We start from the raw sequence: 230,686 nt of genomic DNA on the forward strand, positions 1-230,686 counted from the left end.
TCTTTTTAACCTTTTCAAGAACTTCCATATGTTTACTTGCTTCAACATTTACAAGAACAAATGCCTTTACCATATTTTACCTCCTTTTGAAGTTTTAATTTTAAAATTTAAATTATAAAAAAATCAAGTAATATAAACAAAAAATCTTGTTTTCTTAATATCGTCAAATCCACCTAAATATCTTGAAAAGCCTTTAAACACCAAAACCTGCTGATAAACTAATTATAAATATCTTTTATAGCATCTTCAATTAATGGAAATTTAAATTTATAACCTTCCTTTAAAAGATTAAAGGGTATAACCCTCTGATTCTGCAATATCAAATTATCAGCCATTTCACCCATTATAATTTTTAAAATAAAATCAGGAATGTAAAATAAAAGGGGTCTTTTCAAAACCTTTGAAAAAGTCTTATAAAAATCAAAAGTTTTAACAGGGTTAGGAGAAACTAAATTAAAAATTCCTTTCAAATTTCTTTTATCAATAAAAAAAGAAAAAATCTTATAAACATCTTCAATGTGAATCCAGGAAATCCACCTCTCTTTATTACCTATAATTGAACCAAGAAAAAATTTAAAAGGTAATTCTATTTTTTTAATAAAACCACCATTACCCAAGACAATACCAAGTCTTGCAATAACTCTCCTTACTCCCATCTCTTCTATTAACTCTGAAGCTCTTTCCCACTCTTCTACTACATAGGAAAGAAATTTATTACCCTTTTCCCCATTTTCATTTATTTCTTCATCACCTCCATTATAATAACCTATGGCTGATGCTTGAATAAAAACTTCTGGTTTAACCTTAAAAGTGCTTATAAAATCACATAGTTTCTTTGTAAAATTTACCCTGCTTGTAAAAATTCTTTCTTTTTTAGATTCAGTCCACCTTAATGAAAAAATGTTTTCACCCGCAAGATTTATTACAGAATCAAAACCCTCAGTATCTATATTTCCAATTATATCTCTTCCATTCCATAAAAAAGCTTTGAATTTCGTTTTCTCGGGTTTTCTTGTAATAACAAAAATTTCATAACCCTTTTCATAGAACTTTTGTGAAATATAACTTCCTAAAAATCCACTTGCACCTGTAATCAAAATTCTCATATTTAAACAAATATTAAAAGAAATCCTGCTAATAGAGATAAAAAGGAACCAATTAGAAAGGGAATTTTAAGTCCAAAAGTTTCCCATAAAATTCCAAATATAAAAGATGCAATTAAAAGTCCGACACCCTGAAGAAAATAAAAAAGCCCAAATCCTGTTCCTTTTTTATCTTCAGGTAAAAAATCAGATATTATTGCTCTTTCAATCCCTTCTGTAAATCCATAATAAAATCCATAAAACATAAATAAAAATAAAAAGTTTTTTAAATCCTTTGCGAAAGCAAAACCAAAATAAGATAAAGAATAGATGAGCCATCCTGAAAAAAGAATTCTCTTTTTTCCAAATTTATCAGCTAAAAAACCTGCAGGGATTGAACTTAAAGACTTAATTAAATTAAAAAAACTCCATAACAAAGGTAAACTTGCCAAAACTAAACCTTCCTCTTTAGCCTTTAAAATTATAAATGTATCAGAAGAATTAGATATAGTAAAAATAAAAAAAACAAAAAGAAAAAAATAATATTTAAAAGGCAATTTAAAATAAAAGGAAAAACTTTCCTTTTTCAAAATCAAATTTTCTTTTTTTTCCTCTTTTACAAAAATGGAAATTGAAAGAACTGCCAATAAACCGGGAATTAAAGAAAAATAAAATATATCCCTTATTGAAAAATGTGTGATAAGTAATAAAGCAAATAGTGGACCTATAAATGCTCCCAAATGGTCCATTGCCCTCTGGAAGGAAAAAGCCTTTCCTGAATGCTCTTTTGAGACCGATAAGGCAATTAAAGCATCTCTTGGAGCACTCCTTATACCCTTACCAGTTCTATCAAAAAATCTGAGAAGAATAACATTAAAAATATTATTCGCAAAACCGAGAAGAGGTCTTGATATTGCAGCAATTAAATAACCTATTACTGTAACTTTTTTTCTTTCTTTAAGTTTATCTGAAAAATAACCTGAAATAAGCTTGAAAGTGCTGGAGGTAAACTCTGCAATACCCTCAACAATTCCAAGACCCTTTGCTCCCTGCTTTAAAGTTTCAGCTATAAAAACAGGTAATAAGGGATGAACTATTTCCGAAGCAATATCATTTAAAAGGGAAGTTAAACCGAGAAAAAATGTATTTCTATTTAACCAGTTTTTCATAATTTAAAAATTTCATAAGAATTATAAAGGAAATTATCCCTGGAATAACAATAATTCCCCACATAATTAAAGGAGTTTTTATAAATAAATCAAGGATAATACCTCCATATACAGGTGCACTCGCCCATCCAAGACCCTCAAAAAGTCCAAGAAACCCTATATATAAACTTTTCTTTTCCTCCTTAGAATAAATTGTTACTACTGTTGTTATAAGTGGAAGAGTTAACATTTCACCCGAAGTGAAAATAAAAACAAAGAAGGCAAAATCAATAAAATTTTTTGCAAAAGAAAATAGAAAATATCCGAGAATATAAAGAAAAATTCCTGTAAGTAAAGCTCTTTTTATACCTAACTTCTCAGAAAATTTTGTAAATAAAATCTGTAAAAAAACAACTGAAAGCCCATTTATTGTGTATAAGTATCCTATATAAATATTTGATAATCCTCTTTCCTTTGCAAAAACAGATAAAGTTGAAATCATCTGACCTGCTAAGGTAAAAATTAAATAAGAAGAAAATAAATAAATTAAAAAAAATTTGTCTTCAAAAATATCTTTTATTTCTTTTAAAAATGAAGTTTTGTTCAAAACAGGTATCTTTGGACAAATAACGCCAAATTGAATTAAAGGTATAACTAAAAGAGAAAATAAGGAAGATAAAGAAAATAAAAGCAAATATGATAAAGAAGATAAAAAGCCTCCTATAGCAGGACCAAGAGCAAAACCCAAATTTGTCCCAATTCTTATAACTCCAAAAGCTCTCGGTCTATCTTTTGGAGGTAAATAAACACCAACATAAGAATCAGAACCAATTTGAAAAAAGGAAAAACCAAGAGAATTGAGAATAAAACCTATTGAAAATAATAAAGGAGGGACTTTAAATACTATAAAAATAGTAAAAAATAAAAATGCAAAAAACCTTGATAAAAGACCCAAAATCATTATATTTTTGCAACCTAACCTATCTCCTAAAAAACCTGCGAAAATTCTTGAGAAAGCACCTAATAGAGAAGCTGTTCCAACAAAAAGACCTATAATTTTCATAGGAACTCCTCTCACTGAATAAAGATAAATATTTAAAAAAGGTATTGAAATAGAGAAAGCAGCAGCAGAAAAACCTCTTGCTATTGAAATAATAATTATTTCTTTTAATCTTGACATTTTATTTTTTTCATGTTAAAATTTTATAAGGAGGGTTAAAAATGATTATCTTATTCATATTTAATATATTTTATAATGCAAGTATAGGTTATAAAGGAATAGCATCTGATTTTGCAATTAATGGTATAGAAACATGGGTTTCCTTTCCACTTGAAAATAAAGTCCTTAATGTAACTGAAATTGAAATAAACATAAAACAACCTACTGTGATACTTAATAAAAATGAATTTTTATACATTGTAAATAACTTGGATGATATAATTCATGTTTACAGAAATAAAATATTTTCTCATAATATAAAATTGCCTCAAGGAGATTATGTTTCAGGATTTATTTCAGGTAACTCACTTTTCCTATTAAGCAGGGAACCCTCAGGGATAATTAGAATAAATGGAGATAAAGATTATACAGCTTTTCCTGTTAATTCATATAAGCCGATAGATTTCAGGTTTTATAAAGATAAATTTTATATCCTTGACAGAAAAGGACCAGCAACTAATTTAAGAATAATGGTTTTTGACAAAGAAGGTAATTATCTTGCTACTTTAGTTGAAATACCCAAAAACTTAGGAGGCGGAATAGAAGTAGCAGAAATAGATAGAAAAGACCTCCTATTTGTTACTAATTCTCTTATGGGTAAAGTTTATATTTACTCTTTAAATCCTTTTACAAAAATAGACTCTTTTGGAGCCTATGGTGATTCAATCTATGAATTCAAAACACCCACTAAAATTAAATTTATAGATAATAAACTCTATATTTTAAATCAAAGGAATTCAAGAATAGATATCTTTACCTTTCAAAACATTTACACAACCGGAATATCAGAGAAAATTGGAGAACCCTTTGATAATATAAAAATTTTAAACAACAATCTTCATTTAAATCTAAAGATTCCAGATGGCAATTACACTATTCATGTATTCTCTTTAGATGGAAGAAAAGTTATGAAAATTGATAATATTAAAACTATAAATGGCTTACTTAAAAAAGAAATTCCCCTATCTTTAAAGAAAGGAATTTATTTTGTTATAATCAAAGAAAAAGAAGGTAAGTTTATAATTCAAAAGGGGGTTAACCTGAAATGAAAAAGAAAAAAATTTATATTTTTATTTTTCCAGCAATAATATTTGCCTTAGATTATCCTCATAATAACAATTCTCCAATAAAAGACTGGGATGTCACCTGTAGATCCTGTCATGACATCCATAATTCAAATTATCCTTACCTTGGAAAAGTTAATGGGAATTACAATATGTGTTATACTCTGTGTCACAACCCCACAGGAGACGCAAAGAATTTTGTAATTGAAGAAAGTAAAAAAGCAATTCCAGGATCAGGAGGTATTCACCACTCTTTTGATGTTCCTGGAGATAATGCAGGCTACGATGCAAGCACTTCAAATGCTCAATACAAAAATTATTATGTAAATATAGGTATTGATGCATATAAATTAACCTGCTCCACCTGTCATGAACAGCATAACCATAATGGAGGTGTTCCTTTCCTTGTAAACTCATCAGAAACAATGTGCAGGGATTGTCATTCTCCAAGAAATCAAAACATACCACCATATACATCCCACCCTGTAGGTGTAACAATACCCTCAAATCCCTATTACCATAACCCACAAAATTTACCTCTTGTAGATGGTAATCAAGTTGGTTGTATGACATGTCATGATATTCATTATGCTTATTCTGATACAAGTGTTTATGGAACAAGCACTTCTGGAACAACTACATCATTAACAGATAACACAAAGAACTGGCCTACAAACAAATTTATAGGATGGATTATAAAAATTTATCCAAATGTTAATGATACAGGAAACTGGTATCAGGTAAGAGTGATAACATCAAATACTTCTAATACAATTAACTGGTCAGTACCATTATATGGATCAGGAATTTCCTCTGGAAACAGATATGTAATTAAAAGGACAGGAACTGGTAACGGGTATCTCTTAAATCAAGCTATGCATAAATCTCCTATGAATAACCTTTGCACAAACTGTCATAGTTGTGCTTTGTGTCATGACCCCTCGGATGTCGCCCAAATAGGATCCCATTTTACGAATATTAACACTCTCTGGCCAGGTGGTCAATATGGTTCTGATTATGCATATATTGACTTAAATGGAAATCTATTACCTCCAGCAAGAAAAAGCGAGGCAACAACAAATTCTCCTTTACCGAGTTATTTGAGAAACTCATGTTTTAACTGTCACTGGCCACATGGATGGAAAATTCCAAATACTTCACAAAAATATGCGACACTCTTAGTTGATAAAGAGGAATTTTTATGTTTTACATGTCATGATTTTAACGGACCTTCTACAAAAAATATAAAGTCAAAATTTGATAATCCTATAAGATGGGTAACAGCGGCAGTTGGAAACAATAATAATTTAAATCTCAATGATAGACATGATATTCAGGATGAAGCCCAATCAAGGTCAAGAGCAAAAATAGAATGCACAGATTGTCATGACCCGCACAGAGCAAATGGAACAATGCCAATCAAAAAAGACCCTGACCCAACTGACGGAAGAGTCCCTGGGACAGGACAGGTTTTACCAGGAGCAGATTTTCTTACAGAATGGTGTCTTGATTGCCATGATGGAAGTTTTCCACCTACCATAACACCACCCCAAACTCCTTTAGTTAATGTAAGAAATGCCTATATAAATAATGATGTCCATGGAGCAAAAAATGGGAGCCCCACTCTTAAACCGGGTTATGGATGGACAAGTAACCAGATTGTTCCCTGTGCAGCCTGTCATGAGAAAAAACATATGTCTAACAAACATGAACTTTTTCAGGTAAGAGACACAATTTTTTCGCGTGATGGAACAATACCAATTCCTGATGACGATGGACAATTAGGAAATGGGTATGACATTCTGGATAACAATATAAGGAATACAGAAATTAATGGATACGATTTCTGTAATACTTGTCATAGAGGTTCAATGGGTAGTAATAGGTCAAACTGTTTTGCCTCTGGATGCCATCACCATGGAGCTAAATTTTAAAAATGATTTTATAAATTTTCTTAAAAAACTAAGAGAAAAATCAATAAATTCAGGTGTAATGGCTCTTCCAGAAAATTCAGCTTATCTTTTATGTCTCATAACTTATATTTATAGAGAAAATAATTTAAAAATAGTTGAACTTGGTTCAGGATTATTATATTCTGCATTATGGATGTTTTATGGAATATTTATTTCTGGTAAAAAAGGTGAAATATACACTGTGGAAAAAAATGATGAAATTTATAAAGAAAGTCTAAGAGTATTGGAAGAAACTTCAGAAATTTTAAAAATTGATTTAAAAGAAACTATTAAACCTTTTAAAAAAGATGCCTCTCTTCTTAAAGGTAATGAATTTGGAAAAGATATTGATGTTCTTTTTCTTGATATTGATAAAAAACTTTATCTTGAATCACTCAAGAAATTTTTTCCATATGTAAAAAAAGAAGGTCTTATAATTGCCCACAATGTCATTTCTCATAAGGATGAACTAAAAAACTTTTTAGAAGAAATTTCTAATTTTAACAAATATTTTACACTAATTCTTGAAACAGACCCACAGGGTATCTCTGTATCAATAAAAAGATAATATTTAAAAGATTTTTGAAATTTCATCCTGACAAGATATAATTTTGACTTTATTTTTATTTCTATCAACCATCCACTTTCCATATTTTGAATCCTTAAATTCGCCAATTATACTGAAAACAATTTTTCTTGATTTTAATAAATCTATTACACCCTGAATACCTTCTCTTTTAACTGCGACAAGAAGAGCACCTGATGATATTGTTTTTAAAGGGTCAATACCAAAGTATTTAAAAATCTTTTCTCCATCCTTTACTACAGGAATTCTATTTTCATAGACAATAACACCAAGATCTAAAAATTCGCAAAACTCATAAATTCCATTCAATATTCCACCTTCCGTTGGGTCATGTAAAGCAAGAACATCCTGATTTTCTAAAAGCAAAAAGGCTTCTTCTATAATTCCAATCCCCGGTTTTTTATGATAATTTTTAAATTTCTTCAGTAATTTTTCATTAGTAATTTTTTTTAATTCTTCTTCTTTTTCTTTTGTTATTATTGAAATTCCTTCAATTGGCACTTCTTTAACACATAAAAGATAATCTCCTTTATTTACCTTTTTGGGAAAAAAACCCTTACTTTTTTCTCTTAATCCTATCATTGTTCCGGAAATTATAATTCTTTTTAATTCAGGTGTTATTTCAGTATGGCCACCAATTACTGAGATATTGTATTTTTTGCACACTTTTTTAACCTCTTTAAAAATTTTAAAAATTTTTTCATCACTTATCCCTTTTGGAAGAAGTAGAGTAAAAAGAAAATATTCAGGTTTTGCACCCATACATAAAACATCATTAATATTCACCATTACAGCATAATAACCTATATCTTTTTCAGTAAAAGTTATTGGATCCTGAGTGATCACAAGATAATAATCACCTATATCAATTACTGAAGAATCAGCACCTGGACCTGGTTTTATTTTAATCTTATCTGAACTTAAAGGTAAAATTTTTAAATATTTTTCAAGTAAATTTAGGGGAAGTTTTCCTTCTTTTAATTTCATATATAAATTATAGTTTCTTTAGCATAGAAGCAAACATAAAATCTGAATCCATTTCTATTCCATTACAGAAGAAATATTTATCTTTAGTTAAAAAAATTGGGACCCGGGGTTCAATTATTTCAAAATTATATTTTTCAAGTGCTTTTTCTATCTGCTCTTCATTTTCTTCTTTCAATATAGTACAGGTTATATAAAAAAGATAGCCGCCTTTTTTTAAAACATCATAAGCATTATCAATTAACTTTTCCTGCAATTTTTTTAGTTCATTAATTTTCTTCAAATTCATTCTAAAAAGTATTTCTGGCTTTTTTCTGATTGTTCCGAGTCCTGAACAGGGAGCGTCAATTATTACAAGGTCAAATTCTTTTTTTGGAAAAAAAAGGGTAGCATCAGTATTTATAACATAACCATTTATCCTGTATTTTAAAAAATTTTCTTTCAGAATTTTTGCTCTTCCCTTTCTTAATTCACTTGCTAAAATTTTAACATCATTTTTTAAAATAAAACTTAAATATAAGCTTTTTCCGCCAGGAGCAGAGGTCATATCCCATACATAAATTCCCTTTTCAAAATCCTTATAATGCATAACACTCTGCGAAGAAAAATCCTGAACATAATATAAGTTTTCATATAAATCTACTTCCCAAGGATGATAAAAACTTTTATAGGCATAAGGAGGAAAACTGAGTTTTGATAGAAAAAATCCTTTTTCCTTATACTTTTCCTCTATTATCTTTCTTACTTCTTTTTCCTTATCATTAAAATAAACCCTGAAATAATAGGGAGGTTCAGAATGAAACCATTTACAGAAATTAAAAGCGAAATTTTCTCCAAAATCCCTTTTCAATTTTTTATATAACCACTTTGGAATTGAAAAATTTATCCAGGGCTCTTTAAAATCAGGAGGTCCTTTTCTCAATACATTTCTTAAAATTCCATTAACAAGTTTTGAAGCAGCAAAATTCTCTTTTTTAGTTATCTCTGTCCACGAATCACAAACTGCATAGGGCTTCTTTTTTAAAATAATAAGTTCTGTAAGAGATACCCTTAAAATAGTTCTGACACTCGGCTCAAGTTTTTTAAATTTCCCATGATAAAAATTCTTAATTATATGGTCAATGTAAATTAAATTCTTTACTGTTTCAAAACATAACTTTTGAAGAAATTTTCTTTTTTTAGGCTCAAGATTCAAAGAATGGTATATTATTTGTGGTGAAAGAAAAGAATCCTCTTCAAGAACTTTTTCAAGAATTTTAAAAGCAATAACTCTTTCTTCAGTTATACCCAAAAACCTCTTTAAATTTTTCAATAAAACCTGGAATTACATCTTCTACTTTTATATCTTTTTTCTTTTCCTTTGATATATCTGTAATTTCAACATCAAGACCACAGGGTTTGATCCACTTGAAAGGTGAAAGATCCATATTGATATTAAAAGCAAGACCATGAAAAGTAACAGCACCTTTAACTGCTACTCCTATTGAACCAATTTTTTTATCTTTAACAAAAACACCTATATTTTTAGCTTTTCTTTCACCTTTTATACCAAAATCCATCAGAACCCTTATCATAACTTCTTCAAGGTTATAAACAAATTTTCTAATGCTTCTTAACACATCATCTAATTTAATAATTGGATATGAAACAAGCTGACCTGGACCATGGTAAGTTATATCACCTCCCCTTTCTATATGGTAAAGAGGAATTCCTTTTACTTTTAAAAAATTTTCATCTACGAGTAGATTTTTTAAATTACCTTTTGAACCGGTTGTATAAACCGGAAAATGTTCGCAGATTATAAGGGTATCGGGTATAAAGTTTTTTTTTCTTTTCTCCACAAGTTCCTTTTGAAAATCCCAGACTTCTTTATAATCCCTTTTTCCAAGTAATAAAATATTCAAATTTTTCATTTAAAAATTTTAAATAAATCTTGACTTTTATTCAATTATTTAATTATAATTAAGTTTTGGTTCTAATCCATTTTTTACAAATCCTATAAGGGGGCTTTTATGAAAAAAATTATCTCCCTTATACTCCTTGTGGCCATTTTACAAGGAGCAAGAATCACACAGGACCTTGAGAGAAAACTTAATTCTTCCTCTCCTCACGAGTATATAAAAGTTAATCTTGTTCTTGAAAAACAACTTAACGGGATGGAAATTGTAAAAAATATGAAGATGTCAAAAAAGGCTATCAGAAATTATGTAAAGAATGCTTTAAAAGAATTTGCAAGGGAAACTCAAGCACCGATACTTGAAAAATTAAAGGAACTTGAAAAAAGAGGACTGGTAAGAAACATAAAATCCCTTTGGATTGCAAATGTTATAAATTTTGAAGGTAAAAAAGAGGCTATATACGAAATATCAAAACTCAGTGGGATAAGTTCTATTGATTATGATGAAGAAAGATATCTTTTAATTGGTGAAAAAGAGGAAAAGTATCAGAAATTTGCAGTTCCTGATGAAACTTCTTACCCATTAAAAACAATTGAATGGAATATTTTAAAAATAAATGCACCAGAGGTTTGGGCTCAGGGTTATAAAGGTCAGGGAGTAATAGTTGCTGTTCTTGATACAGGTGTAAGGTATACTCATTTAGACCTTGCAGATCATATATGGATAAACACAGATGAAATTCCAAATAATGGATTGGATGATGATGGAAATGGTTATATAGATGATTATTTAGGATGGGACACAGCATATGGAGACAATAACCCTTCAGATGGACATGGGCATGGAACCCATGTAGCAGGAACTGTAGCAGGTGAAGGAATTGCAGGTGATACAACCGGAGTTGCTCCTGAAGCTTTAATTATGTGTGTAAAAGTTTTGACAGATTTTGGTGGTGGAACTGAATCAGGAGTTTGGGAAGGAATGCAGTATGCAGCAGATAATGGGGCTGATATTATAACAATGTCCCTTGGTTGGAGACATGCTTGGAACCCTGACAGAGCAACATGGAGAAATGTTTGTGTAAACATAAATGCAATGGGAGTTGCTATGACTATAGCAGGTGGTAATGAAAGAGGCGTTGATACACCCCCAGATGCTATAAGAACACCAGGTGATGTTCCACCCCCATGGATTCATCCAGACCAAGTTATTCTTGGAAGCACAGCAGGTGTTATAACTGTTGGAGCAACTGATATAAATGATGTTTACGGTTATTTTTCAAGTCCAGGACCTGTAACATGGGAAAATGTCCCTCCCTATAATGACTGGAATTACCAACCTGAGATGGGGCTCATTGATCCTGATGTATCTGCACCAGGAGTATGTATAACCTCGCTGAGTAATACAAGTGATAATGGCTATGAAACCTGCTGGGATGGAACTTCAATGGCAACCCCACATGTTGCTGGTCTTGTTGCTCTTATGCTCTCAAAAAATCCAGAATTAACTCCAAGAATAATTGATTCTATTATAGAATTATACGGGGTTATTGACCTTGGAAATCCTGGTAAGGATAACGATTATGGTGCAGGAAGAATTGATTGTCTTTTAGCTATAAATGCAACACCTTTACCGGGTGCTCCGGAAAAACCAACTGTTATTAGTCCTTACAACTTTGCAAAATTACCTGATTTGAATCCGGTTTTCAAATTCACTTCAACTGACCCTCAAGGTGATAATATTATATACAAAATCTACTGGTCAGGAGATACAAGTTTTGTTCAAAAGGATAGTGCTTTAACTCCACCAATGCCAAGTGGTCAGTTAGTGCAATTTGTCCTCCCTGTATCCTTAAATCAAGGTGAAACTTACTGGTTCAAGGTAAAAGCAAGGGATACAACTTCTTCAGGATACTGGTCAGGTTTAACTCAAAAAAGGTCATTTACCATTGATACTACACTTCCCTCTAATTTCAGTTCTTGGTTCCAAACAAAAGGGGCACAATTTAAATACAATACATTTTTCGGAACAGAAATTGTGGGAGATAGTATACAATTAAAACCCTTTGGTTATATAGAGGACACCTTACTTTTTGAAAATTTTGAGATGGGTATTCCATCCACCTGGACAGTTTTAGATGGTAATTCAGATGGATTTATGTGGACTGCAGGAACCACAACAGATCTTTCCTCATATACCCCACCCAACTATGGAACTCAATATGCCTATTACTCTGATGATGAGGCGGGTAACGGTGTTATAAACTATAATGAAGATATTATTTCACCTAAAATTCCTATTCCTTCCAATGCTTCTAATCTTTTTGTTAAATATGGTTATGGATTCCGCGTCTGGCAAACTGGTGAAACATTTGAATTCTATGCAAGATTTTTCTCAGGTGGAACCTGGAGTCCATGGTATATTTTTAAAACATACACCTCAAGTGTGAGTGGAGAAGAAACTTTTGACTTTTCAACTTATTTACCAAAAGACTCAATTCAGCTAAGATGGAGATATCATGATGAAAGCTCTTCAAGTCACTGGGGATGGGCATGTGCTATTGATAATGTGGTAGTTTATTACAATTATACTTATCAGAATAATGAAGGATATGTTTTAACTTTTCCTATCAATTTTAATGATTTTCAGAATACTTATCCAAAGAATAACTGGGGTTATGCAATTTGGGAAAAATCCAGTCCACAGGATTCTATAGGAATACAGATAGAATACTTTAACGGAACAACATGGCAAGTGATTCCAGATGCTGATTTACCGGGTAATTCTTCAGGATTTTTTACAAATGCTAAAATAGGAGCTTTATCTCTTGAAGCCCTTAATACAAATGTTTATAATTCATTAAGAGTAAAAGTTTTACTTTACAGGAAATCAATATTTACAAAAGCTCCAAATGAACCTGCCCTTTTATCTTTAGAAATTGGTGCTCCAGCAACAGAAGTAAAAGAAAAGGAAATATCCATTACTCCCTATTTCAAATTCTCGCCCCTTATTTTCAGGGAAAAAATAAACTTTAGCTTCATTCTTGAACCCTATAAAAATGCTGAATTAGAAATTTATAACTCTACAGGGAGACTAATAAAAAAGGAAATTTTCAAAGGAGGAAACACTCAAAGAACTATAAATTATACCTGGGATGCAAAATCTAAAAACGGGAAAAAACTTGGAACTGGAATATACTTTATTAAATTTACAAACGGAAATTACAGAAGAACTTTAAAAGCTATACTTGTAAGATAAAAACCTAAAGTTTTTGAACTTTTAAGTAAAAAGGGTCCGAACCCCATTTAAAAATTATTAACCTTTTATATGTATAATTTTATAATTTCTCTTTTAATCTTTTCTTCAAACCTAACAGTCTTACAAATTTTTGTTCCAGGGGAAAATCTTGTTCCTTTTTTTCTTCAAAATGGATTGCAAGAAATAAAAAGATATGATAGAAACAAAGGACTACTTGAAGGAGTTTGCGATAAAAAAATTATAGATTTTCTTGAAAAAAATGGAATTGATTATATAACAATGATTCCTGACCTTGAAGAAGATTTTAAAAATAAAATGCAGAATAAAATAGATTTTGGTCCATACTATACTTATTCAGAAGCTGTTAATGCTCTTAATACAATACACAATAATTTTCCAAATCTTACAACTTCTCCTTTAAATATTGGAACAACATGGGAAAATAGAATAATTTACGCAATGAAAATTTCTGATAATCCAACAGAGAATGAAAATGAACCTGCTGTTTTATTAACAGGAGTTCACCATGCAAGAGAACCCATAGGATGCTCAATTGTCCTTGAATTTGCAAAGTATCTTCTTAATAACTATGGAGTTGACCCTGATATAACATGGCTTATTGATAATAGAGAGCTATGGATTGTTCCTGTAGTTAATCCTGATGGTTATGTTTATAATGAAACATCCAATGGGTCTTGGAGAAAAAATAGAAGAAATAATGGCGGAGGTATATACGGAGTTGATTTAAACAGAAATTATGGTTATATGTGGGGATACGATAATAACGGTTCTTCACCTTATCCATCTGATGAAACTTATAGGGGACCATCTCCTTTTTCAGAACCGGAAACCCAGGCAATGAGAGGATTATGTAATTCAATAAAGCCTGTTATAGCATTAAATTATCACTCCTGGTCAAATTACTTACTTTTCCCATGGGGTTATGATAACTATTATACACCAGATGATGCACTATTCAGAGCAATGAGTATTGAAATGACAAAAAGAAGTGGTTATGAATATGGAACACCTTGGGAACTTCTTTATACAGCAAATGGAGATTCTGACGACTGGATGTATGGAGAACAAAATGAAAAACCAAAAATTTTAGCCTTTACTCCTGAGGTAGGTGAAGCTTTCTGGCAACCTGATACAAATATAATAAAGGAACAGATAGATGAAAATTTGCCAATGAATATGTTTGTTCTTAAAGCTGCTGGACACTTTATTACAATAGATTCTCTTAAATTTGTTGACCAGAATGGGGAGAGAATTATTAATAGAAAAGATACAATCAATTTAACTTTCTGGTTAAGAAATTGGGGAATAAATGGAAATCTAACAAATGTAACTGGGCTTTTAAAATCAACAGGAACATGTGCAAAAGTAATTGACTCATTAATAAACTTTCCAGATATACCAGCATTTCCCGGAAATTCTGTATCAAACTCTATTCCATTTAAATTAGTGGTTCATGATTCTTTTCCTGACTCTTCTGCTATACCCCTGAATTTAACCATACAAGGAAATCCAGGATTTTCAAGAGTTTACAATTTTTACATAAGTAACCCCCGAACACCTATAATCCTTTTTTATGATGGTTATGAAACAGGACTCTCTAACTGGATTCAAGGAGGAACTCCTCAAACATGGCAAAGAACAACAAATAACCCCCATTCAGGTTATTACTCACTTACGGATAGTCCAGGAAACTATGGAGATAACATAAATACCTGGATAAGGACTGCTTCACCAATTAATCTAAATGTTAATACTGATTCAATTAAACTTATATTCTGGACAAGATATTCTATTGAATCAGGTTGGGATTATGCATATACTGAAGTTTCAACAAATGGTTCTACATGGAATTCACTAATTTCTTTTACAGGTTCACAAACAAATTGGAAAAAAATAGTTCTTGACTTAACACCTTATAAAGGAAATCAAATTTATATAAGGTTCAGATTGTGGAGTGATAATTATATTAATTATGACGGAATATACATTGATGATGTTTCTGTTGTTTTTAAAAAGGGACCATATTTTGCTGACTGTCCTCAAATAAGTGTTTATGAAAAAGGCTCTGATATTTTAAGGGAAAGTGTATATCCTGAAGTAAAGACAATAAAGTTTTTCTCAATGAAGGCAAAAATTTCAGGCGAATATAAAATAAAAATCTTTGATGTAAATGGAAGAAAAATTAAAGAAGATTTTGTATATCTGAAAAAAGGTGAGGAATACAGATTCAAACCTTCTGTAAAAGGAGCTTACTTCTTTAAAATAGAAACAAAACTATTTAATAATAGGGGGAAATTTATAGCAGATTAATCATAAGGAACTTTACGGTAATAAATAGTTTCAAAATTTTTATTTTTTAAGTTGTAGATGAATTCGATTCTCACACCTGAATAAAAAGGGTCTTTTAATCTTAAAAAATAAATAATTATAATTTTATTTTTATCCTCACTAATTCCAGAGAATAAATAATTAAACTTATGATAAAGTGAATCTTCAAGAGAAAGAAGATTTAGGATTTTTTTAAATATATAGGAATTTTGCTCAATTTTGTGTTTTGCTTCTTTTATTATTTCTTCATCATCAACTTTTTTAAAATTTGATTTGAAAGAACCTTCTTTTAATAAAACATTATTAAAATAAGATAATTTATAACAAGAAGAAAGAAAAAGAAAATAAATTAAAAATCTTTTCATAAATAGATTATAATTAACCTATATGATGTTAAACAAAATCTACGATGTAATTGTAATAGGAGGAGGACCTTCAGGTTCCTTTTCCTCCCTCAAACTCTCTGAGAAGGGAATAAAAACCCTTTTAATTGAAAAGAAAAAAATAATAGGAGAACCGATTCAATGCGGAGAAGGAATTTCTAAATTTGCCTTTGATGAAAATAAAATAAAAAAAGAAGATTTCTTTATAGATAGAAAAATAAAAGGTTCCAAAACCTTTACCCCAAGTGGGTATTACCTGATTTTCCCCATTGAAGGCTACCTTATAAAAAGAAATAAATTCGACCTCTACCTTGCTCAATTATCCAAAGAAAAAGGAACTGAAGTTAAAATAGATGAAAAAGTATTGTCTATCAATAAAATACAAAATTATTTTAAAGTAATTTCTAATAAAAGTGAATATTATTCAAGGTATATAATTTTGGCAACTGGTTATTATGAGGATATTAAGGGAATTAGTTATCCTCCAATTAAGAAAATAGTTGCTATAGAATACAGGTTTAAAAAGAATAGTTTTGATGATGAGTATCTTTATTTTTATTTTGGAGATGATTTCAAACCATTCTATGGTTGGGTTTTTTTTCATAATGAAGAAACAGGAATAGGGACTGGTTTTTATGGAAAAAATAATAATTTAAAAGGGATTCAAAAACTTATTGAAAAATTTGGATTTAAAAACAGAGAAAAAGTAAAAAAAATAGCAGGCAAAATTCCTTTTTCAAAACCTTTATTTCCTAAGGATTATAAAGGTATATTGAGGGTCGGAGATGCAATAGGAGCAGTCCATCCATATACTGCAGGTGGTATTCACGGAGCTCTCACTACAGGAAGAATAGCTGCTGAAACATTAATAGATTATTTTGAAAAAGAGGGAATTAATGAGATTTATTATAAAAAATTAAAAGAATTACCACTATTCAGGGATTCACTGTGGAATAAACAAAATAAATTATTTTCAAAAAACTCAAAGGAATGGGATGAAATAGGTAAATTAATGCATAAAAGAATTTATTCAAAAACTCCCTGGATTAGAGCAATTTTCTATTTATTTTTTAATCCTTTTTCTACATTTAACCTTTTATTTTTTTTAAATTTGCAAAAAGAGTTTAAGTTTTCAGAAAATTATTCCTATTAAAAAGGAGGTAAAAATGTTATATATTTTATTTTTTTATATTTTTAAAAGCACTTATTTTCCTGATTCTATTTATGAAAAAGGAAGAAATATAATTATAGAAAATATTAAGGGAACATATCTTGAGAATTACACTGATAGTTTTGAAATATTTTTTGAAAAAGAATCAAAAAGTGACAATGAGTTTTGGGTTGAAGGAATTATTTATATAAAAAGACAAGAGATTAAATTATCAAGAAACATCTCTGGATATTCAAATAATGGAATAAATGAAGCACTTAAAGATTTCTGTGAAAATGTTATAATTTACTTGGGATCAATTTTTTACAAACCTCCTGAGGTGGAGGAAGTTAAGGGTAATAAAGTGATATTAAAAAATGGATTTTTAAAAGGAATAAAAAAAGATGATACATTTGTTTATGGAGACCTTTTATCTCCAGCCGGATATATAAAAATAGAAAAGGTTTATGAAGATATATCTTTAGGGAAGATTTTGATTAAAGAAAGAACTCCTATAAAAGGTGAAAAGTTAAGGAAAATAAAGGGAGTATCTTTTTTATATAATTTATCTTTATCCTTATACCTTTCAACTTTAAAAACAGTAAAGGGGGACTTTGGAATGGAAGAAAATATAAAAGATGGTCTTTTATTACTTTCAGGTTTAGGATTCAGATTTAAAATACATGCTCCTTTTTCGTCTTTTTATTTCAATCCTGGTTTATTTTTCTCTACATCAAAAAATCTTGATGCTCAAAAACTTTCACTTGAAGAAAATTACCTTTTAAACAATTTCTTAAGAACAGGCATTTCCTTTGATATATTACTTGTATGGCAAAGAGAAAGATACGGAAAAGAGGTTAGAGCAATAGATTACCTTTTATCTCCCTTTTTAAAAGTTGAAAAGGACCTAAATAACATAAATTTATCAATAAAAACAGAATATTCTCTTGGAAGGATTTTAAGAAACTTTTCATTTGAAAAAATTGGAGGAGATACAATTGTTCCCAACAAGGACCTCATTTACAAAGCAATTGACCCGAAAAGTTTTAATATTGAATTTCTCATTGGATTTAATTTAAAAAAACCATAAGGAGGAAATATGCTAAAAGAAGGACTAAACAAAATACTCTGGGCTCAAAAAAATATGCCTGTTCTTTTATCAATAAGAGAAAGATTTAAAAAAGATAAAATACTTAAAGATATTAAAATTTCTGCTTGTCTCCATGTAACTTCTGAAACAGCAAATCTGGTTATTACCTTAAAGGAAGCAGGGGCAGAGGTTGCCTTATGTGCTTCAAATCCTCTTTCAACCAAAGATGATGTTGCTTATGCCTTAAGAGAAGAATACGGAATTAAAGTTTTTGCAAAATATGGAGCCACAAAAGAAGAATATTATGAGCATATTGAAAAAGCATTATCAATTGAGCCTGATATAACTCTTGATGATGGTGCAGATTTAACTTCTTTTTTGCATCAAAATTTTGAAAAATTTGGTAAAAATATAAAGGGTGGAACAGAAGAAACTACTACCGGGGTCATAAGACTAAAAAGTATGGAAAAAAATAATGTGCTTAAATACCCAATAATAGCAGTAAATGATTCAAGAACTAAATATTTATTTGATAATAGATACGGAACAGGTCAGAGCACAATAGATGGAATTTTAAGAGCTACCAATATTTTGCTTGCTGGCAAAAATTTTGTTGTTTGCGGATACGGATGGTGTGGAAGGGGTGTTGCAATGAGAGCAAGGGGAATGGGAGCTAAAGTTATTGTTACAGAAGTTGATCCAATAAAAGCCCTTGAAGCAAAAATGGATGGTTTTGATGTAATGAAAATAGAGAAAGCAAGTTTAATAGGTGATATATTTGTTACTGTAACTGGAAATAAAAATGTTATTGATATCCCTCATATAAAGAATATGAAAAATGGAGTAATTTTAGCAAATTCAGGGCATTTTAATGTGGAGATCAATGTTGAAGGTCTTAAAAAAATTGCCAAAAAAATTGAAAAGATCAGAGAAAATGTGGAAAAATACACCCTTGAAGATGGAAAGGAAATTTTCTTATTGAGTGAAGGGCGCCTTGTCAATCTTGCAGCAGCAGAAGGTCATCCACCTGATGTTATGGATATGAGTTTTTCCAACCAAGCTCTTGCCTGTGAATATATAGTAAAAAACTACAAAAAAATTGAGAAAAAAGTTTATACTCTGCCTCTTGAAATTGATAGAGAAATAGCAAGATTAAAATTAGAAAGCATGGGGGTAGAAATAGATGAATTAACAGAGGAACAAAAAAAATACCTTGAATCCTGGGAAGAAGGAACTTAATATTTAAAAAGGGGTTCAAATCCCCTTAAGATCTAAGGAGAGTATCATGGAAAATAAAAGAATGTTGCTTTTAGAGCCTATAGTTACAGAAAATGCTCTAAAAGTTCTTGAAAAAAGATATCTTTTGAGAAATGAAAAGGGAGAAATAATTGAAACTCCAAAAGAAATGTATGAAAGAGTTGCAAAAGCAGTAGCTGAGGTTGATAAGGAATACCCTGTTTTTAAAGAAAAGGTATCTGAAACCGAAGAAAAATTTTATTATATTATGTCTCAAGGATATTTTTTACCAAACTCCCCTACCCTTATGAATGCAGGAACAAAAATGGGGCAACTTTCAGCCTGTTTTGTTTTGCCAGTTAATGACTCAATGGAAGGAATTTTTGAAACTTTAAAACATGCTGCAATAATACATAAAACAGGAGGAGGAACAGGTTTTTCTTTTTCAAGATTAAGACCTAAAGGAGATGTTGTAAGAACAACAGGTCAAATTGCATCAGGTCCCGTTTCCTTTATGAAAGTTTTTGATGCAGCTACCGAAGCTGTAAAACAGGGTGGAAGAAGAAGAGGAGCCAATATGGGAATTTTAAGAGTAGACCATCCTGATATTGAGGAATTTATAACCTGTAAGGATGATGTAACAAAAATAACCAACTTTAACATTTCCGTTGCTGTGACTGACGGGTTTATGGAAGCGCTTAAAAGAGGAGAGCAAGAATTTCCTTTAATAAATCCAAGAAATGGTGAAGTAATGAAAAAGGTGAATCCAAGAGAGTTATGGAAAAAACTTGTATATCAGGCATGGAAAAATGGGGAACCTGGTGTAATATTTATTGATAGAATTAACAAAACTCACACTTTAAAAGGAATGGGAGAAATTGAAGCTACAAACCCCTGTGGCGAAAAACCTCTATTGCCTTATGAATCCTGTAATCTTGGTTCTATTAATGTGGTTAAATTTTTTAAAGGAATACCATGGTATCTTGAACATAGAAGAACAGCAAAATGGGAAGAAGTAAGGGATAGAATTGATTGGGAGAAATTTAGAGAGATAATCTATCTTTCAGTTCATTTTCTTGATAATGTTATTGATGCAAATGTGTACCCTCTACCTGAAATTGAAAGGATAACAAAATTAACAAGGAAAATAGGACTCGGTGTTATGGGATTTGCTGACCTTCTTTACCTATTGGGTATCCCTTATTCTTCAGAAGATGCTTTAAAAGCTGGAGAGGAAATAATGAAATTTATTCAGGAAAATGCTCACTATTATTCAAATGAAATTGGAAAAATTAAAGGGCCTTTTCCTACTATTGATAAAAGTATATTTAAAGGCTCAACAAGAAGAAATTCTGTGGTAACAACAATTGCACCTACAGGCACCATATCAATGATTGCTGATACTTCAGCTGGGATTGAACCTAACTTTTCTCTTGTTTATGTTAAAAATGTTATGGGTGGAGAAAGACTTTTATATATAAACAAATATTTCAGACAAGCTGCAGAAGAACTTGGGTTTTACTCAGAAGAACTTATGGAAGCACTTTCTAAAATGCCAACAATAAGGAAAATTGATGAAATTCCCGAACATATAAGAAAAATTTTTGAGGTTACATTTGATATAACACCTGAACAACATGTGAGAATTCAGGCAGCATTTCAAAAATATGTTGAAGACGCAGTTTCTAAAACCATAAACCTTCCAGAAGAAGCTGAGCCCCATGATGTAGAAAAAGCATACCTTTTAGCCTATGAACTTGGATGTAAGGGAATAACAGTTTATAGACATGGTTCAAGACCAGGACAGGTTTATGATACAGCTAAAAAAGAGGAAGAAAAAAGAATTAAAAAATTAAAACCAAGACCAAGACCAAAAGTTGTCTCAGGAAAAACATATAAAATTAAATCCGAACTTGGAACTGTTTATATTACAATAAATGAAGATGAACTTGGACCACATGAAGTCTTTATTCAACTGGGGAAAAGTGGAAGTTCTGCAAACGCTTTAACAGAAGCAATTGGAAGGCTAATATCACTTGCTTTAAGATCAGGAATTGACCCAATGGAAATTGTTGACCAGTTAAAAGGCATAAGATCAATGCCAACATGGGATGATGGGGAAATTATTTTATCCTGTCCTGATGGAATTGGTAAGGTCCTTGAAAAACATTTAAAAGGAGAACAACTCGGTATTTTCCCAGAGGAGAAAAAACATAAAAGAATTATACAGGAAAATCATACTTCCTCAGGTGAAATATGTCCAGAATGTGGTGGAGTTATGGTTTTTGCTGAGGATTGTCTTACATGCCCTCATTGTGGATTTTCAAAATGCTCATAAAAAAGACAAATTATCTTAAAATTATATATGGAAAAATTTCCCTTTTTAATTGCAAACGAGAATTATATAAAAGAAGGTAAAACGACTGATATTTATTTTTTAAGAACAAAAAATATACTTCAAAAAAGAAATATAAAAAAGAAAGTTTTTGCTGAATTTACTGTTTCATCCCCTCCTTATCCTCTATTTGCCTTTGCAGGAATAAGAGAAGTTGTCAAATTACTTGAAGGTAAAAATATAAACCTCTGGGGAATAAAAGAAGGAGAAATTATACCCTCCTCTGATATAAACGGAGTTTTAATTCCTGTAATGGCTATTGAAGGTGAATACACAGAATTCTGTGAATATGAAACTCCTCTCCTTGGATTTATATGTCATGCTTCGGGTATAATGACAAAAGCAATAAGAATAAGAAAAGCAGCAGGTGATAAAATTTTACTTTCCTTTGGAATAAGAAGAATGCATCCTGCTCTTGCTCCTTTTATTGATTTTTATGCGTTTATGGGAGGTTGTGATGGGGTATCTTCTATTGCAGGTGCAGAAGCAATTGGAGAAAATCCAAGAGGAACTATGCCCCACTCCCTCATAATATTAATGGGAGAAGAAGAAGCCTGGAAAGCCTTTGATGAAGAAATATCAAAAGATATACCAAGAATTGCCTTAATTGATACTTATGGAGATGAAAAGGTCCAAGCCATAAAAGCAGCAGAGACTATAAAGGATCTCTCGGGCGTGAGGCTTGATACCCCAGCTTCAAGAAGGGGGAATTTGATAAAAATAATAAAGGAAATTAAATGGGAACTCAAAATAAGGGAAAAAGAAAATATTAAAATCTTCATTTCTGGTGGTCTTGATGAATTTGAAGTTAAAAAACTTTCTGAAGCAGGAGCTGATGGATTTGGAGTTGGAACATCTCTATCAAATGCAAAAGTTATTGATTATGCAATGGATATTGTTGAAGTAGAAAATAAACCCTGTGCAAAAAAAGGAAAATTTGGTGGAAAGAAAAAACCTTTTATTTGTAGAGATGATAAAGAAATAATTGTGGATCACTTTAATAAAGATGAGTTAATTTGTCCCAAATGTAAAAGGAAGATGGAACCTCTTTTCATCCAGTATATTAAAGAAGGTAAAATTGTTTATGAATTTGAAAATGTGAAAGAAGTAAGAAAAAAGATAATTGAAAATTTATTAAACTTATCTTTTGAAGAATTGGGGCTTTAAGTAATTTGAATTAACTATATCACGATTATTTAAATTAAAACTTATATTCACTTTCTTCTCACGTAGATGATTTTAAAACTAACCATTTTCAATATGAGAAGTATTAACCCTATAGGGATTGAACTCTGCATAAAGAATATGCTTTATTTGCATAATCAAATTCCATCAACTTTAATTTTTTTATCTTTTTTACTTGCAAAGGCAACAGGCATAGTTTCTGTATTCATAAAATAACCAAACTCACAATCCCTTGTTATAGCAATAACACCTGCTCTACCACCTGTATTTTTTTCAAGAATTTCAATACCCTTTATGCAGGCTTCTTTGACATTAACACCTTCCTCCACTCTATCACAAACAAATTTTGAGAGAACAACCTTCATTATTGCCTCTCCAATTCCAGTTGCAGAAACAGCACAAAAGGAATTAGCATAAGTTCCACAACCAGGACAGGGAGTATCTCCAACTCTTCCTTCCATTTTAAAAAAAACACCTCCTGTTGATGTTCCTGCAACAATATTACCTTTGCTATCAACAGCACAAGCTCCTACAGTCTCACCAACAAAAATCTCATACTTATCCTTAGCCCATTTTAAAATATTTTTCATCTCTTTTTTTAAAAAATTTTTCTTATCTTTTAGAAATTCAAGGTAAAAATTTAACCTCTCTCTACTAACTAAATTTATTTTTTTAAAACCTTCAAGTAAGGCAAACTCTTCAGCTCCTTTACCAACAAATAAAAGATGTGGTGTTTTCTCCATAACTCTTCTTGCAATAAGAATAGGGTTTTTAAATCCAGTTATCCCTGCAACTGCACCGAATTTTAAGGTATTTCCAACCATTATTGAAGCATCAAGTTCCACTGTTCCCCTTATTGTTAAAACTGAACCAAACCCAGCATTAAAATAAGGATTATCCTCCATTTCTGAAACAGCAGCACATACTGCATCAATTGCTGAACCACCTTTTTCTAAAATACGGAATCCCTTTTCACAGGCTTTTTTCACTCCCTTTATAGCTTCCTTTTTGTTTCTATGTTTTCCAGCCCCTCCATGAACAATAATTCCATAATTTTCCATATATTTTTCCCTCCTTTTTGAATAGAAAATAAAATTATAGGAAAATTTATAAATGAAAAACTATTTAGAAACAACTATTAATAAGGAAATTAAAGAAAAAATTGAAAAATTTGTAAAAATTTTAAAAGAAGTTAATAAAAGAATAAACCTTATAAGCAAAAGAGACATAGAAAAAATTTATGAAAAACATATTACAGAATCACTTTTTTATTTAGAAATTTTAAAAGGAAAAAAAATTGTTGATATCGGTTCTGGAGCAGGTTTTCCAGGCATTGTTCTTGCAATTGTAAGAAAAGACTTTGAACTTTATTTAATTGAAAGAAACAAAAAAAAATCAGAATTTTTAAGAAAAATTAAAAGGGAACTTAATCTTTTAAATGTAAAAATCTATAACTGCGATTTGAAAAATTTTGAGGAAAAAAATGAATTTGAATTTGTATCAAGAGGTGCAGGTTATGTAGAGATACTAAAAATTTTAAAAGAAAAAAATTTAAAAGGCTACTTTTATCCAGTTTTACCTGAAAGAGAAGAAAAATTTGAATATAAAACTTTCATAAACAAATGGACAGGAAAAAAAATAAAAATAGGAATTATTAAAATTTAATCAAAAAATTTCAATGATAAAACAAAAATTACCTTACCTATTATATGGGTTTCCTCATCTGGTTTTAAAATCCCATACTTTTTGTTTTCAGAAATAAGAAAAAAATTATTTTTTCTTTTTATCAATCTCTTTAAAAGATAATCTGTTGAACCGATTCTCAAAAGGACAATATCTCCTAAAGTATATTCACCCCTTTCAACCACAACAAAATCACCCTCATTTATCAAAGGCTCCATACTATCAGAACTTACTTCAAGAACAAAAAATTTTTCTTTATTTTTCAATATTCTTTTTTTTATACGCTCAGGTAAAATAGATAAAGGAAACTCAATCTCTTTTATCCTTTCTGCTGAATCAAAATAAATTTCCCTTTTACCAGCACCTACCTTACCCATTAAAGGCAAATTTAAAAACTTTTCCTCTTCTAAAAAATAAGAAATACTTATTCCAAATATATCCGAAAGCTTTTTCAAATCAGAAAAAGAAGGCCTCCTTTCTCCCCTCTCCCACCTTGAAACCGTAAGCAACTTATAACCAAACAAAGAAGCAAACTCTTTCTGCGTCAGACCCTTATTTTCCCTCAATTCCTTTATTTTTTTCCCAATAATATCCATTCTTAATTATACCAAAAAAATTTAAATTTATCCAATTCGGATTAATTTGATTTATTTATCCAATTTGGATTAAAATTAAAATATGGAAAGAGTAAAAGTTATTTATACTGGTTTTCCTTCACCTGCAAGGGATTATGAAGAAAAGCCTCTTGATTTAAATAAATTTATAGTTTCAAATCCCTTTTCCACTTTTTTTATGAGAGTAGAAGAAGATTTTGAAAGGGAGGGTATTAAAAAGGGTGATATAATTGTTGTGGATGCATCAATTGAAAAATTTGAAAATAGGTTAATTGTAGCAGAATTTAAAGGTGATTTTGTAATAGGAAGAATTATAAAAGAAAAAGGTAAAAAATTTTTTATTTCAAAAAGTATAAAAGAAGAAATAGGAGAAAATATTGAGTTTGAAGTTTTTGGTGTTATAACTTTTCTAATAAGGAGGCTTTAAAATGGCTATAGGTGTTATTGATTGTGATAACTTTTATGTTTCCTGCGAAAGAATTTTTAGACCTGATCTTAAAAAAGTTCCCTGTATTGTTCTTTCAAATAACGATGGCTGCATAATAGCAAGGTCAAAGGAAGTTAAAGAAATGGGTATTCCAATGGGGGCTCCTTATTTTAAATATAAGAATTTAATTGAAAAAAATAATATCTTTTTATTCTCATCAAACTACACTTTATATGAAGAAATTTCAAATAGAGTAATGGGAATAATAAAAAGTTTTACAAAAAAAGTAGAAATATATTCTATTGATGAAGCCTTTATTGATCTTGAAGGAATTGAAAATAAAGAAGAGTTTGTAAAAAATATTAAAGAAAAAATTGAAAAATGGGTAAAGATTCCTGTTTCCATAGGAATAGGTGAAACAAAGGTTCTTGCAAAAATTGCTCTAAAATTTGCCAAAAAAGATGAAAATAAAAAAATTTTTAATATAATAAATCATCCTGAAAAAGATGAATTATTAAAGAAAATAGATGTGGAAGATATATGGGGAATAGGGCCTGTATCAGCAAAATTTTTAAGAGAAAAAGGAATTTTTAATGCCTATCAATTTAAAAATTTGAATGAGGAATGGATAAGAAAAAACCTCACTCTTAGAGGATTAAAAATACTTAAGGAAATTAAAGAAATAAAGTGTTTTGAAATAGAAGGAAATTTAGAAAGAAAGGGTATAAGTGCATCAAGAACTTTTGGAGAAAAAATAGAAAAATTTGAAGAACTAAAAGAGGCAATTACATATCTTATATCAGTTGCAGCAGAAAGATTAAGAAGCGAAAACCTTCTTGCCTCTAAACTTCATATCTTTATAATGAGCTCCCCCTTTGAAAAAAATTTTTATTTTAAAAATATGGGAATAAATTTACCTGCACCAACAGCTTATACACCAGACCTTGTTAAATTCAGTGAAAAAATTCTAAAAAAAATTTTCAAAGAAGGGATAAAATATAAAAAAGCGGGTATTTATTTTCACGGACTTATAAAAGACAATAAGAAAATCAAAAGTATATTTTCTGATAAATTTACTTTTACTGATAAAAAGAAAAATATAATTTCAACTGTAGATAAAATAAATAAAATATTCGGAAGAGAAACCATTTATCTTGCTGGTGAATTTATAACAAAAAAATGGGAGATGAAACAAATTTATAGATCAAAAAGATATACCACAAGATGGGAAGATATAAAAGGGGTAAAAGTTTTATAAATATTAAAAGGGACTCATTCCAAGAAAAAGACGAGAGACCAAACTGGCAGGTAAAAAAACTAAAATTTCAAATAAAGGTATTCTTAAAAAACTTGAAATAAATATAATTCCTGCAAGTAAAAAAAATCCATAGGGCTCAATTTCCTTATACCTTAATTTCCATTCAAAGGGTAAAAAAAGTATAAGAATTTTTGAACCATCTAAAGGAGGTATGGGCAATAAATTAAAAAAAGCAAGAATTAAGTTTATTACATAAGCTGAAAGAAAAATTTTATAAAGATAGAATAAAAAAAGAATTTCCGTAAAAGGAAAAAGAAAAAAAATTCTCAAAATCAGGGAAATTAGAAAAGCAAGAATTAAATTGGAAAAAGGACCAAAAATTGCAACCTTTGCCATATCCTTTTCAGGGTTTTTAAAATAATAGGGATCAACAGGAACAGGTTTTGCCCATCCAATATGAACAAGAAATAAAAATATAAAACCAAGAGGATCAATATGGGAAAGTGGATTTAAAGTTAACCTTCCTGAAAATTTCGCTGTAGGATCACCTAATTTGTATGCAATTAAAGCATGCGAAAACTCATGTATGGTCAGTGCTATTAAAATTCCAGGTAAAAAAATCAAAAGGTTTACAATATCAAACATTTCAGAATTTTATTATAAATTCCGCTCTTCTATTCTTCTCTCTTGCCTCCTTTGTATTTTCATTAACAAGGGGTCTTGAATCTCCAAAAGCAGAAGCATAAATTCTTTCAGGAGGTATATTCTCTTTTGTTATTAAAAACCTTACAATCTCTGTTCCTCTCCTTGCTGATAGTTCCCAGTTTGTTGGAAATAAATCTTTTTTCGTTTGAACAGGAACATTATCCGTATGCACCTGAATTTCCAATTCTTTATATGGAAATTCCTTTATAATTTTGGCGAGTTTAGAGAGCTTTTCTTCACCCTGTTTTGAAATTACATAATTACCTGGTAAAAAAATTTCATCAGTTAGTATTACCACTTTCATCAAATTTCCTTCTGGTATTACTTTAAATTCTTTTGATAGCTCTTCTTTTGCTTTTAAAAGAGGTTCTGGTAAGTTAAGGGAAAGTGTATCCTTTCTTATGGTATTTAAACTTTCCAGTTCCTTTGAAATTTTTAAAACTAAAAATTCATTTTCCCTTTTTAAATCCTTATTTTCAAGCTGTAAAGGCACAACTACAAAAAAATAACCGAATATTAATACAGATATAAAAACCAGAAATATTAAAAATAATAAAATACTTTTAAATCTCAATACCTCCCTCCTCAAATAGATATCTTTTTATTTTCTGTGTTGTTGTTTTTGGAAACTCTTCATCTCTCAGAGAAAAGGATCTTATCTTTTTATAATCAGCAAGTTTTTTATTTACTTCCTCTATCTCTTTTCCAATCCATTCCCTTACCAAATCTTCAGTAACATCAACATTTAGTTCTTTTGCTCTACTATCAATTTCCTCATAGTTGGGATAAATAATAGCATGGATAATTTCTGTTTTTGTCTTTGGGTGAATTTTAGCCAGGACAATGCATTCTTTAATAATAGGGGACTCAAGTAATTTCTCTTCTATTTCTTCCGGATATATATTTTTACCACCTTTTGTTACTATAACTGACTTTTTTCTTCCTGTAATATGAATATAACCATCCTCATCTATATACCCTAAATCTCCTGTTAAAAACCATCCGTCTTTAAAAACCTTTTCCGTTGCTTTTTTATCCTTATAGTATCCTAACATAACAATGTCACCTTTAACAGCTATTTCACCTATTCCATTTTCATCAGGATCAAGAATTTTTACTTCCACACCAGGAATGGGAGGACCAACAGATTCAATTTTATTTTTACCTTTTGGAGGATTAACAGAAACAACAGGAGAAGTTTCTGAAAGACCGTAACCCTGATATATAGGCAATCCTAACTTTTTGAATCCCTTACCCACCCATGGGGGTAAAGCAGCCCCACCTGATACTATATATCTGATCTTTCCAAACCCCATTTTTTCTCTTACTGTTTTAAATAAAATCTTTGAAGTTTTTTCTCCTGTTATAGGATCTAAAAAATTTGTTAAAAGAGACATAACCTTAAAGAAAGCCTTTTTACCAGGTGGAAGGTTCTTTATATTTTTCTGAATACCATTATATAATTTTTCAAGCAATAGGGGGACAGTAAGAAATACTGTTGGTTCTGTTTCTTTTAAGTCCTCAAGAAGTTCAGTTGGTTTTAAAGACCTTGCATAAGTTATTTTTGCCCCTACATATAAAGGTGCAAGAAAACCACATGTTCCTTCAAAAACATGATGAATAGGTAAAACAGAAAAAAGGTGATCATTTTCATTAAAATCAAAAACCTTTAAAACCGCTTCAATGTCACTAATAATATTTTTATGGGAAAGCATCACACCTTTTGATGTACCTGTGGTCCCGGATGTATAAAGTATTATGGCAAGCTCATTTTCATCTCTTATAACAGGATATTCAAGTTTTTCTTTAAAAGAAGAAACTTCTTTAAAGGAAAGAGCATTCTCTTTTCCATTAGGAAAAGAAATTACCTCCTTTAAACTATCAACTTTATCTTTTATTTCAAGAATATCAGGAACAAATCTTTCACTGACAAAAATAAACTTACATTCTGAATGTATCATGAAATGTTCCCAGTCATAGGGACTTGCTCTTGCATCAAGAGGAACACAAACTCCACCTGCCCATTGTATTCCAAAATAAGAAATTCCCCACTCCGGACAGTTTTCACCCAAAATTGCAGCTCTATCACCTTTTGCAAAGCCCTTTGATTTAAGATAACCTCCAATAGATTTTATTATTTCAAGAGCCTGTGAGTAGGTGAAAGTTTCAAAAGTATTCCCCCTCCTTATCCTTGAAAACATGTTATTTTTCGAAATAGAATAACCTCTTAAAAAAACATCTGCTATTTTTTCCATAAAAGAATTTTACCTCAATTTATTTCTCAAATTCCATAATTTTGCATATTTAATAAAAGTATGAAAGGCAGAACATACAGCAAGTATGAACCCTTGAAGTCCATCAAGAAATCCGAGTTTTAAAAAATACATTCTTATAAAAAAATAAAAAGGTCTTAAGGTCAAATCAAAAATACTCACCCTTTTACCTTTTTCAAAAAGCTCTTTTGCTGAAAGTTCTGTATAAAGATTCAACTTTTTTAAATAATGAAAAAGATCAGGATCAGTATAATGGATAATTTTGCCTTTTTTTATTCTTTTAGTTTTCCCGTAAACTAAGACTTTTTCATGAACAATGTTATCAGAAACTCTTACTTTTCCTTTTTTAAAAACCCTTAAAGAATAATCAGGATACCATCCTCCATGATATATTAATTTACCAAGAAAATAAGAAATTCTATTTAAAAATAAACCATCAACTTCATTTTTTTTTATTTCTCTTTTAATTTCTTCTATAAGAATATCTTCAAGAACTTCATCAGCATCAAGGAAAATTACCCACTCTGAGTTTACTTTGGAAAGAGCAAACTCTCTTTGATTTTTGAAATTATCAAATTTTCTTTCAAATAACAAACAATTTTTTTTCTTTATTATATCAATCGTATTATCTTTAGAACCCCCATCAACAACTATTATTTTATCACAGAAGGAAAGAGAATCAATTGCTTTTTCAATTGTATTTTCAGCATCAAGAGAAATTATAACACCTGTTATATTGGACATTAGTTAAAATAATCAAAAATATTTTTCAGTCTCTTCTTTCCAGTTTTTCAAGAAGGGATTTTAGTTTTTCAGCTCTCTTAGGATGTCTTAACTTTTTCAATGCCTGGGCTTCTATCTGTCTTATTCTCTCTCTTGTAACTCCAAATATTCTACCTACCTGTTCAAGTGTCATAGGTGGATGATTACCAAGACCAAATCTTAACTTAATAACCTTTTGTTCTCTCTTTGTTAAAGTTGATAGAACTTCCTCAATTGTTTTTTTAATAATTGCTTCACGGGCAAGTTCAGAAGGAGATTTTGTAAACTGGTCAGCAATTACCTCTTCCATAACTCCTTCCTCATCTTTTCCTATAGGTTTATCAAGAGAAAGAGGCTGATGAGAAACATCAAGAGCTTGTTTCACCTTTTCTTCAGGTAAACCTAAAATATCGGAAAGTTCCCTAACAGTTGGTTCTCTTCCATAGGTTTGTAAAAAATCTTTTTGTGCTTTTGAGATTTTTGTTAAAGTTTCTATCATATGAACAGGAACCCTTACAGTTCTTGAATTATCAGCAATTGCTCTTGTTATTGCCTGTCTTATCCACCAAGTAGCATATGTTGAGAATTTATAACCTTTTCTGTAATCAAATTTTTCTACAGCCTTTAAAAGACCGATATTGCCCTCTTCTATTAAATCAAGAAATTCAATTCCCCTGTTCATAAACTTCTTAGCAGTTCCTATCACTAATCTAACATTTCCTTCAACCATCTTTTTCCTTGCATAATTATAAGCCTCTTTTGCTTTTTCTATTTCTTCTTTAATTTTTTCAAGTTCTTTGTAAGAAAAACCAAGTTTTTTTTCATATTCTCTTATTGAATTTTTCAAAACCTTTAATGTCTCCTTAACTTTACTTATCACAGGGTCATTATTTGAATTATTTTTCTCCTTTTCCTCTAATTCTTCTTTTAATCTTTTATATTCTAAATTTAAATTTTCAAGGGTTTTTATCTCTTCATATAATCTGTCAACATTTTCCTGTACATAACTGAATTTTGGTACTATTTTTGAAAATAATTTTTCAAGTTCATTCTTTTCTTCCTCATTTAAATCCTTTAAATTTTTCTTTTTATTTTCAAAAATATCTTCATAAAATTTTAAAAATTCATCTATACCCTTTTGCACTCTCTTCTTTTCTTTTCTGTTAACAACTTTATTTGTCCAGTAGCTTGAATCAACTTCCAGTATTTCCTCAGGCTGCAATTCAAGATCCTTAACTTTTCTTAGAAAGAAAACAAATCTTTTTAACCCAAAATCAGTTTTAAAAAGAATTTCCTTCATTTTTTCCTTAGCATCAAAAATAGTCTTAGCAAGAGCTACCTCTTCTTCTTTTGTCAAAAGTCTTAAACTGGAAATCTGCTTCAAATAAGTTTTAACAGGGTCATCCTTTACCTTAATCTCGGGTTCCTCAATCTCCCTTTCTTTTTTTCTTTCATCTTCTTCAACAATCTCTATTCCCTCAGCAAATAATGCCTCAATAACCTCATCAACAAGATTTGGAGGTAGATTGGTTGTAAGGTCGTTTAAATCTTCCTGTCTTATTTGTTTATTTTTCTTGGCTTTTTCCATAATCCTATCTATAACACTCTGAATTAACATCTGTTCAATATCTTTTCCTTCTATTTCATTATTTTTTTTATTTTTAATTCTTTTACTGTTTTTCACTGACATTTTTCCTCCTTTTCTTTTTGGCTAATAGGATTTGAACCCTTACTTTCCTTATACTCATTCCACTCCTTAAAAATTTTTTCTTTTTTCAATATTTTCTTCATTTTTTTCTCAAGCTTCTCAAAAGCAAATTCGTATGGTTCAACTTCTATCTTTTTTTCAAAATTTACAAACTTTTCTCTTGCTTTAAATATTGCTTCCACCACCTTTTTCCTTTCATTATCACTTAACTCAAAAAGAAGCTCCTCCAAGCTGCTTCCTTCTCGAATTTTAATTAAAATTCTTTTTAAAAGTTCACTCTTAAATACTCTTTCATCTATACCTCTCTTTTCAATTTCTTCTTTATTAAATTTGTTAAAAGAAGCTATTATACCAAAAAGACTGAACTCTGAAGGTAAAGTATCCTTACCTTCATTTTTTTCTTCTCCCAAAAATTTAACTTTTGACCTTATATATTCCGGAGATATTAAAAATTTTTCTGAAACTCTTTTAATAAACAATTCTCTCTCAAGCTCAGAGGGTATATTGGATATAAACTCTATCATTTCATTGAGAAGAATACTCTGAGCATAAGGATCATAAGGAATATTTTCTGGAAGAAGAGCATCAAGAAAATTTTTAGAGGAACTCAAAACTTTTTCCATTTCTTCCCTACTCTCTTTTTTTAGGTAAGAATCAGGATCTTCATTAGGAGGTAGTTCTGCGATTTTAACCTTCAAATTCGTTTTAAGTAAAAAAGGTAAAGTTCTTTTCATTCCACGTTTTCCTGCATCATCTCCATCAAATAGTATTATAATAATATCAGCAAATCTCTTCATAATCAAGGCTTGTTCAACTGAAAAAGCAGTTCCAAGCGGTGCCACAGTGTTTTCAAAACCATTTTCAACCATCCTCATTACATCCGTATAACCTTCTACAAGTATAAGGGTATTTTCCTTTTTTGCCTTGTTTTTAGCAATATCAATCCCAAATAGATTTTTACTTTTCTTAAAAATCTTACTATCTGGAGAATTCAAATATTTGGGTTCACCCTCAAAAGCTCTTCCTCCGAAAGCTATACACTTAGAAGAAGTATTAAAAATAGGAAAAATAATCCTATCCTTAAAAAAATCCTTTAATACCCCTCCTAAACCTGTAATAAGACCAACTTCAAGGAGAAGTGATGGGTTTATTCCCTTTTCTCTTGCTTTTTTAAGAATATAATCACCAGAAGCTGGTGCATAACCTATTCTAAATCTTCTTATTGTATTTAACTTAAAACCCCTTCCTTCAAGATAGTTCCGTGCTTTTTCTCCTTCTTTTTCAAATAAAATCTTTTCATACTCATTAAGAGCAAACTCAAGAACCTCAAAAAGCTTTAAAATTTCCCTATCCTCAGAAATTTTATCTTCCTTTAATTTTATTCCTGCATCTTTTGCAAGTTCTTTTAAGGCTTCATACTTTGATATACCTTCTATTTCAGAGATAAGATGTACTAAATTCCCTGATTTTCCACATCCAAAACAATAAAAAAGACCTCTTTCAGGATCAAAAGAAAGGGAAGGCTTTGTATCAGGATGAAAGGGGCATAAAGACTGGTAATTTTTACCGCTCTTTTTCAGATCAAGATATCTCTGAGCTATTTCAAGAGGAGAAATTGAAGCTATTATTTCATCGTAAATATTCATGTTTTTTTAAATCTAATCACAGTTACTCCGTCACCTCCTTCATTCCATGAAGGGTGAAAATATTCCTCCACAAAGTCTATATTTTTAATAACATCAAAAACCATCTTTTTCAAGATACCTTTTCCTTCACCATGCACAATTCTAACTTCATTATAACCTGCTGCTCTTGCATCATAAAGGAATCTTTCAACAAGTTCCTCTGCTTCTTCCTTTTCCATTCCCCTTATTGACAGAACTCTGGAAGGTAAGGGAATTGAATAAAGGTTTATATCAATTTCCTTCTGAATTTTTTCTTCAGTCGGTTCTCTCAAATAACTCACAGGAACCTCCATTTTTTTACCTTTTACATCAAGAACCGCCTTATCACCTTTAATTTCCAAAAGTTTACCTTTTACCGAACTTTCCTTAACTGAATAAAAGTTGCCTATTTCTAACCTTGAAGGAATTCTTTCTTCAACTTCGGTCTTTTTTTCTTCTATCCTTTGAATCGCTTTCTTTAAAATCCTTTTATCCTTTTTTTCTTCAAATTCTTTTAAAATCTTATTTATTTCTTTGCTCCATTCTTCAATTTTTCTTTTAAGTTCCTTTTTATATTCAGATTCCAGTTTTTCTCTTTCTTTTTTTAAATTTTCTCTTTCCTTTTCTAGCTCCTTCTTTTCTTTATCTATCTCAGCTTTCATTCTATAAATCCTGTCAATTATTTCTGTAGATTCAGGCATTTTTTCAAAAATTGATTCAGGTAAATTACATTTTCTGGCAACAAGCAATGCATAACTGGGAGAAATTTTCATTAGCTCAATCTTATATGTTGGTGACAGAACATCAAGATCCAGTGTAAAAGCAGAAATCAAGACTCCTTTTTCTTCTCTTAAATAAGATTTAATTTTATCATTATGAGTGGCACATATAGTTTTAATATTTTTATCTCTATATTCTCTTAATATACCAACACCAAGATTTCCTCCTTCTTCTGGATCAGTATTTCCCATAAATTCATCAAGAAGAACAAGTTTATCCTGAAAGCTTTCAGAAAGAGATTTTTTTATTTCTTCAAGATAAAGAGTAAAACTTGAAAAACCTTCCTCTATTTTGCTTCTCTCTTCAAATCCAGCCATAAAAATTTTTTCAGGAATATAAAAATAACTTTGTGAAGATGAAGGAACAGGTATGCCTCTTTTAATCATTTCTATCAAAAGATAAATAGTTTCAAGAAAAGTAGTTTTTCCTCCACCATTTGGACCTGTAACAAGTAAAACACTCTCTTTTTCAGGAATTTCTATTGTGTATGGAACACATTTATTTTGTAGTTTTATTTTAAGTAAAGGATGATAAGTATTTATCAATTTGAATTTCTTTTCTTTTCCAAATTGCGGAATTTCACCTGAAATTTTATTTGTAAATAAAAACAAGGAAGTATAATAATCAAGTTTTGAAATATAATACACCAGTTCAGAGATTTCCTCCTTTAAATCATTATATTCAGAAAAAATTTGATTCAGTATTTTTCTTTCCTCTTCTTTTTCCATATCTTCATAATGTCTGAATTTGGAATTAAAAATTACTATGTCTTCAGGCTCAACAAAATAACTTTCTCCGCTTCTTGAATAGGCGATTAGTTTCACATTTTGAGGTAAAGTTTTTAAACATATGGTAAATCTACCTTCCTTATAATAGATTTCTTCATCCCTCAAGATATTTTCCTTTTTGAACTTTTCAATAGAAATCTTTATCTTTCTTTCTATTTCCTGATAAAGCTCTCTCTTTTTTTCTCTGATCTCTCTTAATATTTGAGATGCAGTATCCTTTATATTACCTTCATCATCAAAAGTCATTTCAAGTTTCTGATAAAAAGATAAAATTTCATAATCGAAAGGTAAATATGAATCAGCATCTTCTTTAAGATTTTCAATCTCTCTTCTTATCTCAATTACATCTCTTAAATAATTTCTAAACCATACAAAATATTTGGAAATTGATGTCCCTGCTTCTAATTTTTTAAAATCAGGTAATAGAAAGTTTTTCTTTCTTAGTAAAACACTGTATCTTTTAAACTCTTCAAACCTTTCTTTAATTTTTTCGATATCATTTTCTTCACTAATATTTTTTAAATAATCACGTCCACCTTCGGTCTGTAAATATTGGGAAATAAATTCTAAAATTCTCTTCAAATACTATTTCTTAAGTTTTTCCTGAATTTGCTTTAATCTTCTAAGAACTCTTCTCCTTGCTGTGATAAACTCCTTTTTCCTCCTTTCAGATGGTTTTTCATAATGTTCTAATCTTTTTACCTCATCCATAATTCTATCTCTGTTTAAAATTTTTTTAAATCTTCTTAACATTTCTTCAAAACTTTCTCCTTCTCTTAGTTTTACACCTGTCATAACTTTTTTCCTCCTTGCAGTTTAACGGGAATAGAACCCTTTATCCAGGAGGCCATCTTAAAATTCTGCCTCCCAGTATATGAAAATGTAAATGAAAAATACTCTGCCCCGCCTCTTTGCCATCATTTATAACAATTCTATAACCTTCTCCGAGATTTTTTTCAAGTGCTATTTTACTTGCAACTCTTAACAAATGCCCAATTAAATAACTATCTTCTTCTTTCACTTCTCTTAAAGCACTAATATGCTTTTTGGGCACAATCAGAATGTGGACTGGAGCCTGTGGATTTATATCCTCAAATGCTAAAGATAAGTCGTCCTCATATACAATTTTTGAATTTATTTCTTTTTTTATGATTTTACAAAAAACACAATCCATTATACATTCCTCCTTTCAGTTAAATATAGTAAAATGATTCCTGCAAATAAAAGTGCAGTTTCAGTTCTTAAAGTTCTTAATCCAAGATTCCACTCTTTAAAACCTTTCTTTCTCAAATAATTTATTTCTCCATCTGTAAAAGAACCCTCAGGACCTGCTACTATAACAGCCTTATTAAAATTCTTTTCCTTCAACTCAGGCATTGCTTTTATCTTTTCGTTCAGTAAAATTTTAAACTCATAATCACTTACATAATCACAAAATTCTTCTAAGTTCATGGGTTTTTCAATTAATGGTAATACACTTCTCCTTGATTGTTTCATCGCTGAAATTGCTATCTTATTCCATCTTAAAAATTTACCTTCTCCAGGAGATACCTCTGTTCTTTCAGTTAAAAGAGGAATAAATTTACTAACTCCAAGTTCAGTCCCCTTCTCTATTAAAAATTCCATTCTTTCACCTTTCAAAATACCGCAAGCGAATGTAAGTTCAAAAGGTATTTCATTGGGTCTTCTTCTTTTTTCAATAATATCACCCTCTGCATAACCATCTTCAGTTTTAGTAAGCAAAACTAAATATTCATCACCCTCTCCATTTACAACTTTTATTATATCTTTTGGTTTTTTCCTTAAAACTCTATGTAGATGGTTATACTCCTCACCCACAATAAAAACTTTATTATCTTTTATATCACTTTTTTTAACATAAAAGTATCTTATATCCATTACTTTTTAATTTCTAATAATTTTTTTAAAATTTCTTTTTCTTCTTTTGAAACTTCCTTTGGAATCTCTACATCAATCTCTACAAAAAGATCACCCTTATTACCATTTAAATCCCTTAATCCCTGACCCCTAATTCTTAAAATCTCCCCAGTTTGAGTCCCATGGGGAATTTTAAGTTTTAGCTTTTTACCATTTAAAGAATCTATTGATACTTCTCCCCCCAACACAAGAATTGGATAAGGAACTTTCACTTTCATCTTCAAATCCTTACCCCTTCTTTCGAATCTATCATCTTTTATCTCATTAATCACAACTATAAGATCTCCAGATTTACCTCCTCTTAAACCTGCATTACCCATTCCTTTTAATCTCAACACCTTGCCTTCTTCAACTCCCGCAGGAATATTTATCTTAATCATTTCTTCTTTCACTACTCTTCCTGTACCCTTACAAGCTTCACATAGATCTCCTATTACTTTTCCAAATCCCCTACACGTGGGACAGGTAGATTGGGTTGCAAAATATCCAAAAGGTGTTCTACTTTCCCTTCTAACATACCCTGTTCCTCTACAAGTTTCACATGTTTTAAATGATTTAGATTTAGAGCCCATACCACCGCAGGTATCACACCTTACAAATCTTTTTACAAGAACTTTTTTAGATACTCCTGAATCAATTTCCTGTAATGTTAAAGAAATTTTTATTCTTAAATCTTCGCCGGGCTCTTGTGTAAAATATTCACTCTTTTCTCTTTCCCTCCTCCCTCCAAAAAGAAAATCAAAAATTGAGGAACCAAAACCAAAATCTTCAAAAATTCTTCCTATATCGCCGAAAATATCTTCAAGATCTTCAAAATGAGAAAAATCTCTCCATGTAAAATCTCCTTCTCTAAAAACTCCTGCACCTTTTAATCCTTCATGCCCGTATCTATCATAAATCTCTCTTTTCTTTGGATCACTCAATACCTCATAAGCCTCTGATATCTCCATAAATTTCTTTGCTGCCTCTTCTTTATTATTAGGGTTTCTATCAGGGTGATATTTTAAAGCTAATCTCTTATAAGCCTTTTTTATCTCCTCCTGGGTTGCATCTCTACTAACCCCGAGTATTTCATAATAATCCTTCTTAGCCATTTATTTTTTAATCAATAACCTCGTAATCTGCATCTACTGTTTTATCTTTTCCCTTACCCTCCTTTTTTTCTTCTACTTTTTCTTCTGTTGGATTCCTCATATTGTCTGTTCCTCTTCCTCTACCTGAATAAAACTCAGCACCTCTTCCATGCTGATAAATTTCCTCTGTTGCTTGATACCAGACTTCCTGCAATTCTTTCATTTTATCCTTTATATAACCCGCATCATCTTTTTTCATAGCTTCTCTTAGTTCATTCAACTTCTCCATTACTCTGCTTTTCTTACTGGAATCAACCTTATCACCAAGATCCCTGAGTGATTTTTCTACAGTGTAAATAAATGAATCTGCCTGATTTTTTGTATCTATAAGTTCCTTTCTCTTTCTATCCTCCTCCGCATGCATTTCTGCTTCTTTTATCATTTTTTGAATCTCTTCCTCAGTTAAACCTGAAGAAGAATGGACTCTTACTTTTTGTTCCCTTCCTGTTGCAAGATCCTTTGCTGATACATGTAAAATTCCATCAGCATCAATTTCAAACGTAACCTCAATTTGAGGAACACCCCTTGGAGCAGGTGGTATACCGTAAAGTTCAAACCTTGCAAGAGATCTATTATCTTTTGCCATTGGTCTTTCACCCTGTAATACGTGAATGGTAACAGCAGTTTGATTATCTTGAGCAGTTGTAAAGATTTCAGATTTTCTGACAGGAATAGTAGTATTTCTTGGAATTATAACAGTCATAACACCTCCAAGTGTTTCTACACCAAGAGAAAGAGGTGTAACATCAAGAAGGACAATATCTCTTTTTACTTCACCTGCAAGAACTGCTGCCTGAATCGCTGCACCCATTGCTACTACTTCATCGGGATTAACACCTTTATGAGGTTCTCTTCCAAAGAAACTTCTTACAGCTTCCTGAACTGCTGGAACTCTCGTCATTCCTCCAACAAGAATCACCTCGTTTATATCAGAAGGTCTCAATTTTGCATCCTCAAGTGCCCTTTTACATATTTCTATTGTTCTATCAATCAAATCTCTTACCATTGCTTCAAATCTTGCCCTTGTTAATTCTCTTTCAATATGCTTAGGACCTGCAATAAAAGGAAGTGATATTGTTGTAGTCATCATTGTTGAAAGTTCAATTTTAGCTTTTTCCGCAGCTTCCTTTAATCTCTGCATTGCGGATCTATCCTTTCTCAAATCAATCCCTTCTTCTTTTAAAAACTCCTCAACGAGCCAGTCTATAATTCTCTGGTCAAAATCATCACCACCTAAATGAGTATCACCATTTGTTGATTTTACTTCAAAAACTCCCTCTTCTGAAAGTTCAAGAATTGATATATCAAATGTTCCCCCACCTAAATCATATACAGCAACTTTAATATCTTTCTGTTTATCAAGACCATAAGCAAGAGCAGCAGCAGTAGGTTCATTAATAATTCTCAAAACTTCAAGCCCTGCTATTCTACCTGCATCCTTTGTAGCTTGTCTCTGAGCATCATTAAAATATGCTGGAACTGTTATTACAGCCTGAGTTATCTTTTCACCAAGATACTCTTCAGCACTTTCTTTTAAATATCTTAAAATAAATGCTGAAATTTCAGGAGGAGAATATATTTTATCCCTTATTTTAACTCTTGCATCATCATGTGGACCTCTTACAACTTCATAGGGAACTCTTCTAATCTCCTCCAGAACTTCATCATACCTTCTGCCCATAAATCTCTTTATAGAATAAACTGTATTTTCAGCATTAACAATTGCCTGTCTTTTTGCAATGCTTCCCACTATTATTTCTCCTGTTTCTCTAAAAGAAACAACAGAAGGGGTAACTCTTCCACCTTCTTTATTCGGAATTACTTTCGGTTCATTTCCTTCCATAATTGCAAGGCAGGAGTTAGTGGTTCCGAGATCTATACCAACCGCCTTTGCCATATTTTTATTCCTCCTTTTCTATTTCACTTTTTTTGGGAATTGAACCCATTTCTTTCTTTTCTTCTTTAAAAAACCCTACAACCACTTTCGCTGGATTTATTGCTTTGCCCATAAATTTCAATCCTCTTTGAACACTTTTTATTATTTTTTTGTCTAAACTTTTATCAAAAACTTCCTGTAAATCAACAGCTTCATGAAACTCTGGATTAAAATCCTCGCCTTCCACTGGTTCTATTATCTCACCCCCTTCCTCATTCAATATATTAATAAATTGTTTGTAAATCATTTCTACACCTTTTTTAAGATTAAGAGTATCATTATTATTTTCATTAATTATTTCTAATGCTCTTCCTAAATTATCAATTGCTAAAAAAAACTTCTGAATCAATTCTTTTTTTCCTTCATTTTTTGCCCCTTTAAACTCCTCCTCTTTTCTTTTTTTAAATTTGTTGAAATCCATAATTGTTCGTGTATAGAGTTCTCTAAACTCTTCTGCTTCTTTATAATTAAAAAGCAATTCTTCTTTAATTCTTTCAAGCCATTTCTTTTTTTCCATTATATTTAAATACTATTAAAGTAAAATTTTTTCAAGTTTATAAAGGTATATTTCCATGTTTCTTCGGTGGTAAACCCTGTCTTTTATTTCTTAAAAGTTTCAGACCTTTTATAATCCACTTTCTTGTTTTACGGGGCTCAATAACATCATCAATATAACCATAAGCCGCTGCATAGTAAGGATTAGCAAATTTATCCCTGTACATTTTTGTAAGCTCTTTCCTTAATTCTTCCGGATTTTCTGCTTCCTGGATCTCTTTTCTGTAAATAATGTTTATTGCACCTTCAGGTCCCATAACGGCAATCTCTGCGGTTGGCCAAGCTAAATTTATATCTCCTCTTACCTGTTTTGAAGATAATACACAATAAGCTCCTCCGTAACTTTTTCTTGTTATTACTGTAATTTTAGGAACTGTTGCTTCACAATATGCGTAAAGAAGTTTTGCCCCTTCCTTTATAATACCCCTGTGCTCTTGATAAACACCTGGTAAAAATCCCGGAACATCCTCGAAGGTAATTATAGGAATATTAAAAGCATCGCAGAATCTAACAAATCTTGCTGCTTTTATTGAAGCATCAACATCAATAGCACCAGCAAGATGCATTGGCTCTTGAGCAACTATTCCTACACTGAAACCACCGATTCTTGCAAATCCAACTATTATATTTGGTGCATATTTCTCATGAACTTCAAAGAAAACTCCATTATCCACTACTCTTCTGATTATCTCTTTCATCTCATAGGGAGCATTTGGATCTTCAGGAATAATATCATCAAGCTCTGGATCTTCTCTGTCTTCCGGGTCTCCTGTATCTATGAAAGGTGGTTCCTCCATATTGTTCTGGGGCAAATAAGTCAAAAGGGTTCTTATTCCACCCATAACCTCCTCCTCACTATCATAAACAAAATGAGCAACTCCACTTTTCTCTGCATGAACATCAGCTCCACCAAGTTCTTCAAAATTAACATCCTCATGGGTAACTGCCTTAATAACATCAGGACCAGTTATAAACATATAACTTGTTTTCCTCACCATAAAAATAAAATCTGTTAAAGCAGGAGAATAAACTGCCCCACCTGCACAGGGTCCTAAAATTGCTGAAATCTGCGGAACAACACCTGATAGAAGGGTATTTCTTAAAAATATTTCTGCATAACCTGCAAGAGAAGCCACACCCTCCTGAATTCTTGCACCACCTGAGTCGTTAAGCCCAATTATAGGTACTCCAATCCTTAAAGCAATATCAAAAATCTTTTTAATTTTATCCGCATGAGCAAGAGAAAGTGTGCCACCAAAAACCGTAAAATCCTGTGAAAATACTAAAACATCTCTTCCATGTATCTTAGCAAAACCAGTAACAACACCATCACCTAATATCTTAGGGAGGTCAAATTCTGTGATTCTGTGAGTAACAAACATATCAATTTCTTGAAAACTACCTTCATCTACAAGAAGTTCTATTCTTTCTCTTGCTGTCTTTTTACCTTTTTCTTTATGTTTTTTTATTTTTTCCTCTCCACCTCCCTTTAGTGCTTCTTCTCTTAATTTTTTTAATTTTTCAAATTTATCCATGGTATCACCTGAATTTTTCCTTAGTATCCAGAAAAATTGTAACAGGACCGGAATTAACATGATAAACTTCCATATAAGCTCCGAATTCACCTTCTATAACTTTTAAATTACTTTCCTTTAATTTATTAACAAAAAAATTGAACTTTTCAATCGCCTTTACTTTCTCTTCAGAATTGTCAAAGGAAGGTCTATTACCTTTTTTAATATCTGCACATAATGTGAAATTAGATATAACAAGTATATCCCCACTTACATCTAAAACACTTAAATTCAACTTTCCCTGATTGTCATCAAAAATTCTCAAATTTAAAATTTTATTAACTGCCCACTCAATTTCCTGAATCGAATCATTTTTACAGATACCCACAAATAAAAGAAGACCCTTATTGATACTTAAAACTTTGTTCTCATTAATCTTTACATAACCTTCTTTTATTCTTTCAATAACTATTTTCATCTTACAAAATAGTATAATCTTTTAAGTAAAAAACTTCTATCTTCTCTTCCAAATCCTCTTCTTTTTGATATAATTCTTTCAAGTATTTCAATAGTTTTATCATATTCTCTTCTATTTATCCTATAAGGAGTCCCATCTTTTCCGCCATGGGCAAAAGAAAATCTTGCAGGGTCAGTGTAATCCGGCTTTTCTCCATATAAAATAACTGAAAGAAGGGTTAAAACTCTTAAAGTTTTTTCACCAACTCCTTTTATTAAAAGAATTTTTTCAAATTTATCAATATTTTTCTTATAAAAATTTATACTAATCTGATAAATTTTTTTCTTATCTAAGTCACTTAATTTAATTTCGTGTCTAAAGGGCATTTTATAAATTTCCTTAATTCCCTCTTCTTTTATTAATCTCAAAATATTTTCCCTTATTTTTCTATTCCTTTCAGACACAAGATTTAAAACTGATTTTTCTCTTCTTTCAGCGATTATCCCTGAATGGGGTTCATTTGTTAAATCTATCAATTTTTTAGAAAAAATATGATATCTTCTTGCAGTTCTCTTTGAAGGATTCATTCCCTGCTGAATAGTTAACCAGTTTCCCTTACTATCAAACCAGAAGGTGTGATGATAGAGAGTGTGCCCATCCTGAACACAAATATTATCAATTTTAGCTGTTAAACGGGAAAGTTTAATAAATAAAGAAGCATCAATATTTACTTTATCACTTATTTTCAAAATTTCATCAGGTGTTTTTAAAGCTACTTTACCTTTTCCTCCAGTTATATATATGGGGATATTCCTATCTCTAAAACCCTCTTTCAAAGCACCTGTTAGAGTTGTTGTAAGTCCTGAAGAATGCCAGTCAAATCCAAGGAAACATCCAAAGCTTTGAAACCATAAAGGATCAGAAAATTTTTCCAATATTAATTCTGTGTCAAACTCTTCAAGCATGTATTCAACAATCAGGGATGATAATTTTTTCATTTTTTGAAAAAGCCATTCCGGTGCTTTTCCGGAATGTAAAGGTAAACTAATTATATCCATTTATTTTTATGGAAATTTAAAAGCAATCTCCAATCTGAAGTGTCCCAATGGATGGGGCCAAATTCCAAGAACTTTATCAGACAAAAGAACCCTTTCATAGGGATGATATAAAAATATGCAAGGTGCATCTTCTAATATTTTCTTTTCTATCTCCTGATAAATTTTCTTCCTTATTTCAGGTATTCTAACTCTCCTTGCTTCTTCAATCAATTTATCAACAAGGGAGTTTGAATATTTTGCTTCATTAGCTCCTGATTTAATGGAATTTGAATGATACATTGGATAAACAATACTGTCAGGATCACCGGTATCTGCTACCCAACCAATTGTATGACATTCAGTTTTATCTAAATGAACAGATTCAAGAAATTCTTTCCATGGTTTTACTTCAATTTGAACTTCAATTCCAAGCTTTTCAAAACACTCTTTAATAAACTCAGCATTTCTCCTGTATGCTGTACTTTCAGAAACAGTAAGCTTTATTTTAATGGGTAATTTCACTCCAGACTTAGATAATTCCTCTTTTGCTTTCTCAATATCAAACTCATATCCTTTTAAATCAGGATTATAAACCTCTGATGAAGGAGCAAAAATTCCATTAGCCTTTATTGATCTACCTTTTAATATTTCTTTTATAAATTTCTCTTTATCAAAAGCATAATTCAAGGCTTTACGAAAGTGAATGTTATTAAAGGGATACTTCCTGTTATTAAAATCAAGCCTATGAATTGAAAGTTCTGGGACTGTTTTTATTTTCTGGAAATAATTAGGTGCTTTTTCCTTTAAAATTTCTTCTTCTTCATAGGAAGGCTCAAGCACATCTAATTCGCCTTTTAAAAACATATTTAAAAAAATTATTGTTTCTTTTTCTTTAATTAAAAAGATAATCCTATCCACATTAGCTCTTCCCGCAAAATAATCATCAAAAGCCACAAGTTCTATATACTCATCCTTTTTATAATCTTTAAGAATAAAAGGACCCAAACCTATTAAATCACCATTTTTCTCCCTTGTAATAGCTGCATTGACAAGAGCAAGATTATAAATGAAAGGAACAAAAGGATACTCAAGTTCTACTTCTATTCTATAATCATCTACAATTCTTATACCCTCAACAAAATTTTTTGTACCTTCAATAAAATCCTTAGCTCCTTTTATCATATCAAAATAATTTCTGTAATTTCCCTTTAAAGTTCTCATTAAAGAATCTCTAACATCATGGGATGTCATAATTTCTCCATTATGAAACTTTACATTTTTTCTAAGGTAAAAAATATACAATTTACCCTCTTTTTCTATTTCAAATTTTTCGACAAGAAAAGGTATTACTTTACTTGAAATTGGAGAAACCATAAATAAAGACCTGTGAATATTTTCAAGAATTGTGTTACTTGTAGCATCCGTTGCCATGTAGGGATTCAAATTAGCAGGATTACTATTTAGAGGTAACCTCAAAACAATTTCCTCTACAGATTTTTCTCCTTCCTCATCTATGTAAGGTAATCTCCTTACTACCTTCTCCTTAACATCTGATATATCTTTCTTAGTATCTGCCATCAATCTTTCAATATCCTTGAACTTTAGAGTTAATTGATTTATAAATTCTTCGAGTATAACAAAGGTGTCCTTAAATTTTTCTATATCACTTCCTATACTATCTGTCATTTCACCTATCTTATCAAAACTTTCTTCAAGTATCTCAATTTCTTTTTTCATATCAAAAAAACTTATGTCCTTTTCATACTCAGTAAATAAACTCTCTTTAGCTATCGCTAAGCTTGTAATTTCTTTTATAAATCCTATAATCTCCTCTGACAAAGATATAGAATTTCTGACTCTTTCTTTGAGCTCCATAGATAGGGGATCTTCTTTTATACCTGCCCTTGCTGTTTCAACTGATGAGTAAAGGGAGAGAATTTCTCCGTCTTTTAAATCTTCTTTCATCTGTCTCAAATACTTTAAAAATTTAAAATCGGTTCTTTCAAGATTGAAAGATTCTCGATAAGAAATTAAATAGGAAAAAAACTCATTTATAACTTTATCCATATTATTAATTTGATCCAGATAGTAAGAAACATTTAACTTGAAATTTTTAAGAGTTAACTCTTCTAAGTCCTTTATCCTTTTATCCTGAATTTTAATTTTTCCAACAATACTCCTTAAAATATCTAATTTCTTCTCCCATTCATCCTTACTCTTTTCAAAATTAGAAAATCTATTACTTAACTCTTTTATAATTAAATCTATATTATTTGAAAAGAACTCAATCTTATTATTTATTCTCTTTTTAAGATAAATAGGTGATGAGGAAGCTAAATCCATTATTTCATAAAGAGATTCAAGAATTTCTTCATTCCCTTTAAAAATCTCTGAATAAATAAGCACCTTCTCAGCATCATTAAAAAAGAGAGTGCTTTTTGTTTCAAGATCTATTATGTTCCTAAATAATTCATCTAAAAGAGTTTTTCTCTCTGAATATATCAAAACAAGATCCTTTAGAGTATTCAAAAAATTCTTTATAGATTCCTTTAATTTTTCAAATATCTCGCTCAAAATTTTTTCATATTTATTTAATTCTCCAACCAGCTCCAGAATTTTGTTTTGTTTTAGTTTTAAAGACTCAAAATTATCTTTAATCTTTTCAACATCCAAAGAAAGAATTTTTGCATGCAATATAATCCTCTGTGCCAATTTCGATAATTCCTGAGAAACCACAGATAAACCTTTACCTTTCTCTCCAAGATGATAAGCCTTTATTTCAGAATTCCTTGAAACAATCTCTATATAATGAATCTCCTCCAGCAATTTTTCAGTATTCTCAGTCAACTTATCGAAGAATCTTAAAACTTTTTCTATCCTCCCAATTTCTTTGTTGTAAAAGGAAAGATAAAGAGGTAACTTATTATAGATTTTTAGTAATTCTCCTTCAACTTTACTGGAAATATCACCTATTTTTAATGTTGTTTCCTCCATCTCTTTAAACATATCAGTCATTTTTTTAAGCTCGTTCTGTGTCCGAACTTTTATATTCTCAATTTTATCTCTTTCGCCAAAAACATAAAGACCAAGTTCGTAAAGTTTTTTAAAAAAATCAAAAACTTTTTGAGCCCTATTCATATATCACATAGGATATATAACCAACAACATAACCCAAAGATTTTTCTTTTATAACATCTTGGGAGGTTGTCATATATAAAACTTTCCTTCCAAATTTACCGTTTCTAAAAATTTTTAAAAGAACATATATTGCAGATGCTCCACAGGCCATAATCTTTTCCTCCATTATTCCATTAAAGAATTCTTGAGGATACCCTCTTTCAAGTATTTCCTTTGAATGTATATTTACATTTTTACAATCTCTATAAGAATAACCATGATAAAAATCCGAACTTGCAATTACAAGTGTCTTATCATCTATTTCCTTTTTTAAAACTTCTGCTATAATATCAAGAGTTTCTCTTTTGAATGTTCCTATTAGAATAGGAACCAATTTAAATTTATCTTTAAATTTATACTGTAAAAAGGGAACCTGAACCTCAATGGAATGTTCATTACTGTGATAAATGGAATTAAATTTAAATACATCGTAATTTTTTAATTTTTCTTCAAAATCTAAATCAAGTTCCACTTCACCTAAGGGAGTTTGCCATCTTTCATTTTCATCAAGGGAAGCATAATTAAAAGAATAATGATGAGAAACACCTAAAATTACTATTCTTTCATAATAATTTTTGAGATTTTTATAAACATATGAAGCTGTTTCTCCTGAGTAAATATAGCCTGCATGAGGTGTTATAGCTGATTTAATTTTTAAATCAATATCTTCAACATTTTCAAATAGCATACTTATCAAATTTTCAAGTTCTTTTTTTTCTGAAGGATAAAAAGCACCACTTACTGCAGGTTTTCTTATATTCATAAGATATACCTTGATACATCTTCCTCCTTTAATGCTTTTGATAAGATTTCATCAACATAAGAAGCTGTAACCACATAAGGATTTCTATCTAAATAAGGCATTCTGAATAAAGCATCTTCAAGAACAAGATTCATAACAGTTTGCAATCTTCTTGCTCCAATATCCTCCATTTTTTGATTTGCAAGGTAAGCGTAATGTGCTATCTTTTTAATTGCCTCTTCCTCAAACTCTAAAGTAAATCCCTCTGCCTCAAATAAAGCTTTAAATTGTTTTATAAGAGAATTTTCAGGTTCAACCAAAATCCTCTCAAATTCCTTCTCACCAAGTGGATGTAACTCTACTCTTATAGGAAATCTTCCTTGAAGTTCAGGTATCAAATCCTGTGGTGAGGATTTACTGAAAGCACCTGCTCCTATAAAAAGTATGTTATCTGTTTTTACAACTCCGTATTTCGTCCATACACTTGTTCCCTCCACAATTGGTAAAAGATCTCTCTGAACACCTTCTCTTGAAACAGAGGGTCCATGTTCTTCTCCCTTACCTACTATTTTATCAATCTCATCTATAAAAATTATACCCTTTTCCTGCGCAAGTTTAAGTGCTTCCTGTTTTACTTCTTCAATATTAATGAGCTTATTTGCAGCTTCTTGAGTGTAATATTCAAGTGCATCCTTAACTTTCATTCTCTTGATAACCGTTCTCTTTGGGAAAATATCTTCCATAACATCCTGCAAACTCTGAGCAATTGTATCCTGACCCATAGGTACTGGAATAACAGAAACAGGAGATTGTTTTACCTCAATATCAATTTCTCTATCATTATAAAATCCCCTTCTTAAATGTTCTCTTATTGTCTCTCTCGGAGAAAACTGGGCTCCTGCAAGTATTTCTACAATTTTATCCTCTGCAAGTTCCCTCGCTCTATTTTCCACTTCCTTCACTCTTTTCTGTCTTAGCATATTAAAAGCAACCTCCACTAAATCCCTAACCATACTTTCCACATCCTTCCCAACATACCCAACCTCAGTATATCTTGTAGCCTCAACTTTTAAAAAAGGTGAACCAGTAAGCTGAGCAAGCCTTCTTGCTATCTCTGTTTTTCCAACTCCTGTTGGTCCTATCATAAGAATATTAAAGGGATGAATCTCTTCTCTTATCTTACCCTTTACTCTCATTCTCCTCCACCTATTCCTCAAAGCAATAGCAACTGCTTTTTTGGCTTCTTCCTGTCCAATTATATATTTATTTAACTCCTCAACTATCTCAAAAGGGGTCTTCTCCTCGTTATAATATTCAATCATTTCTTTATTGTAAAGTATTTTATATCCTTAAGTGAACCAACTCTATTTTTATTAAAAAATGGTACAACTATGTCACCTGTATCTATATCAGTATCAGGATCAAGAAAATGTATTATTCCACCTTTAGCATCAGGAACACCAATTAAAGCAATCTTTTGAGGCTTATCAAGAGGATTTCCATCTAAATCAAGATAAGATTTAGTCATAACAAGAACAACAAAGGGACCTTCAACATCAACAAATTTTTCAATCCTCTCAAAACAATCCTCACAGTAAATTCTTGGAGGTAAAATTATTGATTCACAATTTTCACAGTAACTTCCTTTAATTTTTCCTTCTTTTAAACCTTTATAAAAAATTTCTCCACCATTTCCCACAGTATAAACCCACCAAACTGGAATATCACCTTTTTGCACTTTTACATCACTTAATCTTTCAATAAAATCTTTAAAGGGCATTTTATTTCCTCCTTTTTATTGGCTTAAAATATAAAATATCCGTTATCGCTCCTTCCCTTTCGTTTTCCTTTTTCCAGACTGCTTTTACCCTTGTTCCTATATCAATATTTTTTAAAATCTCTTCCAAGGAATCACCTGCTTCGCCTATTTTATGTAATATTCCTATATTTTCTGAGGCACCTTCAAGCCTTATTACAGCAGGAATCTCTGGCTCATCTCTTCTTGAAGCATCCCAGTTAACATAAGAAACAGAAAAGGTAAGAATTTCACCTTCATCTTTTAATAAAATCCATTCATCAGTTGGTCTGAAACAGATTTCACAGAACATTCTTGGCGGAACAATTACCCTACCACAGGAATAGCACTTTCTTGCCAGAATTTTACCCTGCTTTAAACCCTCAAAAAATTTAGTTATAGCTATTCCACAATCCCATTCATACTCAAGTTTACTTTTCCACTCAACTTTAAAAACTTTTTCAAAATCTTTTGTATCAAGTGGTGTTCCTTTAAATTCCATTTTTTACCTCCTATTTAGATAAAATAACAACTGTTCCAACTTGCATCAAGTCTCCCCATGCCTGTGCCAGTCCTCTCTTTACCTCTCTTTTAACCTGCCTTTTACCTGCTTCTCCCTTTAATTGCAAATAAATTTCAATAACCTTCATAAGTCCAGCAGCTGCTATTGGATTTCCAACTCCTAAAAGGCCGCCTGAAGGACTTGAAGGTATCCCATTTTCCGTATCCCTGTTCCAAAAACCTTTTTCAAGCAATTTAGGAGCCTCACCTTTATCAGCAAGCAAAAGCCCCTCAAGATGATGGAGTTCCTTATAAGCAAAAGGATCATAGGGTTCAACCACATGAATCTCTTTTCTTGGATCTTTTATTCCTGCCATATCATAAGCCATTCTTGCTGCATATTCAACATATCTTGGATAATAAAGATCTCTATTTGTCCAGTAAGAAGTATCAAGACACCATCCTACACCTTCAATCCAAATAGGCTTATCGGTTCTTTTTTTTGCTTCATGTTCTGATGCAATTACAATAGCACAAGCCGCATCTGTTATAGGTGAAACCATCAATCTGTAAACTGGATAGGCAATAACTTCTGAATCAAGAATATCTTTAACAGTATACTCACCGGCAATTCCCTTCTGAGCGCATGGGTGATCCATTCCATTCTTCTTATTCTTTACAGAAACAAGGGCAATTGTTTCAAGGGGTATTTTATGAACTTTCATATATCTCATCATCTCAAGAGAAAATATCCATAAAAGATTTACTCCTAAGGGTCTTTCAAGAAATTGATCATAAATAGTATTAAAAGCACCTTGAGGATGTGGCATACAGGAAGACATTTTTTCTTCTGCAACAACAAGACAAGTATCAAACATACCACTTGCAACAAGATAAAAACCATGAATTATTGAAAAAACACCAGAACCTCCTCCAACATAAGACCTCATATAGGGTTTTCTTTTAGCACCTGCTCCATCGGAAATCCAATCACCCTTCATATGGACTCCATCAAAAGCATCAGGTGCTGTTGCCATTACTACACAATCAATCTCACTTATATCCATCTTTGCATCTAAAAGAGCCATCTTTGCTGCTTCAAAAGCAAGCTCTTTACCTTGCTCCTTTGCTCTTCTCATAAATTTTGTCATCCCTGCACCAAGAATTGCAACTTTCTGTGCCATTTTAACCCTCCCTTTTTAAAATTAAAACTCCTCCACTTGCAGAAGGAAATCCCTTCCATGATGCAAGTAAAGCAGTCTCAGGTTCTCTTAATTGAACATTTGAAGCACTTTTCCTCAACTGTAAAATAGCATCATATATAGCTCTTGCACCATTCATTAAAGAAAAATTTCCATTACCTAAATTTCCACCTGTAGGATTAACAGGTAATTCTCCACTTAAATCATAAAAACCCTCCCTCAATAATTCAGCTGATTCCCCATACCTTGCAAGGGATAATGCTTCAAGATGCTGTAATTCCTTGTAAGAAAAAGTATCATCAATCTCTGCAAAATCAATTTCTTTGATAGGATTTCTAATACCTGCCATTGAATAAGCTTTTCTTGCTGCAACACTCAGATATTCCGCATCACCTTCCCATCTTTCAATATTGGGTGTGAACTCTCCAAAACCAACTCCCTGGATTTTTATAAAGTCTCTATTTCTTTCTTTTGCTATTTCTTCATTCGCTACAACAATAACACATGCTCCGTCAGCATTGGGAGAAATATCAAGTTCCCTTAAAGGTTCAGATACTGGTTTTGAGAGAAGAACTTCCTCAGGAGGAATTATAGAACCAAAAGGACTTCTACCAAATAATAAAGCATTTGCTTTATTTTTTGTAACTACATGAGCAGTATCCAATTCATCATAACCTCTTGAATCAAGAAACATTGCCATCTCAAGAGCAATAAGTGCATAAGGATTTATTTCAAGAGGTCTAACATATATGGGATCTAAAGCCATTGAGAATAAATGATGATGATTTTTAATATTTGATAATTTGGAATGAGCTTCAAGGACACCAATTTTAAAATATCCTGTTTTAATCTGGGCATATAAAGAAGCAATACCTGTAATAGCATCAGCACAAATTGTATGAACTGGCTTTAAAACAGCACCAAGTTGATCAGGAACATATTCATCAAAAATTGATGTTCCTTCTTCAAAATCTTCTGATACACAAACGAAAGTATCAACATCTCTTGGTTCTATTCCAGCATCAAGATAGGCTTTCTCTGCTGCTTCATAAATAAGTTCTCTAAAACTCACATCAGGAGAAATTTTACCTCTTAAAGCAATTCCCACTCCTATTATGTAAACATTCATTTTACAAAATTATATTAAAAGGGGATAGAACCTTGATAAATGATTATAAAACAAACTATGAACCAGTGGCAATTGAAAGGGCAAAAACCTTTTCAGAACCTTTTGATTTTAAAACCTTCGCACATTCTTCAAGGGTTTTCCCAGAGGTAAAAACATCATCAAAAAGTAAGATTCTTTTATCTTTTACTTCATTGCTTTTAATAACTTTAAAGGCATCCCTTACATTTTCTTCCCTCTTTTTAAATTCTTTAATTCTTGACTGGGGTCTTGTTGGTTTCAGTCTTATTAAAATATCATTTCTATAATTTATTTTTAAAATTTTTTTAACACTTTCAAGAATTAAAACATTCTGATTAAATCCCCTTTCCCTTTCTTTTGACGGATGAAGAGGAACAGGAATTATTATATCAAATAGAGGTAAAACCTTTTCAATCCATTCTATAACAAAAGGAACAAAAAATTCCTTAATTTTTGTATACCTTTTAAATTTGTAACTTTCTATAAGCTCCTTAATTATATCATTATAATTAAAAATTGCATAAACTTCATCAATATATTTTAATTTAATACTGCATTTATGACTCTTTAAATTTCTTCCACATTTTTTACAAAAAGGTGGATGTATTTTTGACCTTAAAATAAGCTCTAAACAACCTTTGCAGAAAAATTTATCTTCTTTTAAATTTTCACAGATTAAACAAAGAGGAGGAAAAAAGAAATTTAAAATATCTTTAACAATAGGTTTTAACACACTTATAATTATAAAATAATGAATAAAAAAATCTACATCTTCCCTACCTGTATTGGAAATTTAATTTATAAAAATTTAATTAAAGAAATAAAAAAACTTCTTCAGAAAAAAGAATTTGAAGCTCAAATCTTAAATAAACCTTTTTGCTGTGGACAAGTCTTTTATAATACTGGAAACTTTAAAAAAGCAAAAAAAATTGGGAACTTAATTTTAAAGGAATGGAAAAACAAGGAAATTTTATTCTTTTCTGGCTCCTGTCTTGAATATGTCTTAGAAAATTTACCCTTACTTACTGGAAAAAAAAATTCTTTTTATGCTGAAGAAATTACAAATTTTTTGATAAAAGAGAAAATAATTGAATTACCTTATAATTTTCATACTTCCTGTCATTTTAAAATTTTTAAAAACAAAAAACCAGAATTTCTCGGTTGCTGTGGATTCGGTGGTGTATTTTCTTCTATCTATCTTAAAACCTCTGAAAAAATTCTTAAAGCAAAATATAAAGAAAAGGAAATTATCTCAATAGAACCCGGATGTTCTCTTCATATGAAATCAAAAGGATTTGAAATAATTCATCCTTTAGAAAAAATACTATGGAAGAAAACAGAGTTTTAATTAATATAAAAAGGGCTTTTGATAAAAGAGAAAGTATAATTAAGGAAATAAATTTTGAAGAATTAAGGGAAAAAGCAAGAAATATAAAAGAAAACTCTATAAAGAATTATAAAGAACTTATAAAAATTTTCATAAAAAAAATGGAAGAAAAAGGAGTAAAGGTTTTTTTAGCCAGAACACCTGAAGAGGTAAAACACATATTGAAAGGAATTCTTGAAAAAGAAAAATCAAGAAAAATAGTTGCTTCAAAATCTATGACTCAAGAAGAAATTGGGTTAAAAAAATTTTTAAGAAAAAATGGTTATGAATTTAACGAAACTGATTTGGGTGAATGGATATGTGACCTTGAAGGTTCACTACCAAAACATATTGTAGCTCCTGCGATACATTTTTCAAGATTTGATGTTAAAAATCTTTTTGAAGAGAAATTCAATGTAAAACTGAGTGATAATGTTGAAGAACTTACAAATTTTGCAAGAATAAGATTAAAAAAAATTTTTGAAGAGGCTGATACAGGTATTTTAGGAGCAAACTTTGTTTTCGCTAAGGAAGGAATTATTGGATGTTTTGAAAATGAAGGTAACCTGGGAAAAACCTTCTATTTTCCAAAAACCTGTATAACGATATTCGGTATTGAAAAATTTGTTGAATCAATCAAAGACTTTCCAGTTTTTTTAAGAATTTTACCAAGGAGTGCAACGGGTCAGAGAATAACATCTTATGTGCATTTACTTTCAGAAAAAAAGGAGGGGAACTGGTATATAGTAATTCTTGAAGGTAAAAGGGGAGAAATTGCAAAGAACGAGGAATTTAGAGAGCTACTTTACTGTATAAGATGCGGAGCCTGTTCAAATATATGTCCTGTGTATGGAGTAGAAGAAGCTGAAAATTACAAAGGACCTTACAATGGACCAATAGGGATCTTATGGAATGCTCTTTTATATAACTTTTACTCAAATGCTTTCTATTCAACTCTATGTGGATTTTGTGATACTGTATGCCCTGTTAAGATAAATATCTCCGGTAAAATTAAAAGAATAAGAAAAGAAAAATATCTTCCTCTTAAAATTAAACTATTTTTAAAAATTTATTCAATTTTGAATAATTACCCATTTTTACTACGGTTCCTTTCAGAAAAAATTCCAGTTTCAATTGTAAGTCAAATTTTAAAAAATAAAGAAAAAAAACATTATCCCTATTTTGAAGATTTTAAAGAGGAAGAAGAAAAAACAAAATATGAAAATAACTTTGAAAAAAACTGGAAAGAGGTAAAAGGGGAATTTGGGGAAAGGGGAAAAGAATTCAAAGTAGAGTATGCTATTTCTGAAACAGGAACCTGCATTTTAAATTCAAAGGATTTTAAAGATTTCTTTAATGAAGAGGAAGTATTTTTCAGAATAAAAAGGGAGAAAATATTAGATTATTTTGAGAATTTTTTTGATGAAAAATTTATCTTTAATGGGAATTTACTTTTTGTCAGCGGTCCATCAAGAACTGCTGATATAGAAAAAAAATTAATACTTGGTGTTCATGGACCTTGGAGAACCTTTATTAAGATAGAAGATTAAATTTTTAAAGCTGCCAGATTTCCTCTTCAATTTCTACATTTAATTTAAACATATAAAATTGTGAATCAAGAACCTTTTCTCCTTTTTCAAAACCCTCTACTCTATAAGGCACATAATCTTCAGTAAACCAAAATATTTCTTCATTAAAACCATAGTATTTTTCAGGATTTAAAATTTTGACCTTTATTTTTTTACCCTTAAAACCTTTTTCTTCAAAATCACCTATATATTCCATTTCATATCCCTCATCCATGTATTTTAAAAATCTAAGGTAGACACCACTTATTCCAGCATCATAAGTTTTAAACCCCCTTATAGATACAACTCTTCCATCATCAGGTTTTAAAGTTAATACAACACCTCTAAGTAAACCACCCTTTCTACCCCTAACTATATTTTTTTCAGGATTATACATTGCTTCGGAATCTTTATTTTTTCCTTTTAGAACTTTTAATCTTGTCCATAAGGGTTTTTTAAAGTAAACAAAATAAGAAGCCTCTTCAATTTTATCAATTTTTTTCTGAAAGGTGTTATATTCACATATACAGGTTTTTATAGATTCCCATTTTTCCTTTACCTTATTTTTAAACTCATCAATATTAATCTGGGTTTGAGATAAAATAAAAAACAATGTTGTAATAAACATAATTTTTTATTATAATTTTATTTTGGAGTTGAACCTGGTTCTATCCCCATTATTATAAAAAAAGCAAGATTAAAAAACAAATAATGAAAGATATAAAAATTAAGACACCAGTTGATGAAGAAACAATTTTATCAATAAAAGCAGGGGATCCAGTTTATATTTCAGGAATTATTTATACAGCAAGAGATGCTGCTCATAAAAGGATGCTTGAAGATTATAAAGGTGGTAAAGGTCTTCCCATTGATTTAAAGGGTCAAATAATATACTATGTTGGTCCAACTCCAAGTAAACCCGGACAGGTGATAGGTTCAGCAGGTCCAACTACTTCAATAAGAATGGATCCCTATACTCCTTTTATACTTGAAATGGGTGTAAAAGCAACAATTGGAAAAGGAGAAAGGACTCCTCAAGTTATTGAGTCTCTTAAGAAGTTTAAAGCAATTTATCTTGTTGCAGTGGGAGGGGCAGGTGCTTTAATTTCAAGAACAATAAAAAGGGTTAGAGTTATTGCTTATGAAGATCTTGGCCCTGAGGCAATAAGAGAGCTGGAAGTTGAAGATTTTCCAACAATTTGTGCAATTGATGCTTACGGAAACAATCTCTTTGAACAAGGGGTTGAAAAATTCCGTAGAGAATAAAATATTTGTAGGTACATCGGGCTGGGCTTATTCATGGAATGAAGGGGGTAACTTTGAATGGTTTGTTAAGGAAAGCAATTTAAATGCTATTGAATTAAATGCTTCCTTTTACAGATTTCCACTTTCTTCTCATATAAATTCCTGGGCAAAGAAAACTTTTAATTTAAGATGGAGTGTTAAGGTGAATCAATTTATAACGCATGTTTTTAAATTTTCTGAAAAAGCTTTTTTTACATGGGAAAAATTTAAAAATCTCTTTAGACCCCTTGAAAATTTCATAGATTTTTATCTATTTCAAACACCACCTAATTTTTCTGATAAAAATAGAGAAAAATTGGAAAAATTTATAAAATTTACAAATTTAAAGGAAAAGTTTGCCTTTGAGCCAAGAGAAAAATCCTGGTTTAAAAAGGAAAATTATAAATGGGCAAAAAATCTAAATATTACTTGGGTTTCAATGGATGCACCTATATTTCCAAGAGATATTATAAATCTTAACGGAATAGTCTATTTAAGAATGCACGGAAGAACTGACTGGTATTCTCATTATTATGAAGATGAAGAATTAAAAGAAATTGCTGAAAGAATTATAAAAACAAAGCCAGAAAAAATTTATGTATTTTTTAACAATAACCATTCAATGCTTGAAAATGCAAGAAAAATGAAAAAAATACTTGAAAGTTCTGTTTAAAAAATATTTTTAAAATTACTATTCTACTCTTGGAAGTTCATCAAGGCTTTTTAAACCAAACATTTTCAAAAATTTCTCTGTAGTTCCATAAAGTAAAGGAGCTCCTTTTATTTTTTTTCTTCCCACAACCTTTATAAGTCCTTTTTCAAGCAAACTTCTAAGTGTGAAATCTGCAGATGTTCCTTTTAAAATTTCTATCTCTGCTTTTGTAATAGGCTGTTTATAAGCTATTATTGCGAGAGTTTCAAGCATTGCTTTTGAAATTCTAAAAGAATTCTCCCCTCTTAATTTCTTTACATAATCAGCATAATCTTCTTTCGTATACATTACATAACCACCGGCAACTTCAAATATTCCAAAAGCTCTTTCTTTATATTCTTCCTTTATTTTTTCTATTTCCTCCTTTACCCTTTCCTCCCCAAATCCTGTAATCTTTGAAATCTTTTTTAAGGTAATAGGCTTTGATGAGGCAAAAAGCAATGCCTCAATAATTCTTTTTAAAGACCTTTCATTTTCCATTTTTCTTTAAAAAATAAAAAGAATATTAAAGATAAAAAAGAATCAAGGAAAAATTCAAGAAAATTGTTTTGAAAAAATCTCATAAATATTATAAGGGAAAAAATTAAAGAAAAAGATATGAAAAAAAGATATTCCTTTACATCAATAAATTCAGGTGTATAAAAGCATATTGATATTAAAGCAAAAAAAGAAGAAATTGAAGAGGCAAGTGCAAGTCCTACATAACCCATAAATTTAAAAAGTAAAGGAGCAAAAACTAAAAAGGATGTTAGCATATTAAAATGGGAAATATTTGCCTCAAGAATTTTTTTCTGAGAATAAAAATAATTTAAATGAACATTAAAAAGAGAAGAAGGAAGAATACCAACTGAAAACATTATAAAAGCAAGAGCAGTTTTATAGGTATCAAGATTTGTAAATTTACCCCTTTCAAAAAATAATTTCACAATAAAATCAGAATGAATTATTAAAATCAAAGATAAGGGAAATAAAACAATAAGGGAAAACTGATATATTTTTTTAAGATAATCAAGTTTTCTTTCACTCTCACTCATATAGGGAAGGGAAACTGTTGCAAGACCTATACCCAGTATTGCGATGGGAAAATGTCTCAATCTAAAAGAATATGATAGATAGGAGAGCTCTCCTTCAGGTAAATAGGAAGCAAGGAATGTTGTAAAAATTATGATAATTTCATTTGTTAACATTGCAAATAAAACAGGAATTAAAAGTTTAAAAAAATCTTTGATTTCAGGAATTAAAATATTTTTTGTAAGAAATAATTTTATTTTTCTTATCACAAAAATAAATTGAAAGAAAGCCTGAAAAAAAGACCCTGCAACAACAGCAAGAGAAAGAGAATATAGAAAATATTTTCCCTTTAAATGTAGATAGAAATATGTAAAAATTCCAATAACAAGAAAAGTAAGATTAAAGAAAAAAGGTGCAAAGGAAACAGGGAAAAATTTTTTTTCTGAATTTAAAATAGAGCCAAAATAACCTGCTAAAATGATGAAAAAAACAAAGGGAAACATAAGTTCTAAGGTATTTTTTGCATAAATAAATTTGAATTCAGTATTTTTAAAACCCGGTGCAAAAATTAAAATTAAAACCGGTGAAAGTAAAATCCCAAGAATTGTAAAAAATAAAGAAACCGAAAAAAAAATTGTAAAGGTTGAACCAATAAATCTTTCATATTTTTCAGCATCTTTTTTATTTTCCACAAATAAAGGAACAAGAGAAACCTGCATCATCTGTTCTCCTATAAAAACTCTCAAAAAGTTCATTATTCTGAAAGAAGCATAAAAAACATCTGAAAGATGTGTGGCACCCAGAGAATAAGCAAGGAACATTTCCCTTAAAAAACCAAATGTCCTTGAAAATAAAGTACCTGTTCCAAAAATTAAAAGGTTTTTTAAAGTTTTTGAGCCTACTTTTTGACCTCTACTATATCCTCTGGAATCCATTTTTTCCAGTCTGCCCTTGATGGTTCTTCAGGAATTGAAGAATAAACCAAAAGATAATTACCATCAAGATTTATATCTACAAAGATAAATTGAATTTTTCTTTCACCGGTATAAATCCATGATTCCCAAGCCCTTTCGCTTTCAGGATAATAAGAGTTATTAACATAAGAAGGTTTACCATATTTTATAAGTATTCTACCCCGATCTGTATTTCTACCTCTAAGTTTTAAACCCATAGAAAAATTTTGATCAGCAAAATTTATCCTATCAACAAGTTCTGTAATAAACTCATTTGCTTCTGTTTTAGAATCAGGGTCAAACTTTTTCCAGAATTTTTGGACAAAGAGTTTTTTCCCATTAAAATCTGTTATTCTTTTAAACTCTTCCATTTCTTCATTTGAAGCAAAATAATCTATAAAAAACAGGTAATTTTCATAAAACTTTCTCACATTTTCTTCCTGAACTTTTTTCTGAGAGATATATCTGAATTTTTCTTCCTTAGAAAATAATATATTTCCATTTTTAATAACACTTATCACTAAATTAAAATCACCTGTTCCCAGTTTATATAAGGGTATCCTTGCACTGGTTTCACCCCTTTGAACAAAAGGAGCCTTTTCTTCTTGTTCATAAATTTTTTCTCCTCCTTTAAAGATTTCATATCTTAATATCTCATCACCCTCAAAACCATAAAGTTCATAAAAATAATGTAAGGAGGTATCAGGAAAAACAAATAAAAAAGGTAATCTTATTTCAAATCCAAAATTTTCTCTTTTAAAGAAATAATCCTCCTTATTACCTATTTGAGGGGTTATAAATATGTCAGAAATAAAAGGAAAATTAATTTTTAAATTTTTTCTAAAATTCACCTCTCCAATTTTTGTTTTTGTTGAAAATTTAACCTTTATCTCGTAATTACCTTCTTCAAGGTTTAAAGCAAAAACATCATAAATTTTTGTTTCTTCAGCTACTCTTCCTATTTTAAAAGTCTTTGTCCATCTTTCACTTCCACCTTTTCCGCTTAAAACTTCAAACCAAATAACTTCAATATCAAATTTACCTTCTTCAAAACCCTTCTTTTTTTCAAGGGAAATCTGATTAACATTAAGAGAATAATAAAGTTCAATTGTAAAAAACTTTCCTTTAAAAACTGCGAATGGAAAAAGATAAAATTCAAAATTACCCTGTGATAAAAAGACCTCCGAAATTAAAAGAAAAACAAACATATCAGTACTGAGGGTATAATTCTCTCATATCATTAATAAGCTCGTAATCACCAAAACCTGTTTTATCAACAAAAATGAACCTTAATCTGAGGCTATTGTAATACCAGATCTGATAGGGATAAGAGCTAAATTCAAGGGGATGATCTTCTATAAAATCAGGAGGGCCAAATCTTATATAAATCCTTCCTCTATCAGTTTTATACCCTTTAATTGGACCTGAAAAATTCTTCATTACATATTGAAATCTTTCAAGAAATTTAATTTCCAGTTCATTGTGGAGTGTTACTGGATCAGGATCTCTTTTATCCCAGAAATTTCTCCATGCTTTTTTTCTTTCCTCAGGTTTAACATCCAATAGTTCTTCAATATCACTCCTCTGAAATATTATGTTTAAAGCATCTACAATATCATTCCATTCATAAATTGAAAACAAATCTAAATTTTTTAATAAATACTCATCTTCAAATTCAACCTTTCTTTTTTCTGAATTAAGCTTTACCCTGTATTTCAAAATTTCTTCATTAAATTCTGATAGGTTAAGGGTTTTAAAGATCCTATTTATTCCCCTTTTAAAATCAAAGGAAAAATTTTTAAAAGTCTCATTTTTTTTATAAAAAATAATCTCACCCTTTCCTTCCTCTTTTGAATCAAAATTTATCAAAATATTATAAAGAGAATCCGAAAGTGGTGGTTTCTTGTATGATACACTGTCTCCATTTTTTTTAAAGAAAATTATATCACCAAATTTAACAAAATCCTTATTAATAAAAGTCCTTGAAAAACTCCATCTTTTTTGAGAGTTAAGATCAGTAACTTCAATATTTATTTTATCTACACTTTTTTGAACAGTAATCCATTTTTCAAAAACAATTTTATTTTCTCTTTCTCTTGTTTCCTCATATTTTTCAAAGGAGAACCTTTTAAAAAACCTTACAAAATATTCATTCTTATCTTCTGTTGTGCTATATATATCAATCCTAATTCCTCCTGAAAATTCCTTTTCCTCTTTTTTAAAAACAAGAATGTAAGGAGAAATTTTAATATTTATTAAAATTGAATCACCTTTTTCGTAAATTTTTTTAATAACATAAAAGTTAATTGTATCAGGAGTTATATAGGAGTAGATAAAGGCAGAATAAAATATTTTTAAAAAAAATATCACCAGTTAAATCCTCCCAATTCTGAAAGCATTGAGGCAAAAAATGCAGAAGCTACTATTGCTACAAGGAAAATAATAATACCTAAAATTATTCCCACAATTATTAAAATTCCAATTAACTGGAAAAGAAATCTAATTTTTGAATGATATTGAATTAAATCAGCTTCACTTTTTGATATAGAAGCTTTTTCTGCTGAAGAAGCTGCCTGAAGTGCAGTTATTCCAATCCATATAGGAATCCATGCAATAAGTATCCCTATTATGGTGATTGCCTCTAAAATACCTGCTATTATGTTAACTATACCAAAAAATTTAATCCAGCCTGTCCCCTTTGAAGCACTTTCATATATATCCATTTTATCACCTCCAAATTAAAAGGAATTGAACCATCATAAATATTTTAAAATAATTAAAGGGAAAGTGTAAAGGTAATTTTTGAGAAAATACCCAATAAAAGTAAAATACCCAGGGCAAAAAGAAAAAGACCAGCTATAATTTCAACCTTTCTTAAATGTTTTTTAAATTTTAAAAACATTGCAAAAAAGAGATTGATAAAAAGACCTGAAATTATAAAAGGAATAGCAAGACCAAGGGAATAGAAGGCTAAAAGAAAAGTTCCTTTTAGAGGAGAAGCTGAAGTGGCTGCAAGAGCGAGTATTGCAGAAAGAATCGGACCAATACAGGGAGTCCATCCAAAACCAAATCCAAATCCAACAAGAAAAGACCTTAAAAAGGGTAGACTTGATTGGACTGGATTTAATTTTTTTTCCACATCAAGAAACTTAAATCTCAATATTCCTGTAAGATGTAAAGAAAGAATAATTATAAAAATTCCCGCTACTTTTTCCAGAATAAATTTTTTTTCAATAAAAAAAGATCCAATAAGAGATGAAGCAAATCCAAGGAATAAAAAAATTGTTGAAAAACCAAAAACAAAAAGAAGGGAATGAATTAAAATACCAAAAGAAAAAGAATTACTACTTTTTAATTCCTCAATAGATGCACCTGTTATATAGGATATATAGGCAGGAATTAAAGGCAATATACAAGGTGAAAGAAAAGATAAAAATCCTCCGAAAAAAGCTGTTAATATTGAAGGTGTTTCCACAAGTAATAATAACCTCATAGAATATTAATTTGCAAGGGCTTTTTAAAAGTATTTATAATAAAATCTATGGAAATAGCCAAAAAATACAATCCAAAAGAGGTTGAACCCAAATGGGAGAAATTCTGGACTGAAAAAAATCTATACCAGGCTGGAAAAGATAAAAATAAAAAGCCCTATGTTATAATGATGCCTCCTCCCAATGTCACAGGAATGTTACATATGGGTCATGTACTGAATAATACTTTACAAGATATCTATGCAAGGTATATGAGAATGAAAGGATACGATGTTTTATGGCTCCCTGGTGTTGATCATGCTGGTATTGCAACCCAGAATGTAGTTGAAAAGGAATTGGCAAAAGAAGGAAAAACAAGATTTGAGCTGGGAAGAGAAAAATTTGTAGAAAGAGTATATGAATGGAAGAAAAAGTACGAAGAAATTATTAAATCTCAACTTAGAAGACTTGGCTGTTCCTGTGACTGGACAAGGTACAGATTCACAATGGATAAAATCATGTCAAAAGCTGTTCTTGAAGCCTTTGTTAAACTTTATAAAAAGGGACTAATCTACAGGGGTAAATATATTGTTAATTTCTGTCCAAGATGTGAAACCACTTTATCAGATGAAGAAGTAGAAAGAGAAGAAGTAAATGGAAAACTTTATTACATAAAATATCCACTTGAGGAAAAAGGTAAATTTGTTACTCTCGCAACAACAAGACCTGAAACCATGCTTGGAGATACAGCAGTTGCTGTTCATCCAGAGGATAAAAGATATAAGGACTTTGTGGGAAAATATGCAATCTTACCCTTTATTGGAAGAAAACTAAAAATAATAGAAGATGAATCAGTGGACCCTGAATTTGGAACAGGTGCTGTAAAAGTTACCCCTTCCCATGATCCTGTTGATTTTGAAATAGCAAAGAAACACAACCTTCCCTTTGTAACTATTATGGATACAAAAGGAATAATAAATGAAGAAGGTGGAGAATTTAAAGGTCTTGATAGATTTAAAGCAAGAGAAGAAATAATTAAAAGGCTTCAAAATATGGGGCTTCTTGAAAAAGTTGAGGACTATAAAATTAATCTCGGTAAATGTTATAGATGTGAAACAGTAATTGAACCCTATCTTTCTGAACAATGGTTTTTAAAAATGAAGGAAATGGCGCAGAAAGCTTTTGAAGCAGGTGAAAAAGGAGAAGTTAAATTTTACCCCCCATCATGGAAAAAACTTTATGATATATGGCTTCTAAATGTTAAAGACTGGGTAATATCAAGACAGTTATGGTGGGGTCATAGAATACCTGTTTATTACTGTGAGAACTGCAAAAATGAGATGGTAAGTACAACTCATCCTTTAAAATGTGATAAATGTTCTTCAACAAAAATAAAACAGGATGAGGATGTTCTTGATACCTGGTTTTCTTCATGGCTATTCCCTTTTTCAACTCTTGGATGGCCTGAAAACACTACTGATTTAGAAAGATATTATCCTGGCTCTTTACTTGTAAGTGCCTGGGATATTCTCTACTTCTGGGTAGCAAGGATGATTATGGCTGGTATTGAATTTCTTGGAAAAGTTCCTTTTAAAAGTGTTCTAATTCACGGTCTTTTAAGGGATGAAAAAAGAAGAAAACTCTCAAAATCACTTGGTAATTCGCCTGATCCTGAAGATTTATTTGATAAGTATGGTGTTGATGGAGTAAGGTTTTCTCTAATTTCAATTGCTCCAGAAGGTAGAGATATTATTTTCAGTGAGGAAAAAATGAAAATAGGGAGAAACTTCTGTAATAAAATGTGGAATGCCTTAAGACTTCTCTTAACATACATAGATGAAGGAAAGGTATTAGAATATGAATTGCCAAAAAATCTTGAGTTTGAAGATAAATGGATTTTAATGAAGTTTAACGAAGCTTTAAAAAATGTAAATTATAGTCTTGAAAACTACGATTACCCAGAACTGGCAAAGTCAATATATAACTTTTTCTGGTTAAATTATTGTGATTATTATCTTGAAGCAATAAAAGATAGGTTGAAAGATGAAAAAAGGAAAACTATCGCTTTAAAAGTTGCTTTAATTGTATTTGAAAAATTTTTAAGGATGGCTCATCCTGTAATACCTTTTATAACTGAGGAATTATGGCATAAACTTCCTTTTAAAAGAGAAAAGGAAAGTATATCATTAACAGAGTGGGTTACTGAATTTGATATCAATTTTGAAAGAGAAAAAGAAGAATTTGAGTTTTTGATAAAATTAATAGAGCTTTTAAGGGAAATAAAAGGTATCTATAGGATTCCTTTGAAAGAAAATATAAGGATATTTATTAAAGAAGAAAAAGACAAAAGATTTAAAGATATACTCAATTGTCTTGCAAAGGCTTCAGTTCTTGAAAAAGAACCTGAAAAGAATTATCTCGGTTATGTAATAAATGAAAAGGAAATAATTGTTGAATTTCCTGAAAGGATTAACATTGAGGAGGAAAAAATTAGAATAGAAAAGGAAATAAAAGAACTTGAAAATTTACTCGCTGGTATTGAAAAAAGACTAAAGAATCCCGAATTTTTAGAAAAAGCACCGGAAAAAGTTATCAAAGAAACAGAAGAAAAAAAGAGAATTTTTGAGGAAAAACTTAACAGTTTAAAAAAGTATTTAAAATAAAAGGAGGAAAATGAAAAATTATAAATTTAAAAGTATGGAAGAATTTCTTTACTATTTTCCCCAAGATCTTATTTTTTACAAAAATTTTAAAGAAAAAATTTTATTTAATTTTAAGGAAGTTAATTTTATTGGAATGGGTGGTTCTGGTATTGGAGGTAAAATTATCTCACCCTTTTTAAAAATAAAACATAATGTTATAAATGATTATTATTACGATTTAATAAGTAATGAATCTTTAAACATTCTCATAAGTTATTCAGGTAATACAGAAGAAACAATAAGTTTTTTTGAAGCATTAAAAAACAAAAAAACCATAGGGATTTCAGCAGGTGGTAAACTGGAAGAACTTTTTAGAAAAGAAAAATTGCCCTATTTTAAACTTACAGAAGGTTATCCTCCCAGGTGTGCATTACCCTTAATGTTTTCCCTTTTGAGTTTTATTCTTTCAGAATATATAAATTTTAAATTAGAGGAGTTAGATGATTTAAAAAATTTTTTAGAAGAAAAAAGAGAAAAATTCTCATCAATTGAAGGAGAATGTATGGAAATGGCACAAAAAATTTATAAAAGACCTCTTTTTATTTATACATCATATCCCTATGCAGGTTGTGCTTTTAGAATAAAAACTCAGTTAAATGAAAATTCAAAACAATTTGTTCATATAGATTTTATACCTGAAATGAATCATAACGAGATTGAAGGTTTAAAAGAACCGGAAGAGATAATTGAAAGAGCCTGGGTTATTTTTATAAAGGGGAAGTATATAAATGATAGAAACAAAAAAAGAATTGAGGAAACAATAAAAATTATTGAAGATGAAGTAATGGGTATTACAGTTTTTGAGCCTGAAGGAGAAAAGCTTTTAGAGGAAATTTTTTACACAATTTACTTTTTTGATTATGTTTCACTCCACCTTGCAAAATTGAATAAAGTTAATCCCTTTGAAATAAAAAGAATTGAAAGGTTAAAAAAGGCTCTTTTAGATTGAAGGCTATAATTCCGATCGCTGGAAAGGGAACAAGGACATATCCTCTATCTTTTGCAACACCAAAACCACTTTTAAGAATTAAAGGAAAACCAACTCTTTATTATGTTACAAAAATTTTAAAAAAATTTAATATAGAAAAAGTAGTTTATGTTATATCACCAAATTTAATTGAATCTATTGATGAAATTAAAAAAATAAATAATTTAAAATGCGATTTTGTGATTCAGAAAAAATCCCTTGGTCTTGGTGATGCAATTTTATGTGCCGAAGAAAAAGTTAAAAAGGGAAAATGCTTAATAGTACTTGGTGATTCTATTCTTGATGTAGATATTAAAAATTTTAATAAGAATAAAAATTACATAGGAGTTTTCCATCATCAGGATCCAAGGAGATTTGGTATTGTAGTTCTTGATAATAATAAAATAGCTCAAGTAGAAGAAAAACCGGAGAAACCAAAAACAAATCTTGTAATATGTGGAATATATTATTTAAGAAAAATTGAAATTCTTTTTTCAGCATTAAGAGAAATAGAAAAAAGGAATTTAAAAACAAAAGGAGAATTTCAGTTAACAGATGCTTTTAAAATACTTTTAGAAAAGGGAGAGGAACTTTATACTTTAAAGGTAAAAAAATGGCTTGATACAGGAACTCTTGATGAAATTCTTGAAACCCACAAAAAAATTTTAAATAAAAAGGAAATTCTTGAAAAGAAAAATATTAAAAATACAAAAATTATTCCACCTGTATGGATTGATAAAAATGTAAATATAGAAAATTCAGAAATAGGACCTTTTGTATCAATAGAAACTGAGTGTAAAATAAAAAATTCAAAAATTGAAAACGTATTAGTTTATAAAGGAACAAAAATATTAAATTCAATAATTAAAAAGGGAATTATAGGCGATTATTCCGTGATTGAAAATTTAAAATCAGAAGAAATTTTTATAACAAATAAAAGCAAAATTATCTCTTAAATATCTCCCTTATAATTGCAAAATCTTTCAAACTCAAATAAAGGGGTGTGTCCTTTAATATCTATAACTCTTGCTATAAGAAATTCACCAGGTTTAAAATTACCTTTAATAATACCTTTAATATTTTCTCTTGTTTTAACCTTTGAAAAATTCTCAAACTTTTCAGATTCTCCTTCAGTTAAAACAAGAAATCTCCTTCCTAACATCTCCTTTCTTCTTTCCCCAATTATTCTATTTACTTCATCAATAAGAGTTTTAAGTCTTTCTTCTTTAATATTTTCAGGAACTTTATCCTTAAATCTTCTTGCAGGTGTATTTGGTCTTTCTGAATATTTAAACATAAAAGCCATTTCAAATTTTACACTTCTCACAACAGAAAGGGTATCTTCAAAGTCCTTATCATCCTCACCTGGAAATCCTACTATTATATCAGTTGTTATTGTTGAATCCTTAAATTCTTCCCTTATCATATAACAAAGGTCAAGAAATTCTTCTTTTGTATAATCCCTTTTCATTCTTTTTAAAATTTTTGTTGAACCAGACTGAAGGGGTAAATGGAACCAGTGGGAAATATGTGTACTTTCCTTTATTGATTTAAAAACTTTATAGGAGAAATCCCTTGGATTTGGGGATAAGTATTTAATCCAGAAGTTACCCTTTAAATCTTTATCAAGATTATAAATAAGGTCAGCGAAATCAAAACCTGTCTCTTCATCAAAATAGGAATTTACATTTTGGCCTAAAAGAAATATTTCCTTTGAACCTTTATCAATTAATTCCTGAGATTCTTTCAAAATAGAGCTATAGCTTCTACTAATTTCCCTTCCCCTTGTATATGGAACAATGCAGAAGGAGCAGAAATTATCACATCCTATTGAAATATTCACATAGGAAGTAACAGGGTGGGTTGGTTCAGGTATATCTTTATATTCAGGAATTTCATCAAATCCAACTTCTATAATTTTTTTATTTTCTTCGATTAGGGTTTCAGCTATATCAGAAATCTTGTGAATTTTTCTTGTTCCTAAGATTGCATCAACTCCCAGTTCAAAAATTTTTTCCTTTTCACTTTCTGCCACACATCCTGCAAAAATTACCTTTTTACCTTTTCTTTTAAATTCTCTCGCATAAATTTTTGCTCTCTTTTCAGCCTTTCCCCTTACTGAGCAGGAATTAATCAAAATAATATCTGCATTTTCAGGGATATCTTCTTCGAATCCTTTCTTTAGTAGAATACTTCTCATCGTCTCAGAATCCCTGACATTCATCTGGCAACCGAAAGTAATTATTGAAAATTTTTTTTCCATTATTTTAATTTTAAACTTTGATTTTTAAAAATTCAAAAAAAATCTTATAATTTAAAATGAATTTTAAGGAAATAATAAGTGTTTCACAGAAAAATTTTCCTTCAAGTTTTATAAAATCAATTATAAATGATTTTTCAAGATTTCATAGAATACAGGTCTCAGAAGAATATTCAAAAGCTTTATCAGAACTATCTTATCTTTTGAAAAATGAAGGAATAAATTTTAAAATTCATAAACTTCCCTTTAATAAAAATTCCGAATATTTCTTTCAGAAATTCTTTCCCTACTGGAAAATCAATAAAGGGTATTTAAAAATAATTGAACCCTTTATAGAAATTATTGCAGATTACAGGGAAATACCTCTTTCTGTAATTCCAAGAAGCAAGAAAGTAGGGGGTATTTATGAAATTGTTGATTTTGAAAAATATAAAGGAGAAAAAGATAAAAAGATTTTTTTAACAGAGAACTTCAGAAAAACTTTCTATGAAATACTAGGTAATGATGCTGGAATACTTTATTTCGGGATGCCTGAAATTGAAGGAATAAGAGAAGAAGGTGAACTTGAAGATTATCTGCACTATGTTTCCTTCTGGGAGGAAGGATTTTTCGGGTTTTCAATATCGAAAAGAAAAGGGGAAAAATTAAAAAAAGTTTTAAAAAAACATAAAAAATTAAAGGCTGAGGTAGAAATTTTTTCTGAATTTGGAGAAGGTTTTATTGAAATAGTTGATATATTATTTAAGGGTGAAGAAGATAAAAAGGAAATATGGCTTTTATCCCATTTTTGTCATCCTTCACCTTTTGCAAACGATAATCTTTCAGGTGTGGCGGTTTCTCTTGGAATCGCAAAATACATTAATGAACTTATAAAGAAAAATGAAATAAAACTTAAGAGAAATTTAAGAATACTAATTTTACCCGAAATGACAGGAACAATTGCTTTTTTGAAAGAATTCTTCAATGAAAATATTGAAGTTATATCAGCATTAAACCTTGATATGGTAGGAGAGGACCAGGATAAATGTAAAAGTGTTATGACAGTTGAAAGAGAACCATTTTTTATAAGAAGTTTTGCAGGTTATCTTGCAGGTTTAATAATGGACTATTTACCTGGAGGGGCTAAAAATTTCAGAGGAACATCAGAAATACCCCTTTTTAGAAAAACAATGTCAAATTATTCAGGTGGTTCAGATCATTATATTTTAATTTCACCTGACTTTGGAATCCCTTCATGTATGATAAATTACTGGCCTGATAAATTTTATCACACAACAGCTGATACAAGAGATAAAATTTCAGAAATTTCCTTAAAGAATTCTTTTTCTCTTGCCTATGCATATTTATATTTTCTTCTAAACTTTGAAAAAGAAGATGTTTTATTTTTAAAAGAAAAAATTAAAGAAATTTTTAAAAGAGAAATATTTGAATTGAAAATAAAAGAAGGGGAAAAAGAAGAATTTATAAAGGAATATTTTGGTCTAATAAATGCTTTTAAATCTTTAAATAAACTTGAAAAAAATATTAGTATTGAAGATGATTTAAAGGAAATTGAAGAATTTATGGAAAAAGAAAAAATAAAGAAAGAAAAATCGGAAAGAATAAAAACAAAAGAGAAATTTATCTTAAGAAAAAAAGAAAAGGGTGTACCCCTTTCACTATCTTTTCGCTTAGATTTTAAAGAAAGAAAAATTTTTGATGAGAAAAGAGAAAAAATAAAAAATTTACCTCTTCTTATAGATTTAATTTCCTATCTTGCTGATGGAAAAAGAGATTTTGAAGAAATTTTAAACTTTTTAAATCTTGAAATAGGAAAATTGAAAATTAAAGATATTCATTTTGTAATTGATATACTTGAAAAAATTAAGTTTATGGAAAAAATTTAAAAATAAAGGTATTATTTATTATGAAATTTGAGGAGGGATTTATCTTTCAAATCGTGAGAACAATGAGGGAGGAAGCTCCCTCAAGATTTCTTGCTCCACCTGCAAATGTTTATGAAACTGAAAACGAATGGATTATTGAACTTATTATGCCTGGAATTGAAAAAGATTCTCTTAAAGTAGTTTTAGAAGATGAAATCTTAAAGGTAGAAGCAAAAAAAGAGAAAAGTGAAGAACTAGCAATGTGTCATCACTGTTATGAATGGCCCTATTCTGAGTACAGAAGAATAATTGAATTACCAAAAGAAATAGAATATTCTCAAATATCTACAAGTTATAGAAACGGAATTTTAAAAATAAAAATACCTAAAAGGATAAAAAAAATTATAGAAATTGAAGTAAAGGAGGAATAACATGGAAGAAAAAGAATTTGAATTCCATATTCCTGAGGTTCTTCCGGTTATTCCTGTTAAAGGAGGGGTAATTTTCCCTGGAATAGCAATTCCTTTTACAATAAAAGAAGAAACTTATCAAAGATTAATAGATGAGGCTTTAAAGCAGGATAAAATATTTGGTTCATTCTTACAGAAAGAAGAAAAAAAAGAATTTGAGCCTGAAAATATTTTTAAAATAGGGACAGCAGTTTATATTCATAGGATGTTCAGGGCTCCGGATGGCTCAATGAGGCTTTTTATTCAGGGTATAAAAAGAGTTGAAATTCTTGAATTTTTAAAAAAAGAAATAGGATTCTATGCAAAAGTTAAAATATTACAGGATGAGCTTCCGAAGGATAATAAAATTCTTGAGGCTTTAAAACACAGTATTCTTTCAACATTAAAAGAAATTATTCAGGCAGTTCCCTATATTCCTGAAGAGGCACTTATATTTTTATCAGGTATAGAAGATTATTCAATTTTCACCGATATGGTTGCATCCTCAATAAATATAGAACCTCTTGAAAAACAAAGATTACTTGAAACCCTTAATTTAGAAGAAAGAATGAAAAAAGTTTTATCCTTTTTAACTGCTGAAAAAGAGGTTGCTTCTCTTTCGAAAAAAATAAAAGAGGAGGTAGATGAATCAATTGAGAGAACAAGAAGAGAACATATATTGAGAGAACAGCTAAGAGCTATTCAAAAAGAATTAGGAGAACTTGATGAAACTGAAAAGGAAATTCAGGAATTGAGAAAAAAAATAGAAGAAAAGAAAATGCCTGATGAGGCAAGAGAAGTGGCTTTAAGAGAATTAGATAAACTTTCAAGAATGCATCCTGCCTCACCTGAATATTCTGTATCAAGGAATTATATAGACTGGTTAATTGCTCTCCCTTGGAGTGAAGAAACAGAGGATATTCTGGATTTAGAAAGAGCAAAAAAAATCCTTGATGAGGACCACTATAATTTAGAAAAGGTCAAGGAAAGAATTCTTGAATTTCTTGCTGTGAGAATAATCAAAAAAGGAAAACTGAAGGGACCCATTCTCTGTTTTATTGGACCTCCTGGTGTTGGAAAAACATCTCTTGGTAAAAGTATAGCAAGAGCATTGGGAAGAAAATTTATAAGGATGGCTCTTGGTGGTATAAGAGATGAAGCAGAAATAAGGGGGCACAGGAGAACATATGTTGGTGCATTACCGGGTAGAATTATTCAAGGGATAAGACAGGTTGGGACGAAAAATCCTGTATTTATGTTGGATGAAGTGGATAAAATTGGTCTTGATTTTAGAGGGGATCCTGCATCTGCTCTTTTAGAAGTTCTTGATCCTGAACAGAACTATTCCTTCCGTGATCACTATATAGAAGTGCCATTCGATTTATCACAGGTATTTTTCATTGCTACTGCCAATACTCTTTATACAATTCCGCCTCCCTTGCTTGATAGGATGGAAATTATTGAAATTCCAGGTTATGTGGATAAGGAAAAATTATTTATAGCAACCAGATATTTAATACCAAGACAGAAAAAGGAAAACGGTCTTGATGGGATGAATATTAGTTTTACAAGAAAAGCTTTAGAAAAAATAATAAATGAATACACAAGAGAAGCTGGTGTGAGACAGCTTGAAAGGAAAATTGGTGAAATTATGCGAAAAATTGCAATGGAAATTCTAAGAACAAAAGATGGAAAAACCAATTTTGTTATAACACCAAGTAATGTTGAAAAATATCTTGGTTCTCCTATTTTTTATTCTGAAACAAAAATAAGAAAGGGGACAGTTGGAGTCGCGACAGGGTTAGCTTGGACTCCTACAGGTGGAGAAATCCTTTTTATAGAATCAGCGAAAATGCCAGGAAGAGGGGCTTTAATTTTAACAGGAAAACTCGGAGAAGTAATGAGAGAATCCTGTCAGGCTGCTTTAACACTTATCAGAGCAAATTCAAAAGCCTGTAATATAAATTATTCGGAAATTGAAAAAAGTGATATTCATATTCATGTTCCAGAGGGGGCAATTCCAAAAGATGGACCTTCAGCAGGAGTTGCAATATTTGTATCCTTACTTTCACTTTTTACAGGTAAACCAGTAGATCCAGAAGTTGCGATGACAGGTGAAATAACTTTAAGGGGAAAGGTTATGCCGGTTGGTGGAATAAAAGAAAAAGTTCTTGCTGCAAAAAGAGCAGGAATTAAAAAAGTAATTCTTCCAAGCTGGAATGAAAAAGATGTTAGGGAATTACCCTCTTACATAACAAAGGGGATGGAATTTATTTATGTTGATAATATATACGATGTTATTAAGTATTTATTTCCTGATTTAATAAAAGAAAAAAAAGTTAAAAAAAGGAAATAAAAGGCTTTTAGAAGATTATAATCTTTCTTTTCTTTTCAATTTTAACAACCAAAAATTATTCCTCCTCAAAACTACTTTCCGCTGATACAATATCTTCATAACTTACTTTAGATACATCAAGTTCGTTTAATCTCTCCTTAAACATTTCAAAGGCTTCATAATAATTTACATCAAGTTTTCTTTTTCTTCCAAAAGGATTCGCTCTATTCACAACAAACTGCTTTACAAAGGGATGATTTATACCCCTTTCTCTTATCTTCATAACTTTTTCTTGAACTATCTCATCCACTTCCGCCAGGATAGAAGCTCTTCTCTCCCTCTCTTTATATGCCTCTTCAAAGGGTATATCTAAAAAGTTATCTACCTTCTTTAAGAATGTATGATAAGCTCCACCTGAAAATTTAGGTTTTTCTTCATATAAAATACCAAGAGTTATATAAGGAGCCTCTTCAAATTGAAAAGCATATTCACTCTCATATTTTTCTGGTTCTTCTCTCATTATTGTCTTATACATTCTAATCACTTCAAGAGATTTTTCTTTTATATTATGAGCCTTTTCTGTATTTAAAGCCAGTATCTGATATGTAGTAGAATAATCAGGAATTAAAATTCCTGTAATTTTTTCCTTGCCAAGCCTTAACATAGCCTCTCTTCTATGATTTCCATTTGGTGTCCAATAAACTCCCTTTTTAGGTCTAACAAGAATAATAGGATCAAGAAACCTACCAACTGTCTCAATCACTTCCATCAACCTTCTAACATGAGGTTCAGAAAGATCTCTCTGGAAAGGAGTGGGTTCAACCATATTTATTGGAACTTCAACAAGAAGCTGAGGTTTATCACCATAGGGGTCATTAAATGTTGCAAGAACTTTAACACCTTCTTCTTCAATTTCTGCTATAAGTGTCTTTATTTCATTCGTAGTCTTTGCCATTTTAAGACCTCCTTTTTAATTAGTATAAATAATTACTATTATAATAATTAACTGCTACAATAAAATTTTTCAAGACTTTAAGTATTCAATTATTTTCAAAAGTTCCAATTTTATTTCTTTTAAAATTCTCCTGTCATCTTTTTCAAGGGGAAGATCAATTTGTTTTTTATCTTTCATACTTAAAATTTTTTTCTTAACTCCTTCAATTGTTAATCTCTCTTCATAATGTAACTTTTTGATAAGGTTTATAATATTTATTTCTTCCTTTGTATAAAACCTTCTTCCCCTTATTTTCTTTGGTCTTAAAGCTGGAATTTGAGATTCCCAGTATCTTATTACATGAGGTTTAATTCCTGTAATTTCTGAAACTTCCTTTATTGTATAATAAAATTTATCTCTCATGAAAGATTAAGTCTTGACCTTACAAGAATACCTCTAAATTTATCCCTCTCTTTTTCCTCCATAACTTTTCCGAATAAAATCTGAATATGGGCTGGTTGATTTAAAAGCATTATTTCATTGATCTTTTCAATATTAATATCAATGATATTCATACCCGCTGCCATCCTTAAATGAGAGGTATACTCCATAACCTCTTTTGAATTCAAAAATTTAGCACTTTTCAAAATACCTATGGTTCTCATAACCTTATCCTCTATTAGATCTTTTGCACTCTTTAAAATTTTTTCCCTCTCTTCTTTTTCTATATCTATTATTTTATAAAGTACATCCTTAAAATTAGAAAGAATTTCCTCTTCTGATTTTCCAAAAGTTCTCAAGGAAGAAAACTGAAAAATATTTCCCATAACCTCTGAACCTTCACCATAATAACCCCTTACCGTAATGTCATTACTGACAGCAAAATTGATAATTTCCTGAATCCTTCCTGATAAAACAGAAACAGGCAGATGAAGTAGAGAGGAAACTCTGAAACCTGTACCAACATTTGTAGGACAGGTTGTTAAAAAACCATATTTATTATGAAATGCATATAAGAGAGTAGAACCAATAAGGTCATCTATTTCCATTCCTTTCATAAAAGCTTCCTCAAACATAAAACCAGGATAAAAAACCTGAATTCTTAAGTGATCTTCCTCATTTATCATAATACTTATCTTTTCCTCCATATCCATTACAACACCTCTACCCTTTCCATCTTTCAATAAATCTTTTGATATAAGGTGTCTTTCTACAAGAAAATCTTTTTCAATTTTCTCAAGTTCATCAATCTCGTAGATTTTAAGGTTTTTCAATTTTTCAATTGAATAAAAAGCATCTCTTATTAAATTAAAAATTTTAGCCCTCTTTCCCTCATCAAGATATAAGGGAAAATTATAACCCTTTAAATTTCTCGCAAGTCTTATTCTTATAGAAAGAACAATATCACCATAAACAGGACTTATAAGTTTTAACCAAAAAGGAATCTTTTCACTCATCCATTTAAATCTTTCAGGTATCATTTCCTTTTTCCACCTCCTTTATAAGGTCTCTGAGTCGAGCAGCTCTTTCAAATTCCTCCCTATTTATCGCTTCTTCCAGTGCTCTTTTTAAAACTCTCAACCTGAATTCCTTATTGGGCTCATAAACTCCCTTATAAATTTTACCTTTATGCTCCTTTGCTTTATGATAATCATAGATTATCTTACTTATATTTGGTTCAAAACTTTCATAACATTTTTCACACTTAAATTTGGTTATTTTTAAAAATTCAGAAAATTTTAAACCACAATTTACACAAGCAAGATCTTCCTCAGGTTTTAAAACAGGATTTTCTTTTTTAGGGACAGGATATGGAGAAGGAGAAATCCCTATAGACTCCTTTTCAGCACATTCTTTACAGAGTTCAAGAACTTGCTTTTTACCACCTTCGTAAATAACAAGTTTTACCTCTGCTTTATTCTTTTTACATTTTTCACAAATTTTTTCCATTTTTTCTTTCATTTTATTAATTTTAACCTTCCTTCTTGTAAATAATAAGATAAATTAAAGTATTTTGTCCATAAAGGATTATGTGAAACCATAATCAAAGATACATTATTTTTATACACAAGGTCAAAGAGAATCTCCATAACTTTTAAAGCATTCTTTTCATCAAGACTACCAGTTGGTTCATCAGCAAAAATTATTTCAGGTTCCCCAACGATTGCTCTTGCTATTGCTACCCTTTGCTCCTCTCCTCCTGACATCTCTGTAGGAAAAGAATATATTTTTTCACTTAATCCAACCATCTCAAGAACTATCTTTGCTTTTTCCTTTGCTTTTTTAACACTTTCTCCCCTTATCAAAAGAGGAACCATAACATTTTCAAGGGCATTCAATTCTCTTATTAAATTATAAAATTGGAATATAAATCCAAATTTTTCATTCCTTAATAAAGATAACTTTCTTTCATCTTCCAAGGAAATAAGTTCTTCCATATAAAAAATTTTACCACTATCAGGTCTGTCAAGAAAAGAAAGAAGCATTAAAAGAGTTGTTTTACCTGAACCAGAAGGACCCTGAATAAGAATTTTATCACCCTTTCTTATAACTAAATCCACTCCTTTTAATACTTCAATTTTACCATTTGGAGAATTGAAACTCTTATAAAGACCTTCCGCTCTTAAAATAATTTCACTCATATCTCAGAGCTTCTCTTGGCAAAATTTTTGATGCTTTAATCGCAGGTATTACTGAGGAAAAAATAACTATTAGATAAGAAGAAAGAAAAATCCATAAAATATCTCTTAAACTTATAACCACAGGCATATAATCAATAAAATAAACATCAGGAGGAAGTTTGATAAGTTTATACTTTCCGGCTATAAAACCTAAAAAAGAACCAATCATTACTCCTGAAATTATACCTATACTTCCAAGTATTAAACCTTCAAGTAAAAAAATTTTAAAAACATCTTCTTTTTTAAAACCCATACTCATTAAAATACCTATTTCCCTTGTTTTTTTTGCCATTAAAACAAATAAATTCCCCATTATCATAAAAGAGGCCACAAAAATCAAAATTGAAAGAATCAAAAAAAGAGCAAGCTTCTCAAGTTTAAGTGCAGAAAATAAAGATTTATTCATATCTATCCAGGTAACACTATAAAAAGGGTATCTCAACTCCTTATCAATTTTCTTTTTTACAATTTCAGCATTATAAGGTTCTCTTAAAACAACTTCTAAAAGTGTATTTGAAGATCTTAAAATCTTTTCAAATTTTTCAAATGATATAAAGGCAAAAGAAGAATTGTATTCATAATAACCGAGATCAAAAATTCCTGAAACCACAAATTTTTCAGACTTTACAGGAAAAAAAAGAGGAGAGAACTTTTCCTCAAAAGGGATCATAAGAAGTATAGTATCACCTATATTTGCTCTTAACCTATAAGCAAGATAATCACCAAGTAAAATTTCATTTTCCCTTAAACTGAATTCTCCTTCTATAATACTTTCTTTCAACTTTCTTTTTAAAGGAAAATCTCCGTCAGGTAAAGCTCTTACAAGACCGCCATCAATATTAATTTTATTTTTAAATAAGGTTTTTGTTATCTTGTATTTAATAACCCTCTCAATTCCCTTAATTTTACTTATCTTTTTTATGATACTATCAGGATTTTCTATTTTCTCTCCCCCAAACTTCTGAATCAGAATATGAGGCGTTAATGATAAAATTCTTGTTTTTATCTCGGAATGGAAACCTGTTATAACACCAGTAACAAGGATTAATGCCATAACACCTAAAAAAATCCCTGAAATTGAGAGAAAAGCAAGGATTGAAAGTAAAAAACCACTCTTGAGTCTCAAAAATCTTCTTATTAAAAATAGATAAATTCTCACTATTTTTTCGGTCTTAAACCTGGAAATAAAATCACATCCCTTATATTAGGCTTATCTAAAAGTATCATACACAACCTATCCATACCTATACCAAACCCTGCTGTTGGAGGCATTCCATAGGAAAGAGCCTCAATATAATCCTCATCAAAAGCATGAGCTTCCTCATCACCCAGTTCTCTGAGTTCTACCTGTTTTAAAAATCTTTCCTCCTGATCTATTGGGTCATTTAATTCTGAAAAAGCGTTCACAACCTCTATACCTGCAATATATAGTTCAAACCTTTCTGTAAGTCTTTCCTCATCCCTTTTCTTTTTTGCAAGAGGTGAAAGTTCTTTTGGATAATTAAAAACAAAAGTAGGGTTTATAAATTCCTTTGAAGAAAAATAATCAAAAATTTTATCAAGAACTTTTGGATATTTATTTTCCTCTATACCAAGATCTTTAGCCACATTCTGAAGTTTTTTAACATCAGCCTCTAAAGGATTAAATCCAATTTTACTCTTTAAATATTCAATATAATTAATTCTTTTAAAGGGTCTTTCAAAGGAAATTTTCTGACCTTGATACTCAATTTGACTACTTTCTTTAATTTCAATAACAAGAGAATATAACAATTCCTCAATAAAAAGAGATAAAATTTCATAATCCCAATAGGCAATATAACCTTCAAGAAGTGTAAATTCAGGATAATGGCTTTTATCTATTCCCTCATTTCTAAAATCTTTTGAAAATTCATAAACTCTTTCAAAACCACCTACAATTAACCTTTTAAGATAGAGTTCATTTGAAATTCTTAAATAAAGTTCTGTATCAAGAGCATTTGAATAAGTTTTAAAGGGTCTTGCTGTTGCACCACCATATATGGGCTGTAAAATTGGGGTCTCAACTTCAATAAATTTATTTTTATTGAGAAAATTCCTTATAAAATCAAAAATCTTAGTCCTTAATTTAAAAACTTCCCTTGAATTTAAATCAGAAATCAAATGTAAATACCTCTTTCTGTACATGAGCTCTTTATCCTGTAATCCATGAAATTTTTCAGGTAAAGGCAAAAGTGCCTTTGTAAGTAAAATAAAATCTTTCACAAATATTGAAAGCTCCCCCTTCTGAGTTTTTCCCAACTTTCCCTCAACACCAATAATATCTCCTGGATCTATATACTTTCTAAAAATTTGATATTTCTCATTTAAAGAACTCTTTTCAAGAACAATCTGCAATTTATCACTTTCATCTTCAATAACGGCAAAAATTAATTTTCCAAAATCCCTGAAAAATTTTAGTCTTCCTGCAGTTCTTACTTCTTTATCAAGAAGTTCAGATTCCCTATCTCTTATTACCTTTATATCCACTTTTCCATCAAATCTGTAAGCAAAGGGTTCAATTTTCATCTCCTTTAATTTCTGAAGTTTTTCAAAACGTATTTTATATTCTTCAGGATAAATTCTCTTTTCCTTCATTTTTTCCCTCCATTAAAAGATAAGTTTTTATAAATTCTTCTATATCTCCATCAAGAACATCATCAACTCTTCCTGTTTCAAGTCCTGTTCTGTGATCTTTTATAAGTTTATAAGGATGCAAGATATAACTCCTTATCTGATTACCCCATGCGATATCGGTTTTTTCTTTTTCCAGTTTTTCAAGTTTCTCTTTCTGTTTTTTATCATAATACTCTTTTAACCTTGCCCTTAAAATTCTCATCGCATACATCCTATTCTGATGTAGGGATCTTTCACTCTGACATGATACAACTATTCCTGTAGGGATATGTCTTATTCTTATTGCAGTTGATGCCTTTTGAACATGCTGACCACCAGGACCAGAAGCTCTGAAAGTTTCTATTTCAAGATCATCTTCATTTATTTCTACCTCCACTTCTTCTACTTCGGGATAAACAAACACTGCTGCAAAGGAAGTGTGCCTCCTTCTTGATGCATCAAAAGGTGAAATTCTTACAAGCCTATGAACACCCCTTTCAGCTTTCAAAAGCCCATAGGCATACTTTCCCTCTATAAATAAAGTTGCTGATTTTACACCCGCTTCTTCTCCTGGCTGTATATCGGCTTCTACCTTAAAACCTTTTCTCTCACAGAACCTTAAATACATTCTCAAAAGCATTGAAGCCCAATCCATTGATTCTGTTCCACCTGCCCCAGGATGAATTGTTAAAATACAATTTTTGTGATCATCTGGTTCATCAAGTATAAGTTTTATCTCAATTTCCTCTATTTTCTTATTCAATTCTTTAATTATTTTACCTATTTCTTCTTCAATCTCCTCACCTAAATCTTTATCTTCTTCTTTCAATAACTCAAGTTCCTTTAATTCTTCAAATTTTTTTTCTATTTCTTCTATAAATTTAAGTGTTTCTTTAATTTCATTTAACCTTTCCATAACTTCTTTTGCTCTCTTCTTATCCTGCCAGAATCCTTCTAATGCTGATTCCCTCTCCAAATTTTCCTTTTCCTTTTTAAGGGAATCAGCATTAAGGAAGTTTTTTAACTTTTGCCATTTTTCAAAGAGTTCTGTTTTTTCCATAAAATTAATATATGATAAGACAAAAAGAAATTGAATTTCTTTTAGAAAAATACTCTAATACTTTAAGTTCTTTTTGGAAAAGGGAAAGAGAATTTATAAAAAAAAATATTGAAAAAAAAGGAAAAAGTTTTAAGTATTTTGAAGAACCTCTTTATAATATGTTCTCAATTTTTAGTAATAAAAATAAATTGCTTAAAAAAATTAAAAAAGACTTACTTTTTTCAAAATTGAAAAAAATTAAAAAAAAGAAGAGTTTTTTATTGACTCCTGGTAATATTCCTTTATTAGAAATTCAATATCTTTACTTTTTAATTCTTGTTTCAGAAGAAATATTATGGAGACCAAGTAGAAATTTTATGGAACTTTCTAATAAACTCCTTGACTATTTGAAAAAAAATAATTTTAAAAATATTAAGATTGTTAATGAAGATTTGGAAAATTTAAAGGAAAAAATAAAAGATTTTGATTATTTTGTTCTTATCGGATCTGATAGAACCATAAAGGAATTTAAAAAAAATATTGATAAGTCAAAAAAAATTATAGAATATGGAAGTAAGACAAGTGTTTCAATTATTACGGATAAAGTAAAAATAAAAGAATTTATAAAGGATATTACTTATTTTTCCCATTCAGGTTGTTTATCTCCAACAATTATTTTTGTTCATAAAAATATTTTTAATGAATTTTTGGAAAAATTAAAAAAAGAACTTTTAAAAATAAAAGGTTTATTCAGTGAAAGGGAAAAATTATTCAATTTTTACATTCATCTTTCTGAAGAAGAAAAAATAGAAAAAATAGGAGAATTTTATATAAAATTGAATCCTGAAAATATTTTCATATCAAAAGGTTTTATAAATATCTTTGAATTTTCAGACTTTGAAAATTTAGTTAAAAAAATTAAAAATATTGAAAATTTTATACAGGGAATGAGCATTCATCCTTTTAAAAAAGAAATTTTAAAAATCCTAAAAGAAAACTTCAAAAATGTTTATATTAAAAAAATAGGAAAACTTCAAATTATAGATGAAAACTTCTTTGCTGATGGAATAAAACCTTTAAGTTTATTATTTGATTAAAATAAACTTTTTAAAAATTTTTGTTCCTCCTGCTTCAAGTAAAAGAAAATAATTTCCAGTTGATTTAAATCTTCCTGAAGAACTTTTGCCTGTCCATAAAACCTTATACTCACCTGGTTCAAAAACATCACGCACAAGGTTTCTAACATTTCTCCCTGTTCCATCAAAAATTTTTATATTTACATCTGATTTCTTATTTATTTTAAAATTAAAAAGAACATTTCCCTTATCATTAAAAACATATATATTTTCAAGAAGCTTTTTTCCCTTTATAACAGGACCACTTATGATTTTACATAGAATCTCCTTTTCTGGGTTATAAACAATGGAATCAGGAACATACAAAGTTTGAATTTTATAAATTTCAAAGGTATCATCAATCCATAAATCTTTAAAATAAGCTTCATTATCATTATAAAGAGCGACTTTAAAAGGCAAAATATAAGGTGGAAATTTCTGTCTTATTCTTATTTCGTTTAAATAAAGATTTGCACCAATGGGATAAGTTGTATCATAAATTTTAAAACGCGGGTAATCACTTCTTGTTAGCCATTCTTCAAAGAAAAAGAAAAGTGAATTTCCGTAATATTTTTCACAGGCACTCTGAAAATCAGAAATTGTAACATTACCATAAGCATTAAGAGTTAAGTAATCTTTAATAGCATTAAAGAAATTATTGTCACCAATTAACTTTCTTAACATATGTAAAACATAAGCTCCCTTTTTATAAATAATTTGAAGAAACCTTTGACTGTTAAAATATGTATCCCTCGGATCAAAAATAGGATAAAGCTCATTTGAATCAACACTGAAAAATAAATTTTTAAATTCATCAAGAATTTTTATAGCCTTTTCTCTCCCATGTTTATACTCTGCCCATAAAACTTCCATATAAGAGGCAAAACCTTCATTCAACCATATTTCCTTCCAGTCAGAGGGTGTAACAAGATCTCCAAACCATTGATGGGCAAGTTCGTGAACAAAACCATATTCAAATTTATAAATGTTACCTGTATCACTCCACCATCCAGGATTTACAAAGGTAATTGTTTGATTCTCCATTCCTCCAGGAAAATCAAAAATTGAAACTACTCCATATTTGGAAAAAGGGTATTTGAGAAATTTTTTTGAAAAGAAATCTATTGTTTCTCTATGAAAAGGTTTTAAACGTTCAGCCACAATTCTATTATTTTCGTCTACCGCATAATAAAAAAGGGGTTTATCCTGATAGTAATCATAAAGAATTTGATATTTATGGTAAATAGAAAAGGCAATGAGGTATGTTGCTATATTGTGGGATTCATAGAAAACAAAGACAGTAGAATCATGTTGAGGATATTCTGATTTTTGCATTAAGAGCCCATTTGAAATAGCTTCATATCCATAAGGGACATTAAATTTAATTTTAAGTGTTGCTTTATCATAGGGCTCATCCCAGCAGGGGAAAATCCTTCTCGTATCTTGGGGTTCAGAGAAAGTAAAAACCATACTGTTTGAGTGAAAGAAAACTCCCCTCATTTTATCAACTGGAAAATTGCCAGGATAAAATTTATAAAAGTATACTTTAAAACTTAATGTTTCGCCTTTAAAAATTCTGTAAGGAAGAACAAATTCAACAAGGTCAGAATCAGGATAAAAAAAACTCAAAATTTTTCTATTCATAATGCGAACACTATCAATGAAAATATCATCTGCCTCAAATTTAATACTGTTAAGTGAATTTTCTGTAACAACCACTATAAATTCTACATAGCCTGATAGATTTCTTGTTTCGGGTCTGATTTTTAAATTTATATTGTAATGCAACACATCATATCCTGGAGAACTCCTTTGAAATGGGTATGGTCTTACAAAACTCAAAGAAACTATAAAGAAAAAAATTAAACTCATATTTTAAGAATAAGGTAAAATATTGATTTTTTTCATTTTTTATCTTATATTTTTTTTGATGGAAATCTTCAAAATTTTATTTAAACTAATAGGGCTTTTGATAAAGAGGATATATTTAACCATAATTTTAAATAAAAAACTTAGAAACTATAAAAAATATCAAAGAATGTTAAATTTTTTGAAAAGTTATTCAGAGGAGCACAAGAAGTTAATAGATTTTTTAAGGTTTAATTTAAATAATCCTGAAATTTGTTATGATAAGAAAAAACTTAAAATTCTTTCTTCTTCTGAGAAGAAAATAAAAGAATTAAAGAAAAAATTAAAATTTATAAGAAAAAATAAGAGGGGGAAGGAGCTTTACACCAGGTTAATGGTTTTACTTGGTATTCATTCAAGAGAAATATTTTTTATAAGAAGGTATTTAAATTCTTTTAAAGGAAATGACTATGAAATGACAAAGTATTATCTTTTTGTTATTCAAGACCTTTTGAAAAAGGATGAAAAGGCATCAGAAGAATTTGTGGAAAGTATTGAAAATTTTATAAAAGGACCTATAATTTAATATAGGAAATGGGGGCAGGACCGGGTGGTCGCTCTTCCTTTAAAAGGGAAGGGAGGAAAGTCCGGACTCCAGAGGGCAGGGTGCCTTCTGAAAAAGAAGGTTCTTCCCTCCTTGGGAAGAAGGAAAGGGCAACAGAAAAAATACCGCCTCATCCCTTAATAGGGAGGGTAAGGGTGAAAAGGTGGGGTAAGAGCCCACCGGTCACGGGGTAACCCGTGATGAAGGGGTGAGATGCCCCTATCCTGATAGATTATATCAGGATCTTTGCAACCCCCACCCGGAGCAAGGCAAACAGGGGAGGTTATTGGAGTGGCCCGCTCCAACGAATCCCCGGGTAGCCGCATAGATAAATGACCACCTTAAACAGAATCCGGCTTACGAGTCCTGCTCCCTAAATGATTGAAAATTTTTTTAATTTAAGTTATAATTAAAAGACGCCCCGGTAGCTCAACAGGCAGAGCGGCGGGCTGTTAACCCGAAGGTTGCAGGTTCGAGTCCTGCCCGGGGCGTAAAATTTTTTTAAATTGTATATAAGAAAACCAGATTGGATTAAAATAAAACTTTCATTTAATGATAGCTATGCTGAAGTTAAAAAAACTTTAAAAATAAAAAAACTTCATACTGTTTGTGAGGAAGCCTTATGTCCTAATATAAATGAATGCTGGGGTCAAAAAACAGCAACAATTATGATAATGGGAGATGTATGTACAAGAGGATGTAGATTCTGTAATGTTAAAACAGGAAATCCAGGTGGATATTTGGACCCCGATGAACCAAGAAGGGTTGCTGAAGCAATAAAAGAGTGGAATTTAAAATATGTTGTAATAACTTCTGTTGATAGAGATGATTTACCTGATGGTGGTGCTTTACATTTTGCAAAAACTATAAAAGAAATAAAAAAATTAAATCCTCAAATTCTTGTTGAACCCTTAATACCTGATTTTCAAGGAAGTATAAATTCTTTAAAAATAGTTCTTGATTCAGAACCTGATGTTCTTTCTCATAATGTAGAAACTGTTGAAAGATTAACACCAATTTTAAGGGATAGAAGAGCAAGTTACAGAACAAGTTTAAAAGTTCTTGAAAATTCTAAAAAATTAAAACCTGATATCTATACAAAATCAAGTATAATGCTTGGTCTTGGAGAAACTGAAGAGGAAGTTATAAAAACTTTAAAGGATTTGAGGGATGTTGGTGTTGATATAGTAACGATAGGTCAATATTTGAGACCCTCTTCCCACAAAAAATACCTTGAAGTAAAAGAATACATTCATCCTGAAAAATTTGAATATTATAAAGAAATTGCACTTGAAATGGGTTTTTTATACTGTGCTTCAGGTCCTTTTGTAAGAAGTTCTTATAAAGCTCACGAAGTCTTTATACGCGGTGTAATTAAAAAATCCCCCTTTATTAATGATTTTTACGAAGGCTAAAGCCTGCGGCTAACAAAAACTTTTAACCTTCCTCTATCAATCTTTTATACTCTTTATACATACACTTATCCTCTATAACTATTATCCCAAAATCTTCCAACTTTTTAGCACTTTCACTTTTAATGCCTTCTTGAAGCCATAAAACCTTAATATCACCTCTTGATTTTTTTCTCTCAATTACCTCTTCAACAATTTTCGGAACTTCCTCTTGTGGTCTGAAAACCTGCACAATATCAATATCTTCCTCAACTTCTTTTAAACTTTTATAACTTTTTCTACCAAGAATCTTATCATGATTGGGATTTACAGGTATAACATTATACCCTTTTGAAATTAAAAAAGCAGGAACCCTTCTCGCTGGCTTTTCAGGATTATTTGAAAAACCTATTGTCACTATGTTTTTATAACTCAAAAGAATTTCCTTGATTTTTTCATCCATAATTTTTTCCTCCTTTTAAAATTAATTATAAATAAAAAATCTTTACAAACTAAAACTCTCCACATATACCACGATAAAGACAATTCCTACAATTACCTGTCTTTGAATCTGGTTCAAAAGGAATATCCTTATTATAAATTTCACTCAAAACATTAACCAAAATTTCTTCCGCATCCTTCAAATTCAAAACACTCTTTTTTGTTCTTTTTATCACTTCTCCAAACTCAAACTCTTTAATTTCTCCTGAACTGAATATATAATAGGCCCCTCTTTTTACCAGAGAGTTATTTTTATTATTATAAATCACAGCATAAATGGGAATCTGAAGACTTTTAACCTCTTCTATAATACATCTTCTGTCTTTTAAATCAGAAGGAACATATGGAAAACCTAAATTACTTCCTGAACTTTTATAATCAACAATTCTTAAAGAACCATTAATCTCATCTATTCTATCAATTTTTCCCTTTATCTTTACCTTGAAACCATCAATATCTATTTCCTCTTCAACCTTTACCTCTACACTCCTTAAAATTTCTCTCTCATTTTTAATTTTTTCTACAAATTTTCCCATCTTCAAAATTAAATATTCTTTTCTTACCCATAAGGTCTCCCTCTCCTTACCAAAAAATTCATCAAATTTTTCTGATAAAAAATTTAAAAAATTATTCTTTAAACTATCATTCCATGTTATCTTTTTATCTTTAAAATTCATGATATAAAATTCTTCCATAACCCTGTGCAAAAATTCACCAAGTTTTGTGCTCTCAATATCTTCCTCTATACCTTTTTCCTCTTTATTTTCCAAAATAACCCTCTGATAAAAACTAAAAGGACACTTTAAATATTCATCAATCTCTGTAACATGAAACCCTTCCTCTCCCCTCTTCTTCAAAATATTAATAACCGTATCATCCTTTTCTATAATTTTTCTTTTTTCTTTTGTTAAAAGGGGAGTATAACTATAAAAGGGGATTTCATCATATAAAACTCTTCTTTCCTCTTTTTCCTTTTCCCATAAAAGTCTCTGAATAAATCTTGATTCAGAATAACCCTCATTCTTTTCATCTTCATAAAATAAAAGATAAACCTCATGAGCATTTTCTACTATCTGATAAAAATTATAAGCATAAATGGATTCATTTTCTTTGTAGGAAGGTAAATTAAGTATTTTCCTTAAACTTTCCGGTAGAATTGGGTCATATTTATAACTTTTAGGATATATTCCTTCTATTAAATCAAGGAAAAAAATAACTTCAAAAGGAATAAGCCTTGCTTCAAGAACTCCTATTATCTGAAATCCTTTTAAAGGATCTCCCCTTAAGGGAATGATTTCTCTTTTTAAATAAAATAAAATTATTTTAGAAAGATCCTCTATCTCAAAATCAATATCCTTTATCTCTGTCTGGAGAAGTTTATTAAAAATTTTAAAAGTTTCATTCATAAAAATTTCAAAAAGAGTATTTTCTTTACCTTTAAACCTCTTATATAAAATATCAAGAATTTCTCGCATATTTTCAATAAAATTTTTTATAGTTTTAACCTCTACAAAAACACAATTTAAAATAAAAAGGAATTCTCTATCAAAACTATCTTCTACAACTTCATTAAATGAAAAATAAACCTTGCCCTTTTCCTGATTCAAATTCTTCACTTTATTATCAATTTTTATAACCTCATCCTTAAAGCAGGATATAATAAATGGATGATTTACAAAATTAAGAAGAGAACTAAAATATACTTTATTATCCTTTGAACTTTTTCTAACTTCAAAGAAATTCCTTATTAAAGAAAATAAGGGGGTTAATCTAAAAGAATAACCCATACTGATATTAAAATCTGAATCTATATCAGTTCCTATCTCACCAATAAGTGATTCAAGATGCAAGGGTTCAGGTAATATTATACCAATTTTTGTAAAATCTCCACCTTTTAAAACATCTTTTAACTTTTCCCTGACATATATTGATTGAGTATAAAAATCATTTAACTTAATAAAATTAATTTTTGGCTTTTCAAGTTCAGACTCAACTATTTTGTAATTAAATCCATTCTTTTTCAAAAATTTAAATATGGCATCACTTTCCCTCGTCATCAAAAATATCATCTTTGTGGGACATTTATCCATTATCTTTTTAATAAAAAACTCTTCAAGGGGAAGAAGTGCATAAAAACCTGCAAATATCACCTTTTTATAATCAAGATCAAAATCCATTTCTTTCAATTTTTTAAATAAAATAAAATCCAAAATTTTTTTCCTTCTCAAAATCTCATCACAAAACTCTTCCTTAATTTCCTTCAATATGTCAAGAATTGCCTTCACATTTTCTGGAATATCAGCATATTCCTTTAAAATTTTTACCTTTTCAAAATCAACTTCATTCATGATAAGTTCATCCATTGCTTTTAATATCCTTAAACCCCACTCAAAGAAATCAGAAAACTTTTCTCCAAAAATTTTTTTATCCTTTTTATCAAAAATATCTTTTAAAATATAAACAGCATCAAGTATATCAATAAATTCCAAACTTTCTTTCTCCACTAAAACTTTATAAGCAAATTCCTGAAAAGAAAAAACCTGAGGCATTATAAAAGGCTTTTTTAATTTTTCATTTAAAATTTTCTTTAAATAAACCTTTGGTCTTTTATTTGGAAAAATAATTAAAATTTCAGAAAAATCATCCCCTTCCTTTACAATTTCATCACATATTTTTTCTAAAATATTTTGAGGTGTTTTATAAATAACAATTTCAGGCTCAAATTTCATAAACTTCCTCCCTGTCTAAATATATAAGATAACCTCTAACTTTTTCACCAAATATTTTTTTAATTATATTAAGATAGTTTTTAACCTGCAAAAAATGGAAATCAGACTTTTCATTACCTGTTTTAAATTCTATAACCTTGATTGTATCACCAAAAACTATTCTATCAATACGATAAACCTCTCCTCTTTCATTTACCACCTCAAATTCTGTCCTTATTTTCTTATCAGTAAAAAAAAATTCCCTTAAAAATTCCTTTTTGATTTTTGTTTTAAAATAAATAACTTTTTCAAAGGAAATCTCATCAAAAGATCCATACCTTTTCCAAATTGATTTTGCCCTCTCAAAGGATTTTTCAATTTCTTTATCAAAGTTTAGTTCATTCAAATTTTTTATATTAGAAAGAACAAGATGTATCCATTCACCCCTTAATAATTCATCGTGATTTAAAATTTCACTTTCAAATTCACTTCTTACAAAAAGTTTATTTTTTAGTTCCTTTATAGAAATGGGATTTCTTCTATAAAAAATTAACTCCTCCTTTTCATAAGATTTTCTTTCAACTTCTACTTTTTCACCTATTTTATAAAATTTCCTTTCACCAAAATTTCTTTTAAGAAAATCAAGAATAAAATGACCATAATTTTTTTTATTATTATTATCACAAATTACAAAATAAATCTCTTCTTTTGCCCTTGTCAGCGCAACATAGAGCAAATTTAACTCTTGAATTATGTTTAAAGTTTCATTATAAAGTTTTGTTTCATCATCACATTCTTTTTTTAAATAAATCCTTGGATTTTCAATATCCTTATCATAAATAATAAATTTATCCCTTTCCTCAAATTCAAAAAAGGAAGAAAAAAGAGAAATAACAATATTAAACTCAAGACCCTTTGCTTTGTGTATTGTCAAAACATTTATCGCATCCTTAGAAGAGGGAGAAAATAAGTAGGGAAACTTTTCAAATTTTTTTACAAATTCATAAATTGATATATTCTCAAGTTCTTCACATGTCCCCTTTAAAAGGGATAAAAGATGTAAGTACTCTTTTGAAAATTTTTCAGAAATTTTGAAAACATAATCAAATTCAAGTAAAAGATAGTAGGGAGAATAAATTTTAGATAAATCTTTAAAATATTTATAAGTTTTTTCAAAAAGGGGAGAAATTTTAAAAAATTCCTTTAAATCCCTTTTATCACTCAAAAGAAACTTTTTAATAATTTTTTCATCAACTTCAAAAATTTTTGAGAAAAATTCAGTTTGAATCAAATTAAAGAAACTATTTCTATCATTTTCATTTACAAGAATCTTAAAGAAATAAATTATCGTTCTTATCAAAGGTAAATTTTCTATACTAACATCATAAGAGGTATAAACAGGATAACCCTCACCGAGTAAGAAATTAACAATTTTTTGACAATCACTGTTTTGTCTCTCAAGTATCGCAATTTCACCGTAACTTCTTTTTCTATTTTTTAATAAATCATCAATAATTTCTTTTAAATAAAAAAGAATTTCATCTTCAGATTCACTCTTTGAACCTTTTATAACTTTAAATTCAATATAACCACCAGAATTTTTATTGTTATCAGGTTTCTGTTTAACATTCTTATATACCCTTTCTACTTCAAAAAAATATTTAATATAATTTTTCTTTTTATCACTTATTTTGGCAAAATAATTTTTTAAATTTTCAATATCAAATATATCATTTACAAAATCTACAATATTTTTTAGACTCCTTTTATTTATATCTTTATAAATAAATTCAAAATCCTTTTCTTCAATCTTACCCTCAAATTCCTTGATAATATCATCAAAAAGTTCCCATCTTGTTCCCCTCCACCTGTAAATTGATTGTTTAGGATCGCCAACATAGAAAAAAGTTCCTTTATTTCCTTCAGGATCCATACCTGAAAGAGCATTTTCAACAAGTGGTTTTAGACTTTTCCACTGAATTATACTTGTATCCTGAAATTCATCAACAAGAAAATGATAAAATTTTTCACCCAGTTTAAAAAATAGATATGGAACATCAGAATTCTTAACATAATTAAAAACAAGAATAGAAATATCTGAAAGGAAAATGAAACCTTCTTTCTTTTTTTTCTCTTCCAGATTTTTTTTGATTAATAAAAAGAAATCTTTTAAATTTCCCCCTAAAAATTCATAATTTTCTCCCAGTATCCTTTCCTTATCAAGAAAAGAGCTAAAATAATCAATAAAATTTTCATAGGGGTTAAGTGATTGAGATATACTTGAGATAAAATTTAAAAAATTTAATATTTTATTTTTTAAGAAAGAATCATTCGCTACCTGAGCTAAAACTTCATCTATAATCATTTTTATTTTTTCTCTCTCTTTTTCTTCAATTTCGGGTTCAGGGGGAATTTTAAGGTCAAGGGCACAGCTTTTTAAAAGGGAAAATAAAAAAGCATCTATTGTTTTAAGGGAAAAATCTGAAAAGTTATCTATAATTCCTTCCTTTCCATCTAAAACTTTAAAAATAAAAGCATCATCAGATAGCGCAAGTTCTTTTAAATTTTTTAAAATTCTCCTTTTCATTTCTTCACTTGCCTTATTTGTAAATGTTATGGCAAGTATCCTATCAAATTTTATTCCTTTTTTTATGAGTTCTATATACCTCTTAACAATTTCACTTGTTTTACCTCCACCTGCAGAGGATTCAATTCTTGTAAATCTTTTCATTTTACAATGGAAAAAAATTTTTCAACCTCATAAATAGTAATTTTTTTCATACAATCATAGGTATTGTATTTACAGGTCCTTTCAAAACATGGGGAACAGAAAACCTTTTTATAAAATATATATACATTTTTCCCAAGGGGCTTCGTCCATAAGGGAGATGTTGAACCAAAAAATACAAAAACTTTTTTCCCCATACTTCCCGCTATATGAGCAATACCTGAATCATTACTGAAGACATATTCTGCCTCTGAAATAATTTTTAAAACATCTTTTAAATCAGTTTTTCCTCTTAGGTCAATAACTCCCTCAGGATATTCCCCAATCTTTTTTCTGCCTATAACAATTACCTCAAATTTTTCCTTGAGTAAATATTCGGAAAGTTCTTTAAAAAAAACCCACTCTTTTGCCTTTCCATAAGTGGCGTGGGGGGCAATTATAACAGTATTTTTTCTTTCCCTATCTGAAAATCTTTTTAATTCAGGATAATATAAAGTATAACTTTCCTCCATATCTATTAATCTCAAAAAACTTTTTAAAAGATGTTCTCTTTTAATGTAAAAAGGAGGAAGTTTGTGAGTCAAAAGAAATCCCCTTCTATCACTTTCAAAACCTATTCTTATTTTTATCCCAACAAAAAAAGGGAAAAAAGCAGATGAAAAAGAAAAGGGTAATATATAGATTTCATTAAAACCTTTATCCTTTAAAGATTTTAAAATTTCAAAATATTCCTTATATGTCTTAAATCCTTTAAACTCAAAATCATAGAAAATATCCCTTAAAAATTCTTTTCCTATAACAAAAATCTTTCTATCAAATTTTTTCATAAGAGCTTTTAAAAATCCCCTTGAAATAACCGCATCACCTATCCAGTTTGGAACTCTTACTATTATCAAGTTTATAACTTCATCTGTAAATAAAAATAAAATTTGGAACCTTTGCCTGGCTCAGAATCAACATAAATCTCTGATCCATGGGCTTCAATAATTTCCTTCGCTATTGAAAGTCCCAATCCCATACCAAGTTTTTTTGTTCTTGAATACTTTCCCTGAAAGTAAGGTCTGAAAATATAAGGAAGTTCATCTTTACTTATCCCCGGACCTGTATCAATTATGGATACTTTTATTTTAGTATCCACTTTTTCTGCCTCAATTGAAACCTTACCACCAGGATTTGTAAATTTAAAAGCATTATTTAAAATATTTGTAATTCCTGATTTTAAAGCCTCAGGGTCACCGATAACTGTATTGGGAAAAGGAGGCATCTTTAAAACAAAATTTATATTCCTTTCATGAGCTATAGGTAAATTTTCTTCATAAATTTCAAAAAGAAGTTCAGTAAGGTCGAAAATTTTAAATTCAAAACTTGTGGGGTATAATCCTTCTCTTGCGCTGACAATAAAATTATTTATCATTGTTTCAAGACGGGAAACACTTCTTACTATTTTTTCAATGTAATCAAGTTTTTTTATATCATTTTCCTTTTTTGATAATAAATTTATATAACCCTTAATCACAGAAACAGGCGAAAGAATTTCATGGGAAATTCTTGATAAGAAAGAAGTTCTATATTCTTCAAGAACTTTTTTTTCCCTTATTAATCTTGCTTCCTCTGATAATCTCCCTTTAAAAGAAATGATAAATTCTTTAAGATCGTCATCCCTTTTCAAAATTAAATCAGGAATTTTTTCTTCATAATCACATTTTAAAATCCAGTTTAGAAAAAGTGAAAATCTTTTTATTTCTAAATAAATTAAATAAGCAAAAAAAAGATAAACAGAAAAAGATAAGGAAAAAATATAATAATATCCTTGAATAATTGAAAACATTGAGATAACAGCTGAAACAAACTCTATAAAAAAGATTAAAGATATTCTTACTATAAATCTTTTTCTAAGCACTCCTTCTACTCTTTTTAAAAATTTCATCTTTGACATTTTTAAATATTAAAAAACCTGGCTCTCTTTTTACCTCAAAAATTGAAGGAATTTGAAATCTTTCAAAAGCCCTTTCTGGGTGGGGCATCATTCCAAGAATTCTTCCTTCAGGATCAGTTATACCAGCAATTGAATTAATTGAACCATTTGGATTAAAGGGATAATCTTTTACAGGATTCCCATTTTCATCAACATATCTGAAAGCAACTAAATTATTTTTTTCAAGAAAATCAATTACTTTTTTTTCTGCAAAAAACTTGCCCTCACCATGAGCAATAGGAAAAGGATGAGGTATTTCAAGACCTCTTACAAAAATACTTTTTCCCTCACCTTTCAAAAAAATCCATCTATCTTCAAATTCACCACTTTCATTTTTTAAAAGATATGCATGGACTTTACCATCAAAAAAGGGAAGAACCCCACTCCTTAAAAGGACCTGGAAACCATTACATATACCAATTATATAACCTCCCCTTTTATAGAATTCATAAAGGGAATCCCACAATTTCTCCCTTATATAAAAGGCAAAAACTTTTCCTGCCTTAATATAATCTCCAAAAGAAAAACCCCCAGGAAAAACTAAAAGTTTTGATTTTAAAATAATTGAAGGGTTATTCAGCCAATTTTTAAGTAAAAGTAAATCTACTTTTAACCCAATTTTTCTCAATGCATATAAAGTTTCCTCATCACAGTTAGTTCCAGGAGCAAAGATAATATACGCATCCATCAAATTATTCTTTTTTCACCTCCCCCACAAGCCTTACTTTATCATAAATTTTTATTCCACCTTTTGCGACAGCCCTCGCATAACAGGTAGAAGAAGATTCAGAGACATTCAAAACCTGAAGTGTTCCCATAAAGATATATGGTAATTTTATTATTTTCCCTGTTTGTTTATCCCTAACAGTTTCTCCTTCCCTATAAATCTCAAAAAGGTCTCCAATCTTTACACCATCATTCTTTCCAGCATCAATAAAAACTATATCAAAAGGTTCAATTTCTTTTCCTGCTTCTTCTTTAATATAAACTATCTCTGCTTCTATTTTTCTATCACTAACAGGATAAATCTTAACATCATAAGGAATATCAGGAAATTCTATTTCTTTAAAATAATTCTCATCTTTTGAGTTAATTATATCAAAGGTTTTTTCAAGTAAAACAAGGGAAGAATTATCCTCTGTTCTTATAACCTTTATTATTCCAAGGGGTTCTACTAAAACTCCAAGGGAACCTTTTTTTCTTGATTTTATCTCTTTTCCAAATCTGAATGTCAAAAATTTATCATCTGGCTTTATTCCATCAAGATTACCTTTATTTATATAAATTTTGTCCCAGTAAAAGAATCTATCCTTTTTATCTTCCGAACCTATTAGCATCCCAAGGTATGAAACTGAAGATCTGGGTGCTATTACTCCAGAAGATAGAACAAGATCCTTAGCAACAGCAGGAACAGGTGGAGCAACAACTTTAATTTCAACAACTTCCTCAGGTGATATAGGTTTCTTTTCAATTTTTTCTACTCCATATACAGGGAAAAGAACACCTTCAGTAGGTGGAATTTCGGGAATGTAAAACTCTTGTCCAGGATATATCCAGTGGGGATCTTTAATTTTATCAATATTTACCTTCCATATGGCAACCCAGAAAAAGGGATTACCATAATAATAGGATGCTATATCCCACAGGGTATCTCCCTTTTTCACAGTATGAACTCTTTCCCCTTGAAAGAGGAAAAATATAAACAACAAGGGAAAAAATTTTTTCATAAACTTTAAAAAATTTTTAGGAATTGAACCTTTATACATAAACTTTTGGTAACGAACTTAAAATTTTCACAAAAACTTCATGGGGTATTGTTAAAGACCATTCGCTAAGATCATTAAAAGTTATCTCATCTTTTCCAGAACTACCAACAATAATTACCTCATCACCAGGTTTAACTTCAGGAAAGGAGCTCAAATCTAAAACACTTAAATCCATACTCAATGTTCCAAGTATTTTTGTCCTTCTTTTATTTACTATAAAGTAACCTTTTTCCCATACATTTCTCATTATTCCTTTTGAATAGCCAAAGTTAACAACACCAATCCTTGTATTTTTTCTTAAACGCAAATAACCTCCATAACCGATGTAAGAACCTTTTTTGAGTGTTTCAACTTTTAAAATTTTTGCTACAACTTTAACAGCAGGTTTTAAATTTTTAAAATTTTTAATAGAAGAATCAGGATAAACTCCATACATTAAAAGACCTAATCTAAAAGAATTGAAAGGAAAGGAAAGAACTTTATCTCTCAATAAAAGATAAGAAGCACTATTTGAAGCATGAATAAATTTAAAAAATTCTCCAGTTGAGGGAAAATGGGAGTTTATAAAGTTTAAAAATTTTCCAATCTGATCCTCGGTAAAAGATTTATCATTTTCTGCCCTAGAAAAATGTGTAAATATTCCAAATCTTTCGATAAAGTCTGTGTTTAATAGCTCATCAATAAGAGGATAAGCTTTTTCTATGGGAACACCACATCTTCCCATTCCGGTATCAATTTCTACCTGAATTTTTGCTTTTTTCTGCAATTTATTTGTAATTTTTTTGAGTTCTTTTATCAAAACTTTATCCCATATAGGTAAAACAAAATCCCTTTTCACTGCTTCTAAAAAGTCATTTATCATAATGGGGTTTAAAATAATCACTTCTCCCTCAATCCCAGAATCTTTAAGTTTAATAGCTTCCTCTATGTCACCTACACAGAAAAATTTTGCTCCCTCTTCTTGCAAAGCTTTTGAAACTTCCTTTAATCCAACACCATAAGCATCTGTTTTAATAACTGGGAAAAAGACAAGATTTGTATTTTTTATAATCTGTTTATAATTGTATTTTAAATTCTTTAAATTCACCTCGCAGAAGGGGCTTTTACTTACCCGCATCTATATATTATAGGAAAATTGATATCTTTTTTCATTCATTTTTTCCTTTATTTTTTTTAAAACCTCATAAAAAATTTCTTTCTCTTTACTATCAAGTTTCTTTTTTGAAGGCGGTTTTATGTTTAAAAAATTTAAAAATTTGCCATCTTTTTTTATTTCAAAATGAAGATGAGGACCTGTAGATAAACCTGTTGAACCTACAAAACCTATTATCTCTCCCTGTTTAACCCTTTTTCCTTTCCTTATAAAAGAGGAAATTCTTTTAAGATGTCCATATCCTGTGATATAACCATTTTTATGTCTTATTTTGACAAAATTTCCGTAACCACCCTTCCATCCTGCAAAAATTACTTCACCGTCTGCCACAGCAAGGACAGGTGTACCAGGTGGTGCAGCATAATCTATTCCATGATGGGGTCTAACTATTCTGAGAATAGGGTGAAACCTTTTTTTCTTAAATCCTGATGATATTCTCCCATAAGGTAGAGGAGACCTCAAAAAGTATTTTTCAAGAGAATTGCCCAAGGAATCATAATAATTTCCGTTAAAATAGATTGCTTCCTTCTTACCCACCAATTTTCCATTATATAAAATATATAAGACTTTACCAAAACTTATAAATTCACCTTCAAGAAATTTTCTTTCAAAGAAAATTGTTACTTCATCCCCTTCTCTAACCTCAGTATTAAAGTCTATTACCCAGGTAAAAATATCGGCAATAAAATCTGCAAGATATTCACCCCCTTGGTATCCTTGAAATGACTCATATAAATTACTGTTTATTTTTGAATAAATTAAGGTAGTGTCTACATCAATTTTTTTTAAAACCCTTTCAAAACCAAATTCCCCATTTTTATCATCTTTAAAAAACCTATTTATAACATTTGGAGTGTCCTTTCTTACAAAATTTACCTCCTTAAGTTTTTTTTCATCACTGAATAAAAAAATAAATCTATCACCCTCTTTTAGCTTCCTTGTATTAACTTTTTTTTCAAAAAATTTAATAAAATAATAACTCTCTGATACACTGATAAAGGGAATTTTCCATAAAAGAACTTTTTCCAGACTTTCATTTTTTGACAATTTGTAACTGACAGTTATATTACAATATTCTTTAAAACTTTCTTTAACAAAATTTTTCTTTTTTTTACATCCTGATATAACTATAAAAATTAAAAAAAATTTAAATAACCTCATTTATAAATTCCTTTATTTCCTCTCTGAATCTTTCTTTTGAAAATCTTAAAGCATTTTTAACAAGAACATCTTTATCAAATTTCATTTTTTCAAACTTTAAAATAGCTTCAATTAAAGAGTCTTTATTCTGATGTTCAAAAAAAACTCCTGTTTCACCATCTATTACTGTATCAAGTGCACCTCCTCCTTTAAAAGCTATAACAGGTGTTCCACAGGCATTGGCTTCCAGAGGAACTATACCAAAATCCTCAAGACCTGGCATTATTAAGGCTCTTGCTTTTTGATATAAAGTCCTTAACTCTTCCTTACTAACTGTACCTAAAAACCTTACTCCTTCACCCATAGGTATTCTTTTTCCTTTATAATAATCCCCTACCACAAAGAGTCTGTAACCCAGTTCTCTTGTTGCTGAAATAGCAATATCAAGTCTCTTATAATCCCTTATTCTTCCAACAAAGATGAAATAATTGTCCTTTTCTTCTTGAGAGGGCTTAAAAAAATCAGTATCAACAGGTGGAAATATTACCCTTGCTTTTTTGTTGAAGTAAAGTTCTATTCTTCTTTTTGTTTCCCTTGAATTTGCTATAAAATAATCAACACGATTTACCGCTGAAAAACTCCATATTCTAAAATAGTGGAGTAAAATATCTTTAGTTATTTTAGAAAAAAATTTTTGATTTTTTCTGTATTCATGATAAAAATGAAAAGCATACCTTAAAGGTGTATGAAAATAACTTATGTGTATTGAATTAGGTGGAGGAATAATTCCATGAGCGAAACCACTTGTTGAACTTATTATAAGATTAAAATCTCTTAAATCAAAGGTTTCTATAGCAAGGGGATATAAAATTGAAAACTCCCTATAAAATTTTAAACTAAAGGGCAATCTCTGAATAAAAGAAGTATAAATTTTTTTACCCTTAAGTTCATTCTGGATTTTTTTTGGATCAACAAGTAAAGTAAAAATAGGTGCACAAGGGAAAATTTCGGATAGCTCTTTAAGCACATTTTCGGCTCCACCCCATTGATTTAAATAATCATGAACAAGAGCAACTTTTAATTTTTTCATAATTCTTTTTTAAGGATTCCCTTACTTTCTTAAAAAATTCTTTATAAGCTTCTGTCCTGTAATCAGGATAAGTATAAGGGAAATCACAGAACTCTCCCTTGCTAAAATAAAGGGTTACTTCAGCAAAAATACCTTTTCCGAGATATATTCTGTGGGAGTAATTTTTTGTGCTTGCGAGCACAACTTTTGAAAGTTCCACATATCCAGGATCGATATTGATTTTCCTTTTATTATCTTCAAGGAATTTTTTTTCTACCTCAATTGTAAAAAGTTTAAAATCTACTATCTCATCAGGCTTTTTCAGAGGTTTAAAAGAATAAAATTTCCTTTTTAAATCCTTTCCCATTTCCTTTTCATAGTAGTTAGTGTGAGTAAATGGAAATAAATCACTTTCAAATTCTATCTCACCTATCTTTTCTTTTAAGATTAAAATAGCTTCTTCCATTATTTTTTCATCCCTTGCAATCATACCCACAAAAAACTTTACCCTTGGGGGTTCTTTAAGTTTTATCATTTTTTAAATTATAATTTTATAATAATGGATAAAAAAATTTACATTATTATAACATCAATTTTAACATTTTTTCTTTTTCTTACCATTATTTTAGAAATAAAAACAATTCCCTTGATAATACTTTTATCTATCATTATTCTTTCAATTTTATTTTATAAAAACTGGATAGAACACTCAGTAGAACTGGGTCAAACTGAATTTCCAGCTATTTTTATAGATAGAAACGGAAATGTGATTTTCCAAAATAAATCTCATAAAGAATTTTTTGGTTTTTCTGATGAATTTATAATCGGAAATAAAGATCCTACAATACCTGAACATATAACAACTTCAATAATTACGAGGGAAAAAAGTGGTATAGATTTATGGGTAAAAGCAAAAAATTTCAAAGGAGAAAATCTTGATATTCTGGTTTTATGCTTTAAAGAAAGAAAAGGATTTATAATTTTCAAAATTCCAATTGGAAAGGGAAGTCCTATTTTTTCAAAGTTTATGGAGGCAGAAAAGTTAGCAAGTATAGGTAGTATTGCCTCAGGTCTTGCTCATCAGCTCAATACACCCTTAGGTACAATTCTTTTAACTGCCCAGATGCTTAAAGAAGAAATTGAAAAAAAAGAAATTAAAGAAGAAATTGAGATAATTGAATCACAGGTAAAATTCTGCCAGGACCTTGTAAAAAAACTTTTATTCCTTTCAAAACCTTCTGAAGAGGAAGAAAAAGAGTTTAATTTAAATGAAGTAATAAAAGAAGTGGCAGGAATTTTTGAAAAGGTTTTTCAGAAAAAAAATATAAAGTTAAAATTTCTGAAAAGTAATGAAAAAGAAGCAATTGTTTATGGAAAGAAAAATGAAATTGCACAGGTTTTTATGAACCTTTTTTCAAACTCAATAGACGCAATGGAAAATGGTGGTGAAATTAAAGTTACAAGTTTCATAACACCTTTTGATAGAGTTATTGTAAAAGTTCAGGATACAGGTAAGGGTATTCCTCCTGAATATGCTGATAGAATTTTTGAACCATTTTTTACAACAAAACCTGCATACAAGGGAACAGGTTTAGGTCTTTCCATTGTTAAAAGAATAGTTGAATCTCATAGAGGTGTTATAAAACTTATGAATGAAGGTAAAGGTGCCACTTTCCTTATAATATTACCTTTAAGTAAAAATGCATAAAATACTAATTGTTGAAGATGATAATTTACTTGCCAGAACTTTAAAGAAACTATTTAATAAAAGAAATTTAGAAGCTGAGATAGTTAATAATGGAAAGGAGGCTCTTAAAAAATTAAAGGAAAATCCTGAATTTTCAATTATTCTTACAGACCTTGTAATGCCTGAAATGGGTGGAATGGAACTTATTGAAGAAGTCAAAAAATTTTTCCCTGAAATAGAAATTATTGTTATGACTGGCTATGGTGATATAAAAACAGCTGTGGAAGCTATGAAAAAAGGTGCTTCCGATTTTCTCACAAAACCTTTTGATAAGGAAGAACTTATTAATATTATCAATAAGCTTATTAAAAAAGAAATTATAGAAAAAGACATAAAAAAGAAAAGAGTTAAAGAGAAAATAGAAGTAATAGGAGAAAATATTAAATTCAAAAGAATAGTTGAAAAAGCTAAGGTCTCTGCCAAAACTGATTTTCCAGTTCTTATAATAGGAGAAAGCGGAACCGGAAAGGAAGTAATTGCAAGACTTATACATGAAAATTCAAAAAGGAGTGAAAATATTTTCCTCCCTATTAATTGTTCTGCTATACCTTCAGAACTTATAGAGTCAGAACTTTTTGGTTATAAAAAAGGAGCCTTCACAGGAGCTACAAGGGATTTTGAAGGGGTCTTTAAAGCAGCAGAAGGTGGAACAGTTCTTTTAGATGAAATTTCTGAAATGCCTTTAAATATACAGGCAAAGCTATTAAGAGTAATTGAGACAAAAAAGGTTAAACCCCTCGGATACTCAAATGAAATAGATGTTGATGTTAGAATAATAGCAACAAGCAATTTAAGTTTAAAAGAACTTCTATCAGGAAAAATGAGACATGACCTTTTTTACAGATTCGTTATAGTTATTGAAATTCCCCCTTTAAGGGAAAGAAAGGATGATATACCTTTGCTATTTGATTACTTTCTAACAAAATATTCCGAAATCTTAGGAATAAAAAAACCCTTTGTGGATAAAAGGGTAATTGAAATTTTAAATTCCTATAATTTTCCTGGAAATGTCAGGGAACTTGAAAATATAAGTCAAAGGATTTTAACCTTCTATAAAGAAAATATAGGAGAAGAAGAAATTTTAAACGTGCTAAGAGAAATTGAAGAAACAAGAGAAATTGAAAGGGAAAAAATTATTAAAGTCATAGAGGAATGCGAAGGAAATAAGAAGAAAGCAGCAGAAATTCTTGGAATATCAAGATCAACTTTATATAGAAAATTAAAGGAATTAAAAATTGAAAATTAGAAAAAAACAAATTTATAATAAAACTCTATGATTGATAGAAAAACACTACGTGAGAATCCTGAGAGGATTAAAGAAGGACTTCTAAAAAGAGGTTACAAATTTAATATTGATGAACTTTTAGAAAAAGAAAAATTATATAGAGAAATTTTAACCTCAATTAACAATTTAAAAACAGAAAGAAATAAATTGACAGATGAAATTAAAAGACTAAAATCAGAAAATAGAAACGCAGAGGAACTTATTGAAAAATCAAAAAATATTGGAAAAAAAATTGAAGAACTTGAAAATAAAGAAAAAGAGTTAGAAAAGGAAATAGAAGAAAAACTCCTTGAAATTCCCAATATACCCCATGAAAGTGTTCCTCTTGGAAAATCATCAGAAGAAAATTTAGTTGTAAGGGAATGGGGCAAAGTAAAAGAATTTGATTTTGAACCAAAACCTCATTGGGAAATAGGGGAAAAACTTGGAATCTTAGATTTCAAAAGAGCTGGTAGAATGTCAGGTTCAAGATTTGTCATATATAAAGGTTATGGAGCAATGCTTGAAAGGGCACTTATTCATTTCTTTCTTGATATGGCAAGAGAAAACGGTTATACTGAAATATTTCCTCCAATTCTTGTTAAAGATGAAAGTGCTTACGGAAGCGCCCATTTACCTAAATTTGATGAAGAGATGTATAAAACTCTTGATGAAAGATTATATTTACTTCCAACAGCAGAAATGGCTCTCGCCAATCTTCACAGGGATGAAATTTTAAAGGAAGAAGAACTCCCTCTTTATTACACTGCCTATACACCATGCTTTAGAAGGGAAGCAGGTAGTTACGGAAAAGATGTAAGAGGGATAATAAGACAGCATCAGTTTAATAAGGTAGAACTTTTTAAATTTACAAAACCCGAGGAATCCTATGAAGAACTTGAAAAAATGGTAAGAGATGCTGAAAAAATTTTACAAAGACTTGAAATTCCTTACAGGGTTGTTTTGCTCTGTACAGGAGATATGGGATTTGCAGCTTCAAAAACCTATGATATTGAAGTTTATGCCCCGGGTGTAAAAAGATGGCTTGAAGCCTCCTCTGTTTCTAACTGTGAAGACTTTCAGGCTAAAAGAACAAATACAAGGTTTAGAAGAAAAAATGGAAAAATTGAATATGTTCATACTCTCAATGGTTCTGGTCTTGCAACTCCAAGAACATTTATAGCCCTTTTAGAAAATTATCAGACCAAAGACGGATCAATTATTGTTCCTCACGCTTTAAGACCCTATATGGGCGGAATTGAAAGAATCCCCCCTCAATAAATTTATATATTATTTTAATCTTTTATATAAAAAGGGATTATCTTATGGACTTTCGGGTAATGCTTCTTTAAGAGAAAAAGATAAAATTTATATTACACCAACTGGTTCACCGAAGGAAGGTATTAAAAAAAATGATTTAGTTGTAATTGATTTAAAAAAAGAGAAAATAATATCTAAATCAAATAAAAAACCATCTGTAGAGGCAGATTTTCATTTATGGGTATATAAAAATTTTAAAAAAATAAATTCAATTTTCCATGCCCATACTTTTTATGCAAACCTTTATTTTTTAAAAAAAGATAAAGTACCATGTGATGAAGTTTTAAAAAAAGAAAATATAATTTTACTAAAAGAAAAAAAATGGAAGGAAAGAATTAAAAATAAAATAAATGAAAATACAAAAATATTACATATTAAAAATCATGGAACCTTTTCCCTTGGAAAATCACCAGAAGAAGCTTTTGCGATTTTAGATCATTTTGAAAATTTATGTAGGATTGAGTTTGTAAAGACTGAAGGTTTAAAAATAAAAGAATCTCAAAATTTAATAAAGGAAATTTACTTTGAAAGGGATTCAAAAAGAGAATTTACAAAAAATGTTTTATGGTTTGTAGAGGAAGTGGGGGAATTTTTGCAGGCAATAAGGAAAGGAGATAAATCAAAAATAGAAGAAGAAACTGCTGATACTTTTGCATGGTTTTTAACTTTATGCAATCTATTAAATTTAAACCTTGAAGAAATTTTTTTTAAAAAATACACTCAATTCTGTCCAAGATGTAAAAAGAAACCCTGTGAATGTCAGAATATTTGAAATAGTTTAAAAATTTATCATATTCTTAAACTATGATCACTTTATTAATTTTTCTTCAATTAATGCCACATATAAAAAGTGCAAAACCTTTTGCACAAAATGTATTCGGAGCTCACCTTGTGCTGGCTGAAGATATCGGCTTTATGGGTAATTTCAGAGCAAAAATCTCAAAAAGCATAGATTTTGGGATAAACGGCGTGCTTTACACTACTCCTTTCTTTGGAATTCAGGGAGACCTGAATTTTCTAATTCATGAAAAGGAACCAGATATACCCTTTAATGCTTCTTTCTACCCTCTTTTGGACCTTGGATTTGGTGAAAATCTTTTCTACTTTTCTTTTACAGGTAATTTTGGTATTGATTTTCCAGTTGAAATTCAAGAAGAGGATTTAAATTTAAAAATTATACCTTACTTTTTAATTGGAATAGGAGCAGAAGCAGTAAATGTGGATGTGGGAACAAAATCCTATACTGATTCTTCTTTTGAAGCACATGGAAGTTTTGGAACTTTCTTTGTTATCACAAAAAAAATGTCAATCCCTGTTGAAATCCACTTTTCTGACGAAGAAAAAGGACCTACAGGATTTTCTTTTTCAGTTGGAATTTTATTCACTCTTTGAAAAGAATATTATCAGGTTTAAGACCAACTGGTAAAGTTCATATAGGAAATTATTTTGGAGCTCTTATTAACTGGGTAAAATTTCAGGAAAAATATTTTTGTTTTTATGAAGTTGCTGACTGGCATGTATTGACAACAGATATTGAACATCTTGAAATAATGCAAAAAAACATAATAGAAACTGTTACAGACTGGATTTCAGCTGGTATTGATCCATCAAAATCAGTTTTATTTGTTCAATCAGGAGTTAAACAGCACGCTGAATTTCACCTATTGCTCTCAATGCTTGTCAGTGTCACAAGGCTTGAGAGGAATCCAACTTTAAAGGAACAGATAAGAGACCTTGGAAAGGAAGAAGAATTAATTTCTTATGGACATTTAGGATATCCTGTTCTTCAAACTGCCGATATTCTTCTTTACAAACCTGAGAAAATCCCTGTTGGGGAAGACCAATTACCCCATCTTGAACTTTCAAGGGAACTTGCAAGAAGATTTAATTATCTTTTTGGCGAAACTTTTCCAATTCCTGAACCTATTCTTTCACCTTCTCCAAGGGTACCCGGTATAGATAAGAGGAAAATGTCTAAATCCCTGAATAATGCCATATATCTTTCAGATTCAAAAGAAGAGGTAGAAAACAAAATAAAAAAGGCATTTACTGATCCACAAAAGATTAAAATGGGTGATAAGGGACATCCTGATGGTTGTGTTGTTTTTGCTTATCACAATCTCGTAAATAGGGAAGAAGTTTCTGAGATAAGAAAAGGTTGTGAATCGGGAAAACTCGGATGTGTAGAGTGTAAAAAAAACTGCGCTTTAAAAATGAACAATTTCCTTGAACCAATTAGGGAAAGAAGACTCAAATTAAAGGAAGATGAAATAAAGGATATTTTAAGAGAAGGCACTGAAAAAGCAAAAGAAGTCGCAGAAAAAACCATGGAAGAGGTAAGGGAAAAGATGAATCTCTGGAGATAGTGTTTACAGGAATAATAGAAAAAACTGGTAAAATAATTGATATAAAACCGAGAGGGGATGGTAAGGAAATAAAGGTTAAGATTGAGAGTTTTAATTTAAAAAGGGGAGATAGTGTAAGTATTGATGGTGTTTGTTTGACGGTTGAAGAAATAAAAGGTAATGAATATCTATTTTATCTTTCTAAAAAAACTTTAAAAGATACAAAATTCGGGAAAAAACTTGAAAGGGGGATGATTGTTAATATTGAGGAATCACTAACGCTTTCAAAAAAGATAGGTGGACATTTAATTGAGGGGCATGTTGATTTTTTTACAAAAATAAGAAATATAAAAAAAATAAAGGAGGAATTTGAATTTTCCTTTGAATTAAAAAAAGAATTTAAAGATTACATTTTTAAAAAATCTTCAATAGCAATTGATGGGGTTTCTTTAACAGTTCAGGATGAAGAGGAAAATTTTTTTAAGGTAATGATTATACCCTATACTTATAATAATACCAATTTTAAATTTAAAAAGGTAGGCGATTATGTAAATGTAGAGTGTGATTTTTTAATAAAGGGAGTTATAAATTATATAAAAGGACTTTTACCTTTTAAAAATTTTAAAAAAACATAATAAAATTATTAAAATTCTCTTCCCTTTTCAAAAACTTTTTTCATACAGTAGATAACAAGAGAAATGACAGTTGACCAGCCAATTATTAAAAAAATCCATCCACCTAAATTCATTCCTTCTTCTCCTTTTTAAAGGCAAAATGAACAAGTATAGAGGTAAAAACAAAAAATAGTACAATAAAAATTCTTGCGATCCATTTTCCTAAAGAAGTTTCTTTAAAAATAGAACTAAAATTCTGGAAAATCCAGAATGTAAAAATTATGATAAGGATTAATGGTGTTATATATTTTAGAATAAAATAAAATATTCTTGGCACTTTGATATCAGCACCTTTATTTATCTCCTCCCATGCTTTATCAGGACCAAATAACCAAATAAATATTATTGTTTCAAGTAAAGCAAAAAAAGTTATAAAAAATGTCCCTACCCAGAAATCAAGCTCATCAAGAAAACCTTTTAAAAAAATGGAAAAGTTTGCAAAAATGAAAATAAATAAACCCACCATTAAAACTGAAGGTAATCTCCTGATTTTAAATTCATCTTCAAGAAAAGCAATTGCAGGTTGAGTTAAAGCAAGAGAAGAAGTTATACCAGCAAAAAATAAAAGTGAAAACCACAAAAATCCAAAAAGAAAACCAAAAGGTAAATAAGAAAAGATCGCTGGAACAGATACAAAACCGAGACTGAAAGCCCCGGATTGAGCAATTTCCTTTGCACTTGCAAGTCCAAAGAAGGCACAAGCTGCTGGAATTGCTATTGACCCTCCAAGAACAACTTCAGCAAATTCATTTAAAGAAGCTGTTGAAAGACCTGAAAGGGCAATATCATCTTTTTCCTTTAAATAACTGGCATAGGTTAATATTGCTCCCATTCCAACACTCAGGGTAAAAAAAATCTGTCCTGCTGCTGAAAGCCACACATTTGGATTCAAAAGAGAAGAAAAATCAGGGTTCCATAAGAAACCGAGACCGTCAAGGACTGATACACTCGGGTCAACAGGGGAACCAAGTGTTAATACCCTTATAGCAAGTATTACTGCGAATAAAAATAAAGTTGGCATAGCAAGTTTAGCAAAAGCTTCAATACCACCTGATATTCCCTTTGCAAGAATAAAAATATTTAAAAAAAATGTTAAAAGGAAAATTAAATAAGCATAAAGAGAAGGTTTCAAAAATATCGGAGAATCACTATTAAACCCCGCATAATTTGATAAAAAGGTCCCAAAAATTTTATTTATCTCTTCAAAATTTGCACCTTCAGGAACTTTTGGTAATTTTCCAAAAAGGGAGCAAAAGGCATAACCAAGGGTCCATGACTCAATGTAGACATAATAAATAACTATTGCAATAGGTCCTGCAAGTCCAATAACACCAAGATACTTTGCAAAAGGGTTTCTCCATAGCTTGTCAAACATACCAGGGGATGTTCCGTGCCCAAATTTTCCTCCATACCTTCCGATAGCCCATTCAACCCACATAAGAGGTATGCCTAAGAGCAGAAGAGAAATAAAGTAGGGTATCATAAAAGCTCCACCCCCATTTTTAGCAGCCTGAACAGGAAACCTCAGGAAATTACCCAACCCCACAGCATTACCAGCCATTGCTAAAATAAGACCAATCCGTGTAGCCCACCGCTGCCTTGAGTTCATAGTGAATAATATAAGAAAAATAAAAGTCTAATATCAAAAAATTCTGATTTATATGAGTTATAATTCTTTTTTATTTTCAAAGTCCTTATAGGCTTTTTTTCTCACTTTCTCCATTTCAAATGACTTTCCTAAAACTTTACATTTTTCCTTTATTTAAGCCTTTAGTTCCTACCTTTAAGCCCTAAATTTATTGAGTATTTTTTAATCTGAAATTGAGTAAAATGTGAAGACTTGAAAAAATATTTTTTATAAATTATTATTAGAATGAAAATATTATCAAAATGAAAATAAAATTTATTGACAGGTGTATAATAATTATGCTTGCCTCTAAAAAAATTCATGGTTATTCTCTTTATAGAGAATTTAAAGATGCAGGATTTGATATATCCATGGTTAATTTTTATAAAAAATTAAAAAAACTTGAAAATATGGGTCTTATAAGTTCAGAATGGAGAATAGTAAATGGAAGACCCAGAAAAGTTTATTACCTTACTGAAAAAGGGGAAAAAAAACTTAAAGCTTGTAAGGAAAATTTAAAAAAATTTTTATTTAAGATAAAGGGTTCAATTCCCTTTTAAAAAAGGAGAAAATCTATGGCACTTTTAAGAGATGAAGATAAAAGGGAAATAAAAAAATATTTTAACGAAAGATTAAAAGATGAGGTGAAACTTTTAATCTTTACTCAGAAAATAAATTGCAGGTTTTGTAATGAAACAGAGGAACTTTTAAAAGAAATAGCAGAATTATCGGATGGTAAAATTATTCTTGAGATTAAAAATTATGCGATTGATAAAGAGGATGCTTTTAAATATGGAATTGATAAAGTTCCTGCCATAGTTATTCTTGATAAAGACGGAAATGATAAGAGAATAAGATTTTTTGGAATACCAGCAGGTTATGAGTTTGCTTCTCTTTTAGAAGCAATAAGTATGGTCTCAAGAGGTGATTCCGGTTTAAGTGAAGAAATTAAAGAAAAAATAAGAGAGATAGATAAAGATATGCATCTGCAGGTTTTTGTTACACCTTCCTGTCCTTATTGTCCTCAAATGGTAGTTCTATCTCATAAATTTGCCTTTGAAAATGAAAAAATAAGAGGGGATATGATTGAAGTATCGGAATTTCCTGAACTTGCAGAACTTTATGAGGTTATGGGTGTTCCCAAAACAGTGATAAACAATAAGACATTCATTGAGGGTGCAGTATCTGTAAAAGATTATTTAAGAAGAATTCTTGAAGTTTTAAATTCTTAAAAATATGTTTTTAATCAAAAAAGAGTTTTTTTAACCCCTTTTCTTCTTTTCTTTTTACGTCAATGTTCCCCTTTATAAGAAACATTTCAATTGTATTACATACTTTTGAAGATATTAAATGTCCCCCTTTTACTTTTCTATCCCTTGTAGAAACTGTAATATGAAAGTGATATGGGGGTTGGGTGGAAGGTGTTATAACACCTGAAATTCCTAAAAGTTCCGATGGTTCCTTTTCTTCATGAATTTCATATTCTTTTCCATTCCAGAATCCCATTTTAATTTCTTTTACCATACCAAGGGCAGATACAACAGTCATTATTTTCTCTTTTTTAAATTCCTGAATAAATCTATCTATATTTTGAATAAAATCCTCCCCATCATCCATTATTAAAATAATAAAATTTCCATCGTCTTTAAATTTCATTTTATTTTAAAATTTTATTTAAAAAGCTTTTCTTTTTTCTATTAAAAGAAAAAAATTGAGCTAAAATACAAAAGATTTTATGAGAAAAGAAGACCATACAGGAACATTTTGTAGTATAAAATCCTTGTAATCTTATTGAGCAAGAAAAATTAAATATTTTTAAGTTGAATTTAATGAGAAAATTTCAAAAACTTATGCAAACATTATAAAATGGATGTTTATATTCTGGGTAGGACAGATAGGTGTTATGACTTTAATATTTTTTACCTTTTTAAAATTCATTAGATAATTTAAGATTGAAAAAGAAAAAAGAGTTGTAAATAAAATGATGGTTTTTAGGCAGTAGTGAACAGGATGGATACAACTTAATCTGCAAAATTAACCCCTAATAAATTTCCCTATCTTGGGCAAAAAATTCAATATTGTTATGTTATTCTACATTAAATTGTAAGTTAAAAACCTTTTAATTTATTCTTTATATATGAAAAAAAGGGTTCACCTTTTCATTTCAGGCAGAGTTCAGGGTGTTTTTTACAGGGCATTTACAAAAGAAAAAGCAGATTTCTATGGCATTAAAGGATGGGTTAGAAATCTAAGAGATGGAAGAGTTGAAGCAGTGGGTCAAGGTGAAGAAGAATTGTTAAAAGAATGGATAAAGGACCTTTGGAAAGGACCTGAGCTTGCAATTGTTAAAGAAATAAAAGAAGAATGGTCAGATAACCTTGAAAATTTTCCCGATTTTGAAATAAGATACTTTTAAAAAAATAAATGAATGTTTATAAATTTTTCATAAAAGACCTTTTCTCTGAAACTTTAAAAGATTATCTTGAAATAGCAAAAGAACTTGGATTAAAAAATTTGGAAAATATAGAAGAATACAGAATTCTGTGGATAAAAAGCTCTGAAAAAAAAGAAATAATTGAAAAAATACTCTTAGAATGGATAATTGATGAAAATGAAGAAAAAATTCTTTTTCTAAATAACACAGATAACTCCTATGAAATCACTTATCACTTTGGAGTTAAGGATCCTGAAGCAGAAGAAATAGAAAGAATTTTTAAGGAAAGAGGAGTTTCTATTAATGTTAAAAGAGGTAAAAAAATAATAATTAAAGGTAATTTAAATGAAAAAGAAATTGAATACTTCTCCAAAAAAGCCCTTTACAATCCGATAGTCGAAATTTTTGATAAAGAAATAATTAACCCATTTTTTGAGCCCTCTGAAATAGAACCTGAAAATGAAATTGTTGAAATAAGAAATCTTAACACTAAAAACTTAATCAAACTTTCAAAGGAAAAACACTTCTATTTACTTAAAAATGAAATGAAATTAATAAGAGATTATTACAGAAAAATTAAAAGGGAACCAACCTTAATTGAACTTGAAACTTTTGCCCAGATGTGGTCTGAACACTGTGTCCATAAAACCTTTAAGGGAGAAATAATCTATGGAAATAGAAAAATTTCCTTATTAAATGAAATCAAAAAAATATCAGAAAAAAATAGAAAAAAATTTTGCCAGGTTCTTTTTAAAGATAATGCTGGAATTTTTAAATTTGATAAAAATATTTCAATATGTGCAAAGGTTGAAACCCATAACCACCCCTCTGCTCTTGAACCTTACGGTGGAGCATCAACAGGTATTGGTGGGGTTATAAGAGATATACTTGGAGCAGGACTGGGAGCAAAACCAATAGCAAATATTGATGTCTTTTGCGTTGGCAACCTTGATACCCAACATGAAGAACTTCCAGAAGGAATACTCCATCCTAAAAGAATCTTAAAAGGTGTTGTAAAAGGTGTTGAGGATTACGGAAACAGGATGGGAATACCAACAGTTTGTGGTGCTGTTATCTATGAAAAAGAATACCTAACAAATCCCCTTGTCTTCTGTGGCACAATAGGTATATTGCCTTCTAAATTTGTAAGAAAAAAAGTTAAACCCGGTAACTTTATAATCCTTGCAGGTGGAAAAACTGGAAAAGATGGTATACATGGAGCAACTTTTTCTTCATCGGAACTTACAGAAACTTCCGAAGAAGTTCATATTTCAGCAGTTCAGATCGGTGACCCGATAACAGAAAAAAAACTTCTTGATGCTATCCTTGAAGCAAGAGAAAAGAAACTCTTTAATTTCATAACTGATGTAGGAGGTGGTGGACTCTCCTCTGCAATAACAGAAAATGTTTATCCTTTTGGTGCAGAAATTCATCTTGACAGGGTTCCTTTAAAGTACAAGGGACTTTCACCAAGAGAAATATGGATTTCTGAATCACAGGAAAGAATGATTCTTTTTGCTGATAAAAAAAATATTCTAAAATTAAGAGAAATTTTTGAAAAACACAATGTTGAATTAACTATTTTAGGAGAAGTCAAAAAAGACGGTAAATTAAAACTCTTATACAATAATAAAATTTTTGGTGAAATTGATATTAAGTTTATACATGAAAAAAGACCTATAATAAAAAGAAAAGTAGAAAAATTAAAAATAAAGGAAATAAAATTTATTACAAGAGAATTAAGTCTAAATGAAATCAAGGAAATTTGCTTAAAAATTATATCTTTACCCAACATAAGGTCAAAAGAAGAAATAATAAAAAGATATGACCATGAAGTTCAGGGAAAAACTTTTAAAAAACCATTAGAGGGAAAAATATTTAAATCTCCTTTTGATGGCAGCATAATTAAACCTATCAGAGATTCAAAAAAAACACTCGCAATCTCTCTTGGAATTAAGCCCTCTTATTCAAGAATTTCTCCCTTTTATTCAGCCCTGAATGCTGTTGATGAAGTAATAAGAAGTCTTATAAGTAAAGGAGTAAACCCAAATAAAATTGTTTTACTTGACAATTTCTGTTTTGCAAGTCCAGAGGATAAAAGAACTCTTCAGGAGATCGTGGAATCTGTTCTTGGAGCAATAGAAGGAGCAAAATTTTATAAAGTTCCTTTTATTTCAGGTAAAGATTCCCTATATAATGAATTTAAGGCAAAAAATAAGAAATATAAAATTTTACCAACAACACTTATAACAGGAATTGGAATAGTTGATGATGAAAAAATAGTTCCCTCTTCTTATTTCAAAAACATAAATAACCCTGTATATGTTGTTGGAAAAACTAACTTAGAAGAAATTGGTGGAAGTGAATTTTTAAAAATCAAAAAAATCTATAAAAAAGGTATTGTTCCGAAAGTTTATCCCAAAAAATTTCTTAAACTCTACAATAAAATTTACCTATCTTTAAAAAAAGGAATCTTTGAATCAACTCATGATGTAAGTGAAGGTGGCATATTTAATGCTTTAAGTGAAATGTGTTTTGCTCTCAAAAGGGGAATTGATATTGATCTTAAAAGTATCAAAAGACCTGATCTGTTTTTATTTTCAGAATCAGCAGGTAGAATTATAGTAGAGGTTAAAAAAGAAAGAGAAAAAGAATTTTTACTTACTTTTAAAAATTTACCTATCTATAAACTGGGAAAAATAAATGAAAGCGGAATAATTAGGATAATAACAAGAAAAGGAGAAATTGAATTAAAGGTAGAAGAACTTTATAAAGAATATTCAAAATCACCCTTTTTGCCATGATTAAAAGGGCTCTTGTTCTATCTGATGCTTCATCTACTCATACTTGGAACTGGATAGAAGGTTATAAATCTCTTGGCTATAAAGTTTACCTTTTATCCTTTGAAGAACCCCTTTTAAATATAGATAGTTTGGAAGATTTCATCAAAATTAATTCAAGATTCAAACCTTCTTTCCCAAGATACCTTTTAGGAGCAAATATTGTGAAAAATTTCATACATAAAATAAACCCTGATATAATCTTTGCTCATTTTATACCAAATTACGGATTTTTATCATACCTTCAGGGAGAAAAACCTTTTGTCCTTTTTTGTTGGGGAAGTGATCTTATAAAAGTTGCTTTTAAATCAGTTATACATAAACTAATTTCTAAAAGAATTTTTAATAAAGCAAAACTCATAGTAGTTGATGCTAAATTTATGAAAGAGATAATTGTAACTAAATTCAAAATAAATTCAGAAAAAATTATAATAATACCTTTCGGTTTAAATAGAAAATTAAGAGAAAGGGGGAAAAATATTAAAAAAGATGATAAAAGAGCTATCCTTTTTACAAATAGAAAGCTGGAAAGAATTTATAATCCCTTTGTAATTATAGATGCCCTTTCAAAAATTCAAAACAAGAATTTTAAACTTATATGGATAGCAAGGGGTTCTCTCGAAAAAAAGGTAAAGGAAATGGTATATAGAAAGGGAATCTTTGATAAGGTTGAATTTCTTGAATTTCAGGAAAGAGAAAATCTATATAAATTGCTTGAAAAATCCGATATATATTTGTCCTCATCCCTTTATGACGGGACAAGTGTTTCATTACTTGAAGCAATGTGTTTCGGTCTTTTTCCTGTAGTTTCTGATATTCTTGGAAACAGAGAATGGATTCTTGATGGGGTGAACGGTTTTCTTTTTGATCCTTTAAACCCAGAAGAACTCAGTAAAAAAATAAATGAAGCCATTGATAATAAAAACTTAAGAATTAAAGCAAGAGAAATAAACAAAAATATTATAGAAATGAAAGCAAACTGGGAAGATAATTTAAAAAAGTTTTATGATAAAATAAAAAATATATGAAAAAAAACTTTGGAATTTTTCTTCTTGTTGTTTCAGTTTATATCTTGATTTCTCTTTTACCTTTAAATCCAAATTTAGGAGGAGATTTTGGTGAAATTATTAAAAAAATTTTTTTTAAAGAATTTGGAATTATTTATTCCTTTTCAATAACATTCTTTTTATTGGGACTTTCCCTTTTTTTAATTAATGAAAAATTTAAAAAATTATTCTTTACCTTAACCCTCTATTTTTTACTTTTACCTTTTGGGTTATTTTTTATCTTTGAGGGGCTTATTGAAAAAAATACAAAAATATTCTTTTTTTACAAAAAAATAAGGGAGCTTTTTAATGTATATCCTTTAGTTATCATCTTATTCCTTCTTGTTTCACCTTTTTATATGTATTTAAAGAACTTAAAAATTAAAAAAAAGATAAAATTAGAGCCAAAAATTAAAGAAAAAAAGAAAGAAAAAAAAATTGAAATTAAGGAAAAAGAAGAAAATAAAGAAGAATCAACAAAAGAAATCAAAATTGATAAAGAAAAATTATTGCAGATTTTTAAAGTAGAGGAAATAAAAACTGAATTAAAAAAACAGGAACTGGAAGAAGAAGCAAAAAAAATAAAAGAAAAACTTGAAGAATTTGGAATAAAAGGAGAAATTAAGGAAATTCACCCTGGACCATTTATTACCCTTTATGAATTTGAGCCTGAAAAGGGAATTCAGATTAAAAGAATTAAAAATCTTTCAGAAGACCTTGCATTAAGAATGAAATCTTCAAGAGTTAGAGTTGTAACTCCATTGCCTGATAAAGGCACAGTAGGTATAGAAGTCCCAAATAGAAAAAATATAACACTACGAATTGGAAACCTTTTAAATTCAAAAAACTTTTTTAAAACAAGTTTATTAACAATACCTTTTGGAGTCACAACAGATGGTAACCCATATTTTGCTGATCTTACAAAAATGCCACACCTTCTTATTGCAGGCGCAACAGGAAGCGGAAAATCTGTTTTTATAACCTCAATAATTGTCTCAATAATAATAAAATCAGACCCAAATGAAGTAAAACTCCTCCTTATTGATCCAAAAAGGGTTGAACTTTCAAGATTTGAAGGAATACCTTATCTTTTAACAAATGTTATAAACGACAGAAAAAAGGCTATTGATATTCTAAAACTTGCTACAAACTGGATGGAAGAAAGATATAAAATATTCGCAAAAGAAGGTGTAAGAGATATAGAAAGTTATAATAAAAAGAAAAAGGAGAAAATGGCTTATATAGTTATAATTGTTGATGAATTTGCAGATCTCATGTTAACAGAAAAAAATAAAATTGAATACTCCATAACAAGACTTGCCCAGATGGCAAGAGCTGTTGGAATACATTTAATTATTGCTACACAGAGACCATCTGTTGATGTTATAACAGGTATAGTTAAGGCTAATTTTCCCGTAAGGGCTTCCTTCAGGTTACCAACAATAACAGATTCAAGAACAATACTCGATGTTTCAGGAGCCGAAAAACTTCTTGGAAGCGGTGATATGCTTTTTGTTCCTCCAGGAAAAGGTGAACCTATAAGACTTCACGGACCCTTTGTTTCTGATGAAGAAGTGGAGGAACTTGTAAAAAGAATTATAATTCCTTATTTCACAAAAAGATTTAAGGAAATAACAGGTAAAAAAATAAGTCCTGAGAAAACTGAAATTTTATATGAAAAGGGGCTAATTCCCTTTATAACAGGTCAGAGAATTGAAGCCATTGAGGAAACAAAGGAGCACATATTCAATTTAATGAAGGAATACTTATCAAATATTGAAGAATTCGAGGAAAGTTTAAATCTTCTAAGAGAAAATTACTATGAAAAACTAAGTGATATAACTTTTGAAAATGAAGAAGAAGGTATAGAACTGATTGATATTGAAGGTAAAAAGGTTGATTCTCTCATTAAGGAAGCTGCTTATATAGTTGTTTCAAGTAAAAAAGCATCAGCAACCCTTCTTCAAAGAAAATTAAATATAGGTTTTCCAAGGGCTGCGAAAATCATTGATCAATTAGAAGAACTCGGCATAGTAGGACCTTCTGAGGGATCAAAGCCAAGAAAAGTTCTTGTTTCCCTTGAAGAGCTTTCAAAACTGTTGAAATCTTGAAAATACTTTTAACAGGCGCAACTGGAATGCTTGGAAATAAAATTCTTGAAAAGATAGATTATGATTTTATAAAACCTGACAGGAAATCTCTCGATTTATCAAAACCTGAAGAACTTATAAATTTTTTAAAAAAATTACCTGAAGTTGATGGAATCTGGCATATTGGAGCTTATACTGATGTAGAAAAAGCTGAAATTGATGAGGAGAACTGCTACCTTGTTAACTGGATATCAACCAAAATTCTTACTGAATTTTCAATTAGAAAAAACATAAGGATTCTATATATAAGCACCGATTATGTATTTGATGGTTTTAAAAATAGCCCGTATAAGGAGTGGGATAAAACAAATCCCTTAAATGTCTATGGGAAAAGTAAACTCTTTGGAGAAAAAGAAGTTTTGAGGAATAAAGAAGGTCTTGTTATAAGAACATCATGGCTTTTTGGTGAAAAAGGAAAAAATTTTGTTACAAAAATAATAGAAAAAGCAGAAAAGGAAAAAGAGCTAAAAGTTGTAATTGATCAATGTGGTTGTCCCACTTATACTGAGGATCTTGCTCTGGCACTAAAGATGTTGTGGGAAAATAATGAGTCGGGAATATTCCACTTTTCAAATAGAGATGAAGTATCTTGGTTCGAATTTGCAAAAGAAATTCTCAATTTACTTGGTATAAAAAAATATATTAAACCAGTCTTACAAGAAGAACTCAATTTAAAAGCTAAAAGACCCTCTTATTCAGTTCTTGACACTTTTTTAATTGAGAATAAGTTAAAGATAAAAATACGTTCTTGGAAAGAAGCTCTTAAGGATTATATAGAAAAGGTTTAAAAACTCTGACCAAGCCCAAGATAAAAGAAAACTTCCCTTGTTTTTATAAAATGATTATTAGTTGCTAAATCTACTCTGAAAGGAAGTATACCGAAATAATATCTAACACCGATACCGAAACCAAATGCATTATTTTTAAAAAATTTATAAGAAAAAATATTTGAATTTGAACCTGTATCAAAAAAAAGAACAAATTGTAAATAATCTGTTAAAAATTTTCTTGCTTCGAAATTAAATAAATAAAAGTTAGTTCCACTTCTTATACCTCTTATATCAAAATCCCCAACTGAATATCTCTTTACACCCCTTAAGCTTCCTTCACCACCAAGTAAAAACCTCTCGGAATAAGGAACTATTTCAGTTGGAATATAAGGAATAACATGTCCTCCTGAGATTTTAAAAGCAAAGGTATAGGTTTTAACTGTTTCAAAAAAAGAATAACTATAACCCATTTTAATTATATTTTCTGTTCCACCAAAAATTGATCCATATGTATTTATATAACTGTGGAAGTGATAACCGCTTTTTGTATTCAGGATATTATCCCTTAAATCCTGTGAATAGGAAAAACCCATACCATTCAAATAGAATAGATCTTCTCCTTTCTCTATACTTTTTATATTCTGCCAGATAAAACTATTTTCAAAAACCCAGAAATTCCTCTTTATAATATATCTTGATTGAAAACCAAACCTTCTAACATCCTCAATTCTGTCAATGTAATAAAAGGGTAAAAGTTCAAGTATATTTTTTCTTATAAAAAAATTCGGATCTTGATATCTTATTGATATTTCTTCATGTAAAAAAATTTTTGAATTAAATTGAAATCTTGTTAAAAGAGCAAGCTTTTGTGCGTTATTGAAAATATTGAGGTGTTCAAGTTCAAATTTAGCTTGGGAAAATCCGTCACTTGAATAACCATAACCAGTTCTCAAAGCTCTCATTTTCTCTTCTCTCAAATTAAAAGAAATAACTGCCTCTGTTGAATCAGAGTTGGGTAATATCTCATAACTTACACTTCTTATGATACCCAGTGAATACAGATTTTTTATTGAAATATAAATTTTATCAAAAGAGATGTATTCTCCTTCCTTTAACTCTATAGCATCAAGAGCAATTTTTTTTCTCGTTTTCTGTGATAAACCTAAAACCTTTATCTCTTTTATTTTAATTTTTTTACCAGGTTTTAAATTATATAAAATTTTTAGAGTATCAGCATTTTTTTCCTCTATTCTTTCGTAATTAAAGAAAACAAACCCATTGTTTGTGAAGTAAGTGTAAAGTTTTTCTTCAAACTGAGATAAAATATCCTCTGAATAATAAAAAGGCATTTTTTTCTTTAAAAATTTCAGAAGGTAATTAAAGGAATCGGGTAAAAGCAAAATTTCTTTGATTATTTTTCTCTCCCCTTCATAAATGTAAACATAAAGGATATCATTTTCATCTATTTTTGTTATTTTATAGTCAATTATTCTAAAATCAAGATATCCATTTGATTTGTAAAAATTCTCAACCTTGTTTAAACCTGTTAAAATTAAAAAACTTTTAATTTCTTTATTAAGAGGTATTCCTGAAACTTTTATTAGTTTTTTATTGCTAAAAACCTTTGGTTCAAGGAAATATATATCTTTAAGTTTGTAAGTAGAAACAAGCTGATTAAAAATAGAATATATTAATAAATTATTCCAGAAGATTTGACCTATAATCTTTTACACCTTCCTTACTTATCAATTCCTGCTGAAATGAATTAAAAATTTTTCTCTGTAAGTCTGAGAGATAATTCTGATAGTAATCATTAATCTTTGCTGATACTTCATCAGGAGAAGGCTCCTTTTTATCAATCAATTCAATAACTATAACAGAACCAGGAACATTCACTTTTTTCTTTTCACCTTTTTCCATTTTTACAAGAGTCCCCAAAATTCTATCAGGATCAGCTATACCAAAGACCCTATCATAGAAATTTACATTATTAAAATCCCTAACAATAACTAAATTTTTATCATAATCCTCACCCTTTATAATTTTTTCAGCAATATTTAAACCCATCTTCTCTTTCTTATCCTTTAAAAACATAAATTTCACCTTGCTTTTTGCCTCTTCAAATTCTTCATATTTTTCAGGGGATTTTTTAAGAATCTCTATAATATAAAACCCTTCAGGTGTCCAGAATTTTTGAAGAGAACCGACTTTTGATTTTTCTATCCATTTTTTTATATTTTCATAATCTCCTATACCAGGAATAAAGGGAATATCAAAGGGAACTTCAGTAGTTTCTTTATATTCAAGTTTATATGATTCTGCACCTTTTTTAAGACCTTCACTTTTTGCTATCTCAAAAACATTTTTAGCTTTTTCTCTTAAGCTTGATCTTGTTTCATAAGATGTATTAATAAAAAAGCTCACTAAAACCTTATACTTTATTTCCTTTTCTTTCTTTTCCTCAATACTGAATAAAAAGGCTGTGTCACCTAATATTTCAGGATTTGTAATTTCTTTTTCCTTATACTTATTTAAAATTCCATATTTTCTTGATTTTTCATTTGCTATGAAAGTTGTGTCTTTTCTATATTTTAAAATTCTTGTATAAGTTTTTGCTTCACCAATGTCAATCTCTTTATTTATTAAGAGATTCTTTATTTCTTCCAGTTCTTTCAAGACACTTTCAGTATCAAGTTTTGAAGGTTTAAATTCAATTTTTACATAACCTATTTTATAAAAACTCTTTTTCTTAAATTCCTTTCTATTTTTTTCATAATATTTCTTTAAAGTATCATCATTGAATTTAAATAAAGTATCAGGTATTTGAAAATATGGTATTTGATAATACTTAAAAGTGAAACCTGTAAGTCTATTAAAAAGTTCCTTTTCTACTTCATCTCTTGGAATGTGAATCATAGATGTGATGTCAAGATTCATAAGTTCAACTGGATAGGATTCTGTAATATTTTTAGCATAAGCTAAAACAAGTTCCCTATTTTCAGGATTTTGTAAAAATTCCTGATATTTTTTAATGTCAAAAGAATCCTTTTTCCAGAAGGAACTATCTCTAAGTATCTGAGGGGGAGGAAGGTTCATTATTATTGTATTTAAAAGCTGATCATCAATAATTAACTTTCTTTTTTTCTGAATTTCTGAAAATCTTATTTTAAATAAAAGTTCATTAAAAGCCTTTGTCTCAAGAATCATCATATCCCTATCACTCAAATCACCTTTTGCTTCTCTTTCTTTTTCTATTAAATCATTCAATAAATTCTGGTAAGCATCATAACTAACCTGCAATTTATCTATTTCAGCTATTATACCCCTCTGGTAAGGTTTTACAATCTGAATACCTGCAATATTCATTCCCAATTCAAGAAAAATCCATAAGATGAAGGCAAAGGCCATAAATAAAAGCACTAATCTTGCGTTTTTTCTAATGGATTGCATTAAAGCCATTTTTAAACCCTCTTTTTCTTTAAAAGTTTCATTCTGAATTTATCCTCTCTTTCTCTGTCCTCAAGTACTCTTCTTATATAATTAACTTCTTCCTTAAGTTGTGGTATTATTTTCTGCTCAAGAGCATTAACTCTCCTTGTTGTTTTTTTTATTTCTTCACCTATTCTTTTAAACCTAATTTCAAGAGGAACAATTGAAAGAATCTTATCTATCAAAATTTCAAAAGAATCAGCTGTTTCGTCAATTCTTGTTGTAACTGAAAAGGGACTATAACCTCTTAAAAGTATATTTTTCTTTCCATCTTTCTTTTCAATCTCAGGTATTGAAACACCCCATACTTTTTTTTCCTTCATTTTAAGTATAAGTTCCTTAGCTGAAGCAAGGGCAGCGGATCTCAATTCTTCTGAACCATCCTTTCCGAGAGCAAAAATTAAGGTATTAACAGCTTTTGTAAGTATTTCATCAAGTTCCTTATATTCCTTTAGAAGCGGTTTTATGAGATTCAAAAATTCAGAAAGCAGAGCATCTCTTTTATTTTTCAGCAAAGAAGCACCACTTTCTGCTACTTTTATCTGCCTTTTTTTAATCAACATATTCATCCTTGTGGGAGTGATATTTTCCATGCTATTATTATATATTAAAAATAATGAAATTTTCTAAAAAGATATTTCTCCTTTTCATATTTTCCTCCTGCGGCTATAAAGCACCACCACCTGGAAAACCGGATTTTGAAAATCCAAAAATTAAGGTAATTAACTTAAAAGACAAAGATACTATAAGAGACACTATTAAAATATCCTTAGAAGTTGAAGATAATTCAAAAATTAAATGGGTAAAAATGATTGTGGATGGTAAAGAATTTATAATTGATACAATACCCCCTTTCGAATTTAAATTATCACCACCTGAAAAAAAAATAAATGTACTTTTTCAAGCAATGGACAAATGGGAAAATATTGGAAGTTCAAAAACTTTTGAAATTTTTGGTCCCTTTATAGATACAGTAAAGGTTGATACTTTAAAGAAAAAGAAAAAATAAAAAAATTAATGCCTTATTTTTTCCCAGTACTTAGCATATTCAAAATCAGGACTCTGATCCTGATTGTGACACTTCCTGCAGTTTTCCTCTTTATATGTAATAGCTTTTTTATCACTTAAATGATTTCTTAAATCAACATAATGACACTCAGAACAATGGATATTTGCAAGTTCCTTTGAACTTTCCATTGATTGAAAACCACCCACTTTACCATAACCTGTTGTATGACAGGATAAACATTTAAAGTCCCTTTCTTTTTTTAAAGAAATAAGAACATCAATTGCTTTTGAATGTTTTGTGTTTTTCCATTTTAAATATTCCTGAATATGACAGTTTTTACAGGCTGAAGATAAAGGAAAACTATTTTCCCTTTGTGACCTCTCCATAAATTTTTTCCTAATCTCCTCCATTTCCTTTTTTCTCATATTTTCCCATTTTTCCTTTAATTTCTCTACCTCTAAATCCTTTTCAATTTTGTTATCAAGGGGAATATTGAGAACTTTCTTAACCTCAATTTTATTACCTTTTTTTGCAAAGAAAAGGAGAGGCATGTATAAACCATATCTTGAAATAGTTAAAGAATAAATTCCCTTTTCCTTTTTAAAACTAACCTCAAATTTACTTGAATTACCTATAATATTGAAAACATTACAATTTGAATCAAAGGGTAATTCAGTATTATAGGGAGTAACTATAAAAAGAATTGAACTTTCTTTTTTTAGTTTTTCTTTTAATTTATCAAATATATTTTTTTCATATTCTGGAAGCTGTGATAATGAACCTTTAGGAATATAAGAGGTAAAATAAATTTTTATTCCACTTAATATAAAGTTTTCATAAGGAGTTAAAAGTTCTCTGTACTCTGAATTCATATTAAAATAGGGGTACTTCAAATTTCTTACAAGATATTCAATATCCTCCTTTCTTGATATAGCTTCTCTGTTAAGAAAAGCCATTGCTTTAATATCCATCATCTTCAATATATCTTTAAAAATCTTTAAAAGATTTCTGTTAGAAGATGGGCTCACATAATTTCCTGTATCAAAGGTAAGGAGTTTCTTACCGTATTTATCCTTCAATCTTTTTATAACAAAAACTCTCTTTGAAAGTTCTCCTCCTCTAAAGGGTGGATTTCCACATCCACAGGGTTCAAAATTGTTACCAACATCAGAATTAAGTGCAATCACAAAATCAAAGGAGTCAGGATGGGGCAAATCCTTAAAGGGTGAATCTGCTGCTTTAATAAGAAATATTAATAAAAAAGTTTTCATTTTAAATTATAAACTGGGGCGGGTGGATTCGAACCACCATTCTGGGATCCAAAATCCCATGTCCTGCCGATTAGACGACGCCCCACTGTCTGCACCAGAAAACCTTTCCTTTTTGAGCTTCAATATTAATTTTATCCTCAAAAACTGATACAAGGCAAGAACCACTACCTGTTAAAAAACTTTTTAAAGCCCCTTTTTCTTTATAAAAATCAATTAAAGTTTTATATTCAGGAAATTCTTTAAAAATTATTTTTTCAAAATCGTTTTCAATGTTATAAAGTGCCTCATGATATTTATTCTCTTTTAATAAAGAAACAACTTTATCAAAATCCTCTTCTTTTTTACTTATATTCTCTGATAGGTTCCTGGATATAGCATTATACGCCCACCTTGTATCTATTTTAAAACCAGGATAATGGATGAGAAAATAAAAGGGAAATTTTAAATCAATTTTTTTAATCTCATTTCCTCTTCCCTTTACAATTGCCGGTTCCTGAAAAATAAAAAAGGGAACATCAGAACCAATTTTTTCTGCTATAATTAACATTTCCTCAATACCAAGCTTCAATTCATACATCTCATTTACAGCTTTCATAATACTTGCAGCATTTGAACTACCACCTCCGAGCCCACCCCCTATTGGAATTTTCTTATTTATAAAAATATCTGCACTTAAAAATTTTCCGGTCTCTTCGCTCATAATTTTTAGTGTCTTAAAAACTATATTCTCATCACCAATTGGACCTTCAGTTGCTGTTATCCTTGTGAGCTCGGAATAATTTATTTCAATTTCATCACACAAATCAATTGGAATAAAAATAGACCTTATTTCGTGAAAACCATCATCTCTTTTAAATAAAATCCATAAACCAAAATTTATTTTAGAAGGTGAGAGAACCCTCATTGTATAAAAGAATTTTCTCCCTCATTTCAAAGGCATTGATAAAAGGGTCTTCTCCTTCGTAAATACCAGAGATAGCACAAATACCACATTTTACTTTGCTTAATAAAAGAGAAACATTATCTTTATTTATTCCACCAATTACATATAGGGGAATTTTTAAAACATCTTTTGCTTTTTTTATAGTCTCAAAAGGAACTATCTTTTTATCTTTTTTCGTTGGAGAAGGAAAGGGAGAAGACATGGAAACATAATCGACTCCAAGACCTTCAGCTTCCCTTGCCCTTTCTATACTATCATAACAGGAAACACCAAGAATTTTATTACCTATTTTTTTTCTTACATAAGCTATATCAGCATCATCCTTACCTATATGAACACCATCTGCCTGAAGTAAAAGGGCAATTTCAGGGTCATCATTTACAATAAAAATAACACCGAAAAATTCACATAATTTTTTTACATTTTTGCCTATTTTTATAATTTCTTCTCTTGGAGCTCCCTTCATTCTCAATTGAAAAATTTTAACCCCTCCCAAAATGGACCTTTCTATTTTGTAAAGTAAATTATCATCTTTTGAACCAAATATACCGTATAATAATGGTAATTTTCTCACAATTAAATATAACAAAAATGAAAAAAATTATCAAGGATACAGTAATTTTTGCTGGTGCAAATACTATTTCTTTTGTAATAAGTGCTCTGGGTGGATTTTTAGTAGCAAAAATTCTTGAACCGGAAGGTTATGGAGGATTTTCTGCTTATAAACTTTTTATTTCCTATCTCATAAATTTGCATATGGGAATCTTTCAGGGGCTTCAGAGAGAGATTCCCTTTTATAGGGAACTTCAAAAAGAGGATAAATTGAAATCTCTTTTAAATACAACATTTTCTTTTACTTTTTTAATTTCTCTTTTAAGTATTATTATTCTTCTTTTATCCTCAATTACTTCCTCAGAATTTTTCAGAAAATCCTTTTTTATAACTCTTCCACTTATACCCTTTTATTTTTTAAAAGAATTTTACAGATTTGCAATGAAGGGACTTGAAAAGTTTAAGGAACTATCCTTTTTAAATATCTTTGATTCAATAAATTTTATTGTTTTCGTAATATTTTTCTCTATTTATTTTAAGGCAGAAGGAGCAGTATTAGGTTTTGGTATATCCCATTTTATTCTTTTCTTTTTCGCCTATTTTTTCACAAGAATTATTTTTTTTAATTTTAAAATTAAATTTGAAGATTTAAAATCTCTTTTTCAGGTTGGCTTTCCTATTTTCTTTATCGGTGTATTAAATATTTTTTTATTTTCAATTGATAGAGTTTTCATTCTTGGAATTTATGGTAGAAGAGAATTTGGAATATATGCAATGGCAATGAACTTTTTAAATCTTATATTTCAGGTACCCATAGCTGTTGCAACTATATTTTTACCTTTTCTTACAAGAAAAAAAGCAAAAGAGGGTTCTTTAAGTGAATTTATTATAAAAAGAGATTACATAATATATATTTATTTAATCTTAGTATCACTTCTTATAATTATTTTTTACCCAATGGCTTTTTTTGTCATAAAAAGATTTTTACACAAGTATTACACAGCTTTACCACTTCTTAAATTTTTACTCCTATTTATTCCCTTTCCAACACTTAATTATTTCTTTTATTCCTTTCTTATTGCAGAAAACAAACATTCCTATATCATTCCCTATCACCTTATTTTAATTCCTTTTACGGTTATTGTTAATTCAGTTTTTATTCCCAAATTTGAACTAAAAGGAGCCTGTTTATCTTATCTTATATCACAATTTTTATTTACATTAATAACAATTTTTTTAACATACAGGTTTATTAAATTTAAAATTTTAAGAACAATTACTTTTGTTACTTTAATTTCCTTTTTACATTTTTTAATATTTGAATTAATTTTTTAATAAGCGTTTTTCTGAGATAAAAAGATAAAAATTGTTTTTAAAATAATCTTTAAATCTAATAGGAAAGACCAGTTGTCAATATAATAAAGATCATATCTCAACCTTTCCTCTATTGATGTGTCACCACGCCATCCGTGAACCTGTGCCCATCCTGTTATACCACCTTTTACCCTGTGTCTTTCATCATATCTTGGTATCTCTTTTTTAAACTTTTCAACAAAAAATGGTCTTTCAGGTCTTGGACCCACTATACTCATATCTCCTTTCAGAACATTTATGAACTGGGGGAATTCATCAATACTAAATTTTCTTAAAATTCTTCCTATTTTCGTAACTCTTGGATCAGAGGGACTTGTAAACTTCGGTTCTGGTTCTTTGTCGGCTCCAACATACATCGTTCTGAATTTATATAACATAAATACCTTACCATCCTTTCCTACCCTTTCCTGTTTATAAAAAACAGGACCTTTTGAAGTTAATTTTATTATTATAGCAATAAGAACAAACAGAGGAAAAAGAAGGATTAAAAGAGTAAAAGAAAACACAATATCAAAGGTTCTTTTTAAAAATCTCTGGTATAGACTTAATCCCTTTTCTTTCAACTTTAAAAGGGGAATACCATCAAAAGAGAGTGTATCAGTTCCCATTAACATAAGTTCATATATATCAGGAGCAAAGTAAATTTCCATTTTTTTCTTTTCTATTTTTTTTATAATTTCAGGTATTAAAAACTGTTTATCAAAAGGTATGGCAAGAATAAGTATGTTTCCTTCTGCTGGATTTTCTTCTCCATTAATAAATTCCTCAGCAGTTAAAATTTTATTAATTTTTAAACCCAGTTCAGGCCTTTCCTCAATCTTTGACCTTATAGCCCTTAATATATCTCCTTCCCCCACTATTATTGCGTCCTTTTTTATAATCCCCTTTTTAAATAAAATTTTAATAACACTTCTGAATATAAATCTGAAAATAAACTCATAGAAGGAAATAAAAATAAAATAAAAAGATACTACAAGCCTTGAATATAAAATCTGCCTGTAATAGAAAGAGATAAATGTAATAAAAAGAATATACAAAAAATTAACCTTTAAAATTTCAAAAAAAGAATCAAAAAGATTTAGGTTTTTTTCTTTCTCATAAATTCCTTTTGACAAATAAATTAAAAGTCCTACAATAAAGACAACCAGAAATGATTTCAAATAAACCTCATAAGGTACAGGTTTCCTCCATAGGGGAATAAATCCACTCTGAAAACGAAGCCAATATGCTGTTTTAAATCCAAGAAAAAGTGAAATGGCGTCAAGAACAAAAAGGATTATTTTTTCAAAAGGATGTCCTTTTAATCCCATGTTGAATTATTATAAAATAAATCTATATGAAAACTCTCAACCAAAAAGACCTTGACTATATTAGAAACTTAGAAATAAAAGTTAAAAATATTAAGGGTTTAAAACCCCTTGAAGGATTTATAGGTCAAAAAGCAGCAGTTAAAAGTATGGAATTCGGATTAAAAATAAGTTCAAAAAGTCACCATATTTTTGTATCAGGCAAACCGGGAAGCGGAAGGACAAGTATGGTGCTGGAATACGTGTCAAAAATAGCTGAAAAAATTTCTCCTCCACCTGATGTTATATATGTGTTTTCACACGAAAATCCATTTTCTCCGAAAGCAATATTATTGGAAAATGGACAAGGTAAAAAATTTAAAAAGGATTTTGAAGATGCTATAAATGAAAGTCTCGAAGAAATAAAAGAAATTACAAAAAAAAGGGAATTTAATGAAGCAAAGGAAAAAATTTTTAAAAATTTATTAAGGCAAAGGGAAAATATCCTTAATAAAATCTATGGGAAAGCGAGGGAACTAAATATTCTCATAAAAGCAAAAGAAAACGGTTTTGACTTATTCCCTCTATTAAAAGGCAAAGTCTTAACACCAGAAGAGTATTCGGAGCTCACTCAACCGGAGAAAGAAGAATTTGAAAAGAAATTTGAAGAAATAAGAAGGGAAATTGCCTTAAGGGTTTCTGAAATAGAAAAAATAAACGAAGATTTTAAAGAAAAAATAAGAAATTTACTATCAGAGTTCGGAGCAAAAACTTTATTAACTATTTTTCCACCTTTAATTGGAAAATATCTAAATAATGAGGACATTATAAAATATGTAAAAAATTCAGTACAGGATATTTTAGAAAATTTAGACTATATAACTTCAAAACCCGATGAAGCCTATTCCTTTTTTAAAGAAAAATATAAAGTTCACCTTTTTGTGGATAATTCAAATCAGAAAGGTGCTCCAATTGTTCTTGAAACTCACCCAACCCTTTCAAGAATAATAGGAAGAATTGAAAGAGTTCTTGAAAATCCAACACTTGATTTTTCTGGAATAATACCAGGTGCTTTTCACAGAGCAAATGGAGGTTTCTTAATTATTCCTGCTGAAGAACTTTTAAAAATTGAACCAGCTTACACCTTTATGAAATGGACTTTAAAATCAGGAAAAATTTTAATTGAAAATTTATCAGAAGAGGAAAATATCCACACAACCAAAACCATAAAGCCAGAGCCAGTCCCTTTTAGCGGAAAGGTGATTCTTATAGGAACTCCCTATACTTTTTTCCACTTAAAGGAAAATGATCCTGATTTTAACGAATTATTTAAAGTCCATATAGAATTTAAGACTGTTATGGAAAAAAATCAAGAAAATTTGACTGATTATTTAAGATTTATAAAAACTTTCTGTGATAAAGAAAAACTTTTATATCCAGATATAAAGTCAATTAAAAAAATTTTGTGGTATTCTTCAAGGCTCGCAGAAAATCAAAACAAACTTTCAACAAATTTTGGAGCAATATGTGACCTTTTAAGGGAAGCAAATTTCCTTGCTAAAAGTGAAAATAAAAAGGAAATAAAAGAAAATCATGTGAGGGAAATTATTAAAAATAGATTTAAAGAAACTGAAATTGAAGAAACATATTTTGAATGGATTAAAAAAGGAATAATTCAAATTGATTTTGAAGGTAAAAAGGTTGGAACAATAAACGGACTTACTGTTCTTACTTATGGACAAATAGTGTTTGGAAGACCAGTCAGGATAACTGCAACATGCTCAGCAGGTAAAGAGGGAGTAATAGATATTGAAAGGGAAGCTGAATTATCCGGTCCTATTCATACAAAAGGAACACAGATATTAAGAGGTTATCTTGGGTATAAATACGGACAAAATTTTCCTATTTATATGACAGCAAGAATTGTTTTCGAACAAACCTATGAGGGTGTAGAAGGGGACAGCGCATCTCTTGCAGAACTTCTTGCAATAATATCATCTCTTTCAGAATATCCTATTTACCAAAACTGTGCAGTAACTGGTTCTATAAATCAATTTGGAGAAGTTCAGGCAGTTGGTGGATTAAATGAAAAAATTGAAGGAATTTATAGAGCTCTAAAATATAAAGAATTTAAAGGAAAATTTAAGGTAATAATTCCTGAATCAAATATAACAAATCTCTGTCTTCAGGACGAAGTTCTTGAGTTTATAAAAAGAGGTAAAATAGAGATTATAGCAGTTAAAAATATTGATGAAGCGATAAGAATAGTTTTTAACAAAAATCCTCAAACTGTTCACGAAAAAGTTCTCTCAAAACTTAAAAAATATTACAAAATTTTAAAATCAGAATAATGGGATATATAAGTTTATTTGACCCTTTTAAAGATGGTCTCTGTACCTGTGAAAAAAAATATACCATCAATCCCTATACAGGTTGTAATCACAGATGCAGATACTGTTATATAACAAGTTATATAAGAGATGGATTCAAATTAAGATTAAAAAAAAATTATGTTGAGATTATAAAAAGGGAAATTAAAAAAATAAAAAATGTTTATCCTTTCAACCTTTCCTCTTCCTCTGACCCTTATCCAGAAATTGAAAAAAAATTACTTTTAACAAGGAAAACCCTTATTCTATTAAAAGAAAAAAATTTTAAAGTTTCAATAATAACAAAGTCACCACTTGTTTTAAGGGATATTGATATACTTAGAGAAATGAACTCCTTTGTATCTTTTACAATTACCCATTATTCAGATGAAATTTCAAGGAAAGTTGAACCATTTGCACCACCTGTTAGTGAGAGAATAAAAGCAGCAGGAAAATTAATAAGGGAAGGAATAAAAGTTTGTATAAGAATAGATCCGGTTATTCCTGGATACAATGATAAAAAGGATATAGCTTGTAAAATTTTAAAAAATCTTAATGGAGTTTTTATGGTTGTTTTTTCAACATATAAAGCAAAACCGGATAATTTTTTAAGAATGAAAGAGATATTTCCTCATTTAGAAAATTTACCATGGGAAAAAAAGAAAGTAAGGGGTTATAGGTATTTAAGCTATGATTTTAGAAGAGAAATTCTTGAAAAACTTGTAAAAGAAGCAAAAAATTTTTGTGAAAAAATTGGATTATGCAGGGAAGATTTACCGGATTTAAAAAATACAAAATCCTGTGACCCTGTTTTTGAGTTAAATCTTTGAATTTAAATATTATTTTTGATAAAATGATAATTTAAGGTTCAAATCCCTTTGAATTATTTATTATTAAAAATGGAGGAAATAATTAAAGATGGTAGCGAGAGGATGGTTAAAACCATTAACAATTTAAAGGATGAACTTAAAAAATTAAGAACAGGAAGAGCCTCTCCCCATATTCTTGAAAGTATTAAAGTTAATTACTACGGGCAGGAGATCCCAATAATCCAAATTGCAGGTATTGGTGTACCAGAACCAAGATTAATTGTTATAAAACCCTATGACAAAAATGTAATAGGTGAAATTGAAAAAGCAATTTTAAAAAGTGGAATAGGACTTAATCCAAAGGTTGAAGGTGGTGTTATAAAGATTCCGATACCACCTCTTTCTGAAGAAAGGAGAAGAGAACTTGTAAAACTTGTTAAAAAATTTGGGGAAGATTCAAAAATTGCCTTAAGAAACATAAGAAGGGATTTAATGGATAAAATAAAAGAAAAAAAAGATAAGGGAGAAATTTCAGAGGATGATGCTGAAAGATTAAAGAAAAAGGTTCAGGATTTAACAGAGGAAAAAACAAAAGAAGTTGATGAAATAATAAAAATAAAGGAAAAGGAAATAATGGAAGAATGAAAATACCTCAACATATAGCTATAATAATGGATGGAAACGGCAGATGGGCAAAGGAGAGAAATTTACCGAGAATACTTGGACATAAAGAGGGGATTGAATCTGTAAGGGAAATTGTTAGAACTGCAAGAGAAATTGGAATAAAATACATTTCACTTTTTACTTTTTCCACTGAGAATTGGCAGAGGCCTGAAGAAGAAGTTAAAGGACTTTTTAATCTCCTTGAATCAGTCGCAAAAAAAGAACTTAAATTTTTGATTAAAAATGGAATAAGATTAAAAGTTGTGGGGAGCAGGGAAGAGTTGCCTTTAAAAACAAAAAAAATAATAGAGGAAGCAGAGGAAAAAACAAAGGATAATAAAGATATGTTCCTTATACTTGCTATTAATTATGGAGGAAGAAGAGAAATAATTGATGCAATAAATAAAATTTTAAAAAATGGAAAAAAAGAGATAAATGAAGAAGAATTTAAAAAATATTTATATATGCCTGAAGTTCCTGACCCTGACTTTTTAATAAGGACAAGTGGGGAAATGAGAATTTCCAATTTTTTCTTATTTCAAATTGCATATACAGAACTATATTTTACAGAAAAATACTGGCCTGATTTTAGAAGAGAGGATTTTTTAAAGGCAATTGATGAATATACGAGGAGGAAAAGAAAATTTGGGAGGCTTTTTTCTTAGAATAATAACCGGATTAGTTTTATTTTTTATAGTTTTATTATTAACATTACTTGGTACTTTACCTCTCTTTTTTTTAATTTTTATATTCTTACTCTTTGCTCTATGGGAATATTTAAGAATCTTATATAATACTGGTTTTATAATTAATCCCCATTTAATTTTTATTGTTGATTTAATTTTCTTTCCATTTATTATTTTCTTCCCTCCTATAAGGCTTTCACTATTAATGTTAATGATTGTTATTTTCTTTTTTTTATCGTTTCTTTCAGCAGAAAAAAGAAAAGGATTTAATTTTTTGGCATCTAGTATTGTGTCAATATTTTATTTAGTTATTCCTTCAACTTTATTTTATCAAATAAGAACACTTTTTGGGTTAAAACATATAATTTTTTTATTAGGATGTGTAATATTTTTTGATTCTTTTTCATATTTTGCGGGGAATTTGTTTGGTAAAAGAAAAATCTGGGAAAGAATTTCCCAGAATAAAACTATTGAAGGATTTCTTGGCGGTTTTTTATCAGTTTTAATTTTTTCAATAATTTTTTCATTTTTTTTCAGGGAAAATACTCTAAAAAATATAATCCCTGGAATTTTTATTTCTTTTTTTGCTTTTTTTGGTGACCTATGGGAATCTATGCTGAAAAGGGAAATGGGTGTAAAAGATTCCTCCAATATTTTACCAGGCCACGGAGGTTTTCTTGATCGTATTGATTCCCTTTTATTATCTATATATTTTTATTTTCTTTATATTGCCAATATAGTTTAATTATAACAGTTCTCTAAATTCTTCCTTGCTATCGGTTCTTTCCCAGGTAAATCCCTCCTCTTCTCTCCCAAAATGCCCATAACAAGCAGTTCTCTTGTAAATGGGTCTCCTTAATTCAAGAAAATCTATTATACCTCTTGGAGTGAGATCAAATCTTTCTCTTATAAACTTAACAATTTTTTCTTCAGGTACTTTTCCAGTATCATAAGTATTTACATATAGAGCAACAGGTTCAGCTACACCTATGGCATAAGCAATCTGAATTTCACAGGTCTCTGCAATTCCTGAAGCAACTATATTTTTAGCAAGATACCTTGCCATATAAGAAGCAGATCTATCTACCTTTGTTGGATCTTTTCCTGAAAAACAACCACCACCATGTCTTGCATATCCACCATATGTATCAACCATAATCTTTCTTCCTGTTAAACCTGTATCTGCTTGTGGTCCACCAATTACAAATCTACCAGTTGGATTTATAAAAATTTTCACATTATCATCCATCATTTCCCTCGGTATAATCTTCTCAATAACAACTTCAATCAAATCCTCCCTTAACTCCTTTATTGAAACATCAGGATCATGCTGAGCAGAAAGAACAATTGCTGTTACCTTATCAGGTTTTCCATCTATGTATCTAACTGTCACTTGAGATTTACCATCAGGTCTCAGATAGGGTAAAGTTCCATTTTTTCTCACATCAGCGAGCCTTTTACAAAGTTTATGGGCAAGCATTATAGGAAGGGGCATAAGTTCTTCAGTCTCATTAATTGCAAAACCAAACATCATACCCTGATCACCTGCACCACCTGTATCAACCCCCATAGCAATATCAGGAGCCTGTGATTGAATAGCAGTAAGAACAGCTACAGTTTCATAATCTAATCCATAAGCAGGATTAGTATAACCAGCTAATTTTATAGTTTCTCTTACAATATCAGGTATTTCAACATAACAATCTGTGGTAATTTCACCAGCAATAACAAACATTCCCCTTGAAGTTAAAGACTCACATGCAACCCTTGCATCAGGGTCTTTTTCAATTATAGCATCAAGAATAGCATCTGAAACCTGATCACAGAGTTTATCAGGATGTCCCTCTGTTACTGATTCTGAAGTAAAATATGAAATGCCTTTAAGTTTTCTCAACTTTTTTAACTCCAATTTAAGAATGGGATTAGAACCCTTTTTAGGGAATTTAATAATAATTAATTTAAAAATGAAAGTTCAAATAAATAATTAAAAAATTGCACAACCTGCAAAAACACAGGTAAAGTCTTCAACTTTTCTTTCAATAGAAACAATTTCTATCTTTTTTATCCTTATTCCTCTGTCATTCATTGCTGTCTCAAGCATCCTTTTAACCTCCTCTATACCCTTTTCTTTTTTATCATAAGAACTCCACTCCATTATCATTCCAATGTCTTTTTCTTTTTCAGGTATTGCAACTCCACATACAGCTGAAATTGTCTCGCCCCTTTTATCAGAAATTAAATAACCATAAGCTATATAAAGAATTGAAGAGGGAACTAAATCAACTTCTTTTTTCTTTTTAACACCTGGTGGAAGAATACTTGAAATTTTTACAAGATTATAGTTTTCTATTTTGGCACTTCTTAAAGCTCTATCAAAAGAAAGAAGTTTAGTTTCTCCTACACCAAATCCTCTTGTTAAAAAATAATTTTTAAACATCTCCTTCCCAGATAAAAGGGGTTTTATCAGTCAAAATCCTTCCTTTGGTATTTAATGATGATTTAAAATATTCAGGTAAAAAGAATATTTTTTTTACATAATCAGGATTTAAAAAATTCAAATACTTAAAAATTTCATTTTCTCTTTTATTTTCTAATCTGTTTAAAATTTCTTTTAAGTTTAGATTTTCTTTAAAGGAAATTACAAATCCCCAAGACATATGAAAAGAGGGTACAAATATCTCATATATAAAAACAGAGGGAAAAATTTCTTTTAAAGTTTTATAAAGTGAAAGAATGAAATCATAATAATATATAACTGTTGACCCAGCCTGGAAAACACTTATACCACCTTTTCTCAATTTTTTATCAAGAATTTTGAAATAATCCTCTGTAAATAAAAGAGCAGATGGTCCACCCTCTATTGGTTCTGTAAGATCTGATATATAAATATCTAAGGAATCATCACTCAAAGACTCTATATCCTCCCTTGCATCTTTAAAAACAATTTCTGCCCTTTCATCATCAAATGAATTTCTATGCCATTCTGGTAAATACACTTTACACAAGTTAACAAATTCTTCATCTATATCACACATTCTAACTTTTTTTACGCTTCTGTGTTTTAAAACCTCCCTTAAAGTCGCACCTTCACCACCTCCTGCTATATATATAAACTCTGGATTTGAATGTAAAAGGAGGGCAGGATGAACAAGTGATTCATGATATATAAATTCATCACATTCAGCACTCTGTATTTTTTCATCAAGAAAAACTGTTTTACCAAGTAAGGAAACCCTTAAAATATCAACTTTCTGAAATTTTGTTTGTCCGGTATATAAAATATTCTCAATTTTATAATAAAAAAGTATTTTATTTAAAAAAGATTCAACATAATATTTATTTTCTATTTTCAATTTTTCTTATCTCCTTTAAAACTGCCCTTACAGAACCAAACCATACTCTTGTAGACATATAAAGGGGAACCTTTTTCTCATCATCAGAAACCCAGATTTCAAGTCCACCCTTTCCACCAAAAATCGCTTCTAGACCTGATTTACCTTTATATTCACCTGATTTTTCCATAAGTAATATAAGTTTTATTGCATCTTTTTCACCAATAAGAGTTTTAAGTTTTTCCTTTTTCTCCACAAGTGTATAAATTTTATAAATCTTTCTATCTGCAAATAAAAGAAGTTTAAGTGTATCTCCGATTTTAAAATTTTCGTTCCTTAATTTATAAAAAATAGATAAAACATCATAAGCACTCTTTTCAATTTTACTCACTTTACCATCTGAGTCATACACTTTTAAGCTATCATAATCAAATTTATACCACATGCTTTTTTTCCATGTTCCCTCATGCAGATTTTTTTCTTGTTTTAAAGGTAAAAAATTAGAATCTGAATAAGTATCAATCCTATCATTAACATAAAAAATGATTGAAAAAAATTTATTTGTATGTCCCTGTGCCTGAAAATGAAAAATAGAATCACATTTTAAAACTCTCAAATAAGCAATTCCAGCCCCAAAAGTGCCATAATAAACATGAAATACAAGTTCCTCTCCTTCTGAAAAAGCAAGACTTAGAAGAAAAAATAAAATCATTCTATCTTAATCATAATCAAACAGATTTAGGTGGAGCTTTTGGAACTTTATCTTTATTTGGTCCTTCAGGATAGGGAGGAACAATATTATTTCCCCTTTTGTCTTTTAACAAACCAAAAGTTTTCTTTAATATCAATCTTTTTAAAAGTTGAATTGCAAGAGCTGGGTCAACACCCTTTGGACAGGCTTTTGAACATCCACCAGCAAAATGACAGTTTAAAACACCATGGCTTTTGGAAACAATTTTAAGCCTTTCAGAAAAGCCTTCATCTCTTGAATCAATACAGTATCTATAAGCCTGAGCAAGTACATAAGGTTCTAAAAAATCTTCATCAGTTGAAGATACAGGACAGGAAGAAATACAGAGACCACACTGAATACAATAACTGAATTGCAGATATTCAAGTAGTTCAGAAGGGGTTTGTTTATATTCTCTTTTTGGGTTTTCCTGTTCTTTTTCATCTTTTCTAATTAAATAGGGTTTAATTTTTTTATGTTTAATAAAGGCACTCTGTAAATCTGGAACAAGGTCTCTAATTAAAGTTAAATTTGGAATTGGTTCAACCTTAATTTTTCCATTTTCAACAATTTTCTTAATCTGAGTATGACAGGCAAGCTCTGGTTTTCCATTTATAATCATTCCACATGAACCACATATTCCCATTCTGCAGGAAAACCTTAAACTTAAAGTTGGATCAAGATTTTCTTTTATATAAAGTAAAACATCAAGAACAGTCATTCCCTCTTTAACTTCTATTTCATATTTATCAAAACCATTTTTCGCAAGCTCAGGTATATATCTCTTGATGATAAATTTAACTTTCATTATACCCCTCCTGCTTTTATTGTTGTATATGTCCCAAAGATAAATAGAAATATTCCTAAAATCCAGAAAATATAAACAACTATTTTTTCATATCTTTTACCAAAATCTGTTTCAATTAGTATATTCTTGAGTCCGTAAAAACCATGAAATAAAGCGAAGAATAAAAATAAGATATAAAGGGTGCTAAAAGTAACATTCCTTGCCCTTTCTAAAACACTCTCCCATTCAAGAGGATCTCTTCCATAACCAATTTTTTCTATTAACTTATAAAAATGCATCATAAATATATGTCCTAAAAGTAAAACAAAAAGAATTAAACCTGCGAGGTAATGTAAAACCCAGTATCTTGCTTTCATTCTTACCTCCTATTTAAAAATAAAAAACTCCTTGAATCCAAAAATTATATAAATAAAAAAAACTATCATTAAAAAATATAAAAATACTCTTGGTCTTTTTAAAGAAGATGCAACATAGGGATATTCTGGTCTTTTTGGTTTTCCTAAGAGAAAACCGAATTCTGTAATAAAAAGCCTTAAACCATTTATTGCATGAAATCCAACTACAAGAACAAGTAGATACTCAAGAAAATGAACCAGGTTATGATAAAAACCTTCACCAATTGACCCTACCATTTTCATTGCACTTATCCAGGCATCCTTTCCAAAAGCTCTTGAACCAACAACTATAACATGAAGGCATAAATAAAGAATCAGTAAAATTCCTGTAAATCTGTGAAAACTAAAAAGCCATCTTTCAAAATTCGCCTTTTTTTCAGGCAAAAACCATGCTTTAATTCCTTTAAAATTCTTTTTCATTTAATTCCCTCCTTTTAATATTTTCTCTCTTCAGGTTTCCAGTAAGTTATATTTACAGGGATATATTCTATTCTCACACCATCTTTTTCATCTTTATAAGCCAAAGTATGTTTCAAAAATTTCTCATCATCCCTTTTCGGAAAATCAATTCTTGCATGTGCTCCCCTTGATTCCTCTCTTTTTAAAGCTGAAACTGTAACCACCTCAGCAACATTAAGCATATTTTCAAGTTCTAAAGCATTTATAAGCTCAGTGTTATAAACCTTACTTTTATCCACCAATTTTATATACTTATATTTTTCTTTCAATTCCTTAATTTTTTGTAAAGCTTTTTCAAGTCCTTCTCTATCTCTAAAAACTCCCACATGGGTATCCATTGTTTTTCTTAATTCTCTCCTTATTTCATATAAATTTTCAGAACCCTTTTTCCCTAAAAGCTTATTGAAAACTCTGTCATATTCATCCTTTACAATATCTTCCATTTTTTGTGGCTCCTCAGCTTCTTTTAAATATTCAATTGCCTTTTCACCTGTTATTGCTCCCCAGACAAGGCATTCTGCTGTAGAATTTGTACCCAATCTATTTGCACCATGCAGAGACAAGCAGGCAACTTCACCTGCTGCCCAGATATTTGAAGTTCCATAAACCTTTCCATCAATATCACAATGTATTCCTCCCATTGTATAATGCTGGACAGGTCTCACAGGAAGAGGTTTTTCAATTATATCTATACCCACATATTTTATTCCGACTTCTCTTACAAGAGGTAATCTTTCCAGTAATCTTTCTTTTCCAAGATGAGTTAAATCAAGATGAATATAATCCAATCCATCAGGACCTTCAAAACCTCTTCCCTCTCTTATTTCTGTCATCATAGACCGGGATACTATATCTCTGGGAGCAAGTTCCATCATTTTAGGTGCATATTTTTCCATGAATCTTTCACCTTTATTATTTTTTAGATATCCACCCTCACCCCTTGCACCCTCTGTTATGAGAATCCCCGAAGGAACAAGACCCGTTGGATGAAATTGCATAAATTCCATATCCTTGAGAGGTATACCTTCCCTGAAGGCAAGTGCGTAACCATCTCCTGTTACACTGTGAGAGAATGTTGTAAAAGCATAAATTCTTCCAGCTCCTCCTGTTGCTATTATACAGGCTTTACCGTAAAAACAAGCCATTTCACCGCCACTCATATTGTAGGCAACACACCCATGAAATTTACCATCCTTAATTAAAAGTTTTGTAACAAAATATTCATCAAATCTATCCCAATTATCATATTTCTGTAATCTGTTATAAAGGGTATGCATTTCAAAAAATCCTGTTTTATCTTCTGCAAAAACAGCTCTTGGGTAAGAATGCCCTCCAAATGGTCTTTGATTTATTCTCCCATCTTCCCTTCTTGACCATGGGATTCCCCAGTGTTCAAGTAAATAGATTTCTTCAATTATTTTCTCAACAAATCTGAAAACAACATCCTGATCAGCAAGAAAATCAGAACCTTTAACTGTGTCCCATGCATGTAAAAGGGGAGAATCTCCATCAGCTTGATTTATAGCAGCCCCGGTCCCCCCCTCTGCACAAACACTATGAGAACGGATTAACTGAACTTTTGAAATTAAAGCTATCTTAACTTTACCATCTGATTTTCTTGAAGCCTCAAGAGCTGCTCTTAATCCAGCAAGACCAGAACCTAAGATAATCAAATCGTAGTAATGGACTTCCATTTAAAAATATTAATTAATAAGGGATTTGGACCCTAAGGGTAAGGTAAATTTTAGGAAAAATAAAAATTAAATTTCAAATTATACTATTTTTAAGAATTTTTATAAACCCCCGGCGGGATTTGAACCCGCAACCTCCTGGTCCGAAGCCAGGCGCTCTTTTCCTTTTGAGCTACGGGGGCATAAGGTGGGCGAGGGGACTCGAACCCCCAACCTCTGGAGCCACAGTCCAGCGCTCTAACCAGTTGAGCTACGCCCACCATTTGAATATTTATTTAATTATATATTATAATATACTTGTTTTTAAAAAGGTTCAAATCCATTTAAAACCGAGAAAAAAAATGAATATAGGTTTTCAAGAAATATTATTAATTTTTTTAATTATTTTACTTCTCTTTGGGGCTAAAAAATTGCCAGAACTTGCAAGAGGTCTTGGAACCGCTTTAAAGGAGTTTAGAAAAGCCTTAAGAGAAACTGAAGATTCTATTAAAGAAATAAAAGAAGATACTGAGAAAAATACTAAGGAAGAAAAAAAAATTTTAAATTAAACTCTTATCCTCGCATCTGCAATAAAGGCTCCTTTTCTCTTTTCAAATACAAAAACAGGATTTAAATCCATTTCTTTTATTTCAGTAGCAAATTGAGAGAGAAAAGAAAGTCTCAATATAAAATCCTTTATTTTCTCAATATCCCGCTCCTTTTCACCTCTTACACCTTTTAAAAATGGATAAAACTTTATTTCTCTTATCATATCATCAGCTTCTTCCACTGAAACAGGACTTAGTCTGAAGGTTACATCCTTAAAAACCTCCACAAAAATTCCTCCGAGCCCAAATAATAAAATATGACCGAACCTTTCATCCTTTTTTAAACCAAGAATTATTTCCTTAAAATCACCTTTAACCATTTTCTGGATGATAACTTTTTCATAATTTTTAATTTTTTTCTTGAATCTTTCTTTCATTTTTCTATAAGAATTTAAAAGTTCCTTTTCATCTTTTATATCAAGAATCACTCCACCTTCATCCATTTTATGAACAACTTCTCCTGAGGCAATTTTTAAAACACAGGGAAACCCGATTTTTTTGATTTTTTTTATTAAATCCTCTTCATTAAAAGCCCTTTTCCATGGCAAAAGCTCAAAACCTGCTCTTTCAAGAATTTCAAAACATAAATCAAGATCAATAAAACCTTTACCTTTATTTTTCTTTAAGTACTCCTTAATACTTTGATCCAGTTCAAAATTCCTATATGTTTCCTTTCTTTCCTTTATAAAATTAGAATATTTAAGGGAATGAGCCAGAGCCCTTGCTGCCACATCAGGAAATCTATAAAATGGAATACCCTCTTCTCTCAAAATATTTACACCTTTTTCTACATCCACAACACCCATTAAAACAGTCACAAAAGTTTTTTCTTTTCTTTTTGCATAATTTGAAATAACCCTTGCAACTTTTTCTATATCAATCATTCTCTGCGGCGCCATTAAAAAATAAACAGCATCAATATTTTTATCCTCATAAAGCGCCTTTACTGCAACTTCAAATTTTTCAGCATCTGCTTCAGCAAGTAAATCTACGGGATTTTTTAAAGAAGCATGTGGAGATACAAAGGGTTTAATTTTATTTTTTGTCTCCTCTGAAAGTTCATTTACTTTTAAACCATTTTCAATTAAAGCATCGGTTGCAACAATTCCAGGTCCTCCTGCATTTGTAACTATTCCAACACTATTTCCCTTTGGATAAGGTTGAGAAGCAAAAAGTGAAGCATATTCAAAAAGTTCTAAAGGAGAACTAACTTCAATAACTCCTGCCTGTTTAAAAACTGTTCTATAAACAAGTGGTTCTCCTGCAAGAGAACCAGTATGAGAGGAAACAGCTCTTGCACCCTCAGGACTCATTCCAGCTTTTAAGGCTAAAATTGGTTTTTTCTTAGACACCCTTTTTGCAACTTCAATAAACTTTCTTCCGTTTTTTAATTCTTCAATATACATCAGAATAACTTTAGTTTTATCATCATTTCCAAGATATTCAAGAAGTTCAACTTCATCTATATCAACTTTATTACCCATACTTATAACCTTTGAAAACCCAATACCCCTTGATTTTGCAAAATCAAGAATCGCCACACAGATTGCTCCACTCTGTGATATAAAAGAAATTTCACCTTCCTTTGGCATATCACTTGCAAAATTTGTTGTAAATCTTACTTCTGGATCAGTATTAATCACACCTATACAGTTGGGACCTAAAATTCTTATTCCCCTTTCTTTTGAAATTTTTTCTATTTCCTTTTCAAGTTTTTCTCCCTCAGGACCTGCTTCTTTAAAACCTGCACTTATTATAATAGCAACTTTTATTCCTTTATCAGAACAGGCTTTTAAAACTTCAGGAACATATAAAGAAGGGACAAGAATAACTGCAAGTTCTGGAATATCGGGAACATCCTCTATTTTTTTATAACATTTATTTCCTAAAATACTTTCAGCATTTGGATTAACAATATAAATAGTCCCCTTATAACCTGAAAGTATCATATTTTTTAAAGTCACATATCCTACACTTCCTTCTTTTCTTGAAGCTCCTATTAAAAGAACACTTTTAGGGTTTAAAAGAACCGAGAGTTCTTTCATACCCACCCTCCCTCCTTGTAATTTCTCTTCCAAGCAAAAATAAATAATCAGATAATCTATTAAGAAATTTTAAGACAACTTTAGCTGATTTAAATTCATCAAGAAGAGCAGCTACACTCCTCTCAGCTCTTCTTGAAACAGCTCTTGCTAAATGAAAATATAAAGATGCCAGATTTCCTGATGGTAGGATGAACTCTTTAAGGGGTCCCAAACTCTCACTTAATTTATAAATTTTTTCTTCCATTTCCTTAAGAATATTTTCATTCAATTCTGGACCTTTTTCTTCTTCAGGAATAATAAGCTGAGCCCCTGCAATAAAGATAAGTTTTTGAAGTTTTTCAACTTCCTCTTTTAAATCTTGATCCTGAGAGTAGAAGTAACAGAAACCCAGAAGTGAATTTAATTCATCTAAATCTCCAAGCGCATGGAATATTTTAGAATCTTTTCTTTCTAATTTGTTTTTCCAGTAAGAAGAAAAACCCTCGTCCCCCTTACCTGTGAAAACCTTTGTAATTCTCAATTAGAAAGTTCGTTTTCTGAATACACAGATACATAGACTCTATTCTTTTTCCTTTCAAATTTTACAAACCCTTCTTTTAAAGCAAATAAAGTATCATCTCCTCCTCTTTTAACATTCCAGCCAGGCCAGAATCTTGTGCCTCTCTGCCTAACAAGTACTTCTCCAGCTTTAACAAACATTCCATCCCATCTCTTTATTCCCAGGTATTTGGAATGAGAATCCCTTCCGTTTTTTGATGAACCCATTCCTTTTTTATGTGCCATTTTTCTACCTCCTTTTAAATTTCAATTTTCTCTATTTTAACCTCTGTAACCTTCTGCCTGTGTCCTTTCTTTCTCCTGTAATTTTTCTTGGGTTTCATTTTAAAAACAATTACTTTTTTTAACTTTTTCAAAGGATTCAAAACCCTTGCTTTCACCCTTACATTCTCAAGATAAGGTGAACCTATTTTATATTTTCCATTCTCTTTAAGTAAAAGGACCTTATCAATAACAATTTCATCCCCTTCTTTTACATCAGGAAGAAGGGGAACTAAAATTCTTTTTCCTTCTTTCACAAAGAATTGTTCTCCTTTAAATTCAATAATTGCCCACATATTTTCTCCTTTCAATTTTTATTAATTATTAATTTTAATTTAAATTTTTCAAAATTTCAAGTTTTTATAGAATACCATAACATTTTAGACTGATAAGGATTATTAATATATGTTTTTAAAAAATAAAAGAAGGGGAGAAAAATTATTTAAAGATTTATGGGATTTACATTGAACTTTTCTGGCTCAATAAGATTACAAGAAATAACTCCTACAAAATGTTCCTTTATAGTCCTTTTTAAACCTCTAAACATAAAAATTTACTTCTTAAATTTAATAGGAGATTTTTCAATAATTTCAGGCAATTTTTTCTCAATTATTTTTATAATATCTTCTTCACTTATAAAGAAAAAAAATTTAAAAATTCATTATTTTAATCTTAGGTTTTTATTATAAACTCTGTTCCTTTACCTTCCTCTGAATTTACAGAAATTTCAAATCCATGACTTTCTATAATCCTCTTTACTGTAAAAAGACCAAGTCCTGTTCCACTTTTCTTTGTTGTAAAATAAGGCTCGAAAATTCTATCTAAATTTTCCCTCTTTATACCTATTCCGTAATCTTTTACCTTTATCATTAATCTCCCCTTTTCTTCAAAAACTTCTATATCTATCCTTCCACCCTCAGGCTGAGCCTCTATAGCATTTCTTATCAGATTCAAAAAAACCTTTTCCATCTGATTCAAATCAAAAAATAACTCTTTATTTAAACCTTTTATAACTACCTCAATTTTATTATCTTTTAAATCCCCTTCAATTTTTTTAATAACACTTTCTATAAAATCCTTTACTTTTACCCTTTCTTTTTTAAGATAAAAAGGTCTTAATAAATTCATAAATTCTTCAATAGAATTAGTTAAAGAATTTAAAGCTTTTTCAAACTCAGGATAATCCTCCTTTATTTTATCCTTTAATCTGTATGATATTAATTTCAGGGAATTTAAGGGATTCTTTATTTCATGAGCAAAACTTGATAAAATCCTCAAAATACCCTCCTCTTCTCTCTTTTTCTCACTTTCTTTAAATAATTCCATAAACTCATTGATCTTTAAAAAAATTATAAAATCATTATCTCTTTCCGCAAAATAATAATCTTCATTTAATCTACATAAAATCTGCCTTTTATCCTTAAAATCCAAATTTGACAAATTAAGTTCTTTGCCATAAACTTTTTGCAATTTATTATTTTCTATTTTATAAATGGAGTAATCTGACAAAATTAAAGATGGAAAATATTTAAATCTCTCATAAAAACTTAAAATAAATAAAAGAAGGGAAAATAAAAATAAAAAAACTCCTGATATAAGTATAAGGTTAATAACAAAAATCCTGTTTCTAAACCTGTCAAGTGAAATACCAAGCCGGAGAATACCGATAGGAGTATTTCTGAAAAAAAAAGCTTTTAAAACCTCAATTATCTCCTCTTCATAAATTTTTCTTTTCTGTATAAGAATCCTATTTTTATTTATTATTTTATCAATCAAATCCCTATCATTAATCGGCTCAATATTTTTTGAAGAAAAAACAGTTTCACCACTTGACTCAAGAGAAATATATTCTATTTTTTCCTCTTTACTTAATTTTTCAAGCATTTTCTTTAATCCTGATTCAGTCTTTTTCTCTTTAAGATCTCTTATATCTTTTATCATTAGAATGTAATAATTTCCTTTATCTAATAAATAAAAAAGGGAATCACCCTCTATTGACTCAATCCTTCCCTTCTCAAAAACTTTTTTTTCTATTACAGAATTTTTCTTTCTACCTGTTGAGGAAATTACCCTTAAATTTTTATCTAAAATTGTTATTTCATAAAAATTATTCACAAGAGCTATTTTCAAAAGAGAATCTTCCTTTAAATCCGGAGCTAAAAAATCAGATAAATTATCAAGATTTTTATAGTAAAGTTCATCAATAAAGTAAGAGGCATTTAAAATTGATTCAAAAGAAGGCTCAAAAAGACTTATAAGTTCCTCAGCCTCTTTTTTTATTTCTAAATTCTCTTTAATCTTTAACAATAAAGAAAGAATTAACAAAACAAGAGAGAAAAAAATAAAGACAAAAGATAATCTTAAAACTTTCATTAATTAATTTAAAAAAATTTAAAAAAATATCAAACTTTTATTTTTCTTTTGCTTCTTCTGCCTGATACTTTGAAGGACACTGGGTTAAAAGGAAATGTGCTTTAAAAAGGTTATCTGCCTTATAATAAACTCCTTCAACAACAACCTGTGCCTCAGGCTGAAAGAGCATATCAGGTGCCGTTCCTTTGTATATAACCTTGATCTTATTTTCATTATTACCAATTTCAAATTCTACAATATTACCCTTTTTATTCACAGTTCCGGGGACAACCTTACCCTGCAATCTTATTGTCTTTCCGTCAACATAGGGATTTTTTTGGAAAAATTCTTCAACTGTATAGTAATAAACCCAAGTTTTTTTCAAACCTGTAAAAATTAAATAAAGAGTTCCAAGGAAAAATAAAAAAGTTATTATCCCAATTTTAATCTTTTTATTTTTCATAGTTATAATTATAAACATATTTTCTTATTTTTTCAAGAATTCTTAAATATTTAACCCTCAAGGTATTCTCATTAATGGAAAGGATTTCAGAAATCTCTTTGAATTTTAAATTTTCATAAAATCTAAGAATAATTATTTCTCTTTCTTCTTCCTCTAAATTTTCCAATATTTTTTTAACAAACTCTATCTTTTTTATTTTATCGACTGGGTCTTCACATTTAAAATCAAAAATTTCCTCATTTAATTCTACAAACTTTAATTTTTTTTCTTTTCTTTTTAAATCTATTAATCTGTTTCTTGCCATTTTCAAAAGATATGCTTTTATATTTTCCAAATTTTTTAATCTATCAAATAATTTCCAGAATTTTATAAAAACATCCTGCAAAATATCTTCTGCTTCTTCTCTTGAAAGGGAGAGAAACAAAAGATAAGAATAAACATCTTTACTGAATTTTTTATAAATTATTTCAAATTCCTTTTCCTTATTCAAAATTCTTTAAACTATTTTTAACTTTTTATTCCAAGTCTTGAAACAAAAAGAATTCCAATACCAATAGTAAAAACAAGATATAAATTAAAAAAACAAAAGGAAAAAACAAAAATCTCTAAAAGCGTATATAATAAACCTTCTCCATCTAAAGATAAAACAAGAGATAAAATAAGTGAGAGCATCAAAAAATAAAGCAATGCTACTATAATAGGAATAAAATCATTTTTATAATTTATTTTAAACCTCTGAAGTATAATCCTTCCCAGGGATATAATAACAGGTGAAGAACCGTATAATAGAAAAAGAGGAGTTGAAATAAGTATAAAAAGTGCAAGGGGTATACCGAGAATTGTAAGAACAAGAAAAATTAAAAAAGGAAAATAAAAAAGCTGAAATAATAGACCTATTCCCAGGGATTTCCATAAATTTAATTCCAGTTCCTTAGTCATATTTTCCACAGTACCTGGAAAGGCTAATTTAACAATAAAAACTAAAAAACCAAAAATTATCACAAATGAGAAAAATATAAGAATTTTTTTTGGAAACTCTGAAAAAAATTTACTTTCTTCTTTTTCACTTTTTCCCACTTTTTCTTCCTCTTTTTCTGTAAGTGTATCTCTTTCAACTTCTTTTTTCAATTCTACTTTTTTCTCTCCCTCTGTTACATAAATCCCTTTTACAAATAGCTTAATCAACTTTAAAGGAGAAAGTAAAGGACCAAGACCTAAATTAACTTTTTCTCCTTCAATACTTGCTTCTTTAGATATATCTAATTTACCCCCAACCACCGCGAGATCCCCTTTAATTAATGCACCCTTTAGAACTTTAACATCTCCCAATACAACTGCCATATCGCCTTCTATTAAGCCTTCAATTTCTACATTTCCATTAATAACCGCAAGATCCCCTAAAATACCTCCCTTAACTTCAAGATCTTTGCCAATAACCGAAAAATCACCTTTAACAGTATCATTTTTTTCAACAATCACTTTATCCTCAAGTTCAGTGTAATTTTTTTGAGCATTAAAAATTAAATAAATAAAAAGTAAAAACATTTTTACACCATTAAAGTTTTTATAGGGTTTGAACCTTTTTTAAAAAATATAAGATATAAAACAGTTAAAAAAAGAAAGAAACTTAAAAATAAAGGTATTAAAAAATATAAGAATCCATTTAAAAGTGTAGGAAATAAAGGCTTAAACTTTATAAAGAAGAAAAGTAATTTTTCAAGCAAATTTTTTATGTTAATTATTGAAAGCAAAAAATTTATAAAAAGGGTGATAAAAATATTTTTGATTATAAAAAAGAAAAAATTAATTAACAAGGAAAAGGATAACATATAAAAAAAGAGTGTTCTTACAAAAACTTTTTCAAATCTGATTCTTTTTTTAATAGCAAGAAAAGCTTCCTCATCCGGTTCTAAATTCTTTAAATCTTCAAAACTCTTATGTAAAAAATCTGAAATATTAAAAAAGGATTTACAGAAACTACAACCATAAATATGCTCCCAATCCTCTTTTTCAAGAGTTTCTTTCAAAATCCATTGATTTAATCTTTCACATTCCATATTTAATAAAACGAAATAAATTTTAAAATTTGTTACATTAATTCTATTTTATGTTCAGAAAAAATATCATATATAAAGGAAAAATCATAATTTTCAGGACCTATTATAGTTCCACATAGGTTTTCATAATCATAAAAATTTCTTATAAATTCAAACAATTCTTCCTTATTTGTTTCTAAAATTTTATTTAAGGTATCGTAAAGGTAAGAAGGTTTAAGTTCATAATATAAGGCAGAGAGTAAAATATTTGTGATTTGGGAATAGGTTTCAATTTCTCTTGGTATGGAACCCTTGAAAAAACCTTTTGCTTCTTTCAATTCCCTTTCCTTTACCCCTTTTAATTTAAATTTTTTGATTTCATCAATTAAAATTTTCATTGCCCTTTCAAAATTTTCTGTTCCTGTCTGGAAGTAATAATAAAAGGCACCTTTAAAAGGATCAAGGTTATTAAATTTTGAATAAATCGTGTAAACAAATCCAAGTTCATTCCTAATCTTTGAATAAAGTCTTGAAGCAACTGCTCCTCCACCTAGTATATAGTTAGAAAGAATTAACTTATGGTAATTCTTATCCTTTCTGTTTAAAGAATATTGTCCAAGTCTTACAAATACCTGATTAACTTTCTTTTTAATTAAAAAAATTTTCTTATCCACTTTATCCTTTTTAAATTCTGGGTAATTAAGATTAAACTCATCTAAGTTTTCAAAAAAATCTTCAAACTTTTTAAGAAATATGTCTAAATCAATAGAACCTGTACCCGCTATGAAAATTTTTCTTTTCAAAACTTTTTCTCTGTAAAATTCTTCAATATCTTTTTTTTCTATTGAATTAATACTCTCTATGTAACCTTCAAGGGGATGTGATAAGGGTGTATTTTCGTATAAAACTTCATAAAATTTTTTTGATACAAAAGTTTCAGGATCTTCTTCGTCTTGTAAAATTTCTGAAATTATTCTATTTTTTTCTTTTTCAATTTCTTCTTCTTTAAAAGGAGGATAGAAAATTAATCCCCTTATAAATTCAACTATCTTCTCAAAAAATTTATCCTCTGAAAGGATTTTTATAGAGAGCATATTTTTTGAACTTGTAATGTTAAACTTGGCTCCAATATTATCAAAAAATTCCCTTATCTTAAAGGAAGAAAATGTATCATAACCCTTATCAATAAGACTTGAAGTAAGATAAAATAAACCTTCTTTACCTTTTGGATCTAAATAGCTTCCTGAACAGAATCCTATCGCAAAAGAAATTAAAGGTAACTCATCATTTTTTACATAATAAACTTTTATTTTATTTGATATTTCACCTTTATAAACTTTCTCTAACATAAAATTAAATAATTTGCCCTTTCTTTTTTAATATATTTTCTTGCTGTCTCAATTATTTCATCCTTATTAATTTGTTCCACTTCATCAAGATAGGTAAAAATCCTGTCAAACATATCATTCAGCTCAAAATGGGATACAATCTGACCCCTACCGGATGTACTCTGCATTCTATACAAAAATTCAGAAGATAACATATTTTTAACTTTCTGGACTTCTTCATCTTTAAGGTCTCCTTTTATTATTTTCTCCACCTCATTCCAGAAAATTTCTATAACATTATCAAAGTCAGCATCTTTGTTTAATATTGCGTAAAATATAAAAAGACCCATATCAATTTTTTCTTCACAGAAAGTGGAAACTTCATGACATAGATTTTTTTCAAGGACTAAAATATTTTCAAGTCTTGAACTCTCCATTCCGCCAAGTAAAGCTGAAAATAAGCTTAATTTGATAAAATCTGGGTGACTGAAGGGAACTGAATGAAAACTTATACCAAGTATTTTTAAAAAATCCTTTTCCCTTATCACCATCTTTCTTTCAAAATTCTGTTCCGGTTCATAAAATATCTTTCTTTCAATTTTATTATTCTTCTCAATTTTTGAAAAATTTCTTTTTAAGGATTTTAAAACTTCCTTTTCTTCAAATCCACCTGTAATAACAATAAAAGCATTAGAAGGTGAATAAAATTTATCATACCATTTTTTTAAATCCTTTTTTGTAATATTTAGGATATCCTGTTCAAAACCTATTACCGGGTACCTGTAAGGGTGAATTGTATAAGAGAGAAGGGAAAAATTTTCCCAAAACTTGCCAAAGGGTGAATTCTCTATCCTTTCTTTTCTTTCCTCAATAACAACATTTTTTTCTGCTTCAAACTCCTCAAAGTTTAAATTTAACATTCTATCAGATTCCATTTCAATAACTTTGAAAATAGCATCTTTTGGAACAGTTTCATAATAAAAAGTAAAATCTTCTGTTGTAAAGGCATTATCAATTCCACCCATCTTTTGAATTATTTTTGAAAATTCTTCTGGTTTTAATTTTTTTGTTCCTTTAAACATCATATGTTCTAAAAGATGGGATATACCTCTTTTCCCTTCAATTTCATCCCTTGAACCTACTTTATAAACAATATAGAAACTAACAATTTCTCTTCTCATGGGTATAAGTAAAATCTTTAAACCGTTATCAAGAAAATATTTTTTTACTTCAAATTTTATTCTCATTTTTAAACCAAAGATTTTAAAAAATTATAAAGTTTTTCTGCAATTACCTCATAGGTAAAATTCTCCTTAACCCTTTTAAAACCCTTTCTTATAAGCTCATCTCTCAGGGTTTTGTCAAGATATAACCTTTCCATACATCTAAAAAGTTCTTCTGAATCACCTTCTTTAAACAAAAGACCTGCATCTCCTATTACCTCAGGAATCGCACCTGAATCAGAACCAATAACTGGAACACCTCCTGCCATTCCTTCTACTAAAACTCTACCAAACTGCTCCTTCCACCCTTTTCCTGTAAGAGAAGGAAGAATAAGAAAATCAATTGATTTATAAACTGAATAGACCTCTTCATGAGATATATAAGGTAACATGTAAAAATTAACTTTTTTTGATATTAATAGATTTTTAATATTTACCCTCTCTTTACCCTCACCAACTAAAAGAAGTGTACCCTTTTTATATTTTTTATAGAATTTTTCAAAAGCATCTATCAAAAGATAAACACCTTTAATTTTTATGAGTCTCCCAATATAGGCAAATATTGGTTTTTCTAAAGTTTCTAAAATTTCAATTTTTTTAGATTTATTAAATTTAAAAGGGTCTACTCCAAGGTAAAATCTAAAAATTTTTTTATTGTAACCCCATTTTCTTAAAACTACTTCTGCCTCCTTTGAAAGTGCAAGTGCCCCTTTTGATCTCTTAAAAACATAATTTTGCATTTTTCTAATTGGAGTTGGAAAATTTTTATAAATATTCTGAGCACTGAAAAATACAAAGGGCACTTTTTTAAAAAGAAGGGAGAATTCAAAGGTTGAAGTTGAGTAACTTTCTTCAAGAAAAATAACAAAATCAGGTTTTTTTAACTTTATCTCTTTTAAATAAAAGGAAAAAAAGAATTGAAATTGAATATTTTTTAAAAAAAACCAATTTAAAGGTATAATCTCAACACCTTCTTCAACTATTTTTTTCCTCAATAAAGGTTTTTCACCAAGATCACCCCTCCATGTATGGGGAACAAAAATTTTAATATTTTTTATATATTTTCTTAAATAAAAGAATTGTTCCCTATTTCTCCTATGTAAGGATGCGTGATTAAAAATAAAAAGGCTCTCTATTACTCTGTTATTATATTTGGGGTTATAAATATCACAATTTCCCTTTCTTCAACAGAACCTGTTCTTCCACCAAAAAGAGCTCCAATCAGAGGTATATTTTTCAATATAGGAATACCACTTGAGGCTCTTGATCTTTTAGTACTTACAAGACCACCTATAACAGCTGTTTCACCGTTACCAAGCAAAACCCTTGTCTCAGCCTCATTTGTAAGAATTGTAAGCTGTCCTGTAGGAGTTGGCTCACCTGCCTGAGACACCTCAGTCTTTAAGTCAAGAGTTACCTGGTTCTGGGAATTTACATGTGGTGTAACTTCAAGTTTTATACCAACATCTACAAGCCTTGTTATTGGGTTACCACCAACATCAGTAGTTATAAAGGGTATTTTAACTCCACCAATTATTTTTGCTTGTTTGTTATCAGTAACAGTAATTTTAGGAGAGGATATAACTCTCGCAAATTCTTCAGACTCAAGAGTGGCAAGTATTGTAAAAAGGTCAGTTTGAGGTGATAAATAACCAACAGTAAATCTTAAACCAGGAGCTGCGGGTAAAGTTACAGCTCCAGCTTCAGCAAAACCGGTTCCTTCTGGTCCAGGTTCAGAAGGAGATTCACTTGGATTCCTACCAATATAACCTTGCTGTGAAGGGATTCCCTGGACTATTCCAGTATATCTTCCTCCCCATTTTATTCCAAGTTCTTTTAACTTTCTTGTATTAATCTCAACAATCCTTGCTTCTATTGCGACTTGTGGTGTTTTTACATCAAGAGATTTAATAATCTGCTCCACTTTTTGCTGTATATCCTCAATATCAGTTACAATAACTGAATTTGTATGTTCATCTTTTTCTATTCTGCCTCTCTCTGTTAAAAGTTTTTGAAGTGATGTTGAAACCTCATCAGGTTTTGTAAATTCAAGCTTATAAATTCTTGTTACAAGAGGTTTTAAAAGCTGTGCTTCCTGTTCAGCCTTCCTTCTCTCTATTTCTTCCCTTTTTAGCTTATCAGGAGGAGCAATTCTCAAAACACCATTTTCTTCAACATAAGATAATCCAACTGTTTTCAAAACAAGTTCAAGAGCAGTCCTCCATGGTATATTGTTAACCATAACAGTAACCTTTCCTTTTACATCAGTTGTATAAACCACATTTAAACCAACATATTCAGCAATACCATTAATAACAGTAACTATATCTGCATTTTCAAGATTAAGTGAAATTCTCGATTCACCCGGTTTAATAGGAGAAGGTACAGTAGAAGTAACAGTTTTTTCTTCAATTTCAGCCGTGAATTCAGGTTTTCCTTCCTTTAAGGTAAAAATACCTTCAGAACCACCCGTATTTAATAGATAAAAAGAAATTCCCTCAGATGTTCTTACATCATAACTTTCAAAGGTAGAAGTGGTATATAAAAAAATTCTTGTCAAAGCAACACGTTGAAAGGTTTCAAGTGTAATTTTATCGATTCCTGCCCTATTTATTACATAGGAACCAGGTGCAATCATTGTTTTATTGGTATGAATATCAAGAGCTATAACATTTGAAGTTGGTTTAAATACTGTATAAGAAACATCTTCTGGAACAAGTATAGTAACTATAGTATTTGTCCCCTCACCCTGTATTCTTATATCACTTATTTGAGCAAATAAAGAAAATACAAGAATTAAATTTAAAATAAATTTATACATTTAAAACCTCCTTTTATCCTTGATCAGCAAAATCAGAAACTTCTAAGGTTATTTCAAGACTAACTGGATCAAGAATTTTACCTGAATAATACTCATGGGAATAAAAAGTATATCTTGCCTTTAAATATAAAACCTCAGGATTCCTATTTTTCCAAACATTATAAAAAGGGTTATACATTTCCTTTATATAGGAAGGAAGAAGAGGTAAAGTAAGGGTGAGTGGAGAGTTCTTTTTTAATTCTACAGGTAAGACATATTTCAAATGTGAATAAGTCGGAATAGAAACATTACCTTGATAAGGAGGAGCAACATTAAATGAAATCTTTTTTGGGGGTGATTGGGACATATCATAAAATTCAATATTAAGACTATCAATACTTAAAATCGGAGAATAACCTTCTTCACTTGTATTATGAGCATCAAAGGTAAAAGTGGCTGAAAGAGTATCATAAGGGAAAAAATAAGTTGAATCCTGTTCATTGAAAGAAACAATATCAATTCCAAGACTATAACTGGAAACCGAAACCCTTAAAAGATAAATCCCTTCTCTTTCTTTACATGAATAAAAAAACATAATAGTCATAAGGAGGACTAAAATCCTCTTCACAATTTCCTCCATTTTTTCAAAAGGATTTGAACCATTTTTAAACCTTTTTATTATATAGCAAAAATTTTAATTTGTCAACTTGAATTTTTAGAAAAAAATCTTTATTTTTTATTATCTTAAAATAATGAAAAAAATTTATGTAAAAGATTTAATAAAAACAGAAGGAAGTTTTGAAGATATATTTTATTTGCACTCCCTTAAAAACTTGTCAGGTAAAAAGGGAGATTATATTGAACTTGTAATATCTGACAAAACAGGAGAATTAAAGGCTTACCTTTTTGATTTGAATGTTATTTTGGAAGAGGGAATATATAAAGTAAAAGGAGAAATAGGAGTATATAAGGAGGAAAAAAGAGTAATAATAAAGGAAGCTGAAAAAGTTGAAATAAATGAATTAATAAAAAAGGAATTTATTCCTACATCAACGATTCCAAAGGAAATTCTTAAAAAGGAAATCTTAAAAGAAATAGATTCTCTCAATAACATCTTTTTAAAGGAATTACTTTCAAAAATATTTAAAGGAGAATTTCTTGAAAATTTCCTTGAAGCACCAGCTGCAGTTAAATACCACCATGCTTATTTAGGAGGACTTGCTGAACATACACTTAATGTAGTAAAAATAGTAAAAGCCATTTCGGAATGTTATAATTCTATAAACAGGGATTTACTTATAGCAGGTGCTCTTTTACATGACTTAGGAAAAGTGTTATCATATAAAATAGATTTTAAATCAAGTATGACAGATGAAGGAAAACTTCTTGACCATATATACATCGGGATGAAAAAAATTGATGAGGAAATTGAAAAATTCAACAAAGAAAGAAAATTTGGTGGAATATTTAAATCAAAATTTCCAGAAGATTTGAGGCTCAATCTTTTGCACCTTATAGCATCACATCATGGAACAAAAAGTCAAGGAGCTCTAACTGATCCGATGACAAAAGAAGCCTATATCCTTTATATGGCTGATATGCTTGATGCTGAAATTTATAAATTTGATGAAGCAATAAAAATGGCACAAGAGGGTGAAAGATGGTCACCCTATCATTCTAAATTAAAAAAATCTGTATTTATAGGAGGTGAAATAGAAAATGATTAAAAAAATTTTTAAGAAAATATTTGTCTCAAGAAATGAAAGAGTCATAAGGAAATTATTGCCTATAGTTAAAAAAGTAAACGAAATATACGAAACTTACCATCATCTTACTGATGAAGATCTGATTAAAAAAACTGAAGAATTTGTCCAGAGACTCAAGGATGGCGAAAGTGATATGGAAATTCTACCTGAAGCTTTTGCTCTTGTTAAGGAAGCCTGCAGAAGACTTGTTGGAAAAAAGTGGAAAATAACTGGTCAGGATTATGAATGGGATATGATTCCTTTTGATGTTCAGATTCTTGGTGCTATAGTTTTACATCAAGGTAAAATAGCAGAAATGGCAACAGGTGAAGGTAAAACCCTTGTTGCCACAATGCCTCTTTACCTTAATTCACTTATTGGAAGAGCGAGGGGATTAAATGGTGATAAAAGATTTTTAGTTAATGGTTCACCAAGGGGAATAAACCACCTTGTTACAGTAAATGATTACCTTGCAAGGAGAGATAGAGAATGGATGGGACCTGTCTATGAAATGCTTGGGCTTGAAGTTGGAGTAATTCAGAGTGGTATGGAGTCAGAGGAAAGAAAACCTGAATATAACAAAGATATTACCTATGGAACAAATAATGAATTCGGATTTGATTATTTAAGAGATAATATGGTTTACAGAAAAGAAGATAAAGTCCAGAGAGGTCATATATACGCAATAGTTGATGAAATTGATTCCATTTTAATAGATGAAGCAAGAACTCCGCTTATAATATCTGGACCAATAGAGAGAACAAGCAATTATTTATATAAAGAAGCTAAACCCCATGTGGAAAGAGTTGTTAAAAAACAGATGCTACTTGTTAATCAAATTTTAAATGAAGCAGAAAAGGATTTAAATCAGGGAAAAAAAGAAGAAGCAGCTAAAAAAATACTTCTTGCAAAAAAAGGGGCTCCCAAATCAAGAAAACTTTTTAAACTCTTACAAGAGCCAGATATATTAAAACTTACAGAAAAAATTGAACTTGAACTTTTAAAAGAAAAGAAAATAAGAGAGTTTGAAAGCGAGCTTTTTTACGTGATAGACGAAAAATCTCATAATGTTGATTTAACAGAAAAAGGAAGAAAAGAATTTTTGACTATAGATAAAGATCTATTTGTTTTACCTGATCTTTCAATTGAATTAACAAAAATTGAAAAGGATGAAACTTTTTCACCAAGAGAAAAATTTTATGAAAAGGAAAAAGTAATAAGAGAATATTCAGAAAAATCTGAAAAAATTCATGCTATAAAGCAACTTTTGAAAGCTTACTCCCTTTTTGAAAAAGATGTGGATTATGTAGTTATGGATGGAAAAGTAATCATTGTTGATGAATTTACAGGAAGATTGATGCCTGGAAGAAGATGGTCAGACGGGTTACATGAGGCAGTTGAAGCAAAAGAAGGGGTTGAAATACAAAGAGAAACCCAGACACTTGCAACAATTACACTTCAAAATTATTTCAGAATGTATGAGAAACTTGCTGGAATGACAGGAACAGCTATAACAGAAGCTCAAGAATTCTGGGAGATTTATAAACTTGACGTCATTGTTATACCAACAAATAAACCTGTGATTAGAATTGATCTTCCTGATATCATCTTTAAAACAAAAAAAGAAAAATATCAGGCTGTTATTGAAGAAATAAAGAAAAACTTTAAAATTGGAAGACCTGTTCTTGTGGGAACAACTTCTGTTGAAGTCTCGGAATTACTTTCAAGAATGTTAAAAAGGGAAGGAATACCTCATCATGTTTTAAATGCTAAATATCATCAACAGGAAGCAGAAATAATTGCAAGAGCAGGACAGAAGTATGCTGTGACAATTGCCACAAACATGGCAGGAAGAGGCACTGATATAAAGCTGGGAGAAGGTGTTAGAGAACTTGGGGGACTTTACATCATAGGAACAGAAAAACATGAAGCAAGGAGGATTGATAGACAATTAAGGGGAAGAGCAGGTAGGCAGGGTGATCCTGGAACAACAAAATTCTTTTTATCCCTTGAAGATGATCTTTTGAGACTATTTGGTTCTGACAAGGTAAAAGAATTAATGGAAAGATTTGGAAAAAAAGATGAAGGACCTATTGAAAGTAAACTTGTTACAAAGGCTCTTGAAACCGCGCAGAAAAGAGTTGAAATGCAGAACTTTGAAATCAGAAAAAGACTTCTTGAATATGATGATGTGATGAATAAGCAGAGAGAAGTAATCTATGGTTTGAGAAATGAGATCTTAGAAGGCGAAAATATGAAAGAACTCATTTTAAAAGAGTATGTTATTGATCTTGTAGAGGAATTAAGGGAAAGATTTTTAGCTTCAGAAGAAAGGGAAGAATGGAATATTGATGAATTTCTGGGGGAACTCTCATATCATTTTCTTGCTGATTTTTCTGATTTAAAAGAAATTGAAGATAAAAATAAAATCAAAGAAGAAGTTCTAAAAAGGATTAAGGAACTCTATGAAATGAGAGAGGAAATATTTGGACAGGAAAGAATGAGAGATTTGGAAAGAGCAAGTCTTCTTTTCACTCTTGATACAGCCTGGAGAGAGCACCTTTATGCTTTAGATCACTTAAGAGAAGGAATATACTTAAGAGCATATGGTCAAAAAGACCCTCTGATTGAATATAAACAAGAAGCATACAGGATGTTTGAGGAACTTTTAAGAAGGATAAGGAATGAAACAATACACAGACTTTTCCACGCTAAAATTGTTGAAGCAGAAAGAAGAGTAGATTTAAGTAAATTAAGGGAAATTAGACCTGAACTTGTAAGAACCTTAAGCATCTCAAAAAAAGAAGAGGAAAGTAAAAGTGAAGCAAAAACTCTTTCACCCACTTTGACTATAAAAAGAGACACACCTAAGGTTGGCAGAAATGATCCCTGCCCTTGTGGAAGCGGTAAAAAATATAAAAAGTGCCATGGTAAAACTTGAAAATAAGTTTAAAAAAGGTTTATAATAATAAAAAGGAGTAAGGAAAATGAAGGGTAAAGATACAAGGAGTTATATTTATAAATTAAAAGATCCGTATATGGATAAAAATCTATATGTGGATCCCACAACTTGTCCCACTTGTGGTCTTGTTTACCACAGAAAAAGATGGATCAATAATCCTGAACTTTTGAAGGAATTGAAAGGAAACCATAAAGAAATACAACAGAAAGAATGTCCTGCTTGTAGAAAAATAAGGGATAAATATCCTCTTGGAATTGTAGAAATTTTTGGTGATTTTGTGGAGCAAAAAAACGAAGAAATTCATTCAAGAATAAAACATATTGCAGCTGAGGAGTTTACTCATAACCCCCTTGAGAGAATAATGATTGTAAAAAATGAAAAGAATAGGATAATTATTGAAACTACAACAGAACATCTTGCAGAAAAAATAGGTAAAAAAATAGCAAAAACTTTTAATAAAAAAGTAAAAATAAGTTTTTCAGACACTGAGAAATTTGTTAGAGTTTTTGTAAGTGATTAAAAAGGGAGAGTAAGAAAATTAAAAAGTATCTTATAACGGGTATTGCTTCACTTTTTCCTATTTTTGTAACTTTATATATTCTCTATATTATAATAAAGTTTGCTGGAACCAATATTGGAAATTTTTTTGTAAAGATAGGGATTCTAAGAACAGAAAATGTTTTTGTTTCAACCCTTTTTGGACTAATTTTTTCTTTTATATTTATTTACCTTGTTGGTTTTTTTGTCACAACATTAATAGGTAAAAGAATATTTGAGTATGGGGAAAATTTTTTAGTAAAACTTCCTTTAATAAGAGGTTTTTATTCTGGAGCAAAAAAACTAACTGATGCTATTTTTTCCCAGAAAACAGCCTTTAAAAAGGTTATCTTTGTAGAATTTCCAATGGAAGGACATTATACAATAGGTTTTGTAACTTCTGATAAAAAATGGGAAATTAATGGTAAAAAGTTTGTAAATATCTTTATACCAACAACTCCGAACCCCACAAGTGGATGGTATTTAATAGTCCCGGAAGACAAAATTTTTTATTTAGAACTCTCCATAGAAGAGGCCTTAAAAGCAATTGTTTCAGCAGGTATAGTTTTGCCTGAAAAAAAAGATATATACAATCTTTTTAAAGAATATGTTCAAAATATTCAAAAGAAATAAAAAGGAAAAATTTACTGAAAAGGAAAATATAGAAGATTTCATAGAAGGAATCAAAAAACTATCTGAAAAAAGGGTACAGGAAGTTATGATACCAAGAATAGATATGGTATGTGTCAGCCATGAGGACACAATAAGTGAAGCCTTAAAGATATTTAAAAAATATCCTTTTTCAAGAATGCCTGTAATTAAAGAAAAAAAGGATGAAGTAATAGGTATATTATTTTTTAAAGAAATTTTACTTATGGATCCATCAGAGTATAGTAAAAAGAAAGTTACAGAAGTCATGAAAGCTCCTTATTACTTTCCAGAAAATAAAAATGCTCTTGAAGCTTTAAAGGAAATGAGAAACAAAAGAGTGCATTTTGCACTTGTTGTTGATGAATTTGGAAATGTAACCGGACTTATAACTCTTGAAGACCTCGTTGAAGAAATAGTAGGTGAAATAGTTGATGAGCTCGACCGTGATATAATTATAAAGCCTCAAAAAATTAAAGATGGCTATATAATACCTGGAAGAATGCCTATTGATGAACTTTCTAATTTAATTGATATAGAAAATTATGATGAGAATGAAGTTTTAACAGCTGCAGGTTATATAATCGAAAAAATAAAAAGAATCCCGGAAAAAGGAGAAAAAATAAAAATTGGTAAATATTTATTTGAAATTCTTGATGCCTCAGAATCAAGAATAAATAAAATAAAAATCACAAAAATAAGTTAAATTATTAAAAAGTAATTTTCATATTATCATAAGCAAGGGTAAAGGGAATATTATATTTACTTAAAAAATCTGAAATATTTCTAAACCCATATTTTAATAGCTTCATACCGAAATGTGTCAAAATTAATTTTTTTGGCTTTGTAATTTCATAGACATAAGGTATATCCTGTAAACTTATATGATATACATCTTCTTTGGGCTCAAGCAAAACGCAGTTAACAAGCAAATAATCTAAATTACTATAAAACTTTAATATGTGTTCTTCAGGTCTTGTATCTACAAGATAACCTAAGGAAAAATTTTCTATAATAAACCCGAAACACTCAACTCCTCTGTGATTATGCATAATTGATGTTTTAAATTTTAATTCCTCAACATCATATAGATTTTCAGGTTTTGTAATTACAATTTCATTTAAATACTCCCTTAAATAATGAAGGATAATATTTTCCTTTAAAACTTCTTCTGGAGTATATAGAATTCCCCTTTTTTTAAGTCCACCTTCTGTCATTCCTTCTACAATTATGTTTAATTCCCCTGTATGGTCTAAGTCTTTATGAGTTACCCATATATGAGTTATTTTATTTGGATAAATTTTATTCTTTAAAAGACCCTGTAAGGCACCAGGACCAGGGTCAATATGAATCAAAAAATTTCCCCCTTTTATAATAAAACCACCACTTGATCTTATTCCCTGAAATACAACAATCCTACCTCCACCAGAACCAAGAATAATTAATTCAATCAATTCCCTCTACATAAAATCCTTTTTCAATTAAAATCTGAGTAAAAACACCAGTGCCTCTTTTTATCTGTGTGATATTTTTATCAATATAAAAGTGGACGTAATTAGCACCACAGGAAGGACTTTTTTCTTTTAAAAAAACTTTTTTTATACCCAAATTTTCTAAAATTTTTAAGGCTCTTTTTGCACCCTTAACAAAATAATGGGTTTTATCCTCTCCACTTTCATTTTCTAAAACACTCTCTTCCTTAATAGAACAGGGCTTTCTTGGCACTGAAAGACCAGAAAGAATCTCAGGGCATATTGGGACTAAAATGTATTTTTGAGATAACTTGTCTAAAATTTCCTTATTTTTTTTATCTTTACCATCAAATCTAAAAGGATAACCTAAAATACAGGCAGATATCGCTACTTTTTCTTTTTCAATACTCAACTGGGTACCCGTAATCTCTATAAGGCTTATAATAAGGATAATAATAGTAAGTTCTTGTTTTAAAAGGAGAAGGTGTAACTTTATTAACAACAAAACCTATTATTTTTCCACCTGATCTTTGAAGGGATGAAATAGTATATTCAAGAGTTTCCCTTCTTGTATAATCAAACTGCAAAACAATTATAGAACCATCAATACAACTTGAAATAACAGCCGCATCTACAAACAAAGTAAGGGGGGGTGAATCTACAATAACAATATCAAAATCTTTCTTTAATTCCTCAACTAATTTCTTAAATTTTTCAGAGGATAAAAGTTCAGTAGGATTTGGAGGAATCTTACCGGGAGCAATGTAATAAACATTCTCAAGATATGTATCATAAATTATCTCCTCTTTTCTAACTTCACCAAGAAGAAAATTGGTTAAACCCTTCTCTCTTTCACCAAAAATTTTTGGAAGACCAGGTTTTCTTAAATCACCCTCTATAAGGATGGTTTTCATGTTTGCAATCTGAAATATAATAGAGAGATTGACTGAAATTGTAGTTTTCCCCTCATTAGGTTGACTGCTTGTAATAAGAATTGTCTTTATTTCTTCTCCAACTTTCAGAAATTTTAAATTGCTTCTCAAGGTCCTAAAACTTTCCATATAAAGGGAACCTCTTTTATGTTGAGTTAAAATAATTCTCTCCGAGTTAGTTGTTCTAACAAAAGGAATTGTAGCAAGAACAGGTATTTCTGGATAACTTGATTTAATTTCATCCACATCTCTTATCCTTGTATCAAGGTATTCAAGTAAAAATACAAGTGATAAAGCAAGACCAAAACCTATGACAATTGCAAAAAGCAAGTTCTGTCTTTTTTTAGGATAAACAGGAAATTCCGGTGGTATAGAAGGCTCAACAATTACAAAACTGGATACTTGACCCACCTCCTGGAGTTTTGCTTCCTCATATCTCTTTTTTAACATCATCAAAATTTCTTCATTCAATTCAAAATCTCTCTGCAATGTAAGAAACGCAATTTCTTTCTCTGGAAACTTTGAGAACTCCCTCATAATATCTTCCCTATTTCTTAAAAGTGCTTCTCTCTTCGCATGTAGAGCTTTTAATTCTGCACTAACTGAGACAATCTTTTGAACAGCATCTGATATTTCATTAATTGGTTCACTAATACTAACTTCCCTGAATGCACTTTCCTCGAGTTTTTCACTTAATTCCTTCTTAACCTGTTTAATTCCTTCTTCTATCTCCCTTACTTCCTTACTCTGTTCACTGAAACCTTCGAGGAGAAGTGAAGTCTTCTGTGTTTCAAGTTTTATAAGTTTTTCATATAATGTTTTTATTACCTCTTTTGAACCACCACTTTCACCCTCAGATATCTTTTTAACAAGGTCCTCTCTTCTCTGTTCCCATGCCTTTAAAACTCCTTCCTTTTCCTTTATATCAACTTCAGTTTCAGCAAGCATTTCATCAATTAGCTTCAATTTTGAACTCAAATAATCACCAATAGATTTAATATCAGTTAATTTCTCTTTTATTTTAAATCTCTTCAAAGAATCCTGTATCCTGTTAAGGTTTGATTCCACCATTGGTATCTGCTCCTCAAGAAATTTAACAACCTCATGAGCAGATGATTTAGCTATCTCTTCAGATGTTTTTATAAAAACTTCTGCTACAATGTTACAAAGTTTTGATGTTTCAAGAGGTTTATTTCCTCTAACTTTTATATATAATAGATTATCCTGCTCATCATAATTATAAGATATCTTTGTCCTTATGTTTGTTACAGGGTCCCCATCCTTTAAAAAAGAAATAAACTCTTTATCCAAATTCTTTTCCTCTTTAATTCTATTCCAGACTTTTTCGGCAAAATTTAATGTATTTAAAATATAAATTTGATTTTTAAGAGGATTTTGATAATAAATTGGAGTCAAAGGATTAGGTCCACTTGTCCTTGCGAGCAAAATCGATTTTGCTTCATATACAGGCTTTGTTGCAAAAGTAAATATCATGGTCACAGTTGGAATACCTATAAAAAATAAAAGGAAAACCCATTTTCTCTTCCATAAAGCATCAAGATATTTTCTTACATCAATTGGAGGATATACTTCAGGGTTCATTTCTGTGCCTGTATAAATGTATAAATTAAAATAATCTGGGCAAAAAGTGCTATTCCTTCCTTAAAAAAGTATAGATAATCCTTAAACTTTGAAGAAGTGTTCTGCGGCACAATCACAACATCTCCTGCTTCAAGATAGAATTTCTCTCCCTTTAGCATATCATTTATATTTATTACCTGATTTTTACCATTCCTAATTACTTTTACTTTACTTAAATCACCACTCGGAAGCGGACCACCAGAAAGTGAAATCAACTTAATTATATCTGTCTTAAGGGGAACTTGATAAAGTCCAGGTTTTGAAATATGTCCCCATAACTGAACTTCTATTAAAACTTTATCCTGACTTGGAAAAATATAATACTCTGGGGAATATGCTCTTCCACCCGCCCCAATCTGAAAAAATAAAATTAAAGAAATCATCTATTCTTATTATAAACTTTTTTAAAAATTCTTTTCAAAAATAGCTTAATAACAAGGAAAAAAGCTTCGAGAATTATCTTCTTTGACATCTTTGATTTTCCTTTCCTTCTTTCCACAAATATTATCGGAATCTCACAGATTTTATAACCCATCCAGTAAGGATAATAAACTGTCTCAATTTGAAAACCATATCCACCACTTGAAACTTCTTTCCAGGGTATATTTTCAAGAACATCCCTTTTAAAAGCCTTATATCCTGATGTTAAATCCTTGATTTTAACACCTGACAAAATTCTTGCATATAAATTTGCAAAATAAGATAAAAGAAGTCGCTTTAACGGCCAGTTAACAACAGTCACACCATTCAAATATCTTGAACCAACGACAACATCATAACCATCTTCAATCTTTTTTATAAAATTCGGAATTTCCTCTGGATCATGTGAAAAATCTGCATCAAGATGAATTATGATATCATAATTTTTTTCAATTGCCCACTTAAAACCATCACGATAAGCAACACCAAGACCTTCTTTCTTTTTTCTCAAAATAAGATTTACTCTTTTGTTTTCTTTTCTAATATCTTCAACAATTTCCCAGGTTCCATCAGGTGAATTATCATCCACAACTAATATGTCAAGTTCTATTCCCAGAGAAAAAATTTTATCTATTAATTCTTTTATGTTATCTTTTTCATTGTAAGTTGGAATTATGATAAGTATTTTCATTTTTCAACAAAAAATTTAAATAAACCTTCTTCTTTATTTATCTTCCATTTAAGAATATAAGGTCCAGGAGTTAAAAAGGAAAAATCAAAAGAAATATCCTTTTCCACATTTATATCACTTATATAAATATTTTTTTCACCAACAAGATGCCCTGAAAATGTGTAAAAATTTAAACTTAAATTCCCCTTTTCCTTAGTAAAAATTCTTATAAAACCTTTTTTATTCTTTATTACAGAAGGATAAACAATAAGTGAAATTTTCTTTTCAGAAAAAAGTTTTTCAAATTTTTTTCCAAAATAAAAGTTTCTTTCAAAATTTCCCCCGTAAGTAAAATAAAAGGGAATCTCAGAATAAGCAAAAACCTTTATTTCACCTGTTCCAAGAAAAATAAATAAATCTCCATCTTCATCAAAGAAAATATCCTCAACACCAAAAGAAGAAAGGTTTATATTAAACTCCTCTAAAAAAGTTAATGAAGTTAATCTGTTCCCAATTGAAAAGATTAAATTTTTATCACTTGAAATAGGTGAAAGATATCTTTTCAATCCATTAAAACTTGAAATATCTAATGGGAAATTATTATTTAAAGCAAGTAAATAATTGAAAGAATAAAATTTATTTTCTGTTTTAAAGACAAAATCAGGGAGCCCATCTTTATCCACATCAAAAACAGCAGGAGGGCTTACAATTATATCATCAATTTTTCTTTCATAAAATTTATCTTCTATATAATCAAAAAAATAAACATTATTTTTTCCCCTTATACCCATTATCTCATCAAAACCATCATTATCATAGTCAGCACATATTGAAGGAAATTCAGAAAAACCATAATAGGGATTGAAAACTTCCTTTAATTTATTAAAATTATAATCAAAAACTCTTAAAACTCCATCAGTTCCCATAAAATAAATAAGAGAAGGATTTCTTGATATAATTATTCCACTTTTTGATTTTGAGCCAGCATATGTTTTATTTATAACACTGTCAGGCTTTTTTCCACTTAAGAGATACAAAAAATAATCCTCACCTGTCAAAATAATTTCCTCTTCTCCATCATTATTTACATCATAAAGGGAAGGAATAGAAGAAAACATGGGTAGGGTATTGAAGCTAACTGTATCAAAAGTGTTATTAAGTTTCAATAAACTTAATTTACCATTTTTTAAATAAAAAATCTCCAAAATTGAGTCTCTATTTATGTCAGAGATAGCAAAAGGTGAAGAAATAATTGGTTTCAAATATATAGTGTTTAAAAGAGAACCTGATGTATCAAATACAAAAAATGCTGAATAAAAATTATTTATTCCATTGGTAAAATAAACTGTATCACCATAATAATTTTTAAATCCACCTATTAAACTTACAATAAAATTTTTCTTTTTAGAAAAAAAGGCGTTTAGTGGTAAAATATCAGGAGGTAAATAATCTTTTATATGTAATTTCAAAAAATTATTTTTTAATTTAAAATTAATCTTATGTTTTCTTCTTTCAGAAATATCTTTTATTTCAATAAAAGTATTACCACCTGATCTTGCCTTTGAAGAGGGAAATGTTTTATAAGAAAAATTATCCTTAAACCCTTTAAAGAAGGCATCATATTCACTTCCGTAAAAGGTTTCAGGACTATCTGTCCATTTATCAAAATCCTGAATACCATCAGCCTCAACAAGGTCAACCCCTTTATAAGGTGGATAGGAGTTCACTTCCCAATAATGTTCTATAATTACCCTTTCATCTATATGCCATACCAAAAGCCCTGAACCAGGTAATAAGAAATCCCATGCACCATAAGGAGAAATTAATGCACCCTTTTTAAAAAATCCTTTTAATTCATTATTTCCGAATAATAAATCATTTCTGTATTCAAGAAGAAAATATTCATACTCATCGATTGGTATAAAAATTACCTTTGGAAATCTAACTGAATCGGGAAGGTAATTGATAGTATCCTGTGAAGGCTCAGTTGCCTCATAAATTGAAAAATCTCTTTCTTCAAGATAGGGAATAAATGTATCAACCATACCTTTATAAATTGAAAAACCCCATAATGGCTTGATTGGTTTTCTATACCACTCATCAGGGACAAAAAATCGTTCAGGAACAACCTGTATTGCATAATCAAACCACAATTTCATCCAGGCGGACGGAAAGGAAGGTATTGCACCAAAAACTGATTCAATATCACCATTAAGATTTTCAGCCCCAACTTCATTCCATCCACCGGTTCCCATCAAACACCAGGAACCAACACCTGAAGAAAGACCATTTACACCATAGAGATCTGTTGCATAGAAAGCATCATGAGGAAATTCATGAAATAAAAGACCTTGAAGTTCAACTTCTATACCATCCTGTGAAGGCTGTTCAGGAAGGAGTATCCCTGAAACTACAGTATCTATACCACCGTTCAGTATAACATATTTTTCTCCTGTATAATACTCAAGAGCTCCCTGTGGAATTGTAACAGTTGCAATATCATAGGGAGTATCACCAAAATCAGTCTGCCATGTTGAACCAGCATGGAAAATAATATATATATCCCTTATTCCCTCCTTATAATCCTTAATACCATTATTATCAATATCCATAAAATTTATAGTTTCATCCTGATCAGAAAGGTGAAGAGCATCTACCAGAAGTTTAACAAGACCTTCTTCAAAATGCTCAGAATCTCCATAATATCTCATTGGATAGGGTAATACATAAAAAGAGTCATTTTTATCTGGTTTAACCACATATTTTTTTATTTTAATTCTCCCGTATCCCACTGAAGCAAGAAAAGCCTTTAAAGATTCTAAATAAGTTTCAAAATATTTTTTATCATGAGGAGGTTCAGAAAAAAAAGGAATAGAATCTGGATTACCCTTTGAGGATAAATCAAACCATCCATTACCTGTTGTAAGTGGGTCATCAGGTTCTTCTTTTTGAAAAGCAACTCTTATAGCAAGTATGTTAAATTTAACGGTATCCGTCTCATTTTTTGTTTTCTGTATTTTAATTTCTTTTCTTTTAAAGGGAAAATAATTTTCTTTTAAATATAAATAAGGATAAAATTTTGAAAATTTTTTCTCAATAATTTCAAATTTTTTTTGAATGTTAATTACTTTTTTATCAGGAAATAAGGGTTTTGATATTGATGAAAAAAATATAAATAAAACTAAACTCATGGATAAATCTTTTCAAGAAGTCTCGGAAAAGGAATTGCTTCTCTTATATGCTCAAGACCACATATCCATGAGACAGTCCTTTCAAGACCAAGACCAAACCCAGAATGAGGAACAGAACCGAATTTTCTTAAATCAAGATACCATTTATAATCCTCTATGGGCATTTTTTCCTCTTCCATCCTTTTTAAAAGCGCATTGTAATCATCTTCTCTCTGGCTTCCTCCTATTATTTCACCGTATCCTTCAGGAGCTAGAATATCCATACAAAGAACTACATCAGGGTTTTCAGGATCAGGTTTCATGTAAAAGGCTTTTACTTTTTTTGGATACTTTGTAATAACAAGTGGCTTTTCATATAAATTTGAAAGAAAATGTTCGTGGGGTGCTCCGAAATCCTCTCCCCATTCAAATTCAGGAAACTTCTCCTTTAATTTTTGGACAGCTTCAGTATAGGTGATTTGAGGAAAAGGCTTATTTATTTTCTCAAGAGGAGAAATGTCTCTTTCAAGAATTTTAAGCTCTTCTTTCTTCTTTTCAAGAACTCTTTCCACAATATAGGTTATAAACCTTTCAGAAATTTCTATTATATCATTAAGTTCTGCATAAGCAATCTCAGGCTCCACCATCCAGAATTCCATCAAATGTCTCCTTGTCTTACTTTTTTCAGCTCTGAATGTTGGTCCAAAACAGTAAACTTTTTTATGAGCCATACACGCTGCTTCCATATAGAGCTGACCTGATTGAGATAGATATGCTTTTTCACCAAAGTAATCTGTTTCAAATAAAGTTGTTGTTCCCTCACAGGCTGAAGGAGTAAGAATTGGGGCATCTATTAAAATAAAACCTTCATTATCAAGAAAATCCCTTATACTTCTTATTATCTCATGCCTTATTCTCATTATTGCCCACTGCTTTCTTGACCTTAACCATAAATGCCTTATTGGAAGTAAAAAGGAAACTCCATGCTCTTTTTTCTGTACCGGGTAATCTTCAGATTTATGAACCAATTCTATATCCTTAATTAAAATTTCATAATTATAAGGAGATCTCTTATCCTCTCTAAGTATTCCACTTACTATAATTGAGGATTCCTGAGTAATTTCATCATACATTTCAAAAACTCTATCATCAACTTCACCTTTTACCACTACTCCCTGAATAAAACCTGTTCCATCTCTTATTATAAGAAAATGAATTTTACCTTTTGATCTTTTATTATAAAGCCAACCCTTTAACTTTACTTCCTTTCCAATATGTTTTGAAGCTTCTGATATCTCTATAATCTCCATTTTTTAAAATCCCTTTAATTTTAATTCTTTTATTATTTCACGCGCTTCCTGAGCTATCCCAGAATTCTTGAATGGCAAAATTTCAAGAACCTTTCTAAAATCATAATAGGCAGATACTGTATCACCTTTTTCTAAATTGATCTTACCTCTTAAAAAATAAGCTTTTGGCAAATATATAGGAGGTTCTTTCATAGTTATATATTTTGAGAGATAAGTATATGAAGAATCAATTTTCTGTTCTTCAAAATATTTTTTTCCGTATTCAAAATAAGTTAAACCTATATAAAATGTTATATTTAAATTTAATTTTGAAACATTTATTTTTTCACTAAACTTTTTATAAAGACTTAAAATCTCTCTGTATTCATTTTTATCAAAAAGATTTTTTATATATTCAAGAAAAAGTTCATCATCAAATTTTTCCTCAAGAACTTTTTCTACAAAATTTTTCCCTTCTATTTGCTCTCTTTCAATAAAGTAAAGAGCAATGAACTTTTTTTCTTCAAAAGTTAAATTCTCAGGTTCAAGAAGATATATTAAAAAAAGTGAACGTCTTGCTATCTCAGGTCCTTTATTTTTTGTTTCTAAATAAATATCTCTTAAATTTTTTAATAATCTTTTTTTATATTTATTTTTATCAATAACCTTTTCAAAATAAGAGAGCGCTGATAGATAAAATTTCTTTTTTATATTTATCTCTCCAAGCAAAAGATAAATTTCAGGTTCTTCTTTTCCTTTTTTTAAAGAATAAAGAAGTATACTCTCGGCCTCTTCATACATACCTTTATCAATGTATTTTTTACTCTTTGAAACAGGATCTTTACAGTTAAAAAGAATTAAAAAAATTAAAAATAATATTTTTTTATCCATTCTTTTAAAATCTCCCCTGTCTTTTTAGCACAATTCTCAGCTATTTTTAAAACCTCCTCATGACTTATATCTTTCACCTTATCTCCAAGCCCCATATTTGTAATTGCAGAAAAACCTAAAACTTTTAAACCAAGAGCTTTTGCCATAATTACCTCTGGCACTGTTGACATACCCACAGCATCAGCACCTATTATTCTTAAAAATTTATATTCTGCCTTTGTTTCAAGAGAAGGACCCTGCCAGCCAACATAAACTCCCTTTTTTATCTTTATTCCCCTTTCCTTTGCTATCTCCTCTATTTCCTCTATAATTTTTTCATCATAGGCATCAAGCATGGATGGAAACTCTGTTTTTCCCCTTAAGGGATTTTCAGGAAATAAATTTATGTGATCAGTTATTATCATAAGATCTCCAATATCAAAGGAAGGATTTAAACCACCGGCAGCATTTGTAACCACAAGAATTTTACCTCCTAACTCTTTAAGAATTCTTACAGGCAAGGTAACCTCATTCATACTGTATCCTTCATAATAGTGAAATCTACCCGAAAAAATTAAAGCACTTTTATTTTCAAATCTACCAAAAAGAAGCTCACCCTTATGTCCTTTTACACTTGAAACAGGAAAACCTTCTATTTCAGAATACTTTATTCTCTTATGCACATTAATAAATTCTTCAATTTTTGACCAACCTGAACCTGTAATAATACCTATTTCAACAAAATCAATACCTTTGTTTTTTAAAAATTCAATTATTTTATCCATTAACTCAAATTCTTTTCTTCTGCTCTTCAAGTATTCTAAATTGACTGTTTAACCACTCCAATTGAGTTTCAAGAAGGGATTTTAATTCCCAGAGAAAACCTTCCTTTTTTGACTTTAATAGCTCTATTTCTTCTCTTAACTTCTGGAGTTCCCTTCGTGTATTTTCCAGAATTTTTTCTGATTCAATTTTAGCATTGGAAATTATAAGTTCTGCTTCCCTCTGAGCATTTTTTTTGAGCTCTTCTGTTGTCTTCTGTGTGGTAAGTAAGGCTTCCTTCATAATATTTTCCATTCTCCTGTAATCTTCAACCTTACTATCAAGATCCCTTATTCTTTCATTTAAAGTTAAATTTTCCCTTATAAGTTCTTCCATCTGCTCTGCCACTGTTTTTAAAAACTCTCTCACCTTTTCAGGATCATAACCTCTGAGCGACCTTGGAAAATCTGCGTTTCTTATTTCTATTGGTGCAATTTTCATAATTAATTAAAAAATTTATGGGATTTGAACCCTTTTAAAATCTTTCTCCAAATAAAATTCTTCCAAGTCTTATAATACTAGCACCCTCTTTTATAGCATAAACAAAATCTTCACTCATTCCCATTGATAGTTCCTGTAACTTCAAATTATACTCTTTTTCTAAATAATCTCTCAACTCCCTTAATTCAGAAAAACTCTTTCTTGATTTTTTTTCTTCTGGTGGATAAGGACCTATTGTAAAAAGACCTTTTATTTCAATATTTTTTAAATCAAGAAATTTCTCAAAATCCCTTAAAAGTTCCTCTCTTTTAAATCCATACTTTGTTTCTTCTCCTGAGGTATTAACTTCTATAAGTACCTTGATTTTTTTGTTTAATTTGTTTCCAATTTTATCTAACTCCTTTCCAAGTTTTAAAGAATCAACACTTTCTATCATGGTAAATAGATAAGAGGCCTTTTTAATCTTATTTGTTTGTAAATGTCCTATCATATGCCATTCTGGTTTATCAAAAATTTTTATCTTACCCTCAGCTTCTTGAACCCTATTTTCACCAAAAAGTCTTATTCCATGTTCAAAGGCAATTTTAATTCTTTCAATATCAATACCCTTTGTAGCACCCAAAATTTTAATTTTCTCTGGATTTTCAGATTCCTTGTAAATGATTTCCTTAATTTTTTCTATTCTTTCAGGTATTGTTAATTTTTCTAACTCTCTCAATAAATTCATAAACTTTTTCCCTTTCCTTTGTGAAAAGTGTCATTCCCCTGAAATTATCAAGAAAATTTCTTATAAAATAAGGGGACACAAATAAACCTTGAGTTATTTTTTCAACTCTTTTTATATTCTTTACATCAATTTCCCTTTTCCAGAAAATTTTCTGAATAATAAGCTTTTTATCATCTATTTTATATTTTATCGGAAAAAGAAAATCATTGATTGAAAATAAAAGTATAAGGATAGATAAAAGAGAAAAAAAGGAACCATAGGAAATAAAAATGAGAAATGAAACTAAAAGTATTAAAAAAATCACAAAAATTCCCTTTAATTTATTATCCTTTAAAAGCCAGACCTTCCATTCCATTAATAGTTTTAAAATTTTTCTCTTTTATATTTTTCAAGAACATTTAAAACATAATCAATATCATAATAGGTATGATCTGCATTTATCTGAAATCTTATAGTTTCATCCCCTCTTGGAACTATTGGATAGGTAAGACCTGTTGCTAAAATTCCATTTTCAATTAAATAATTAACAAGATCCCTTGTTTTCCATGTATCTCTTATTAAAAGAGGAACAATGGGATGGGAGCTTAAAATTGTCTCGTATCCAAGCTTTAAAAGGTTTTCCTTGAAATACTTTGTTAATTCTCTTAAGTATTCAAGCCTTTTTTTACCTTCCTTGCTATCAAGAAACTCAACAACTTTAAGAGCACAAGCTGCCTCAGCTGGTGTTATAGGATTTGAGTAAACATATGTTATAGCAACTTCCTTTAAGTAATTTATTATAACCTCATCAGATACAACATAACCACCATTTACTCCGAAAGCCTTACCAAGTGTTCCAATCAAAATATCGCATCTTGCACCTGTATATTCCTCAGTACCTCTTCCTGTATCCCCAAAAGCACCAACTCCATGAGAATCATCTACAACTACTATTATATTTTCCTCAAAATATTCATCATATTTATTTGAAATATCTTCTATTTCCTTTAAAGGTGCAAAATCACCTCTCATACTGAAAACTCCATCAGTAACAATAATAAGTCTCTTTGCCTTTCCGAGAACACCTTTAACTTTTTCCTCAAGATCCTTCATGTCAAGATGTTTATAAATAAGTTTATCTTTCGGTCTTGATAATCTAATAGCATTTATAATACAGTTATGATTTAGTTCATCACTCAAAACAATTGTATCAGCATTTATAAGAGCAGCAAGAACTCCAATAACCGTAACATAGGCTGCACTGTATATCATACAATCTTCTCTTTTATGGAATTCCGCAAGTTTTTTTTCAAGTAACCTGTGAGGTTCAAAAGTTCCACTTATAAATCTTACAGCACCAGGTCCAACACCAAATTTTCTTGCATTTTCCTCTTCTGTCTTTATTATATCTTCAAGAAGCGACATTCCAAGATATGAATTGGAATTCATCCTTATAAATTCCTTATTTCCAAAACCTTTCAAAAAATACCTTGGTCCTTTACCATTTTCCGGTTTTTTAATTCCTGTTATAATATATTCCTTTCCCTTTAATCTACCTTCTTCCTTGAGTTTTAAAAGTTCTTTTTTTAAAGATTCATTTAATCTACTTTTAGCCATTTTTATCCTCCTTTTAATTTAAATATAATTATAAGAAAAACTTATCTTAAAATTTATAGATGAACTATTTAATTTTATCAATAATTACACTTATTGCTTGGGGATTTTGGGGATTTTTTTCAAAATTTTCTACATATTATTACAGGTGGTATGAATACTTCATTTTCTCAAGTATTATGTCGCTTTTTTTCTCAACATTTCTTTTTTTCCTTTATAGAAAAGATTTGAACTTTAGACCAGAAGGATTAGTTTACCTTTTACTTGCACTATTCTCAGGAACAATAGGGACAGTATTTTTTTATCTCGCACTTACAAAAGGAAAAGCATCCATAATAGTCCCTTTAACATCACTTTATCCTGCTCTTACTCTTATACTTTCAAGAATATTTTTAAAAGAAGAATTAAGTCTACAAGGGTATATTGGCATAATACTTGCCATATTTGCTATTCTTCTATTATCTAAAAGTTCATAAATTAAGTTTCCTCATTAAAATTTTTAATAGAATTGTGGCATAGGAACCAGGAGGCAAAGAAAAAGAAAGTATAAGTTTTTCCTTATCATAATTAAAATTTAAATCCTCTGGATAAACCCATAACCTTCGAGTGTAACCCCTAAAGGAAAAATTTTCTAAAAAATCAGGAACTTTTAATGGATAACTTAAATTGTCCTTTTTTAATTCTCTAATTAAAATTTCTTCAAACTCAGGATGAGAAGGGATTCTCTCAGTTCCAGGAACAGGAAATATAGGTTCACTCAAAATATCTTTAACTTCCTGATTTATTGTTTCAGGGACAAAAAGAAAAATATTTTTTATTTTAATAACAAACCCTTTTTTAAAACTTATTTTACTTTTTTTTAGAAACTTACTTACACATTTATTCCATATAAGGGATGAAAATTTCTCAAAATAAATTTTTAATAAATCAGATTCTATTTTCTTAATAATTCCTTTGCAATCATCTTCAATGAGTTTTTTTACGATTTCCCTGTCCTCCTCTGAAGGAGCATAAGGAAGAAGCCTTTCAGGTTTATAAAAAAATTTTTTTACATACTTTTTAAATCTTTTTAAATTCTTTCTTCCTTCAGGAGAAAGCGATAGAAGGTGAACTTTTATTGCTTCTTTAATATTTCCCTTAATTAAAAGCGGAAAAAATAAAGAACTTGCATCCGAGGATAATCTCTGTATATCAAAATAATTTGGAAAACCTTTTTTACTCAAATCCTCGAGAATTTCAAAAATCTTACCAACCTCATTTTTTCTTAAATCCCTCAAGGTAATTTTGAAATTGTTTTTTTCAAGATCATATGAGTTTAATTCTTTATCAGAAAATCCTATAAGTTCAGCAGAAAAATTTTTAAATTTTACATAATTGGGCACGTTCCCCTTTGCAGAAAAATAAAAAATACTTATAGATTTTTTATCCTTTAAACCTAAAAAACTTATTTTTGCATTAAAGGTTTTTTCAAGAAGGTTTTTAAGATAAAAACTTTCAAGACCAATCTTTTTTGCTTTATAAACTTTATATAAACCTTTCTCCTTTAAAACACCTTTTTTTAAAACCTCCTCAACTACAAAATCCTCTAAAAAAGTTTTAAATTTCATTACTCGCAGATTATTTTTTTAATTTTAGTATCCTTATCCAATTTTATAACTAAAATATAAAAACCTCTTTCAAGATTAAAAGCATTAACCTTAAATCTGTCTCCTGAGTTTACAAAATTCAATTTTTTAACCCTTCCAGAGGGTGAATAGATAAGAATCTCCTTTAAATTTTCTTTTGTTTTTATATAAAAGAAACCCCTGTCTTTTTTAAAAGGATTGGGGAAAACTATAGGTTCTTCTGCTTCAGAAGGTCCAAAAACTTTTAAATTCATAATTGAGACTCCATCCTTTGTACCAATTATTATTTCCTCATTCAAATTATCATAATATAAAAGAGAGGCAGAACACTGAGAATTAAAATCAATACTTTCAGTCCTTGTAAGAGTATTATAGGAAGATTCAAAAATTTTTTCCTCACCACTTCTTGATATAAAGATTAATCCACTTCTTGTAAGAGCATAAGTATTTCCATATTTATCATTTATTACTGAAACAGTATAAGAATCAAAAGTCCTATAATTTTTAATAAATTGAAAATCAGGCAATTTGTATTCAAATAAACCTGAATTTGTTGCAAAAAAAATCTTATTTTCATAAATTGATATATCGTAAACAGGATAACCTGTATTCATAACAAAACTTATATTATAATTTTTATCAATTTTGTAAATGTTACCCTCTGTATTGGAAACAAAATAAAAATCAGCATATTTTTCTATATCTGTTGCATAACCAAGGTTAAAAATTTCTTTAATTTTCTCATCCTTTAAATTCCTTATTTCTATTGAATTCTGTGCAGGTTTTAAAACAGAAAAAGTAGAATCATTTAAAAATTTTAAGAGCTGAATGCATGTAGAAAGATTTAAAGTATCATAAATATTGAAAAGAGAATCAATTTTAAAAATTGGACCACACCAAGGTGATGTGATTATAATCTCAGGATTTACATCAAGGGTTCTTATCCATCCGCCTAATAATTTATTTACCTTTTCATATTTTTCATTAAAAATATCAATTCCTCTATCATGGGAAAAAAGGTAATATTTTCCAAACTTTTTAACAGAAGAAATGGAATTGGAAGTTAATTCTTTAAAATAATTTTTGAAATTTAAAAATAAAGAATTTTTATAATCATAAATTACAATACCTTTTCCAAGGAGATAAATTTTATTTTTAACTTTAATTAAACTTTTCGTATTGAAATTACTGAATTTTAATTTTTGACCATTATATAAAATATATGAACCACCCTCTGTCCCTACAAATAATGTGTCAGAATTCCCAATTAGAGAATTTATAACATACGGAAATTTAGTTAAAAGAGAATCAGGATATAAATACAAAAAACTATCAGAAGAAACAAAAATTTTATTATTCAAGATAAAGATATCACCTATTTTTCCTGGTAAAATTCCAGAATGTAAAGTAGGAGGGATTATTCCGAGGAGATTAATTTTAATTTTATAAAGACCTAATTTTGTTCCAATAAATAAGGTATCTTTTATTATTTCAAGAGAAATCACGGTATCCTTAGGAAAATAATTTTTTCTTTCAAAGAAAAGTGAATCATCAGAAGTATCAATTGTGTTATTTCTATAAATACCCTTTAAACCTCTATTACCTGCTAAAAAAACTGTATCACCCTTTATCTTTATTTCCCTATAAAAATCTCTTTCAAGAAAAAGAGGAGGATAAAAATACTTTTTGTTATTTTTTAAATTTATAACAATAAGATTTTCAGAATTTGTAAAATTTAAAAGGCTATCTTTTAAAAAAATAGCATAATAAGGGTATAGGGGAATTGAATCAGAATTTGTAAATTTATAAAAAACTGAATCCTTATTAAAGTCGAAAAGATAAATACCGTGGTCACCTGTTATAAAAATTGTATCATTCCTGTTAAAAACACTGTAAAAAGTATCTGAATGTGTAAAATTATTAAAAATTGAAAAAAATAAAATTATTTCAAACATCTTTCAATTACCTCCTTTATTTTTTTCATATCATTAATATTATAACGGTGATCGATAGGTAAAGAAAGTATTTTCTCAGGAATTTTGTGAACTTCTGGATAATTCGCCTTCTTTATTAAAGGGTGAACATTTGGCCATAGTGTTGGTGGATATATCCTGTTTTTAATGAGAAAATCTTTTATTTTATGTTTATTTTCACTAAAAAATGGGAAATTTAAGGGACATATGCCCTCTGGTAAGTCCCTGTAAAGTGGCTGTATTTTTTCAAAATTAAGGTTTTTTAAAAGATAAATAAAATTTTGCCTTCTTTTTTCCATTATAAATTCATAAGGAATTCTTTTCAAAAGGTAATTTGTTAAAAAAGAGGATTTTCTGGGATCTTTATTATCTGTTAATTTTTTTTCATAATTTTTATCAAGAACATCATAGGCAAAGGAAAATAAAGGCTTTGTTAAATAAGGAAAAAAATTGTGAAAATTTCTTATAAGGTAAGCTGATAACTTAACTAAAAAAGTCTCATAATCAAAGTTTTTAACAGAATCCTTAATCTCTTCCTCAGAAAAAAGAACACCTCCGTCAGGTAGAGGTAAAATTTTTCTCAAAGATCCAAAAATAAGAGATGGCTTTATTTTAAAATTTCTTTTTTTAAAGGTTAAAAGAGAATGACTTATATCAAGAATAAAGGGAAATTCAAGTTCATAATCCACTGGAAACCCAAAATATTCAATTATTATAACAATAGGACTTTTATACATTGCGGCTTTTTTCTTTATATCATCAAAATCAACCTGTGGTGATGGATTAAAATAAACTCTATAAAAATCAAAATTAAGGGATAATTCTTCAAAAGGTCTTATAACTTCATAGCAGGTATAGCTTGGTAGAAGAAAAAAATATTTTTCTTTTAAATTTTTAAGGAGAAAACGAAGAGCATCTCTTCCTGAAAAAAAGAGTTTAAAATTTTTCAAATAACCCTTCCAAAACTTAAAAATATTTTTCTTTTTTTTGAAAAGAAATGAAAATTCAAAATAGTAGTCAGAGCCAATAGGATAATTTTTTCTTCTCATTTTAGGATATTTTAAAGTTAATTATTTTAAAATAAAAAATGATTTTCTTTCTTTTAATTACCTTCCTTAATTATGAAGAAGAAGCACTTATAAAAGATATTCTATCCTATAAATATCTTGAAATTAAAGACCTTTCCTTTGAAAAGGATAAAAGTATATTTACAAATTTAAAGGATTCTCTAACCCTCTTTTTTCTTAAAGAACCCCTTAAAATTCCTGAATACGCAGAAAAAACTTTTAAAGATTTTAATTCAGATGAAAGGGAAATTATTGAAAAAATTTTTAAATTAAAAATCAAAGAAGAAAATTTTGAAAATATCTTAGAAGAAACGATAAATAATTTAAAAAGGGCTAAAGAAATTATCAAAAATTCCTTTTCAAATATTAAGAAAGAAAAACTTGATACATTGATTTACAATATTACTCTTCTTTTTGAAGATGAAAATGACAAAAATGATGATACTTTATATGCTATTTTTGAAAGAGAAAAGGGAAATAAAATTAAGGCAAAAAAATGGAATGAGAAGAAAATTGCAAAATATTTATTAAAAATAAATAGAGAAAAACTCTTTCAAGGTTTAAAAATTTCCTTTGAAAACTTAATTTTTTTAACCTATTCACTTATAAATGCAGAAAATTTAAGGGATACAGTAATAAAAACAGAGCTCGGGTATATAGTGATAAACAGTAAAAGAGAAGATAACATATATAAAGGTGACAGTTTTTTTATTATTGTTGATTTAAAAGGTAATGACAAATATTTAGATAAGGCAGGTTCCTCAAATTTGTTTTATTCTATACCCTTTTCAATTTTAATCGATAAAGAAGGAAATGATTCTTATATTTCAAATAAAGCACTTTCCATCTGCTCATCCTTTTTTGGAGTTTCAATTCAATTTGATTTAAAGGGTAATGATTTAAGAAGGGGAAAATTCTTTTCAATTTCTTCATCCTTGTTTGGAATTAGTTTTCTTTTTGATAAGGAAGGGAATGATATCTATGAATCAGATTTTTTCTCTCAATCTGCTTGCTTCTTTGGAAAATCCTTTTTATTTGATTTTGATGGCAATGACTTATATAAGGTAACAGAAAAAGGACAGGCTTTTTCAGGAACATTGGGATTTTCAATTCTTTATGATAGAAAGGGTATGGATTCCTATATAGCCTATGGTAAGAATTATCATATACCTCTTTTACCTGATGAAACAAGGTCTTTTGCACAGGGGTTTTCTCTTGGTATAAGACCCTATCTTGGTGGTGGTGTTGCTTTTTTAATTGATAGAGAAGGAAATGATGTATATTATTCAGAAGTATATGGACAGGGCTCTTCTTACTGGTATGGAACAGGAATTTTAATAGATGGCGAGGGGAATGATTTATACCATTTAGCAGAATATGGACAGGGTTCTGGTATTCACTTGGCCTGTGGAGCACTTTTTGATTTAGAAGGTGATGATGAATATATTTCAAGATTTGGTCCTGCTCAGGGTGAAGGTCATGATTACTCTGTTGGAATGCTTATTGACAAAAAAGGGCATGATACTTATAAAGTTTCAGGAGGTCAAGGAATAGGTTTAAATACCTCAGTTGGTATATTTATTGATTCAGAAGGAAATGATATTTATGTAACAACTGAAGAATTCGGTCAGGGCGGAGGAAAAATGTCAAGGGGGAAAATTGGAATAGGTATTTTTATTGACTTAAAAGGAAAGGATTTTTATAAGGGAGAAAATTTAAAAAAAGAACCCTTTTTAATTTCAAAGGGGGAATTTGGCTTAAGTTATGATCCTGACACAGTTAAAAGTGTTGAACCGGAAGAAGAAGGTATAGATATGGAAATTCCCCTTGATTTAGATATTGATTCTTTATTTAAACTTGCTTCTGAATGGGAAGTAGGTAAGTATAAAAAGATTGTTCCAAAGGCAAGAAAAATTTTAGCGCAGAGAAAAGAGGATGCACTTATTTATATTTTTAATAATAAAATAAGAACACTTAACAGCTTAGAATTAAGGGCAATTAAGGAAGTTATAAAAGAAAATAAAGAGTTAAGTGCACCCTATATGAGAAAAGCTTTAAAAGAAAAAAATGATACATCAAAATTGAATATTATCTATCTAACAGGTGAAGCAGAAGTTAAGGAGATGGAAAAGGATTTATGGAAATTGTTAAGAAAAGAAAAAAGAGATTTATTTAAAGCAAATATAATCTATTCATTATCAAAATTAAAAACAGAAAATTTTGAAGAATTATTTAAATATTTAAATGAAAATAATACTGAAATAAAAATATCCCTTATAAGAGCATGCGGAGAAATAAAAAGAAAAAAAATTTTAAAAAAAATAGTTCCCCTGCTACAGGATAAAGATGCTCTTGTTAGGTTTGGTGCAGAAAAAATTTTAAGGGATAATGTGGATTCTGTAAGGTCTTATTTAATTGATAAAATTAACCAAAAAGCTAGCGATATAACTATATTTCATCTTTTAAGGGTTTTTAAAGGAATAAAAGAAATGGATTCTGAGGTAAAAGAAGTTTTTTTAAAATTCTGTGAAAATGAAAATAAAAAAATAAGAGCAGAAGCTATTGAATCACTATTAAATTTTAAAGATGATGAAGAAATATCAAAAAAATTAAAAGAAATAAAAGAAAAGGAAAAAGAACCTTATATTTTATGGATTTTTCAAAGTAAAAGTTTTTAAATCTTCAAGGTATTTACCCTGGAAACTCTCCCTTTTCTCCAGTTCCCTTTCAATTTTATTTAATACAATCATTTTATTTTTACACCAATCAGGTGCAACTAACAAATTAAAAGGAGCTTCACCTGTTAATCTTGCGATTAATATATTTTCTTCCAGTCTTTCAATAAAATCACATGCAGCATTTATATACTCCTCCATTTCAAGGGGTTTATACTTTCCTTCCCTGTACCAATTCTCAAGTTCAGTATATTTAACGATATGCAAGGGATGAATTTTAACTCCGTCAATTTTCAATTTATTTAAAAAAAAAGCTGTATTCATCCAGTCATCATATGTATCACCGGGAAGACCTATTATAACATGAGCCATAACCCTAATATTTTTTTCCTTTAATTTAAAAACAGCTTCCTCAAAATTTTTAACATTGTGCCCCCTTTTTGTTATTTCCATTGTTTTATCATTTGCTGATTGAAGACCCAGTTCAACCCACAAATAAGTTTTCTTATTAAGTTCATAAAGAAGTTCCAAAACTTCATCTCCTACGGTATCACTTCTTGTTCCAATTGAAATTCCAACAATATCAGGATGGGTGTTTAATGCTTCATAATAAACTTTTCTCATGAATTCTATATCACCATAAGTATTTGTGAAGGCTTGAAAATAAACAATGAATTTATTAACCTTTCTTCTATTTCTAATTATTTCCATACCCTTTAAAATCTGTTCTTTTAAAGGCACTTTTCTTCTTGCTGTTTCAGGGACAAAAGAGGGGTTATAGCAGTAAATACACTTCGCCTGTGGTGGACATTTAAAACCTGCATCCACTGAAATTTTCCAAACTTTTTCTCCGAAAAGATTCTTAAGATGTTCTGAAAATTTATTATACCTTAAATTATAATCAAAAAATTTAACAATATCTTTCATTTTCGCAATCTGCTGTACCACTTTTCCAAAAAATTCTTAACTTTCTTATTTAAGAGTAATTCTTTATAAAAATTAAAATTTTCCTTATAAAATTCAAAGGTTTTTTTAAGAGCATCTTTAAATTTCCATTCAGGCTTAAAACCAAGTTCAAATATTTTCTTGCCATCCATTGAATATCTCCTGTCATGACCAGGTCTATCCTTAATAAACTCAATGCCTTCCTCTTTATTTAATCCTCCTAATTTACATATAAGTTCAGCGAGCCTGATATTTTTTATTTCGGTGCTACCAGGTATGTTATACTCCTCACCAATTTTACCCTTTTTATAAACAAGGTATATAGCCCTTACTGCATCTTCTATATAAATCCAGCTTCTTTTCTGATTTCCATCTCCATAGAGGGGAATTTTTTCTTTCATCAACACCTTCATAATAGAAAGGGGTATAAATTTTTCAGGAAACTGTCTTTCTCCAAAAACATTAGCAGGTCTTACTATGATTGCAGGTATTCTGTAAGTTTTATAATAAGAATAAACAATCCTGTCAGCACTTGCCTTACTTGCAGAATAAGGGCTTGAGGGATAAAAAGGGTGATTTTCTTTTGCTTTTCCTTTCAAAATTTCTCCATAAACTTCATCTGTTGATATATGTATAAACTTTCCCTTTTCTCCGTGAATTTCTCTGAAAATATCAATTAAAAAGTAAGTCCCCAGTATATCTGTAAAAATGAATCTATGTGGATAAAGAATTGACCTATCAACATGGGTTTCTGCAGCAAAATGAAAAATATTATTTGAGTATTTCATAACAAGTTTTAATGGCTTTACATTTGTAACGGAAGCTACAAGAAGAAAAATCTTTCCCTCACCTTCAAGAAATTTTTTTATTTCTTTTTCCAGATCTTTTTCTTTCAGAACTTTATAATTACTTTTTATAAAATTTTTTTCAACCTTGTAAATATCCTTACCAAAGCCAGCATAAAATATATTTTCCTCATTAAGGTAGGGATAAAGATTAAAAGGGTGGCCTGAATATTCAAGAGAATCATAGACAATTATTTTTGCATCCTTTTCCTTTTTTATCAAATATCTCACAAAATTAGAACCAATAAAACCAGCTCCACCTGTTACAAGGTAAATATTCATCTATAAAAGATAAAATTTTCTCCTTCTAAATTAAAAATTTTAACATTAAAACCAAGATATTCACTAATAATTTCTTTTTTCTCAAAAATTTTATTTTTTTCCACAAAAAGCGTATTTCCATTTTCTTTTAGAAAAAGAAAATAATCAGAAAATTTAATAGCAATATTAATATCATGTATTACAAAAATTAAATTTTTATTTTCTCTTTTAAGAATATTCTTCATAATATCAAAAATTAAAAAGGTATTTTCAAAATCAAGATGAAGACTTGGCTCATCAAGAAGAATAAGTTCAGGGTCCTTAACAAGAGATCTTGCAAGAAGAACCTTTTGTTTCTGACCACCTGAAAGTTCTGAAAACTTTTTATTTTTTAATTCATAAATATCAAAAATTCTTAAAAAATAATCTAACTTTTCTTTATCAACTTTTGTATAAGGATAAAAACCGAGTTCAACCATTTCATAAACTGTAAAAGGAACATCAGATTCATAAAATTGGGGTAAATAGGAAATTTTTTTTGCTCTTTCAAAAGGATCCATTTTAAAAATATTCTTTCCATCAAAATTAATCTCACCTTTTAAGGGTTTTAATATACCGGAAAGAACCCTTAAAAGTGTAGTTTTACCTGTTCCATTTTTCCCAAGAATTGAAAGAATTTCACCCTTTTTTAAATAAAAGGAGACCCCCCTTAATACAGGGGGGTCTTTATAACCGGCGTAAATAGATTTTACCTCAATCTTGATTTTGGTTTTATCCTTTGTATATCCCTTTGTCTTTCAGATTCTTTTTTATTATCTTCAGTTTTTTCCTTGTAAGGAGCGTAAAATTTTCCTTCCCTATCCCTTAATCTTTTAAAGAATCTATCAGTTATTCCGTCACCATCTCTATCAAGGGTATCTCTTTTAACCTTATAAATTATTTCACTTTTGAGTTCCACCCTTTTAGATTTTGATGATTCTGACTTTTTATTAATCTCTATTGAATGAAGTAGAAAAGGTAAAATAAGTAAAATTAAAATTTTTTTCATCTCCTTGTCCTTTTTGTTCCTGATTTATTTTGAGGTAAAACTCCGCCTTTTTTCAATTCAGTTTCAAACTTTTCCCTGTGAATTCTGGTTTCTTGTTCTCTTTGAATTCTACTTTCTCTTTCCTTTCTTAATTCCTGGCTTTTTATAGGAGTAGTAACTCTTTTTCTGTAATCCTCTGATTCTTCCTTTTCCATCTCTTTATTTTCTTTTACCTTTCTGATATCTGACTCATAAATATTTTTTCCTTCATATTCCTTATATTCCCTTTTCCTTTCAACTTCAGTTTCCCTGATTCTTTTTTGTTCATGTTCTGGTTTAGTCTTTATTTCTCCTTTAGATTCCCTTATTCTTTCTTTTTCATAACTCCTTTTAACTTCTTGTTCTTTAACTAAATCCCTTACAGGTTTACCTTCAACAATTCCTATCTCTCTTACCCTTATCCTTGTTTCTTTTTCTACCTCCTGTAGACGACTTCTCTTTTCAGGTGTAATTTCTTTTGTAAATTCCCATCTTGTTCTTATTCTGTATCTGGGAGGTGCATATTTTATATACCTTGGAACATAAATATATCTATATTCATAAACCCTTATTTCATATAATGGACAGAAATCAAAATAAAAGTGAATAAAAACATGGGGATGATGGCAATCGTAACAATACCATGGTGCCGGATGATATACATAATACCTTGGAATTATATAATAACTTGTCCATGCGCCAAAATAAACCCTTGGGAACCAGAAGGGTGGTCTGAAACTGAAAACGAGAGCAAATCTTATATCATCATAATCATAATATATATAAGATTCAGGTGGTAAAGGTTCAAAACAATCAAGGGGCATATCATAAATTGGATAAGGAACAACAACTGCATAAATATATTCAATACCTGGATCATAAGAAGAAGTCCATTCAATATCATCGTAAAAATCATCGGGTAAAACATAATGGACACCTGCATGTATGTATACAGGTTTTCCGGCAGGAAATATTAATTTAGTTCTTCCATTTGGGTCAATATTATATAAGTAAAGATAACCATCTACTTTTGAAATAACATTAATTTTTAATCTTTCACCAGCTGTATATATAGACTTTGGACCACCTTCAACCCAGACATCCACCATTCCTGCCTTTAAGGCAAGGAATTGGATAGCTAATATTAAAATTAACTTTTTCATTTAATACCTCCTTATTTAATTTTAAGGGATTTTAACCCTTCAGAGGGTAAAGAAAGCTCCCTATTTCCCTCATCTATTTGATAAGCCCACTCAAAAACTAATCTATTATCTAAACTTAAAATTCTTATTTTTGCAAAATGATTATACCTTGTCCAGAAAACATAAATATGACCTTCAATTGCTTCAAGAACACCTATTTTTGACCATCCGTATAAAGGTGCATAACTTATCTCATCAAAACTTTCAGCATACCCCATATCCTGAATCCATGTAAGTGTATCCGGTACAATTATATAGCCTACTTTATCTGAGGTATCGTATTTATAATAAAAATCACAGTTTGGAGATAAATAGGAACATACAGCCTGATTTAAAAAATCAAATCCAGAAAAATCAGGATAAATAAGATAACTCCACACAACATCCTCACCATCAGGTCTTGGAGTATCAAACACTACTTCAGGGGAAAGGTCTGACTCATTCCCTGCCGTATCATAAGCGGATACAGCATAATAGTAAGTTATTCCATTTTGCACATTATAATCAATAAAACTTGTTTTAGAGGGGGGTAGATTTGCAATTTTTTCATAAGGTCCTTCATAGGAAAAACCCCTCCACACATAGTATCCTGCAAGGTCTTTTTCAGTATTAGGAATAAAGTAAAGATAAACTTTCTGGTCACCAGTAACAGAATAAAGTCCTCTTGGTGCTGAAGGTGGTATAGTATCAATTTCAACAGGGTAATTAGTATAAATATTTTCTTCTTTTATTATGCATCCCCATAAAAGGGGAATCAGAGTAATTATAAAGAGTATTTTTATTTTTCCCATTTCAAACCTCCTTTTTCAATTTACAAAAATGCAATTTCTATTCCAAATAAAAATAAGAAAAATTGCACATTATAAGTTCAAAAGGGTATAATTTTTATTCAAAAAATTGCCGGAGTGGCGGAACGGAAGACGCGGCGGACTCAAAATCCGCTCTCCGTTAAGGAGGTGAGGGTTCAAATCCCTCCTCCGGCATGAAATAAGGAGGGAATAATGACATATATTATTTGCGAACCCTGTATTGGAGTTAAGGATACAGCTTGTGTAGAGGTTTGCCCGGTGGATTGCATACATCCAAGAAAAGATGAACCCGAGTACGAAAGCTCAGATCAGCTTTATATAAATCCACAGGTTTGCATTGATTGCGGAGCCTGTGAATCAGTCTGTCCGGTTCAAGCGATCTATGCGGAAGATGCTGTTCCAGAAAAGTGGAAGAGCTTTATTAAAAAGAATTACGAACATTACGGTTTAACTGCTCCTTAAAATAGTATTTTTTTTAAATTTTTAAAGGGGGGGAAAATCCCCCCCTTTTTTATTTTTTGTTTTCTATCAACTTTAAAAGTTCTTCTTTTAAAGGCATTTTTTGTGTTTTAAATTCCTCTACTATTGAGTAATCTTCTTTTCCAAAGATATCCAATTCATAATGCTTTTTCTCCTCAACATAAAAAATTCCAACAGGAATCTTACCTTTTCTCCATGTTTCCATAATTTTAGCAATTGCTTCTTCTCTCCTTGCAAATGGTCCATTTAATAACTCTATATTTTCCCTGAAATAATCATAAGAATATTCTTCATTAAAGGTAACACAAGGAGAGAGTACATCAATATGGGAAAAGCCTTTATGTTTTATACCTTCTTTTATATATTCCTTTAAATTTTTTGTATCACCTGAAAAACCCCTTGCTACAAATGTTGCTCCTGCTGAAAGAGATATTAAACAGGGCTCTATAGGATTATCCTTTGAACCATAAGGAGTTGTCCCTTTTACAAAACCATAGGGAGAGGTAGGTGCGACTTGGCCTTTAGTTAGAGCGTAAATTTCATTATTCATAACAATATAAGTAAGGTTTATATTCCTCCTGGCGGCATGCATAAAGTGGTTACCACCTATTCCGTAACCATCACCGTCTCCACCTGTAACTATTACATTTAATTTCTGATTTGCAAGTTTAACTCCGGTAGCAACAGGAAGAAGTCTTCCATGGATTGTATGGAAGGCGTTGGTATTTATATAATCAGGAAATTTTGAAGAACAGCCAATTCCACTTATAACTACTGCATCATAAGGTGAAATTCCAAGTTCAAAAAGTGCTTGTTTTAAAGCAGCAAGAACTCCAAAATCACCACAACCAGGGCACCAAGTACTCTTTTTACCCTCATAAGCTTTAACTGAAGTTATTTCAAAATTTAAAAGTTTTTCCATCTTAATTCTCCTTTTTTAGAATTTTTTTAACTTCACTTATTATCTCAGAGGGTTTAAAAGGAAAACCTGAATATTTTCTAATTGAATAAACATTTTGCTTTCTCCCCCATATCCTTGAAAGATAGTTTTTTAGCTGTGAAAAGGAATTTAATTCACATACAAAAACATTTTTATTGTATGTTAAAGAGTAAATATAGTCTTCATGAAGTGGCATAAGAGTTCTTATTCTGAGATATGATATTTCTATTCCTTCATTTTTAAGTCTATGAACAGATTCCCTCATTGGTCCTAGTGATGAGCCTATACCAACAAGTATATTTGGTGCGTTTTTATTACCATAGAATTCAGGTTCAGGAACATCTTCAATAATTCTTTCAAGTTTTCTTAACCTTTTTTGAACCATTTGAACCCTGTATTCATTCTCTTCATCTATGAATCCATCAGGTGTTTTTTCATTGGAATTATATCTAACTATAACCCCTTTTGTTCCTGGAATAGCCCGTGGAGAAATCCCATCTTCAGTTAATTCGTATCTTTCATAAATTTTTCCGGTTTTAATATACTCTGAAACTTCTTCCTCACTTAAAATTTTTCCCCTTTCCCACTTTAAATTTCCATTATAGGGAATATCATCAACTGTCTGCTGATTCTGGGAAACTGCCTGTTCTGATAACACAATCACTGGAATCTGATATTTCTCTGCAATGTTAAAAGCTCTAAAAGTAAATTCAAAACTTTCTTCAGGAGTGGATGGAACAAGTACAGCTCTTGAGACATCACCATGCCCTGCAAAAAGAATATGATTTATATCTTCCTGACCAGTTTTTGTTGGCAATCCTGTGGATGGACCTCCTCTCTGGGCATGGTAAATAACAAGGGGAACTTCTGCCATTGAAGCAAGGGAAATTGCCTCAGTTTTGAGATCCATTCCTGGACCACTTGTGGAAGTCATAGCTCTCAATCCAGCAAAGGACGCACCGATAGCCATATTAATTGAGGCTATTTCATCTTCACACTGAATTGTAACTCCTCCGAATTTTGGCATATGTTTTGCCAAAAATTCAAAGACCTCTGTAGAGGGAGTTATAGGGTATGCAGCAAAAAATCTGCATCCAGCAGCAATAGCACCAAGAGCTACTGCTTCATTCCCAGACAAATAATATCTCCCTATATCCGTAGATTTTTCAATTTCATATCTCTTTTTCAAAAGATTTTTAGCAAGGGAATAACCCTCTTCTAAGGCTTTAATATTATTCTCTATGATTTCACCGCTTTTCCCTTTTAAATAGAAAATAATAGAGTTTTTAATCTCCTCAGGTTCAATATTGAAAACATAACCCAGAAATCCAAGTGCTATTACATTCTTAAAAATTTCTTTTTTAAACATTTCCCTTGCTTTTTTTCTCAAGGGAACAGGATATAAATAGACATCATCTCTTACAAGATTTTCGGATTTAAACTCCTCATCTATTATAATAACACCTTCACTTCTTATATCTTTTAAGTGACTATATACTGCCTTTGGTTCAAGTGCAATAAGTGCGTCTATATAATCATTCCAGGAAAAAATTCTTTCCACATTTGCCCTTATAGTTAAACTTGTGGGTAAACCTCTTATATTAGAAGGGAAATCCCTTACAGAAACTGTGTAAAGCCCCCTTCTTTTTAAAGTATAGGCAAGGACTTCCCCTGCTAAAAGGGAGCCATCACCTGCAAGTCCTGCAATTCTAACTGAAAAATCCTTTAATTTCATTTAATCCTCCTTTTGAAATAGATTAAGTTTAAATATAACAGTAACTTAATAAAATTTCAAATGATTTTTAAAATTTACTTAAATCTAAAATTAGAAAATTTTTTGTCCATCAAGTCTTAAAAGTCTTTCCCATTTCTCATCAACTTTTTTTTGAATTTCCTCAATTAAATCCTCTCTATTTTTCAAATGACTGAATCTATCCTGTTTTAAAAGCCATTCTTTAACAGGCAATTTTTCTTTAGGTTTATAATTAACTCTATAAACACCTTGATCAATTTCATATAATGGCCAGAAACATGTTTCAACAGCTAAGCGGGCAAGCTCTACTGTTTCACTTTCATTATAACCCCAACCTGGCACACAGGGTGAAATAACAGCAATAAATTTTGGACCCTCAATTTCAAAAGCTCTTCTCACTTTTTTTATCAAATCCCCAAAGTGAGAAGGTGATGCTTGGGCTACATAGGGGATTTCATGGGCAGCAATAATTTCTATAATATCCTTTCTATGCTGTATCTTACCAGGCATTTTTTTACCTACAGGTGAGGTAGTTGTATTTGCACCAAAAGGAGTGGCTGAAGACCTCTGAACTCCTGTATTCATATAAGCTTGATTATCATATAGAACATAAAGAAAATTGTGACCTCTTTCAATAGCTCCTGAAAGTGCCTGTAAACCTATATCGTAAGTTCCACCATCTCCACCTATAACAATGAAATTTATTTTTTCATTCTCAGGTATCAATCCTTTCTTTTTTAAAACCTTATAGGCGGATTCAACACCTGATATAACAGCTGCCGCATTTTCAAAAGCTACATGAATCCAGGGCACATTCCAAGCAGAATAGGGATATATTGTTGAAACAACTTCAAGACAACCTGTAGCGTTAGATATCACAACAGGGTAATCAGAGGAAGCAACAACCATTTTTATAATTGAAGGAAAAGCACATCCACTACATGCTCTGTGCCCTGAGGTTAAGCCTGTATTCCTCTCAGAAAGCTCTTTTAAGGAAAGTATTTTTTTCATTTTTACCTCCTATTCCCTTAATCCTATGTATATAAACTCCTCCTCTAACTTATTCTCTTTATTTATTTTCTTTAAAATATCAAAAACTTTAATAGCATCCTCTAAACTAAATTCCCTGCCTCCAAGTCCAAATACAAAACTCTGAATTAAAGGTCTTTTTATTAGAGAATATAAAGCAGCCTTTACTTCTATTGAAACAGGTCCTCCCATTGTACTGAAAGTTTCAGCTCTATCCATAACTCCAACTACTTTTAAATTTTCAAGCTTTTTTCTTAAAATTTCATAAGGGAAAGGTCTTGTAATTTTCAATCTTAAAATACCTACCCTTTCACCTTTTTCTCTTAATAAATCCACTGCCTCTTTAAGTGTTCCAGAAGCTGAAGACATTGCAATTACTGCTATTTCAGCATCATCTAAGAAATACTCTTCAATAAAGGAAGGAATACTGAGTCCGAATTTTCTATTATATTCCTCAAACACATCACTTATAATTTTTTTCGATTTTAAAATTGCATCAACTTGAGACCTCTTATGTTCCATATAATAATCATAAAGGGCAAGGGGTCCAACGGTAATTGGATTTTTTAAATCTAAAATAGAATATAGTGGCTCTCTTTTTCCTAAAAATTCTCTAACTTCTTCATCTTCAAGTATTAAAACATTTTCCATTCCATGAGTAACAATAAAACCATCCATCATCACCATACAGGGTAGATTCACTTTTTCAGAAATTTTTACAGCATTAATAATAGTATGGTAAACTTCATTAGCATTCTCACAGTAAATCTGTATCCAGCCAGAATCCCTTGAACCCATAGTATCTGAATGATCACAGTGGATATTTATTGGACCAGAGAGAGCTCTATTACCTACTATCATAACAATAGGTAATCTAAAAGAAGAAGCTATATAAAGAATTTCATGCATCAGGGCAAGACCCTGGGAACTCGTGGCTGTCATAACTCTTGCACCTCCTGTGGATGCTCCTATACATACAGAAATAGCTGAATGTTCTGATTCTACAGGAATAAATTCTGTATCTACTTCCCCATCTGCTACATATTTTGAAAAAATCTGTATTATTTCTGTTGAAGGTGTAATTGGATAAGCGGCTACTACATCAGGATTTATCTGTTTCATAGCATAAGCAGCTGCTTCATTTCCAGTCTTTGCAACTATTTTTTTTGTTTCAGTTTTCATATTTTTTCCTCCTTCATTAAAATAGCTCCCTTTGGACATACCTTTGAACATATCCCACAACCTTTACAATAATCCAAATCAAATTTATAAATCTTTCCATCCTTTACTTTAATAACAAAATCAGGACAATAAAGCCAGCAAAGTAAGCAATGAGTACACTTTTCAGAATCAAAGAGAGGAGATTCCTTTTTCCATTCACCTGTTTTATATTTAAGGGATGTAGGAACATTTTTTATAACAGCTCCTTCTTCAAGTTCCCTCCAAGGTTTAAGTTTCATCCCTTAACCTCCTTATAAGCCAATTTAATTGCCTCAATATTTTTATTTACTATTTTCTCCTCATATTTATTTTTTAACCTTTCTTTTACAAAATTAATAAATTCCTCAAGAGTTAAAAAACCAGTAATCTTCAGAAGTGCACCTAAAAGGGGTGCATTAGGCATATCTCTACCAAAAATTCTTCTTGAAATACCTGTCGCATCAATAGTTTTAATTTCAGATTTTAAATTTAAAATTTTTTTTAGGTCTTCAGGATTAACATTTGTATTAATAAGAAGGATTGTATTATTTTTGATAAAATTTTTAAAATTTTCAGTCTTTAAAAGCCTTGGGTCAATTATAACAACAATATCAGGGTCCTTTATTCCGTAGTGACCCTTTATCTCATATTCACTAATTCTGGTAAAAGCAAAAAGAGGGGCACCCCTTCTTTCAGGTCCATATTCTGGAAAAGCCTGGACAAATTTACCTTTATGAACAAATGCTTCTCCAAAAAGCAAAGCAGCTGTTTTAACCCCCATTCCTCCTCTTCCAAACCAAACAATTTCAATTTTATCTTTTTTCATATTCCCTCCTTATAAGATTTAAAATAAAATATAATCGCTCTTTTTATTAAAATTCAAATAATTTATTTCTTCTATTTTAATTGAATTTAAAAAAGAAAAAATATAAAATATAATAGAAAGGAGGTTTTTAATGGATAAAAAAAGAATTCTAATAATTGATGATGAAGAAGATATGGTCTCTTTAGTGGAAGAGATCTTAAAGGATGAATATTTAGTGGAAAAAGCCTATTCACCATCTCAGGCAATTGAACTTTTGAATAAAGACAGTCAATTTGATCTTATTCTTCTTGATATAATCTTACCTGAAAAAGATGGCTGGGAATTATTCCGTGATTTCAAAAATCTTTTAAAAGAAAAGGATAAAGAAATTCCTGTTGTAATTTTTTCAATTTTAAAAGAACCACAGGATATGCTGAAAGCAATAAAGGAAGGAGCTGTAGCCTACATTGTAAAACCTTTTGAACCTGAAGGTTTAAAGAATAGAATAAAAGAAATTTTTGAAAAATTATGAAAGATGAAATAACAGGACTTCCTCTTTTAATTACTGTCCTTGATTCAATAAAAGACCGTATTGAAAAAGAAAAAGAAGTGAATATACTGATAGTTCAGATTCTTGAATCCTCAATTTACGAAGAAGAATTTGGGTTTGATGTATTTGATTCCTGGATAAAAAACCTTTCCAATCTCTCAAAAAAACTAATTTCAATGGAATTTACACCTTATGAAAATCCTATTATATTCACAACAGAACCTTATTCCAGTTTAATCTGTCTTGTTTTTCCGAAAAATCACGATGTAAAAAAATTTATAAACAAATTTAAAAATGAAATTGAAAAAATTATTCCTGCTCCAACTACAATAACAGTAAAAGAAATTAAATTTGACCCTTTAAAAAGAACAGAGAGAACAATATATCAGGTAATAAATGAGGTTAAAATTGAACATACAAAAACAGAAACAAAGATGAAATCCAATATAAAGTCTCTATTCAGAAAAATATTGAGAACTAATGAAATAAGAATGGTATTTCAACCCATATATAACATCGTAGAAAATAAAGTAACATACGGATATGAGGCCCTTGCAAGGGGTCCAAAAGAAACAGAATTGGAAATGCCAACGGTTTTATTTTCTGTAGCAGATGAGCTGAATGAACTTGAAAATTTAGAAAAACTCTGCAGATGGAAAGCTCTTCTAACATCAAAAAAATTACCTGACGATAGATACAAAATATTTTTAAATGTTTCGTCAAAAATTCTCCAACATAAAAAAAATATTTATGTTGAAGAGCTATTTGAAAATATTAAAGAACTGGAAATAAATCCAGAAAGATTAGTAATTGAATTAACTGAAAGATTTGCCATAACTGATTTCAATGTTTTAAGGGAAAATATAAACTTTTTAAAAGAAAAAGGAATTGAACTATCAATAGATGATGTTGGAGTCGGGTATTCCTCTTTACAGACCTTAGCAGAATTAAATCCAGACTATCTTAAATATGATATGGTACTTGTTAGAAATATCCATGAAGATATGGTTAAACAGAATTTACTTGAAATGGTTTTAAATTTCGGTGAGAAAATAAAAGCAAAAGTTATTGCAGAAGGAATTGAAAAAGAAGAAGAACTTGAAACACTAAAGAAAATAGGCGTTAAATATGGACAGGGATTTTATCTATCCTTACCTTTTGAAGTAGAGCTTTAATGCTTAATTTTTTGTATATAAAATAAAATTTTTATTCCCCTACACTTAAAACTTTAAACTCAACTCTTCTATTCATAGCTCTTCCTTCTCTTGTTGTATTATCACCTATTGGCATTGTCTCTCCGTATCCTTTTGCAATGAGTCTGGAAGGATCAATTTGATGGAAAGTTATAAGATAGTTCCTAACCGACTCTGCCCTGGCCTGGGAAAGTGCCATATTATAGCTATCTGAACCAACGGAATCAGTGTGACCCTGAATTTCTACAACAGCTTTTGGATTTGATTTTAAAAATTCTGCTACTCTATCCAGAATTGGATAAGATTCAGGTTTTATTGTGGCTTTACCTGTATCAAAATAAATATTCTGCAATCTTATAGTTACACCCTTTTCTGCTTTCTTTTTAAGCCTGATATCCTTTACTAAAGGTTCACCCTCTTTAAGAATAATTGGTACATTTTCTACGAGATAACCTTCAGCTTCAACTCTTATAATATACGAACCTGGTGGTAATTTTAACTTGTAAATTCCTGTCTCTGGATCACTTATTGTGCCTTCAAATCCAGTCTCAGGGATTGTTATTTTGGCACCAAGGGGTGTCTCTGTGATATTATCAAGAATTTTTCCTGTAATTAGTATAAACTCTTTTCTCTTTAAAGGAAAATCAAGAACAAGTTCTGCACCCTCTTTTATAACAAAACTTTTTCTCATCCAGGCGTAACCTTCTTTTTCCACATATAAACTGTAACTTCCTGGTTCAAGCTCCACAGAATAAAATCCGTTTTCATCAGAGGAAATTGGGGGTTTATCAGTTCCTTCAAAAGTTATCTGTGCAACAAGGGGTTCTCCTGTAGATGCATCATAAATTTTACCACTTAATTTTGCAAGTTTTGGTGTGGGCGGAGGTGGTGGCGGGGGAGGCGGAGCTGCTTTCTTTGGAAGAACATTATAAACATTCGACATAACAAAAATAAATCTCCAATCCGGTATGTAAGTAAATAAGTTTCTATCATGAGAATATAAGGAAATCTGGGAATCAGCTAAGGTTTTTAATCTTGCATCAACAGCAAAATCAAATATTACTCCACCTGGAGTTTTAAACCTGACACCTGGAGTTATAGCAAGAAGATTATCTCTCAATTCAGTAAAATAAACACCATGTAAATCAGCTATGAAATCCACATAGGGTCCAGCAGAAAGTGTTATATTAAAACCAAAAGGCATTCTTGTAAAATCTTTGAAATCCTCCTTTGTTCTATAAATCGTGTCAATCTGTGCAACTCCCTTTTGATTATAGTTATACCAAAGAACAGGAAAAACATCTGTTTCTTTTGAAGGTTTACCTGTCTGAAAGAAACCCAAAAGACCATTAAACTTTATAACCTGGAGTTTGAGTCCAAGCATTAAACTTGACCAAAATTCTCCGCTTTGAGGTATATACATTGGAAAACCATACTGAACAAATTTGGGGTCTTTTCTTTCTATTCCCTGATTTGGAAAATAGAACCCAAGAGCTATGCCACCTGCAAATTCAATCCCAGTAACAGTGTCTGAGAAAAAGGGATATCCCAATTTTGTAAATATATCAAATCCCCTGTATGCAAAATATCCATCATCACTCCTCTGGACAGGGTAATCCCCTCTTTCAAGCTGCCTTCCTTCAAAATCCCCTCTCAATCCAAACTCCCAATAATCAAAGGGAGCATAGGAAAGAGAGAGAGATGAGATAAGGTAATGTCTTCTATCATCCTGAGGGTTGTTCGCAGAGTCAACTGAATTGTCCCAGTATTTAAAATCCTGAAAAGAATAACCACCAAATAAAGAAAAAGAAAAATCTCCTTTTTTATGAGGCATTGGGTAAAATAATCTAAAAGATCCGCTTGGTCCGAAAATTGAAGATGCTGAAAATAAAATAAGAAAAATAATATTCATAAAATTCTCCTATACTTTTAATCTTTTAATGGCCCCAGGGGGATTTGAACCCCCGTCTCCACCTTGAAAGAGTGATGTCCTGGGCCTGGCTAGACGATGGGGCCATTAATTTGTAAAATTATAACATTTTAAAATGACAATTTTCAAATTTAAGGTGTTTTCCCCTTTGCTGCTATGTAAAGTTTTCTAAATTGTTCGTTATCTACTATTGCTTGATTAATTAAGAAATAAGTTTCAAGATTTTTGTTTGTTTCTCTTATTCTATCTGCAAGCTCCTCTGCTAAGTTTCTTAAAACCGTTACCCCAATTTTCGGATCCTTCTCAACAATTTTCCAGAAATCTTCTCTTTTTAAAAGATAAAGAGTTGAATCTTTTAAAGCTGTACAAGTAGCACTCCTCGGTTCATCAGAAATAAGAGAAAGCTCTCCAAAAAAGGACCCATCGTCAAGCTCAGCAAGAACAAGCACAAGATCACCCCTCTTTAACCTCACTTCAACTCTACCCCTATTTATAATAAATAGAGAGTTTCCCGGAGAACCTTCCTCAAAAATTATTTCTCCTTTCTCATAACTTTTTTCCTCCAAATATTCAACTATTTTTGAAAGCTGACTATCTTCCAATCCACGAAATAAACTTACTCTTTTTAAAATATCCACCATTTTCTCCTTATTTTTTAATGGGCGATGGAGGATTTGAACCTCCGACCTCCACGTTGTCAACGTGGCGCTCTCACCAACGCTGAGCTAATCGCCCATTAATTTTATTATAAAGGAAAGTAAAAAAAAATTTCAATAAAAATTAACTCTGTGTCTTGAAAAGCTTTTTGAAAACTTTAGACTTTATTCTTGAACCCTTATTTTCATGTATAACACCTCTTTTTACAGCCTTATCAACTATACTCTGCAATTCAACAAATAAAGCCTTTCTCTCTTCCTCCTTTTCTGTTTTCCTTATTTTTTTTATGAGATTTTTTATTTTTAATTTATAAAGTCTATTTATCATTCTCCTTTTTTCATTTTGTCTTTCTCTTTTTAACACAGATAAGGATTTTTTTCTTGCCATTTAATTTTATTTTGTAAAAGCGGAATTGAACCGAGTTTATTTAAGTATTTTTATTATACTAAAATAAAAGCTTAAAATAAAAAAATGCAAATAATTTTATTCTTTTTTTCTCTCCATGTAATCACCTATGGTAATGAAAGGTGGAATTTCGCAAGAAATGCAAGAATATCATCAATTGGTGAAGCTTCTTCAGCTCTTAAAGACCCTGCTTCTTTCTTTTTTAACCCGGCAACATCTCTATTATTAAAAGAAAAAGTAATTCAGGGAACTTTTTCTAATTATTTTTCTGATATTTTTAAGTTCGGAGCCTTTAATCTTTTAACAGGAGACTCAATAAATAAATTTTTCCTTTCTCTTAATTACATATTTGCTGACAAAATCCTCTATACGATTTATAAAGACACAACACCGGCACAGGACCCTTTAAATATAGAAAATAAAGGATTTATAAGTATAAATTCAATTCAGATTTTATCTGGATTTTCAAAAAAAATAAGAAATATTTATACAGGAATTTCTTTAAAACTAATGAGGGAAAATTTGCATGTTGGGAAAGGTTATGGTATAGGAATTGACCTCGGATTTCTTTTTAAAAGAGATTTTAATATTTCTTTTACTTTGAGAAACGTTTTTGGTAACATAAATATTTGGAATTCAGGTAGAAAAGAATTCATCCCTCCTTCAATTAGAATAGGAATTTCCAAAGAATTTTTAAAAAAGATTTTATTTACCTTTGATTTTGAAGCTCTTTTAGAAGAAAAATTTAAATTAAAGACTTGTGCAGGAATTGAATTTATAGGAACGGAAAATTTTTTCCTAAGAGCCGGGTGGAGAGAAAATATTCCAACCTTTGGTGCTGGTTTAAGAATAAAAAAAATAAATATAGATTACGCCCTTGGTGGTAATTTTGAATTATCTCTTTTTCATATAATTTCTGCTTCAATTGAGTTTTAATCTAAAAGGTTTTATCTTAAGAAAACTTTTACATTTAATTTCAGTTCTTTTTCCTGTTGCAATTCTTATTTTTGATAAAAAAATTTATTTACCTATTATTGCTTTTTTTCTTGGAGGATTTTTAACTGCAGATTATTTAAGATTTGAAATAAAATCTTTCAAGATATTTTTCAAGAGCTTTTTCGGAGAAATGATTAAAAAAGAAGAACAGAATTTTTTCACAGGTGCTACATGGGTATGTATATCTGCTTTTTTACTCACACTTTTTTTCCCAAAAAAAGTAGCAGTTATATCCCTTTTATTTCTCTCTATTTCAGACAATTTTGCAAGTATTGTGGGAAAACTATTCGGCAAAACAAAACTCTTTAAAAATAAAACTCTTGAAGGTTTTTTAGCTTTTCTTATTGTTTCTTTTATAATAACCCTTTTCTTTCAAGAACTTTCTGTAAAGAAAAAAATTATTATATCTTTATTTGCTTCATTTGCTGAGCTATTTTCAGGAAACATTGATGATAACTTTACCGTTCCTTTATTAACTGCTATTTTATTATACAATGTCCTTTAATTTAAAATTAAAAACTTAAGGTTCAAATCCCAAAATTTTTATTAAACTAAAATGAAAACTTTAATACTTATAGGTTTATTGATTACTTTCAATAAAAAAATTGAAGAAGCTGAAAAATTATTAAAATTAGGAAAAACAAAGGAAGCAATAAGTTTGTATAAAGAGGGAATAAAAGATTTAAAGGGCATTAAAAAAATAAAAAAGGAAATAGAATTTTTTGACATACTTATAAGGGAAGAAAACTACGAAGAAGCTCTTAATCTTGTGATTGATTTAGAAAATAAAGTTTCAGAATTTAGCTCAATTTACCCTGAAATTTTATATAGAAAAGCTTTTTTATATGAAAAAATGGGTAATTTACAAGAAGCACAGAGAATTTATGAAAAAATTGTTTTGAACTATAAAAAATCAAGGGTTTATAAAATGGCAAGTGATAGAATGGATAATATTTTTGACCTTTTAAACAAAGATTTTATTGCAACCCTTGGATCTTATAGTATAACTTATAAAGAATTCAACGAATTTATTGAAAATATTCCCCCCTATACAAGACCTTCTCCTTCTGATACTCATGCTGTAAAAAGAATTCTTGAAAGGCTTATTTATATTAAACTTCTCTATCTTGAAGCTCTATCGGAAGGACTTGATTTAACAGAGGATTTTAGAAAAAATTTAGAAAAAGCAAAAGAGAGAATACTTGTAGACCTTTATACGAAAAAGATAAATGAAAATGTAGAAGTTTCGGAAAAGGAAATTAAGGAATATTATATTAAAAACAGGGAAAATTATAAAATTCCTGATAGATGGGATTTAAGGAGAATTGAACTTAAAACAGAAAATGAAGCAATGGAAATTCTTAAAAAAATTAAAAGAGGAGAAAAATTTGAGGACTTGGCAAGGAATTTTTCCTTAGCACCCGATGCTTCAAACGGAGGTCTTATAACTAATTTTACAGAAAAAAGCTCGCCTCCAGAACTTTTAAAACCTTTAAAAACAATGAAAGAAGGGGATATAAAGGGTCCTATAAGATTAAAAAATGGAAACTTTGCTATAATAAAGCTGGAAAAAATTAAGAAAGGTGAATATAGAAAAATAGATGAAGTAAAGGGACAGATTGAAAGCAGATTAAAAAATGAGAAAATCAATAAATTCTGGACAAAATGGAAAGAAGAAATGTATAAAAAGTATGACGTAAAACTATATTTAAAAAATGAGTAAGGAAATAGAAATTTTAATTAAAGGAGTAGTAGAAATTGTTACAAGAGAAGAACTGGAAGAAAAAATTAATAGGAAAAAGGTTTTAACTATTAAATACGGAGCAGACCCTTCAAAACCTGATTTACATTTAGGCCACTATATATGCCTCAGAAAATTAAAAGAGTTTCAGGATATGGGACACAAAATAGTCTTTATAATTGGTGATTTTACAGCAATGATAGGGGACCCTTCAGGAAGATCAAAAACAAGACCAATGCTAACAAGAAAAGAAGTTGAAGAAAATTCAAAAACCTATTTTGAACAGGCTTTTAAAATTCTTGATAAAGAAAAAACAGAAATAAGATATAACAGTGAATGGCTTTCTAAACTTACCCCAGAAGAAATAATAAGACTTTCTGCAAAGGCTACAGTTGCAAAATTGCTTGATAGAGACGATTTTTCTGAAAGATACAAAAAGGGAATACCTATATCACTTCATGAATTCCTCTACCCTGTTTTTCAGGCTTATGATTCAATTTATATTAAGGCAGATGTGGAAATAGGTGGAAGTGATCAGCATTTTAACTTTGCTTTAACAAGAGAAATTATGAAACAGATGGATTTAGAACCACAAGTTTTTATAACCCTTCCCCTTTTAGAAGGAACCGATGGAAAGCTTAAAATGAGTAAATCCTATGGAAATAGTATAAACTTTTTTGATAAACCAGAGGATATATTCGGGAAAGTAATGTCAATTCCTGATAGTTTAATTTTAAAGTACTATAAACTTGTTCTTTTAAAAGAAGAAAAAGAGATAAAAGAATTTGTTGAAAAAAATCCACTTGAAGCAAAAGAAAAACTTGCTTTTGAAATAACAAAAATATTTTATGATGAAGAAAAAGCCGAAAAGGCAAGATTATATTTTAATAAAACTTTTAGAAAAAGGGAAATACCAGAGGAAATTCCTGAGTATAGAACAGAAAGTAAAAAACTTCTTGAAATTCTTTATGAAAGTAGAGTTGTTTCAAGTAAAAGTGAGGCAAGGCGTCTTATAAGACAAAAAGCTATCGATATAAACGGTGAAAGTATTATTGATGAAAATCTTGAACTTGATAAGGGTGAATACAGGTTAAAAATAGGAAAGAGAAAATTTTTAAAAGTTATTGTTGAGTAATGTGAATGTTTTTGTATTTGGAGCCACGGGTTCTATAGGAAAAAATTTTTTTTCCCTTTTAAAAAAATATCCTGAACTTAAACCAGTAGGAATTCAGGCTCATAAGAATGAAAGAAAACTTTTAGAATTAAAGAAAAAATTTAACATTGATTTTGCTTTCATAACAGGTAAAAGTGGAGAAAATAAAGAAATAATTTACGACAGGGAAAAATTAAAGGATTTTGTAAATTCTGATAAAGTAGGAAAGATACTTTTTGGTGCAAGTGGTGTTGACCTTGCTGATATATTTTTAGAAATTTTAAATTCAGGAAAAAGAGTGTGTATGGCTAATAAGGAGATTATAATTGCTTTTGGAGAAATAATAAAAACAAAAAATTTTTTAAACTTAATTCCTGTAGATTCAGAACATTCTTCAATTTTCAGAATTTTAAAAAATATAAGAAAAGAAGAAATAAAAAAAATTATACTAACTGCTTCAGGAGGTCCTTTTTATAATATAAAAAATTCAAAACTATTAAAAATAAGTGTAAGGGAAGCCCTTAAACATCCGAGATGGAAAATGGGTAAAAAGATAACTATTGATTCTGCAACTCTTATAAACAAAGGTTTTGAGGTTATTGAAGCACATTATTTATTTGATATAGAACCTGAAAAAATTGATGTTCTTTATCATCCTGAAAGTAAGGTTCATGGAATGGTTTTATTAAAGGATGGAACATATTTAGCTCATATAGGTGAAACTGATATGAGAATTCCAATTCTGTATGCTCTTTTTTATCCTGAAATTAAAGATTATAAAGGAGTAAAAAAATTTTATGAAAAATTAAAATTTAAGAAATTAAAAAAGGAAAAAAGAAAATTGATTGATTTATGTTTTAAAGCTTTAAAAGAAAAGAAAGGAAAACCTGCATTTCTTATAGGGGCAGATGAAGAACTTGTTAATTTATTTTTAAAGGGTAAAATAAAATTTCCAGATATTGAAAGAATACTTTTAAAGATATATAAAAAAGCGCCCCATATAAATGATAAAGACTTTAATGAAATAATGAAAATTATTGAAATTTCAAAAAATTCCGTGTATAAAGAGATTAAATGATATCTACAATTTTAATTACCCTTTTGCTTCTATCAATATTGATCTTCATCCACGAATTCGGTCATTTTATTGTAAGTAAATTGCTTAAAGTTCCTGTTGAGGAGTTTTCTATTGGATTTGGTCCTAAAATTTTATCCTTTAAAATTAAAGAAACAACCTTTAAAGTTTCATCCATACCTTTTGGTGGGTATGTAAAAATTTTTGGTGAGGAAAGCGAAGGAGAAAATTCCTTTTGGGAAAGACCATTTACAATTAAATTTTTAATCCTTATAGCAGGTGTTGTTTTTAATTTTGTTTTCGGTTTTTTTATAATTTTCTTATTATTTTTTATTTTTGGAATTGTCGAATCTCCTCCTTATATTGATGAACCTCCCCCAAAAAGCCCTGCCTTTTTAAGTGGTCTTAAATTTAAAGATAAGATATTAAAAGTTGATGGTAAAAATTTTATAAGATGGAAAGATTTTTATGCTGTTTTTCAGGATGGTGATACACACAGAGTAAAAATATTAAGAAACAATAGAGATACCATTGAACTTAAACTTTGGGGTGTATGGGATGACACTCTTTCAAGGTATGATACTGGTTTAGAACCTGTTTTCCTTCCTGTTATTGGTGAAGTTTTGAAAGATTTTCCAGCTGAAAAAGCAGGTATTGAAAAGGGTGATACAGTTATAAAGATAAATAATACAGAAATAAAAAAATGGGATAAGATTCAAAAAATTATTGAAAGTTCAAAGGGTGAAGAAGTTTCAATTTATGTTAAAAGGGGAAATGATACTTTAAAATTTTTAATAAAACCTGTTAAAGTTAACGATTCATATAAAATAGGTGTAAGGGCAGATATAAATTTAATAAAATTGCCTTTTTTCTCTGCTCTTTTATTTGCCTGGGAAGAAACATATTTTATAGTATATCAAACATTCAGAATTCTCTATTTACTGATAAAAGGTAAAGCACCTCTTGGTTCAGTTGGAGGTCCAATTATGATAGGTAAAGTAGTGGGAGAAACTAAAGATAAAGGATTTACTTCCCTTTTATTTATTCTTGCCTTCATTTCAATTAATTTAGCTCTTATAAATCTTTTTCCTTTTCCTGCACTTGATGGAGGTCATTTATTAATAGTTATAATTGAAGCAATTGTAAGAAAAAGGCTTGCCTTTAAATTAAGAACCCTTATTCAGTTAATAGGTTTCGTTTTTCTAATCTTTCTTGCAATTTTAATAACAATATTTGACATTCACAGGTTACTCAAATGATAGAACTAAACACTCTTGGAATAATATCAAAAGCAAAAATGGGAGTTACAGGTATTGAAAATGTAAAAAAGTATCTTAAAAAATTGAAGATTAAAAAAGGATTTTTTATTATAGCAAAGGATGCTTCTGAAAGCACAAGAAAAAAAGCTTTATTTTTAAAAGAAAAGTACAATTTACCTCTTATAGAACTTGGAACAAAAAAAGAACTTGCAAAATTTTTTAAAAAGGAGGAAGTTAGTTTTATATATGTAAAAACAAGAGGTTTTTTAAAAATTCTTTAAAACTATAAATTTCGCAATTCTTTTTTCCTTTCCCTTTAAAATTATAAAATATGTTCCTTGATTCAACTTTAAAGGAATTTCTTTTTTACCTTTTGAAAGCGAAAATTCTTTATAAACATTTCTTCCTATTATATCGTAAATATTTATATAGGTATTATCCTCTCTAATGTTTAAAATTAATTTACCATTTTTATAATTGAAAAATTTTTCATTAAATTCTTTTTCCTCAACATATAAAGGAGAAATATAGGAAAATTTAACTGCATCAGAAATCACAACATCACCTGTTTGTGCATTTGAATATAAAATTAGATAAAAGGGAGAAATTAAAGTGAAGGTATCACAGAAAATCCACCCAACTTGATTTACTCCAGGAGAATTCTGATTTACATAAAAATCAAAGGTTCCATTTTGAGCATATATCCTGTAATGGGCATTTTGTGTTCTGTTATATCCTTTTCTTGCGAAAATTCTAACCTCATAAACTCCGGAATTTAGAGATGAAAAATCATATTTAACAGAATCATTTTGTGATGTATAAGCCCATCTATAATCTGATAAATATCCAGTATAAGATGATAAATTCCAGTTACCATAAAAATAACAAAGAGGATCTCCATCATCTATTAAATAGAAAGAAAAATTATCAATAGAATTTAAAAATCTAAATTTAACTGCATCAAATGCTATCTTTTTTCCAGAAACATTTGAAGTATCTCCGAGCGTAACACATCCATTTATATAATTTCCACCCTTAGGCATTGGATAAATTCCAAGACTTTTCCAAATACCATTAGAATTTCCCTGATTAACCCAGTATGGGGTAGTTTCTATCAAGTTATAAATTTTGTATCTTACATTTCCCTTAAAAGAAGTATCTGCTGGTATATATACAAATATTTCATAATCTCCTGTATCAGGTAAATTGGGTGTCCATCTTGCCCAGTTAGAAACAGGATTTGTCCATGTATAAGTCCAGAAAATATGTCCTCCATAACCCTGTCCCACATTATCCTTAAACCACCATGAGGAATAAGGTCCACCTCGTTTAAAACCCTTTGAAAGGTCATCTACTACTGTGTCTTGATGGGGCAAATATCCCACAAGTCTCATATAATAGGTCCAGTCCCAGTAAGGTCCAGGGTCTGTATGGGTTGAGCCAGGAACCTGGTTATGACCTATTATATGTTGTCTATCATAAGGAACATTGAATAAATTTATCATTGACCTTGTTATATAAGCAGATTTTTTATATATCTCGTCAGTATACCAACCATTCTGATCAACCCAGCCTTCGTGTTCTGTTCCTATGCTTAAAGTATTATATGTCCAGTTCCCAGCATGCCAGGCAATATCTTTGTGTAAAACCATCTGGGTTGAGTGTCCATCGTTTGATCTTAAAACATAATGGGCAGATACATTGGAGTTTGGATTTTGGAACCAGGAAATTGTTCCCTCATAACTTCCCTGTGTTGTGTGAATTATAACATATTGAATTGGATAAGAAGAGGGTCTGTTAGAAGGTGTGTAATTTGAAGGGTCAGCTGGGATAAACTGGTTTATGCTATCAAGTTCAGGTGCTTGGAAAATTTTTTTATGAATTTTTATTTCTTTTCCTTCAATTTTTATATTGCCTTCTTCAAATCCCTTTTTATAAATTTCAAAAAATCTATCTAATTTTAATTCATTTCCTTTAAAATATTTCAATAGAGCTTTTTCTAAATTTCCTTTTTCTTCATTCAGATATTTTCTCAAAAGGTATGCTGCAAATCTGATATTATTTTCTACATCAAGAACAATAAATTTTAATTTACCTTTATAGTGAATCTGGTTTCTCCCTTTATCATGGGTTTCACATTCAACCCATTTATCAGGAACATAGTTTAGTTTAATATCATTAATATATATGGTATCTTCCTCAGGAATGCCCATCATCCCGTATTTTCTATCAATTGAAGGACACAAGGGCTGGTGAAATTTTGTTTCCATATAACCCAGGATTTTTAATATATCAGGGTTCACATTAAATTCCCTTGAGGCTTTTTCCATCATTTCATTATATTTTTCAAGTTCTTTAATCCTATCCTCTGGTGGTGCAGAAAATAAAAGCATTATAAAAAATTTAAACATTTTAAACCTCCTTTTTTATTTTCTTCAATATTCCATCTAAAAGTATAAAGCAATCTTCACGTATCAAAAAATCAATCATTTCTAAAAACTTTTATCACTCATCATTTTATCCGTGTAATACTTTTTACAAGCTCATCAAGTATTTTATCTGCCTTATCAAGATTTTCAATTGAATTTTTCAATTGTTTTTTTGCGAGTCCAAAAAAATCTCTTGTTGCTTTTATATCATTTTCAATTTTCTGTAACATACTAACAATTTCTTTTGCTTTTTCTTCAATCTTTAAACCTCTTAAACCATATAGAAGTGTGCTTAAATAAGCATAAAAAGTATTTGGGGAAACAGGTATAACTTTTTTCTCCATGCAATAATTAAAAATTTCCTTATCTTTTACAAAGGCTTCATAATAAACATTTTCAGCAGGAATATACATCAAAGCAAAATCAAAAGTTCCCTCTAAAGGTAAAATATATTTAGATGTTTCATCAACTCTATTTTTTACATCTCTAAGAAACTCGCTTCTATATTTTGAAAATTCTCTCTCATTCTCAGCACTTATCATTTTATTAAAACTATCCAAGGGAAATTTAGCATCAACCGGTATAATTTTGTCCCCAATTTTAATTATTGCGTCAACTTTTTTTCCAATTTTAAACTGATACTGAATTTTATAATTTTCTTTAGGAAGAATCTGGCTTAAAATATTTTCTAAAAGAACTTCTCCAAGCTCTCCGCGAAGTTTTGGTGGTTTTAGAAGGTCCTCTAATTTTTTTACATCCTCACTTAATTCAATAACTCTTTTTGTCGCCTCATGTAAACCACCGAGTCTTTCCCTGACATCAGAGAAAATCTCATAAGTTTTGCTAATGGTTTGATTGATGTTTCCAGTTGCATTTTGTAGATTCTGATTTATTTCTATTCTTAACCCATTAATCTGTTCCTGTAATAATCTTATAGACTGATCTTTTTTAAGCTCTTCTATTTTTAAATAAAGAAAAATAAAAGAAATAATTACTAATAAAATCAAAATAATTCCTAAAATCACTTTCTCACCTCCTTTTAACTGATAAAAATTCAAGAATATTTATTTTAAAGAAAAGATTAATAAATTGTAAAACAATTATAGAAATACCATAAGAAAATTGAATTCTTCAAGCTAAATAAGATTACAAGGAGTACCTAATACAAAATTCTCTTGTATACTACTTAGCAAATTTTGTATTTAAATTAACTGCTTTAAAAAATATCTTTCGTTGGCTCCCTGCTTTTTTTCAAAAAATTTAATAATCTCAAGCTCTTTTAAATCAATCTCCCTAATTTTTTCCCTTTATATACTCTCTAAAATTTTTCAAGTCATCGATTTTCCTCAAAAATAATCTATTTACAAATTTTATTATTTCTTTCTGGATTTGTCCCATTATTTTAAACTTAAAAATTAAATTTTCCCTTTCAATCCCTTCTATAAAACTTTATCCCAAAAACTTTACATCTCTCCTTCGCCTCCTCTTTTATGTAAGGAGAAACTATAACAAGCTCAGGTTTTACCCCTGTCCTTTTTTCATAAAACTCCCCCACCCTTTTTAACTTCAAAACATCACCATCCGATACACTACTTTTTACCTCTATTAAATAATGCTTATCATCCCTTATAACTAAATCAACCTCAATTGTTGAAGGATAACCAAAAATAAACCCCTCTTTATCATAATCCTCCCACTTCTTAACATCATAAAAACCAAGCTCCTTTAAAATACCCTCCATACTCTCCCTGAAAGCCTCCTCCGCAAATATTCCCCACCTCGCCCCCACCGCTGTTATTGTATCCTTTAATACCTTAAAACCATCCCTCATCTCCTTTGTAAGAAGTTCAAATCTTCTATTTGTATCCTCCCTTAACTCCTCAAACCTCTTATTTATCTCCTCAAACCTTCTATTTGTATCCTCCCTTAGCTCCTCAAACCTCTTATTTATCTCCTCAAACCTTCTATTTGTATCCTCCCTTAACTCCTCAAACCTCTTATTTGTATCCTCCCTTAACTCCTCAAACCTCTTATTTATCTCCTCAAACCTTCTATTTGTATCCTCCCTTAGCTCCACAAGCCTCTTATTTGTATCCTCCCTCTGAGCTCTTAATTCCATAAGTATTTCTTTTATTTCCTCCCTTGTTACAGCCTTTTTTTCCATTATCTCCTCAATTTTTAATCGGATAAAAGGAGATCTCTCAATAATTTCCGGGAGTTTCTCCTCCATTATCTTCACAATATCTTCCACTGTTAAACTTTTTTTCATGATTTAAATTATAATTCAGAAACTAAAAATTTTCAAATTTTTGTAGAATACCACAACAATACTTTAGAATACCATAACAATATTGAATTTTTCTGGCTCAATAAGATTACAAGGAGTGCCTAATACAAAATGTTTTTAATTTTGCTTTTTCCATAAATATACCGCAATCCTTCTTAACTCCGAAAGTATTTTTGCGCACCCTAAAGGGTGTGGCTACCATAAAATAGAATATAATAGCTCTTTAAAATTTTTCTGAAACTTTTCTATTCTCTCTTTAAAAATTTTTTCTGAACAAAAACATACATTGAGGGAATAAATATTAAACTAATTAAAAGAGAAAATAAAAGACCTCCTATCACAGATACTGCAAGTGGTTTCCAGGTTTCAGATCCTTCTCCCCTAAAAATAGCCATAGGCAAAAGACCCATAATTGTGGTTAAACTTGTAATCAGAATTGGTCTAAATCTCCTTAAAGCACCTTCTTCTGTGGATTCTAAAATACTTTTACCCTCAAGCCTTAACCTTTCAACATAATCAAGCATTACTATTGCATTATTAACCACAATTCCTATCATCATAACCATACCAACAAAGGAAGGAACAGAAAAAGGAATTCCTGTTAATAGATGTATCAAAGCAACTCCTGTAACTCCTGATGGGACTGTAAACATTATTATAAAAGGTAACAGAAATGATTCAAACTGAGCTGCCATAACAAGATAAACAAGAACTATTCCAAGAAGAAAAGCATAAAAGAGAACCTTAAAGGATTCTGCCTGCTCTTCTGTTAAACCACCAAATTCAACTCTATAATCTCCACGAGCTATAAATACATCTCTCAATTTTTTAAGAAGTTCCTTTTTAATCTCACCTATAGGTCTACCAGAGGATTCAGCCTGAACCTTAATAACCCTCTCTTTCTTTTCTCTTTCTATTGATAAAGGCGAAAAACCTTTTTCAATTTTAAAAACATTTCCCATATATAATTTTTGTTCACCAAGAGGAAAAGATATAAAAGGCAAAAATTCTTTATTTTTCCTGTAATTATCTTCAAGAACTATTTTTATATCAAGTTCTTTTTTACCAATTTTAAAGGTTCCAGCTTTATCACCAAAATTTAAAGCCCTGAGATAAGCACCAAGTGAAGAAGAATAAAAACCAAATTTTGAAATTCTTTCTCTATTAGGAATTAAAAGATATTCTGGTAAACCCTTTTCCCTTGAAATTCTTACACTCCTTAAACCCTCAGTTTTCTCAAGAATATCTTTTATATATTCAGCAATTGAATCCGTAACCCTGAAATTTTCCCCATATATTAAAATTTCAATTGGGGCACCAAAACCCTGAATTAAATTTTGAACAGTACCAGAAGTCAAAACTTGAAAAGTTTTTATTCCAGGAATTTTCTTAATTTTTCTCTCTATCTCCTCTGCAATTTCAAAAACACTCCTTTTTCTTTCTGCAGGACTTCCCAAATTAACATAAAAAAATCCTGTATTTTCTCCCTCAACAAGCCCCATAACACTTGCAAAACCAGATTCTGTTCTTCCTACTCTTGTAGTAAAAGTTTTTACCTCTGGGGTTCCCCTTAAAATATCCTCAATTTTACTTGCTACACTATCAGTAACAGAAAGTTTTGTTCCAGGTGGCAAAATGAAACTACCCCTTAATTCCCCTGAGTCTACTTCAGGAAAGAATTCAGTCTTTACAAACCCAGCTAAAAATAAAATTAATCCAAAAACAAAAAATAAAAATCCAGCTATAAGAGTAAAATAAAGCCTCCTTAAAGCAAAATTAAGTGTTTTTTTATAAAATTTTCTAAGTAAATCAAATAACTTAAAAAGAATGCCCTTTTCCCCTGGAATATTTCTGATTATAAACCTTGATAAAGTCGGAGTTAAGGTTAAACTGACTAAAAGTGAGGTTAAAAGAACTGTCGTTACAGTCATTGCAAGTTGTCTAAACATAATTCCAACGAAACCTGTACCTATAACAAGAGGACCAAATATAGCAATTGTAGTTAATGTAGAAGCAAGAATTGGGGAGAATACCTCCATTGCTCCTTTGAAAGCAGCATTTAAGGCATTCTCTCCTTTTTCTCTCCTGAAAAATATATTTTCAAGAACAACCACTGCATTATCAACAACCATACCAGCAGCAAGGGCAAGGGAAGAAAGTGAAATTATGTTTATTGATCCACCTGTTAATTTTAAAAGTATAAAACCAGCAAAAAGAGAAAATGGTATCGTAAGTGCTATAACAAAACTTGAAGAAAAATGCCTTAAAAATATAAAGGTAACAAGGAAAATAAATAATAAAGCCCAGTATATCGTGCTTGTTAGATTCTGAATTGAACTTTTTATAAACCTTGAAATATCATTCACAATTTTTAAATTTACTCCTGGATAATCTTTTAAAATCTTTTCAACTTCTTTTTTTACCCTCTCTGAAACAAGAACTGTATTTGCACCTGATTGTTTTAAAACTCCAAATATAAGAGAAGGAATTTTCTCTGTCCTTACCTTTGTTATAAGATCATCATAATCAAGTTTAACCTCAGCTACATCTTCCAGTTTAAAAACTCCTTTGCCTTTAACATAAATCGGAATCCTTTTTATTTCATCAAGAGAAGAAAACTTTGAATTCACTTTAGCTGTAATTGAATAAAAATTGTCCTCAAAACTTCCTATAGGAACATTTATGTTTTCCCTTAAAATTGCCTCCTTTATCATAAATGGAGTTATTCCATACTCCTCAAGATATCTTTTTTTAAGTTCAATTTTTACAATTTCTCTTCTACCACCACCCCAGAACTGAATATCTCCAACACCTGGAATTCTCTTTAGTCTCTCAACAATTTCATCTTCAAAAAATGTTCTTAAATCAAAAAGAGTATCCTTAACCTGAAAAGTTCCTACAAGAATAGGAATTTGAGAAAGGTCAAATTTAAAAACCTTAGGAATATCCGCATCCTCTTGGAGATAATATTTTGTTATTTCAAGCATTGTTCTTATATCATCGGCTGCCTTATCAATATCAGTACCCCAGTCAAATTCCACTGTAACAACAGAAATATCCTGAAGTGAAAAAGACCTTATGTCAGTAACATTTGGTACTGTGGATACAGCATCCTCTATATATTTGGTCACCTCCTCCTCAATTTCCTCTGGTGAAGCTCCAGGTCTTATAGTGAGTATACTTACCATAGGAATTGATACATCGGGAAAGAAATCTATTGGTAATATCCGGATAGAAAAGATACCAAGTATTAAAAGTGCTGTATAAACTGAAAAAGTAAAAATTGGTCTTTTTACAAAGAACTCTGTCATTTCAAGTCTCCTTTCAATATTTTAACTTTCATACCCTCTCTTAAAATTTCTGCTCCCTTTAAAACAACAAGATCATTCTGATTGAGCCCATCAATTATCTCAACAAATCCACCTGACTCAATTCCTGTTATAACTGGAACTCTTTTGCTTACACCATTTTCTACCACAAAAACTGATTTTTTAGCTGTGCCAAGCACACATTTTGAGGGAATTTTTAAAACATTCTCTTTTTTTAGAACTGGAATTTCAACTTCACAGGGTGTTCCAGGCAAAATCTTTTTGTTAGCTTTAAAAAATGCTCTTGATTCGAAATTTCCTGTAAAAGGATCTGAGGTCATACTTATTTCCCTAATTACACCCTTAAATTCTTCTGAATTAACGTAAATTTTAACCGATTTTCCAAAAGTAATATATTTTGAATATTCAGCTGGTAAATATAACTTTACTTTATATTCTCTATCTCCATAAATTCTTGCAAGGGGTCTTTGAGGTGAAACAAATTCACCCTTATCAAATTTAAAATAAGAAATTTTCCCAGAAACAGGAGCTTCAATTTTTACAGGCTCAAATTCCAAACCGTATTCCCTTCTTTCAAGAAGTAAAATAACTTCCCCTTTTTCTACATAATCACCTTCATTTTTAAGACTTTTAAGATAATAACCAGGAATAGGTCCATAAACAAGAACATCAGGATTTCCCTCTATCTGCGATGAAAGTTTAATTTCAAGCTGGATTTCACCAAAAATTGGCTTTATAACAGTAACAGGAACAACTACCTCTTCATTTGATTTTACTTTTTCATTTTTTTTCTGACAGGATATATAAAATAAAGAGATTAATAACAAAAAGTTTATTAAACCTTTTTTCATCATTCACCTCCTTTTCCAAAATCAAAATTTACACCATAAAGGGTGGATTCATATTTAATCTTTGCTTCTTTTAATTTAAAAAGGGAATTTAAATACATAACTTGAGCTTCAAGATATTTCCTTAAAGCATCAAGAAAATCTGTATTGGAAATAAATCCTTTTTCATATTGACTTTTAGATATATCAAGGGATTTTTGAGTTAGTTCCAGTGATTTCTTTGAAAATTCAAAAGAATTTATTGCAGATTCAAATTCTTTTTTAGCAGAAATTATATCCTCTTCTATTTTTTTCTTTGTGAAATCAAGGAGATATTCAAGAGCTTTTTTATCAGCTTCCCTCTTTCTTATCTCATCAAGCCTTTTACTGAAATCAAATAAAGGAAAAGAAATATAAAGATTATACTGGAAATAGTAGTCCCATACATCTCTGAAAAAACCATAAGGCTTTCCGTAATTAAAATTAACACTACCAAAAACCTTAGGCATAAAATTTGAATAGGCTGATTTTTTATTATAATCAAGCATTTCAATATTTTTTATCAAAATCATAAGATCAAGCCTTGAAGGAGTCTTTTCTTCAAAAATTGTATCAGGAACTAAGCTGTCAACAAGAATTACTTCATCTTTAGTATCAATATTACAAAATGTTTTAAGGGAAGAAATAACCCTAATATAGAATTTTTCAAAATCTGATAAGGTGGATTCAAGTTGTTTTTTCTCTGCTTCACTTCTTAAATAGTCAAGTTCAATAGTAAATCCTGCCTCATATCTTTTTTTTGCTACCTTAATATGCTCCTCAAGAATTTCAATAATTTTTTTATATTTATTCAAAGCATATTTTAAAAATAAACCCTGATTGTAAAGCATTCTAACGAGAAATTCCACCTCTTTCTCCTTAAGTTCCTTTTCCATTAACTTAGAGTCCCTTAATGAATTCATCATCTTAAGCATATACAATCTTTGAAAACCTGAAAAAATTAAATATTCAAGAGTAACATTTAAAATTCTCCTTTCTGCTTTTCCAAAAGTTATCTCTACAGGCTGATAAATAGGCTGTAAAGTGACTGGATCTATCCCAACAAGAACATACTGTGTTATCCTATCTACAAATGTTGAATGAGTATAGGTAAATGAAGAGTTTAATTCCGGAAGAAAGGACTTTATAACCTGATTTCTGCTATAGTTTACAGAATTAATTTCCTCAATTTTTGATTTTATAAGAGAATTAGAAAGCGCTTTTTTTACTGCTTCTTCTTCAGTTAAATATACCTGAGAAATTAAAAAAATTAATTTTAACATTTTATCCTCCTTCTTTTATATCAAGAATTTTTTTTATATAATTCCATGCCTTTTCAAAGGATACCTTTTTACCATAAAAATCCTCTGCCATTGAAGCAGCTCTTATAATTCCAAGAATCATAACAGAATCAGAATAAATATTCTGGTGAATTGAAAAAACCTTTAAATTTTCTCCTTCCTTTAAAATAGATCCGATTCCTTTTAAAATTTTCCTTAAATAAGGCAAAATTGTTTTTATTATTTCTTTTCCCAGTTCACCAGGCCATAATCTAATAGCACTTTCGTAATACTTCTTTCTTTCATAGAAATTGCTATATATAATAAAAAGTAAATTTTTTAGTTTTCTCTGTGGTTCAAGATTACCTTTAATAATCTCCTCAATTTTAACATAAAACTTTTCAATCTCATATCTTATTGAGGAAAGAAATAAATCCCTCTTATCTTTGAAATAAAGATAAACTGTCCCTTTTGCAATACCAGCTTTTTCAGCAATATCCTCTACTCGGGAATTGTAAAAACCTTTTTCAAGAAATACCGATATCGCACTTTCAAGAATTTTATTTTTATTTTCCATAATGACTGACTGTTCAGTCATTATTATACAATTTTAAAAATAAAAATTCAAGTTTATAAGCCTATTTTTGGACAGAAAGGTTCAACAGGACAAATTCCACACAGGGGTTTTAAGGGTTTACATACACCCTGCCCAAAGGATACAAGGGTTCTATTTATTCTACTCCAGTATTCCCTTGGAAAAATTTCCTTTAATTTTTTTTCAGTTTCTTCTCTCTTTTTTGTGTTTACCCATCCAAGTCTGTTTGAAATTCTGTGAACATGTGTATCAACGCATATCTCATCTTTTTTAAAAATCTCTATTAAAATTAAATTCGCAACCTTTCTTCCAACTCCTGGTAATTTTACAAGTTCCTCAAATTTATCTGGAATTTTTCCACCATATTTTTTTATAATTTCTTTAGATAATCTCTTTAAAATTTTAGCCTTTACCTTATAAAAGCCAACAGGATAAATTAATTTCTCAATTTCCTTTATTTTTAATTTTTTCAAATCATTAAAATCCTTTACCCTTTTTAAAAAATTTTCCATTACCCTTCCTGTTACTTCATCCTTTGTTCTTGATGATAAAATGGCTGAAATGAGTGTTGAAAAATCTGATCTTCTTTTAAGAGCAATGAGTGTTACAAGGGGAACTTTAAGATTTTTTGAATACTCTTCAATTTTTAAAAATAAATCGCAAGGTGAAATTTCTTTCACTTAATATTTACTCCTTCAAGTTTTAGAAGCTTTCTTTTCCAATCAAACCCACCACTAAAGCCTCCTAAATTATTTTTCCCTACAACCCTGTGACAGGGAATAATTATAGGATAAGGATTCTCTGAAAGAGCTCTACCCACTTTTCTCCTTAAATTTTTATTTCCTAATTTTTCAGCAAGTTCAGAATAAGTAATTACCTCACCCCATTTAACTTTTAAAAGTTCCATAAAAACTTTCTTTTTAAAATCATCAATAAAATTTAAATCTATTAATTTATAGGAAAACTTAAAATCTTCCTTTTTTCCACTGAAATAATTCTTGAATTCTTCAATAACTTTAGAAAATTCTTCTTCAACTTTCCCCTCAACTTCAAAATTTTTATAATTTTTGTTATCAAGAAAATTTATTTCTTTTATTTTCCCTTCTTTAAATTTAATTGAAATTTTTCCAAGATTTGATTTTATTTTAACTGTGTAATCTCTCATAAATTATTTCTGCCAGTTTTCTTCCGATTCCTTTTACCTTGGCAATTTCATCAATACTTGCACCTTTTAATCTTTCTATTGAACCAAAAAACCTTAAAATTTCCACTTTCTTTTTTTCACCAATCCCAGTTATTCCATCAAGTTCTGAAATTTTAACTTTTTTCTCCATCTTCTTTCTATGGAAAGTTACAGCAAATCTGTGTGCCTCACTTCTTATATCCCTTAAAAGTCTTATTGCATAAGTTTTTTTGGGTATCATCACCTCTTTGCCATCAGGAAAATAAAGCTGGTCAAAGGTTTTAGCAAAAGCACAAACTTTAACATCTTTTATATCAAGTTCTTTAAGAGCATTTAAAGCTGCACTTAACTGTGGTTTTCCACCATCAATTATAAATAAATCAGGAAATTTTTGATTTTCCTCTTTCAATCTTTTAAATCTTCTCTTTACAACTTCATAAACCATCTGTGGATCAGATTTTGCTTCTTCTGTTTTAATTTTATACTTTCTATAAGATTTTTTATCCCTTTTACCATTTTTAAAAACTACAACCGCTCCAACCCTTTCATCTCCAAAGGAATGGGAAATATCAAGACACTCAATATGAAAGGGATAATCTTTAAGATTTAAATTTTCTTTTAGTTCAACAATTGCCTTAGATGGCAAAATTTTCCCCTTTTTTTCAATATAATATTCTTCAAGTTTTAACCTCGCATTTTCCTCAGCCATCTTGAGGAGCTTCTCCTCTTCATCATTTTCAGGCTCTCTAAATTTAATTAAAACATTTCTCTTAAGTTTTAAAGCCTCTTCTATATCCTTATAATTTTCATCAACTTTAATTAAAATAATTTCCTCTGAACCAAGAATACCTGAAAAGTAATACTGGGAAGCAAAAGAAAATAAAACATCCTTTTCCTCATAATAGAAAGGAACATCAAGAATAAAGTTTTCCATATCAAGAAGTTTTCCTTTTCTAACTCTTAAAAGAGAAATCGATGCAAAAGGATGATGAATCTGACACGCTAAAACATCAAGGGATTTTTCTTCCTCTAAAACAGCAATTTGAGTTCTTGAAAGTTCTCTTATTGAATATAGAGCATCCCTTAATCTTGCTGCCTTTTCAAATTCCATTTTTTCTTTACATTTCTCTATTTCCTTTAAAAGATAATCCTCCACACTTTCTGTTCTTCCTGTAAAGAATAAAACTGCTTTATTTACCACTTCTTTATAATCCTTAGGGTTTACAAATCCTTCTACACAGGGAGCAGGACACCTTTTAAGTTCGTATTCAAGACAGGGATTTATTTTCTTTTTTGAAGGCAATTTGTATTTACAAGTTCTTATCGGGAAAATTCTTAAAGTCATTCTCAATGCTTTTCTAAGGGATTTAGCAGAATGAAAAGGTCCTATAAATAAAGAGCCATCATCCCTTAAATCTCTTGTCATGAAAATTCTTGGATACATTTCTCTTAAAGTTATTTTAAGATATGGATATTTTTTATCATCCCTTAATCTTATATTAAATTTTGGCTTTTTACTTTTAATTAAATTATTTTCCAAAAGAAGTGCTTCAGGTTCAGAGGAAGTAACAATAAACTCAAAGTCTTTAACCTTTTCTATCATTAAGTTGAGTCTTGGATTCTCATACTCTGCATTTAGGTGAGTTCTTATTCTTTCCCTTAAATTTCTTGCCTTACCTATGTAAAGAAGATTACCCTTCTTATCATAAAAAAGATAAACTCCTGGTTTTTCAGGAACAAGTTCAAGATTTTTTTTATTAAATTCCATAATTTAAATATTATATTTTCTTAAAAATTTTTTCAAAAAATATTAAAAAATCAGGGTATAAAAGAGTACTTAAAGGATGTTAAATAGAATTTATTTTTTTTATAAATTTTATTATCCTTAAAAACTGTCAAATAATGAGTACCTGGATTTAACTCTAAATCTTCTGCAAGATAATACAAAAGTTTATCAGTTTTTTTTAAGGAATCAGATATATCAACACTATCTATAAAAACTTTTAATCCCTTTGTATCCTTTATCTTAAAAACAAAAAGAATTTCCTCAGGTGTTAAAACCTCCTCCTCTGAAGGTGATATAATTATAATTTCCTTTTCAGTTTTAATCATAAATTTAAAAAGAATAACAAAGATTAATGATAATGTAACAAGAGCAGGAACAAAAGTTTTAATTATTTTTTCCTTTCTCCTTCCCCTTTTTAAAACTTCTTTTCTTATTCTCAATTTCACATCAAGGGGGACTTCTATTTCAAAAGATTTAAAAAATTCCTTTACCTTTTCATAATTTTCTTTACAATCTTTACATTCTTTTATGTGATTTTCAAGCTCTTTAAAATTTTTTTCCTTATTTTCAATTATTTCAAATATTTCATTTATTTCAAAGTGTTTCATTTTAAAAGTTCAATTAAAAGTTCTCTTCCCCTTTTAAGTCTTGTTTTTACAGTCCCTTCAGGAACACCAAGAATTTCTGCAATTTCCTTAACCTTAAAGCTTGAAATGTAATAAAGTTCGAGGGTTTCTCTTATTTCTTCTGGTAACATTTTCATTTTTTCAAAAATTTTTTCTTTCTTTTCATCTCTTTCATAAGAATAATGTTTTTCATCAACAAAATCAAGGGGTATAAATTTTATAAATTTTCTCTTTCTATAAAAGGAAATAACAGAATTCATAGCAATTTTAAAAATCCATGTATAATAGGAACTTCTTCCTTCAAATTTATCAAGCCCCTTATAAACTTTGAAAAATATTTCCTGACAGAGATCTTGAGCATCCTCTCTGTTTGATACCTTGTAATAAACATATTTCCAGATTCTGTCAAAGTATTTATCATAAAGGATATTGAAGAGATTTTCTTTTTCATTCTTATCCATTTTAAATTAATTTTTCCGCAACATTCTCCTTTCTCTTCTCATTTCCCTTAATTTTTCTCTTATTTCATTAAATCTTTTATTGCCCAGTTTATCATAAGTTTCCTTAAAAGCTTCAATCTGTTTGATTCTAAGATTCTTGTTAAGTTCTGCCAGTTCTTCTATTAATCTTTCAGCTTTGTTAAAATCAATTTTTTCAGATTGCATAACTTCTTCCAGTTCAATCTCTTTGATTCTTATTTCTGATTTTATTTTTTCAGTTTCCTTTTCTAAATTAAAGTAGAGTGTTTTGAAAAATTCTATCTCATCCTTTGAAAGTCCTATATTTTTCTGAACATCACTTTCAAGTGCCAAAACTCTTATAATTATTTCAGGATTTCTTTTTAAAAACATCCTTTTTAAAAATTGTCCCTGTTCTGGTTGAGCTATTAAGATTATTAAAGGTATTAAGGATTTCATATAAATTCTCCTTTTTATTTTAAGGGGTTTGAACCCTGAATTAATATTTGACGCAATTTAATTAAAAGTGGTTCATTATTTTATAATTTATCTCTGATGAAAAAAGAGAGAAAAAGATGTGAAAAACATCCTGAAAGATTTCTTACAAGAAAGTGTTTTAGGTGCAAGAAGGAGATATGTTCTAAATGTTCCATTAAAAAATACAGACATTATTTCTGTTCTAAAAAATGTATTTATTTATTTCTTTTTGAAAATTTTAAAAAGAAAAGAATTTATAAAGAGCCCCTCTCTTACCCTTATATTAAAATAATTTTTGCTTCTTTTATACTGTTATTTTTTATTTCAATTTACTTTCTTTATAAAAAACCAGTCATTGAACATAAGGATTTTATTTTAAAAAAAATTTACATAAGAGAAAAATCTTCTCCTCTTTTTTTTGATGGCTCAATTACAAGATTTAAAATTCAAAAAAAGGAAATCTATATTACCTTTGATGGTGGAAGTTTTGCACAGAGGGCTAATGTAATACTTAATATTTTAAAAAAATATAACATAAAAAGTTCCTTTTTCCTTACAGGTGAATTTATAGAAAAATTTAAAAATGTTGTTCAGAAAATTGTTTCGGATTCCCATGAAGTTTTAAATCACACATACTCGCATCCACATTTTACTACCTATGAAATTAACAAAAAAAACCAAACAATTAAAGGTTTATCACCTGAAATGATATTTGGAGAGCTTTTTAAAACTGAGGAATTATTTGAAAAAATAACTGGAAAAAAGATGAAATTCATATGGAGATCTCCCTATGGTGAGGAAAATGCTGAAATAAGAAGATGGGCAAGCAGACTCGGTTACATTCATGTAAGATGGACCTATGATTTCTTTGACTGGAAAAGTGTAAGGGATTATAGGGAAAGGTTTGAAAACTTTAAGAAAATAGAAGATAAAAGAGGTTATATTTTGCTTTTGCATCTTGGTTCCCCTATCAATGATACTTTAGAATACAAAATTTTTCTTGAAAATTTAATTAAAGAATTAAAAAATGAAGGTTACGAATTTAAAAAAATATCAGAAGGAATAAAGGAGGAAATTTTATGGAACCAAAAGATATCCTTGAAAAACTTGAGGTATTAAAAAGAGGGCATTTTCTTTTAACAAGTGGAAATCACTCAGATATTTATTTTGAAAAATATAGAATACTATCATATCCTTTTTACCTTCAAAAATTACTTGAATTGTCCCTTGATTTTTTAAAAAAAATTGAATTTGATGTGATACTCGGTCCTTTTACAGGTGGTGCTCTAATTGCGGAGATTTTAGGTCTTATGTTAAATAAAAGAGCAATATTTGCAGAAAAGGAAAAGGAGGAATTTGTTATAAGAAGAGATTTTTCAATAAATTTTCCTGTAAATGGAATTATAGTTGATGATGTTATAACAACAGGAGGTTCAATTCAAAAAACACTTAAAGCAAGTGAAAAACTCTTAAATATTAAAGGAATTCTTGTTTTAATTGATAGAAGGGAAAAAGAAGAAGATTTTGGAATTCCCTTTTATGCAATTTATAAAGAAAAAGTAAAAATTTTTCCACCTCAAGATTGTCCCTTGTGTAAAATGGGAATCCCACTTGAAAGACCAGGGGGGAAAACTTCCTCTATTTAATTACAATTATTTTTTTAGATTTATAACCTGATTTTAAAAAGTAAATACCTCTTTTTTTAATTTCAATTCTTCTACCTGAGATAGAGTATAACTTGCTATTTTCTTTTTTAGATAGATTTATATAATTATCTTCACTTATATCAAGTGAAGGTGAAAATTCTTCATTTAAATCAAGATAGCCTGAATTATTTATCCCCCCAATTGCATAGAGTTTACCTCCTGAAAAATCACCTGAAAATTCACTTCTTGCTGTTGGCATAGCTAAACCAGTTTCCCAGGTATCTGTATAAAAATTAAATTCTTCATTAATATTCAGGTATCCATTTCTATATCCACCTATTGCATATATTTTAAAACCATCACATCTTATCAAAAGGAAAGCCCGCGGTGTTGGCATATTTATTCCATTAGACCAGGTATTATTAGAGGGGTCATAAATTTCAGTTTTGTTTAAATCACCTGTTCCGTTCTTGCCTCCTATTACATAAATTTTTCCGTTATATACGCAGGGGCCAAGATACGCTCTAACTGTTGGCATAGAAGCTTTTATGCTCCATGTATTTGATAAAATTGAGTATTCTTCATTTATTGATAAATACTGGCTACCGTTGAATCCTCCAATTACATAAACTTTCCCATTTAGATAAACAGCACCAGCACCTTCCCTTGCTTGGTTCATAGGAGCTTTTGTTGTCCATGTATTTGTTACGGGATTATATTCTTCGTTTATTTTTAAATAAGAGCCATTAAATCCACCTATTGCGTAAATTTTATTTCCGTCTGATACAAGAACAAATCTTTCCCTTGGAGTTGGCATTGGATTTTTTATTTCCCAGGAATCTGTTACAGGGTCATAAACTTCATTAGTTCCAAGAAAACCTGCTACATTTCTACCACCTATTACATAGATTTTTCCATTAAGTTCTACTGCACCATGACCTTTTCTCTTAACTGTCATATTCGTTTTTGTTTGCCAGATTTCAAAGAAAATTAGAAAACACAAAAAACTTTTTATTAAGCTCATAGAAGTATTATAATCAATTTAATAAAAAAATACAATACTACAAAAAAATATTTTAAAATTTAAAAACTTTAATAATAAATTCAAAAATTAAACCTAAAATAAAAAAGTAACCAAATTTTTTATTATGGTCAAAAGCAAAGGCAACAAACCATAATGGCCATACTGAGTCAGGATAAATTTCAGGTTTTGTTAAAGGTTTTGGCTTTAAATAAACTTTAAGGATTCTATTAAAAAACCATTTTAAAGAAAAGAGCACAATAAGCATTGTAAATTTAAAAAATCCAATCAAAACAAGATAAACAGTTAATACATACTGTAATGAAATTATTATAATATTTAAAATTCTGGCATTTTTTTCCCCAATAATAACGGGTAATGTTTTTACACCTTTTTTCTTATCATCTTCATATTTATCAATATGCTTTCCAAATATAACACTCGTTGCACCCAAACTGTATATAAAACTCATCAGAATAACTTTTATATCCCATTCACCGGTGATTATATAATATCCACCCCCTATCATAAGTGGTCCCCATACTATTAAAACACTCAATTCTCCGAGTCCTATATATTTTAAAGGCCATGTATAAAATAGAATAAAAAAAGAACCTATTAAAACTAAAATTAATGCTTGAATTCCTTTTAAATATATAAAATAAACTCCAACTGAAAGTGCAAGCAAACCTGTAACTATGACATATTTAAAAAATTCTTTTTTATCTAATAAATTATGTTCAAGGGCATGAGGTCCGTATCGGGCTCTAAAGTAATTATCCTTATCTACTCCTTTTATAAAATCTGTATAATCGTTTAACATATTGTTTAAGGCATGGGCTAATACAAGTCCAACAGTTAACATAATCCAGTTTAATAAATCAAATTTACCCTTTAAAAAAGTTAAAATACCCACAATATAAGAAGGTATCAATGTAATAACAAAAACAGCAGCCCTTGAGAGAATTAACCATTTTGATATAACATCAAGTTTAACCCATTCTTCTTTATCTATTCTTGGTATAACCCTCAGTGCTTTTATCCAGAAGGAGATATTCACAGGATTAAATCAAATGTATAAAATCATGAATTAAAAAGTAAAATCTACCAATCAAAAGAGATATTCTTGCCATAACAGTGTAACCAAAGGCTGCACCAAAACCTATCATTATAAATATGATCCCTATTTTTGAAAAAATTTTTAAAGGACCCTTATGTTCCTTGGAAAAGAAAAAGTAAGATAAAACTGTGAATGTTCCTATAAATATTATTAAGGAGTTAAAAAAGTATAGGGTATTAGAAAATTGGGGCAAAAAAGTATCTTTTATCTGATCAAAAATTCTTGCCTTAAAGGTAGGATAAAGAGATAAACCTGCTCCAACTCCCATTAGAAAGGCAATAGGATACCTTATAAGCCATGAATGCTTAGGAAAAAGCAGAGAAAAGAATAAAAGTCCAAAGGTAAGGGGAATAAGATACATAACAAAAGCAAAAAAACTTGAAATTAAATTTATGTCAGGAAATAACTGGGGCCAGATAATTTTATAATAAAAAATAGAGAATTTTTCTGAAAAGGGTTTTATTATAAATCTTAAAATAGCGTTATGCCAGTAAATTGAAGCATAATAACCTGCTGAAACCCCTACAAATAAGTGTTCAGCAAATCTGTATACAGGATTATCCTTAAATAAAAAGGAAAATATAGAAAGGGTTAAAAAAGCGCTTATCCATATCCAGGGATCAAAACTCATTTTTTAGTCCTCCTTTGCATAAAAAAAGCAATGTTACCAAGAATAACAAGAAAGACCATTACAAAATTTGCAAGGGAAATTGAGTTCATCCCCTTTGTTGCAAGATCATAAGCCTTCAATAATTTCTCATACTCAGCAGCACCCCTCATTCCTCCTATTAAACCTATAAACTGTTTACTTCTGTAATAAGGATAAAGTTGAGCTGCCATAACAGCTGTTACTCCAGCTGCTACATTGGCACCATATCTTCCATTTGCGTAAATCATCCAGCTTTCTGGTATTGCTGCTCCTGATATGCTTATAGCAAGTTTAATGTCACTATAATTTTTAACTCCATTAAAAGCAGGAATTTTATCAAAGGGATATCCAAAATAGTCAGATTTAAAAACATTCTTTATATCCTCACCAATTCCTAAAATTGTTGCAGCAACTGAAGGGAAATATCCAAGAAAGACAATATCTTCCCTTTCCTTTAATCCATACTCCTTGATTATTTTATTGTAAACATCGAGAGCAAACCCTGTTCCAGCAGGATATAGAGTCATTATATATATCCTAAGCTTTTTCTTTGCGAGATGCTTTGCAAGAACAAGGGATATTGGATAACATTCTGGTAATACATCAGGTGAATAGTCAAAAGACAATATTACAGGTGTTCCTTCAGGCAGAGCTTCTATAAAATCATAAACATCCTGAACTGGTTTTAAAATGTTTAAAGGTAAAGTAAATTTAAAAAGTAAAGGAAAAAAAACAGCAATTCCAATTAAAAGAAATATTAAAGCTCTCGGTATTTTAAGCAATCTTTCCCATATACTCATTCCAACCAGCTCCTTTCAATTCCAAGCATTATTTTTAAAGATGTCGCAAGAATTCCAAGAGCAATTCCAAGTGTTATGCCCCTTTGAGCAGCAAGATTTGGAACATCAAGAACCCATTGGGCAAAATAAGGTAGACTTTCTGATAAAACATCACCAAAGGAAGTAAGTCCTATCATTAAAACAAATGCTGATAATAAAAGAAGAGCACTTTCAACACTTCTTGCTCTAAAAGCTCTATAGGCAGCAGAAGCCATATAAAAGGAAAGAAGGGAAAAGGTTGTTGCATTTAAAGGAACCATAACAAATTCATAAATTTTATCAAAAATAGAACCCTTTCCTATGCCAAAGAAAATTCCAAGAATCATCATACCGTAAAGGGAAATAAGAGTAACAAGTGAGTAAAAAACATTTTTTCCTTTCCTCACATTTGTAAAATGTCTCCTTGTAAGTGATATAACAGCCATAATTATAGCCATTCCCTGAACTCCCTGAAACCATTCAAGAAGCAAGGTATAAACAGATTTAGAAAGGGGACCTGTAATGAAATATTGAAGGAATCCCAAAAGTCCTATAAAAAAAACAATAAAAAGAGGAACTTGTTTTTTCATTTAGGAAAAATAAAGTTTAAAATATATGATTTACCAATTAAACCGAGAAATCCTCCTAAAATTAGTAAAAATCCTATTATAAGCTTCATAACATCCTGGGCTTTTATAGTTGAAACAAGGACAGGTTCTCCTGATAAGTAAGCACTTGCTGCGTAAAACTCTTCTCCTATTAAAGTATAGTCGCAGGATGTAACAAAAAAGGGGAGTTGTGTTATTGCATCTGTTCCAGCTATCTGAATTGCTCCAGTGGATGTTCCTGTTTCAGCAAGTAAGAGAGATTCAGCCCAGAACATTCCCATAAAAAAATTTGTTGCAGTCTTTTCTCTTACCATTAAACCACAAACACTGGCAGCATATCCAAACTGAGAATCAGTGACATAGAATACAGAATCTTCTTTAAAAAGGTCAGGTCTTCCGATAGAAGTATAAGCCTGTTTTATTACCTCCTTTGCAACTGTGTAAACAACAGGATTTCTGTTTGGGACTATGATATCAGTTTCATACTCCCCTGCTTTTTTTGCTACTCTTGATAAAATATTTAGGGAAGCAATAGTGGCTACATCATCAATTGTGGAGAGTCCTGGGACATAAAGAATACTTCTTCCCATTTCAGTTGCCCTTCCTATTGCTTCATCAACTGCTTCAATTCCTGGTATTTTTCTTAAAAAAAGTTTTTCACCTTTTCTTGCTTTTGAAATAAAATAGAGAAGTAAAAAGGTATAGATTATTACTGAAATTAGAACAGATAATTTTTGAATATCAATTCCAATTTCCATTTTAATAAATTCTTTTTATTTCAACTTTATCTTTTAATACTTCAAATATTTTTCCTTTATAAAATAAATCTATCTTAAATTTCAAATATTCTTTTGATTTTATTTCTTTTATATCGTAAACAGGGATTTCAAATATGTAATAATTTTTTTCCTTTTTAAAATTCACATTAAATTCAGAATCATCAAATAGAATCTTAATATTTTTAATTTCAGGTTCTTTTTCAAAAGTTCCTTTAATTTCTATATTACCCTTTATTTTTCTATGAAACTGAATTGGGGTTGGCATTAAATTTATAAAAATATAAACATTCAATTCAAAGTCATCAGGAAGTCTAACCTGCTTGGTGCAACTTATAAAGAAAGAAGAAATAAAAAATATATTTTTTAGCAAAATTTATTCCTCTTTTTGCTTCTTTGCCTCTGCAATTATTTTCTGGGCAAGTTCTTTTGGAACCTCGTCATAATGGGAGAACTTAGCAAAATATACAGCTTTTCCCTTTGATATTGATCTTAAAGCACTTGAATATCCGTGAAGTTCTGCAAGTGGAACATAGGCTTTTATTTTTTGTTTTTTCTTACCATAAGGTTCCATACCAAGTATTCTTCCTCTTCTTGAGTTTAAATCACTCATTACATCGCCGGTTATTTCCTCTGGAACAATTATTTCCACTTCATAGATAGGTTCAAGAATATAAGAATCAGCATTCATCTGAGCATCTCTGAAAGCCATTGAACCTGCTATTTCAAAAGCAATGTTTGAAGAATCAACCGGATGATATTTACCATCATAGAGTTCAACTCTCACATCAATTACAGGAAAACCAGCCAGAACACCTGATTGCATTGCCTTTTTAATTCCAGTCTCAACAGCAGGTATAAAGTTAGAAGGAATTGCGCCTCCAAAAATAGAATTTACAAATTCATATTCTTTTCCTCTTGGTAAGGGTTCAATTCTTATATTACATATTCCATACTGACCCCTTCCACCTGATTGTTTAACATATTTTCCCATTGCTTCTGCCTTTTTTCTTATTGTTTCTCTATAGGGAATTTTTGGTCTTGCCTGGGTTACTTCCACTCCGTATCTCCTTTTCATTTTAGAGACTATTACATTTAAATGAATCTCACCGAGACCCTCAACAATTGTTTGTTTTAGTTCAGGGTTATAATGAAATGAAAAAGTAGGGTCTTCTGCTGTTAATCTTTTCAAGGCTTCTGATACTTTTTCTTCATCCTGTTTTGTTTTTGGAACTATAGCAACCTGAACACTTCTCCAGGGGAATTCTATTTCAGGGTAGATAACAGGATCATCAGGAGAGCATAGAGTATCATTTGTATGTGTATCTTTAAGTTTTACAATTGCTCCTATTTCACCAAGTTTAATTTCTGAAATTTCTTTTCTTTCCTTTCCGAGAACAGAATATAAGGAAGTTGTTTTTTCCCTTAATTCTCTTTTAGGATTTAAAAGTTCCATTCCGGATTTAATACTTCCCCTGAATACCCTCACATAATTTATTTCTCCTAAGTGCGGATCGCTCATTGTTTTGAAAATAAAAGCTACAGTAGGTTTCTCAGGATCAGGCTCTAACATTACTTCACTCCCGTCCTTTTTTCTTCCTTTTCTTGGTGAAAATTCTTCATAGGAAGGGAAATATTCTGATAAAAATTCAATAAATTCATTTATTCCTTTCCCTTCTAATGAATCACCAAAAAATACAGGGACAATAAGGTTTTCTTTTATTCCCTTTTTTAAAGCGGATTTAATTTCGCTTTCAGAAATTTCACCTGTTTCAAGATATTTTTCAACAAGACTTTCATCGGTTTCAACAATTGATTCCATTGCCTCATCTTTTTCCTTGTTCCATTCAGAAGGAACTTCTTCAAAAATTGTTTTTACCCCTTGAAAGGAAGGTCCTTCCCCTAATGGGTATGTGAGAAGTATAAATTTTTTTTCAAAGGTATTTCTTAAGTTATTTAAAATCTCCTTTACATTTACATTCTCAGACTTCATCTTTGTTATAAAAACACAAACAGGGATATTCTTTTCAAAAATTTTTTCTCCGTAAATTTCTGTTCCAACTTCTATTCCTGCTCCTGCATTAATGACAAGGCAAACAAGATCGCATACATGGAGTCCGGAGAGGAATTCGCCCTGGAAATCAAGGAAGCCTGGAGAGTCGAGTAAAAATATTTTTTCTTTTTTATTTTCAAAATGGGCTATGCCGAGGTTAATTGTTATTCTTCTTTCTTGTTCTTCTGGGTCATAATCAAGAATGCTTGTTCCTTCATCAGTTCTTCCCAATCTGCTTGTGACTTTTTGGTTAAAAAGTATTGCTTCACAGAGAGTGGTTTTGCCACATCCAGAGTGTCCTACAAAAAGTACAGTTTTTGCCATTATTTCCTTAATTAATTTTTTACGGGATTGAACCGATTTATATATAAAAGCAAATTATAAATTATAAATTAATTTAAAGGTTTAAGAAAAACCGTAAAGTAAATTTTTTGCTTAAATAAAGGTAAGCTTACTATTTTCATCCAAATATAGATCTTTTTTCTCTCATTAACAACTTTAGAACTCTTTCCCTCATAAGTTTTCAAAACTTAAATCAAAACCTCTTTTTATCATAAAAACAGAGGGTCCTTCATATTTTTTGAAAAACTTTTGTAAAAATATACTTATTTAGGTTATAATTATAATTAAATATGATTAATAAAAACACATTTAAACAACCAGAAATAATTGACCTGAGTCAAAAAGTTAAAGAAGCACAAGAACAGTTAAAAAGATTCTCTAAACTATTAGAAAATCTATCTAATCTTGACCAAGATCGGGTTTTTAATTTTCCTAAGATAAAGGATACACTTTCAAAAATATTAGAGGAACTTCCTAAATTTGAGGAACTTCTTAAATTTACAGAGTATATAAAAAACTTTAAAAATTGGTTAGAGAATTACCAAAAAGAACTTCAAGCAGTGGAAAAAGAGATACAAGATCGATTTGGATGCGAACTTGAGGAAGCACTAAAGGAACAAAACCTCTCACTTCGGGGTCACTACCCTGAACTCAAAACTTGGCTTTTTACGATTGAACTTCTTTTTGATAAGGGTTATGCAACAATTTGGTACGGTCCAAAGCAGGAACGGTTAGCACAATGTAGTTTATCCGTATCACAAGTAACCAAAAAAATTTTTGAATTAAAGAAGCAACTTGGTTCACAAGTAAATGAGGAAGAGTTTTTAAAGAAACTATATTATGCTTATCAGCGAAAGTTGATAATTAAAGGTGATAAAAATGGAACTGCCTTGCCTATTATTGAAATACTCCCAGAAGTAGCTTATTTATTGCAGGAACCGCGTTTTCATAAAAATCCAAAGAAAGAGTATTACAAAAGTTATACTCGTTGTGATTTCAGTTATGACCTTTTCCGAATTCTTAATTCAGAAAAAAACAAGATTTTTAATTGTAGGCTTAGTCTTGTTGTAGCTTCTTTAGCTCATACAAAAAAAAGAGAGGATTTTTTGTGGATTCCTAATGATGAAAAAGGAAATGGTACAGTTTATTCACATTTAAAATTTGAGGAGGTTACACAATGAATAAATTAGAACCAAAAATTGCACGCAAAATCATTGAAATAGTTGGGGGACATGGAATTCCCCCAGAGTATGGAGTTCAATTTTTTACTGTTGGTTTAGAACCCTATCTTTCTGTTATTGAAAATGAATATTTAGCTACTTTTATCAAAGAAGGTGGGTCTACATTTAAGATGGTAATAGGTACTTATGGAGGAGGGAAAACTCACTTTCTTTACTGTGTTCGTAACATTGCTTGGAGTCATAATTTTGCTGTTTCTTATGTATCTTTAAATCCTGATAGTTGCCCGTTTCATAGATTAGAAAAGGTTTACTCTGAAATTGTGCGTAATATTACACCACCTCTCAGACCGGAAGAATTGATATCTGAAAATTACGAAAAAGGAATTTGTAGTATTATACGTCGTTGGTTTAATGAGAAATTTCAGGAATTCAGCAAAGATGGATTATCTGATGAAGATTTAAAGAAGGAACTTTTAAACTACTTGAATAATATTAGAGACATTGAAAGTAGCAGTTTTGAAAATGGGATTAAATCTGCGTTCAAAGCTTTGTTATATGGACAAGAAGATGACTTTAATAAAATTCGCGCGTGGCTAAAAGGAGAATCCTATGATAGAAAAAATCATCAAAAATTTGGTATTTTAGAAAAAATTGATAAAACTAAGGCATTTCCAATGATAAGGTCCTTAACTCAGTGGATTAAAAAAATTGGCTATTCCGGGCTTTTAATTTTGTTTGATGAAGCAGAACCGATGGGAAGTCTCAGCGGAAAACAAAAAGAACACCTTTTAGCGAATCTTCGCCACCTTATTGATGAATGCAGTCGTACTTTTAAGAGTGTAATGTTTTTTTACGCAGTTCCAGATGAAAACTTTCTGGAAGGTGGAAAATTAATTTATGAAGCACTGAAACAGAGAGTTAACACAGTATTTGATAATAAAATTAATCCTTCTGGAGTTAAAATTTATTTAGAAAAATTAGGATACAAGCCTATTGAATTTCTACGTGAAATTGGAAGCAAACTGGCACGAATTTACGAGATTGCTTACAATTATAGGTTTGATAATGCTTTATCTAATAAAACTATAGAATTGGTTGCAGAGAAAGCTTATAATTCCCGCTTCGGGGATATCGGTTATAAACGCGATTTTGTGCAAAGGCTTATTAAAGCTCTTCATTTTCTAAAAGAAAAGGGAAGGCCACCTTCTGAAGAAGAATTATAAGAAGAATTATAAGAAGATATATAAAAAGTTATTATGTTTATAAGAAGAAGAATTACAAAATATATAAAAAGTTATTATGTTAAAAAAAACAATTAGCAAAAATACCCAAAATCTTGATAAATTTAAAGCTAGAAGAATGATTGAGGCTTTCCGTTTTGGCATAGTACCTCATGATTGTCTTGATGATTTCACATTTGGTCGTGAACAGGAAATTAAAAATTTAATGGAGTGGCTTATAGATGATAAAGAAATTATATTAATACTTGAGGGTGGATATGGAACTGGTAAAACACATTTACTAAATTATCTATACTGGCGTGCTTTATACGAAGACTTTGTAGTTGCTTATGCAGATATAGATCTCAGTGAGACTCCTTTTTACAAACCAAAACGAGTATATGCAAAATTAATTCAGTTCTTTAAATTTCAGTCTAAAGTTGATGGACAATTTAAAGGTTTTCGTGATTTTTTGAATGAGGCATTGAAAAAAGGGGTTTTTGAAGATCACAGATATTTTAAGTATTTAATTAAAGGGCCTCAAGATGAAGATAGGGAAGATATATGGGATTGGATTGAAGGACAAGGAGGAATTAGACCTCCTGGATACTCACCTTTCTTCCCTACAATGTACGAATATTCAAATGCATACAATATTTATTGCTATTTGCTTAGTGCTCTGGGTTGGGCATCAAAGGAAGTATTTAAATATAAAGGATTTCTTCTTATTTTTGATGAAGCAGAAACAATATGGTTTGATATTCGCAACCTAATTAAAGGTCGTGAATTTTTAGAAGCACTTTGTCAAACAGCAAAAAATGATCCTGAATTACTCAAGCAGCCTTCCTGGAGTAATCTTTGGTCAAATCGCTGTTATAGATACTCTAATTATATTCCTTTTATTTACAAAAAACCAAGTGGGTTGAAACTTCTTTTTGCTTTTACGGAATTTCCATTTTTTTTCGCCCAGTTTTGTGAGTTTCCGCAAACATTAAAATTAAAATCTTTAGAGGAGAAAGTTCTTAAAGAAGTATTTGAACACATTTATCAACTTTATACTAAAGCTTACAATTTTGATATAAAAGATTCAAAGTTAAAAGAAATGATTTTTAATAAAGTTAAAAAAGAGATACCGAGAAATTGTGTTACAAGATTTTTCATCAAGGGAACAGTGGAAGCTCTGGATTTAATTAGACATAGTCCTGAAGAAAATTTAGAAAATATTTTAAATGAATAGCAATATAGAAACTATTCGTAGTCGTTTGAAATTTGCATGGATGCCTTTCTTTACAAGATTTGGTAAGCTCACCCCTGTTCAAGAAAAAACGATTCCCAAAATCCTTGACGGATTTAATGTTGTAGTTGTATCACCTACTGCTTCAGGTAAAACAGAAGCAGTTGTAGCCCCTGTTGCTGAAAGGCTTAAATCAGAGAATTGGCACAGTCTTTCGGTTCTCTTTGTTTCACCCACACGAGCATTAGCTAATGATATGTTAACGCGGATAGAAGGACCTCTTCAAGATATGAACATAAAAATAAAACTTAAACACGGAGATAAAACTTATTTTAGCTCAAAACTTCCAAATTGGCTTATTACTACTCCTGAATCCCTTGATTCATTAAT

The 230,686-nt window shown here is 29.8% G+C and carries 215 protein-coding genes, 7 tRNA genes and 1 other RNA gene (1 of these 223 cut by a window edge); 74 read left to right on the forward strand and 149 right to left on the reverse strand.

Annotated elements, in window-relative coordinates:
• Positions 1-218: 218 nt before the first annotated feature.
• The 3 genes from ABIN17_01175 to ABIN17_01185 are packed head-to-tail and all read right to left on the reverse strand — an operon-like array spanning position 219 to position 3,410.
• Complete coding sequence (locus tag ABIN17_01175) at positions 219-1,106, reverse strand: TIGR01777 family oxidoreductase (protein MEO0283672.1); 888 nt, start codon at positions 1,104-1,106, stop codon at positions 219-221.
• 2 nt (positions 1,107-1,108) lie between these two features.
• A complete protein-coding gene (locus ABIN17_01180) occupies positions 1,109-2,251 on the reverse strand; it encodes an MFS transporter (protein ID MEO0283673.1) in 1,143 nt (380 codons plus the stop codon).
• Positions 2,232-3,410: an MFS transporter gene (locus ABIN17_01185; GenBank protein ID MEO0283674.1), complete on the reverse strand. Its 1,179-nt coding sequence runs from the start codon at positions 3,408-3,410 to the stop codon at positions 2,232-2,234. The genes ABIN17_01180 and ABIN17_01185 overlap by 20 nt, the downstream gene beginning before the upstream one ends.
• A 41-nt stretch (positions 3,411-3,451) precedes the next feature.
• On the opposite strand from ABIN17_01185, the gene ABIN17_01190 reads away from it, so the two are divergent.
• From ABIN17_01190 to ABIN17_01200, 3 genes are read left to right on the forward strand one after another with little or no spacing between them, the layout of a single operon-like run.
• Positions 3,452-4,498 carry a T9SS type A sorting domain-containing protein gene (locus ABIN17_01190; GenBank protein MEO0283675.1) on the forward strand — a complete coding sequence of 349 codons (1,047 nt, stop codon included), beginning with the start codon at positions 3,452-3,454 and terminating at the stop codon, positions 4,496-4,498.
• Entirely contained in the window at positions 4,495-6,447 is a 1,953-nt protein-coding gene (locus ABIN17_01195; protein MEO0283676.1) for a cytochrome c3 family protein, read from the forward strand. Before ABIN17_01190 ends, ABIN17_01195 begins: the two co-directional genes overlap by 4 nt.
• Positions 6,347-7,033 carry a hypothetical protein gene (locus ABIN17_01200; GenBank protein MEO0283677.1) on the forward strand — a complete coding sequence of 229 codons (687 nt, stop codon included), beginning with the start codon at positions 6,347-6,349 and terminating at the stop codon, positions 7,031-7,033. The genes ABIN17_01195 and ABIN17_01200 overlap by 101 nt, the downstream gene beginning before the upstream one ends.
• A gap of 3 nt (positions 7,034-7,036) precedes the next feature.
• Here ABIN17_01200 and ABIN17_01205 read toward each other — a convergent pair whose 3' ends face one another.
• Genes ABIN17_01205 through lipB form a run of 3 tightly spaced genes read right to left on the reverse strand, consistent with a single transcriptional unit; the run spans position 7,037 to position 9,948 of the window.
• Complete coding sequence (locus ABIN17_01205; GenBank protein ID MEO0283678.1) at positions 7,037-8,038, reverse strand: AIR synthase related protein; 1,002 nt, start codon at positions 8,036-8,038, stop codon at positions 7,037-7,039.
• A gap of 7 nt (positions 8,039-8,045) precedes the next feature.
• Positions 8,046-9,347, reverse strand: a complete 1,302-nt coding sequence (locus tag ABIN17_01210) for a transcription antitermination factor NusB (GenBank protein MEO0283679.1) — start codon at positions 9,345-9,347, stop codon at positions 8,046-8,048.
• Positions 9,313-9,948, reverse strand: a complete 636-nt coding sequence (gene lipB, locus ABIN17_01215) for a lipoyl(octanoyl) transferase LipB (GenBank protein ID MEO0283680.1) — start codon at positions 9,946-9,948, stop codon at positions 9,313-9,315. Before lipB ends, ABIN17_01210 begins: the two co-directional genes overlap by 35 nt.
• Before the next feature lie 99 nt (positions 9,949-10,047).
• On the opposite strand from lipB, the gene ABIN17_01220 reads away from it, so the two are divergent.
• Positions 10,048-13,191: a S8 family serine peptidase gene (locus tag ABIN17_01220; GenBank protein MEO0283681.1), complete on the forward strand. Its 3,144-nt coding sequence runs from the start codon at positions 10,048-10,050 to the stop codon at positions 13,189-13,191.
• 69 nt (positions 13,192-13,260) lie between these two features.
• On the forward strand, positions 13,261-15,522 hold the full coding sequence (locus ABIN17_01225) for a M14 family zinc carboxypeptidase (GenBank protein MEO0283682.1): 2,262 nt from the start codon (positions 13,261-13,263) through the stop codon (positions 15,520-15,522).
• Here the strand turns inward: ABIN17_01225 and ABIN17_01230 are convergent.
• A complete protein-coding gene (locus ABIN17_01230; GenBank protein ID MEO0283683.1) occupies positions 15,519-15,905 on the reverse strand; it encodes a hypothetical protein in 387 nt (128 codons plus the stop codon). The two genes, ABIN17_01225 and ABIN17_01230, sit on opposite strands and share 4 nt — an antisense overlap.
• Before the next feature lie 22 nt (positions 15,906-15,927).
• Here ABIN17_01230 and ABIN17_01235 point away from each other — a divergent pair, with 22 nt between their 5' ends.
• From ABIN17_01235 to ABIN17_01255, 5 genes are read left to right on the forward strand one after another with little or no spacing between them, the layout of a single operon-like run.
• The gene (locus ABIN17_01235) at positions 15,928-17,076 is read left to right on the forward strand and encodes an NAD(P)/FAD-dependent oxidoreductase (protein ID MEO0283684.1); all 1,149 of its coding nucleotides are present in this window, start codon (positions 15,928-15,930) and stop codon (positions 17,074-17,076) included.
• Between the two features lie 13 nt (positions 17,077-17,089).
• A complete protein-coding gene (locus tag ABIN17_01240; GenBank protein MEO0283685.1) occupies positions 17,090-18,163 on the forward strand; it encodes a hypothetical protein in 1,074 nt (357 codons plus the stop codon).
• 9 nt (positions 18,164-18,172) lie between these two features.
• Positions 18,173-19,402, forward strand: a complete 1,230-nt coding sequence (ahcY, locus tag ABIN17_01245; protein MEO0283686.1) for an adenosylhomocysteinase — start codon at positions 18,173-18,175, stop codon at positions 19,400-19,402.
• A gap of 46 nt (positions 19,403-19,448) precedes the next feature.
• Positions 19,449-21,737 (forward strand): vitamin B12-dependent ribonucleotide reductase, encoded by a 2,289-nt coding sequence (locus tag ABIN17_01250; GenBank protein MEO0283687.1) that lies wholly within the window; start codon positions 19,449-19,451, stop codon positions 21,735-21,737.
• Positions 21,738-21,764: 27 nt separating this feature from the next.
• Positions 21,765-22,961 carry a nicotinate phosphoribosyltransferase gene (locus ABIN17_01255; GenBank protein ID MEO0283688.1) on the forward strand — a complete coding sequence of 399 codons (1,197 nt, stop codon included), beginning with the start codon at positions 21,765-21,767 and terminating at the stop codon, positions 22,959-22,961.
• Positions 22,962-23,116: 155 nt separating this feature from the next.
• Here ABIN17_01255 and ABIN17_01260 read toward each other — a convergent pair whose 3' ends face one another.
• Positions 23,117-24,040 carry an isoaspartyl peptidase/L-asparaginase family protein gene (locus ABIN17_01260; GenBank protein MEO0283689.1) on the reverse strand — a complete coding sequence of 308 codons (924 nt, stop codon included), beginning with the start codon at positions 24,038-24,040 and terminating at the stop codon, positions 23,117-23,119.
• A 52-nt stretch (positions 24,041-24,092) separates the two neighbouring features.
• Here ABIN17_01260 and rsmG point away from each other — a divergent pair, with 52 nt between their 5' ends.
• Positions 24,093-24,644, forward strand: a complete 552-nt coding sequence (gene rsmG / locus ABIN17_01265) for a 16S rRNA (guanine(527)-N(7))-methyltransferase RsmG (GenBank protein ID MEO0283690.1) — start codon at positions 24,093-24,095, stop codon at positions 24,642-24,644.
• Here rsmG and ABIN17_01270 read toward each other — a convergent pair.
• On the reverse strand, positions 24,641-25,258 hold the full coding sequence (locus ABIN17_01270; protein MEO0283691.1) for an XRE family transcriptional regulator: 618 nt from the start codon (positions 25,256-25,258) through the stop codon (positions 24,641-24,643). The two genes, rsmG and ABIN17_01270, sit on opposite strands and share 4 nt — an antisense overlap.
• 82 nt (positions 25,259-25,340) lie before the next feature.
• On the opposite strand from ABIN17_01270, the gene ABIN17_01275 reads away from it, so the two are divergent.
• Positions 25,341-25,703: a S24 family peptidase gene (locus tag ABIN17_01275; GenBank protein MEO0283692.1), complete on the forward strand. Its 363-nt coding sequence runs from the start codon at positions 25,341-25,343 to the stop codon at positions 25,701-25,703.
• 1 nt (position 25,704) lies between these two features.
• Complete coding sequence (locus ABIN17_01280) at positions 25,705-26,961, forward strand: Y-family DNA polymerase (GenBank protein ID MEO0283693.1); 1,257 nt, start codon at positions 25,705-25,707, stop codon at positions 26,959-26,961.
• A 3-nt stretch (positions 26,962-26,964) separates the two neighbouring features.
• On the opposite strand, the gene ABIN17_01285 is transcribed toward ABIN17_01280, so the two are convergent.
• From ABIN17_01285 to ABIN17_01400, 24 genes are read right to left on the reverse strand one after another with little or no spacing between them, the layout of a single operon-like run.
• Positions 26,965-27,606: a site-2 protease family protein gene (locus tag ABIN17_01285; protein MEO0283694.1), complete on the reverse strand. Its 642-nt coding sequence runs from the start codon at positions 27,604-27,606 to the stop codon at positions 26,965-26,967.
• A 1-nt stretch (position 27,607) separates the two neighbouring features.
• Complete coding sequence (locus tag ABIN17_01290) at positions 27,608-28,240, reverse strand: OmpA family protein (GenBank protein MEO0283695.1); 633 nt, start codon at positions 28,238-28,240, stop codon at positions 27,608-27,610.
• Positions 28,230-29,921 carry an AMP-dependent synthetase/ligase gene (locus ABIN17_01295; GenBank protein ID MEO0283696.1) on the reverse strand — a complete coding sequence of 564 codons (1,692 nt, stop codon included), beginning with the start codon at positions 29,919-29,921 and terminating at the stop codon, positions 28,230-28,232. The genes ABIN17_01290 and ABIN17_01295 overlap by 11 nt, the downstream gene beginning before the upstream one ends.
• Positions 29,922-29,930: 9 nt before the next feature.
• Positions 29,931-30,683: a glycosyltransferase family 2 protein gene (locus ABIN17_01300; GenBank protein ID MEO0283697.1), complete on the reverse strand. Its 753-nt coding sequence runs from the start codon at positions 30,681-30,683 to the stop codon at positions 29,931-29,933.
• Positions 30,684-30,708: 25 nt separating this feature from the next.
• Positions 30,709-32,391 (reverse strand): sigma-70 family RNA polymerase sigma factor, encoded by a 1,683-nt coding sequence (locus ABIN17_01305; GenBank protein ID MEO0283698.1) that lies wholly within the window; start codon positions 32,389-32,391, stop codon positions 30,709-30,711.
• Positions 32,382-34,055 carry a DNA primase gene (dnaG, locus tag ABIN17_01310; GenBank protein ID MEO0283699.1) on the reverse strand — a complete coding sequence of 558 codons (1,674 nt, stop codon included), beginning with the start codon at positions 34,053-34,055 and terminating at the stop codon, positions 32,382-32,384. Before dnaG ends, ABIN17_01305 begins: the two co-directional genes overlap by 10 nt.
• Positions 34,052-36,223, reverse strand: coding sequence for a Smr/MutS family protein (locus tag ABIN17_01315; GenBank protein MEO0283700.1), 2,172 nt, complete (start codon positions 36,221-36,223; stop codon positions 34,052-34,054). Before ABIN17_01315 ends, dnaG begins: the two co-directional genes overlap by 4 nt.
• 3 nt (positions 36,224-36,226) lie before the next feature.
• Positions 36,227-36,436, reverse strand: a complete 210-nt coding sequence (gene rpsU, locus ABIN17_01320) for a 30S ribosomal protein S21 (GenBank protein ID MEO0283701.1) — start codon at positions 36,434-36,436, stop codon at positions 36,227-36,229.
• A 40-nt stretch (positions 36,437-36,476) separates the two neighbouring features.
• Positions 36,477-36,815, reverse strand: coding sequence for a histidine triad nucleotide-binding protein (locus ABIN17_01325; GenBank protein MEO0283702.1), 339 nt, complete (start codon positions 36,813-36,815; stop codon positions 36,477-36,479).
• Complete coding sequence (locus tag ABIN17_01330; protein ID MEO0283703.1) at positions 36,815-37,540, reverse strand: RsmE family RNA methyltransferase; 726 nt, start codon at positions 37,538-37,540, stop codon at positions 36,815-36,817. Before ABIN17_01330 ends, ABIN17_01325 begins: the two co-directional genes overlap by 1 nt.
• Entirely contained in the window at positions 37,540-38,673 is a 1,134-nt protein-coding gene (dnaJ, locus tag ABIN17_01335; protein ID MEO0283704.1) for a molecular chaperone DnaJ, read from the reverse strand. The genes ABIN17_01330 and dnaJ overlap by 1 nt, the downstream gene beginning before the upstream one ends.
• Positions 38,674-38,680: 7 nt before the next feature.
• The gene (dnaK, locus tag ABIN17_01340) at positions 38,681-40,609 is read right to left on the reverse strand and encodes a molecular chaperone DnaK (protein MEO0283705.1); all 1,929 of its coding nucleotides are present in this window, start codon (positions 40,607-40,609) and stop codon (positions 38,681-38,683) included.
• A 4-nt stretch (positions 40,610-40,613) separates the two neighbouring features.
• Positions 40,614-41,165: a nucleotide exchange factor GrpE gene (grpE, locus tag ABIN17_01345; protein ID MEO0283706.1), complete on the reverse strand. Its 552-nt coding sequence runs from the start codon at positions 41,163-41,165 to the stop codon at positions 40,614-40,616.
• A 37-nt stretch (positions 41,166-41,202) separates the two neighbouring features.
• Positions 41,203-42,738: an acyl-CoA carboxylase subunit beta gene (locus ABIN17_01350; protein ID MEO0283707.1), complete on the reverse strand. Its 1,536-nt coding sequence runs from the start codon at positions 42,736-42,738 to the stop codon at positions 41,203-41,205.
• Between the two features lie 4 nt (positions 42,739-42,742).
• Entirely contained in the window at positions 42,743-43,195 is a 453-nt protein-coding gene (gene dtd / locus ABIN17_01355) for a D-aminoacyl-tRNA deacylase (protein ID MEO0283708.1), read from the reverse strand.
• Complete coding sequence (locus tag ABIN17_01360) at positions 43,192-44,232, reverse strand: DUF763 domain-containing protein (protein MEO0283709.1); 1,041 nt, start codon at positions 44,230-44,232, stop codon at positions 43,192-43,194. Before ABIN17_01360 ends, dtd begins: the two co-directional genes overlap by 4 nt.
• A gap of 6 nt (positions 44,233-44,238) precedes the next feature.
• Positions 44,239-47,349 (reverse strand): ABC transporter substrate-binding protein, encoded by a 3,111-nt coding sequence (locus tag ABIN17_01365; protein MEO0283710.1) that lies wholly within the window; start codon positions 47,347-47,349, stop codon positions 44,239-44,241.
• The gene (gene amrB, locus ABIN17_01370) at positions 47,342-48,151 is read right to left on the reverse strand and encodes an AmmeMemoRadiSam system protein B (protein ID MEO0283711.1); all 810 of its coding nucleotides are present in this window, start codon (positions 48,149-48,151) and stop codon (positions 47,342-47,344) included. The genes ABIN17_01365 and amrB overlap by 8 nt, the downstream gene beginning before the upstream one ends.
• The gene (gene hslU / locus ABIN17_01375; protein MEO0283712.1) at positions 48,148-49,452 is read right to left on the reverse strand and encodes an ATP-dependent protease ATPase subunit HslU; all 1,305 of its coding nucleotides are present in this window, start codon (positions 49,450-49,452) and stop codon (positions 48,148-48,150) included. Before hslU ends, amrB begins: the two co-directional genes overlap by 4 nt.
• The gene (locus tag ABIN17_01380) at positions 49,449-49,910 is read right to left on the reverse strand and encodes a zinc ribbon domain-containing protein (GenBank protein ID MEO0283713.1); all 462 of its coding nucleotides are present in this window, start codon (positions 49,908-49,910) and stop codon (positions 49,449-49,451) included. Before ABIN17_01380 ends, hslU begins: the two co-directional genes overlap by 4 nt.
• A gap of 1 nt (position 49,911) precedes the next feature.
• Complete coding sequence (locus ABIN17_01385; GenBank protein ID MEO0283714.1) at positions 49,912-50,427, reverse strand: Zn-ribbon domain-containing OB-fold protein; 516 nt, start codon at positions 50,425-50,427, stop codon at positions 49,912-49,914.
• Between the two features lie 10 nt (positions 50,428-50,437).
• Positions 50,438-51,610, reverse strand: coding sequence for a thiolase domain-containing protein (locus ABIN17_01390; GenBank protein ID MEO0283715.1), 1,173 nt, complete (start codon positions 51,608-51,610; stop codon positions 50,438-50,440).
• A 1-nt stretch (position 51,611) separates the two neighbouring features.
• On the reverse strand, positions 51,612-52,757 hold the full coding sequence (locus tag ABIN17_01395; GenBank protein ID MEO0283716.1) for an acetyl-CoA acetyltransferase: 1,146 nt from the start codon (positions 52,755-52,757) through the stop codon (positions 51,612-51,614).
• 55 nt (positions 52,758-52,812) lie between these two features.
• The gene (locus ABIN17_01400) at positions 52,813-53,508 is read right to left on the reverse strand and encodes a ComF family protein (protein MEO0283717.1); all 696 of its coding nucleotides are present in this window, start codon (positions 53,506-53,508) and stop codon (positions 52,813-52,815) included.
• Between the two features lie 18 nt (positions 53,509-53,526).
• Between ABIN17_01400 and ABIN17_01405 the strand changes: the two genes are divergently transcribed.
• Both ABIN17_01405 and ABIN17_01410 read left to right on the forward strand, forming a co-directional pair.
• A complete protein-coding gene (locus ABIN17_01405) occupies positions 53,527-54,123 on the forward strand; it encodes a (Fe-S)-binding protein (GenBank protein ID MEO0283718.1) in 597 nt (198 codons plus the stop codon).
• Entirely contained in the window at positions 54,102-55,691 is a 1,590-nt protein-coding gene (locus tag ABIN17_01410) for an LUD domain-containing protein (GenBank protein MEO0283719.1), read from the forward strand. Before ABIN17_01405 ends, ABIN17_01410 begins: the two co-directional genes overlap by 22 nt.
• 4 nt (positions 55,692-55,695) lie before the next feature.
• Here ABIN17_01410 and ABIN17_01415 read toward each other — a convergent pair whose 3' ends face one another.
• Complete coding sequence (locus tag ABIN17_01415) at positions 55,696-56,337, reverse strand: hypothetical protein (protein MEO0283720.1); 642 nt, start codon at positions 56,335-56,337, stop codon at positions 55,696-55,698.
• Positions 56,338-56,417: 80 nt separating this feature from the next.
• Here ABIN17_01415 and ABIN17_01420 point away from each other — a divergent pair, with 80 nt between their 5' ends.
• On the forward strand, positions 56,418-56,975 hold the full coding sequence (locus ABIN17_01420; GenBank protein MEO0283721.1) for a Fe-S-containing hydro-lyase: 558 nt from the start codon (positions 56,418-56,420) through the stop codon (positions 56,973-56,975).
• Complete coding sequence (locus ABIN17_01425) at positions 56,953-57,666, forward strand: DUF72 domain-containing protein (GenBank protein ID MEO0283722.1); 714 nt, start codon at positions 56,953-56,955, stop codon at positions 57,664-57,666. Before ABIN17_01420 ends, ABIN17_01425 begins: the two co-directional genes overlap by 23 nt.
• 18 nt (positions 57,667-57,684) lie before the next feature.
• Here the strand turns inward: ABIN17_01425 and scpB are convergent, their stop codons facing one another.
• The 6 genes from scpB to ABIN17_01455 are packed head-to-tail and all read right to left on the reverse strand — an operon-like array spanning position 57,685 to position 63,162.
• Entirely contained in the window at positions 57,685-58,185 is a 501-nt protein-coding gene (scpB, locus tag ABIN17_01430; protein MEO0283723.1) for an SMC-Scp complex subunit ScpB, read from the reverse strand.
• Entirely contained in the window at positions 58,164-59,651 is a 1,488-nt protein-coding gene (gene murJ / locus ABIN17_01435) for a murein biosynthesis integral membrane protein MurJ (GenBank protein ID MEO0283724.1), read from the reverse strand. The genes scpB and murJ overlap by 22 nt, the downstream gene beginning before the upstream one ends.
• Positions 59,615-60,877, reverse strand: coding sequence for a GWxTD domain-containing protein (locus ABIN17_01440; GenBank protein ID MEO0283725.1), 1,263 nt, complete (start codon positions 60,875-60,877; stop codon positions 59,615-59,617). Before ABIN17_01440 ends, murJ begins: the two co-directional genes overlap by 37 nt.
• Position 60,878: 1 nt before the next feature.
• On the reverse strand, positions 60,879-62,039 hold the full coding sequence (locus ABIN17_01445) for a GWxTD domain-containing protein (protein MEO0283726.1): 1,161 nt from the start codon (positions 62,037-62,039) through the stop codon (positions 60,879-60,881).
• The gene (locus tag ABIN17_01450; GenBank protein MEO0283727.1) at positions 62,036-62,392 is read right to left on the reverse strand and encodes a DUF5362 family protein; all 357 of its coding nucleotides are present in this window, start codon (positions 62,390-62,392) and stop codon (positions 62,036-62,038) included. The genes ABIN17_01445 and ABIN17_01450 overlap by 4 nt, the downstream gene beginning before the upstream one ends.
• A gap of 53 nt (positions 62,393-62,445) precedes the next feature.
• On the reverse strand, positions 62,446-63,162 hold the full coding sequence (locus tag ABIN17_01455) for a cytochrome c biogenesis protein CcdA (GenBank protein ID MEO0283728.1): 717 nt from the start codon (positions 63,160-63,162) through the stop codon (positions 62,446-62,448).
• A 48-nt stretch (positions 63,163-63,210) separates the two neighbouring features.
• Here ABIN17_01455 and ABIN17_01460 point away from each other — a divergent pair, with 48 nt between their 5' ends.
• From ABIN17_01460 to ABIN17_01470, 3 genes are read left to right on the forward strand one after another with little or no spacing between them, the layout of a single operon-like run.
• Positions 63,211-65,802, forward strand: coding sequence for a valine--tRNA ligase (locus ABIN17_01460; GenBank protein ID MEO0283729.1), 2,592 nt, complete (start codon positions 63,211-63,213; stop codon positions 65,800-65,802).
• A 10-nt stretch (positions 65,803-65,812) separates the two neighbouring features.
• The gene (locus tag ABIN17_01465) at positions 65,813-66,790 is read left to right on the forward strand and encodes a bifunctional phosphoglucose/phosphomannose isomerase (GenBank protein MEO0283730.1); all 978 of its coding nucleotides are present in this window, start codon (positions 65,813-65,815) and stop codon (positions 66,788-66,790) included.
• Positions 66,787-67,764 (forward strand): sugar phosphate nucleotidyltransferase, encoded by a 978-nt coding sequence (locus ABIN17_01470; GenBank protein MEO0283731.1) that lies wholly within the window; start codon positions 66,787-66,789, stop codon positions 67,762-67,764. Before ABIN17_01465 ends, ABIN17_01470 begins: the two co-directional genes overlap by 4 nt.
• Here the strand turns inward: ABIN17_01470 and miaB are convergent.
• Positions 67,761-69,071, reverse strand: coding sequence for a tRNA (N6-isopentenyl adenosine(37)-C2)-methylthiotransferase MiaB (gene miaB, locus ABIN17_01475; GenBank protein MEO0283732.1), 1,311 nt, complete (start codon positions 69,069-69,071; stop codon positions 67,761-67,763). The two genes, ABIN17_01470 and miaB, sit on opposite strands and share 4 nt — an antisense overlap.
• Before the next feature lie 56 nt (positions 69,072-69,127).
• On the opposite strand from miaB, the gene ABIN17_01480 reads away from it, so the two are divergent.
• From ABIN17_01480 to lon, 3 genes are read left to right on the forward strand one after another with little or no spacing between them, the layout of a single operon-like run.
• Positions 69,128-70,954 (forward strand): DUF4910 domain-containing protein, encoded by a 1,827-nt coding sequence (locus ABIN17_01480; protein ID MEO0283733.1) that lies wholly within the window; start codon positions 69,128-69,130, stop codon positions 70,952-70,954.
• Positions 70,955-70,974: 20 nt separating this feature from the next.
• The gene (locus tag ABIN17_01485) at positions 70,975-71,364 is read left to right on the forward strand and encodes an Hsp20/alpha crystallin family protein (GenBank protein ID MEO0283734.1); all 390 of its coding nucleotides are present in this window, start codon (positions 70,975-70,977) and stop codon (positions 71,362-71,364) included.
• A 1-nt stretch (position 71,365) separates the two neighbouring features.
• Positions 71,366-73,738 (forward strand): endopeptidase La, encoded by a 2,373-nt coding sequence (lon, locus tag ABIN17_01490; protein MEO0283735.1) that lies wholly within the window; start codon positions 71,366-71,368, stop codon positions 73,736-73,738.
• Between the two features lie 55 nt (positions 73,739-73,793).
• Here lon and ABIN17_01495 read toward each other — a convergent pair whose 3' ends face one another.
• From ABIN17_01495 to prfB, 8 genes are all read right to left on the reverse strand, one after another.
• On the reverse strand, positions 73,794-74,672 hold the full coding sequence (locus ABIN17_01495) for a ParB/RepB/Spo0J family partition protein (protein ID MEO0283736.1): 879 nt from the start codon (positions 74,670-74,672) through the stop codon (positions 73,794-73,796).
• A 69-nt stretch (positions 74,673-74,741) separates the two neighbouring features.
• Positions 74,742-75,074, reverse strand: a complete 333-nt coding sequence (locus tag ABIN17_01500; protein MEO0283737.1) for a MerR family transcriptional regulator — start codon at positions 75,072-75,074, stop codon at positions 74,742-74,744.
• Positions 75,071-76,132: a protein arginine kinase gene (locus tag ABIN17_01505; GenBank protein ID MEO0283738.1), complete on the reverse strand. Its 1,062-nt coding sequence runs from the start codon at positions 76,130-76,132 to the stop codon at positions 75,071-75,073. Before ABIN17_01505 ends, ABIN17_01500 begins: the two co-directional genes overlap by 4 nt.
• The gene (locus ABIN17_01510) at positions 76,122-76,613 is read right to left on the reverse strand and encodes a UvrB/UvrC motif-containing protein (protein MEO0283739.1); all 492 of its coding nucleotides are present in this window, start codon (positions 76,611-76,613) and stop codon (positions 76,122-76,124) included. Before ABIN17_01510 ends, ABIN17_01505 begins: the two co-directional genes overlap by 11 nt.
• Positions 76,610-77,293: an ABC transporter ATP-binding protein gene (locus ABIN17_01515; protein MEO0283740.1), complete on the reverse strand. Its 684-nt coding sequence runs from the start codon at positions 77,291-77,293 to the stop codon at positions 76,610-76,612. The genes ABIN17_01510 and ABIN17_01515 overlap by 4 nt, the downstream gene beginning before the upstream one ends.
• The gene (locus ABIN17_01520; protein MEO0283741.1) at positions 77,286-78,491 is read right to left on the reverse strand and encodes an ABC transporter permease; all 1,206 of its coding nucleotides are present in this window, start codon (positions 78,489-78,491) and stop codon (positions 77,286-77,288) included. The genes ABIN17_01515 and ABIN17_01520 overlap by 8 nt, the downstream gene beginning before the upstream one ends.
• Positions 78,491-79,948 (reverse strand): lysine--tRNA ligase, encoded by a 1,458-nt coding sequence (gene lysS, locus ABIN17_01525; GenBank protein ID MEO0283742.1) that lies wholly within the window; start codon positions 79,946-79,948, stop codon positions 78,491-78,493. Before lysS ends, ABIN17_01520 begins: the two co-directional genes overlap by 1 nt.
• On the reverse strand, positions 79,923-81,026 hold the full coding sequence (gene prfB, locus ABIN17_01530; GenBank protein ID MEO0283743.1) for a peptide chain release factor 2: 1,104 nt from the start codon (positions 81,024-81,026) through the stop codon (positions 79,923-79,925). The genes lysS and prfB overlap by 26 nt, the downstream gene beginning before the upstream one ends.
• A gap of 11 nt (positions 81,027-81,037) precedes the next feature.
• On the opposite strand from prfB, the gene ABIN17_01535 reads away from it, so the two are divergent.
• Entirely contained in the window at positions 81,038-82,102 is a 1,065-nt protein-coding gene (locus ABIN17_01535; protein MEO0283744.1) for an aldehyde dehydrogenase family protein, read from the forward strand.
• On the opposite strand, the gene ABIN17_01540 is transcribed toward ABIN17_01535, so the two are convergent.
• Positions 82,091-83,992: a M1 family aminopeptidase gene (locus ABIN17_01540; protein ID MEO0283745.1), complete on the reverse strand. Its 1,902-nt coding sequence runs from the start codon at positions 83,990-83,992 to the stop codon at positions 82,091-82,093. The genes ABIN17_01535 and ABIN17_01540 overlap by 12 nt on opposite strands.
• A gap of 58 nt (positions 83,993-84,050) precedes the next feature.
• Between ABIN17_01540 and ABIN17_01545 the strand changes: the two genes are divergently transcribed.
• The 4 genes from ABIN17_01545 (at position 84,051) to lipA (ending at position 85,987) form a co-directional block, all read left to right on the forward strand.
• Complete coding sequence (locus tag ABIN17_01545; protein MEO0283746.1) at positions 84,051-84,554, forward strand: hypothetical protein; 504 nt, start codon at positions 84,051-84,053, stop codon at positions 84,552-84,554.
• A 12-nt stretch (positions 84,555-84,566) separates the two neighbouring features.
• Positions 84,567-84,948, forward strand: an RNA gene (rnpB, locus tag ABIN17_01550) — RNase P RNA component class A.
• A gap of 42 nt (positions 84,949-84,990) precedes the next feature.
• Positions 84,991-85,063 (forward strand) — tRNA-Asn (locus ABIN17_01555).
• Positions 85,064-85,078: 15 nt separating this feature from the next.
• Positions 85,079-85,987: a lipoyl synthase gene (gene lipA, locus ABIN17_01560; GenBank protein ID MEO0283747.1), complete on the forward strand. Its 909-nt coding sequence runs from the start codon at positions 85,079-85,081 to the stop codon at positions 85,985-85,987.
• Between the two features lie 22 nt (positions 85,988-86,009).
• Here the strand turns inward: lipA and ABIN17_01565 are convergent, their stop codons facing one another.
• The 11 genes from ABIN17_01565 to ABIN17_01615 are packed head-to-tail and all read right to left on the reverse strand — an operon-like array spanning position 86,010 to position 99,538.
• Positions 86,010-86,426 carry a CoA-binding protein gene (locus ABIN17_01565; GenBank protein ID MEO0283748.1) on the reverse strand — a complete coding sequence of 139 codons (417 nt, stop codon included), beginning with the start codon at positions 86,424-86,426 and terminating at the stop codon, positions 86,010-86,012.
• A 49-nt stretch (positions 86,427-86,475) separates the two neighbouring features.
• Entirely contained in the window at positions 86,476-89,193 is a 2,718-nt protein-coding gene (locus ABIN17_01570; protein ID MEO0283749.1) for a PD-(D/E)XK nuclease family protein, read from the reverse strand.
• On the reverse strand, positions 89,183-91,903 hold the full coding sequence (locus ABIN17_01575; GenBank protein ID MEO0283750.1) for a UvrD-helicase domain-containing protein: 2,721 nt from the start codon (positions 91,901-91,903) through the stop codon (positions 89,183-89,185). Before ABIN17_01575 ends, ABIN17_01570 begins: the two co-directional genes overlap by 11 nt.
• The gene (locus ABIN17_01580) at positions 91,900-92,796 is read right to left on the reverse strand and encodes a glycosyltransferase family 9 protein (protein MEO0283751.1); all 897 of its coding nucleotides are present in this window, start codon (positions 92,794-92,796) and stop codon (positions 91,900-91,902) included. Before ABIN17_01580 ends, ABIN17_01575 begins: the two co-directional genes overlap by 4 nt.
• A 2-nt stretch (positions 92,797-92,798) precedes the next feature.
• Entirely contained in the window at positions 92,799-93,827 is a 1,029-nt protein-coding gene (locus ABIN17_01585) for a HAMP domain-containing sensor histidine kinase (protein MEO0283752.1), read from the reverse strand.
• Positions 93,793-94,563: a phosphoribosylformylglycinamidine synthase I gene (gene purQ / locus ABIN17_01590; protein MEO0283753.1), complete on the reverse strand. Its 771-nt coding sequence runs from the start codon at positions 94,561-94,563 to the stop codon at positions 93,793-93,795. The genes ABIN17_01585 and purQ overlap by 35 nt, the downstream gene beginning before the upstream one ends.
• A gap of 4 nt (positions 94,564-94,567) precedes the next feature.
• On the reverse strand, positions 94,568-95,602 hold the full coding sequence (locus ABIN17_01595) for a LysM peptidoglycan-binding domain-containing protein (GenBank protein ID MEO0283754.1): 1,035 nt from the start codon (positions 95,600-95,602) through the stop codon (positions 94,568-94,570).
• 31 nt (positions 95,603-95,633) lie between these two features.
• Positions 95,634-96,728 (reverse strand): alanine racemase, encoded by a 1,095-nt coding sequence (alr, locus tag ABIN17_01600; protein MEO0283755.1) that lies wholly within the window; start codon positions 96,726-96,728, stop codon positions 95,634-95,636.
• A gap of 30 nt (positions 96,729-96,758) precedes the next feature.
• Positions 96,759-97,955: a peptidoglycan DD-metalloendopeptidase family protein gene (locus tag ABIN17_01605; protein ID MEO0283756.1), complete on the reverse strand. Its 1,197-nt coding sequence runs from the start codon at positions 97,953-97,955 to the stop codon at positions 96,759-96,761.
• Positions 97,942-99,024 carry a glycosyltransferase gene (locus ABIN17_01610; protein MEO0283757.1) on the reverse strand — a complete coding sequence of 361 codons (1,083 nt, stop codon included), beginning with the start codon at positions 99,022-99,024 and terminating at the stop codon, positions 97,942-97,944. Before ABIN17_01610 ends, ABIN17_01605 begins: the two co-directional genes overlap by 14 nt.
• Positions 98,993-99,538: a DUF4416 family protein gene (locus tag ABIN17_01615; protein ID MEO0283758.1), complete on the reverse strand. Its 546-nt coding sequence runs from the start codon at positions 99,536-99,538 to the stop codon at positions 98,993-98,995. The genes ABIN17_01610 and ABIN17_01615 overlap by 32 nt, the downstream gene beginning before the upstream one ends.
• A 24-nt stretch (positions 99,539-99,562) precedes the next feature.
• Here ABIN17_01615 and ABIN17_01620 point away from each other — a divergent pair, with 24 nt between their 5' ends.
• The 7 genes from ABIN17_01620 to ABIN17_01650 all read left to right on the forward strand — a co-directional run bounded on the left by ABIN17_01620 (position 99,563) and on the right by ABIN17_01650 (position 106,314).
• A complete protein-coding gene (locus ABIN17_01620) occupies positions 99,563-100,711 on the forward strand; it encodes an ATP-binding protein (GenBank protein MEO0283759.1) in 1,149 nt (382 codons plus the stop codon).
• Positions 100,704-101,996 carry a sigma-54 dependent transcriptional regulator gene (locus ABIN17_01625; GenBank protein MEO0283760.1) on the forward strand — a complete coding sequence of 431 codons (1,293 nt, stop codon included), beginning with the start codon at positions 100,704-100,706 and terminating at the stop codon, positions 101,994-101,996. Before ABIN17_01620 ends, ABIN17_01625 begins: the two co-directional genes overlap by 8 nt.
• Positions 101,997-102,023: 27 nt before the next feature.
• The gene (serS, locus tag ABIN17_01630) at positions 102,024-103,295 is read left to right on the forward strand and encodes a serine--tRNA ligase (GenBank protein ID MEO0283761.1); all 1,272 of its coding nucleotides are present in this window, start codon (positions 102,024-102,026) and stop codon (positions 103,293-103,295) included.
• Positions 103,273-104,106 carry a class II aldolase/adducin family protein gene (locus tag ABIN17_01635; GenBank protein MEO0283762.1) on the forward strand — a complete coding sequence of 278 codons (834 nt, stop codon included), beginning with the start codon at positions 103,273-103,275 and terminating at the stop codon, positions 104,104-104,106. Before serS ends, ABIN17_01635 begins: the two co-directional genes overlap by 23 nt.
• Positions 104,107-104,168: 62 nt before the next feature.
• Positions 104,169-104,726, forward strand: coding sequence for a hypothetical protein (locus ABIN17_01640; protein ID MEO0283763.1), 558 nt, complete (start codon positions 104,169-104,171; stop codon positions 104,724-104,726).
• A complete protein-coding gene (trpS, locus tag ABIN17_01645; GenBank protein ID MEO0283764.1) occupies positions 104,723-105,700 on the forward strand; it encodes a tryptophan--tRNA ligase in 978 nt (325 codons plus the stop codon). Before ABIN17_01640 ends, trpS begins: the two co-directional genes overlap by 4 nt.
• The gene (locus ABIN17_01650) at positions 105,700-106,314 is read left to right on the forward strand and encodes a riboflavin synthase (GenBank protein MEO0283765.1); all 615 of its coding nucleotides are present in this window, start codon (positions 105,700-105,702) and stop codon (positions 106,312-106,314) included. Before trpS ends, ABIN17_01650 begins: the two co-directional genes overlap by 1 nt.
• Positions 106,315-106,423: 109 nt before the next feature.
• Here the strand turns inward: ABIN17_01650 and ABIN17_01655 are convergent, their stop codons facing one another.
• Positions 106,424-107,962 (reverse strand): sodium-dependent transporter, encoded by a 1,539-nt coding sequence (locus ABIN17_01655; GenBank protein MEO0283766.1) that lies wholly within the window; start codon positions 107,960-107,962, stop codon positions 106,424-106,426.
• Between the two features lie 281 nt (positions 107,963-108,243).
• Between ABIN17_01655 and ABIN17_01660 the strand changes: the two genes are divergently transcribed.
• A complete protein-coding gene (locus ABIN17_01660; protein MEO0283767.1) occupies positions 108,244-108,540 on the forward strand; it encodes a PadR family transcriptional regulator in 297 nt (98 codons plus the stop codon).
• Positions 108,541-108,555: 15 nt separating this feature from the next.
• Entirely contained in the window at positions 108,556-109,212 is a 657-nt protein-coding gene (locus ABIN17_01665; GenBank protein MEO0283768.1) for a thioredoxin family protein, read from the forward strand.
• A 10-nt stretch (positions 109,213-109,222) separates the two neighbouring features.
• Here ABIN17_01665 and ABIN17_01670 read toward each other — a convergent pair whose 3' ends face one another.
• Positions 109,223-109,636 carry a DUF296 domain-containing protein gene (locus ABIN17_01670; GenBank protein ID MEO0283769.1) on the reverse strand — a complete coding sequence of 138 codons (414 nt, stop codon included), beginning with the start codon at positions 109,634-109,636 and terminating at the stop codon, positions 109,223-109,225.
• A gap of 481 nt (positions 109,637-110,117) precedes the next feature.
• Between ABIN17_01670 and ABIN17_01675 the strand changes: the two genes are divergently transcribed.
• Genes ABIN17_01675 through rfbD form a run of 5 tightly spaced genes read left to right on the forward strand, consistent with a single transcriptional unit; the run spans position 110,118 to position 117,238 of the window.
• Positions 110,118-110,396: an acylphosphatase gene (locus tag ABIN17_01675; protein ID MEO0283770.1), complete on the forward strand. Its 279-nt coding sequence runs from the start codon at positions 110,118-110,120 to the stop codon at positions 110,394-110,396.
• A gap of 8 nt (positions 110,397-110,404) precedes the next feature.
• Positions 110,405-113,218: a phosphoribosylformylglycinamidine synthase subunit PurL gene (purL, locus tag ABIN17_01680; protein ID MEO0283771.1), complete on the forward strand. Its 2,814-nt coding sequence runs from the start codon at positions 110,405-110,407 to the stop codon at positions 113,216-113,218.
• Positions 113,215-114,282 (forward strand): glycosyltransferase family 4 protein, encoded by a 1,068-nt coding sequence (locus ABIN17_01685; protein MEO0283772.1) that lies wholly within the window; start codon positions 113,215-113,217, stop codon positions 114,280-114,282. The genes purL and ABIN17_01685 overlap by 4 nt, the downstream gene beginning before the upstream one ends.
• Complete coding sequence (locus ABIN17_01690; protein MEO0283773.1) at positions 114,279-116,411, forward strand: DNA translocase FtsK; 2,133 nt, start codon at positions 114,279-114,281, stop codon at positions 116,409-116,411. Before ABIN17_01685 ends, ABIN17_01690 begins: the two co-directional genes overlap by 4 nt.
• The gene (rfbD, locus tag ABIN17_01695; protein ID MEO0283774.1) at positions 116,408-117,238 is read left to right on the forward strand and encodes a dTDP-4-dehydrorhamnose reductase; all 831 of its coding nucleotides are present in this window, start codon (positions 116,408-116,410) and stop codon (positions 117,236-117,238) included. The genes ABIN17_01690 and rfbD overlap by 4 nt, the downstream gene beginning before the upstream one ends.
• On the opposite strand, the gene ABIN17_01700 is transcribed toward rfbD, so the two are convergent.
• The 3 genes from ABIN17_01700 to ABIN17_01710 form a co-directional block, all read right to left on the reverse strand.
• A complete protein-coding gene (locus tag ABIN17_01700) occupies positions 117,235-118,569 on the reverse strand; it encodes a BamA/TamA family outer membrane protein (GenBank protein ID MEO0283775.1) in 1,335 nt (444 codons plus the stop codon). The genes rfbD and ABIN17_01700 overlap by 4 nt on opposite strands.
• A 349-nt stretch (positions 118,570-118,918) precedes the next feature.
• Positions 118,919-120,679 (reverse strand): SurA N-terminal domain-containing protein, encoded by a 1,761-nt coding sequence (locus ABIN17_01705; GenBank protein ID MEO0283776.1) that lies wholly within the window; start codon positions 120,677-120,679, stop codon positions 118,919-118,921.
• Positions 120,680-120,681: 2 nt separating this feature from the next.
• The gene (locus ABIN17_01710; protein MEO0283777.1) at positions 120,682-121,302 is read right to left on the reverse strand and encodes a V-type ATP synthase subunit D; all 621 of its coding nucleotides are present in this window, start codon (positions 121,300-121,302) and stop codon (positions 120,682-120,684) included.
• Positions 121,303-121,325: 23 nt separating this feature from the next.
• Here ABIN17_01710 and ABIN17_01715 point away from each other — a divergent pair, with 23 nt between their 5' ends.
• Positions 121,326-121,718, forward strand: coding sequence for an Ig-like domain-containing protein (locus tag ABIN17_01715; GenBank protein ID MEO0283778.1), 393 nt, complete (start codon positions 121,326-121,328; stop codon positions 121,716-121,718).
• 5 nt (positions 121,719-121,723) lie between these two features.
• On the opposite strand, the gene ABIN17_01720 is transcribed toward ABIN17_01715, so the two are convergent.
• The 4 genes from ABIN17_01720 to thiE form a co-directional block, all read right to left on the reverse strand.
• Positions 121,724-122,989, reverse strand: a complete 1,266-nt coding sequence (locus ABIN17_01720) for a cytochrome c family protein (GenBank protein MEO0283779.1) — start codon at positions 122,987-122,989, stop codon at positions 121,724-121,726.
• Between the two features lie 13 nt (positions 122,990-123,002).
• Positions 123,003-123,074, reverse strand: a tRNA-Gln gene (locus ABIN17_01725).
• Positions 123,060-123,893 (reverse strand): 4-(cytidine 5'-diphospho)-2-C-methyl-D-erythritol kinase, encoded by an 834-nt coding sequence (gene ispE / locus ABIN17_01730; protein ID MEO0283780.1) that lies wholly within the window; start codon positions 123,891-123,893, stop codon positions 123,060-123,062. The genes ABIN17_01725 and ispE overlap by 15 nt, the downstream gene beginning before the upstream one ends.
• Complete coding sequence (gene thiE, locus ABIN17_01735) at positions 123,871-124,506, reverse strand: thiamine phosphate synthase (protein ID MEO0283781.1); 636 nt, start codon at positions 124,504-124,506, stop codon at positions 123,871-123,873. The genes ispE and thiE overlap by 23 nt, the downstream gene beginning before the upstream one ends.
• Positions 124,507-124,523: 17 nt before the next feature.
• Between thiE and ABIN17_01740 the strand changes: the two genes are divergently transcribed.
• The gene (locus ABIN17_01740) at positions 124,524-125,819 is read left to right on the forward strand and encodes an oligosaccharide flippase family protein (GenBank protein MEO0283782.1); all 1,296 of its coding nucleotides are present in this window, start codon (positions 124,524-124,526) and stop codon (positions 125,817-125,819) included.
• On the opposite strand, the gene ABIN17_01745 is transcribed toward ABIN17_01740, so the two are convergent.
• On the reverse strand, positions 125,816-127,168 hold the full coding sequence (locus ABIN17_01745) for an undecaprenyl-phosphate glucose phosphotransferase (protein ID MEO0283783.1): 1,353 nt from the start codon (positions 127,166-127,168) through the stop codon (positions 125,816-125,818). The genes ABIN17_01740 and ABIN17_01745 overlap by 4 nt on opposite strands.
• Before the next feature lie 26 nt (positions 127,169-127,194).
• Between ABIN17_01745 and ABIN17_01750 the strand changes: the two genes are divergently transcribed.
• The 5 genes from ABIN17_01750 to ABIN17_01770 all read left to right on the forward strand — a co-directional run bounded on the left by ABIN17_01750 (position 127,195) and on the right by ABIN17_01770 (position 132,416).
• The gene (locus ABIN17_01750; GenBank protein MEO0283784.1) at positions 127,195-129,495 is read left to right on the forward strand and encodes an AAA family ATPase; all 2,301 of its coding nucleotides are present in this window, start codon (positions 127,195-127,197) and stop codon (positions 129,493-129,495) included.
• Positions 129,495-130,343, forward strand: coding sequence for a spore photoproduct lyase family protein (locus tag ABIN17_01755; GenBank protein ID MEO0283785.1), 849 nt, complete (start codon positions 129,495-129,497; stop codon positions 130,341-130,343). The genes ABIN17_01750 and ABIN17_01755 overlap by 1 nt, the downstream gene beginning before the upstream one ends.
• 69 nt (positions 130,344-130,412) lie before the next feature.
• Positions 130,413-130,967, forward strand: coding sequence for a ribosome recycling factor (frr, locus tag ABIN17_01760; GenBank protein ID MEO0283786.1), 555 nt, complete (start codon positions 130,413-130,415; stop codon positions 130,965-130,967).
• Positions 130,964-131,650: an isoprenyl transferase gene (locus ABIN17_01765; GenBank protein MEO0283787.1), complete on the forward strand. Its 687-nt coding sequence runs from the start codon at positions 130,964-130,966 to the stop codon at positions 131,648-131,650. The genes frr and ABIN17_01765 overlap by 4 nt, the downstream gene beginning before the upstream one ends.
• Positions 131,604-132,416, forward strand: coding sequence for a phosphatidate cytidylyltransferase (locus tag ABIN17_01770; GenBank protein MEO0283788.1), 813 nt, complete (start codon positions 131,604-131,606; stop codon positions 132,414-132,416). The genes ABIN17_01765 and ABIN17_01770 overlap by 47 nt, the downstream gene beginning before the upstream one ends.
• Here the strand turns inward: ABIN17_01770 and metK are convergent, their stop codons facing one another.
• From metK to ABIN17_01820, 10 genes are all read right to left on the reverse strand, one after another.
• The gene (gene metK, locus ABIN17_01775; protein MEO0283789.1) at positions 132,417-133,565 is read right to left on the reverse strand and encodes a methionine adenosyltransferase; all 1,149 of its coding nucleotides are present in this window, start codon (positions 133,563-133,565) and stop codon (positions 132,417-132,419) included. It abuts the gene before it with no gap.
• A 90-nt stretch (positions 133,566-133,655) separates the two neighbouring features.
• Positions 133,656-134,108 (reverse strand): arginine decarboxylase, pyruvoyl-dependent, encoded by a 453-nt coding sequence (locus ABIN17_01780; GenBank protein MEO0283790.1) that lies wholly within the window; start codon positions 134,106-134,108, stop codon positions 133,656-133,658.
• Positions 134,101-135,024, reverse strand: a complete 924-nt coding sequence (locus ABIN17_01785) for a spermidine synthase (protein ID MEO0283791.1) — start codon at positions 135,022-135,024, stop codon at positions 134,101-134,103. Before ABIN17_01785 ends, ABIN17_01780 begins: the two co-directional genes overlap by 8 nt.
• Complete coding sequence (locus ABIN17_01790) at positions 135,008-135,715, reverse strand: DUF3108 domain-containing protein (protein ID MEO0283792.1); 708 nt, start codon at positions 135,713-135,715, stop codon at positions 135,008-135,010. The genes ABIN17_01785 and ABIN17_01790 overlap by 17 nt, the downstream gene beginning before the upstream one ends.
• Before the next feature lie 16 nt (positions 135,716-135,731).
• Entirely contained in the window at positions 135,732-136,541 is an 810-nt protein-coding gene (locus ABIN17_01795; GenBank protein MEO0283793.1) for a succinate dehydrogenase iron-sulfur subunit, read from the reverse strand.
• Entirely contained in the window at positions 136,541-136,897 is a 357-nt protein-coding gene (locus ABIN17_01800) for a hypothetical protein (GenBank protein MEO0283794.1), read from the reverse strand. The genes ABIN17_01795 and ABIN17_01800 overlap by 1 nt, the downstream gene beginning before the upstream one ends.
• Positions 136,898-136,906: 9 nt before the next feature.
• Complete coding sequence (locus ABIN17_01805; protein ID MEO0283795.1) at positions 136,907-137,356, reverse strand: hypothetical protein; 450 nt, start codon at positions 137,354-137,356, stop codon at positions 136,907-136,909.
• A gap of 14 nt (positions 137,357-137,370) precedes the next feature.
• The gene (locus ABIN17_01810) at positions 137,371-139,089 is read right to left on the reverse strand and encodes a succinate dehydrogenase/fumarate reductase flavoprotein subunit (protein MEO0283796.1); all 1,719 of its coding nucleotides are present in this window, start codon (positions 139,087-139,089) and stop codon (positions 137,371-137,373) included.
• Between the two features lie 104 nt (positions 139,090-139,193).
• Positions 139,194-139,268 (reverse strand) — tRNA-Arg (locus ABIN17_01815).
• A gap of 4 nt (positions 139,269-139,272) precedes the next feature.
• Positions 139,273-139,346 (reverse strand) — tRNA-His (locus ABIN17_01820).
• Between the two features lie 81 nt (positions 139,347-139,427).
• Here ABIN17_01820 and tatA point away from each other — a divergent pair.
• On the forward strand, positions 139,428-139,634 hold the full coding sequence (gene tatA / locus ABIN17_01825; protein MEO0283797.1) for a twin-arginine translocase TatA/TatE family subunit: 207 nt from the start codon (positions 139,428-139,430) through the stop codon (positions 139,632-139,634).
• On the opposite strand, the gene ABIN17_01830 is transcribed toward tatA, so the two are convergent.
• The 14 genes from ABIN17_01830 to ABIN17_01895 all read right to left on the reverse strand — a co-directional run bounded on the left by ABIN17_01830 (position 139,631) and on the right by ABIN17_01895 (position 153,379).
• The gene (locus ABIN17_01830) at positions 139,631-141,718 is read right to left on the reverse strand and encodes an acetate--CoA ligase family protein (protein ID MEO0283798.1); all 2,088 of its coding nucleotides are present in this window, start codon (positions 141,716-141,718) and stop codon (positions 139,631-139,633) included. The two genes, tatA and ABIN17_01830, sit on opposite strands and share 4 nt — an antisense overlap.
• On the reverse strand, positions 141,687-142,238 hold the full coding sequence (locus tag ABIN17_01835; protein MEO0283799.1) for a cob(I)yrinic acid a,c-diamide adenosyltransferase: 552 nt from the start codon (positions 142,236-142,238) through the stop codon (positions 141,687-141,689). Before ABIN17_01835 ends, ABIN17_01830 begins: the two co-directional genes overlap by 32 nt.
• Positions 142,235-142,501, reverse strand: coding sequence for a 50S ribosomal protein L27 (rpmA, locus tag ABIN17_01840; GenBank protein MEO0283800.1), 267 nt, complete (start codon positions 142,499-142,501; stop codon positions 142,235-142,237). Before rpmA ends, ABIN17_01835 begins: the two co-directional genes overlap by 4 nt.
• A 14-nt stretch (positions 142,502-142,515) precedes the next feature.
• Positions 142,516-142,833 carry a 50S ribosomal protein L21 gene (gene rplU, locus ABIN17_01845; protein ID MEO0283801.1) on the reverse strand — a complete coding sequence of 106 codons (318 nt, stop codon included), beginning with the start codon at positions 142,831-142,833 and terminating at the stop codon, positions 142,516-142,518.
• A gap of 376 nt (positions 142,834-143,209) precedes the next feature.
• A complete protein-coding gene (locus tag ABIN17_01850; GenBank protein ID MEO0283802.1) occupies positions 143,210-144,910 on the reverse strand; it encodes an ATP-binding protein in 1,701 nt (566 codons plus the stop codon).
• 37 nt (positions 144,911-144,947) lie between these two features.
• Positions 144,948-145,370 carry a cytochrome c maturation protein CcmE gene (locus tag ABIN17_01855; protein ID MEO0283803.1) on the reverse strand — a complete coding sequence of 141 codons (423 nt, stop codon included), beginning with the start codon at positions 145,368-145,370 and terminating at the stop codon, positions 144,948-144,950.
• Positions 145,342-145,842, reverse strand: coding sequence for a sigma-70 family RNA polymerase sigma factor (locus ABIN17_01860; GenBank protein MEO0283804.1), 501 nt, complete (start codon positions 145,840-145,842; stop codon positions 145,342-145,344). Before ABIN17_01860 ends, ABIN17_01855 begins: the two co-directional genes overlap by 29 nt.
• 17 nt (positions 145,843-145,859) lie before the next feature.
• Positions 145,860-146,897, reverse strand: a complete 1,038-nt coding sequence (locus ABIN17_01865) for a hypothetical protein (GenBank protein MEO0283805.1) — start codon at positions 146,895-146,897, stop codon at positions 145,860-145,862.
• A gap of 2 nt (positions 146,898-146,899) precedes the next feature.
• Complete coding sequence (locus ABIN17_01870) at positions 146,900-147,409, reverse strand: hypothetical protein (protein ID MEO0283806.1); 510 nt, start codon at positions 147,407-147,409, stop codon at positions 146,900-146,902.
• A gap of 32 nt (positions 147,410-147,441) precedes the next feature.
• Positions 147,442-148,737, reverse strand: coding sequence for a pitrilysin family protein (locus ABIN17_01875; protein ID MEO0283807.1), 1,296 nt, complete (start codon positions 148,735-148,737; stop codon positions 147,442-147,444).
• On the reverse strand, positions 148,731-149,963 hold the full coding sequence (locus tag ABIN17_01880; protein MEO0283808.1) for a pitrilysin family protein: 1,233 nt from the start codon (positions 149,961-149,963) through the stop codon (positions 148,731-148,733). Before ABIN17_01880 ends, ABIN17_01875 begins: the two co-directional genes overlap by 7 nt.
• Positions 149,964-149,965: 2 nt before the next feature.
• The gene (locus ABIN17_01885) at positions 149,966-150,934 is read right to left on the reverse strand and encodes a glycosyltransferase family 4 protein (protein ID MEO0283809.1); all 969 of its coding nucleotides are present in this window, start codon (positions 150,932-150,934) and stop codon (positions 149,966-149,968) included.
• A 140-nt stretch (positions 150,935-151,074) separates the two neighbouring features.
• The gene (pilQ, locus tag ABIN17_01890; protein ID MEO0283810.1) at positions 151,075-152,760 is read right to left on the reverse strand and encodes a type IV pilus secretin PilQ; all 1,686 of its coding nucleotides are present in this window, start codon (positions 152,758-152,760) and stop codon (positions 151,075-151,077) included.
• A 13-nt stretch (positions 152,761-152,773) separates the two neighbouring features.
• Positions 152,774-153,379 carry a hypothetical protein gene (locus tag ABIN17_01895; protein MEO0283811.1) on the reverse strand — a complete coding sequence of 202 codons (606 nt, stop codon included), beginning with the start codon at positions 153,377-153,379 and terminating at the stop codon, positions 152,774-152,776.
• Positions 153,380-153,491: 112 nt separating this feature from the next.
• Between ABIN17_01895 and ABIN17_01900 the strand changes: the two genes are divergently transcribed.
• The 5 genes from ABIN17_01900 to ABIN17_01920 all read left to right on the forward strand — a co-directional run bounded on the left by ABIN17_01900 (position 153,492) and on the right by ABIN17_01920 (position 159,337).
• Entirely contained in the window at positions 153,492-154,466 is a 975-nt protein-coding gene (locus ABIN17_01900; protein ID MEO0283812.1) for an HD domain-containing protein, read from the forward strand.
• Positions 154,459-157,425, forward strand: coding sequence for a preprotein translocase subunit SecA (gene secA, locus ABIN17_01905; GenBank protein MEO0283813.1), 2,967 nt, complete (start codon positions 154,459-154,461; stop codon positions 157,423-157,425). The genes ABIN17_01900 and secA overlap by 8 nt, the downstream gene beginning before the upstream one ends.
• 46 nt (positions 157,426-157,471) lie before the next feature.
• Entirely contained in the window at positions 157,472-157,966 is a 495-nt protein-coding gene (locus tag ABIN17_01910) for a BCAM0308 family protein (protein ID MEO0283814.1), read from the forward strand.
• A gap of 197 nt (positions 157,967-158,163) precedes the next feature.
• A complete protein-coding gene (locus ABIN17_01915) occupies positions 158,164-158,616 on the forward strand; it encodes a DUF502 domain-containing protein (GenBank protein MEO0283815.1) in 453 nt (150 codons plus the stop codon).
• Positions 158,591-159,337, forward strand: a complete 747-nt coding sequence (locus tag ABIN17_01920) for a hemolysin family protein (GenBank protein MEO0283816.1) — start codon at positions 158,591-158,593, stop codon at positions 159,335-159,337. Before ABIN17_01915 ends, ABIN17_01920 begins: the two co-directional genes overlap by 26 nt.
• Before the next feature lie 4 nt (positions 159,338-159,341).
• Here the strand turns inward: ABIN17_01920 and ABIN17_01925 are convergent, their stop codons facing one another.
• Genes ABIN17_01925 through ABIN17_01985 form a run of 13 tightly spaced genes read right to left on the reverse strand, consistent with a single transcriptional unit; the run spans position 159,342 to position 172,681 of the window.
• Positions 159,342-160,085: an MBL fold metallo-hydrolase gene (locus ABIN17_01925; GenBank protein MEO0283817.1), complete on the reverse strand. Its 744-nt coding sequence runs from the start codon at positions 160,083-160,085 to the stop codon at positions 159,342-159,344.
• Complete coding sequence (locus ABIN17_01930; GenBank protein ID MEO0283818.1) at positions 160,078-160,515, reverse strand: DUF523 domain-containing protein; 438 nt, start codon at positions 160,513-160,515, stop codon at positions 160,078-160,080. The genes ABIN17_01925 and ABIN17_01930 overlap by 8 nt, the downstream gene beginning before the upstream one ends.
• Positions 160,505-162,637 (reverse strand): polysaccharide biosynthesis tyrosine autokinase, encoded by a 2,133-nt coding sequence (locus ABIN17_01935; GenBank protein ID MEO0283819.1) that lies wholly within the window; start codon positions 162,635-162,637, stop codon positions 160,505-160,507. The genes ABIN17_01930 and ABIN17_01935 overlap by 11 nt, the downstream gene beginning before the upstream one ends.
• Positions 162,634-163,059 (reverse strand): SLBB domain-containing protein, encoded by a 426-nt coding sequence (locus ABIN17_01940; protein MEO0283820.1) that lies wholly within the window; start codon positions 163,057-163,059, stop codon positions 162,634-162,636. Before ABIN17_01940 ends, ABIN17_01935 begins: the two co-directional genes overlap by 4 nt.
• Positions 163,056-163,787, reverse strand: coding sequence for a polyprenol monophosphomannose synthase (locus ABIN17_01945; GenBank protein MEO0283821.1), 732 nt, complete (start codon positions 163,785-163,787; stop codon positions 163,056-163,058). The genes ABIN17_01940 and ABIN17_01945 overlap by 4 nt, the downstream gene beginning before the upstream one ends.
• Complete coding sequence (locus ABIN17_01950) at positions 163,784-166,957, reverse strand: hypothetical protein (GenBank protein ID MEO0283822.1); 3,174 nt, start codon at positions 166,955-166,957, stop codon at positions 163,784-163,786. Before ABIN17_01950 ends, ABIN17_01945 begins: the two co-directional genes overlap by 4 nt.
• On the reverse strand, positions 166,954-168,246 hold the full coding sequence (gene asnS, locus ABIN17_01955) for an asparagine--tRNA ligase (GenBank protein MEO0283823.1): 1,293 nt from the start codon (positions 168,244-168,246) through the stop codon (positions 166,954-166,956). Before asnS ends, ABIN17_01950 begins: the two co-directional genes overlap by 4 nt.
• Positions 168,247-168,249: 3 nt before the next feature.
• Positions 168,250-169,116 carry a hypothetical protein gene (locus ABIN17_01960; protein MEO0283824.1) on the reverse strand — a complete coding sequence of 289 codons (867 nt, stop codon included), beginning with the start codon at positions 169,114-169,116 and terminating at the stop codon, positions 168,250-168,252.
• The gene (locus ABIN17_01965; protein ID MEO0283825.1) at positions 169,092-169,880 is read right to left on the reverse strand and encodes a purine-nucleoside phosphorylase; all 789 of its coding nucleotides are present in this window, start codon (positions 169,878-169,880) and stop codon (positions 169,092-169,094) included. Before ABIN17_01965 ends, ABIN17_01960 begins: the two co-directional genes overlap by 25 nt.
• A 4-nt stretch (positions 169,881-169,884) precedes the next feature.
• Positions 169,885-170,358 (reverse strand): DivIVA domain-containing protein, encoded by a 474-nt coding sequence (locus tag ABIN17_01970; GenBank protein ID MEO0283826.1) that lies wholly within the window; start codon positions 170,356-170,358, stop codon positions 169,885-169,887.
• 34 nt (positions 170,359-170,392) lie between these two features.
• A complete protein-coding gene (locus ABIN17_01975; GenBank protein MEO0283827.1) occupies positions 170,393-171,085 on the reverse strand; it encodes a YggS family pyridoxal phosphate-dependent enzyme in 693 nt (230 codons plus the stop codon).
• Positions 171,045-171,440 carry a PH domain-containing protein gene (locus tag ABIN17_01980; GenBank protein MEO0283828.1) on the reverse strand — a complete coding sequence of 132 codons (396 nt, stop codon included), beginning with the start codon at positions 171,438-171,440 and terminating at the stop codon, positions 171,045-171,047. The genes ABIN17_01975 and ABIN17_01980 overlap by 41 nt, the downstream gene beginning before the upstream one ends.
• Before the next feature lie 8 nt (positions 171,441-171,448).
• Positions 171,449-172,681 (reverse strand): aminotransferase class I/II-fold pyridoxal phosphate-dependent enzyme, encoded by a 1,233-nt coding sequence (locus ABIN17_01985; protein MEO0283829.1) that lies wholly within the window; start codon positions 172,679-172,681, stop codon positions 171,449-171,451.
• A 59-nt stretch (positions 172,682-172,740) separates the two neighbouring features.
• Here ABIN17_01985 and ABIN17_01990 point away from each other — a divergent pair, with 59 nt between their 5' ends.
• Entirely contained in the window at positions 172,741-173,154 is a 414-nt protein-coding gene (locus tag ABIN17_01990; GenBank protein MEO0283830.1) for an EamA family transporter, read from the forward strand.
• Here the strand turns inward: ABIN17_01990 and truD are convergent.
• The 3 genes from truD to ABIN17_02005 are packed head-to-tail and all read right to left on the reverse strand — an operon-like array spanning position 173,149 to position 177,226.
• The gene (gene truD, locus ABIN17_01995) at positions 173,149-174,285 is read right to left on the reverse strand and encodes a tRNA pseudouridine(13) synthase TruD (protein ID MEO0283831.1); all 1,137 of its coding nucleotides are present in this window, start codon (positions 174,283-174,285) and stop codon (positions 173,149-173,151) included. The two genes, ABIN17_01990 and truD, sit on opposite strands and share 6 nt — an antisense overlap.
• Complete coding sequence (locus ABIN17_02000; GenBank protein ID MEO0283832.1) at positions 174,285-176,258, reverse strand: T9SS type A sorting domain-containing protein; 1,974 nt, start codon at positions 176,256-176,258, stop codon at positions 174,285-174,287. Before ABIN17_02000 ends, truD begins: the two co-directional genes overlap by 1 nt.
• On the reverse strand, positions 176,246-177,226 hold the full coding sequence (locus ABIN17_02005) for a hypothetical protein (GenBank protein ID MEO0283833.1): 981 nt from the start codon (positions 177,224-177,226) through the stop codon (positions 176,246-176,248). The genes ABIN17_02000 and ABIN17_02005 overlap by 13 nt, the downstream gene beginning before the upstream one ends.
• 137 nt (positions 177,227-177,363) lie before the next feature.
• On the opposite strand from ABIN17_02005, the gene ABIN17_02010 reads away from it, so the two are divergent.
• Positions 177,364-180,021 carry a hypothetical protein gene (locus ABIN17_02010; protein MEO0283834.1) on the forward strand — a complete coding sequence of 886 codons (2,658 nt, stop codon included), beginning with the start codon at positions 177,364-177,366 and terminating at the stop codon, positions 180,019-180,021.
• Here the strand turns inward: ABIN17_02010 and ABIN17_02015 are convergent.
• The 6 genes from ABIN17_02015 to ABIN17_02040 are packed head-to-tail and all read right to left on the reverse strand — an operon-like array spanning position 179,992 to position 185,128.
• On the reverse strand, positions 179,992-180,945 hold the full coding sequence (locus tag ABIN17_02015; protein ID MEO0283835.1) for a TIGR01212 family radical SAM protein: 954 nt from the start codon (positions 180,943-180,945) through the stop codon (positions 179,992-179,994). The two genes, ABIN17_02010 and ABIN17_02015, sit on opposite strands and share 30 nt — an antisense overlap.
• Entirely contained in the window at positions 180,942-182,090 is a 1,149-nt protein-coding gene (locus tag ABIN17_02020) for a GDP-mannose 4,6-dehydratase (protein MEO0283836.1), read from the reverse strand. Before ABIN17_02020 ends, ABIN17_02015 begins: the two co-directional genes overlap by 4 nt.
• Positions 182,087-182,833, reverse strand: coding sequence for an ABC transporter ATP-binding protein (locus ABIN17_02025; protein ID MEO0283837.1), 747 nt, complete (start codon positions 182,831-182,833; stop codon positions 182,087-182,089). Before ABIN17_02025 ends, ABIN17_02020 begins: the two co-directional genes overlap by 4 nt.
• On the reverse strand, positions 182,818-183,117 hold the full coding sequence (locus ABIN17_02030; GenBank protein MEO0283838.1) for a hypothetical protein: 300 nt from the start codon (positions 183,115-183,117) through the stop codon (positions 182,818-182,820). Before ABIN17_02030 ends, ABIN17_02025 begins: the two co-directional genes overlap by 16 nt.
• Positions 183,114-184,298 (reverse strand): DUF4384 domain-containing protein, encoded by a 1,185-nt coding sequence (locus ABIN17_02035; GenBank protein ID MEO0283839.1) that lies wholly within the window; start codon positions 184,296-184,298, stop codon positions 183,114-183,116. The genes ABIN17_02030 and ABIN17_02035 overlap by 4 nt, the downstream gene beginning before the upstream one ends.
• Positions 184,299-184,309: 11 nt before the next feature.
• Positions 184,310-185,128 (reverse strand): hypothetical protein, encoded by an 819-nt coding sequence (locus ABIN17_02040; protein MEO0283840.1) that lies wholly within the window; start codon positions 185,126-185,128, stop codon positions 184,310-184,312.
• A 108-nt stretch (positions 185,129-185,236) separates the two neighbouring features.
• Between ABIN17_02040 and ABIN17_02045 the strand changes: the two genes are divergently transcribed.
• Positions 185,237-185,320 (forward strand) — tRNA-Leu (locus tag ABIN17_02045).
• Positions 185,321-185,338: 18 nt separating this feature from the next.
• Complete coding sequence (locus tag ABIN17_02050) at positions 185,339-185,608, forward strand: 4Fe-4S binding protein (protein MEO0283841.1); 270 nt, start codon at positions 185,339-185,341, stop codon at positions 185,606-185,608.
• A 49-nt stretch (positions 185,609-185,657) separates the two neighbouring features.
• Here ABIN17_02050 and ABIN17_02055 read toward each other — a convergent pair whose 3' ends face one another.
• From ABIN17_02055 to ABIN17_02080, 6 genes are all read right to left on the reverse strand, one after another.
• A complete protein-coding gene (locus ABIN17_02055) occupies positions 185,658-186,548 on the reverse strand; it encodes a thiamine pyrophosphate-dependent enzyme (GenBank protein MEO0283842.1) in 891 nt (296 codons plus the stop codon).
• 1 nt (position 186,549) lies between these two features.
• The gene (locus ABIN17_02060) at positions 186,550-188,301 is read right to left on the reverse strand and encodes a 2-oxoacid:acceptor oxidoreductase subunit alpha (protein MEO0283843.1); all 1,752 of its coding nucleotides are present in this window, start codon (positions 188,299-188,301) and stop codon (positions 186,550-186,552) included.
• A gap of 90 nt (positions 188,302-188,391) precedes the next feature.
• On the reverse strand, positions 188,392-189,330 hold the full coding sequence (locus ABIN17_02065) for a thiamine pyrophosphate-dependent enzyme (protein ID MEO0283844.1): 939 nt from the start codon (positions 189,328-189,330) through the stop codon (positions 188,392-188,394).
• Positions 189,331-189,339: 9 nt separating this feature from the next.
• Positions 189,340-190,530, reverse strand: coding sequence for a pyruvate ferredoxin oxidoreductase (gene porA / locus ABIN17_02070; protein ID MEO0283845.1), 1,191 nt, complete (start codon positions 190,528-190,530; stop codon positions 189,340-189,342).
• Positions 190,527-190,808: a 4Fe-4S binding protein gene (locus ABIN17_02075; GenBank protein ID MEO0283846.1), complete on the reverse strand. Its 282-nt coding sequence runs from the start codon at positions 190,806-190,808 to the stop codon at positions 190,527-190,529. The genes porA and ABIN17_02075 overlap by 4 nt, the downstream gene beginning before the upstream one ends.
• The gene (locus ABIN17_02080; GenBank protein ID MEO0283847.1) at positions 190,805-191,374 is read right to left on the reverse strand and encodes a 2-oxoacid:acceptor oxidoreductase family protein; all 570 of its coding nucleotides are present in this window, start codon (positions 191,372-191,374) and stop codon (positions 190,805-190,807) included. The genes ABIN17_02075 and ABIN17_02080 overlap by 4 nt, the downstream gene beginning before the upstream one ends.
• Positions 191,375-191,504: 130 nt before the next feature.
• Between ABIN17_02080 and ABIN17_02085 the strand changes: the two genes are divergently transcribed.
• Entirely contained in the window at positions 191,505-191,885 is a 381-nt protein-coding gene (locus tag ABIN17_02085) for a response regulator (GenBank protein ID MEO0283848.1), read from the forward strand.
• Complete coding sequence (locus ABIN17_02090) at positions 191,882-193,078, forward strand: EAL domain-containing protein (GenBank protein ID MEO0283849.1); 1,197 nt, start codon at positions 191,882-191,884, stop codon at positions 193,076-193,078. Before ABIN17_02085 ends, ABIN17_02090 begins: the two co-directional genes overlap by 4 nt.
• A gap of 31 nt (positions 193,079-193,109) precedes the next feature.
• Here ABIN17_02090 and ABIN17_02095 read toward each other — a convergent pair whose 3' ends face one another.
• The 5 genes from ABIN17_02095 to rpsT all read right to left on the reverse strand — a co-directional run bounded on the left by ABIN17_02095 (position 193,110) and on the right by rpsT (position 196,070).
• On the reverse strand, positions 193,110-195,008 hold the full coding sequence (locus ABIN17_02095; GenBank protein ID MEO0283850.1) for an OmpA family protein: 1,899 nt from the start codon (positions 195,006-195,008) through the stop codon (positions 193,110-193,112).
• A gap of 29 nt (positions 195,009-195,037) precedes the next feature.
• Positions 195,038-195,112, reverse strand: a tRNA-Glu gene (locus ABIN17_02100).
• 45 nt (positions 195,113-195,157) lie between these two features.
• Positions 195,158-195,664 carry a cyclic nucleotide-binding domain-containing protein gene (locus ABIN17_02105; GenBank protein ID MEO0283851.1) on the reverse strand — a complete coding sequence of 169 codons (507 nt, stop codon included), beginning with the start codon at positions 195,662-195,664 and terminating at the stop codon, positions 195,158-195,160.
• Positions 195,665-195,685: 21 nt separating this feature from the next.
• A tRNA-Val gene (locus ABIN17_02110) sits at positions 195,686-195,761 on the reverse strand.
• 45 nt (positions 195,762-195,806) lie between these two features.
• On the reverse strand, positions 195,807-196,070 hold the full coding sequence (gene rpsT, locus ABIN17_02115) for a 30S ribosomal protein S20 (protein ID MEO0283852.1): 264 nt from the start codon (positions 196,068-196,070) through the stop codon (positions 195,807-195,809).
• Positions 196,071-196,154: 84 nt separating this feature from the next.
• Here rpsT and ABIN17_02120 point away from each other — a divergent pair, with 84 nt between their 5' ends.
• Genes ABIN17_02120 through ABIN17_02150 form a run of 7 tightly spaced genes read left to right on the forward strand, consistent with a single transcriptional unit; the run spans position 196,155 to position 202,593 of the window.
• Complete coding sequence (locus ABIN17_02120; protein ID MEO0283853.1) at positions 196,155-197,024, forward strand: hypothetical protein; 870 nt, start codon at positions 196,155-196,157, stop codon at positions 197,022-197,024.
• Positions 197,014-197,589, forward strand: coding sequence for a hypothetical protein (locus tag ABIN17_02125; GenBank protein ID MEO0283854.1), 576 nt, complete (start codon positions 197,014-197,016; stop codon positions 197,587-197,589). Before ABIN17_02120 ends, ABIN17_02125 begins: the two co-directional genes overlap by 11 nt.
• Positions 197,590-197,640: 51 nt before the next feature.
• A complete protein-coding gene (locus ABIN17_02130) occupies positions 197,641-198,807 on the forward strand; it encodes a peptidyl-prolyl cis-trans isomerase (GenBank protein ID MEO0283855.1) in 1,167 nt (388 codons plus the stop codon).
• On the forward strand, positions 198,800-199,960 hold the full coding sequence (tyrS, locus tag ABIN17_02135; protein MEO0283856.1) for a tyrosine--tRNA ligase: 1,161 nt from the start codon (positions 198,800-198,802) through the stop codon (positions 199,958-199,960). Before ABIN17_02130 ends, tyrS begins: the two co-directional genes overlap by 8 nt.
• A 1-nt stretch (position 199,961) precedes the next feature.
• Positions 199,962-201,056 (forward strand): 1-deoxy-D-xylulose-5-phosphate reductoisomerase, encoded by a 1,095-nt coding sequence (locus tag ABIN17_02140; protein ID MEO0283857.1) that lies wholly within the window; start codon positions 199,962-199,964, stop codon positions 201,054-201,056.
• Positions 201,053-202,312 (forward strand): RIP metalloprotease RseP, encoded by a 1,260-nt coding sequence (rseP, locus tag ABIN17_02145; protein ID MEO0283858.1) that lies wholly within the window; start codon positions 201,053-201,055, stop codon positions 202,310-202,312. Before ABIN17_02140 ends, rseP begins: the two co-directional genes overlap by 4 nt.
• Positions 202,309-202,593, forward strand: coding sequence for a ribosomal L7Ae/L30e/S12e/Gadd45 family protein (locus tag ABIN17_02150; protein MEO0283859.1), 285 nt, complete (start codon positions 202,309-202,311; stop codon positions 202,591-202,593). Before rseP ends, ABIN17_02150 begins: the two co-directional genes overlap by 4 nt.
• Here ABIN17_02150 and ABIN17_02155 read toward each other — a convergent pair.
• The 13 genes from ABIN17_02155 to ABIN17_02215 all read right to left on the reverse strand — a co-directional run bounded on the left by ABIN17_02155 (position 202,579) and on the right by ABIN17_02215 (position 217,610).
• Positions 202,579-204,723: an N-acetylmuramoyl-L-alanine amidase gene (locus tag ABIN17_02155; protein MEO0283860.1), complete on the reverse strand. Its 2,145-nt coding sequence runs from the start codon at positions 204,721-204,723 to the stop codon at positions 202,579-202,581. The genes ABIN17_02150 and ABIN17_02155 overlap by 15 nt on opposite strands.
• Before the next feature lie 101 nt (positions 204,724-204,824).
• Entirely contained in the window at positions 204,825-205,766 is a 942-nt protein-coding gene (locus tag ABIN17_02160) for a DNA recombination protein RmuC (protein MEO0283861.1), read from the reverse strand.
• Between the two features lie 404 nt (positions 205,767-206,170).
• Complete coding sequence (locus ABIN17_02165) at positions 206,171-207,010, reverse strand: DUF3782 domain-containing protein (GenBank protein ID MEO0283862.1); 840 nt, start codon at positions 207,008-207,010, stop codon at positions 206,171-206,173.
• 263 nt (positions 207,011-207,273) lie between these two features.
• Complete coding sequence (locus ABIN17_02170) at positions 207,274-210,339, reverse strand: efflux RND transporter permease subunit (protein ID MEO0283863.1); 3,066 nt, start codon at positions 210,337-210,339, stop codon at positions 207,274-207,276.
• Positions 210,336-211,208, reverse strand: a complete 873-nt coding sequence (locus ABIN17_02175; GenBank protein ID MEO0283864.1) for an efflux RND transporter periplasmic adaptor subunit — start codon at positions 211,206-211,208, stop codon at positions 210,336-210,338. Before ABIN17_02175 ends, ABIN17_02170 begins: the two co-directional genes overlap by 4 nt.
• Positions 211,208-212,506: a TolC family protein gene (locus ABIN17_02180; GenBank protein MEO0283865.1), complete on the reverse strand. Its 1,299-nt coding sequence runs from the start codon at positions 212,504-212,506 to the stop codon at positions 211,208-211,210. The genes ABIN17_02175 and ABIN17_02180 overlap by 1 nt, the downstream gene beginning before the upstream one ends.
• Position 212,507: 1 nt before the next feature.
• Positions 212,508-213,101 (reverse strand): TetR/AcrR family transcriptional regulator, encoded by a 594-nt coding sequence (locus ABIN17_02185; GenBank protein MEO0283866.1) that lies wholly within the window; start codon positions 213,099-213,101, stop codon positions 212,508-212,510.
• A 32-nt stretch (positions 213,102-213,133) separates the two neighbouring features.
• Entirely contained in the window at positions 213,134-213,778 is a 645-nt protein-coding gene (gene nth, locus ABIN17_02190; GenBank protein ID MEO0283867.1) for an endonuclease III, read from the reverse strand.
• Positions 213,775-214,263, reverse strand: coding sequence for a methylated-DNA--[protein]-cysteine S-methyltransferase (locus ABIN17_02195; GenBank protein MEO0283868.1), 489 nt, complete (start codon positions 214,261-214,263; stop codon positions 213,775-213,777). Before ABIN17_02195 ends, nth begins: the two co-directional genes overlap by 4 nt.
• Positions 214,244-216,049, reverse strand: a complete 1,806-nt coding sequence (gene uvrC, locus ABIN17_02200; GenBank protein ID MEO0283869.1) for an excinuclease ABC subunit UvrC — start codon at positions 216,047-216,049, stop codon at positions 214,244-214,246. The genes ABIN17_02195 and uvrC overlap by 20 nt, the downstream gene beginning before the upstream one ends.
• A 50-nt stretch (positions 216,050-216,099) precedes the next feature.
• The gene (locus ABIN17_02205) at positions 216,100-216,675 is read right to left on the reverse strand and encodes a hypothetical protein (protein MEO0283870.1); all 576 of its coding nucleotides are present in this window, start codon (positions 216,673-216,675) and stop codon (positions 216,100-216,102) included.
• Positions 216,672-217,154, reverse strand: a complete 483-nt coding sequence (locus ABIN17_02210) for an RNA polymerase sigma factor (GenBank protein ID MEO0283871.1) — start codon at positions 217,152-217,154, stop codon at positions 216,672-216,674. The genes ABIN17_02205 and ABIN17_02210 overlap by 4 nt, the downstream gene beginning before the upstream one ends.
• A gap of 6 nt (positions 217,155-217,160) precedes the next feature.
• Positions 217,161-217,610, reverse strand: coding sequence for a hypothetical protein (locus ABIN17_02215; protein MEO0283872.1), 450 nt, complete (start codon positions 217,608-217,610; stop codon positions 217,161-217,163).
• A 96-nt stretch (positions 217,611-217,706) separates the two neighbouring features.
• Here ABIN17_02215 and ABIN17_02220 point away from each other — a divergent pair, with 96 nt between their 5' ends.
• Complete coding sequence (locus ABIN17_02220) at positions 217,707-218,747, forward strand: polysaccharide deacetylase family protein (GenBank protein ID MEO0283873.1); 1,041 nt, start codon at positions 217,707-217,709, stop codon at positions 218,745-218,747.
• Positions 218,708-219,274: an orotate phosphoribosyltransferase gene (locus ABIN17_02225; GenBank protein ID MEO0283874.1), complete on the forward strand. Its 567-nt coding sequence runs from the start codon at positions 218,708-218,710 to the stop codon at positions 219,272-219,274. The genes ABIN17_02220 and ABIN17_02225 overlap by 40 nt, the downstream gene beginning before the upstream one ends.
• On the opposite strand, the gene ABIN17_02230 is transcribed toward ABIN17_02225, so the two are convergent.
• From ABIN17_02230 to fusA, 8 genes are read right to left on the reverse strand one after another with little or no spacing between them, the layout of a single operon-like run.
• Entirely contained in the window at positions 219,267-220,298 is a 1,032-nt protein-coding gene (locus ABIN17_02230) for a kelch repeat-containing protein (protein ID MEO0283875.1), read from the reverse strand. The two genes, ABIN17_02225 and ABIN17_02230, sit on opposite strands and share 8 nt — an antisense overlap.
• Positions 220,299-220,350: 52 nt before the next feature.
• Entirely contained in the window at positions 220,351-221,355 is a 1,005-nt protein-coding gene (locus tag ABIN17_02235) for a prenyltransferase (protein MEO0283876.1), read from the reverse strand.
• 4 nt (positions 221,356-221,359) lie between these two features.
• The gene (locus tag ABIN17_02240) at positions 221,360-222,046 is read right to left on the reverse strand and encodes a hypothetical protein (GenBank protein MEO0283877.1); all 687 of its coding nucleotides are present in this window, start codon (positions 222,044-222,046) and stop codon (positions 221,360-221,362) included.
• Entirely contained in the window at positions 222,043-222,864 is an 822-nt protein-coding gene (locus ABIN17_02245) for a hypothetical protein (GenBank protein ID MEO0283878.1), read from the reverse strand. The genes ABIN17_02240 and ABIN17_02245 overlap by 4 nt, the downstream gene beginning before the upstream one ends.
• Entirely contained in the window at positions 222,861-223,472 is a 612-nt protein-coding gene (locus ABIN17_02250; protein ID MEO0283879.1) for a hypothetical protein, read from the reverse strand. Before ABIN17_02250 ends, ABIN17_02245 begins: the two co-directional genes overlap by 4 nt.
• Positions 223,469-224,248, reverse strand: coding sequence for a DUF6754 domain-containing protein (locus ABIN17_02255; protein MEO0283880.1), 780 nt, complete (start codon positions 224,246-224,248; stop codon positions 223,469-223,471). The genes ABIN17_02250 and ABIN17_02255 overlap by 4 nt, the downstream gene beginning before the upstream one ends.
• Before the next feature lies 1 nt (position 224,249).
• Positions 224,250-224,639, reverse strand: a complete 390-nt coding sequence (locus ABIN17_02260; protein ID MEO0283881.1) for a hypothetical protein — start codon at positions 224,637-224,639, stop codon at positions 224,250-224,252.
• A gap of 3 nt (positions 224,640-224,642) precedes the next feature.
• Complete coding sequence (fusA, locus tag ABIN17_02265) at positions 224,643-226,643, reverse strand: elongation factor G (GenBank protein MEO0283882.1); 2,001 nt, start codon at positions 226,641-226,643, stop codon at positions 224,643-224,645.
• A 308-nt stretch (positions 226,644-226,951) separates the two neighbouring features.
• Between fusA and ABIN17_02270 the strand changes: the two genes are divergently transcribed.
• The 4 genes from ABIN17_02270 to ABIN17_02285 form a co-directional block, all read left to right on the forward strand.
• Complete coding sequence (locus ABIN17_02270; GenBank protein ID MEO0283883.1) at positions 226,952-227,842, forward strand: hypothetical protein; 891 nt, start codon at positions 226,952-226,954, stop codon at positions 227,840-227,842.
• A complete protein-coding gene (locus ABIN17_02275) occupies positions 227,839-229,065 on the forward strand; it encodes a BREX system ATP-binding domain-containing protein (GenBank protein ID MEO0283884.1) in 1,227 nt (408 codons plus the stop codon). The genes ABIN17_02270 and ABIN17_02275 overlap by 4 nt, the downstream gene beginning before the upstream one ends.
• 76 nt (positions 229,066-229,141) lie before the next feature.
• The gene (locus tag ABIN17_02280) at positions 229,142-230,299 is read left to right on the forward strand and encodes a BREX system ATP-binding domain-containing protein (GenBank protein MEO0283885.1); all 1,158 of its coding nucleotides are present in this window, start codon (positions 229,142-229,144) and stop codon (positions 230,297-230,299) included.
• A protein-coding gene (locus ABIN17_02285) for a DEAD/DEAH box helicase (GenBank protein MEO0283886.1) crosses the window boundary here: on the forward strand, positions 230,292-230,686 show its 5' end (the start). 1,189 nt of this gene lie beyond the right edge of the window; 395 of the gene's 1,584 nt are visible here — the first part of the coding sequence; its start codon is at positions 230,292-230,294; its stop codon lies off the right edge, out of view. The genes ABIN17_02280 and ABIN17_02285 overlap by 8 nt, the downstream gene beginning before the upstream one ends.

Source organism: candidate division WOR-3 bacterium (genome assembly GCA_039803925.1).
Lineage (GTDB): Bacteria > Hydrothermota > Hydrothermia > Hydrothermales > JAJRUZ01 > JBCNVI01.

Excerpts from the sequence above, each read along its gene's own strand:
- ABIN17_01690 (MEO0283773.1), top strand. The coding sequence starts at position 114,279 with ATGAAAAAAAACTTTGGAATTTTTCTTCTTGTTGTTTCAGTTTATATC.
- ABIN17_01500 (MEO0283737.1), bottom strand. The coding sequence starts at position 75,074 with ATGAGAGATAAATTTTATTATACAATAAAGGAAGTTTCAGAAATTACA.
- ABIN17_01675 (MEO0283770.1), top strand. The coding sequence starts at position 110,118 with ATGAAAAAAAGGGTTCACCTTTTCATTTCAGGCAGAGTTCAGGGTGTT.
- murJ (MEO0283724.1), bottom strand. The coding sequence starts at position 59,651 with ATGGATTCCAGAGGATATAGTAGAGGTCAAAAAGTAGGCTCAAAAACT.
- ABIN17_01755 (MEO0283785.1), top strand. The coding sequence starts at position 129,495 with ATGGGATATATAAGTTTATTTGACCCTTTTAAAGATGGTCTCTGTACC.
- ABIN17_01660 (MEO0283767.1), top strand. The coding sequence starts at position 108,244 with ATGAAAATAAAATTTATTGACAGGTGTATAATAATTATGCTTGCCTCT.
- prfB (MEO0283743.1), bottom strand. The coding sequence starts at position 81,026 with ATGGAAAAAACAGAACTCTTTGAAAAATGGCAAAAGTTAAAAAACTTC.
- tyrS (MEO0283856.1), top strand. The coding sequence starts at position 198,800 with ATGAGTAAGGAAATAGAAATTTTAATTAAAGGAGTAGTAGAAATTGTT.
- ABIN17_01800 (MEO0283794.1), bottom strand. The coding sequence starts at position 136,897 with ATGAAAGCAAGATACTGGGTTTTACATTACCTCGCAGGTTTAATTCTT.
- ABIN17_02150 (MEO0283859.1), top strand. The coding sequence starts at position 202,309 with ATGATAGAACTAAACACTCTTGGAATAATATCAAAAGCAAAAATGGGA.
- ABIN17_01195 (MEO0283676.1), top strand. The coding sequence starts at position 4,495 with ATGAAAAAGAAAAAAATTTATATTTTTATTTTTCCAGCAATAATATTT.
- ABIN17_02095 (MEO0283850.1), bottom strand. The coding sequence starts at position 195,008 with ATGAATATTATTTTTCTTATTTTATTTTCAGCATCTTCAATTTTCGGA.
- ABIN17_01465 (MEO0283730.1), top strand. The coding sequence starts at position 65,813 with ATGAAAAATTATAAATTTAAAAGTATGGAAGAATTTCTTTACTATTTT.
- ABIN17_01935 (MEO0283819.1), bottom strand. The coding sequence starts at position 162,637 with ATGAACCCTGAAGTATATCCTCCAATTGATGTAAGAAAATATCTTGAT.
- lysS (MEO0283742.1), bottom strand. The coding sequence starts at position 79,948 with ATGAAGGAAAAGAGAATTTATCCTGAAGAATATAAAATACGTTTTGAA.
- ABIN17_01385 (MEO0283714.1), bottom strand. The coding sequence starts at position 50,427 with ATGGAATTTAAAGGAACACCACTTGATACAAAAGATTTTGAAAAAGTT.
- secA (MEO0283813.1), top strand. The coding sequence starts at position 154,459 with ATGATTAAAAAAATTTTTAAGAAAATATTTGTCTCAAGAAATGAAAGA.
- ABIN17_01535 (MEO0283744.1), top strand. The coding sequence starts at position 81,038 with ATGATAAGACAAAAAGAAATTGAATTTCTTTTAGAAAAATACTCTAAT.
- dnaK (MEO0283705.1), bottom strand. The coding sequence starts at position 40,609 with ATGGCAAAGGCGGTTGGTATAGATCTCGGAACCACTAACTCCTGCCTT.
- rplU (MEO0283801.1), bottom strand. The coding sequence starts at position 142,833 with ATGTGGGCAATTATTGAATTTAAAGGAGAACAATTCTTTGTGAAAGAA.
- lon (MEO0283735.1), top strand. The coding sequence starts at position 71,366 with ATGGAAGAAAAAGAATTTGAATTCCATATTCCTGAGGTTCTTCCGGTT.
- ABIN17_01405 (MEO0283718.1), top strand. The coding sequence starts at position 53,527 with ATGAATAAAAAAATCTACATCTTCCCTACCTGTATTGGAAATTTAATT.
- ABIN17_02195 (MEO0283868.1), bottom strand. The coding sequence starts at position 214,263 with ATGAGAGATTACACAGTTAAAATAAAATCAAATCTTGGAAAAATTTCA.
- ABIN17_01235 (MEO0283684.1), top strand. The coding sequence starts at position 15,928 with ATGATGTTAAACAAAATCTACGATGTAATTGTAATAGGAGGAGGACCT.
- ispE (MEO0283780.1), bottom strand. The coding sequence starts at position 123,893 with ATGAGGGTTCTCTCACCTTCTAAAATAAATTTTGGTTTATGGATTTTA.
- ABIN17_01455 (MEO0283728.1), bottom strand. The coding sequence starts at position 63,162 with ATGAGGTTATTATTACTTGTGGAAACACCTTCAATATTAACAGCTTTT.
- ABIN17_01790 (MEO0283792.1), bottom strand. The coding sequence starts at position 135,715 with ATGATTTTATTTTTTCTTCTAAGTCTTGCTTTTTCAGAAGGAGAGGAA.
- ABIN17_01460 (MEO0283729.1), top strand. The coding sequence starts at position 63,211 with ATGGAAATAGCCAAAAAATACAATCCAAAAGAGGTTGAACCCAAATGG.
- ABIN17_01745 (MEO0283783.1), bottom strand. The coding sequence starts at position 127,168 with ATGGGATTAAAAGGACATCCTTTTGAAAAAATAATCCTTTTTGTTCTT.
- ABIN17_02270 (MEO0283883.1), top strand. The coding sequence starts at position 226,952 with ATGATTAATAAAAACACATTTAAACAACCAGAAATAATTGACCTGAGT.
- ABIN17_01855 (MEO0283803.1), bottom strand. The coding sequence starts at position 145,370 with ATGTTTATAATTATAACTATGAAAAATAAAAAGATTAAAATTGGGATA.
- ABIN17_02055 (MEO0283842.1), bottom strand. The coding sequence starts at position 186,548 with ATGGAAAAACTTTTAAATTTTGAAATAACTTCAGTTAAAGCTTATGAG.
- ABIN17_01365 (MEO0283710.1), bottom strand. The coding sequence starts at position 47,349 with ATGAATAGGGCTCAAAAAGTTTTTGATTTTTTTAAAAAACTTTACGAA.
- ABIN17_02275 (MEO0283884.1), top strand. The coding sequence starts at position 227,839 with ATGAATAAATTAGAACCAAAAATTGCACGCAAAATCATTGAAATAGTT.
- lipB (MEO0283680.1), bottom strand. The coding sequence starts at position 9,948 with ATGAAAAATTTGAATATTTTATTACTTGGAAAAAGGGATTATAAAGAA.
- ABIN17_02170 (MEO0283863.1), bottom strand. The coding sequence starts at position 210,339 with ATGACAGAGTTCTTTGTAAAAAGACCAATTTTTACTTTTTCAGTTTAT.
- ABIN17_02090 (MEO0283849.1), top strand. The coding sequence starts at position 191,882 with ATGAAAGATGAAATAACAGGACTTCCTCTTTTAATTACTGTCCTTGAT.
- rpsT (MEO0283852.1), bottom strand. The coding sequence starts at position 196,070 with ATGGCAAGAAAAAAATCCTTATCTGTGTTAAAAAGAGAAAGACAAAAT.
- ABIN17_01250 (MEO0283687.1), top strand. The coding sequence starts at position 19,449 with ATGGAAAATAAAAGAATGTTGCTTTTAGAGCCTATAGTTACAGAAAAT.
- rseP (MEO0283858.1), top strand. The coding sequence starts at position 201,053 with ATGATATCTACAATTTTAATTACCCTTTTGCTTCTATCAATATTGATC.
- ABIN17_01325 (MEO0283702.1), bottom strand. The coding sequence starts at position 36,815 with ATGGATTGTGTTTTTTGTAAAATCATAAAAAAAGAAATAAATTCAAAA.
- ABIN17_02085 (MEO0283848.1), top strand. The coding sequence starts at position 191,505 with ATGGATAAAAAAAGAATTCTAATAATTGATGATGAAGAAGATATGGTC.
- uvrC (MEO0283869.1), bottom strand. The coding sequence starts at position 216,049 with ATGGAATTTAATAAAAAAAATCTTGAACTTGTTCCTGAAAAACCAGGA.
- ABIN17_01765 (MEO0283787.1), top strand. The coding sequence starts at position 130,964 with ATGAAAATACCTCAACATATAGCTATAATAATGGATGGAAACGGCAGA.
- ABIN17_01710 (MEO0283777.1), bottom strand. The coding sequence starts at position 121,302 with ATGGAAAATATCACTCCCACAAGGATGAATATGTTGATTAAAAAAAGG.
- ABIN17_01945 (MEO0283821.1), bottom strand. The coding sequence starts at position 163,787 with ATGAAAATACTTATCATAATTCCAACTTACAATGAAAAAGATAACATA.
- ABIN17_02225 (MEO0283874.1), top strand. The coding sequence starts at position 218,708 with ATGGAACCAAAAGATATCCTTGAAAAACTTGAGGTATTAAAAAGAGGG.
- ABIN17_01225 (MEO0283682.1), top strand. The coding sequence starts at position 13,261 with ATGTATAATTTTATAATTTCTCTTTTAATCTTTTCTTCAAACCTAACA.
- ABIN17_01950 (MEO0283822.1), bottom strand. The coding sequence starts at position 166,957 with ATGAGTTTAGTTTTATTTATATTTTTTTCATCAATATCAAAACCCTTA.
- ABIN17_01700 (MEO0283775.1), bottom strand. The coding sequence starts at position 118,569 with ATGCCTTTTTATTATTCAGAGGATATTTTATCTCAGTTTGAAGAAAAA.
- ABIN17_02120 (MEO0283853.1), top strand. The coding sequence starts at position 196,155 with ATGCAAATAATTTTATTCTTTTTTTCTCTCCATGTAATCACCTATGGT.
- ABIN17_01595 (MEO0283754.1), bottom strand. The coding sequence starts at position 95,602 with ATGAAAAAATTTTTTCCCTTGTTGTTTATATTTTTCCTCTTTCAAGGG.
- ABIN17_01485 (MEO0283734.1), top strand. The coding sequence starts at position 70,975 with ATGAAATTTGAGGAGGGATTTATCTTTCAAATCGTGAGAACAATGAGG.
- ABIN17_01605 (MEO0283756.1), bottom strand. The coding sequence starts at position 97,955 with ATGAGGTTATTTAAATTTTTTTTAATTTTTATAGTTATATCAGGATGT.
- ABIN17_01850 (MEO0283802.1), bottom strand. The coding sequence starts at position 144,910 with ATGAAAGTTTTAAGATTATCTTTTGTCTTTATTTTTTTCTCTCTTGTT.
- ABIN17_01545 (MEO0283746.1), top strand. The coding sequence starts at position 84,051 with ATGGAAATCTTCAAAATTTTATTTAAACTAATAGGGCTTTTGATAAAG.
- ABIN17_02035 (MEO0283839.1), bottom strand. The coding sequence starts at position 184,298 with ATGAAAAAGTTAATTTTAATATTAGCTATCCAATTCCTTGCCTTAAAG.
- ABIN17_01565 (MEO0283748.1), bottom strand. The coding sequence starts at position 86,426 with ATGGATGAAAAAATCAAGGAAATTCTTTTGAGTTATAAAAACATAGTG.
- ABIN17_02065 (MEO0283844.1), bottom strand. The coding sequence starts at position 189,330 with ATGAAAAAAATACTTTCCTTAAAAGAGCTTTCTGAGAGGAATACAGGC.
- ABIN17_02245 (MEO0283878.1), bottom strand. The coding sequence starts at position 222,864 with ATGAGTATATGGGAAAGATTGCTTAAAATACCGAGAGCTTTAATATTT.
- ABIN17_02220 (MEO0283873.1), top strand. The coding sequence starts at position 217,707 with ATGAAAAAAGAGAGAAAAAGATGTGAAAAACATCCTGAAAGATTTCTT.
- ABIN17_01865 (MEO0283805.1), bottom strand. The coding sequence starts at position 146,897 with ATGTTTTTACTTTTTATTTATTTAATTTTTAATGCTCAAAAAAATTAC.
- ABIN17_01390 (MEO0283715.1), bottom strand. The coding sequence starts at position 51,610 with ATGGCACAGAAAGTTGCAATTCTTGGTGCAGGGATGACAAAATTTATG.
- hslU (MEO0283712.1), bottom strand. The coding sequence starts at position 49,452 with ATGATTGAATATTATAACGAGGAGAAGACCCCTTTTGAGATAGTTGAG.
- ABIN17_01895 (MEO0283811.1), bottom strand. The coding sequence starts at position 153,379 with ATGGAGGAAATTGTGAAGAGGATTTTAGTCCTCCTTATGACTATTATG.
- frr (MEO0283786.1), top strand. The coding sequence starts at position 130,413 with ATGGAGGAAATAATTAAAGATGGTAGCGAGAGGATGGTTAAAACCATT.
- ABIN17_02210 (MEO0283871.1), bottom strand. The coding sequence starts at position 217,154 with ATGGATAAGAATGAAAAAGAAAATCTCTTCAATATCCTTTATGATAAA.
- fusA (MEO0283882.1), bottom strand. The coding sequence starts at position 226,643 with ATGGCAAAAACTGTACTTTTTGTAGGACACTCTGGATGTGGCAAAACC.
- ABIN17_01515 (MEO0283740.1), bottom strand. The coding sequence starts at position 77,293 with ATGAGTGAAATTATTTTAAGAGCGGAAGGTCTTTATAAGAGTTTCAAT.
- ABIN17_01740 (MEO0283782.1), top strand. The coding sequence starts at position 124,524 with ATGAAAAAAATTATCAAGGATACAGTAATTTTTGCTGGTGCAAATACT.
- ABIN17_02250 (MEO0283879.1), bottom strand. The coding sequence starts at position 223,472 with ATGAAAAAACAAGTTCCTCTTTTTATTGTTTTTTTTATAGGACTTTTG.
- truD (MEO0283831.1), bottom strand. The coding sequence starts at position 174,285 with ATGAAATTTAAAACTTTTTTAGAGGATTTTGTAGTTGAGGAGGTTTTA.
- ABIN17_01870 (MEO0283806.1), bottom strand. The coding sequence starts at position 147,409 with ATGGAATGTGAAAGATTAAATCAATGGATTTTGAAAGAAACTCTTGAA.
- ABIN17_02175 (MEO0283864.1), bottom strand. The coding sequence starts at position 211,208 with ATGAAAAAAGGTTTAATAAACTTTTTGTTATTAATCTCTTTATTTTAT.
- ABIN17_01980 (MEO0283828.1), bottom strand. The coding sequence starts at position 171,440 with ATGGAATGGAAGGTCTGGCTTTTAAAGGATAATAAATTAAAGGGAATT.
- ABIN17_01395 (MEO0283716.1), bottom strand. The coding sequence starts at position 52,757 with ATGAATGTTTACATAATAGGAGTGGGAATTGCTTTAAGAGGTAAAATT.
- ABIN17_02050 (MEO0283841.1), top strand. The coding sequence starts at position 185,339 with ATGACATATATTATTTGCGAACCCTGTATTGGAGTTAAGGATACAGCT.
- ABIN17_01875 (MEO0283807.1), bottom strand. The coding sequence starts at position 148,737 with ATGTTAGAGAAAGTTTATAAAGGTGAAATATCAAATAAAATAAAAGTT.
- ABIN17_01900 (MEO0283812.1), top strand. The coding sequence starts at position 153,492 with ATGAAAAAAATTTATGTAAAAGATTTAATAAAAACAGAAGGAAGTTTT.
- asnS (MEO0283823.1), bottom strand. The coding sequence starts at position 168,246 with ATGGAGATTATAGAGATATCAGAAGCTTCAAAACATATTGGAAAGGAA.
- ABIN17_02280 (MEO0283885.1), top strand. The coding sequence starts at position 229,142 with ATGTTAAAAAAAACAATTAGCAAAAATACCCAAAATCTTGATAAATTT.
- ABIN17_02230 (MEO0283875.1), bottom strand. The coding sequence starts at position 220,298 with ATGAGCTTAATAAAAAGTTTTTTGTGTTTTCTAATTTTCTTTGAAATC.
- ABIN17_01360 (MEO0283709.1), bottom strand. The coding sequence starts at position 44,232 with ATGGATATAATTAGTTTACCTTTACATTCCGGAAAAGCACCGGAATGG.
- serS (MEO0283761.1), top strand. The coding sequence starts at position 102,024 with ATGATTGATAGAAAAACACTACGTGAGAATCCTGAGAGGATTAAAGAA.
- pilQ (MEO0283810.1), bottom strand. The coding sequence starts at position 152,760 with ATGTATAAATTTATTTTAAATTTAATTCTTGTATTTTCTTTATTTGCT.
- ABIN17_01190 (MEO0283675.1), top strand. The coding sequence starts at position 3,452 with ATGATTATCTTATTCATATTTAATATATTTTATAATGCAAGTATAGGT.
- ahcY (MEO0283686.1), top strand. The coding sequence starts at position 18,173 with ATGCTAAAAGAAGGACTAAACAAAATACTCTGGGCTCAAAAAAATATG.
- ABIN17_02060 (MEO0283843.1), bottom strand. The coding sequence starts at position 188,301 with ATGAAATTAAAGGATTTTTCAGTTAGAATTGCAGGACTTGCAGGTGAT.
- ABIN17_02240 (MEO0283877.1), bottom strand. The coding sequence starts at position 222,046 with ATGAGTTTTGATCCCTGGATATGGATAAGCGCTTTTTTAACCCTTTCT.
- ABIN17_01285 (MEO0283694.1), bottom strand. The coding sequence starts at position 27,606 with ATGTTTGATATTGTAAACCTTTTGATTTTTTTACCTGGAATTTTAATA.
- ABIN17_01450 (MEO0283727.1), bottom strand. The coding sequence starts at position 62,392 with ATGGATATATATGAAAGTGCTTCAAAGGGGACAGGCTGGATTAAATTT.
- ABIN17_02205 (MEO0283870.1), bottom strand. The coding sequence starts at position 216,675 with ATGAAACACTTTGAAATAAATGAAATATTTGAAATAATTGAAAATAAG.
- ABIN17_01705 (MEO0283776.1), bottom strand. The coding sequence starts at position 120,679 with ATGGCTTTAATGCAATCCATTAGAAAAAACGCAAGATTAGTGCTTTTA.
- ABIN17_01410 (MEO0283719.1), top strand. The coding sequence starts at position 54,102 with ATGGAAGAAAACAGAGTTTTAATTAATATAAAAAGGGCTTTTGATAAA.
- ABIN17_02080 (MEO0283847.1), bottom strand. The coding sequence starts at position 191,374 with ATGAAAAAAGATAAAATTGAAATTGTTTGGTTTGGAAGAGGAGGAATG.
- ABIN17_01720 (MEO0283779.1), bottom strand. The coding sequence starts at position 122,989 with ATGAAAACTTTTTTATTAATATTTCTTATTAAAGCAGCAGATTCACCC.
- ABIN17_01625 (MEO0283760.1), top strand. The coding sequence starts at position 100,704 with ATGCATAAAATACTAATTGTTGAAGATGATAATTTACTTGCCAGAACT.
- ABIN17_02255 (MEO0283880.1), bottom strand. The coding sequence starts at position 224,248 with ATGGAAATTGGAATTGATATTCAAAAATTATCTGTTCTAATTTCAGTA.
- ABIN17_01780 (MEO0283790.1), bottom strand. The coding sequence starts at position 134,108 with ATGTTTAAAAATTATTTTTTAACAAGAGGATTTGGTGTAGGAGAAACT.
- ABIN17_01810 (MEO0283796.1), bottom strand. The coding sequence starts at position 139,089 with ATGGAAGTCCATTACTACGATTTGATTATCTTAGGTTCTGGTCTTGCT.
- ABIN17_01990 (MEO0283830.1), top strand. The coding sequence starts at position 172,741 with ATGAACTATTTAATTTTATCAATAATTACACTTATTGCTTGGGGATTT.
- miaB (MEO0283732.1), bottom strand. The coding sequence starts at position 69,071 with ATGGAAAAAAAATTTTCAATAATTACTTTCGGTTGCCAGATGAATGTC.
- ABIN17_01305 (MEO0283698.1), bottom strand. The coding sequence starts at position 32,391 with ATGTCAGTGAAAAACAGTAAAAGAATTAAAAATAAAAAAAATAATGAA.
- purQ (MEO0283753.1), bottom strand. The coding sequence starts at position 94,563 with ATGGATGCGTATATTATCTTTGCTCCTGGAACTAACTGTGATGAGGAA.
- porA (MEO0283845.1), bottom strand. The coding sequence starts at position 190,530 with ATGAAAACTGAAACAAAAAAAATAGTTGCAAAGACTGGAAATGAAGCA.
- ABIN17_01940 (MEO0283820.1), bottom strand. The coding sequence starts at position 163,059 with ATGATTTCTTTAATTTTATTTTTTCAGATTGGGGCGGGTGGAAGAGCA.
- ABIN17_01440 (MEO0283725.1), bottom strand. The coding sequence starts at position 60,877 with ATGTTTGTTTTTCTTTTAATTTCGGAGGTCTTTTTATCACAGGGTAAT.
- ABIN17_01260 (MEO0283689.1), bottom strand. The coding sequence starts at position 24,040 with ATGGAAAATTATGGAATTATTGTTCATGGAGGGGCTGGAAAACATAGA.
- ABIN17_01615 (MEO0283758.1), bottom strand. The coding sequence starts at position 99,538 with ATGATAAAACTTAAAGAACCCCCAAGGGTAAAGTTTTTTGTGGGTATG.
- ABIN17_01570 (MEO0283749.1), bottom strand. The coding sequence starts at position 89,193 with ATGAAATTTGAGCCTGAAATTGTTATTTATAAAACACCTCAAAATATT.
- ABIN17_02165 (MEO0283862.1), bottom strand. The coding sequence starts at position 207,010 with ATGAAAAAAAGTTTAACAGTGGAAGATATTGTGAAGATAATGGAGGAG.
- ABIN17_01920 (MEO0283816.1), top strand. The coding sequence starts at position 158,591 with ATGTTCAAAATATTCAAAAGAAATAAAAAGGAAAAATTTACTGAAAAG.
- ABIN17_01505 (MEO0283738.1), bottom strand. The coding sequence starts at position 76,132 with ATGATACCTGAAAGATTTAAATGGATGAGTGAAAAGATTCCTTTTTGG.
- ABIN17_01350 (MEO0283707.1), bottom strand. The coding sequence starts at position 42,738 with ATGGATAAATTTGAAAAATTAAAAAAATTAAGAGAAGAAGCACTAAAG.
- ABIN17_01275 (MEO0283692.1), top strand. The coding sequence starts at position 25,341 with ATGGAAAGAGTAAAAGTTATTTATACTGGTTTTCCTTCACCTGCAAGG.
- ABIN17_02015 (MEO0283835.1), bottom strand. The coding sequence starts at position 180,945 with ATGAAAGATATTGTTAAATTTTTTGATTATAATTTAAGGTATAATAAA.
- dtd (MEO0283708.1), bottom strand. The coding sequence starts at position 43,195 with ATGAAAATAGTTATTGAAAGAATAAAAGAAGGTTATGTAAAGATTAAT.
- ABIN17_02010 (MEO0283834.1), top strand. The coding sequence starts at position 177,364 with ATGATTTTCTTTCTTTTAATTACCTTCCTTAATTATGAAGAAGAAGCA.
- ABIN17_01270 (MEO0283691.1), bottom strand. The coding sequence starts at position 25,258 with ATGGATATTATTGGGAAAAAAATAAAGGAATTGAGGGAAAATAAGGGT.
- ABIN17_02020 (MEO0283836.1), bottom strand. The coding sequence starts at position 182,090 with ATGAATATTTACCTTGTAACAGGTGGAGCTGGTTTTATTGGTTCTAAT.
- rsmG (MEO0283690.1), top strand. The coding sequence starts at position 24,093 with ATGAAAAACTATTTAGAAACAACTATTAATAAGGAAATTAAAGAAAAA.
- ABIN17_01220 (MEO0283681.1), top strand. The coding sequence starts at position 10,048 with ATGAAAAAAATTATCTCCCTTATACTCCTTGTGGCCATTTTACAAGGA.
- ABIN17_02130 (MEO0283855.1), top strand. The coding sequence starts at position 197,641 with ATGAAAACTTTAATACTTATAGGTTTATTGATTACTTTCAATAAAAAA.
- ABIN17_01975 (MEO0283827.1), bottom strand. The coding sequence starts at position 171,085 with ATGAATTTATTGAGAGAGTTAGAAAAATTAACAATACCTGAAAGAATA.
- ABIN17_01665 (MEO0283768.1), top strand. The coding sequence starts at position 108,556 with ATGGCACTTTTAAGAGATGAAGATAAAAGGGAAATAAAAAAATATTTT.
- ABIN17_01575 (MEO0283750.1), bottom strand. The coding sequence starts at position 91,903 with ATGAAAAGATTTACAAGAATTGAATCCTCTGCAGGTGGAGGTAAAACA.
- ABIN17_02215 (MEO0283872.1), bottom strand. The coding sequence starts at position 217,610 with ATGAAATCCTTAATACCTTTAATAATCTTAATAGCTCAACCAGAACAG.
- amrB (MEO0283711.1), bottom strand. The coding sequence starts at position 48,151 with ATGAATATAAGAAAACCTGCAGTAAGTGGTGCTTTTTATCCTTCAGAA.
- ABIN17_01610 (MEO0283757.1), bottom strand. The coding sequence starts at position 99,024 with ATGAAAAAATTAAAAGTTGCTCTTGTTCATGATTATTTAAATCAATGG.
- ABIN17_02000 (MEO0283832.1), bottom strand. The coding sequence starts at position 176,258 with ATGTTTGAAATAATTTTATTTTTTTCAATTTTTAATAATTTTACACAT.
- ABIN17_01415 (MEO0283720.1), bottom strand. The coding sequence starts at position 56,337 with ATGTTTATTACAACATTGTTTTTTATTTTATCTCAAACCCAGATTAAT.
- scpB (MEO0283723.1), bottom strand. The coding sequence starts at position 58,185 with ATGGAAAATGAAAGGTCTTTAAAAAGAATTATTGAGGCATTGCTTTTT.
- ABIN17_01185 (MEO0283674.1), bottom strand. The coding sequence starts at position 3,410 with ATGTCAAGATTAAAAGAAATAATTATTATTTCAATAGCAAGAGGTTTT.
- ABIN17_02185 (MEO0283866.1), bottom strand. The coding sequence starts at position 213,101 with ATGACTGAACAGTCAGTCATTATGGAAAATAAAAATAAAATTCTTGAA.
- ABIN17_02155 (MEO0283860.1), bottom strand. The coding sequence starts at position 204,723 with ATGTTTAAATTTTTTATAATGCTTTTATTTTCTGCACCACCAGAGGAT.
- ABIN17_01970 (MEO0283826.1), bottom strand. The coding sequence starts at position 170,358 with ATGAAAATTGCACCAATAGAAATAAGAAACGCAGATTTTCCAAGGTCG.
- ABIN17_01585 (MEO0283752.1), bottom strand. The coding sequence starts at position 93,827 with ATGAAATTTTTAAAAAGAGTAGAAGGAGTGCTTAGAAAAAGATTTATA.
- ABIN17_01685 (MEO0283772.1), top strand. The coding sequence starts at position 113,215 with ATGATTAAAAGGGCTCTTGTTCTATCTGATGCTTCATCTACTCATACT.
- ABIN17_01715 (MEO0283778.1), top strand. The coding sequence starts at position 121,326 with ATGAAATTTTCTAAAAAGATATTTCTCCTTTTCATATTTTCCTCCTGC.
- tatA (MEO0283797.1), top strand. The coding sequence starts at position 139,428 with ATGAATATAGGTTTTCAAGAAATATTATTAATTTTTTTAATTATTTTA.
- ABIN17_01910 (MEO0283814.1), top strand. The coding sequence starts at position 157,472 with ATGAAGGGTAAAGATACAAGGAGTTATATTTATAAATTAAAAGATCCG.
- dnaJ (MEO0283704.1), bottom strand. The coding sequence starts at position 38,673 with ATGGCTAAGAAGGATTATTATGAAATACTCGGGGTTAGTAGAGATGCA.
- ABIN17_01240 (MEO0283685.1), top strand. The coding sequence starts at position 17,090 with ATGTTATATATTTTATTTTTTTATATTTTTAAAAGCACTTATTTTCCT.
- ABIN17_01480 (MEO0283733.1), top strand. The coding sequence starts at position 69,128 with ATGAATTTTAAGGAAATAATAAGTGTTTCACAGAAAAATTTTCCTTCA.
- ABIN17_01180 (MEO0283673.1), bottom strand. The coding sequence starts at position 2,251 with ATGAAAAACTGGTTAAATAGAAATACATTTTTTCTCGGTTTAACTTCC.
- ABIN17_01655 (MEO0283766.1), bottom strand. The coding sequence starts at position 107,962 with ATGAACTCAAGGCAGCGGTGGGCTACACGGATTGGTCTTATTTTAGCA.
- ABIN17_01750 (MEO0283784.1), top strand. The coding sequence starts at position 127,195 with ATGAAAACTCTCAACCAAAAAGACCTTGACTATATTAGAAACTTAGAA.
- ABIN17_01300 (MEO0283697.1), bottom strand. The coding sequence starts at position 30,683 with ATGTCCAATATAACAGGTGTTATAATTTCTCTTGATGCTGAAAATACA.
- ABIN17_01540 (MEO0283745.1), bottom strand. The coding sequence starts at position 83,992 with ATGAGTTTAATTTTTTTCTTTATAGTTTCTTTGAGTTTTGTAAGACCA.
- ABIN17_01770 (MEO0283788.1), top strand. The coding sequence starts at position 131,604 with ATGAATATACGAGGAGGAAAAGAAAATTTGGGAGGCTTTTTTCTTAGA.
- rpsU (MEO0283701.1), bottom strand. The coding sequence starts at position 36,436 with ATGACAGGTGTAAAACTAAGAGAAGGAGAAAGTTTTGAAGAAATGTTA.
- dnaG (MEO0283699.1), bottom strand. The coding sequence starts at position 34,055 with ATGAATATTTACGATGAAATAATAGCTTCAATTTCTCCTCTTGAAATA.
- ABIN17_01200 (MEO0283677.1), top strand. The coding sequence starts at position 6,347 with ATGGATACGATTTCTGTAATACTTGTCATAGAGGTTCAATGGGTAGTA.
- ABIN17_02180 (MEO0283865.1), bottom strand. The coding sequence starts at position 212,506 with ATGTTAAAATTAATTTTTTTAATTTCTCAGGTATATTTAACTGAAGAA.
- ABIN17_01205 (MEO0283678.1), bottom strand. The coding sequence starts at position 8,038 with ATGAAATTAAAAGAAGGAAAACTTCCCCTAAATTTACTTGAAAAATAT.
- ABIN17_01805 (MEO0283795.1), bottom strand. The coding sequence starts at position 137,356 with ATGAAAAAGAATTTTAAAGGAATTAAAGCATGGTTTTTGCCTGAAAAA.
- ABIN17_02075 (MEO0283846.1), bottom strand. The coding sequence starts at position 190,808 with ATGAAACTTAAACCTTGGAGGGAACTTGAAGAAGGAGCTGTTATAAAA.
- ABIN17_01510 (MEO0283739.1), bottom strand. The coding sequence starts at position 76,613 with ATGAAAGAAAAAATGGAAAAAATTTGTGAAAAATGTAAAAAGAATAAA.
- ABIN17_01795 (MEO0283793.1), bottom strand. The coding sequence starts at position 136,541 with ATGAAAGTTAAATTTATCATCAAGAGATATATACCTGAGCTTGCGAAA.
- ABIN17_01495 (MEO0283736.1), bottom strand. The coding sequence starts at position 74,672 with ATGGCAAAGACTACGAATGAAATAAAGACACTTATAGCAGAAATTGAA.
- rpmA (MEO0283800.1), bottom strand. The coding sequence starts at position 142,501 with ATGGCACATAAAAAAGGAATGGGTTCATCAAAAAACGGAAGGGATTCT.
- ABIN17_01620 (MEO0283759.1), top strand. The coding sequence starts at position 99,563 with ATGGATAAAAAAATTTACATTATTATAACATCAATTTTAACATTTTTT.
- ABIN17_01380 (MEO0283713.1), bottom strand. The coding sequence starts at position 49,910 with ATGCCCTTTAAAGATTTTATTGAAAGATTAAGTGATGTAAAAGTGCAA.
- ABIN17_01830 (MEO0283798.1), bottom strand. The coding sequence starts at position 141,718 with ATGAAAGAACTCTCGGTTCTTTTAAACCCTAAAAGTGTTCTTTTAATA.
- ABIN17_01670 (MEO0283769.1), bottom strand. The coding sequence starts at position 109,636 with ATGAAATTTAAAGACGATGGAAATTTTATTATTTTAATAATGGATGAT.
- ABIN17_01640 (MEO0283763.1), top strand. The coding sequence starts at position 104,169 with ATGCCACATATAAAAAGTGCAAAACCTTTTGCACAAAATGTATTCGGA.
- purL (MEO0283771.1), top strand. The coding sequence starts at position 110,405 with ATGAATGTTTATAAATTTTTCATAAAAGACCTTTTCTCTGAAACTTTA.
- ABIN17_01230 (MEO0283683.1), bottom strand. The coding sequence starts at position 15,905 with ATGAAAAGATTTTTAATTTATTTTCTTTTTCTTTCTTCTTGTTATAAA.
- ABIN17_01255 (MEO0283688.1), top strand. The coding sequence starts at position 21,765 with ATGGAAAAATTTCCCTTTTTAATTGCAAACGAGAATTATATAAAAGAA.
- ABIN17_01965 (MEO0283825.1), bottom strand. The coding sequence starts at position 169,880 with ATGGATAAAATAATTGAATTTTTAAAAAACAAAGGTATTGATTTTGTT.
- ABIN17_01295 (MEO0283696.1), bottom strand. The coding sequence starts at position 29,921 with ATGGAAAAAATAGCAGATGTTTTTTTAAGAGGTTATTCTATTTCGAAA.
- ABIN17_01175 (MEO0283672.1), bottom strand. The coding sequence starts at position 1,106 with ATGAGAATTTTGATTACAGGTGCAAGTGGATTTTTAGGAAGTTATATT.
- ABIN17_01280 (MEO0283693.1), top strand. The coding sequence starts at position 25,705 with ATGGCTATAGGTGTTATTGATTGTGATAACTTTTATGTTTCCTGCGAA.
- ABIN17_01330 (MEO0283703.1), bottom strand. The coding sequence starts at position 37,540 with ATGGATATAAGATACTTTTATGTTAAAAAAAGTGATATAAAAGATAAT.
- ABIN17_02030 (MEO0283838.1), bottom strand. The coding sequence starts at position 183,117 with ATGAAAAAAATTTTAATTTTACTTATTTTACCTTTTCTACTTCATTCA.
- ABIN17_02040 (MEO0283840.1), bottom strand. The coding sequence starts at position 185,128 with ATGGGAAAAATAAAAATACTCTTTATAATTACTCTGATTCCCCTTTTA.
- ABIN17_01960 (MEO0283824.1), bottom strand. The coding sequence starts at position 169,116 with ATGGATAAAAAAATATTATTTTTAATTTTTTTAATTCTTTTTAACTGT.
- grpE (MEO0283706.1), bottom strand. The coding sequence starts at position 41,165 with ATGGAAAAAAAGAAATGGCTTGAAAGAATTAAAGAAGAATTGCTTTTT.
- ABIN17_01880 (MEO0283808.1), bottom strand. The coding sequence starts at position 149,963 with ATGAGAATAAAATTTGAAGTAAAAAAATATTTTCTTGATAACGGTTTA.
- ABIN17_01985 (MEO0283829.1), bottom strand. The coding sequence starts at position 172,681 with ATGGCTAAAAGTAGATTAAATGAATCTTTAAAAAAAGAACTTTTAAAA.